The following is a 179,007-nucleotide window of genomic DNA, read 5'->3' on the forward strand; positions in this document are numbered from 1 at the left end:
GTGAGCACCATGTTGACCTTGAGCTGGGCGCCCTCGGCGGGGGTGGGCGCCGGGTCGCCGAGGAGGGCGGCGAGGGCCTGCGGGGAGGCGTTCACCAGGACGTGCCCCGCTCCGGTCACCCCCTCGCCGTCGGGGGTGCGGTAGGTGACCTCGGCGTGGCTGCCGTCGGTCTCGATCCGGGTCGCCTCGTGGTCGGTGAGCACGGTCGCACCGGCGGCGCGGGCCACGTCCGCGAGGGCGTCGGTGAGCGCGCCCATGCCGCCGACGGGGACGTCCCAGTCCCCGGTGCCGTTGCCGATCACGTGGTAGAGGAAGCAGCGGTTCTGGAGCAGGGAGGGGTCGTGGGCGTCGGCGAAGGTGCCGATGAGGCCGTCGGTGAGGACGACTCCGCGCACCAGGTCGTCGGAGAAGTGCTTCTCGACGGCGACGCCGAGCGGCTGCTCGAAGAGCATGTCCCAGGTCTCCGCGTCGTCGACCAGGGCGCGCAGCCCGTCGCGGGTCGGCAGCGGCTCGGTGAGCGTGGGGAAGATCCGGCGCGCGGCGCGCGCGGTGCGCCCGTAGAAGGCCTCCCAGGCCTCGTACTCGCGCTCGGAGCCGGTGAGCGCGGCGAAGGAGGCCCGGGTGCGCTCCCGGTCGCCGCCGACCAGGAGGCCGGAGTCGCCGTAGGGGGTGTACGAGGAGACGGAACGCTTCCGCACGGCGAACCGCAGCCCCAGCTCGCGCACGATCTTCTCGGGGAGCAGCGAGACGAGGTACGAGTAGCGGGACAGGCGGACGTCGACCCCGGCGAAGGGCCGGGTGGAGACGGCGGCGCCGCCGGTGTGGCCGAGCCGTTCGAGGACCAGGACGCTGCGTCCGGCGCGGGCGAGGTAGGCGGCGGCGACGAGGCCGTTGTGCCCGCCGCCCACGATGACGGCGTCGTAGGAGCCCTGCGGTGCGGACGAGGGCACGGAGGCGGAGGCGGAAGCTGTCATGCCCCTTGCTAACACCGATCGGCCGGTCCCACCAGGGTGCGTACGAAGCCGCGCGGGTGGTTCCTACCCCCGCAGGCGGTCCCGGCAGTGGGCCTCGTCCGCGCGGGCCGTGCGGGTGGCGGGGTGGTCCGGGCCGAGGAGGCGGGTGCGGGCCTCGGTCACCTGGTGGTGCGCGGCGAGGGCCTCCTCCCAGCGCCCGAGCCAGCCGAGCGCGATGGCGGTCTCGCGGTGGCTGGCGAGGGTGTCGGCGTGGTCGGCGCCGAGCACCCGGGCGCGGGCCCCGGCGACCTCCCTGGCCTCGGCCAGGGCGTCCTCCCAGCGCCCGAGGCGGCCCAGGTTGACGCCCAGGCCGTGCCGGGCGCGCAGGGTCTCCGGGTGCTCGGGTCCGGCGGTGCGGGTGCGGGCGGCGACGAGCTCGCGGTAGAGCGCCTCGGCCTCCTCGGCGCGGCCGAGCCGGCCGAGGCAGATGCCCGCCTCGTAGCGCGCGGCGAGGGTGTCGGGGTGATCCGGGCCGAGCACCCCGGCGCGGGCCTCGGCGACCTCGCGGTACTGGGTGAGCGCGTCCGCCCAGCGGCCGAGGCCGCCGAGTGCGTGCCCCACCTCGTACCGCGTGGCCAGGGTGTCCGGGTGCTCGGGGCCGAGAAGGCGGGCGCGGGCGTCGGCGACCTCGCGGGCCGCCGCGTACGCCTCGGGGACGCGGCCGATCCGGCCGAGGGTGTACGCCAGGTTGTGGCGGCAGCGCAGGGTGTCGGGGTGCTCGGCGCCCATGGTGCGCTCGCGGGCGGCGAGCACCGTCTCGTACACCGCGCAGGCCTCGGTGTGGCGGCCGAGGCCGCCGAGGACGTAGCCGGTCTCCTGACGGGCGGCGAGGGTGTCGGCGTGGTCGGGGCCGAGGGTGCGGGCGCGGCCCTCGGCGACCGCCTCGAACTGGCGCAGCGCCTCGGCGGGGCGCCCGAGCCGGGCGAGCGCGAAGCCGAGTTCGTAGCCGCTGGCGAGGGTGTCGGCGTGGTCGGCGCCGAGGACGTGTCCGCGGTCCCGTTCGACGGTACGGAGCAGGTCGGCGGCCTCCCGCCAGCGGCCGAGCCGGCCGAGGCCGAGGCCCGCCCGGTGCCGGCCGGCGAGCACGGCGACGAGCTCCGGGCTCGCGGCGACGGTCGGCTCCGGCCCGCCGGAGCCGGACTCCCGGGTCCAGGCGACGGTCAGCGCGGCCGCCGCCTCGTGGCCGGGCACGGCGGGCCGGCCGGCCAGGGTGAAGGCGGCCGGGCGGCCCCGGACGAGATCGCGGGCGAGGGCCCACGCCGGCAGAGCGGGCGGCGCCGGCGGCGGCAGGGTCCAGGCGCCGCTGGTGCGGCCCGAGGCGAGCCGGTCGCGCAGCTCGGCGGCGTCCGACGGGCGCCCGTCGGGGGTCTTGGCGAGCAGGTCGAGGACGAGCGTGTCGAGGTAGCCGGGGAGTTCGGCGCGGTGGCTGCGCAGCGGCGCGGGCACGGTGTCACGGTGGCCGATGAGGATGGCCCAGGTGTCGTCCAGGTCGAAGGGCGGCACACCGGTGGCGATCTCGTAGAGCACGCAGCCCAGCGAGTAGAGGTCGCTGCGGTGGTCGACCTCGCCGCCGCCGATCTGCTCCGGGCTCATGTAGTGCGGGGTGCCCATGGCGATGCCGGTGCCGGTGAGGCGGGAGGTGAAGCCGATGTCGGCGCCGAGGCGCGCTATCCCGAAGTCGCAGATCTTGACGGTGCCGCCGTCGCCGAGCCGCACGATGTTGGCGGGCTTGAGGTCGCGGTGCACCACGCCCTGGCGGTGGGTGTAGGCGAGGGCCTCGGCGACCTGCTCGGCGATGTCGACGACCTCGGGCACCGGCAGCGGCTGCTTGCTGTTGTCGCTGAGCAGCTGGCTGAGGTTGCGGCCCTCCAGGAGCTCCATGACGAGGAAGAGCACGCCGTCGTGCTCGCCGAAGTCGTGCACGACGGTGATGCCCCGGTGCTGGAGCGCGGCGGCCACCCGGGCCTCGCGCCGGAAGCGCTCGCGGAGCACGGCCAGGTTGGCCGGATCGCGCTGCTGGCCGAGCGGGCGCAGGCACTTGACGGCGACGCGCCGGCCGAGCGATTCGTCGGTGGCCCGCCACACCTCGCCCATGCCGCCGCGGCCGATCACCTCGTGCAGCCGGTACCGGCCCTGGATCAGCCTGGTGTCCGTGTCCGCCATCGCGTGCTGTCGCCCCCGTCTGCCCCGTTGTGATGCCGGTCTGCCTCGTCGTACTGCGGCCCCTTCCCCGGCCCGTCCAGTATGGCTGCCTCCTCGGACAGTCTGAACGGCGCGGGTCGGGTCTGCGGGCCGAGCCGGTCCATCGCACGCAGGATGTGCCGCGGCGGCAGCCGCCAGCGCAGCCGCCCCGGGATGCAGCGCAGCAGATTGGCGGTGGCGGTGAGACGCCGGGTGACCGTCTCGGCGGGCGGCGCGGGCCTGCCGTACAGCTCGTGGGCGTACGGGGGCAGGGAGTCGTACGCGAGGGCGGCCACGCGCCGCCAGAACACCTCGCGCGCGGGCACGAGGGCGGGCGGAACCGGGGGCCGGCGCAGGAAGTCGTCCACGGTACGGGCGTCCGCCCCGGCGGCGAGCCGTGGCCGGATCTCGACGAAGTACGCGTCGAGCGCTGCGGTGCCGCCGGGCACCGTGCCGGGGTCGAGGCCGACGAGCCGGGCTGCGGTGCGCTGCTCGTCGACGTAGCGGTCGGCCTGGGCGTCGGAGAGCGGGATGCCGGAGCGGCGGACGACGTCCAGGTACGAGTCGATCTCGGCGCAGTGCACCCAGAGCAGCAGTTCGGGGTCGTCCACCCCGAGCAGCCGGTGGATCTTGCGCACGCGGGCGCCGGCCGCCTCCGCGGCCTCGGTGGTGCCGTAGCTGAGCGTCCCGACGAAGCTCGCGGTGCGCATGAGGCGGCCCCAGGCGTCCTTGCGGAAGTCGCTGTTGATCATGACGCCGCGGACCGCGGCGGGGTGCAGCGCCTGCAGGTACAGGGCGCGCACCCCGCCGATCCACATGACCGGGTCGCTGTGGAGCTGCCAGGTGACGGACCGGGGGCCGAAGAGGCCGGGGTCGGGTGGGGGCGCGGGCGGTGTGCTCGGGCCGGGTTCCATGACTTCAGGCTAGGCGCGGCGGGCGGGGACGGGAACGGTCAGTGCCAGACCGTCTGCACCGAGTCGAACTGCACCCAGGTGATCGGGTTGCCGGTGTTGGCGCCGAAGAGGGTCACGGAGCCGGCCGCGTTGATCTCGAAGCGGCAGGCGTTGACGCCCTGGCTGTTGTTGCGGGGCGCGGTGGCGCGCACGGTGGCGGTGGGGAGGGCGAAGCCGTCGGGCAGCCGGCCGATCCGGGTGTCGGCGGTGAGGCTGCAGGTGATCAGTCCGCGGGCCTGGAGGAAGGTGGTGCCGGCGAGGGTGACGAGCCGCACCTCGGGGGTGGCGGCCGCGTTGGGGGTGATCCCGGGCTCCAGGACCAGCGGGGTCCAGGCCCCGGCATCGACGGTGCCGGCCTCGGCGGCGGCCGGGGTGGCGGCGGCGAGGCCGCCGACGGTGAGGGCGGCGGGCAGCGCGAGGGCGGCGCCGAGGACGCTGCGGCGGTTGTGGGACATGGGACTCCTTGTACGCGTGGGGGGGTGGGGGGTGGTCAGCGCCAGACGGCGCTGAAGGCGTCGAGCTGGGCCCAGGCGATCGGGGCGGTGGTGCGGGCGCCGTAGAGCCGTACGGCGCGGTCGCTGCCGACCTCGACCCGGGCGACGGCGGGCCCGGTAGGCGTGTCGCCGGTGGGCACCGTGGCCCGGGCGGTGACGCTCGGGGTGAGGGCGTCGGGCAGTGTGCCGAGCACGGCGTCGGCGGTGAAGGGGCCCTGGACGCCGCCCGAGAACTGCAGCGTGGTGGTGCCGGCGAGGCTGATCAGCCGGGCGCGCGGGGTGTGCTGATATGCCGTCACCCCGGCGGCCGGGGCGAGTGGCTGCCAGTCGGTGAGGACCTTGACACCGTCGGTCTCGGCGGCGCCGGACAGCGACATGATCGTGCAGGTGCGCGGGGCGGGGTCCTCGCAGGCGAAGCCGAGGTGCAGGTGCGGCACGCCGTCGCGCACGGAGACGGCCAGCCCCTCGGCCTCGCGCCAGGCGAGGCCGGGGCCCGCGGTGATGTGCTGGTGGTCGAGCTGGGCGCCGGTGGCCCACTCGAAGGCGGTGAGGTACGTGTTGCCGGGCAGCGGCACGGTGTCGAGGCTCTGGCCCTTGAGCGTGTAGAGCACGCCGGCGTGGGACGCGTACCCCTGGAAGTCGGTGCCGTCGGCGGGGACGGCCGGGACGAGCAGCTGGAGGGCCTGCCAGTCCCCCGCCGCCGCCCGGGCCAGGTCGTAGCGCGCGTAGGTCGTCGCGCCGCCGAGGCTGTAGCGGAGCACGAGTTCGCCCGCGCTGTGGTCGATGGTGGGCGTGAGGAAGCGGGCGGCCGGGTCCGGGGTGTAGGCCGGGGTGTGGCGGGCGGTGCCGGAGTCGACGACGTCGCCGTCGGCGTACTCGAAGGAGACGACGGCGGTGCCGTACCCCTCGTTCTTGCTGTTGGGTGTGGAGGCGGCCTCGGTCCACAGCCAGATCGTCCCGGCGCGGTTCTCGACGCCGAGGTTGACGCCGTGTCCGAAGCCGCGCAGATACATGTGCCCGGCGATGGCGCCGGCCTCGGTGAGGCGGGTGAGGCAGAGGTCGCCCTGCGTCTTGCGGGTGGCGTAGTCGACGGGGGCGGGCTCGTCGGGCAGCTGGAGCCCGCCGTCCATGATCTGGAGGACGAAGACGTCGCCGGAGCCGGGGTCGATGCCGAAGGACTGCATGACCGTGGTGTTGTGGAGCGGGCGCCGGTGGAGCAGTTTGCCGACCGGGCCCGCGATGTCTATCTGTCCTGGGATGGTGACGCTCAAGGGCACGGCTCCTCGACGAGCTGGGGGACTGTCATGACAGCGTCATGATCGAACCGTGTCAGTCTGCCGCATGTCCTCCAGCGGCTGCAGGTCCTCCCGCGACCGCACGTCCTCCTCGACGGCGAGTACACGGGTCCGCGGACGCCCGGCGAGGGCGGGCGAGTTGGCCGGTTCCGCCCAGACCGTGGCGGTGAGGAAGCCGAGGAAGCGCTCGGCCTGCTCCGCTTCGGCGAAGCCGAGGTCCACGACGACATAGGCGGGGTCGTCGAGCGGGCGGCGCACGGTGTGCCGCAGCACTCCGGCTTCGGCGCGGGCGGCGGCGAAGCGGTCGAAGGCGCGCTTCCACACGGCGTAGTCGGTGACGGGGTGCTCGATGTGGAGGGTGATCACGGTTCCTCCTGGTGATCGTGGTCGCACAGGTGACGTTCCGTCCTCCCAGGGTGGAGCGGGGCGGCGCGGCGGCGACATCCCAGATCCCTGGGGTTCCGGCCCGTACGCTCCGCTCCATGCCCTCCCCCACGGCGTACGACCGGTCGTACGAGCGGATCACCCGGATCTGCGCGGCGGCGGCCGGCGGTGACACGCGGGAGCTGCGGGAGCTGCGGGTGCGGCTGTTGCGGGAACTGCGGCCGGTGCTCGGCTTCGACGCCTTCGCCTTCCTGCTGACCGATCCGGTGACGGAGGTGGGCTGCGCCCCGGTGGCGCGCATCCCCGACGTACAGGACCTGCCCCGGGTAGTGCGGCTGAAATACTTGACTCCGGTCAATCGTTGGACCTCGCTGACCGGGGCCGCCGCGCTCAGCGGGTACGAGCCCGGGGCGCGCGGCCCGATGTGGGCGGAGGCGCTGCGTCCGCTGGGCGTGCGGGACCTGGCCTCGATGGTGTTCCGGGACCGGCACGGCTGCTGGGGCTTCCTCGATCTGTGGCGGTACGGGGCGGAGTTCGGCCCCGCCGAGCTCGGCCTCCTGGACCGCTTCGCGGCTCCGGTGACCGCGGCGTTGCGGGCGGGGCAGGCGGCGACGTTCACGGCCCGGCCGGCGGGCACCGTGCGGCCGGGTCCGCTGGTGCTGCTGCTCGGGCCGGACCTGCGGGTGCGGGGCCGTACCCCGGAGTCGGACGCCTATCTCGCCCGGCTGATCCCGCCGGAGGAGGGCAGCGCGCCGGTGCCGGCGGCCGCGTACAACGTGGCGGCACAGCTGCTCGCCCGGGAGGCGGGCGTGGACGGGCATCCGGCGCGGGCCAGGGTGCATCTGGCGGACGGGCTGTGGCTGACGCTGCGGGCGGCCCGGATCGAGGAATCGGGGGGTGGGGCGGAGGGGCTGATCGCCGTCACGATCGAGGAGTCCACACCGGCGGAACGCCTGGAGATCTTCGGCCGGGCGTACGGACTGAGCGAGCGCGAACGGGAACTCCTCGCGCTGCTCGCGGAGGGCGCCGACAGCCACGCCCTGGCGGGCGCCCTGTTCCTGTCCGAGCACACGGTGCAGGACCATCTGAAGTCGGTCTTCGCGAAGACCGGCACCCACAGCCGACGAGCACTGCTCGCCCGGGCCCTGGGGACATGACCCCCGCCCTCCGGATCGGCGCTCCTCGTGACGTGGCCCTCGTCGTGGGCCGGTCGGTCAGCGGCGGACGCGGGGCATGCCCAGGCCGATCCAGGAGATGATCTCGCGCTGGATCTCGTTGTTGCCGCCGCCGAAGGTGAAGATGACGGCGGAGCGGTAGCCGCGTTCGAGCTCGCCGTGCAGCACCGCGCCGGCCGAGCCCTCCTTCAGTGCGCCGGCCGCGCCGGTGACCTCCATGAGGGCGGCGTAGGCGTCGCGGCGCGCCTCGGAGCCGTAGACCTTGACGGCGGAGGCGTCCTGGGGGGTGAGGGTGCCGTTCTGGACGGCGTTCACCATCTGCCAGTTGAGGAGTTTCATCGCGTCGAGGCGGGCGTGGGTGCGGGCCAGGGTGCGGCGGACCCAGCCGAGGTCGAGGACCCGGCGCCCGTCGGCGAGTTCGGTGCCGGCGGCCCAGCGCTGCACGTCGTGGAGGGCGCGGATGGCCATCGTGCCGTGGGCGGCGAGGGTGACGCGCTCGTGGTTGAGCTGGTTGGTGATCAGCCGCCAGCCCTTGTTCTCCTCGCCGACCCGGCGCGAGCAGGGGACGCGGACGTTCTCGTAGTAGCTCGCGGTGGTGTCGTGGGAGGCGAGGGTGTTGATGAGGGTGCAGGAATAGCCGGGGTCGGACGTGGGGACGAGCAGCATGGTGATGCCCTTGTGCGGCGGGGCGTCGGGGTCGGTGCGCACCGCGAGCCAGACCCAGTCGGCGGTGTCGCCGTTGGTGGTCCAGATCTTCTGGCCGTCGACCGTGTAGTGCCCGGTGGTCTCGTCGCCCTCGCGCACCGCCCGGGTCTTCAGGGCGGCGAGATCGGTGCCGGCGTCGGGCTCGCTGTAGCCGATCGCGAAGTCGATCTCGCCGGAGAGGATCCGGGGCAGGAAGTACGCCTTCTGCTCGTCGGTGCCGAACCGCATGATCGTCGGTCCGACGGTGTTGAGGGCCATCAGCGGCAGCGGTACGCCGGCCTGGGCGGCCTCGTCGAAGAAGATGAACTGCTCCATCGCGCCGAGCCCGCGCCCGCCGTACTCGGTGGGCCAGCCGACCCCCAGCCAGCCGTCGGCACCGAGGCGGCGCACGGTCTCCCGGTAGAAGCGCTTCTGGGCGGCCGGGTCGGCGTACCGCGCGTGGACGTCCTCGGGGACCAGTTCGGCGAAGTAGGCACGCAGCTCGGCGCGCAGGCGGTGCTGGGCGGGCGTGTACTCGAGATGCATGGCGTCTCCCGTGGCCGATGGCTCCGCGCGGTGCTGCGCCACGGTAGAACGTGTTCCATAAATGCGGAAGGCCCGCGCCCCCTGCGCCTGCGGAAGGCGTGCGCGACCGCGGCAGGAAGGCCCGTACGACCGCGGAAGGCCCGGGCGCGGGCCGATGGCGGCGTACGGGCCTGTCCGTCTCCCGCCTCAGGGCGCGCCGTGCGCCCTCAGGTCAGGGGAGCAGCTCGTCCATGCAGGCGCGCCGCCCCTTCTCCGCCATGCGCCGCTCGGCCCAGGCCAGATTCTTCGGATTCACGTCACGGCCGGAGGCGAGGACCACGTCCTCGGCCGTGTACTCGCCCTCGGACCCCGAGTGCAGCAGCCGGTCGGGCGTGGGCATGTCCCCCCCGGCCCCCCGGGACGTCTTGTCGGTGTCACCGTTCATTCCGTGAGCCTCCTCTTCTGCAATGTTCTGCAGGCACTGGCCATTCTCGTGTCCCGCTCGCGGCCCCGCATCCGGGCCGGTGGCCGGGCGGTGGCGGGCCCTGTACCGGGTCCGGGTGACCGCCGTACGGCCGCTGACCCCGTGGATGCGGCTGGTCACCCTTGGTGTCGCTCCGGTGATCGGCGCGCCGTGCGAGCGGGTTCCGTTTCCCGTACGAGCGCCGCCGCCTCACGTACGGTGAGCGCGCCGCCCTCCTCGTGACACGCGGTGAAGGCCTCCGGTGCGAGGACGGCGCGCAGGGCACGCTCGGCGTGCACGCGGACCGAGGCCTCGGTGGTGGCGGTCAGCGGGCGGATGCCCGCGCCGCCGGGGGTGGTGCGGTGGGCGTCGTACGCGCCGAGGAGCCGCGCGCCCTCCTCGGCGGCGCCGCTCCCGGCCCGGGCCCAGGCGGCGGTGGCGAACTGGGTGACGACGAGATACGGCGCCACCAGGTACGCCAGGGCCTCCATCTCCCGTACGGCGCCGCCGAGTCGGGCCTCGGCCGCCGCGAACCGCCCGTCCACGCAGTCGAGCCAGGCGCCGAGCCCGTCGAGCATGCCCTGGAACAGGCCGGGGGTGAGCTCGCCGAACTCTGTCTGCATGGAGTGCAGTTGCTCCCGGGCCAGTCCGGTGCGGCCGGTGTTGCCGTAGTGCTGGGCGAGCAGCAGCCGGGCGGTGCTGACCGCCTCGACACCTGACTCGCCGGACGCCTCGGCCGCGTCGACCAGCATCCGCTCGGCGGCCTCCCGCGCGGCCGGGTCGGCCGCCACCTCGGGCGTCCGGAGCCGGACGGCCGCCAACAGCGCCCGGAACACGGGGATCTGGGAGCGCGCGCCGAGCAGGGCCACCGCGTCCACGGCGCGCTCGAAGTCGGCGGCGGCCTCGGCGGTGCGGCCCGCCCGCTCGTACGTCTCACCGCGGGCGGCCAGCGCCTCGGCGATCCCCCACGCGTCGCCGGCCTCCTCGAAACGGGCCAGCGACTCCTCCGCGTCCCGCTCCTGCCCGCCGAGCAGCTTGGCGCGGATCAGCAGCGCGAAGGCGACGTCCCAGCCGTCGCCGTGCGCGCGGGCGGCGGCCACCAGCGCGGCGAGCGTCTCGTCGAGGCCGGCGAAGCGGCCCGTCATCAGCTGGGAGAAGAACCACATCGTGCCGGGGTGCCGGCAGACCTGCGGCAGCCCCGGCCGGTACGCGGCGATCACCGCGTCGAGGCGTGCCCGGGTCTCCGACTCCTCCGGCGCGGTCGCCCGGCCCCCTCCCTCCGTGGCGAGCACCAGCATCCGCCCGCCCCGCCGCGCCTCCCACAACCGCTCCCCCGCCCACGGCGGTGCCACATCCCCACACCGCCCCTCGAACGCCTCCGCGGCCCGCACGGGCGCCCCGAACGGATCGGGCCCGAGCCCGGCCGCGGCCCGCGCCCAGGTGCGCGCGTCATGATGATGGTTCCGCAACTGCCAGAACCAGCTCATGGCCAGCACGACGCACAGCACATCCTGCTCGGCCCCCAGGCGCACGGCGGTACGCAGCGCTCCCCGGATGTTGTCGTGCTCGACCTCCAACCGCGCGAGCCCGAACCGCTGCCGCGGCCCGCGCAGCTCGGGGTCGGTGAGCCGGGCGAGCTCGCGGTAGTACGTGAGGTGCCGCCGCTCGGTGGCGCCCCGGTCCCCGCCCGCCTCGCCGCCTGCCTCCCCGTCCGCCTCGTCGAGCCGCTCGGCGGCGTACTCGGCGACGGTCTCCAGGAGGCGGTAGCGCATACCGGCGTCGGTGGGGGTGGCGACGACGAGGGACTTGTCGACGAGGGAACCGAGGACGTCGAGGACGAGGGTGGCGGGGACGCCGGCGGGAGCGTCGGCAGCACCCGCAGCCGGGCCTGCGGTGAGGCCGCCGGGGGCGGCCGCGCCCACAGGGGCGTGGGCGAAGCCGACGGGCGCGGCGGCGGAGCCGCGCGCGATGCCCGGGGTCGCTGCGACCGAGACCATATCGCCGTCGGAACCGCCGAGTCGGCTGCCGGCGGAGCCGGGCAGACCGGCAGAGCCGGACGCGGCCGCCGTCCCGGACAGGTCGGGACGGCCGGGGGCCGACGCGCCCGCCGGGGCCGGGGCGGCATCCGGGCCACCGCGGTGACCCGGCGCCGGCATGGCCGGGCCGACGGGTCCGCCGGGCAGACCCGCAGAGCCGCACGGGCCGGGCGCCGGGCCGATCGGCCCGGCGCTCTCCGGTTCCGCGCAGACCGCCTCCGCCGCCTCCAGGTCGCAGCCGCCCGTGAACACCGACAGGCGCCGCAGGACCGCACGCTCCGGCTCGTCCAGGAGGTCCCAGGACCAGTCGACGACCGCGCGCAGGGTCTGCTGGCGGGGCAGGAGGGTACGGGCGCCCGAGGTCAGGAGACGGAAACGGTCGTCGAGGCGGTCGGCGATCTGGCGCGGCGTGAGCATGCGCAGGCGGGCCGCGGCCAGTTCGATCGCGAGCGGCAGACCGTCCAGACGGCGCACGATCTCCGCGGCCGCCTCCCGGTCCCGGCCCTCGTCGACCGAGAAGCCCGGGCGGGCCGCCGCGCCCCGCTCGGCGAAGAGCCGCAGCGCGGTCGCCTCCGGCAGCGGGCCCACCGGGCGCAGCACCTCCCCCGGGACGCCAAGCGGCTCACGGCTGGTCGCGAGGACTGTCACGCCCGGACAGCGGGCCAGCAGCTCGCCCGCCAGTCTCGCCGCCGCGCCCACGACGTGTTCGCAGTTGTCGAGGAGGAGGAGAAGACGGCGGCGCGCGCAGTGGTCCACCAGGGCGGCGAAGGGGTCGTGGGCGGCCGCGTCCGGGAGGGTGGAGCCGCTCCAGATCTGGGTCTCGTGGGCGTCGACAGCGGCCAGGACGGCGGTGGAGACGTCGGACTCCTCGCGGACGGCGGCGAGTTCGACGAGATGGACCTGAATCCCTGGGGCAGTGCCGGCGGCCGCCAGGGCGAGGCGGGTCTTGCCGACGCCGCCGGGGCCGGTCAGGGTGACGAGCCGGGAACGGGTCAACTCGTCGGTCACGTCGCGCAGTTCCGCGTCACGGCCGAGGAAGGAGGTCAGCGGGGCGGGCAGGGCCCGCCGCACCTCGGGCGGTGCCGGAGGGGAAGCGGCCTCGGCACCTGCCAGCAACTCCCGGTACAGGGCGGTGAGTTCCGGGCCGGGCTCGGTGCCGAGATGGTCGGCGAGCGCGCGGCGGGCCGTCTCGTAGGCGGCCAGCGCCTCGGCGGGCCGGCCGGCCGCACGCAGGGCGCGCAGGCGAAGGGCGTGCAGGGGCTCATCGAGGGGGTGCTCGGCGGTGAGGGCGGCGAGTGGGGCGAGGGTCTCGCGGGCGCGGCCGAGGGCGACGTCCGCGGCGAGCCGGTCGCGCCGGGCGCGGTCGCGGCGCGCTTCGGCCCGTACGGCGAGCGGGTCGGCGGCGTGGCCGGGCAGGTCGGCGAGGGCGGGCCCGTACCAGAGCCCGAGGGCGCGGTCGAGGAGCCGCGCGGCGCGCTCGGGCCGGGCGGCGTCCAGCTCCCGTACCGCCTCGTCGGCGAGCCGTTCGAAGCGGAAGAGGTCGATGTCGTCGGGGGCGGCGGCGAGGCGGTAGCCGCCGGGGGCGGAGACGACGGCGCCCCGGCCGAGGGCCCGGCGCAGCCGCCCCACCAGGGCCTGGAGGGCGGCGAGCCGGTCGTCGTCGGTGTCGTCGGCCCACACCTGGGCGATCAGGGCGTCGGGGGCGACGGTGCGCCCGCCCGCCGCGGCGAGCGCGGTGAGCAGGGCCCGGAGCCGGGCGCCGCCGAGGACGGCTTCGCCGCCGTCGGCGCGACGGGCCCGGGCGGGCCCGAGGACGCGGTAGGACGGGGCGGGGTCTGGGGGCGACTGCACCGGGCCATTCTGCCGAATCCGCCCGCGTGGCGTCGTCCGAGCCATGGCGTGCGCGGGGTGCCGGTTCGACAATGAGGAGGATGACCGATGAGGAGCGGAGCACGCGCGGCGGCGAGATCGGGCCGACCGAGCGCCTCGCCATGAACCGCACCGGCAGTTTCGACTGGGATCTCGACACCGGCACCATCGATGTCGACGACGCGGGGCTGCTGGTCTTCGGCGTGGAGCCGGACGCGTTCGACGGGCGGCCGGGGACGCTCGTGGGCGATATGGACCCCGCCGAGCGGACCCGCCTGGAGCGGGTGATCCGGGACGCGATCACCGGTGGCCGGTCCTCGTACACGGCCCATGTACGCCTGGAGCGGGGCGACGGTACACCCCAATGGACGCATGTGCAGGCGCGGATCCTGCGCCGGGACTCCGGGATGGCGCACCGGATCGTGGGGATCGTGCGCGACGCGACGGCCGAGGTGACGCACTCGGCCTTCGTGCTCGATCTGGAGAAGCGCCGCGAGGCGCAGACGACGATCGTGGAGCGGACGACGCACGCGCTGTCGCGGGCGGTGACCGTGGACGACGTGACGGCCGCGCTGACCGGTCCCGGCGGGCTCGCGCGGCTCGGCGCGGAGGGCCTCGCGCTGGGCCTGGTGGAGCACGGTTCGCTCAATCTGATCGCGCTGACCGGGGAGTCCCTGGAGGCCTTCGAGGACTTCCGCAGCCGCCGTCTGGACCGGGGGCTGCCGCTGGCGGAGACGGTGCTGAGCGGCCGGCCCCGTTTCGTACCGTCGTTCCTCACCCTCGCGCAGGACTTCCCGGAGCTGGCTCCGTACGTGAACCGGATGCCGTTCCGGTCGGCCTGCTATCTGCCGCTCGTGGCACAGGCCCGGTCGCTCGGCGGGATGGCGCTGTTCTACCGGCGGCGCAGCACGTTCAACGCCGACGAGCGCAATCTGCTGCTCGGTCTCGCGGCGATCGTGGCGCAGTCGCTCCAGCGGGCGATCCTCTTCGACGAGGAGCGGGAGCTGGCGACCGGGCTGCAGGCGACGATGCTGCCGCGCCGGATCCCGGAGATCACGGGCGGCGAGATCGCGGTGCGCTATCACGCGGCGTGGAGCGGACGGCAGGTCGGCGGCGACTGGTACGACGTGATCCCGCTGCCGCGCGGGCGGGTCGGGGTGGTCGTGGGCGACGTCCAGGGTCACGACACCCACGCCGCCGCGATCATGGGGCAGCTGCGGATCGCTCTGCGGGCGTACGCGGGCGAGGGCCACGCCCCGTCCACGGTCCTGGCCCGGGCCTCCCGCTTCCTCGCGGAACTGGACACGAATCGCTTCGCGACCTGCACGTACGCGCAGGTGGACCTGGCCGGCGGCACGGTGCGCGGGGTACGGGCGGGGCATCTGGGGCCGCTGATCCGGCACACCGACGGGCGGGTCGGCCGGCCGAAACTGCGCGGTGGGCTGCCGCTGGGGCTCGCGACGGTCTTCAACGACGAGGAGTTCCCGGAGACCCGCCTCGACCTGGTGCCGGGCGAGACGCTGGTGCTGTGCACGGACGGTCTTGTGGAGCAGCCGGGTACGGACATCGAGTCGGGTCTGGACGCGCTCGCGGAGGCGGTGGGCAGCGGGCCGCCGCAGGCGGAGGCGCTGGCCGACCATCTGTCGGAGCGGCTGTGGGAGCGCTGGGGCTCGGGCGACGACGTGGCGCTGCTCGTCCTGCGGCGCAGCCCCGACCCCGGCACGCCGAAGGCGCCGCGCATCCACCAGTACATCCACCAGGCCGACCCGCAGGGCCTGTCGGACGCGCGGTCAGCGGTGGGGCAGGCGCTCGTGGACTGGGGCATGCCCGAACTCGCCGACGACGCCGAGCTGTTGACGGGCGAGCTGCTGGTGAACGTCCTCCTGCACACCGAGGGCGGCGCGGTGCTCACCCTGGAGGTCCTTCCCGAACCGGTGCGGCGGGTACGGCTCTCAGTGCAGGACCGGTCGAGCGCCTGGCCGCGCCGGCGCACGCCCGGTGAGGCGGCGACGTCGGGGCGCGGGCTGCTCCTGATGGACGCGATCGCCTCGCGGTGGGGCGTGGAGCCGCGCGGCGAGGGCAAGGCGGTGTGGTGCGAGATCGGACCGGGCTCGGCGAACGGCTTCGGCGGCGCGGGCTGAGTCGGGGTCGGGGCCGAAGGCGGGCTGGGTCCGGGGGTGGGCCCGGACCGCCGCGAGTGAAGGGTGGTGCGGGCGATGGACCCGGTGGCGGCGCTGGAACGGATCGCCTTCCTGCTCGAACGCTCGCAGGCACCCACGTATCGCGTACGGGCGTTCCACACCGCGTCCGCCGCCATCACCGCCCTCGGCGCGGAGGAGACGGCGGCGCGGGCGGCCGCCGGGACCCTGGAGTCCGTGAAGGGCATCGGTCCCAAGACGGCGGCCGTGGTGCGCGAGGCGCTCGCCGGGCAGGTGCCGGAGTACCTGGAGCGTCTTGAGCGGGAGATCCCGGTCCCCGAGGTGCGGGGCGGCGAGACGCTGCGGGCGGCGCTGCGTGGCGACTGCCACGTCCACTCGGACTGGTCGGACGGCGGCAGCACGATCGAGGACATGGGCCGCACGGCGGCCCGCCTCGGCCACGCATGGACGGTCCTGACGGACCACTCCCCCAGCCTGAAGGTCGCACGCGGACTCTCTCCGGACCGCCTGCGCGAGCAACTGGACGTGGTGGCCCGCCTGAACGAGGAGTGGGCGCCGTTCCGCCTGCTCACCGGCATCGAGTGCGACATCCTGGAGGACGGCTCGCTCGACCAGGAGCCCGAACTCCTCGACCGGCTCGACCTGGTGGTCGGCTCGGTCCACTCGAAGCTCCGGATGGACGCCCGCGCCATGACGCGGCGCATGGAACGTGCGGTGCGCAACCCGCTGTTGGACGTCCTCGGCCACTGCACGGGCCGCCTGGTGAGCGGCGGCCGGCTGCGCCCCGAGTCCGAGTTCGACGCGGACCGGGTCTTCGCGGCCTGCGCGGAGTCCGGCACGGCCGTCGAGATCAACAGCCGCCCCGAACGCCTCGACCCGCCCCGCCGGTTGCTCCGCCAGGCGGTCGCCGCCGGAGTCCACTTCGCGATCGACACGGACGCCCACGCCCCGGGCCAGCTGGAGTGGCAGATCTTCGGCTGCGCGCGGGCGGAGGAGTGCGGGGTGCCGGCGGAGCGGGTGATCAACACGTGGGGAGTGGAGGAGCTGTTGGCGTGGACGCGGGGGTAGGGCGGGGGCGGTGAGCGGGCTGGTGCGTGTCCGGCAGGAGCGCCGCCCGCCCCTTGGGACAGCCGCTCACGGCGTCCGGTGCCCGGGGCCTCCCCAGGCGCCGCCAGGGCCGAGGGGAGGCAGCGAGCGTGCGGCCAGGCGACGCGGGCATGGGGCACGCCCGCGGCACCCCTCCCAGGACTCTCCGGTCACGCCCGGGGCCGGGCCCCGAGGGCGGCTGGCCGCCTCGATCCGCGCTCAGTCCGTGTCCGTCGCCGCGAGGACGGCGAGACGGCGCCCGTCCGGGGACAGGGCGGCAAGGCCGATGTCCCAGGCCACCTGCTGGAACCAGTCGGTATCGGCCTTGAGCTCGTACCAGTCGCAGTCCCTCGCCCGCGCCTCGATCTCGCCCGTCGTGGCGTTCTCCGGGTCCGGGCAGCCGGCGAGGGCCGCCAGGGAGCGCCAGGCGAGGAGTCGGCCGTAGGCGCCGTACTCGCCGTTGTTGTACGCGCCGCCCCAGGAAGCGGCGGAGAAGAGGGCACGCCAGGCATCGGCCGGGTGTGAAAGCCCGGCCGCCGGGCGGGTCTTCGGGCCCACCCCGTGCAGACAGGCGAGGCCCAGGGTGGGCAGGGCGGCGGGAATCCCGAACGGGGAAAGTTCCTCGTCGAAGGTGAAGACCCGGGCCTCGATCGTGCCGTTGGAACCCTCCGTCCAGTTCGTGACGGCCGAGGCCAGAGAGGTGGCGGTGCCCGGATGCTCGGCCGTCACGTCGCGGGCGGCCGGCACCCGGACGTCCGGGGCGGGCATCGCGACGACGTCGCCGGGCCCGTAAGGCATGGTGTGGCTCTCGCCGCCGCGCGCGTAGTGGTGGGGAAGATCGGCGCCCTCCTCCAGCGGAGAGCGAGTCAACGGGAGTCCGCCCAGGGGGTGGTGGCGCCAGTGCGGGGAGGTTGCCCACCGCGCGATCCCGGGGATCTCGTCCACGGCGGCGCCGCGCAGCACGAGCTCGTGGACGAGGCAGGCGCGCAGTTCCTCCGAAGCCGGTCCGCGGAAGACGGCGACGAGGTCCTCGGGGCGCTGGGCGGAGGCGAGGACCGAGGCGAGGGAGCGGGCGCGGCCCCGGACGGCAGGATCGGCGCTGCTCGCCAGGCGGAGGGCCTGGGCGACGTTGTCGGCGCCGGGCGTGAACGCGAGCAGCCGCAGCAGGTCGTCACGGACGTAGCCGTACTGCCGGACGCCCTCGCCGAGCCCGGTTCCCGCATCGCCCTACCCTCCCTCCGCACCCGCATCCGCACGGGCGAGCGCGATGCCGAGGTCGGCGGCGAAGACCGCGTCGCCCTTGGCGACCCGCCGTTCCGCCTCCTCCACCAGCCCACTGACATCCCGCAGGTCGGGCCGCTGCGCCACCAGCTTCCGTATCCGGTCCTTCCCGTCGTTCCCGCCGTTCCTGTCGTTCCTGTCGTTCCTGTCGTTCCGGGCATTCCCCTTGCTCATGTCGCGCAGCCTACGTAGCCTTCCGGCCTCCCGGCCGCCCGTTTTCAGGCGCGCTGCCACACCGTCGTGACGTTGCAGAACTCGCGGATGCCGTGGCCGGAGAGCTCGCGCCCGTAACCCGAGCGCTTGATGCCGCCGAAGGGCAGGGCGGGGTGGGAGGCGGTCATGCCGTTGACGAAGACTCCGCCCGCCTCCAAGTCCCGTACGAAGAAGGCGATGTCCTCGTCGCGGCGGGTCCAGACGTTCGAACTCAGGCCGAAGGGCGAGTCGTTGGCGACGGTGACGGCCTCCTCGATGTCGGCGACCGGGTAGAGCGTGGCGACCGGGCCGAAGGTCTCCTCGCGGTGGACGCGCATCTCGGGGGTGATGCCGGTGAGCACGGTGGGGCGGTAGAACCAGCCGCGGGGCAGCTCGGGCGGGCGGCCGGCGCCGCAGAGCACGGTGGCGCCCTTGTTCACGGCGTCGTCGACGAGCGCTTCGAGGTCGGTGCGGCCCTGTTCGGTGGCGAGCGGGCCGACGTCGGTGTCGTCGTCGAGCGGGTCGCCGACGGTGAGGGCGTTCATGGCGGCGGTGAAGCGCTCGGCGAAGTCGTCGTAGACGTTCTGGTGGACGATGAAGCGCTTGGCGGCGATGCAGGACTGGCCGTTGTTCTGTACGCGCGCGGTGACCGCGGTCTTCACGGCGCGGGGCAGGTCGGCGGAGGGCATGACGATGTACGGGTCGCTGCCGCCCAGTTCCAGGACGGTCTTCTTGACCTCGTCGCCGGCGACGGCGGCGACGGAGCGGCCGGCGGGTTCGCTGCCGGTGAGGGTCGCGGCGGCGATCCGGGGGTCGCGCAGCACGCCCTCAACGGCGTCGGAGCCGATGAGGAGGGTCTGGAAGCAGCCGTCCGGGAAGCCCGCCCGGTGGAAGAGGTTGCCGAGATAGAGCGCGGTCTGCGGCACATTGGAGGCGTGCTTGAGGAGGCTCGTGTTGCCGGCCATGAGCGCGGGCGCGGCGAAGCGGACGACCTGCCAGAGCGGGAAGTTCCACGGCATCACGGCGAGGATGGTGCCGAGCGGCCGGTAGTGCACCCGGGCGCGGTCGGCGCCGGAGTCCTGGACGTCGTGCTCGGCGGGGTGCTCGTCGGCGAGCAGGGCCTCGGCGTGTTCGGCGTACCAGCGCATGGCCTTGGCGCACTTGGCGGCCTCGGCGCGGGCGGCGACGATCGGTTTGCCCATCTCGGTGGTCATGGTGTGGGCGATGTCCTCGGCGTCCTCGTCGAGGAGGGACGCGGCCGCCCGCATCAGCCGGGCGCGCTCGGCGAAGGGCGTGGTGCGGTACTGGCGGTACGCCTCGTGGGCGGCGTCGATCCGGCGCTCGACCTCGGCCGGCCCGTGGGCCTCGTACGTCCGCAGTGTCTCACCGGTCGCCGGGTTCACGCTGGCGATGCCCATGTCGTCTCCTCCTGACCTGGAGCCCCCGCGCGCAAACTCCCCCACCCGTCACGCTTCCGCGACCGGGCGCGGGCCGCAAATCGGGGCGGGGCGGCGGGGTGACGGCCAGAGGTCTTGTGGATCAGGGCCGGCCGAAGCACCCGGCCGCCGCCCCGCGGCGGCCGGCAGCGGTCAGCGGCCCGTCACCCAGCGCAGGGCGCCGTCCAGGTGCGCGCGGAAGACAGGATCGGCATATGCCTCGATGGCGTGGCCGAGCGCGGTGAAGAGGATCCGGCCGTGGCCCGGGGCCGCCTCGCGGCACCACACCAGCGGGTGGTCGGCACCGAGGGTGCCGCCCTCGTAGCTGGTCTCGTCGGCACCCGCGAGGACGTGGACACCGGCGGCGCGCGGGTGGCTGCTGTACTCGTACCACTCGTCGGTGCGGTCCCAGCGCTCCGGCAGCGGGGCGGTGGCCGGGTGGGCGGGGTCCTCGACGAGTACGGTGCCGGGCTGGAGCGGCGGGTGGCCGGCGAAGCGGGTGCCGAGGAGTTCGCCGTAGAACGGCCAGTCGGGCTCGGCGTTGGCGGCGGCGTGCACGACGAGGAGGCCGCCCCCGCCCCGTACGTACGCCTCGAAGGCGGCCCGGCCCGCGTCGGTGAGCACGGTGCCGGTGGTGGAGAGGAGGACGACGGCGGCGCAGCGGGCGAGCCGGCCGGGGGTGAAGGCCGCGGGGTCCTCGGTGGTCTCGGGGGTGAGTCCGGCGGCGGTGGCCAGGCCGGTGAGCGCGGCGGCTCCGGCGGGGATGGAGTCGTGGCGGTAGCCGGCGGTGCGGGTGTAGACGAGGACGTCCGTGGCGGTGCTGCGGGGCACGCGGGCCCTCCCCTGCTCGTGTCTGCGGTGCCGGTACGGCTGGTACGGCCGGTCCGGCCGGTCCGGCCGGTGGGCGCCGATCCGGCAGGTGGGCGCCGGTCGGACGGGTCGGTGGGGCCGTGATCGTACGGGGCGGCCGGAACCCGCCCCTACCCCAGCAAGCGCTTTCCCTCCACGCCCCGACCCTAGGCGGCGAAAAGCGCACGACGCAAGGCCGGGACCCACGGCAGACTGCGCCGATGGACCTTCTGCCCCGGCCGCGCCGCGCCCTCGCCCATGTCTCCGCCCTCGCCACCGGCGAGCCCGTCGCACCGGCGCCGCGGGTGACGCTCAACTTCCATCCCACCTTCCTGTCGCGCCTTGCCGAGGACGGCGTCTACCGCTCGCAGTTCGTCACCGGCACCGGCAACGGCGGTCTGACCGCGCATCCCGGCGGGGACCGGTGGCGCTGGGAGAGCCGGATCTTCGGCGGCGCGTACGACGACGCCCCGGCGCACGAGCGGCCCGTGTACGGCGCGCTCGACCACCGGCGCCGCCCGTACGGGGCGGCGCCGCGCTTCGGTTCGGCGCATCTGCGGCTGACCGCCGACACCCTCGCGCGGACCACCTTCTGCTATCCGGACAGCGTCCTCGAACCCACGGACTTCGGCGTCGCGGACCGTACGGCCGGACTGATCGCGCTCGCCCTCGCCGACGGCCAGGACGCGCTCGACGACTACGTCGAGGCCCAGGTGCACGGGCCGGTGGAGCTCGGACGGGACGTGGAGGCGCTGGTCCTGGACCCGTCGTTCCGCGGTACGGAGGTGGAGGCCGCCGCCCGCACGCTGCCGTGTCCGGTGGAGTGGCACGGCGGCTTCCGCCTCTCCGTCGCGGAGCTGCGGCGCCATCCCGCGTATCGGGGGCCGGAGTACGTGGAGCTCGGCGCCGAGATCGCCGAGGGCGGCCGGCTCGACGCCCGCCTCGTCCAGGCGGCGGCCGAGTCGGGCCGCCACGACCGTCAGGCCGTGAAGCGGGTCTGGCACCTGCTGGCCCGCTTCGGGGCACCGGAGTTCTAGGGCCTGCGCGGCGGATCAGGGTCGGCGCGCGAAGCCCGGCACGCACACGCGGTGCGGACGAGGTCGCCGGCGGCTTTGGATGTCGTCGTGGAGACCAACGTGATCGGGGTCATCCGCGTCACCAACGCGATGCTGCCCATGCTGCGCCGCTCGGCGTCGCCCCGGATCGTGAACATGTCCAGCAGTGTCGGCTCGCTCACCCTGCAGACCACGCCCGGCATCGACATGGGCCCGGTTCCCGCGGCGTACTTGGCGTCCAAGACCTTCCTCAACGCCGTCACCGTCCACTACGCCAAGGAACTGAGCGACACCGACATCCTGATCAACTCCGGCTGTCCCGGCTTCACCGCCACCGACCTCAACGGCTTCCAGGGCGTCCGCACCCCCCACCAGGGCGCGGCGATCGCGATTCACCTCGCGACCCTGTCCGACGACGGACCGACCGGCGGATTCTTCGACGACGGCGGAGCAGTGCCCTGGTGACAGGCTCACCGGTCCCTGGCCGGGCCGTCTGCCGATCAGCCCGGATCAGCCCTGGATCTTGTCCTCCGGGCCGGGCCTGACCAGGGTGCAGACGCCGTCCTCGCAGCTGCGTTGCAGCCGGTTGCGGGAGACCGTCTGCACCAGGCCGACCATCCAGCAGGTGGGGCAGCCGCGGAAGGCGATCAGGCTGAGCGGGGCCGCGAGCAGGGCGACCACGCCCACGGTGGGCACCAGGGCGATCGAGCCGACGATCAGACCGAGGCCGACGGCGCCTCGTGCCAGATGGCGCGGGACGGACCGGCTCGCGAAGTCCCGTTCGGCGGGCGCCGCGGGTGGCGGTGCGGTGACCAGGGGCTTCGGGGACTGCGGGGGCTTCTGAGGCTTCTGCGGCATCAGGATGCTCATGGACGGTGTCCTCCTCCGTACGAGGGGGTGAGGGAGCTGCGCAGGGCCGTACGGGCCCGGTGCAGGCGGGACTTCATCGCCGGGGTGCTCAGGCCGAGCGTGCGGGCGACGGTCTTGCCGGGCAGGCCCTGGAGGTCGCGCATGACCAGGACCTGCCGCAGGTCGGCGGGCAGGGCGCCGATCGCGGCCGCGATCCGCTCGACCTCAAGGCTCTGGAGCGCCGCGTCCTCGGCGGACGGTTCCGCGTCCGCCCCGGCAGCGCACGCCTCGGGTTCGGCCGCCAGGGTGTCGCCGCGCGCGACGAGCTGCCGCACCTGCCGGAGGCACTCGTTGCGCACGATCCGGAACATCCACGAGGCGAGCGCCCCGGTGGCCCGCAGGGTGCCGATCTTCCGGTAGAGAACGATCAGCGCCTCCTGCGCCGCGTCCTCGGCGTCCTGCGGCGAGGCGCACAGCGACCGGGCGAACTTCCGCACGTGCGGCTGGGATTCCTTCACCACGGTGGTGAGCGAGCTGAGGTCGCCGTCCTGGGCGGCCTTGATCAGGCGCTCGTCGGGCCAGGCGAAGGCCGCTCGGTTCATGTCTTCCCCCTCGTGCTCCGGACCCTGGTCCGGACCGTGGTGGTCCGGACCAGGGCGTCCCGTACGGTCCTCATCGGCTGCTCTGCTTCCTGCGCTTCGTCAGGTGCCAGGCGCACGCCCCCATGAGCAGCACGCCGATCACCACGATGCCCGCGATCATCATCCGCTTGTCCCCGTCCATCCGTCGGGCCGGCCCGTGCGGCCGGCTGTGTGGACTAGAGGCGGGCGGGCCCGAAAAGGATTCACCCGAGGACGGCGCGGTGCCGCGCGCTGCCGAGCGGAACGGTCATTGCCCGCAACGGATACACCTCTGTATCTTTTGCCGCGCCGCGCGCCCCGAGCGCGCGCCCTGCCGCCGCCGTCCCTCCCGGAGGACCCGATGAGCACTTTGCCGCCCGCCCACGCCGCCGCCCTCGCCGCCGCCGCAGGTCCCCTGCCGGAAGGCGTGACGCTGCCGCTGCCGCCCGCCTTCGACTCGGTCGAGGAGGAGCGGCGCTACCGCAAGGAGCAACTGGCCGCCGGTTTCCGCATCTTCGGGCGGTTCGGGTTCTCGGAGGGGGTCGCCGGGCACATCACGGTGCGGGACCCCGAGGACCTGGACACCTTCTGGGTCAATCCGTTCGGCATGAGCTTCAGCCAGATCAAGGCCTCGGACCTCATCCGGGTCGACCACGAGGGGCGGGTGCTGGACGGGCGGCGGCCGGTGAACCGGGCGGCGTTCGTGATCCACTCCCAGGTGCACTCGGCCCGGCCCGACGCGATAGCGGCCGCGCATTCGCACTCGCTGCACGGAAAGGCCTTCTCCAGTCTGGGCGTTCCGCTGGACCCGATCACCCAGGACGCCTGCGCGTTCTTCGAGGACCACGGAATCTACGACGACTACCGGGGCGTGGTGAACGAGCTGGACGAGGGCGCGCGGGTCGCGAAGGCGCTCGGCTCGTACAAGGCGGTGATCCTCAAGAACCACGGGCTGCTCACCGTGGGGCGCTCGGTCGCCGAGGCGGTGTGGTGGTTCGTGACCATGGAGCGCTCCTGCCAGGCGCAGCTCCTCGCGATGGCGGCGGGGACGCCGCAGCTGATCGACCGGGAGACGGCGCTGCTCACCCGGGGGCAGGTCGGGAGTTCGATCGCGGGCTGGTTCCAGGCCCGGCCGCTGTGGGACCAGATCACGGCCTCGGACCCGGACCTGTTCGACTGACCGACCGGGCCCGGCTCCTCAGGCGCCGTCCTGCCGCGCCGCGCTCGCCGGCCGGGTCACGGACTCCAACAACGGGGTCAGGAAGTCCCGTTCGAGACTGCCGGGCGGCAGCACGTCCGGTTCGACATAGCTCTGCGCGAGGCCGCCCTCGCGCAGGGCCACGACAAGGCGCGCGAACCGGTCGGCGTCCACGGTGAGTTCGCGTCCCGAGCGGCGTACGACGAGCTCGATGCCGCGCGCGAGTTCGGCGCGCAGCCGGGCGTCGTGCCGGGCGAGCGCCCACGCGGCCTGCGGGTCGCGGATGGCGTGCAGGGTGAACTCCATGCTCACCAGGTACCAGTCCCGTTCGTCCGGCTCGACCCGCGAGGCGAGTTCGGCGAGCCGTTCCAGGGTGTAGTCCTCGGGCGCGAGCGCGTCGATGCGCTCGGCGAGCCGGTGCACGATCCGTTCGCCGTGCTCGTCGAAGAGGGCGAGGAACAGCTCTTCCTTGCTGGCGAAGTTCGAGTAGTACGCGCCGCGCGTGAAGCCCGCGCGCTCGCAGATCTGCTCGATCGAGGCGGCGTGGAAGCCGTGCTCGGCGAAGGTCTCCAGAGCCGCCCGCAACAGCGCCGCGCGGGTACGCGGCCGGCGCTTGGTGACACCTTTCGGCACGGGTGGCTCCTCCTTCGCGCAGACGCCCCTGGGTGGGTCGGCCGCCCACGATACCGGCGCCGCTCCGCACGCCCTCCGCACGCCCTCCGCACGCTCTCAGCACGCCCTCCGCACGCTCTCAGCCCCTACCCCGGCCGGGCGCGGACCCGACGACCCGGCCCGCGCTCCCCGGCATACCCCCGGGCCCTCCCGCCCTGCCCCCAGCCCCGCCGCTCGCCCGGGCACGCGGCGCCCTGCGACGCTAAGATTCACGCATGGGACAGCGGCCCGTCGCGCCCGCCGCGCCCGAGCTGGTCCTCGAGATCGACGGGGACGCGACCGTGATGAACCCGGGTCGCGTCTATCGCATCGGACGCGACCCCACCAGTGACTTCGTCCTCGCCGACGCCCGGACGTCCTGGCACCACGCGGTGCTGCGGGCGGTGGGCGACCACTGGACCCTGGAGGACGAGGGCTCCACCAACGGCACCTTCGCCGACGACCGCCGGGTGGCGCTGAGCGCCGTCGGCCCCGGCACGGTCATCCGCTTCGGCCACCCCGCCGACGGCCCCCGCGCGCTCCTCCTGCCCGCCGCGCCACCGGCGCCCGAGCCCCCGCCCCCGCCGCCCGTACCCGTGCCCGAGCCCGTGCCCGAGCCCGAGCCCGTACGAGCTGAAGACCGCCGGCCCGAGGCAGCCCTCGCCCCTCCCCCGCGCCCGTCCTCCGTCTCGTACCCCGCCCTCACCGGCACGTTCCGGCAGCCGACGTCCGTACGCCCGCTCCCCACCCGCAGCATCCGGATCGGCCGCGCCCCCGACAACGACCTGGTCGTGGACGACCTGACGGTCTCGCGCCGGCACGCCGAGCTGCGCGCGGCGCCGGACGGCACGTACTGGATCCAGGATCTCGGCAGTCACAACGGCACCTTCCTCAACGGGCGTCCGGTCACCGAGGCCCGCGTCACGGCGGAGGACATCGTCGGCATCGGGCACTGCGCGTTCTGTCTGATCGGCGGGAACCTGGTCGAGTTCACCGACACCGGCGAGGTCTCCCTCGACGTGCAGGAGCTGGCGGTCACCGTCGACCACGGCCGCAAGACGCTGCTCGACGGTGTGTCGTTCCCGGTGGGGCAGAAGTGCCTGCTCGCCGTCGTCGGCCCGTCCGGGGCGGGCAAGTCGACGCTGCTCGGCGCGCTCACCGGGCAGCGGCCCGCCGACCGGGGCACCGTGCTCTACGACGGCCGCGACCTGTACCGGGACTACGCGGAGCTGCGCCAGCGCATCGGCCTGGTCCCGCAGGACGACATCCTGCACCTCCAGCTCACCGTCCGGCGCGCCCTCGCGTACGCCGCCGAGCTGCGTTTCCCCGAGGACACCGCGCCCGCCGAGCGGCGCGCCCGGGTCGATGAGGTGATCCGGGAGCTGGGCCTTCAGGAGCGGGCGAAGCAGCCGATCCACAGTCTGTCCGGCGGCCAGCGCAAGCGGGTGAGCGTCGCGCTCGAACTGCTCACCAAGCCCTCCCTGCTCTTCCTCGACGAGCCGACCTCCGGGCTCGACCCGGGCATGGACCGCTCGGTGATGCACATGCTGCGCGGGCTCGCCGACGACGGGCGCACGGTCGTGGTCGTCACCCACAGCGTGCTGAGCCTCGACGTGTGCGACCGGCTGCTCGTCCTCGCGCCGGGCGGGCGGGTCGCCTATTACGGGCCGCCCGGCGAGACCCTCGGCTTCTTCGGCTTCGACCAGTGGCCCGAGGCCTTCGAGGCCTTCGAGAACGAGCGCGACCGCGACTGGGCGGGCCGCTACCGGGCCTCGCGCTTCCACCGGCAGTACATCGAGGAGCCCACCGTCCGGCCGCCGGTGCCCGCGCTCGCCTCCGGAGCGGCCGGAGCCGTCGGAACCGCCCCGCCCGAGCCCGCGCCGCCGCCGAAGGCGCAGAGCTGGGGCGCCCAGCTCCGTACCCTCGTCCGGCGGTACGCGGCGGCACTGTCCGCCGACCGGACCTTCCTGGCCATCATGGTGGCGCTGCCGTTCATCATGGGCGCCATGGCGCGCGCCCTGTCGGAGGGCCGTCTCAACCCCGAGTCGACGCTGAACGTGCTCCTGATCCTGTGTGTCGGCGGCGTGCTCACGGGCGCGGCGAACGCGGTGCGCGAGCTGGTCAAGGAGCGGACCATCTACCGCCGCGAGAGAGCCGTCGGCCTGTCGCGTTCCGCGTATCTGATGTCGAAGGTCGTCGTCCTCGGTCTGATCACCGTCGTGCAGGCGGTGGTGCTGACCCTGGTGGCACTGATCGGGGTGCCGCTCGGCGCGCCCGACGGCAAGGGGGTGCTGATGCCGCCGCTGGTGGAGATCACCCTGGCCGTCGCGCTGCTCGCCTTCACCGCGATGATGCTGGGCCTCTTCGTCTCCGCCCTGGTGCGCAAGGAGGAGGTGACGATGCCGCTGCTCGTCCTCCTCGCCATCGTGCAGGTGGTGTTCTGCGGAGCGCTGCTCAATGTGCGCGGCACGCCGGTCCTGGAGCAGCTGGCCTGGCTGGTGCCGTCGCGGTGGGCGTTCGCGGCGATGGGGGCGACCATCGACATCGGCGCGACGGTGCCGGGCGAGAAGACCGCCGATCCGCTGATGGACCACACGGTGGGCGCGTGGCTCTTCGACATGGGCATGCTGGTGGTGCTGAGTGTCGTCCTCGGTGTCGTGGTGGCCCGGCTGCTGCGCCGGCACGAGCCGGTCGTGATGCGGAAGTAGGCACCCGTAGGGGCTTGTGGCAGAGGGAGCGGAGGTAGGGATCCGTGGGCGCTGTGGACGGGATGCCGGAGTACGGGGCGGGTGGCACGCACGGCGCCGGTGCAGGTACGGGCCCGGGGGCCGGGGGCGGGGGCTTCCCGGAGCCGGGGCCCGAGGAGGCCGTACCGGACTTCCGGCCCACCCATGTGGTGCCGGGCGACGGTCTGCCCGCCTGGGAGGCGCCCGATCCGGCGGTGCCGACGCAGTCCCTCGACGCGTACCTGCCGGTGCGCCTGACCGCGCGGGTCGGCGACTGGGGGCAGGTGCTGTGCTCCAACGGCTGGTCGGCGTGGGTGGACGCACGGCTGCTCGTCTCCGTACCGGCCGATCCGCCGGCCGCGGGCCGCCCGCCGGCCCGTACCGCCGATCCCCGGCCTCTGATGGCGCGGGCGGAGGACGCGCTCGGGCGCTACCGGCGGGCGGCGGAGGAGCTGGCGGCGGGCCGGGCGGACGGGGAGACCTTCCGGACCCGGACGCGGGGGCTCCGGGTGGGGATGGTCGTCGACGGCGAATCGCTGTGGCTGTACGACGCGGAGCACGAGCGCTGGGTGTACTGCGACGGCACCGGCCTCAGCACGTACGCGGCCTCGTCCGGCCCGTCGGCGGCGGCCGCCCCCGAACCCGGACTCGGGCACGAGCCGACCCAGGTGGTGCCGCAGCTGCGCGAGGACGCGTCCGACGCGCCGGACGCCACGCGCGTCGTGCCCGCTCCGCCGCCGGACGGGCCGGACAGGCCGGGCGGTGAGCGCTGATGGCGGAGCCGGAGAAGCAGGGGCCTGAGAAGCACGAGGACACGGCGCCGGGGACGACCCCGGGGCTGGTGGCCGGCACCTCGCCGGGCGTGTCACACGGCACGTCGCCGGGAGCGGAACCCCACCCCGGCACCCACCCCGGACTGCCGGCCGCCGGGCGGGACTCCGGCCTGCTCGGCAAGCGGATCGCGGGCTATCTGGTGGAGGAGGAGATCGGACGCGGCGGTATGGCCGTGGTCTACCGGGCCTTCGACGTACGGCTGGAACGCACGGTGGCGCTGAAGCTGCTCGCCCCGGAGCTGGCCCGTAACGACACCTTCCGCAAGCGTTTCGCGCACGAGTCGCGGGTGGCCGCGGCCATCGACCATCCGCACATCGTCCCGGTGTTCGAGGCGGGCGAGACGGAGGGCGTGCTGTACATCGCGATGCGCTATGTGCCCGGGCAGGACCTGCGCGCCCTACTCGACCGGGAGGGGCCGCTGGAGCCGGTGTCGGCCGGGCGGATCGCCGCGCAGGTGGCCTCGGCGCTCGACGCGGCACACGCGCACGACCTGGTGCACCGGGACGTGAAGCCGGGCAACATCCTGGTGGCCGAGGGCACCGACCGCGACCATCCGGAGCACGTCTACCTGACCGACTTCGGCCTGACGAAGAAGTCCCTGTCGCTGACCGGGTTCACCACCGTGGGCCAGTTCGTCGGCACGCTCGACTACGTGGCCCCGGAACAGATCTCCGGCAAGCCGGTCGACGGCCGCTGCGACGTCTACAGCCTGGGCTGTGTGGTGTTCGAGATGCTGACGGGCGTGCCGCCGTTCCGCCGGGACGACGACATGGCCCTGCTCTGGGCGCACCAGTACGATCCGCCGCCCCCGCTGTCGGAGGAGCGGGAGGGCCTGCCGGAGGCGGCGGACGAGGTCTTCGCCCGCGCCCTGGCGAAGTCTCCCGAGGAGCGGTACGCCACCTGCGTGGAGTTCGTCGCGGAGCTGCGGGCGGCCCTGGAGCGCGGGGTGCGGAGCAGCCACCCGTACCGCGGCGGCACCGAGGAGCGCCCGGTGAGCCCGCCGCCGGAGCCGCCGGAGTGGGCGCGGCCGGTGTTCAAGTCCCTGGGTTCGTGAACACGAGGGAGCGAGGAAGCAGGGCAAGCGGGCATATGTGACCGGCTCACGCGCCACGGTGTGGGGCTTGAGCCCGGTCCGTGTCCGCCGGTACCTCGCCGCGTCGCCGTACCCGTGTGGCCAGGAAGCCGCCGAGGATGCCGGCGACCATGCCCCACAGGACGGCGAGGCCGAACATGCCCCAGATGTGGGGGCGCAGGATCACCTCGGCGCCGAGGGCTCCGAGGTCGCCGATGCCGAGGATGGAGAGGCCGAAGCGGGCCTCGACGAGGGTGAGCGGCATGACCACCAGGACGGCCACGGCGAAGGCGACGCCGAGGTGCAGGCCGTGCTGCCAGGGCTTGACGCGGGCGGGTGAGCGGACGGCCATGACGAAGGCGGCGCCGAGGATCAGGACGGCGGCGACGGGGAGCAGCCACCAGGCGCGGGCGTCGTAGGAGGCGAGGGAGCCCAGGTCGACGGTGGACAGGTCCTTGCCGCCGTTCCCGCCGCGCAGCACGGAGTCGAGGATCTGCGGCATCGGGAGGCCGAACGGGCCCTCGGCCCGGCCCTCCCAGGAGCCGCCGATGCCGACGCCGAGGGCGAGCCAGGCGACGTTGGGCAGGCCGAGCAGGATCACGGCGAAGGTCTCGGCCGCGTGGCCCTTGGTGGCGGCGACGACGAGGCCGATGACGAGGGCGACGGCCACGTACGCGAGGAGCAGGAGCAGGATCGCGGAGGCGGCGGGCCGGATGGCCTGGTGGCGGCGGACGTAGCGGGCGGGCAGCGGGGCGCTGCGGGAGACCAGGAGGGCGACGACGAGGACGCCGAGGATCCAGAGCAGCCCGAAGAAGAGCGTGGGGCCGACGTCGGTGGTGAACCCGGCCTTGGGATTCGCGGCGTCCAGGAGGTCCTTGAACAGGTCACCGAGGTCACCGAGGTCTCCGGTGTCCTCGGTGGTGCCGCCGCCGAGGGTGATCGGGAAGTCGTGCCGGGCGAGGGCGGTGAGCCCGCCGAGGGCGGCGAGCCAGAGCAGGACGGTGGGGACGGCCAGGGCGAGGAGCGCGCGGGCGGGGGCCACGGCGTGGTGGCGCAACGGGCGCAGGAACACGGCGCCCGTGACCAGTGCGCCCACCAGGGTGACGGAGAGCGGCATGGCGGTCAGTTCGGCCTGGGTGCCGGCGAGGGCTCCGGCGTCGCCGGAGAGGGAGATCTGGCCGCCGGCGGCCATGACGACGACCGCCGCGAGGACGGCGACGAACGCCCCGGCGCCGCCCGGGAGATCGGCGGCTCCGGCGGCCCACAGGCCGAGGCCGGCGGTGACGCCCATGGCGAGGACGCCCGTGACGACGGCGGCGAGCGCCCAGAGGACGCCGCGGGCCGCCTGCCCGGTGACGTCGGCGGGCGCGGACGTGCCGGGTGGGGTGGGGAGCCGGTTGCTCACGGTGCCCACGCTAGTACCGGCCGGTGCCGTCCGCTTGCGGGCGGCACAGGATCGGCGCACACAATAGGCGCGGAACGGAAGAAAGGGAAAAACGTGACTTCCCACCCGCCGTCCGGCCAGCCCTCGGTACCTCCCACCGGCCCGCCCTCGGGGCCCCTCTCGGGCCCCTCGACGCGCCCCGGCCAGACCGCTCCCCCGCCACCTCCGCCCGGCCCACCACACGACGGCTCGGGCGGGGGCGGCGGAGGAGGCGGTGGCGCCGGCGGGGGCGATTCCGGCGGCCCCGGCGGCCCCGGCGGCGGTACGGGCGGGGGCGCGCCGAACGGCGGCGGGGGCGGCCCGTGGTACCGCTCGATCCCCAAGGTCGCCTCGCTGACGGCCGTCGTGGTGGCGGCCGTGGCGCTGATCGTCGTGCTCACGCAGCAGGGCGGCGACCAGGCGAACCAGGGCGGCGGTGCGGGCGGCGGCGAGGTGTTCCTGCAGAACACCTCGGCGAGCGGCCCCGATCCCTTCACCCGCTCCACCGCGCGTACGGGCGGCGCGACCCTCTCGCCTCCCGTACTGCCCAGCGAGTCCGGCGGCAACGCCAACGCGCGGCCGGTGACGGGTTCGACCCCGGGCCTGTACGGGGGCACGCACCGCACGGCGAGCTGTGACGTGGAGCAGCAGATCCGCTTCCTCGCCGACGAGCCGGCCAAGAACGCGGCCTTCGCGTCGGTCGTCGGCGTCACCGCCAACGAAGTCCCGGGCTTTCTGCGCTCCCTGACGTCCGTTCAGCTGCGCGTCGACACCCGGGTCACCAACCACGGGTTCACCGGCGGCAAGGCGGCCCCGTTCCAGTCGGTGCTCCAGGCGGGCACCGCCGTCCTGGTGGACGACCGCGGGGTGCCGCGGGTGCGGTGCGCCTGCGGCAATCCGCTGACGGCGCCGCAGGCGCAGAAGTCGCCGAAGCAGGTGGGCCAGGCGTGGCCGGGCTACCGGACGAGCAATGTCGTCTACGTCCAGCCGTCCGTGACCGTGATCAACGTCTTCGTGATCTACGACCCGAACACCGACCGCTGGATCGCCCGCAAGCCGGGCGACTCGGGCCGGCACGACCAGCACACGACCGCCCCGGTACGGCCCACCCCGACCCCGTCCACGTCGCCTTCGTCGCCGGTGCCGTGCGTGACGGTGACGGGTACGGAGACCCCGACGCCCGTCAACGGCGTGACGCCTTCGCCGTGCCCGTCGACGCTCACCCCGACCTCGCCGACGCCGTCGCCGTCCACGTCGAGCCCGACCCCCTCGGACACGACACCTTCCACCACGACGCCGTCCACGCAGTCCTCGGGCCCCGGCCCGAGTTCGTCGAGCGCGTCGGCGAGCACGTCGGCGAGCGCCTCGGCAAGCGCCTCGGCGAGCATGTCGCCGAGTGCGTCGCTGGGCACGCCGGGGTCCCCCGGGACCGCGTGAGACAGGCAGGGCGGGCAGGTCAGCGGAAGGCCTGCTCGCCGGTGAGCGCCTTGCCGATGACCAGGGCGTGCACCTCGCTGGTGCCCTCGTAGGTGAGCACCGACTCCAGGTTGTTGGCATGGCGCAGCACCGGGTACTCGAGGGTGATGCCGTTGGCGCCGAGGATGGTGCGGCACTCGCGGGCGATCGCGATGGCCTCGCGCACGTTGTTGAGCTTGCCGACGCTGATCTGCTCGGGCAGCAGGGTCCCGGCGTCCTTGAGGCGCCCGAGGTGGACGGCGAGCAGCATGCCCTTGCCGAGCTCCAGGGCCATGTCCGCCAGCTTCTGCTGGGTGAGCTGGTACGAGGAGAGCGGGCGGGCGAAGACGGTGCGGTCGCCGGCGTACGAGATCGCCGTCTCCAGGCAGTCGCGGGCGGCGCCGAGGGCGCCGAAGACGATGCCGAAGCGGGCCTCGTTCAGGCAGCCGAGCGGGCCGGACAGGCCGCGCGCACCGGGCAGCATCGCGTCGGCGGGCAGGCGCACGTCCTCCATGACGAGTTCGCTGGTGACGCTGGCGCGCAGGGACAGCTTCCGCTTGATCTCGGGGGCGCTGAAGCCGGGCGTGTCGGTGGGTACGACGAAGCCGCGGACGCCGTCCTCGGTGCGGGCCCAGACGACGGCGACGTCGGACACCGAGCCGTTGGTGATCCACATCTTGGTGCCGTTGAGCACCCAGTCGGAGCCGTCCCGCTTGGCGTGGGTGCGCATCGCGCCGGGGTCGGAGCCGGCGTCGGGCTCGGTGAGGCCGAAGCAGCCGATGTACTCGCCGGCCGCCATCCCGGGCAGCCACCGCTGCTTCTGCTCCTCGGAGCCGTACTTCCAGATGGCGTACATGGCGAGCGAGCCCTGCACCGAGACGAGGGAGCGCAGTCCGGAGTCGACGGCCTCCAGCTCCGTGCAGGCCAGGCCGTACGCCACGGAGTTCGTGCCCGCGCAGCCGTAACCCTCCAGGTGCATGCCGAGCACGCCGAGGCCGCCGAGGGTGCGGGCGAGTTCGCGGGCCGGGATGGTGCCGGACTCGAACCACTCGGCGATGTGCGGGCGCAGCTCGCGGTCGGCGAGGGTCCGTACGGTGCTGCGGATCTCCCGCTCCTCGTCGGTGAGGAGTCCGTCGATCGCGAGCAGGTCGAGCGGGTGGACGGGCGCGGACTGCGCGGGGCGGGAGGGTTGCGACGGCTTCACTGACGGCCTCCTGGCGGCTGTGGCGGCGACTCGGCGAGCGGAAGCATAGGCCCGGATCGGATATTGGATCCAGTATTGAATATCCGGCCGGGGCCCTCTACGGTCCGCTTGGATCCGATCACCGATGCGGGAGGGCGGAATGCACGCGCAGCAGCCGGAACCGGGCGACCTGCCCGCGGGTGCCCTGTCCGGGATCGTCGTGGCGGACTTCGGGCGGGTGCTCGCCGGCCCGTACATGACGATGCTCCTGGCGGACCTGGGCGCCGAGGTCGTGAAGATCGAGCGGCCGGGCGCGGGCGACGACACGCGCGCGTGGGGCCCGCCGTTCGCCGACGGCCAGGCCACGTACTTCCTCGGGGTGAACCGCAACAAGCGTTCCGTGGCGCTGGATCTCACCGATCCGGCGGATCTGGAGACGGCCCGGGCGATCGTGGACCGGGCGGACGTGCTCGTGGAGAACTTCCGCCCCGGCACCATGGACAAGCTCGGTCTCGGTTACGAGGACGTGCGGGGCACCAACCCCGGACTGGTCTACTGCTCGGTCACCGGTTTCGGCTCGGCGGAGGGCGCCGCGCTGCCCGGCTACGACCTGCTCGTGCAGGCGATGGGCGGGCTGATGAGCGTCACCGGAGAGCCCGGCGGACCCGGCACCAAGGCGGGCGTGGCCCTGGTCGACGTCATCACCGGGCTGCACGCGGGCATGGGCGTGCTCGCCGCCCTCCGCCACCGCGAACGCACCGGCGAGGGCCAGCGGATCGAGGTCTCGCTGCTCACCTCGCTGCTCTCCGCGCTCACCAACCAGGCCGCCGCCCATCTCGCCGCGGGCGTCGTGCCGCGCGCCCTGGGCAACCGGCACCCCAGCATCACCCCGTACGAGGTGTTCGAGGCGAGCGACCGGCCGCTGGTCCTGGCCGTCGGCAACGACCGCCAGTTCCGCGCCCTGTGCGAACGGATCGGCGCCCCCGGGCTCGCCGACGACCCCCGCTTCGCCACCAACACGGCCCGGGTCGCGCACCGGGACGAGCTGGGCGCCGAGCTGTCCCGGCGGCTCGCGGAGCGCACCGCCTACGCGTGGTTCGAGGAACTGACCGGCGCGGGGGTGCCGTGCGGGCCGATCAACGACCTGGGCGGCGCGTTCGCACTCGCCGAGCGGCTCGGACTCGCGCCGCGCGTCCCGGCGGACGCGGCCGGGCCTGGGCAGGTGGCCCATCCCGTCGCCTTCGGCGCCACCCCGGCCGCCTACCGGTCCGCTCCCCCGCGCCTCGGCGAGCACACGGCCGAGGTGCTCGCGGAGCTCGGCCTGGGGCAGGGCACGGTGCAGGGCGCGGGGCCGGGCACGGCGGGCCGGTAGCGACATGAGGGGCACGCGGTCGAGGGAAGGGACGGACACACGATGAGCGACGAGGCGGAGAGGCGGCGGCCCCCGACCGCCCAGCAGTTCGTACTCACGGAGCTGCGACGTGCCATCACCACCGGGGAGTTGCGGCCGGGCGACCCGATCCGGCAGGACGCCCTGGCCGCCCGGCTCGACGTCAGCCGGGTCCCGCTGCGCGAGGCGCTGAAGACCCTGGAGGCCGAGGGCCTGGTGGTGCACCACGTCCACCGGGGTTATTTCGTCGCCGAGTTGTCCCTGGCGGACCTGGAGGAGATCTACCGGATCCGCCGGCTCCTGGAGACAGAGGCGGTGCGCACCGCGTTCGCCCGCCTGCCGGACGGGCTGACCGGCACCCTGGAACGGATCCAGGAGGAGGTCGAACGGGCCGCCGGGGCAGGCGACGTGACGGCGATGGCCGAGGCCAACCGGCGCTTCCACTTCACCCTGATCGAGGCCTCCGGAATGCCGCGCCTGGTGCGCCTGATCGGCACTCTGTGGGACGCGACCGACGCGTACCGGGCGCTCTACTACGCCGAGGACCCGCACCGCGAGCGGGCCGTCCACGAGCACCGGGCCGTCGTCTCGGCGGTGGGCGAGGGCGACGAGGAGACCGCGGTGCGGTGGCTCGACCAGCACCGCGACCACGCGGTGGCGGCCCTGCGGCGGGTGCTCAGCGGGAGCTGAGCCCCGGGGGACTGCCCCGCGGGTACGGGCAGGCGCGGGTGCGGCGCCCGGAGCGGCGGCCGAGGATGGAGAAGGGACCTCTCCCAGGAAGGCACCGGCCATGCGCAGCACCACCGGCCCGTTCCGTGGTGACCCCTCGCCGGTCCTGGAGATCTGGGACCGGATGGGCTGTGTGCGGGAGGCCCTGGAGGCGGCCGTGCCGATGCGCAGCCAGATCCTGTACGCGGACGGGGCGGCCGAACCGGCGGCGCGGGCGGCGCCGACGAGGCCTCGGCGGCGGGGCTTCCCGTGTACCGGGACGCGCGGGGCGCGTTCGCCCGCCCGTACTCCGTGACGGCGCCGACGGCCTTCCTCGTACGCCCGGACGGCTGTCCGGGGGCGCGGGCCCGGCTCGCGCCGGGCCGGTGACCACGGGCTCGCCGCCCCCGTCCGCCATCCGTGAGGGATCATGGACAAAGGAGCAGAGAAGGGACGGGACGAACGATGAGGCACCGCAGTGTCGCCGACCTCATGACGCCGACCGCGATCGCGGTGCAGCCGGGCACTCCCTTCAAGGAGATCGCCCGGCTGCTCGACGAGTACGGCATCACCGCCATGCCGGTCGTCGACGCCGAGAACCGGCCGGTGGGCGTGGTGTCGGAGGCGGACCTGCTGCGGCGGCACACCGCCAAGGACGGCCCCAGCACCGCCGAGGCGATGATGTCCAGCCCCGCGGTCACCGCCCGCCCCTCCTGGACGGCGGTCGAGGCGGCCCGGCACATGGAACGGAACCGGGTGAAGCGGCTGCCGGTGGTGGACGCGGACGGGCGCCTGATCGGCGTCCTCAGCCGCAGCGACCTGATCCAGCTCTTCCTGCGCCGGGACCGCGCGATCCAGGAGGAGATCGTCGAGGACGTCGTCACCCGCATCCTGCGCCTCTCCCCCGCCTCTCTCCACGTCGACGTCGCCGAGGGCCGCGTCACCCTCACCGGCACCCTGCCGCGCCGCAGCATGACCCCGATCTTCGTCCGCCTCTGCGAGGACGTGGACGGCGTGGTGGAGGTCGTGGACCGCCTGACGTACGAGGACCAGCCGGGGGCGGCCGACGCCTGAGGGCGGCAGCCCCGTACGGACGACTCCGGACGCACGACACCGGACGTACGACGCCGGCCCGCCGCTGCGCGTGGCAGTGGCGGGCCGGGGCCGCGTCGTCCTGTGACGGCGGGCGGTCACTCGACCGCCTCGGGCCAGCCGTATCCGGGTCCGGTGCGCCGGGGCACGGTGTCGGCGCCCACGGCCTCCATCTCCCGGTTGGCCTCCTTCATCAGCTTTCCGGCCAGATCCTTCATGGCCCGGCTCGCGGCGAGGTCGTCGCCGATCACCGGTACGTCGACGTCCGCCGGGTTGCAGCGGGCGCTGCCGCGACCGGTGAGGGTCGACGTACCGGTGTCCAGGCGGGCCTCCGCCTTGGTCCTGCCGCCTTCCTCGACCAGATCCAGGCCGACCTTCCACTCCAGGTGCCGTGTCATGGCCTGCCTCCTCATGGGCGCGGCCACGCGGAAGCGCCGCGCGGCCCTCCTCCCTCCAGGATCCCGCCCACGGGCGCCGCGCGCCACGGCGTCGAAGCGACCGGCGGGAGCGACCGGCCGGAGCGACCGCGGGACTCACGCCGTGGGGGTGGCACGCTTCCGTACGGCGGCCAGGCGCGCCTGCGCCCGGTCCAGGAGGGTGTCCAGGACGACCGGATAGGCGCTGAGGTTCATCCGGGCCGCCAGCAGGTGGGCGGTGGCGGCGATGTGCGGATGGGTCTCGGCGGGCAGGCGCGCGTACGTCGAGGTCCACATGTCCTCGTCCGCCTCCCTGGCCTCGTCCTTGATGGCGAGGGCCCCCGCGTCCAGGGCGGCGAAGGCCAGTGCCAGGTCGATGAAGGCGTGGTACACGCCGACGGCGTCCGTGTCGTCGAAGCCCGCCCCGCGCAGGATGCCGAGGATGGTCTCGTCGACCGCGATCTCACGCGGGCGGCCGGTGACCCGGCTGGCGGTCAGCACGGCGGCGTGCGGATGGGCGAGATAGGAGGCGTGGATGGCCAGGCCCAGAGCACGCAGGTCGGCACGCCACTTCCCGGTGGGCGACCAGTTGTCCAGGGCCTGTCCCATCAGCTCCTCGCCGATGGCCCGGGTCAGGCCGTCCAGGCCGGCGAAGTAGCGGTAGAGGGTGCTCGGGTCGGCACCCAGGGCGGCGCCCAGGCGGCGTGCGGTCAGGCCGGCGCTGCCGTGCTCGCGGAGCATCCGCAGGGCCGTCCGCACGATCAGCTGCTCCGACAGCACCGTGCCCTGCCGGGTCGGCCGCCGTCTGCGCCGTTCCGCCTCCGGGACCACCTTCTTGGACACCGCGCCACCACCTCCCTCTCCGCTCCTTATGCCAACACCGTAGACCTTAACGGCCCGCCGCGTGTTCCATCGGATCACTCCCCGGGGCTCCCGCCCGGGGAGCCGTCTCCAGACGAAAAGGTGTGTGACATGCGCGTACTTCTCGTGGGTGCGGGCGGTGTCGGAACCGCCGTGACCCGTATCGCCGCCCGCCGCGGCTTCCTGACCCACATGGTCGTCGCCGACTACGACCTCGCCCGCGCTCAGGCGGCCGTCGCCGCGCTCGACGACCGGGAGGGCCGCTTCAGCCCCTGCCGGCTGGACGCCTCCGACGAGGACGCGGTGCGCCGCGTCCTCGTCGCGGAAGGCTGCGACGTCCTGCTCAACGCGACCGATCCGCGGTTCGTGATGCCCCTGTTCAACGCCGCTCTCGCGGCGGGCGCGCACTATCTGGACATGGCGATGTCGCTGTCCGTGCCGCACGCGACCGCCCCGTACGAGCAGTGCGGGGTGAAGCTCGGTGACGAGCAGTTCGCCCGGGCCGCGGACTGGGAGAGCGCCGGCCGTCTCGCACTGGTCGGAATGGGCGTGGAGCCGGGCCTGTCGGACGTCTTCGCCCGGTACGCGGCGGACGAACTCTTCGACGAGATCGAGGAACTCGGCGTCCGCGACGGCGCGAACCTCAGCGTCGAGGGCCATGACTTCGCGCCCTCCTTCAGCATCTGGACCACGATCGAGGAGTGCCTCAACCCGCCCGTGGTCTACGAGAAGGACCGCGGCTGGTTCACCACGGCACCGTTCAGCGAGCCCGAGGTCTTCGACTTCCCCGAGGGGATCGGCCCCGTGGAGTGCGTGAACGTCGAGCACGAGGAGGTGCTGCTGATGCCCCGTTGGGTGGACGCGCGCCGGGTGACGTTCAAGTACGGTCTCGGCGACGACTTCATCGCCAAGCTCAAGACCCTCCACGCGCTGGGGCTCGACTCCACGACGAGGGTCGCCGTCCCCGGCGCGGACGGACCGGTCGAGGTCTCGCCGCGCGACGTGGTCGCCGCGTGCCTGCCCGACCCGGCCACGCTCGGCGACCGGATGAAGGGCAAGACCTGTGCGGGCACCTGGGTCAGGGGGACGAAGGACGGTGTCGCTCGCGAGGTGTATCTGTACCACGTCGTCGACAACGAGTGGTCGATGCGCGAGTACGGGTCCCAGGCCGTGGTCTGGCAGACGGCCGTCAACCCGGTGATCGCCCTCGAACTCATCGCGAACGGTACGTGGAAGGGCAGCGGCGTCCTCGGCCCCGAGGCCCTCCCGCCCCGGCCGTTCCTCGACCTGCTCGCCGAGCACGGGGCGCCATGGGGGCTGCGCGAGGAGCGCTGACCACTCCGGGAGCGAAGGTGCCGACACGCGCGTGGCGTGTCGGCACTTCGCCCTTGAGGCACGGCCGCGGTCTCCTGTGGCAGGTGGTGAGGGTGTGGACACGCACCCTTCCGGACGCCACACTCACCCCTGTGTCTCCCCCTGATGGGGACTCAGGAATCGGATGGAGCCGCGATGATGTCGTCCCGCATGTCCTGGCGCGCCCGTGCCGTGACGGCCGCGCTGGCGGTCCTCGCCGGTGCCGGTGCCGGTGCGTTCGCCGTTCCCGGCTCGGCCGCGGCCGCCACCTCACCGCCCGATACCGGCCGACAGTCCGTCACGTACCACGGCTACCGCATCCAGGTGCCCACCGACTGGCAGGTCGTCGACCTGACGAGGAATCCGCACACCTGCCTCCGGTTCGACACACCCGCCGTCTACCTGGGCGAGCCCGCCGAGCAGAGCGACTGCCCCGCCCACGTCGTGGGCCGTACGGCGGGCATCGTCGTGGAGCCCATCACCGCCCGCTCCGCACGCCACACGACCGCGGCGACCGCGCGGACCCGGCACGGCCGAGCCACCGCCCCCACAGCCGTGTCCAGCAACGACTCCATCCAGGTCGCCGTCGAGGACGCCGGAGTCCTGGTCACCGCCGCCCACACCCCGCAGACCGAGCACCTGGTGCGCGGGGTACTCGGCTCGGCCGAGCTCACCGAGAGCGCCGAGCGCACCGAACTGCCCGACGCGGGGCAGCGCTCCGACACGACCACCCCGCTCGCCACGGCCGGGCCGCAGCCCGGCACGTACCTGGGCAAGGGCTTCGACGCCTGCGCCGCGCCCTCGCAGGCCGCCATGAACGCCTGGCAGGCCAACTCGCCGTACAGCGCGGTCGGCGTCTACATCAGCGGTGCCTTCCGCGGCTGCGCGCAGCCGAATCTGACCGCGAGCTGGGTGGCCGGCCAGACCGGCAACGGATGGCGGCTGATCCCGATCGACGTCGGCCGCCAGGCCCCGTGCACGAGCTTCTCGCTGAAGATGTCCGCCGACCCCGCCACGGCCAGGTCCCAGGGCGTCACCGCGGCGGCCGCCGCCCTCACCGCCGCGTCGGGCCTCGGCATCCCGGCGGGCAGCGCCGTCTACAGCGACATCGAGGCCTACGCCTCCACCGCCTCCTGCAAGGCGGCCGTGCTGTCGTACCTGTCCGGCTGGACCGAGCGTCTGCACAGCGGCGGCTATCTGTCGGGCTTCTACTCCAGCGCCGCCTCCGGCATCAAGGACGCCGCGAGCGAGTACGCCAACAGCGCCTACACGCGGGTCGACCACATCTTCTACGCATGGTGGAACGGGGCCGCCGACACCAACACCGGCACTTATGTGCCGTCCACCTACTGGGCCGGCCACCAGCGCATCCACCAGTACGCGGGCGAGGTCACCGAGTCCTACGGCGGCTACTCGATCACCATCGACCGCGACTACCTGGACGTGGGGACCGGCACCCCGCCCCCGCCCACCTGTACCGGAGCCACCCTCAGCTTCACCGCGTACGCCACCGTCCAGAGCGGCTCGACCGGCGACCAGGTCAAGGCGGCCCAGTGCCTGCTGACCGCCGCCGGATACGACCCCGGCACCCCGGACGGGATCTTCGGCCCCGCCACCACCACCGCCGCCAAGAACTTCCAGGCCGGCAGGGGACTCACGGCGGACGGTGTGATCGGCGCGAAGACCTGGACGGCCCTGCTGTCCCGCGGGTCCACCCCCACCGTCCAGAACGGCTCGACAGGTGAAGCCGTCACCCGGCTCCAGCGTGCCCTGACCGCCGCCCTCGGCCGGACGGTGGCCATCGACGGTGTCTTCGGCTCCGGCACGGGCCAGGCCGTCCGCGACTACCAGTCCTCACGAGGACTGACGGTCGACGGCATCGTCGGCTCCGGCACCTGGGGCGCCCTCCAGTCAGGGAGGTGACAGCGACCGTGGGGCGAGGCGGAGGTTCCGGTCCGCCCCACGTCGCGGGCTCACACGGCGGCGTCGTCGGTCTCCACCGTCATACGGGCCACATGGAGTGCCAGGTAGGAGACCTCGTCCTCGCTCAGCTGCTGGCCCAGACGCAGCTCGACGATCGTCGCCAGCTGCTGCGCGGTGTGGGTCGCCTCCGGGTAGTGCTGGCGGATGCCCTTGCCGATCGTGGACTCGTGGCCCTTCAGCTGCCGATGCTGCTGGATCCGCGCGAAGAGGTAGCGCACGTGGGTGATGAACCGGGCCGCGCCGATGGAGTCCTGGGAGACGTCAAGCCCGTACCGTTCCCGTACGACGGCGAGCATCTGCTGGATGACCCCGGTCATCGTGTACGTGAAGGACAGGTCGCCCGAGACGAAGCCCGCGTTGACCAGGTGCAACGTGAGCGCGGTCGCCTCGGACGCCTCCAGTTTCGGGACCACACGCTCGTTGATGGCCCGCAGCAGCAGCTGCGCCTGGGCGTACTCGGTGGCGTACAGGGTCTGGACCTCGGCGCTCAGCGGGTACTCGACGACGATGCCCCGCGCGGCCCGGTCCAGCGCGCCGGCGACGTGGTCGGCGACGGCGACGACGAGGGTGGGGCGAGTGGACTCGCGCCCCTCGATGCCGGCCTCGCCGAGGGCGATCACGACGGCCCTCAGGACATCCTCGCTGATGAGGGCGAGGGCCTCGGCCAGATGCCCGGGGTCGTGACCGTCGGCCGGGACGAAGACGCGCTTGATCAGGGTGGGGTCGACGGGCTTGCCCTGACGGGAGCCGAAGCCGATGCCGCGCCCCGTGAGGATGACCTCCTGGCCCTGCTTGTCGAGCGCGAGGACCACGTTGTTGTTGAGGACACGCAGCGCCTTCACCGCCGGCCCTCCTTTCTGTCCATGTCCCATCCTCTCCCGAACCGGTGCGGTGTGTGCACGCGCCCCGTGAGGGGACACGTGCACACACCGCACCGACGGCGGGTCGTCACCGTCGCACGGTCACCACGGGGGCGCCGGCGGCGACGTCCTGCCCGGCGTGCGGTTCGACCGAGGCGACGTCCGCGGTGTTGAGGACGGTCATGAGGGTGACGGTCGGGTGCCCCGCGGCGCGCACGGCGTCCAGGTCGACCTCGACGAGGAGGTCGCCCGCGGAGACCTTCCGGCCGGCTTCGACGCGCACGTCGAAGCCCTCTCCGCGCATCTGCACCGTGTCGATGCCGACGTGGATGAGCACCTCGATGCCGTCCGCGGTGCGGATGCCGAAGGCGTGGCCCGTGTCGGCGACCGTGACCAGCTCGCCGTCGGCCGGGGCGACGACGTGGCCGTCGGCCGGCTCGATGCCCACGCCCTCGCCGAGCGCGCGGGAGGAGAAGACCGGGTCCTCGACCTCGCCGAGGCCGATCACGCGGCCCGCGACCGGCGCCGCGAGGGCGAAGCCTTCCCCGGCGGAGCCTGCCGTGGGGGCGGCATCAGCACCGGCTGCGGCTGCGGCCGGTGCGACGGCTCCGGCGGCGCCGACGGCGACGAGCTCCCGGTCGTCGGCCGCCACGGTCTCACGGTCACCGGTCACCGCGGCCTCGCCACGGGCGGCCGCCTCGGCGGCCCCGACGGCCCCAGCGGCTTCGGCGGCCTCTGCGGCGTCGCGTTCGGCGTTGGCCTGGGCGCGCTCCTCCGGGGTGCGGTAGTCGGAGAAGTACACGAGCGCCATGGAGGTGACGAAGGCCGCCGTGATCGCGATGACGTAGACGCCCGTCGGGGAGAAGACCGGGATGGTCAGCAGGGAGGTGAAGGCGAACGCCTCGGTGTTCACGCCGCCCAGGACACCCACGATCACGCCGCCCACGAGGCAGCCGACGAGCATGCGCGGGTAGATCCGCTTGAAGCGCAGGTGGATGCCGTACAGCGACGGCTCGGAGATACCGCCGAACAGACCTGCGGCCAGGGCGCCGGTGGCCGTCTGGCGCATCTCCTTCTCGCGGTGGCGGATCGAGAGCAGCAGGACGCCGGCGGTCGCGCCGAAGCAGGCGAAGTTCCAGGCACCCATCGGGCCCTGGATGAAGTCGTAGCCGAGGGTGCTGATGTTCTGCAGCATGAGCGCGTTCAGCGGCCAGTGCAGGCCCAGCGGCACCAGGAACGGGTACAGCAGCGGGATGACGATCGCGAAGACGATGGGGGCGTTGCCGTTCAGCCACGACATGCCCTCGCCGAGGCCGTTGCCGGCCCAGATCCCCAGGGGACCGATGAGGAAGGCGGTCACCGGGATCATGATCAGCATGCTGAAGAACGGTACGAAGACCAGCTGCACGTTCTCCGGGAAGACGCGCTGCAGGCCCTTGTAGACGAGGGCGAGCACGGCGACCATCAGCAGCGGCACGAAGACCTGGCCGCCGTAGTCGTTCAGCTGCATCGGCAGCCCGAAGACGCGTGCCACGCACTCCTGGGTGCCCAGCGTCGCGTTGGTGGTGCAGGTGATGCCGGGGATCCCGGAGTCCTTGGCGAGCATGCCCGTGAAGTTCGGGGTCATCACCGCGGCCATCACGGCGGCGCCCACCCACGGGTCGATCTTCAGTTTCTTCGCCGCGTTGTAGGCGACCATGATCGGCAGGAAGTACAGCACCGAGCGCCACATCGCGTCGACGAAGACCCAGGTGGCGGACTTGTCCTCGGCACGGAAGTCGACCACGCCGAGGGCGTCGAGGACGGAGGCGATCGCGATGATCAGCGAGGCGCCGAGCAGCACGCCCATGAGCGGGCGGAAGGAGTCGGAGAGGTACTCGAAGAAGTTGTCGAGCCAGGCGAAGCGGCCGCGGCCCCTGGCGCGGACGGCGGCCTTGACGTCGGCGTCGGACTGCGGGCGGGACGTACCGCCGCCGCTCATCGACGGCAGGTTCATGATCTTGGAGTGGACGTTCGCGACGGCTCCGCCGATCACGATCTGGAAGCGGTCGCCGGACTGCGGCACGGTCCCCATGACGCCGTCGAGGGCGTCGAGCGCGGCCTGGTCGACCTTCTCCCCGTCATGGAGCTGGAAGCGCAGCCGTGTCGCGCAGTGCGTGAGGCTCTCGACGTTCTCGGCTCCGCCGACGCCGCGGAGGATCTGCTCCGCCAGCGTGCCGGGCCCCGGTGCGGGTGTGTTCATGATGCGTCCCTGCATCCTGTTCTGCCGTGCGGCATCGTTCCGCGATCTCTCCCACCCGGATCCGGGCAACAAAAAAGGCCCGGGTCGCGCACACGGCGCCACCCAGGCCTTGCCTCCCCTCCAGCGGTCCGCCGCCGTGGCATCGCGCGGGGCGACGACGGTGGCGTCCTCAGGGAGTAACAATCCTGTGATCGAGATCGATCGGCGTCACTTTAGCACCGAACACGGCGGGTACGGGGTGACAGCCGTCACCTTCCCCGTCGAGGGCCGTCCGCAGCCGTCAGCCCGCGAGGTGGGGGCTGTAGAGGGCGGACAGGAAGCGGGTGACGATGAGTTCGCGGGTGGCCGGCGGCAGGACGTCCATCAGCCGGTTGATCGCGGCCATCCGCCCGCCGCCCACCCCTGCCGCGTCCATGCCGACCCCCGGGAGGAGGGCCGCGAAGGAGGCGTCGTCCAGCGTGGTCAGGTCGACCTGGTCGAGCAGGGCCGTCAGACCGACCGGGGGCTTGGGCGGGCCCAGCGGCCGTACGGCGTCGGCGGCCTCGGCGAGGACGGCGAGCATCGCGTCGACGCCCTGCTCGCTGACCCCGGTCAGGGTCAGGTGGAGGTTGGCGGGCAGGCCGTCCAGGCTGAGCTGGGGCTGGAGGAAGAATCCACGGACCCGGGCCTCGTCGGCGAGTTCGAAGAGGTCGAGGCTGTCGGAGCCGAGTGCGACCAGGGTGGCGTCCGGCCGGCCCAGGACGTGCAGGCCGTCGATCGAGCCGACGCCCTCGACCAGGCGGCCGGTGGCGGCCAGGGCGGCGCGGCCCAGTTCGCGGTAGCCGTCGGCGCCGAGCGCCTGGAGGGTGGCCCAGGCGCCGGCCAGCGGTCCGGCGCCCTTGCTGCTCTGGATGGTGGAGTTGACCACGGTGTACCCGGGCCAGGCCGCGCAGGCGTAGTAGGCGCGCAGCCGCATGGCCTCGTCGCGGAAGAGCAGCACCGAGGCGCCCTTGGGCGCGTAACCGTACTTGTGCAGGTCGCAGGAGAGCGAGGTCACGCCGGGTACCGAGAGGTCGAAGGGCGGGATGTCGGCCCCGGCCTCGGCGAGCCAGGGCAGCAGCCAGCCGCCGACGCAGGCGTCGACATGGCAGGGCAGACCGCGTTCGGCCGCGAGGGCGGCGATCTCGGCGACCGGGTCGATCACGCCGTGCGCGTACGACGGGGCCGAGGCGACGACGAGGACGGTGGCATCGGTGCAGGCCGCGGCCATGGCGGCCGGGTCGGCGCGGAAGGTCGCCGGGTCCACGGGGACCGTCCGCACCCTGACGCCGAGGTAACGGCCCGCCTTGTGGAAGGCGGCGTGCGCGGTGACCGGTACGACGATCTCGGGGGAGGCGACCTCCGGGCGCGCGTCCCGGGCGGCCTTGACCGCCAGGATGATCGATTCGGTGCCGCCGCTGGTGAAGATGCCGGGGGTGGCGTGGCTCCCGCCGAGCCGGGTGGCGACGGCGGCGACCACACCGCGCTCCAGGGCGACGATGCTCGGGAAGGCGGTGGGGTCGAGACCGTTGACCTCCAGCATGGCCAGATAGGCCTGCTCGGCGGCGGCCCGTACGTCCGGTCGTCCGCTGTCGTAGACATAGGCGGCGGTCCGGCCGCCGCGGGTGGGCAGGTCGGCGGCGGTCAGGGCGGTCAGTTCGGCGAGCAGTTCGGCGGCGGGGCGGCCGGTGGCGGGCAGGCCGGGGTGCGGCAGCATCAGACGGGGTCCTTCACGGTCTCGGGGGTCGTGGGCGCGGCGGCGGTGCGGCGGCGGCCGTACGTCCGCAGCGCGGGAAGGGAGAGCAGCATCAGTACGGCGGGGACCACGCTGAAGCCGAGCAGAACGCCGGTGCGGGCGGCGGGGCTCTGCACCACGGGGTGGTCCAGGGTGGCGGAGACGAAGCCGGTCGCGGCCAGGGCCAGGGAGTACGCCCCGGGGCCGATCGCCAGACCCGCGGTCTCCCCGGCGGTCCACAGCCCGGTGAAGGCGCCGGACTGGGCGTGCCCGGTGCGGGCGGCGTCGGCGAGGACCGTGTCCGGCAGCAGAGCGAGGGGCAGCACCTGCAGTGCGGCGTAGCAGATGCCGAGCAGCACGCACAGCGCGAGGACCACGGGGACGGAGGAGGCCGCGGCGGCCGGCAGCAGGGCCGCCGCGGCGAGTGCGTAGCCGAGGGTGGCCGCGGTCAGGCACCGGAGGCGGCCGAACCTGCGGGCGGCCTTCCCCCAGACCGGTACCGCCAGGGCGCTGGGGGCGACCAGGCAGACGAACAGGGCGGAGGTCAGACCGTAGGAGCCGAGCTGGTAGGTGGCGACGTAGGGCGCGGCCGCGAGCATCACCGCGACCGCGGCGGCCTGTACGACGAAGGCCGTGAGCAGCGCGAAGAAGGCGCGGTTGCCCCGTGCCGTACGGAACGCCGCGAGCAGTCCCAGCGGCTCGGGGCCGGGGCGGGAGCGGACCCAGCGGGTGCCGAGGGTGGTGATCGCCGCGGCCGCGCCGATCACCAGGGCCACGCTCAGTCCCATGACCGCGTAGCCGCGTCGGCCGCCGCCCGCGGCATCGACGACGGCCGGCGCGAGGCCGCCCGCCACGAGGATGCCCAGGGTGAGGCAGACGACCCGCCAGACCATGATCCGGGTCCGGTCCCGGCTGTCGTCCGACATCTCGGCCGGCAGCGCCACGTAGGGCACTTGGAAGAAGGAGAAGGCGCTGGCCGCGAGGACGAAGGTGACGGCCACCCAGACGGCTCCCGCCCGGCCGGTGACCGGGCTGAGGAACATCGCGGCGAAGGCGGCCGGCAGCGCCAGCGTCCCCACCAGCAGGAGCCGGGTACGACGTCCGGTGCGGACCGCGTCGCGGTCGCTCGTGGCGCCGACCAGCGGGTTGAGGCACACGTCCCAGGCCTTGGGCAGGGTGACCACGAGCCCGGCGACTCCGGCGGGGACGCCGAGGACGTTGGTCATGAAGTACAGGAGCAGCAGGCCGGGCACGGTGGAGAAGACCCCTGTGCCGACCGACCCGAGACCGTAGGCGAGCAGACGGCGCCGCGGCACCGCGGAGGCGGTCACTTCCCGGCCTCCTGCGGGGCTTCGGCCGGGTCTTCGGCCGGGTCTTCGGCCGGGTCTTCGGCCGGGGCTTCGGCCGGGGCTTCGGCCGGGTCTTCGGCCAGCCCGAGGTCCCGCAGCACGGTCGCGCGCAGATGGCGGCGGAACCGCGCGACGGCCGCGGGGTCCTTCGCGCCCCGGCGTGCCCCGGCGGCGTCCAGGACGCCGGCGCGGCAGAAACCGTGGGTGGTCCACAGCACGGTCCAGATCGTCATCTCGAGGTCGTTGGCGGACCGCCGGCCCTGAGCCGGCAGCACAGCGGCCACCGTCCGGTGCACGGAGTCGATCAGCGGCCGGGCGTAGGCCGCCTCCAGATCGGTCACCTCGGCCGCGTCCTCCAGCCAGCGGCGCATCCACAGCGCCGGTACCTGCGGCTGGTCGAGGCAGAAGTCCAGGTAGCGGTCGAGCAGGCCCGTCACGGCCGCCGCCGGCGAGGGGGCGGCCGCGAACTCGGCCAACGCCTCGGCCAGCACGGCCCGTTCCGCCTCGTGCGCGCGGCGCATCACCTCCTGGTACAGCTCCCTCTTGCCTCCCACGTGATAGCTGACCGTGGCCAGGTTGAGACCTGCCTCGGCGGCGATCTGCCGGGTGGTCGTGCGGTCGTAGCCGTGCTCGGCGAAGAGCCTGGTGGCCGCGGCGATGACGCGTTCGCGACTGGTGTCGGACATGCGGGGAAGCTACCGCGCGCACGGCTCTCAATCAATCGTTTGAACGAACGAGACCGGGGTGGCGCGGACCTCCGCATCGCCACCTTCCTGCGGGGGCCAGGAGTACCCCTGCGACCTGGAGCTGGAGGTGCGGCTACGACTGCTGCCGAGCCGTGCCGGCGACCGCCGTCGGAAGCGTGAGCAGCATCGCGAATCCGGTCCTGGACGCCACGGAGTCCAGGGTGCCGCCCATGGCCTCGGTCAGGTCGCCGGCCAGGCGGAGGATCACGCTGTCCGCCGGGCCGACCGCGGTCGTCTCCGGTGTCGCGCCGCCGACCCCGTCGGAGGTCCCGTCCCCCACGCGGATCGCCAGCCGCCCGGGCCTCGCCTCGGCGGTCACGTGCGCGGGCTCGTCGAGCGGGGTGTGGCGCAGGGCTTCCGCCGTCAGGGCGGAGAGGACCCGGGTGAGCACCGCCGCGTCGGCGAGGGCGTCCGGTACGTCATCGGGCAGGGTGCAGCGGATCCTCTCGCTGCCGGGGCCGAGGTTGTCCAGGACCGTGGTCAGCACCTCGTCGAGGTCGACCGGGCGCAGGTAGAGGTCGAGGGACTCGGCGCGCAGGCGGCTGAGGTCGTCGAGGTCCGTGACGAGCCGGCTGGCGCGACGCACCGAGGACCGGACCGTTTCGAGCAGGCGGCCGGCTTCCTCGTCCGGCGGTCGGGTCTTCGACGGGGCGGGTCGGACGGAGAGACGCCGCAACGCGTCCTCCGCGGTGCGCAGCGGTTCCCGCAGATCACGGCTCGCGGCGAGAAGCAGCGAGGCCCGGGTGTGTTCGGCCTCGGCGCGGAGCCCGGTCTCGGCCGCCGCGGCGGCGAGCCTCCCGTGCTCGTACGCCATGACCAACTGCGCGGCGCACGCGCGGAGTACGAGTTGGTCGTCACTGCTCAGCGTGCGACCGCGCGCCGCCAGCGTCAGTCCGTCCGGGGCGGAGCTGTCGACGGGCGTTTCGACATCCGCGTCGTACGGACGCTCCGGCGGGTTCTCTCCGGCGCCGGCGACGACGGACCAGCGCGGTTCGGCCGGGTGCTCCGTGTCCTCCTTCAGCAGGCTGACCGCGTCCAGGCCGAAGTCCTCTCTGACCTGTTCGAGCAGAGCCGGCAGGTCCTGGCCGCGCATGAGGGCGGTGGCCAGCCTGCTCAGTGCGCGGGCCTCGGATCTCGCCCGGACGGCCTCGTACGTGCGGTGGGCGGCCGTTCCCGAGGCCCAGCCGACCACGACCGCCGTGACGACGAAGAGCAGCAGCGCGAGGACGTCCGAGGTGTGCTGCACGCTCAGCGAGTGCAGGGGCGCGGTGAAGTAGTAGTCAGCGAGCAGCCCGGCGGCCGATGCGGAGATCAGTGTGGGTATCAGCCCGCCGACGAGGGCGACCACGACGACGGTCAGGAGGTAGAGCACCAGGACGAGGGCGAGGTCCACCTGGCCGCGCAGCGCGACCAGCAGCGACGTGAGTGCCGGCAGCGCGATCGCGGCCAGCAGTATCGCGCCCCGGAAGCGCCGTGGTCCCGTGGCGCGCGTCGGGTGCGGCAGCCTCAGGGGCGAGGACGGCCCGGCGGCCTCCTCGTGGGTCACGACGAGCACGTCGATCGGGCCCGAACGCCGGATCGTCCGGTGTCCCACGCTTCCGTACAGGAAGGTGGAGATCCGTCCGCGCCTGCTGGCGCCCAGCACGATCTGGGTGACGTTCTCGGCTTCCGCGAACTGCAGCAGGGTCTCGGGAAGGTCGTCGCCGGTGGTCTGGTGATAACGGCCGCCCAGTGACTCCACCAGGGCACGCTGGGCCGCGAGGGCGGCCGGATCGGCGTGGACGAGTCCGTCGCTCGGCACGACGTGCAGCGCCAGAAGCTCGCTGCCCGGCGTACGGGTGGTGACCCGTGCCGCGCGGCGGATCAGGGTCTCGCCCTCCGGGCCCCCGGTCAGGGCGACCATGATCCGCTCGCGGGTCTCCCAGGGAGCGGTGATGCCGTGCTCGGCGCGGTAGCGCTGGAGTCCTTCCTCCACCCGGTCGGCGAGCCACAGCAGGGCGAGTTCGCGCAGGGCCGTGAGGTTGCCGACGCGGAAGTAGTGGGTGAGGGCGGCCTCGACGCGGTCGGACGGATAGATCTCTCCGTGCAGCATGCGGCGGCGCAGGAGCTCCGGCGGCAGGTCGACCAGTTCGATCTGGTCCGCGCGGCGCGCGACCTCGTCGGGCAGGGTCTCCCGCTGCGGAACACCGGTGATCTGCCGGACCACGTCGCCCAGCGATTCCAGGTGCTGGACGTTGAGGGTGGTGACGACGTCCGTCCCCGCATCGAGGAGTTCCTCGACGTCCTGCCAGCGCTTGGCGTTCCGGGAGCCCGGCACGTTCGTGTGGGCCAGTTCGTCCACCAGGGCGACCTGGGGGTGCCGGGTGAGGATCGCGTCCAGGTCCATCTCGGTGAAGGCCGCCCCGCGGTGGATCATGGTGCGTCGCGGGACGGTCTCCAGGCCCTCGGCCATCGCGGCGGTCGGCCGCCGGCCGTGCGGCTCGACGAATCCGGCGACGACGTCCGCGCCGCTCGCGCGCAGCCGCTGGCCTTCCTCGAGCATGGCGTAGGTCTTTCCCACTCCCGGGGCGGCCCCGAGGTAGATCCGCAATCGTCCTCGCGCCATCCGGGGCTCCTACCGATGCACCTCACCACGCCCACGCACTCTTCCTCCATCATGCGCGCCCGGCCCCCGCCACGCTCCGACACGGGGACTGGCACGGGGACGGGTACGGGCACGGGACCGCGCCCGTACCGTGCCCCGACATTTTGACGTGTTCCTGATGCTGACGGTGCATCCACGGATCCCGCCCGGTCGTCCTCACCGATGTCGAACCGGTTTCGTGAAGGAGGGCGCCATGGAGAGCGCTGTGGTCGGAGTCGTTGTCGTGGTCGTCCTCCTCCTGTTGCTGTTGCGCAGCGGGATGCGGGTGGTCAATCAGGTCGAGCGTGGCGTCGTGTTCCGCTTCGGAAAGGCGCTGCCCGGCCACCGGCAGCCCGGCATCACCTTCCTGATCCCCGTCGCGGACCGCATGCGGAAGGTGAACGTCCAGGTCGCGACGCTGCCGATCCCGACGCAGGAAGGCATCACCCGCGACAACGTGTCCGTCAAGGTCGACGCGGTCGTCTACTACCGGGTCACGGATCCCTCTCGCGCCGCGATCGAGGTGCAGGACTACGCCTTCGCCGTCGGCCAGGTCGCGCAGTCGTCCCTGCGCTCCATCATCGGCAAGAGCGACCTGGACGATCTGCTGTCCGACCGGGAGCGGCTCCACGAAGGGCTCGCGTTGATGATCGACAGCCCGGCGGCCGGCTGGGGCGTGCACATCGACCGGGTCGAGATCAAGGACGTACAGCTGCCGGAGTCGCTGAAGCGGTCGATGTCCCGGCAGGCCGAGGCGGAGCGCGAACGGCGGGCCCGGGTGATCACCGCGGACGGCGAGTTCCAGGCGGCGCAGCAGCTCGCCAACGCCTCGCGGATCATGTCCGACACCCCGGAGGCGATGCAGCTGCGGCTGCTGCAGACCGTCGTCGAGGTGGCGGCGGAGAAGAACTCCACGCTCGTGATGCCCTTCCCGGTGGAACTGCTCCGCTACTTCGACCGGGCGGCCCGCCAGTTCGACGAGGCTCCGACGTCGACGCCGGAGCCTCCGAAGGGCACCGTGCCCGCGCAGCCCGGCCCGGCGGACGCCTCCTGAAGGACGCCCGGGCTCACACCGGACAGCCGCGGCGGGCACCGGACAGCCATGGCGGGCACCGGGACAGCCGTGGCGGGCCGTCGACGCGGACGTGAACCGTCGGTCAGTTCCTGGACGTCAGCGGGCCCGAGCGTCCGCTGACCGACAGCGGACCGCCCCCGCGCTCATGGGGGCGGCGTCGCGGCTGCGGCGGCTCACTCGCCGTTCGCGCCGCAGGCGCGGCGCCAGGCCGAATCCGCCAGCAGGCGCAGGCCGTTCAGGCCCACGATGACGGTGGAGCCCTCGTGCCCGGCGACGCCGAGCGGCAGTGGCAGGGTTCCGGCCAGGTCCCAGACGACCAGGCCGGTGATGAAGGCGGCGGCGATGAGCAGGTTCTGCACCACCAGGCGCCGCGCGTGGCGGGAGAGCGCGACGACGGTGGGGATGGTGGCCAGTTCGTCACGGACCACGACGGCGTCGGCGGTCTCCAGGGCGAGATCGGAGCCGGCCCTGCCCATGGCGATGCCGGTGTGGGCGGCGGCGAGCGCGGGAGCGTCGTTGACGCCGTCGCCGACCACCAGCACCTTGCGCCCGGCCCGCTCCAGCTCCTGGACGGCGGCGACCTTGTCCTGAGGCAGCAGTCCCGCGCGGACGTCGGTGATGCCGACCTCTTCCGCCAGACGGGCGGCGGCGCGCGGGTTGTCGCCGGTGACCAGCACCGGAGTGCTGCCGGTCAGGCCGCTGAGGGCGGTGACGGTGGCGGCGGCCTCCTCGCGCAGCCGGTCGGCGATGCCCAGCACCCCGACCGGGGTGCCTTCGACCTCGACCAGAACAGCGGTGTGGCCCTCTTCCTCCAGCCGGGCGACGACCACGGCGGCCGGGTGGTCGTCCCGGCCGTTCAGCAGCCGGGCGGGACTGCCGACCGCGACGGCCCTGCCCCCGACGGTGGCCGTCGCCCCGGTGCCGGGGACGGAGCTGAAGTCCTCCGCCACGGGGACGTCCAGGCCGCGGGCGCGGGCGGCGTCCACGACGGCGCGGGCCAGCGGATGCTCGCTGGGGTGCTCGACCGCCGCCGCCAGGACCAGCAGCTCGTCCTCGCTCAGCCCGGAGGCGGCCAGCGGGCGGATGCCGGTCACGCGCGGGGTGCCCTCGGTCAGCGTGCCGGTCTTGTCCAGCGCCACCGCGTCGATCCGGCCGAGCTGCTCCATCACCACGGCGGACTTGACCAGGACGCCGTGGCGTCCGGCGTTCGCGATCGCGGACAGCAGCGGCGGCATCGTGGCCAGCACCACCGCACACGGTGAGGCCACGATCATGAACGTCATCGCCCGCAGCAGCGTCGGCTGCAACGCCGCGCCGAAGAGCAGCGGCACCACGAACAGCGCGACCGTCGCGACCACCATCCCGATCGAGTAGCGCTGCTCGACCTTCTCGATGAACAGCTGGGTGGGCGCCTTGGTCTCGGAGGCTTCCTCGACCATCGCCACGATCCGGGCGATCACCGAGTCGGACGGGTCGCGTTCGACCTTCACCCGCAGCGCGCCCGTACCGTTCAGGGTGCCGGCGAACACCTCGTCCCCGGCCTCCTTGGCCACCGGCAGCGGCTCGCCGGTGATGGTGGCCTGGTCCACCTCGCTCGCGCCGTCCAGGACGCGGCCGTCGGCGCCGACCCGCTCTCCCGGACGCACCAGGATCGTGTCGCCCACGGCCAGTTGCCCGGTGGGGACCGTCACCTCGGTGCCGTCGTCCCGCAGGCGGGTGGCGGTGGTGGGGGCCAGGTCGAGCAGGCCGCGGACCGAGTCGGCGGTGCGCGCGGTGGCGATCGCCTCCAGGGCGCCGGAGGTGGCGAAGATGACGATCAGCAGCGCGCCGTCCAGGACCTGACCGATCGCCGCCGCTCCCAGCGCCGCGACGCCCATCAGCAGGTCCACGTCCAGCGTCTTCTCCCGCAGCGCCCGCAGTCCGGCCCAGCCGGGCTCCCAGCCGCCGGTGACGTAGACGAGGGCGAACAGCGGCCCCCAGGACCACGACGGCGCCCCCAGCAGGTGGAGCGGCAGCGCGATCAGGAACAGCACCAGGGCGGTCGCCGCCCAGCGGGCCTCGGGCAGCGTGAAGATCCGGGTACGGCGCCGGGGCGCGGCGGCGTCGCCCACGGCCGCGTCGCCGGCGAGCGCCGGACGGGTGAGGGTGGAGGACATCGAAACAGGGGTCCTTACGAAGACATGACCGGACGGCGAGCAACCCCCATCACCATAACAGGAACACATGAACATCAATTCATGCATTGCTGGGGCGACGTACGATGGGCGCATGGGTCATGGAGCCGCACCCCCCGCCAGCCGCGTCCCGCGCGGCCGCCTCACCGCGGACAACGCCGCGAAGGTGGCCGCCACGCTGCAGGCGCTGGCCACCCCGTCGCGGCTGCTGATCCTCTCCCGCCTGCGCGAGGGACCGCTCCCGGCGACCGAGCTGGCAGCCGAGGTCGGCATGGAGCAGTCCGCCTGCTCCCACCAACTGCGCCTGCTGCGCAACCTCGACCTGGTGGTGGGCACACGCACGGGCCGCTCGGTGGTCTACTCCCTGTACGACAACCACGTCTGCGAACTGCTCGACCAGGCGCTGTACCACGTCGAGCACCTCCGGCTCGGCCTGAGCGACACCGCCGCCGTCGCCGAGCCGGAAGGGGAGGCGGCCGCCGCCCCGAGCACCTGACCACCCTTGGCGAGGGCGGACAACGGCCCCCAGGACCTTGGCCGTTGGGTGCGGGCCGTGAGATCGTTACGCGGGTGACCGACGCTGAAACGATCTCGGTACGACCGGACGACCGTGCCGCGTCCGTTCTGCGCTTCACACTGGAACTTGTCGCGTGGGTGGCGACCCCCTGGGCGCTGGCCGGCCACTCGTGGCCGCTCGCCGTCCTGTCCGTGGTGCTCCTGGTCGGCCTTCCCACGTGCTTCTCCACGCCCGGGGACAAGACCAACGTGATCATCGCAGTGCCGGGCTGGGTCACGATCCTTCTGGTGCTTCTCCAACTCGCCGCAGCCGTCGCGTCCTCGTGGCTGGCCTGGCCTGCCTGGGCCGCGGGCCCCGTGACCCTGCTGGCGGCAGCCACTCTTGTCACGGAGCGCCGACGCTGGCGGTGGCTGACCTCCGGCGAGCCGGCTCGTCGCTGAGGCGCCCATCCGCCGTCCCGGCGACGCCCTCCAGCACGTCATCGCCCCCGTGCGGCCTCCAGTAGGGGCAGCCAGGCTCCCATGACTGGCCGCACCAACCGCCTTGCAAAGTAGGGACGTTGTGTGCTGCGCGACGGCAACTCCTACTGTCTTACTGGTCAGTAGGGGTTGCGCCCTGCGCGACGACAGCCCTACTGTCTCACCGGTCAACCTGTTAGGAACCTTTCCTAACTCTCTATACACAGCGTCACCGGCTCGGACCGAGCCGGGAGTTCCCGCAACCGTCCCTGTGCGGCGCCGTAAGGGCGCCCAGCCGTGCCGTTGCCCCTCCCCCTCCTCCTGGACTGCTTCCTGAACGGAAAGGGCACAGTCATGCGTAGAAACACCATGCTCTGGCAGGCGATCACCGCGACCGTCCTCACCGGTGGTCTGGTCGCCGGCTTCGTCGGGCTCACGCCCGCGTCCGCCGCCGGTACCAACCTCGCGCTCGGCAAGACCGTCACGGCCTCCTCCGTGGAGGGGGCCGGCCTCGAGCCCGCGAAGGCCGTCGACGGTTCCGCCTCCACCCGCTGGGCCAGCCTCGAAGGCGTCGACAACCAGTGGATCCGGATCGACCTGGGCTCGGTGACCGACGTCGGCCAGGTCGTGCTCAAGTGGGAGGCGGCGTACGCGAGGTCCTATCGCGTCGAGCTTTCCGACGACGGCTCCACCTGGCGACAGGTCTACAGCACCACAACCGGCGACGGCGGCACCGACGACCTCACGGTCAGTGGCTCCGGACGCTACCTGCGCGTGTACGGCACCCAGCGCGCGACCGCGTACGGATACTCCCTCTACGAGGTCGAGGTCTACGGCGGGTCGGCCACCAGCCCCAGCCCCAGCCCCACCACGCCACCGGACAGCACGACGAACCTGCTCGCGGGGCGGCCGACGTCGGTCTCCTCCGTGGAGGGCGCCGGCTTCGAGGGCGGCAAGGCCGTCGACGGCTCGACCAGCACCCGGTGGGCCAGCGCCGAAGGGGTCGACCCACAGTGGATCCGCGTCGACATGGGCGGCATACAGACCGTCGGCCGGGTCGTGCTCAAGTGGGAGGCGGCGTACGCCAAGTCCTACCGTGTCGAACTGTCCGACGACGGCTCCACCTGGCGACAGGTCTACAGCACCACAACCGGTAACGGCGGCACCGACGACCTCACGGTCAGTGGCTCCGGGCGCTACCTGCGCGTGTACGGCACCCAGCGCGCGACCGCCTACGGCTACTCGCTCTACGAGGTCGAGGCGTACGGCAGCGGCTCGACCACGAGCCCCAGCCCCAGCCCCACCACGCCACCGCCGTCGAGCAGCGCAGACCTCGACGACCCGTACAAGAAGGAGAACGCCATGAAACTGGTGTCCTCCTTCGAGAACTCCTCCCTCGACTGGCGCGCCCAGTTCGCCTACATCGAGGACATCGGCGACGGTCGCGGCTACACCGCCGGCATCGTCGGCTTCTGCTCCGGCACCGGCGACATGCTCGACCTCGTCGAGCGCTACACCCAGAAGAAGCCGAGCAACCCGCTGGCGCCCTACCTCCCGGCGCTGCGCGAGGTCAACGGCACTGATTCACATGCCGGGTTGGGCACGTCCTTCGAGAACGCCTGGCGCACCGCCGCCCAGGACTCCGTCTTCACCCAGACGCAGGAGGAGGAGCGCGACCGGGTCTACTTCAACCCCGCCGTCTCCCAGGCCAAGACGGACGGCCTGAAGGCGCTGGGCCAGTTCGCCTACTACGACGCCGCCGTCATGCACGGCGAGGACGGCTTCCGCGCGATCCGCTCGCGCGCCGTCTCCCGGGTCAAGCCGCCGTCCCAGGGCGGCGACGAGGTCGCGTTCCTGAACGCCTTCCTCGACGAGCGAGAGGCGGAGATGCTCAAGGAGGAGGCGCACAGCGACACCACGCGGGTCAGCACCGCGCAGCGCAGGTTCCTCAACGAGGGCAACCTCCACCTCAACACCCCCCCTGTACTGGAGCGTCTACGGGGACTCGTACTCCATCACCTCCTGACAGCGATGCCGGCGCGGTCCCCAACGACCTCAGCTCCTGGGCCGTCTGGCGCGACGACGGCACCTGCCGGCCCGCCCCCGCCACGGAAACCTCCTCCCCTCCCAGCACCATCACCTGCACCCGACAGCCTCACGAAGGGACCGACACATGAAATACAGACGCGGGTTGGCGACTCTCGCGGCCGCACTCGGCCTGGGCCTGCTCGGCCTGGGCGTGCCCGCCGCCCCCGCCGAGGCGGCTCCGACCTGGACGCTGCGCTGGGCACCCGATCCCACAGTCCAGGGTCTCGGCGCCTTCGAGACCCTGGAGGACGACCGCGCCGACTCGCACACGAGTTTCGGGCCGCACATCAACGTGGCGGGCGACGCCTATCGATTTGACATGCACATGGTCGATCGGGACACGTCCACCGACCGGCAGCGTCACGAGGTCACCGGCAACCGGACCTCGTCCTCCTCCTACCTCCAGTGGAATCTCGGGGAGACCTGGCGGGTCACGTACTCGATGTACATCCCCAGCTCGCTGATGGCCACGACCACGTTCACGCACATCATGCAGACCAAGCAGCCCGGCGCCGGCAGTTCCCCGATCACGGTCACCTCGCTGCGCCGGGTCAACGGCGTGCAGACCATCGAGCACAAGGTCATCGCCGGGGACGTCCTGGTCGGCCGGACCAACCTGGAGCCCCTCCAGAACAAGTGGATCGACATCGAGTACGAGATGAAGATCGGCGACGGTACGGCGGGCTCCGTCCGCTGGGTCGTCAAGAGCGCCGGGACCACGATCGTCGACGCGACCAAGACGGGCGTCGACACCTTCCTCGACGACCGGGTCCGCCCCAAGTGGGGCATCTACCGCTCCCTCGGCGACACCTCCGGATCCCTGCACGACACCTACCTGCTGCTGCGCAACATGCGCGCGTACGAGCTCACCGCCGGCACCCCGGGCGACACCCAGGCTCCCACGGCCCCGGACGGTCTGCGCTCGACCGGCACCACCGCCTCCAGCGTCTCGCTCGCCTGGAACGCGTCCTCCGACGACACCGGCGTCACCGGCTACGACGTCTACCGCGACGGCACCAAGGTCAGCAGCGTGAGCGGTACGACGGCGACGGTGAGCGGGCTGTCCGCGAGCACGGGCTACTCCTTCACGGTCAAGGCCCGCGACGCCGCCGGCAACGTCTCCGCCGCCTCCAGCAGCCTGCCGGTGACCACCAGCGCCGGCAGCGGCGGTGGGGGTACCTGCCCCACGGCGTGGTCCTCCACCACGTCGTACGTGCCGGGTGACGTCGTCTCGTACGCGGGCCACAAGTACACCGCCACCTACTACTCCACCGGCGCGGTCCCCAACGACCCGACGTCCTGGGCGGTCTGGCGCGACGACGGCACCTGCTGACCCACCCCCGCGTTGCCGCCACGCACCTCCAGGCGTGGCGGCAACGCCGGCTCCTCGCCCACCCCGCCCTTCAAAAAGGCAGACCCCGAACCGCCCTCCAGGAGGTAGTCCCGTGCACAGACCCCTTCACCTGCACCGTCCACGTCCCGGCGTGATCCTGACCGCCCTGTTCGGTCTGCTGCTGTCCCTGCTGTTCGTCGCGACCCCGTCTTCCCACGCCGCCGCAACCGCCACCGACTACCAGGCGGAGAACGCGACGATCTCGCAGGGTACGGTCGCGACCAACCACATCGGCTACACGGGCACCGGGTTCGTGGACTACGCCAACGTCACCGGTTCGTACGTGGAGTTCACGGTCGACGCCGCCACCACCGGCACCGCGACCCTGACCTTCCGCTACGCCAACGGCTCCACCGCCGACCGCCCGATGAACATCACCGTCAACGGCACGGTCGTGGCGTCGAACGTCTCCTTCGCGCCCACCGCGAACTGGGACACCTGGGCGACCAGGACGGCGACCGTCACCCTGAACGCCGGCAGCAACAAGGTCCGCGCCACCGCGACCACCGCGAACGGCGGCCCCAACCTCGACAAGCTCACCCTCGGCACGACGACCCTCCCGCCGGGCATGGCGGTGGCGCCCTACGAGTACTTCGGCTGGGGCAACCCGCAGAGCCCCACCACCGTGATGTCCGCGACCGGCGTCAAGTGGTTCACCCTCGCCTTCATCCTCTCCGACGGCACCTGCAACCCGGCCTGGGACGGCTCCCGTCCGCTGACCGGCGGGGACGACCAGGCGAAGATCAACGCGATCCGGTCGGCCGGCGGTGACATCATCGTGTCCATCGGCGGATGGAGCGGTGCGAAGCTCGGCGAGAAGTGCACCAGCGCCTCGGCGCTCGCGGGCGCCTACCAGAAGGTCATCAACGCATACGGCCTGAAGGTCATCGACATCGACATCGAGAACACCGAGTGGGCCAGTGCCACGGTCCGCCAGCGCGTGGTCGACGCCCTGAAGATCATCAAGACCAACAACCCCGGCATCAAGACCATCATCACCTTCGGCACCGCGAACACCGGCCCGGACTCCACCGGCGTCGACATGATCAACCGGGCGGCCAACTCCGGCCTGGCCAACGACATCTGGTGCATCATGCCGTTCGACTTCGGCGGCGGCAGCACCAACATGGGCACGCTGACCGTGCAGGCGATGGAAGGCCTCAAGGCCCGCGTCCAGTCCGCGTACGGCTACAGCGACGCCACCACCTACGCGCACATCGGACTGTCGTCGATGAACGGCAAGACCGACGTGGCCGGTGAACTGGTCCGCGTCGCCGACTTCCAGACGATGCTCACCTACGCCCAGCAGCACCACATCGCCCGTCTCACCTACTGGTCCGTCAACCGCGACCGGGCCTGCACCACCGGGTCCGACGCGGACTCCTGCAGCGGCGTGTCGCAGCAGCAGTACGACTACCTCAAGGTCTTCGTCCAGTACACGGGCTGAGAGCTCACCGTGCCGTCCGTCGTGAGCGAGTGAACCAGCCTCACTACGCCCGACATGTGGAGGACGGCCACGCCGTGGACGCGTCCGGCGGCGAGGTCGTCCAGGGCCGTGTCGGCGTCGGCGAAGTCGTAGCGGGAGACGGTCGGCCGCAGTCTGTGTTCGGCGGCTGCGGCCAGGAAGGCGCGGCCGTCCTCGCGGGTGTTGGCGGTGACGCTGCGGACGGTCCGTTCCCGGAAGAGGTGCTTCTGGTAGTCCAGTGGCGGGATGTCGGACAGGTGGATGCCCGCGATGGCAAGGGTTCCGCCGCTGCCCAGTGCTTCGAGAGCATCAGCGACGAGGGCGCCCACGGGGGCGAAGAGGATGGCGGAATCCAGTGGTTCGGGCGGTCCCATCTGGAGGTCGCCGGCCGAGGTGGCGCCGAGTTCCAGGGCGAGGGCCTGGGCGGCGGGGGAGCGGGTGAGGACGTGGACGATGGCGCCCTCGGCGAGGGCGAGCTGTGCGGTGAGGTGCGCGGAGGCGCCGAAGCCGTAGATGCCGAGCCGGCCGCCGGCGGGGAGGTCCGCCCGGCGCAGGGCCCGGTAGCCGATGATCCCGGCGCAGAGCAGTGGCGCCAGCTCCTCGGCGGAGTAACCGGCCGGCAGCTCGTAGGCGTATTCGGCGGGGACGGTCGCGTACTCGGCGTAGCCTCCGTCCGTGTCCCAGCCGGTGTAGAGCGATGAGAGGCACAGGTTCTCCCGGCCGCTTCTGCAGTACGGGCACGCCCCGCACGTACCGCGGAGCCACGGGATGCCGACCAGAGCACCGGCCTCGGGCGGCCCGATGACCTCGCTGCCGGTGGCCACGACGTCGCCGACGGCCTCGTGGCCGGGCACGACCCGGTCGCGGTGGGGTAGCAGGTCGTGGTCGCGGAGGTGCAGATCGGTACGGCACACACCGCAGGCCCGGACACGGACCAGCAGCTCGCCCGGCGACGGGACCGGTACGGGCAATTCCGTGCGCTCCACACGCCCCGGACGGTCGGCCGAGACGACCCAGGCCGCCATCGTCTCCGGAAGCGAGGCATCCATCACGGGCCTCCTCGGTTCGCCGCGAACTGTGGACACCCCCATCCTTGGAGCCCAGCCTGTCCAGCGCATGCCGAGGCGGCCGTAGCCAGAGACCTCGGAACATGACCGAGAACGAGATCCAGCTCAAGGCCATCGCCGCTCTCACGGCCCTGCGCCGGTGACTCGGAGAGCTTCGTCTCGGACCTCCTGGGCGAGGTCATCCCCGACCAGTTCGAGGTCCCTGTCGGGGACTCTCTCGATGAGGCCGGCATGGCCGTGCTGCGCCAGGTAACCCAGCCGATGAGCGCTCTGATCCGCGGATTGATCACCGCCTTCGCGGCGGTCGCGAACGCCTACGACGAGACCGGCGCCGTGCCGCACACCGATGGCATCCTCCAGGAGCTGGCGCTGCGCCTGGCGGGCGACGATCTTGGTTGACGAGGTGGCGGGGGTGCGCTGCGTCGCCCACGCGGCTCAGCTTTGGTGTGCTGCCGCTGCGGCGGGCGCGTGTTCCGGGGGATCGGTGACGGACACCTGAGCGGGGCGGAGCAAGCGGGTGCCCAGCCGGTAGCCGGGGCGAAGGACGGCCGTGCAGACCGATGCGTCGACGGTGTCGGAGATCTGGTGGTCGACGGCTTCGTGGCGGGTCGGGTCGAAGGGCTCGCCCGGTTCGCCCGTGCGCTCCAGGCCGAGGCTCGCGAGTGTCTCCTCCAGGGCCTGGGCCACGGCCCGCAGCCCGCCGTCGACCTCGCCGAGGTCGCGGGCCCGGTCGATGGCGTCGAGTACGGGCAGGAGGCTTTCGAGGACCTTGGCGGTGGCGATCTCGCTCACGGTTTCCTGGTCGTGCTGTACGCGCTTGCGGTAGTTGTCGTACTCCGCTTGGAGGCGTTGCAGGTCGGCGGTGCGTTCGGCGAGCTGGACCTCCAGGGCGCCGGCCCGGTCCGGGGGCGCGAGCACGTGCTCGCCGCCTTCCCGCTCCGGTGTCTCCTCGTCGGGTTCCCTGAGCTGGAGGGTCTCCGGGTCGATCCGCCGCCGGTCGTGAACGACCACTTTGGGGTGCTGTTCGTCAGGTTCGGGTGTGTCCGGCCGGGTCATGGTGGTCCTCCCGTCGGCTCGCGCCACCCCTTTGACAGGCGCGTTCCCGGACGGAGTGCCCCTATGCCCGGCTGAGGGCCGGGGGCAGGGAATGGGCTGGCCCTGGCCGGGCAGTCGAAGGGCAGAAAGCGGCTGCCTGATGCCCTTGTGAGCTGGTGTGATCATGGCGAGTGACGCACAGACCGGTCCCCCGACACATCCTCATCCGGTCCCGCCGGATCCCGCGGACCCCTCGGAGCCGAGGCCCGCGCCCCCGACGAACCCGTTCCCTTCCAGCCCGCCGGCACCCCGGCCAGGCCCACACCCCGCGCCGGCGCCGGAGCCGGAGCCGGGTACTCGGGGAGGGCGAGCGGCGATGGGCACCCCGCCGAACGATCCTGTTCCGCCGAGTCCCACGCCGGCGCCTGGCCCAGGTCCTGGCCCGCAGCCGGGGCCGCTTCCCGGTCCGGTGCCCGCGCCCGGTGGCCCGGATCCGGTGCCGCCGGCCCCGCCGCAGCCCGGACCGGACCCTCAGCCGGGAGGTCCGCGCCCGGAGCCGCGGCCTCAGCCGGGCCCTCTGCCCGGTCCGGTACCCGCGCCGGAGCCGGTCACCTGACCCAGCGAGAGCAGGTCGGCTTTCGTCAGTGCTCCACGAGTTCCGGTGCGGTGGGTGACTGGTCGAGGGTGAACAGGGCACCGTCCGGATCGCATACGGTCGCTTGCCGTTCGCCGGCAGGCCAGGGGCCGCCCTTGGACGATCGTGCCGCCGTTCTCCACGGCGGCCGCGATGGCCGCCTTCAGGGAGGGGACCTTGAGGTGGACGAGCCAGCGTGGCCGGGTCTGCGGTTTGGGGGCGGCTTCCTCGACCAGCGCCGCGCGCCCGCTCGGCGGATAGGCACCGGCCGACGCCCACCGTCCCGCCGCGTTCCCGGATCCGGGTCACCGCTCTGTCGGCGTCGTCGACCGCGAAGTACGGGGTCCATGCGACGGGCGCGGCGAACTCACCGGCCACGGCCGCGATGCCGGCCACGGGCGTATGGTCCCCCTCGGCGACGGAGAACGGACCGCCGGGACGAGAAAGCGGAACCGAGGTCTCAGACCGGGTGGGCGGCCTCCTGCGGCGGCTCGTCCGGGACACCTTGTGGATCAATTCCAACGAGGCCGAACGTCCGCCTCCGGGGAGCGATGGCTCGACTCCCCGGTGCGCGATGCCCTCGAAGACCCGGCAATGACGCCTCGTCCCTCAACGCCGGCCCCCACCCGGCTGCCCATGCCTGTCAGGGCTGTGGGGTGCCGGAACGGCGCTGGTCACTTTCGTTGCGGAGGTCCGCGGTGCGGCGGGCGAGGGCGTTGACGCGCTCGACGAGGTCGGCGGGCAGCGAGGGGCGGGTCGTGCAGGCGCGGGCGAGGGGCTCCAGGAGGCGGGCCGGGTCGCTGTCCGCGAGTGCCTGGCTGAGGTCGCGACGCAGGGCGGCGGGGAGGGTGTCGAGGGCGGTGATCTGCCCGGCGAGCTGGCGGAGGTCGGCGGCGTTGTCGCGGGCCCAGTCGGTGACGGTGCGGTCGGCGGCGCGGCGGTCGCGGGTGGCCTGGACACGCTCTTCGCGGGTGGCGCCGGGGCGGCCGGGGCGTACGCGCAGGTAGCGGCGTTCCGCTGCCTGTCTGCTGGTGACGCCGAGGGGCTGGGCGAGGTCGGCCCAGCTGGCGCCCGCGTCGCGGGCGGCCTCGATGAGGCCGGGCTCCCAGTCGGCGAGCTGCTCGCGCAGCTCGCGCAGGAGCAGGAGCGCGGCGAGCGCCTCCTCGGAGGAGGTGCTCGGGGGCGTGGCCAGAGTGCTCGCGGACCGCGCCGCGCGGACGGTCTCGTCGATCGCGGCGAGCGCGACCAGCGCCGCCTGGAAGCTCAAGGGGTCGCCGCCTCCGGCCATGGGATCACGCTCTTCCTGAATGTCGTCGATTCGATGACATCCGAAGTTGTCATCCATCCGTTGACATGTTACAACGGTGTCAGGTGAAGCGCATTGCAACCACTGCCTGAACCGATGGAGGTGTTCCACGATGTTGATGCGCACCGACCCCTTCCGCGAACTCGACCGCCTCACCCAGCAGATGCTGGGCACGACCGGCACCTGGTCCCGTCCCGCCGCCGTCCCGATGGACGCCTACCGCGAGGGCGACGAGTACGTGATCATGATGGATCTGCCCGGCGTCTCCACCGACGCGATCGACATCGACGTCGAGCGGAACATGCTGACGGTCAAGGCCGAGCGCCGGCCGGTCGAGAAGGCCGACGACGTCCAGATGGAGCTGTCCGAGCGGCCCCTCGGTGTCTTCTCCCGCCAGCTGATGCTGGCCGACACCCTCGACACCGAGAAGATCACCGCGGACTACACCGCAGGCGTGCTCACCTTGCGTATCCCGATCGCCGAGCGTGCGAAGCCGCGCAAGATCGCCATCGGCAGCGGTGACAACCGCAAGGAGATCAGCGGCTGAGCCGCCGCCAAGGCCGGGAGCGGAGGGCGACATCCTCTCCCCCTCCTTCGCCCCTCCGCTCCCGTCACCCCGCATCCCCCGCGTACACAAGGGGTCGCGATGAGACTGCCATGGCAGACGTTCCTCGACCGGGTGCAGGAACGTGGTGACTACAGCACACCGCAGGAGGCGGAACGCGCCGCCCGGGTCGTGCTGGCGCTGCTCGGTGCCCATCTGGTCGGCGACGTGCGGACGATGCTCGCCGCCCGCCTGCCGGAGACCTTCGCCGTCATCCTGCTCAACCCGCTCCAGGCCGCCGAACCGCTCTCACCGGAACGTTTCGTGCGGGCGACGGCCGCCTGGATCGAGGGAGCCACCGAACGGACGGCGGCCTGGGACGTCAGCGCCGTGCTCAGCGTCACCGCCGACGCCGCCGGCGAGGAACTCACCGCCCAGACACTCCTGCAGCTCCCACCCGGATACGACCTGCTCTTCGGCCGACCCCACCTTCCCCGGTGAGCCCGGCCCTCCTGTCGACACCTGTTCGCTCCGCCCGGCCGCGACGTCCGGGCCCGCAGAGAACGGCGACCCGCACCACCATGACCCTCCAGACCGAGACCACGACCAAGACCCAGAACGGGACCGAGACCACGGCTCCGGCCGGCAGGTCCGCGACCGAGCGGGGCGGAGCCTCTTACGCCGGCCTCCTCGAACGCGTCCGTTACGAGGGCGCCGACCCGACCCGTGAGTGCGCCGAGCACGCGGTCCGCTCCGTACTCGGGGCGCTGGGAAGGCAACTCGTCGGGGACGAACGCGCCGAGCTCGCCGCCCGCCTCCCCTTCGAAGCGGCGCTGACCCTCGCCGCGCAGATCCCCGCCACCACGCCGCTCACGGGCTGGGAGTTCGTCAAGGACCTCGCCCAGCGCACCGGCAACAGCCTGGCCACCACCCGCTGGGACGTCGGCGCGGTCCTCACCCCGATCGCCCGACTGGCCGGCCCCGACCTCACCGACCGCATCATCAGGCAGCTGCCCACCGGCTATGCCCTCCTCTTCGGCAAGGCCGAACTCCTGCCCGGACGCGAAAGTCAGCAGGGCTGCGCCGGAGGGGAGCGGCCGTTGACCGATGCGTGACAGTCAGCGGTCCGGGTAACCGGTAGACGTACGGGGCCGCTGCGGCGGCGGGCGGTGACGGGTGGGCACATGTACGCGCGGGTGAAGGGAGCACGGTCATGAACACCAGCGAGCACATTGAGGAGACCACCCCGCGCATCGTCGTCGGAGTGGACGGCTCCCCGGCCTCGTACGAGGCGCTGCGGTGGGCGGTACAGCAGGCACGCGTAGCCGGCGCGAAGCTGGAAGCCTGGGGCGCCTACGACGTCCCCGGAGCGGTGGGCTGGTCGGCGCCCGCCGTGGACGCCGCCTTCGCATCCCCATGGGGACGACGGCGCACCTCCTCCATCCCCATGGCCCATTGCGTGACGCTGGGGGTGGGGAATTGCGGCGGGGTTCACAGGTCGGACGCTCCCTGACCGCGCCTACCAGGAGGTGATCATCCCAGCGCGCGCCCTACAGACGCGTTCAGCCCACCCGCCACTTGATCGCAGCCCAGCAGGCCCGGGTGCATCGCTCAGGACGGTTCAGGACGGTTCAGGACGGTTTTCCGACGGCGGGAGCGGGCGGAGCTGCTCCTCACGTCCGATACCTGGTCGCTGGCGTTCGAGCGCGTGGCCGCCATCTCCATGGGACTCGCCGTCGTCCGCCGCTCTCTGCCACTCGACGTCACGTCGCTCACGCGCTGTCCTGTTCGTCGGTCTCCGCATACGGCGGTTCCGAGTCTCGCGCTCATTCATCTCTGGCCCCTAGTGGCCGAGCTTCCATTTGAGTTCCGCCTTGTTCATCTGGGACCGTCCGTGCAGATTGCGCCGCTGGGCCTCCGAGTACAACTGGTCGTACGTGGGCCCTTCGGAGCCGCTGTGGGAGCGCTTGCCACCGCGCCGCGAGGACGACATGTCCTGCGTGGAACTCTTGCTCGCGGTCTTGGACTCACCCGAGCGGGCGCGTTCCTTGTTCACGGTGCGGGCGGCGATCTCCTTCGCGCGCTTCTCGCTCTCGCCCCTGTCCAGGGCGCTCTGCTTGATGTGCTCGTACTGCCGTTCCCGCTTGGCGCTTGATCCACGAGGCATGTCCTGCTCCTTCCCGACAGACCCTGTCCGGGCGGCAGAGCCCTCCTTCCGCTGTTGCCCCTTCCACCGGTCTTCATGCAGGTGGCGCCGCGCCCAGACCTGCGTCCGGATCACGCCCCGAACCACACCGCGGACCCAGGTTTCCCTCTCGCATGGAGGCGTTATGACCGAGTTCGGCTCTTTCCTGTCATGTGAGGAGTTCGGCCCCGGCGATCTCGTCGAGCAGGCCCGGATGGCGGAGGACGCGGGCTTCCGCTCGCTATGGATTTCGGACCGGTGACACCTGGCCGCCCGCGGACGACGTGGTGATCCGGCAGCTGTTCTCCGGCGAGGAGGTCACCCATCGTGGCAGGCATGACACGGTCGAGAACGCCCGCCTCTACGCGCTCCCCGATACCCCGCCCCCCCATCGATGTCTCCGCCTTCGGTCCAACGGCGTCCGCGTCGCCTCCCGGATCGCCGACGGCTTCGTCAGCACCGCCCCGGACGCCGGTTTGGCCGCCCGGTTCCGGGCACACGCCCCCGAGCGGCCCGCGTACGCGTCGACCAAGGTGTGCTGGGCCGAATCCCGTGAGGCGGCGGTCGCCCTCCATGACGAGATCGACACCGAGTGGACCTGGGCGAACGACCCCATGCCCTGGTGCACCCGACGACGAGATCCGCGAGGTCGGCGCAGAGGCCCAGCGCATCCACGACGACATGTCAGAAGGCCGCCTCACGATCCACCTGCACGCCAACGACGGCCACACCACCGTCGCCGTCGGCTCCGCGTGTTGGAGTGGATCTGCTCGCGCACCCGGTACACGTCCTTGGCCACGACATTGTTGACATTCACCGCCCGCGCCTCGCCGTTGCGCAGGCCGCATCCCGTCATCATGACGATCTCCAGTGCCAGGTCCTCGTCGGCGACCGTCAGAGCCTTTTTCAGGCTCTTGTGACTGATGTGTGGGTCATGCTGCAGCGAGTTGGCGTCCCGGCAGTGTCGGGCGTTCGCCGCCGAGGGTGAGCATCACCAGGGCAAGACCGCGTCGGCGGTGCGGAAGCCGAAGCCCCGGCGGATGATCAGCCTCGTTTTGGTGTTGGTGGACTCGATCAGCCCGTTCGACAGCCTCTCGACCAGGGCGCTGACGATGGCCTCGCGGTGGCGGCGGACGAGCTGAGCCGGGCCGCCGGACCCTGCCGGCCGGCGGGCCCGCAGGACCGGCCCGCGGGTGTTCCTGCGGCGCGGCCGCAGGTGCCCGTCCTTCAGGTGCGCTGGGGCCGACTGTCGGGCCTGGGACGGCGGTGGGCGGGCCTCGCCGAGGCGGGGGCCAGGTGTAGGGCGGCTTCGCGGGTGCGCGCCAGCCAGTCGACGACCTGGGCGACGGTGGCCTCGTCGAGCAGGGAGGCGAGCTGCCCCGGCCTGGTGGTCGTCGAGGCGTGGAGGAGTCCCTCGCGGGCGCGGAGCTGCCTTGTCCAGGTCCTTACCAATTTGTCGGCTACTGCCTACACTTGATTCATGACCGCCCCAAATACGAACCCACTGGCGGGAGTTGTGTCGACAACCGCAGCGGGTGAGCGGCTGGTGTTCGTGCCACGTCGAGTCCTGGAAGTCGGTACCGAAATCGTCCTCGGCGTCCTGGTACCGCCGGTGATCTCGGTCCCCCTCCTGATACCGATCCTGGGGATCGCCCTGGGCACCGGTTCCTGGGCCATCCTCTGGGCTGCCCTTGGGCTGATAGCCCTGGCCATAATCGTGGTCGTCCCGACCGTGGTATTCATGAAGTTGACCGAAGCGGTGCGGTGGATCGAGTTCCGCCCTCACGGGAGTACGAAGCAACTCGTGATCGCGTACTTCCTGCGCTCCTCCACCGTTGCGGCGGCTGATCTGCAGCGCGTCGTCCTTTCCGAACGGTTCAGAGGGGACCGACGAAAGTCGCTCGAAGTGGTGCTGCACACGCGCGGAGGGAAGGTGGCGTGCAAGCCGGGAACTCTGGGCCCGATGTCCCGAGTCGGTGCGGAGGCACTGCTCGACTGGCTGACCAGCCAACTAAGCCCGGTCGGCATAGCGGTGGAGCACCGGACGGAGATCGACCGCAACTTCGTGTGCCCTGACGAGTGGTACTCGGAAGCAGGTCTGGCCGCTCTGTGGCACGTGCCCGCCAGCGAGGTCGATGCGCTGGTCGTCCGCCACGGCATCGACACTTATACGTTCACACCCCGTGCTGCCGCGCTGTCCTCACCGACCAAAACGATAACTGTCTACGACCCGGCCGGGGCACACGATGTCGCGGAGGAACTCCGCAGGAAACGCACCATGAGCACCCCGGTCGACGGCATACAGGAAACACCACACCCGTGAAAAAGGGCTCTTCTGCTGGACCTGTGAGTGTGATCAGGCGCGTCTTGGTGTTGGTGGACTCGATCAGCCCGTTGCTCAACGCCTCGACGATCGCGTGGAGGATGGCGTCGTGGTGGCGCCGGACTTTCCTGGCCGGTTCGACGAAGGCCGGGATGCGGCAGCGTCTGGCCCAGGACAGCCAGCGGTGCAGCGCTTGGGCGGCGGCGGGCGCGCCCTCGGTCCGGGCGATCCGGTAGATCGTGCGCAAGCCCTCCTTCAGGAGGTAGGCGCGGTGCAGACGCGGGTCGTTGGCGGCGATCCAGGCGAGCTTGGCTGTTTGCCGGTCGGTGAGGTCCTCCGGGTTCTTCCACAGCGCGTGGCGGGAGTGCTTGAGGCGGCGGGCCAGGTCGCGGTCCGCGGCGTGGCGGCGAGCCCGGTTCCAGCTCGCACGGCGTTCGGTGCGCGTTCGGCGACCACGTCGGCGATCCACTCCGCGCCGTCCGCGGTGATGTGCGTGAGGCGGTGGGCTCTGTCCTCGCCGGGGGCATCGAAGAAGGACCGCAGGACGTCCTTGCCGTGGCCGTCGGACATCCAGACGACATGCCGGGTGTCGTGGTCGACCACGGCGGTCACGTACTTCTGTCCCTTGCGGTAAGAGATCTCGTCGACGCCGATCCGCCGCAGGCCGGCGAGGCGGTCGATCCCGGCGTCCGCGTCACGCTGGTAGCGGGTCACGATGGTGCCGACGGTGCGCCAGGCGATCCGCATCAGCTGGGCGGTGCCGTCTTGGAGCACTCGGTGGCCGCCCAGACGACCTGCTGGTCGAAGTCGTGGGTGTGTCCGGCGTCGTGGCGGGCCCAGGGCACCGCGGCGACCACCACCCCGTGCCGCGGGCAGGACACCCGCGGCGCATCCGCCTCGAGGAACAGCGGCAACCCGGCCGCGTCCAGGTACCGCCACCGCCTGCGGCCGGCTCCTGCGTCGAAGCGGGGGCAGCGGTTGCGGCAGACCCCGCACCGCCGACGCGCCCGGGACCTCGGTCGCACCGCAACCACCATGACCTGGGATTCCTCGTCGAACCAGGCAGCCTCCGGCACCGCCTGCTCGCATCCGACCAGCGACTTCAATACCGTGGTGAACCGCACGCCGTTCTCCCTGCGCGACCGATCTCGAGCCTAGACACCTCAAGATCTGCACAGGGGACGGCGTGTACTGCGTCAGGCGCTCTGGACCGACCCACAGAGGGAGCAGAAGAGCCCTTTTCGTAGGCGAGAGTCCGTCATCTTGCGCTGCCGGGGCCGCCACTGCTTCGCGTACCCCTCGACCGTCAGCTGACCCAGTTCGCGGGGGGGCGCCGCCACGGACGGCGCCGCGGTCCTCTTCTCCGCGTAGAGCTGCGAGAGGCGCTCGAGCGCGTCGTCCTGCGTGGTGCATCCGGACTCCTCGCGCTGCTTGCCAATACGGGGACATCCCGTCCAGGTTGGCCACCCATCCTCGCCGAGCACCCCGACCCGACCGCGCACCCGAATAGCGGCACACCTCCAACCAGTTCCACACCTGTGCGTGTACGCAGTGGGACGTCGATGATTTCCCCATACTGCGCACCTGCAAAGCTCGTCTGCGCGGCGGCGGACTGATCTATCGTCAGAAAAGTCAGCATGAACTCAGCATCAGTACCGCGCAGTAGCGTCCCTCCAGGCCAACAACCGCCAAGATCCACAACTTGTCGCACCTGCTCTGACCTGCAAAGACCCTGTTCAGCAGCTTGGCTGCTAGTCTCATCAGGAGGTATCCGTGAGGATGTTGATCAATGTTCCGGAGACCGTGGTCGCCGACGCGCTGCGCGGCTTCGCCGCCGCGCATCCGGAACTGACCGTGGACGTGGAGAACCGGGTCGTGCTGCGGCGCGACGCCCCGGTGGCCGGGCAGGTGGCTCTGGTCTCCGGCGGGGGTTCGGGCCACGAGCCGTTGCACGCCGGGTTCGTCGGGCCGGGGATGCTCGCGGCGGCCTGTCCGGGCGAGGTGTTCACGAGCCCCGTGCCCGATCAGATGGTGCGGGCGGCGGCCGCCGTGGACAGCGGCGCCGGGGTGCTGTTCGTCGTCAAGAACTACACCGGTGACGTGCTCAACTTCGAGATGGCGGCGGAACTCGCCGAGGACGAGGGCATCCAGGTCGCCAAGGTGCTCGTCGACGACGACGTGGCCGTGACCGACAGCCTGTACACGGCCGGCCGGCGCGGCACCGGCGCCACACTGTTCGTGGAGAAGATCGCGGGCGCGGCGGCCGAGGCGGGCGCGCCGCTGGAGCGGGTGGAGGCGATCGCCCGCCGGGTGAACGAGCGTTCGCGCAGTTTCGGGGTGGCGCTGAGCGCCTGTACGACTCCGGCGAAGGGTTCGCCGACCTTCGATCTGCCGGACGGCGAGCTGGAGTTGGGCGTCGGCATCCACGGGGAGCCGGGCCGCGAGCGGCGGCCGATGATGACCTCGCGGGAGATCGCGGACTTCGCGGTCGACGCGGTCCTGGACGATCTGCGCCCGCAGGGGCCGGTGCTCGCGCTGGTGAACGGCATGGGGGCGACGCCGCTCCTCGAGCTGTACGGGTTCAACGCCGAGGTGCAGCGGGTGCTCGGCGAACGCGGGGTGCCCGCCGCGCGGACGCTGGTCGGCAACTACGTGACCTCGCTCGACATGGCGGGCTGCTCGGTGACGCTGTGCGAGGCGGACGAGGAGCTGCTGCGGCTGTGGGACGCGCCGGTGAGCACGCCGGCGCTGCGCTGGGGACGGTGAGGGGAGCGTATGGACGAGAGGGACGACAGTACGTACGGGGCGGGGTTCTTCCGGGACTGGCTGACGGCCGCGGCCGCGGCCGTGGACCGGGAGGCGGACCGGCTGACCGAGCTCGACTCGGCGATCGGCGACGCCGATCACGGGGTCAATATGAAGCGGGGCTTCGCGGCGGTGACGGCGACCTTGGAGAAGGAGCCGCCGGCGACGCCCGGCGCGCTGCTCGTCACCGCCGGCCGGCAGCTGATCTCCACCGTGGGCGGCGCGTCCGGGCCGCTGTACGGGACGCTCCTTCGCCGCACCGGCAAGGCGCTGGGCGAGGACGAGCAGGTCTCCCGGCCGGCCCTCGCCGAGGCCCTGGCTGCGGGTGTCGCGGCGGTGGCGCAGCTGGGCGGCGCGCAGCCGGGTGACAAGACGATGCTGGACGCGCTGGTCCCGGCGGCCGAGGCGCTGGCGACCTCGTTCGCGACGGCCCGCGAGGCGGCGGAGGCGGGCGCGCTGGCCACCGTACCGCTGCTGGCGCGCAAGGGGCGGGCGAGCTATCTGGGCGAGCGGTCGATCGGACACCAGGATCCCGGGGCGACCTCGTCGGCGCTGCTGATCGCGGCGCTCGCGGAGACGGCGGAGAGGGTGGAGGTGGCGGGATGACGGCGGGCAGGGTGGGCCGGGTGGGCATCGTGCTCGTCTCGCACAGCGCGGCGGTGGCGGCGGCGGTCGCCGACCTCGCGCGGGGCCTGGCGGGCGGCGGGGACACCGCCCCGGTCCGCCCGGCCGGCGGCCTCCCGGACGGCGGCCTCGGCACCAGTGCCGAGCTGATCACGGACGCGGCGAAGGCGGTGGACGGCGGCGCGGGCGTCGCGATCCTGGTGGACCTGGGCAGCGCCGTCCTCACGGTCAAGGCGCTCCTCGCCGAGGGCGACGAGCTCCCGGAGGGTGCGCGCCTGGTGGACGCGCCGTTCGTGGAGGGGGCGGTGGCGGCGATGGTGACGGCGAGCGCGGGTGGGGACCTGGAGGCGGTGGTGGCGGCGGCGTCGGAGGCGTACGGGTACCGCAAGGAGTGACGGCGCGCCGTGGGCGTGCGCCCGGCCGCGCCCACCCGCCACCATCCGTTGCGAGCCGCCCATGCAGGACACCGCCCCGCCGTTCCCCGCCCGCAACCCGCGGGCGCAACCCGACCCGCCCCCTGTGGTGTCCGGCACACCTCCCGCGTCCTCTTTATGCAACTTGTTGCACAACCCCGCCCGCGTCGTCTACAACAGTCGTGACGACCCCGCGCGAGGAGGCGCCCCCATGGCCCCGAACACCCCCTACCCGCATCTGCTGAGCCCGTTGGACCTCGGGTTCACGACGCTGCCCAACCGGGTGCTGATGGGATCGATGCACGTCGGTCTGGAGGAGGCCGAGCACGGCTTCGAGCGGATGGCCGCGTTCTACGCCGAGCGCGCCCGCGGCGGGGTCGGGCTGATCGTCACCGGCGGCATCGCGCCCAACGAGGCCGGGCGCCCCTGGGACGGCGGGGCCAAGCTGACCACCGCCGAGGAGGTGGCCGAGCACCGCGTGATCACCGAGGCGGTGCACGCCGAGGGCGGGCGCATCGCGATGCAGATCCTGCACTTCGGGCGGTACGCGTACCACCAGGACCTGGTCGCGCCCAGCCCGCTCAAGGCGCCGATCAGCCCCTTCGTGCCCAACGAGCTGTCCGAGGCCGAGGTCGAGCAGACCGTCGAGGACTACGCCCGCTGTGCCGAGCTCGCCAAGGAGGCCGGCTACGACGGCGTCGAGGTGATGGGCTCCGAGGGCTACCTGATCAACGAGTTCATCGCCGCCGCGACGAACCACCGCACCGACCGCTGGGGCGGTTCCTACGAGAACCGGGTCCGCTTCCCGCTGGAGATCGTGCGCCGCATCCGCGAGCGCGTGGGCACCGACTTCATCGTGATCTACCGCCTGTCCATGCTCGACCTGGTGCCCGGCGGCTCCACCCTCGACGAGGTGACCGCCCTCGCCAAGGAGATCGAGGCGGCCGGCGCCACCATCATCAACACCGGCATCGGCTGGCACGAGGCCCGCATCCCCACCATCGCCACCTCCGTGCCGCGCGGCGCCTACACCTGGGTGACGAAGAAGCTGATGGGCGCGGTGTCGGTGCCGCTGGTCACCTCCAACCGCATCAACACCCCCGAGGTCGCCGAGGAGATCCTGGCCGACGGCCGCGCCGACATGGTCTCGCTCGCCCGCCCCTTCCTCGCCGACCCCGCCTTCGTCGCCAAGGCCGCCGCGGACCGCGCCGAGACCATCAACACCTGCATCGGCTGCAACCAGGCCTGTCTGGACCACACCTTCAGCCTGAAGATCACCTCCTGCCTGGTGAACCCGCGGGCCTGCCACGAGACCGAGCTCACCCTCTCCCCCACCCGCCGCGCCAAGCGGATCGCCGTCGTCGGCGCCGGCCCGGCCGGACTCGCCTGCGCGGTCTCGGCAGCCGAGCGCGGCCACGCGGTCACCCTGTTCGACGCCGCCGGCGAGATCGGCGGGCAGCTGAACGTCGCCAAGCAGGTGCCGGGCAAGGAGGAGTTCGAGGAGACCCTGCGCTACTACCGGGTCCAGCTCGACGAGCGCGGTGTCGAGGTGCGCCTGAACTCGTACGTCTCGGCGGCCGACCTCGCGGCGTACGACGAGGTCGTCGTCGCCACCGGCGTCACCCCGCGCGTGCCCGAGATCGAGGGCGTCGACCACCCGAGCGTCGTCGGCTACCTCGACGTCCTGCGCGACCGGGCGCACGTCGGCGAGCGGGTCGCGATCCTGGGCGCGGGCGGCATCGGCTTCGACGTGGCCGAGTTCCTCACGGACAGCGGCGAGGGCGCGAGCCAGGACCCGGAGACGTACTTCCGGCAGTGGGGTGTCGACACCTCCTACGCGGACCGGGGCGGCCTGCGCGCGCCCGAGCGCACCGCGCCGCCGCGCCGGGTCCACCTGCTGCAGCGCAAGACCAGCAAGGTCGGCGCGGGCCTCGGCAAGACCACCGGCTGGATCCACCGCACCGAGCTGAAGCACCGGGGCGTCACCATGGTCGCGGGCGCGGCCTACGACCGGATCGACGACGAGGGCCTGCACCTCACCATCGACGGCGAGCAGCAGCTGCTGCCGGTCGACACGGTGGTGCTGTGCACCGGGCAGGAGCCGCGCCGCGGCCTGTACGACGAGCTGGTCGCCGCCGGCCGCACGGCGCACCTGATCGGCGGCGCGGACGTCGCCGCCGAGCTGGACGCCAAGCGGGCCATCGACCAGGGCACCCGGCTCGCCTCCACCCTGTGACCCTGCGACTCTGTGACCTTGTGACCTTGTGACCTTGTGACCCAGCGGACCGGACGCCACGGTGGTCGGAACGACCGCCGTGGCCGCCGCCGCGGCCGGCACACCCGCCGAACCTAGGATGCGTGCATGTCCCTCCCGCACGCGATCCTGACGGCGCTGCTCGAGAAGCCCTCCTCCGGCCTCGAACTGACCCGCCGCTTCGACCGGTCCATCGGCTACTTCTGGTCGGCCACGCACCAGCAGATCTATCGCGAGCTCGGCAAGCTGGAGCAGGCGGGGTACATCCGCGCCCTGCCCGCCGCGGTGCCCGCGCGCGGGCAGAAGAAGGAGTACGAGGTCCTGCCGGCGGGCCGCGCCGAGCTCGCGGCCTGGGTGGGCGTCGCCGAGGACCCCAAGCCGATGCGGTCCGGACTGCTGCTGCGGATGAGGGCCGCCGCGGTGGTCGGCGGCACCGGTCTGCGGGCCGAGCTGGAGCGCCATCTCACCCTCCACCGGCGCCAGTTGGACGAGTATCTGGAGATCGAGACCCGCGACTTCCCGCCGCAGCGCCGCACCGCCGAACCGGACCGGCTGCGCCACCTGGTGCTGCGCGGCGGCATCGATCTGGAGCGCTTCTGGGTGGAGTGGCTGACGCACGCGATCGACGAGCTCGCCCAGGACTGACCGCCGCCCTCGCACCGCGGACCGCACGCTCCCCTGACGCCCCGTGCCGCCCGCCACGCGCCCCCTCCCCCGCGTGGATACTGGAGGGTCACATCTCCATACGCGAAAGGGCGAGGATGACCGACGAGTTGGGACCCCGCAGGACACGTCATGCGGTGGTCGTCGGGGGGAGTCTCGCGGGTCTGCTGGCCGCGCGGGTGCTGAGCGAGCACGCCGAGCGGGTCACGGTCGTCGAGCGCGACCGCTTTCCCGAGGAGCCCGAGGCGCGGCCCGGAGTGCCGCAGGGCCGGCACCTCCATGTGCTGATCGAGGGCGGGCAGCAGGCCTTCGACGAACTGCTGCCCGGGTTCATGGCGGAACTCGGGGCCCTGGGCGCGCCCCGGGTCGGGATGCCCGAGGACATGGTGCAGTGGCAGAACGGGCAGTGGTTCATCCGTAACCCGGCCACGACGTACTTCTCCACCGGGCCGCGCAACCAGCTCGAATGGCTGGTGCGCAAGCGGGTGTTCGCGGATCCCCGGATCGAACGGATCGAGGGCACCGAGGCGGTGGGCCTGGTCGGCGACTCCCGGCGGGTGCGCGGGGTGCTGCTGCGGGAGCGCGGTGCGGGCGCGCCGAAGGAGCCGTATCCGCTGGCGGCGGATCTGGTGGTGGACGCCTCGGGCCGGTCGACCCGTGCGGCGGACTGGCTGGCCGGCATCGGCGCGGAGGCTCCGCACGAGGAGACGCTGGACACGGGACTCGCGTACAGCACACGGATCTTCCGCTCCCCGGAGCCGGATCCGGCGACGGACGCGCTCGGCTTCAACCTCGTACCGAACCCGGGCCAGGTGTACGGCGGTGTGATGCTGCCGCTGGGCGACGGGCGGCATGTGGTCACCCTGTCGGGGCTTCGTGGCGACGAACCGCCCACGGACGAGGCGCTGTTCGAGGAGTACGCGCGCCGGCTGCCGCATCCGGTGCTCGGTGACTGGATCGCGAAGGCGGAGCCGCTGACCCCGGTGTTCGGTTTCCGGAAGACCGCGAACGTACGGCGCCGGTACGACCGTCCGGGACGCCGGCCGGCCGGCTTCCTGGCGACCGGGGACGCGCTGTGCGCGTTCAACCCGATCTACGGGCAGGGCATGGCGGTGGCCGCGCTGAGCGCGGTGGCGCTGCGCAGGGCTCTCGCGGACCGGCGGCACACGCCGACCACCCGGCGGGTGCAGCGGGCGCTGCTCGACGCGTCCCGCCAGGCGTGGGACATCTCGGCGGGTGCGGACAAGAAGATGCCGGGCGCGACGGGTGACGCGGCGCGCAGCGGGGCCATGGACCGGGTGATCGGCTGGTATCTGGGCCGGGTGCAGCAGCGCGCCTCGGGCGACCCGGTGGTGGGCGCGGCCTTCCGCTCGGCGCTGACCCTGACGGCCCCGCTGACGGCGCTCTTCGCTCCGGCGGTGGTGCGGGCGGCGCTGTTCGATCCGGTGCCGGAGACGCCGGCGGAGCCGCCGCTGCGGCGCCGCCGGATCTGAGTCCCGAGGGGACTCGGTTCCCGGCGGGACTCGGATCCCGAGGGGACGCGGATCCCGGTGGACCCCGAGGGCGGCCCCCGGTCTCAGACGCCGGGGGCCGCCGTCACCACGCCGGAGGCGATGGCGGCGCTGAGTGCCGCGTAGTCGTCCGCGTTCTGGCCGGCGTAGCGCAGCGCGAAGTCGGCCGTCGCGCGGTCGAAGACGTCGGAGGAGCCGAGGTACGCGGCGATGGCGATGCGGTCGCCGGAGCGTGCGTGGGCCCGGGCGAGGGCCCGTCCGCACAGGCGCGCGTAGTCGCGGAGGATGGCCGGGGACATGGTCTCGACCTCGGCGGATCCCTTCATGTCGCGCAACTGGCGCCAGTAGAAGTGGCGTTGCTCGGGTCCGGTCATCCAGCCGAGGAAGATGTCGCTGGCGGCCTGGGTGAGCCGCTGTCCGCAGACGACCCGGCGCCCGTGGTGGGTGAAGGCGCTGGGCGCCAGGTACGGCTCCAGGACCGAGTCGCCGGCCTCCTTGATCTGGAGGAAGAGCGGGTCGCTGTCGTCGCGCCCCTGCAGGAGGAGGATGAAGCAGCGGGTGCCGACGCTGCCGACACCCACCACCTTGCGGGCGGCGTCGACGAAGTGGAAGCGGTCGAGGAGCAGCCGGCGCTCCTCGGAGAGCGAGCTGCGGTAGTCGCTGAAGATCTTGCCGAGGGTGACCCGGTCGACGTCGGTGACGCGTTCCAGGAGGGGCGGGTCGTCGACGATGTGGCGGCGGCCCGAGTCGTCGGCGGTGGTGAGCTTCTCGACGGCCTGGAGGCTGGTGCGGCGGCGTGCGCGGGCGAGGCGCCGCTCCATGCGGGCGCGGTTCGCCCCGCTGACCAGGGGCAGGAGGTCGTCGGCGGCGATCCGCTCGTACCAGACCTCCAGTTCGCCGAGTCCGGCGAGCCGGCGCATGGCGAGCCGGTAGGCCTCGGCGGCGACCTGGGCGGCGCGGTGCGCCTTGGGCTTGGTGGTGCCGTTCTGAAGGGCGGCGACGGTGACGGAGGCGGCGAGCCGCTTGACGTCCCATTCGAAGGGTCCGGGCAGGGTCTCGTCGAAGTCGTTGACGTCGAAGAGAAGCGTCCGTTCGGGTGAGGCGTAGACGCCGAAGTTGAGCAGATGGGCGTCGCCGCACAGCTGCACGGTGAGCCCGGTGTGGCGCTGGGCGGCGAGGTCGGCGGCCATGACGGCGGCGGCGCCGCGCAGGAAGGCGAAGGGGGAGACGGCCATCCGCCCGTAGCGGATCGGGACGAGTTCGCCGACCCGGTCCACGGACTGGCGTTCCAGGACGGTGACCGGGTCGGGACGCTGGGAGGAGGGGATCCATTGGCCGTGTGAGGAGCGGGGCACGCGCTTGCGGGCGTCCCTGCCCTTCTCGGCCCGCTCGGACGGTGTCGCCATCCGACCTCACCCGCCTCTCCCGCCGCCGTGTCCTCCGGTGTTCCGGTGCGATCCATTACACGGCCCGGCGCTCGTTTCGGCCACTCTCGCCGACAGGCCTTCCCGAATGGTTTAGACCAATGATAGGAATGATCACCCATGCGGCTCGGGCGGTCACACCGAGCGATGGCCGCACGCCGCACGGCGGAGAAACGATGCATGAAGAGCGCATGACAGAGAGGGGCCGAGACATGCCCGAGCCCGTTCCCGAGCCTGTTCCCGAACACGGTTCGACGGCGGCACTTCCGCTCTACCTCCGGGTGGCCCGCGCCCTGCGGGACGACCTCGGCAGGGGGCGGATCTCCCCCGGCAGCCGGCTGCCGTCCGAGCGGCTCCTGGCCCACCGCTACCACGTGAACCGGCAGACGGTGCGCAGCGCGCTCCAACTCCTGCGCGACGAACGGCTCGTGGTGACCGACCGGCGCGGCACCTTCGCGACCGGCGCCGGGCGCGACCCGGGGCACGAACCGCGCTTCCCGGTCCCGGCCGTCCGCCGGCGCACCTTCCCGGGCGGTCCGCGGGCCGCCGACGCGCTGGTCCGGGCCGCGCTCGCCTGGGAGGCGCCGCCTGCGGCGGTCGCCGGACGGCTGTCCCTGGCGCCCGGGGAACCGACACTGGTCCACCGCCATCTGGTGCTGACCCCGGCCGGTGAACCGATGCAGCAGTCGGTGACCTGGTTCTCCCGGCCCGCGCTGACGGAGATCCCGCAGCTCGGCCGCTACCGGCGGATCACCGAACGGCGGGGGCAGCCCGATCTGCGGCTCCTCTACCACTGGATGGAGCAGGCGGGCCTCCGCACCACCCACCACGAGTCGGTCGGCGTCCCGGCGCCGCCGCCCGGGCCGGAGCCGGACCGGGCTCCCGATCCGGGCGCGGCCCGGCTGTCCGTCCACCGCGTGGTGAGCGACCAGCACGGGCACGCCCTGGAGGTCACGGACATCGAGTTCGCGGCCCGGACGGGTGCCTGGACCTACGAGTTCGGCGGCTGAGCACGGCTCGGCCCCCGACGGCGCGGGCCTCCGCCAGGGCTCCCGCCGGCCGCACCGCCCGTGCGCCGCACGAGGGGCGTCCGTCAGACGATGCCCTCGGCGATCTCCGCCTCCTCACGGGCGCTCCCGTAGGACTGCGGAGTGCCGTACGAGCGCCGGGCCACGTACCACCACACGCTGGCGAGGACGAGCACCACGGCCAGCGCGATCACCGAGTAGTTCATCTTCTCCCAGGTGACCGGCGAGCTCTGCGGAAGACAGAACAGCACGGTCACCAAGGCCACCCACACCACCGCGATCCAGCCGATCGGCTTGCTCCAGCGGCCCAGGTTCCACGGCCCCGGCACGAAGCGGTCGCCCGCGCGCAGCCGCAGCAGGACCGGGATGACGTAGGCCGGGGTGATGCCGATGACGTTGATGGCGGTGACGGCGTTGTAGGCGGTGGGCGAGTAGAGCGAGGGCGCCGCGAGGACCGCGGCGACCACGACCGACAGCCACACGGCCGGAACCGGCGTGTGGGTACGGCTGCTGACGCGGCGCCAGAGCGCGGAGCCCGGCAGGGCGTTGTCGCGGCTGAACGCGAACACCATCCGGCTGGCGGCGGCGACCTCGGCGTTGCCGCAGAACAGCTGGGCCACGATCACCACGAGGAGCAGCGCCTTGGCGCCGCCCTCGCCGAGCGCGTCGAGCAGGATCTGCGCGGGCGGGACGCCGGTGGCGCTGTTCTGGGTGCCCGCGTAGTCCTGGATGGCGAAGGTGAGTCCGGCGAGCAGCGCGAAGCCGGCGATCCAGGACGCCCAGATGGAGCGGACGATGCCCTTGGCGGCGTACACGGAGGCGTTGGACGTCTCCTCCGAGAGGTGGGCGGAGGCGTCGTAGCCGGAGAAGGTGTACTGGGCGAGCAGTAGGCCGATGGCGGCGACGTAGAGCGGGTTGCTCCAGCCGGTGTCGTTGACGAACTCGGTGAAGACGAACTTCGCTGACTGGTGGTGGTCGGGGACGATCGCGAGCGCGCCGACGATCAGGGCGACGCCGGCGAGGTGCCACCACACGCTGATCGAGTTGAGCAGGCTGACCACGCGGACGCCGTTGAGGTTGAGCAGGGCGTGCACCAGCAGGATCGCCAGGAAGATCAGGAAAGTCGACTGGGCGGTGGGTTCGAAGCCCCACTGGAGGTTGAGGAAGGCGCCGGTGAACATCGCGGCGCCGTAGTCGATGCCCGCGATGGCGCCGAGCAGACCGAGCAGATTCAGCCAGCCGGTGTACCAGCCCCAGCGGCGCCCGCCGAGCCGGTCGGCCATGTAGTAGAGCGCGCCGGAGGTCGGGTAGGCGCTGGTGACCTCGGCCAGCGCGAGGCCGACGCAGAGCACGAACAGGCCGACACCGGCCCAGCCCCACAGCATCACGGCGGGACCGCCGGTGCCGAGGCCGAAGCCGTACAGGGTCATGCAGCCGGACAGGATGGAGATGACCGAGAAGCTGATGGCGAAGTTGCCGAAGCCGCCCATGCGGCGGGCGAGGACGGGCTGGTAGCCGAGTTCTCTGAGCCGGGCCTCCTCGTCCCTGGCGGCCGGTGGCGGCTTGCGTATCGCGTCGGTCGGAGCGGTGCGTGACATGCGTACCTCCGGGGGGAAGGGGGGACGGACCGTGCTGTACGGGGGCTGGGCACGGCGGGCTTGAGCGGCGCGACGCCTCGGGCCCGCGCCGGATGCTTCGGGCGGGGCGGCTCAGGGTCCGCCGCGGGCCCCGGGTCCACCCAGACAGCGGGCGCGGGCCCGCAGGAAGACCTCTTCGGCGGGGCCGCGCTCGTCGGGGCGGTCGGTGCGGTACGACCAGGGCTGCGGGGTCCAGTACGGGCCGAGCGCCTCGAACACCCGGGCCGCGTCGGGGAACTTGAGCGCTCCGTACAGTCCGTGCGCGAGGTGGCTGAGGTCGAGCACGCTGGCCTCGTCGGTGGCGCAGAACAGGAACCAGGCGTCCATGGCCCGGTCGGCGTCGCGCACCGCGTCCTCGGCGACCCAGTGCAGGTCGAGGGCGCGCTCGTGGCCGCGCTCGCGGCGGTAGCGCTCCACCCTGACGTACAGCGGCAGCGCGTGCAGGGCGGAGCCGATGGGGGCCGAGGAGGACGCCCACTGGGCGTAGTTGACGGCCTCGGAGAGGGGTCCGGAGCGGCGCGCGTAGACGAACTGGAGCATCCGGTGGTGCGCCTCGCGGTTGTACGGGTCGCGCTTCTCGACCTCGGCGAGCAGGCCCCAGGGGCCGGGCGGCAGCATCGGCGCGGGCGGTGCGGCGCGGTGCTCCTCCATGCGCTGCTGGGCGTCGAGCACGGACAGGGCGAGGCGGCACACCCAGGGCACGGGGTCGGCGGGGACGCGGTCGGCGGCGTCGAGGCAGGCGGTCCAGGCCTCCTGCCACAGTTCGCGGGTGCGGGGGTGGGCGGTGCGGTGCGCCCGTACGGCGCGTTCCACGGCCACGCGCGCGTGCATCACGCCGGCGGCGGCGGAGTCGGGCTGCTCGGTCCGCCAGGCCTCGACGACGTCGGTGCCGGCGGCGACGGCGGCCAGGACCTGGGTGCGCCGGGTCCAGCCGGTCCAGCCGGAGGTCTCGTCGAGTAATCGGGCCATCGCCACCCAGCGGCCGGTGCGCAGCTCCTGGACGGCGCCGCGCAGCGCGTGGTCGTGGCCCGCCGGATGGTAGACGGGCCGGAAGCCTTGCGCGGCCATCAGGAGGCGCGGCGGGGGGTGGGCGACATGATTCCTCGGTGCGGTGGGCGAATGGGGGTGGTCAGTCCCCAGGGTGTCCCGGCCGACCCGGCCGTTGATCGGCGATCACTATAGAGGTTGCCGGACGTGACCGATCCACTTTTCTCCGTGATCATAAGTATCAAGCCAGCGACCGAATTTGACTTATGGTCAGCAAGAGGTCCGGACCTGACGCCTTCCGCCGCGAAGCCTTGACGCGGCGCGCGGGCACCGCCAGGCTGACCGGTTCCACGCTCAGGAACACGATCAAGGAACGCCAGGAACCCATGACCGGCAGGGAGTCGCAGACATGACGGGCCCGGTACTCGCCGTCGACCAGGGCACGTCCGGCACCAAGGCCCTGGTCGTCCATCCCGTACGGGGGGTGCTCGGCACCGGCTTCGCCCCGGTCCGCCCCCGCGCCCTGCCCGGGGGACTCGTCGAGGTCGACCCCCCTGAGCTGTACGACTCCGTCGTGACGGCCGGCCGGGCCGCGCTGGCCGAGGCCGGCGAGCCGGTCGTCGCGGTGGGCCTCGCGAACCAGGGCGAGACCGTGCTCGCCTGGGACCCCGCGACCGGTGAGCCGCTGACCGACGCCCTCGTCTGGCAGGACCGGAGGGCCGCCTCCGTGTGCGATGAACTCGCTCCACATGCCGCAGAGTTGACACGAATCACCGGTCTGCCGCTCGATCCCTACTTCGCCGCGCCGAAGATGGCTTGGATCCGCCGCCACCTGACCGGCGCAGGGGTGGTCACGACGAGCGACGCGTGGCTCGTGCACCGGCTCACGGGCGAGTTCGTCACCGACACGGCCACCGCGGGCCGTACCGGACTGCTCGATCTGGACACCGTCGCCTGGTCGGACACGGCGCTCGACGTCTACGGCCTCGGCGGCGAGCACCTGCCGCAGGTCGTCGACAGCGACACACCCGTCGGCACCACCACGGCCTTCGGCCCGCCGCTGCCCCTCACCGGGCTGCTCGTCGACCAGCAGGCCGCCCTGCTCGCCCAGGACGTCACCGCCCCCGGGACCGCCAAGTGCACGTACGGCACCGGGGCGTTCCTGCTCGCGCAGACCGGGCCGGCGCCGCGTCGCAGCGACACGGGCCTGGTCGCCTGCGTCGCCTGGCGGCTCGCGGGGCGCACCGCGTACTGCCTGGACGGGCAGGTGTACACCGCCGCGTCCGCCGTACGCTGGCTCACCGGTCTCGGTGTGATCGCCGGGCCCGAGGAGCTCGACCCGGTCGGCGGCGGCGTCCCCGACACGGGCGGCGTCACCTTCGTCCCGGCGCTCGCCGGGCTCGCCGCTCCCTGGTGGCGCGGCGACGTGCGCGGGGCCGTCACCGGACTCGGCCTCGACACCGGTCCCGGCCATCTGGTGCGGGCGCTGTGCGAGGGGATCGCCGCCCAGGTCACCGAACTCGCCAGGGCCGCCACGGCGGACCTCGGCGCGCCGCTCACCGCGCTCCGGGTCGACGGCGGGCTCACCCGTTCGGCCCTCCTCATGCAGACCCAGGCCGACCTCCTCCAGCGCCCCGTCGAGGTCTCCGCCCTGCCCGACGCCACCGCCCTCGGCGTCGCGGCCGTCGCCCGGCTCGGGCACACCCCCGGACTCGCCGTCCACGAGGCCGTACCCGAGTGGAAGCCCTCGGCGGTCTACGAGCCGCTGGTGTCGGCCGACGAGGCGGCGGAGCGGCTCGGCCGCTTCCGTACGGCGGTGGCGCGGCTGCTCGACGACGGGCACGGCGCCGGGAGTTCCCCCTCATCGACGGCGAGTTCCGCCTCACGCGCGGGGAACTCCGCCTCGCGCGCGGGGAATTCCGCCTCGCACGCGGGGAATTCCGCCTCGCACGCGGGGAATTCCGCCTCGTGAGCGTCACCCGGAGCGGAGTGCTGCCCGACACCTCGGCGCCCGGCGGCGCGTACGACGTCACCGTGGTCGGCGCGGGTGTGGTCGGCTGCGCCATCGCCCGCGAACTGGCCCGCCACTCCCTGCGGGTGGCCCTGGTGGAGGCCCGCGGCGACATCGGCGAGGGCAGCTCCAAGGCCAACACCGCGATCCTGCACACCGGTTTCGACGCCGTTCCCGGTTCCCTCGAAGGCCGACTGGTACGGGAGGGCGGTCAGTTGCTCGCGTCGTACGCCGAGGAGACCGGCATCCCGGTCGAACCGGTCGGCGCGCTGCTCGTCGCCTGGGACCAGGACCAGCTCGCCTCGCTCCCCCGGCTCGCCGACAAGGCCGTACGCAACGGACACCACGACACCCGGCCGCTCTCGGCCGCCGAACTGTACGCCCGTGAACCACACTTGGGGCCCGGTGCACTCGGCGCGCTGGACGTGCCGGGCGAGTCGATCGTGTGCCCCTGGTCCACCCCGCTCGCCTACGTCACCCAGGCCGTGCGCTCCGGGGTCGACCTGTACCTGAACTGCCCGGTGGAGAAGGTGCGGCCCGGCGGGCCCGGTGCGCCGCACCGGCTCGTCACCCGGCGCGGAGTGCTCCGCACCCGCTTCCTGGTCAACGCCTGCGGACTGTACGCGGACGCCTTCGACGCGCTGCTCGGGCGCACGGACTTCACCGTCACCCCGCGGCGCGGCCAGCTCATCGTCTTCGACAAGTTCGCCCGCTCCCTCGTCCGGCACATCCTGCTTCCGGTGCCGGGCCCGCTCGGCAAGGGCGTCCTCGTCGCGCCGACGGTGTACGGCAACGTGCTGCTCGGCCCGACGGCCGAGGACCTGGCCGACAAGACCGCGACCGGCTCGACCGCCGAGGGCCTCGCGGGCCTGCGGGCACAGGGCGGACGGATCATGCCGGAGCTCCTCGACGAGGAGGTCACCGCCGTCTACGCGGGCCTGCGGGCCGCCACCGGCGCCGAGGACTACCGGATCGCCGCGCATCCGGACCTGCGCTACGTGACCGTGGGCGGCATCCGCTCCACCGGCCTGACCGCCTCGCTCGCGCTCGGCCGACACACGGTCGGACTGCTCGCCGACGCGGGCCTGGAGCTCGGCCCGGAGCGGCCGCTCACCCCGGTGCGGATGCCGAACCTCGGGGAGGCCTTCCCCCGCCCGTACCGGGACCCCGGCCTGATCGCCCGCGACCCGGCGTACGGCACGATCGTCTGTCACTGCGAGCGGGTCACCCTGGGCGAGATCCGGGACGCGCTCGGCTCCACCGTGCCGCCCGCGTCCCTGGCCGGCCTGCGGCGCAGGACCCGGGCCCGGGCGGGGCGCTGCCAGGGCTTCTCCTGCGGGGCGACGGTGCGGGCGCTGTTCGAGGAGGGCGTGCGGTGAACCGTACGATCGATGTCCTGGTGGTCGGCGGCGGACCCGCGGGCCTGGCCACGGCGGCCCGGCTCGCCGCGGCCGGCGCGGGGCGGGTCGAGGTCCTGGAGCGGGAGCGGGCGGCGGGCGGGGTGCCGCGGCACTGCGCGCGCGGCGGCTTCGGCGGGCTCACCGGTCCCGCGTTCGCCCGCCGGGCGGTGCGCACGGCGGTCCGCGCCGGGGCGGTGGTACGGACCGGGGTGAGCGCGACCGGCTGGGCCGGGCCGCTCACCCTGGAGGTCACCGCGCCCACCGGCCTCGAACGGATCACGGCGCGGGCCGTGGTCCTCGCCGCCGGCGCCCGCGAACGGCCGCGCAGTGCCCGGCCGGTACCGGGCGCGCGGCCGGACGGGGTGTTGAGCACGGGCGAACTCCAGCAGTCCGTCGAGCTGTTCGGGCTGCGGGGGGAACGGATCGGCCGTCGCGCGGTCGTGGTCGGCTCCGACCCGATCGCCCGGCACGCGGTCCGCACGCTCCGCCGGGCCGGGGTGCCGGTCGCGGCGGTCGTCGCCGACCGCCCGTACGGGCCACGGCTTCCCGCACCGGCGCTCCGGGGCGCGACGGTGCTCGAACTCGTGGGCCACGGACGCCTGTCGGGAGTGCTCGTGCGGGGCGCCGACGGGCGCACCGGGCTACTGCGCTGCGACACGGTGGTGTTCACCGGCGACTGGCTGCCGGACCACGAACTGGCCCGCTCGGGCGGGGTGCCGCTCGATCCGGCGACCCGGGGTCCGTCGGTCGACGGCGCGCTGCGGACGCTCGTCCCGGGGGTGTTCGCGGCAGGCAATCTGCTCCGGGGCGTGGAGCCGGGGACGGTCGCGGCGGCCGAGGGCCGCGCGGTCGCCGACGCGGTCCTCGCGCATCTGTCGGGTGCGCCGTGGCCGGAGCCCGGCATCCCGCTGCGCGCCGAGGGCGCGCTGCGCCGGCTCACCCCCGGGCGTCTGACCGGCACCGCCACCGCTCCCACGCTGCTGCTGCGCCCGTCGGAACGCCTCGCGCACGCATGGTTGACGATCCGCCAGAATGAGCGATTGCTGTACGAGCGGCGCCTCCCCGCCCTGCTCGTACCGCACCGTTCGCTCCGTCATGCGGCGGTCTGGGCACCGGACGCGGACCCGGCGGGCGGGCCGGTGGTGGTGACACTCGGGCCGTAGCCCGCGGGACGTAGCCTGCGGGGGTGAACAACGTCCCGGACGCCGAGGAATCCTGGCTCACCGACACCCGTACCTCGTACGACACGGTGGCCGCCGACTACGCGGAGCTGACCCGCGACCTGCTCGACCGCACGCCCTACGAGCGGGCGCTGCTCGCGCTCTTCGCCCACTCCGTACGGACCTCCGGCGGCGGCCCGGTCGCGGACCTGGGCTGCGGGCCGGGCCGGATCACGGCGCATCTGCGGGACCTCGGCCTGGACGCTCTGGGGATCGACCTGTCCTCGCGCACTCGGGCGACGAGACCCGTCTGAAGACCGAGGGCTACGGCGGCCACCCGATGCACCTCCAGGTGCACCTCCGCCGTCCGGAGCAGCTGGTGGAGCGGCTGGCCGCGGCCGGGTTCGCGGTGGAGGCGCAGCTGACGCTGGCGTCGGCGGAGAGCGCGCGGGGCGCGCTCATCGTCGCCCGCCGCGCGGCGGGGGCCGCGGGCGCGGCCTAGCCTGAGGGCATGGATGCGGTACGGACACGGGTGCGGGTCGACGGCGTCGACGTCGCCTATACGCGGGCGGGGCACGGTCCCTTGCTCGTGCTGGCGCACGGGGCCGGGCTCGACGGGCGGATGTGGGAGCCGCAGGTCGAGGCGCTGGCGGACGAGTTCACCGTGGTGGCCTGGGACGAGCCGGGGGCCGGACGGTCCGGTGACCTGCCGGAGGGCTTCGGTCTGGAGGACTTCGCGGACGCGCTCGCCGGCGTCATCGAGGATGTAGGGCTCGGGCCCGCCCACGTCGCCGGGCTCTCCTGGGGCGGCACGGTGGTCCTGGAGCTGTACCGGCGGTGGCCGTACCTGGTGAGGTCGCTGCTGATGGTGGACACGTACGCCGGGTGGAAGGGCTCGCTGCCACCGGAGGAGGTCGCGGCGCGCGTCAAGGGCGCGCGCCGGATGCTCGCCGCGCCGCGGGAGGAGTTCGACCCGACGCTGCCGGGCCTGTACGCGGACGGCCCGCCCGAGCGGTTCGCGCCCCTCCTGGACGCCATGAACAGGGACGTACGGCCGGAGACCATGGCCGCCGAGCTCTCCCTGATGGCGGAGGCCGACGAGACCGACCTCCTGCCCCGGATCGCCGTCCCGACGCTGCTCCTCTGGGGTGAGCTCGACGCGCGCTCCCCGCTCGGCGTCGCCCGCGCCTTCGAGGAGGCGATCCCGGGCGCCGAGCTGGTGGTGATCCCGGGCGTGGGCCATATGAGCAACGTGGAGGCGCCGGAGGCCTTCACGGCGGCGGTGCGTGCCTTCTGCCGGGCCCACGCCTGAAACCTCGTACGGAAGTACGGAGGGACGGAGGGACTGATCAGGCGGTCTCGTCCAGGAGGGCGGCCAGGCCGTCCAGGACGTGGGGCCAGCCCTCGCCCATGCCCTCGATGGCCTTGCGCCCCATGGGCGAGTCGAGGTCGAAGCCCGCGTGGGTGAGGAAGAGGCGGGTGCCCCGGCCCTCGGGGGCGAGGCGCCAGGTGATGGTGGTGTCGAGGGTGCCCTCGGCGAAGCGGTAGGCGAGGAGGCGTTCGGGCTCGACCTCGGTCACCTCGCAGGGCTGCTCGCCCCAGTTGCCCATGTCCAGGGTGAAGCGGTGGCCGACGACCGGCTTGATGTCGCCGGCCGCCCACCAGCGCGCGTGCAGCGCGGGGTCGGTGAGGGCGGCCCAGACGGCGGCCGGCGGGTGGGGCAGGAACCTCGCGAGGTCGATGGTGTCGGCGGCGGGCTTGTCGGTCATGTCTCGTTCTCCTCGTCCAGCAGGTCGGCCAGGGCGTCCAGACGCTGCTTCCAGTAGTGCTCGAAGGGGTGCAGCCAGTCACTGACCTCGGCCAGTCGGCCGGCCGTCAGGTGGTAGTAGCGGTGGCGGCCGCGCGGCTCCTCGCGGATCAGGCCGGCGGTCTTGAGGACGGCCAGGTGCTCGGAGACGGCGGGCCGGCCGAGCTCGAACAGCCCGGCCAGATCGCCCGTGGAGCGCGGGCCCTCACGGAGGGCTTCCAGCAGTCTGCGGCGCACGGGACTTGCCAGCACGCCGAACACATCGGTGGGCATGCCGCAACGATACGTCGGAGTTCTCCGACGCGTCAAAATCTCCCGACGCGTCCGGCGGGGCCGGGCGGGATGCCCGGGCGGGATGCCCGGGCGGGATGCCCGGGCGGGATGCCCGGGCGGGATGTCCGGGCAGTGTGCCGGACACGACCCGACACGGGGTGTGCAGGCGGGCCCCGAGGCAGGGTGGGCGAGTGCGCCCCCTTCCGCCACACTGGGCGGTATGTCCGACAAGCGCAGCGCCGGTCTCCTCCTCTTCCGCCGCACCCCGGTGGCCCCCGACGGCGGCCCGGAGGTGCTCATCGGGCACATGGGCGGCCCCTTCTGGGCCGCGCGTTCCGAGGCCTCGTGGTCGATCCCCAAGGGCGAGTACGAGCCCGACGAGGCCCCCGAGGACGCGGCGCGCCGGGAGTTCGAGGAGGAGCTGGGCCTGCCGGCGCCGGACGGCGCGTGGCTCCCGCTCGGCGAGAACCGGCAGCACAACGGAAAGCTCGTCACCATCTGGGCCGTGGAGGCCGATCTCGATCCGGAGCGGGTGGTGCCGGGCACCTTCACCATGGAGTGGCCGCGCGGCTCGGGCGTCCTGCGGGACTTCCCGGAGATCGACCGGGTCGGCTGGTTCGGCCTCGCAGAGGCCGGACCGCTGCTCGTCGCGGGGCAACGGGTGTTCCTCGAACGCCTCGCCGCACGGCTCGCCGGGGCCTGACGGGGCGCCGGGGACGGGCCCGCCGCGAGCGGCCTGACCGCGATTGTCAGACCCGTGCGAGAGGGTGGGGTGAGACAGCCTCAGTCCGTCGAGAGGGAGCCCGACATGACGCCCGTCACCGGCCGCGAGCGCGCCGCAGCGCAGGCCTATCTCCGGCTGCTCGAGTCCACCCAGGCCGTGCTCGCCGACCCGCGGCTCGAGCCGTACGCGGCGGCGATGCTGACGCATCCGATGGCGGAGGCGGACGCGGCGCTGCGCGACGCGGGACTCGCGGGGAACGAGGCGCATCTGCTGCGCCTGGTCGCGGCGCTGCGGGCCTCCCCCGCCACCGAGCGGGGAAGGTCCGCGTGAGGGGCCCGCCCGGGGCGGCGGGCCCGGCCGGTCAGCCGAGCCGGACCGGAAGGGCGCGCACGCTGTTGCCGACGAAGCTGGCGTGCCGGGTCAGTTCGGCCTCGGGGACGGCGAGGCCGAGGTCCGGGAAGCGGGTGAAGAGGGCTTCCAGGGCGAGGGTGGCCTCCATCCGGGCGAGAGGCGCGCCCAGGCAGAAGTGCGGGCCGTGGCCGAGCGACAGGTGCTTGACGGTCTGGCCGCGGGTGACGTCGAAGCGGTCGGCGTCGGGGCCGTACGCCTTGGGGTCGCGGCCCGCCGCCGAGTAGCCGGCGAGCACCGGGGTGCCGCGCGGGATCAGGGTGCCGTCGACGGTGAGGTCGCGGACGGGATAGCGGAACGGGAAGTAGCTGACCGGGCTGTCCCAGCGCAGGGTCTCCTCCACCACGTCGCCCCAGTCCGCGCGGCCCTCGCGGACGTGGGCGAGCTGCTCGGGGTGCGCGCACAGGGCGCGTACGGCGTTGGTGACGAGGTTCATGGTGGTCTCGTGGCCCGCGATGACCAGCAGCACCAGAGTCCCGATCAGCTCGGGCTGAGCAAGCCGGTCGCCGCCCTCGTCGCGGGCGGCGATCAGGGCGCTGATGAGGTCGTCACCAGGTGCGGCCGCCTTGTCGGCGGCGATGGCGACGAGGAGTCCGACCAGTTCGCGGTTGGCGGCGACGACCTGCTCGGGGCCGAGGTCGGTGGCGACGATCTGGCTGGAGAGGTGGTGCAGGCGCTCCTGGTGCGTCCCGTCCACCCCGAGGAGTTCGCAGATGACGCCGAGAGGCAGCGGCAGGGCGAAGTGGCGGCGCAGGTCGGCGACGCCGTCGCCGGCGCGGGCCGCCTCGGCGAGGCCGTCGAGCAGGGTGGCGGTCAGGGCCGTGACGCGCGGGCGCAGTTCCTCGATGCGGCGCGGGGTGAAGGCCTTGCTGACCAGGGAGCGCAGCCGCCGGTGGTCGGCGTCGTCGGCGGTGGTCATGCCCTGCACGGTGGCGAAGGTGCGCAGCGGCCAGCCCTCGGGTATGCGGCCCTCGGCGAGGGCCGTGAAGTGGTGGGCGCCCTTGGCCACTTCGGGGTGGGAGAGGAAGTCGCGCAGGGCGTCGTGGCCGAGCACCGCCATGCCCTCGACGTCGCCGGGGAGCAGCACGGGGGTGACCGCGCCCTGGGCGAGTAGCCGGGCGTTGTCCGCGTGCGGGCAGCCGCCGGCCGGGTCCAGGCGGTGCGGCGGTCTGCCCTCGGGGGCGGTGTGCGGGGTGTTCAAGGGAGGGCTCCTGACTGCGGAAGCGGGTGCGGAAGCGGGTGCGGAAGCGGGTCCGAACGGTTTCGGCGCCCGCTCGGGCACGAACGGTCAGATCCTAGGGTCAACCCGACCGTTTCCGTACGGAGTTGTACGGTGCGTCGGCCGGCTCCCTGCCCACCGTTCCCGCCCGCCGTGCCCGCCACCGCACACCCGCCCGCCACGCCCGCCCGTCACGCCCGCCCGTCAGGACACCGGCTCGCCCACCGCCTCGCCCGACTCGCCCGCCGTGCCCGCGGCGCCCGGGTTCCGTGTGCGGCGGCCGTGGAGTTCGGCGAGGCCGCGGCGGGTGGCGGCCACCACCACACGGTCGCCGGGGCCGAGGACCCGGTCGCCGGGGACCTCGGACAGCGGCCCGTAGCCGGAGCGGTCGAGCGGCACCCCTGCCTTGCCGCGGGCGATCACCCGCCACGCGCCCGGCTCGAAGGCCTCGGCCGCCGTGCGGCCGTCCAGGAGCGGATGCCCTGCGACGTCGAGCGCCGCGAACAGCAGCACCCGCCGCTCGACCGGGATGGCGCCGAGCACCTGGCGGCCCATCATCGCCCCGGCGAACGCGGGCGCCGACAGATGCGAGACGCTGCGGCTGCGGGTGAGGGCGCCGGGGTGGACGGTGCGCAGGGTGCGGTAGACGGCGGTGGCGAAGTCGTCGTCGTAGAGGCGCAGCGCCACCCGCAGCCCGGGGCTGACGGAGCGGGCGTGCAGCGCGGCCTCCAGATTGGTGATGTCGACGCTGGTGAGGGCGAGCAGGGCGCCGGCGCGGTGGATCCGGGCGGCCTCCAGGACGCCCTCCTCGGTGACGTCGCCGATGACGGTCGGCACCCTCAGCCGCCGGGCGAGCGCGAGGCCCCGTGCCTCGGGATCGGCCTCGACGCAGACCACGGGGATGTTCATGCGCCGCAGCCGGGCGAGCACCCGGGTGCCGACCTTGCCGAGACCGAGCAGCACCACATGACCGGACAGGCCTCGGGGCGGGCGGCGCAGGGTGGTCGCGCTGCGGAAGGTGCCGTAGGCCTCCAGGAGCGCGGCCATCACCACCGGCAGCAGAAGCAGTCCGACGAATCCGGCGAGGATCTGGAGCAGTTGTCGGCTGGTCGGCTCGCCCACCGCCGGATCGCCGATGGCGAAGATGTCGAGCAGGATCAGATAGCCCGCGTGCAGCGGATGGTCCCCGGTGGCGAAGGTGGAGGTCAGGGTCAGGGCGAGGACCGCGGCGGCCACCCCGGCGAGCGACCAGCGCAGGCGCCGCGAGAACAGCGAACCGACCGGCAGCCCGGAGGCGCCGAGCCAGCCGGAGGCCTGCGCCGGGCCCTCGTAACGGACCGTTTCGAGCGCCACGATGCCGCGCCCGGTGGCGGCGGCGACCTCGGCGTCCCCGGGCAGCAGCCGCGGGCCCTGCGGTCCGCTGGCCTCGGAGCCCTCGCAGCCGGCCGGGTCGTTGGCCGTCGACGACAGGAGCGCGAGGGTGCACAGGCCGGGGTCGGCGACCTCGCCCGGCGCGGGCGGGGTGCGGTCGACGGCGTGCAGCAGGAGGCCGCCCGCCTGGATGACCTTCTTGCTGCCGGCCACGGCGGTCGCCGCGAGCGCGGGCGCGGCGGTGTCCGCGTCGGAGAGCACCGTCGTGGTGGCGTCCCGCTTCTCCGGGTCGAGGCCGGGTTCCGCGACGGCCGCCGCCTGGTCGAGCAGGGTGGCCAGGTGCTGGCCGAGCCGCCGGTTGTAGAGCCGGATGACCAGGCGCAGGCGCGGGTTGAGCCGCCGGGCGGTGAGTGCGGCACGGATGTTGCGCTCGTCGTCCTCGAAGACCAGGGCGAGCGCGTCCGCCCGTTCGACGCCCGCGTCGAGGAGGGTCACGTCGTCGATCTCGGCGGTCTCCACGACCCGGATCGTCCGCCCGTCCCGCCCCACGCCGGCCGCGCCCGCGGCCCCGGCACCCGCCGTGCGGGTGACGGCGGCGGTGACCCGCCCGAAGAGGGCCATGGCCCGTCCGTTACGGGCGACGGGCCGGCCGGGCGCGTCGCCGGGCCCGGGCACGAGGAGGGTGACGCGCGCTTCGTACATCTCGTGGAGTTCGGCGGAGAGCCGGTGGGCGAGGACGTCGTCGCCGCAGACGATCATGCGCTCGGTCGGCGCCGAGGAGCCGCCGGGGTCAACGGACCTGCTCTGATACGGGAGTGAGGACACGTCACCAGGATGCCTTGTCCGCACCGACAGACCGTCCGGGGCCCGGCCGAGGGCCTGACCGAGGGTCCCGTCCGGGCCTCACCGGGGGCCGTCTGAGGCTCGCCCGAGGGGCCCTCCAGGGCTCGTCCGGGGCCTGACCGGGGGCTGTCTGAGGGCCCGGCTCGAACCCGCCCGGCGGATCAGGGCCCGGCACGGCGACGCGCCCCCGCTCGACACGCCACCACCCCCCGACACGCCGCACTACGCCGGTCGGCGCACTACGTCCTGCGTCCTGCGGGCGGCGTTCCTACGGTGGCTGAATGATCGTCACGCCAGCTGTCCGTCATACCGCCGCCGGTGCCGCGGCGCTGCTGCTCGCCCTGCCGGTCCCGTGCGCCTCGGCCGCCTCGGCCGCCTCCCCCGTCCCGGCCGTCCTCCCCGGCGTCGTCCCGGCCGCCGGGCCGCCGTCCGGCGCCGCCGACGGCGTCACCGAGCCCGCTCCGCCCGCCCCCCGCTTCGTCGACCCGGCGCTCCTGAACCGTCCCGGCACCCAGGTGCAGACGCTCCGGGGCGCGCCGGCGGTGCCGTCCCTGACAGCCCTCTCCTGGGTGGTGGCCGACGTCTCGACGGGTGACGTTCTCGCGGCGCGCAACGCGCACAAGCCGCTGCCGCCCGCCAGCACGCTCAAGACGCTGTTCGCGCTCACGGCGCTGCCGCACCACGAGCCCGACGAGCGGCACACGGTCAGCGACGCCGAGTTGACCGGCATCGGCGAGGGCAGCAGCCTGGTGGGACTGAAGGAGGGCTACACCTACAGGGTGTCGGACCTGTGGAACGGGGTGTTCCTCAGCTCGGGGAACGACGCCGTGCACGTGCTCGCCTCGATGAACGGCGGCTGGTCGGCGATGTCCCGGAAGATGCAGGCCAAGGCCCGCGCCCTGGGCGCCCGCGACACGCACGTGGTCTCGCCGGACGGCTACGACGCTCCGGGCCAGGTCTCCTCGGCGTACGACCTGGCGGTGTTCGGACGGACCGGTCTGCAGGATCCGCAGTTCACCCGCTACTGCTCGACCCGGTACGCCGACTTCCCGGCCGGCTCGTGGTCGTACGGCATCGCCAACACCAACCGGCTGCTCACCGGCGAGAGCGGGGTGGACCGCTACCCGGGGCTCATCGGGGTGAAGAACGGTTACACGACCAACGCCGGCAACACCCTGATCGCGGCCGCCAAGCGCGGCTCGCGCACCCTGGTGGTGTCCGTGATGAACCCGCAGGGCGGCGGCGGTCTCGCGGTGTACGAGGAGGCCAGGGAACTGCTCGACTGGGGCTTCGGCGCGGCCGGGAAGGTGCAGCCGGTGGGGTCCCTGTCGCCGACGGCGGCCCGGGACTTCGCGCGGACGCGGGCGGCACAGGCCGCCGAGCGGCCCGCCGTCCGGGCGCAGGCCGGTCCCCAGGGGGCGGACGACCCGCTGCGCGCCCTGGCCGCGAGCGGCGGCGTGCACGGAGCGGCCCCGCGCGCCGCAGCCAAGAGTGCGGCACCCTCCGGCACCGCCGCCGGCCTCCCCCTCGCCCTGGTCGGGTCGGCGCTCGGCGCGGCGCTCTCGCTCTGGCTGTGGCGCCGCTTCGGCGCACGCGGCAACTGACCCAGCCGACCCGGGGACCCGCCCGTCGGACACGGCCCGACGGGCACGGTTCGGCGGACACGGTTCGGCGGACACGGTTCGGCGGACACGGTTCGGCGGGCGCCGTACGGTCCGGCCCCTAGCGTGTCCGCAGGGCCGCCCGGGAGATCCCCGCGCGGCCCGCCGGGAGGAGTGGGACGTGGGGACGCGCACGAACAACAGGTACGCGGCGGAGGTGGCCGAGCGGTTCCGGGCCGTGAACGGGGTCCATCCCATGACGGCGGAGGACGACGCCTATGTGGACGGGCAGTTCGTGCCTCTTGAGCGGCTGTGCGCCGCGCGCGGCCGGGACGCGGACGAGGTACGGCGGCAGATGCTCGACGGACTGCTGCCGCTGCCCGGCTATCTGCGCTCGGACGGGACGGAGATGGTGCCGGGTGATCTGTTCGAGCTCGCGGCACGGGCGGGTGGGCCGGAGCGGCTCCGGGCCTGGTTCACGGCGCACTGGGCGGACCCCGCCGAGGGCGAGGAGGAGTGGGAGGCGTACCTCAGCGGCCAGTACGTGTGTCTGCACCACATCACTCCGGCGGCGATCCAGCACAAGGCCGAACTGACGGCGGCGATCGGCGCGGCCCTCGCGGCCCCGCGGCCGGACGTGCCGGAGTGGCGTGAGGAGCTGCATGCCCTGGTGGACGAGCTGGACGTGCTCGAACCGGACTTCGCACCCTACGACCGGCTCCGTTTCGGCGGCCCGGTCTCGCGCGACACCTGCATCGACGCCGTCCGCGCCCGCTTCCCGCGCCCTGCCGCCTGACGGTCGGCGGTGTGGGCGGTCAGACCGTGTCGGGGGTCGGACCGTGCCGGCCGTCAGCGCGTGGCGGCCGTCCGCCCGTACCGGCGGTCAGCGGCGCGTGGCGACGCTTGCCCGTGGCCGGCGTCAGCCGTCCGGCTCGTCCGGGCGCGGGCGTTCGTCGCCGGTCAGGTGGCGGCGCGACCAGCGCAGCAGAACGCGGAGCAGACAGAACAGGGTGACCGCCCACACGACGGCGAAGGCCCAGACGAGGGCCGGGGCCGTCGTGACGACGGCGGCCACCAGGAGGAGCACCGCCACGGGCGCGAGCAGGGCGGCCGCGGGCCCGGCGAGCCGCCCCGAGCCGAGCCGGGCCCGCAGCCGGGTCCGTGGTCCGGTCTGTGGCGGGGTCCGGGTCTGGGACCGGGACCAGGACCGGGCAAGCACACCGGTCTGCGGTCGGGCCCCCGGTCGGGACCGGGACCGGGACCCGCCAAGCCGGCCGGTCCGCAGCCGGGCCGACAACCCGGCCGACAACCCGGCGCGGCCGCCGCCGAAGGTCCGGGCGAGGCCGGAGTCGGCGGCCAGGTCCGCCTCGATCTCGGCGAGGATCCGCCGCTCGCGGGGCGAGAGCTGTGCACCCTCCATCGCCGCCACCTCCCACCGCACGCCCCAGGTCCCGGTGACCCCTGGGGCTACTCGGCGGCTACCCCGCGCGCCCGCGTCGAACCGCCCACCTTCAGCAGCGGCGTGGGGCCGGGACCGGCGGTGTAGCGCTCGGCGGCGCGGACGGCCGCGCGGGCGGTGCGCTCCCCCATGAGGACGCACAGCGTGTACGCCGTGTCCTCGAACCGCCTGCGCGCCACCAGGTCGTGCGGCCTGGCCAGGACCAGCCGTTCCTGCGTGCGGTAGCTGCGCAGCAGGCGGTCGATCGTGTTGCGGTCGGGAAGCAGCATCCGGTCCTCCTGGTACGGGTCTGTCCCCGTGATCCCCCATGGTGGGGTCACTTCCTCACCCGCGCGAGCGATGCCGTCACGGTCGGTGACGGGCGGCGGGCGGGCTCCCGCGTGCGCGGGCCCCCGGAATGACGGAAGGTCGAGACATGAACCCGAGCGAGCGGCTGCGTGTGGTGGTCACCGGCGCCACCGGCAACGTGGGGACGAGTGTGGTCCGCGCCCTGGCGCGGGAGTCCCGGGTCGGGTCGGTGCTCGGACTGTCCCGCCGCCGGCCGAGCCTGACCGTGGACCGGACCGCGTGGGCGGAGGTCGACCTGTCGCTGGAGGGCGACGAGCCGCGCCTCGCGCAGTACGTGGCGGAAGCGGACGCGGTGGTGCATCTGGCCTGGCGGTTCGGGCCGACGCACGATCCGGTGACGACCTGGGCGACCAATGTGCTCGGCACGGTGCGGGTGCTCGACGCGATGGCGGCGGCCCGGGTGCCGGTCCTGGTGTGCGCCTCGTCGGTCGGCGCCTACTCGCCCGGGCCGGGCGGCGGCGCGCCGGTGTCGGAGTCCTGGCCGACGCACGGCTGGCCGGGGGCCGCGTACACCCGCGAGAAGGCGTACGTAGAACGCCTTCTGGACACTTTCGAGCGTGATCATCCCCAGACCCGGGTGGTACGGATGCGGTCGGCCTTCTCCTTCAAGGAGGAGTCCGCGAGCGGGCAGCGGCGGATCTTCGCGGGCCGCTGGGTGCCGGGGCAGCTGTTCCGGCCCGAACTCCTTCCGCTGCTTCCGGAGGTGCCCGGGCTGCGCTTCCAGACACTGCACACGGACGACGCGGCGGACGCGTACGTACGGGCGCTGCTGCGCGACGTGCGCGGCGCGTTCAATCTGGCGGCCGATCCGGTGGTCGACGCGGAGGTCCTCGGCGCGCTGTTCGGCGCGCGGCCGGTGCGGGTGCCGACCCCGGCGGTGCGCGGAGCCCTTTCGGCCGCCTGGCGGCTGCGGGCGGTGCCGGCCGCGCCGGAGCTGCTCGACGCCGTCCTCCGGCTGCCGCTGATGGCGACGGAGCGAGCCCGCCGGGAACTGGACTGGACGCCGGCCAGGACCTCGGTGGAGGCCCTGGAGGCCTTTCTGCGCGGGGTACGGGCCGGGGGCGGCGACGCGACCGAGCCGCTGGCCGGGCGCCGGTTCGGCTGACCGGCCGGCGGTCGGACGGCGGTCGGGCGGCTACGCGGCTCCGGGCCTTCTCGCGGTCTCGCGGTCTCGGTACAGGCCCGGTACGAGGACGGTGGCGGGCGCTCCGGGCCGACCCGCTCCGGGCTCGGGCGCCGGGACTCGGGCGCCGGGACTCGGGCGCCCGGAGCGTGCGCGGGCATAATGCGCGCATGCGCATTTCAGCCAGGGCCGACTACGCGGTGCGGGCCGCCCTCCAGCTGGCCGCGGCCCAGGGCTCCGGGCCGGTGAAGGCGGAGGCGATCGCCGAGGTCGAGGGGATCTCGCACAAGTTCCTGGAGGGCATCCTCGGCGACATGCGCAAGGGCGGCCTGGTGCACAGCCAGCGCGGCGGGAGCGGCGGCTACTGGCTGGCGAGGCCGGCCGAGGAGATCTCCGTGGCGGACGTGATCCGCTGCGTGGAGGGGCCGTTGGTGTCGGTGCGCGGAGTACGGCCGCCGGAACTGTCGTACACCGGTCCGGCCGAGTCCCTGCTCACCCTGTGGGTCGCGCTGCGGGCGAACGTACGCCAGGTGCTCGACGGCGTCTCGCTCGCCGAGATCGCCACCGCGAAGCTGCCGCCCGAGGTGGTGGCGCTCGCGGCGGACCCCGAGGCCTGGACCAACCCCTGACCCGACCTGGCCGGTCCGCCACCACACCGTCCAGTCACCAAGATCTCGGCCGCCGACGGATCCGTGGGCGAACTCCTCGCCCACCACTGCGCGTTGTCCTGGACCTCCCGTTTCCTGGGCGCGGCGGCCGAGACGGCGGCCCGTACGGTGCCGCGCCCGTGCCGCCGGACCACCGGCTGCGCGACATCGGCGACCACTGCCTCAACGGTGCGCACGCGGGACTCACCCTGCCGGCCCAGGCCGAGTCCGGAAAGGAGCGCCGTCTGCCCTTGGGCAGGGTTCGCGGCGCGCGTGTCAGGCGTCGCGGGCAGGAGCCCGCCCCCGCCTTCGCTGGTGGCACCCCACCCAGGCGAAGCTCCAGAGGTGGGGGCCCTCCCGGGCGAAGCCTGGGGGACTTTCCGGGACACGGCCCAGGGCCCGGGACCGAGGACACGGCAGGTCGGGACGTCCGGCCCTGCCACGGGGTGGACGATGGGCACATGCTGAACGCAGTGGGTCCGCCGGACGGAGGCGGGCCGCACGCCGAACCGATGACGGAGGCAGCCTGATGAGTCGTGAGATCGTCGCGGGAGTGGACGGTTCCCCGGAGAGCCTGGCCGCGGCGGACTGGGCCGCGCGGGAGGCGACGCACCGGGACCTGCCGCTCCGGCTCGTCCACGCGTGGCGGTGGGAGCCGCTCGACCTGCCGCTCGTCCAGGACCCCACCGAGGGCCTGCGGGCCGCCCGCGAGGTGCTGAACTCGGCGGGCGCGACGCTCGCCGAGCGCCATCCGGACCTGGCCCTGACCACCGAACTGATCGGCGACACCCCGGTCGCGGCGCTCCTCGGGACCACCGGCCGGGCCGACCTGCTCGCCCTCGGCTCGCGCGGCCAGGGCGCCCTCGCGGGCTTCCTGCTCGGCTCGTACGGGCAGCAGGTCATCGCCGCGGCCACGGTGCCGGTCGTCGCGGTCCGCTCCCGCGACGGCGCGCCCGCCGACACGCCCGCCGGGGAGATCCTGGTGGGCCAGCACGGCACGCCGGAGGACAGCGCGGCCACGCTGCGCTTCGCCTTCGAGACGGCGGCGGCGCGCAGGGCCTCGGTGCGGGCGGTGCGGGCCTGGAGCCTGCCGCCGCTGTTCGCGTTCAGCCCCGGGTCCCTCGCGCTCGCCGACGAGGCGGGCGGGCTCGTGCCGTACGAGGAGAAGGCGCTCCGCGAGGCGCTCGCGCCGTGGCGGGAGCGTTTCCCCGAGGTCGCGGTGACCGAGCACGTGGAGATGGGCAGCGCCGGCCAGGTGCTGCTCTCCGGGTCCGGCTCGGCGCAGCTGCTCGTCGTGGGCCGTCGGGCGCGGCGCGGCGCGATCGGCCCGCGGATCGGTTCGGTGGCGCACGCCGCGCTCCATCTGGCGCCCTGCCCGGTCGCGGTGGTGCCGCAGGAGGTTGACCCGCAGGATTGACGAGGAGTGTCGCGCTCTCTCCGACCGGACAGTATGACCGGCGTCGCCCCGGTGGCCCGCCCGGCACCGGACGCCGGCGGCGCCCCGACGGACGAGAGAGCGGAGCTCCATGCAGCACGACGCGTACGACACGGCCCGGCCCGCCGACCGCCCCGGCCCGAGTGGGGGCGGGGGCGAGGCCGCGGGCGGACGGCACCGGCGCCGCGCCCGGACCCGGTGGCGCGGCCCGGGTGTCGCGCCCTCCTTCCGTACGACGGTGCCGGCGGCGGGCACTCTGGCCGCGGCGCTCACGGTGCTCACCGGGGTGTACGTGGCGGGCCAGGCCCGTCCGCCGGCCCCCGATCAGGTGGTCGGCGCGGCCCCGGCGGCGGCCGTGGTCGACGACCCGGGACAGTACGGCACGCAGGTGGTGCGGCTCGTCAACACCGAACGGAAGAAGGCGGGTTGCGCCCCGCTCCGCTCCGACCCCCGACTGCACACGGCGGCGCAGGCCCACGCCGACGACATGGCGGCGCGCAACTCCTACGCGCACGCCGACCGGCGCGGCCACGACGCGGGCGACCGCATCACGGCGGCCGGGTACACCTGGTCGGCCTGGGGCGAGAACATCCACCGGGGTCCGCACTCGGCCGCGCAGGCGATGGACGAGTGGATGAACAGCGAGGCGCACCGCAAGAACATCCTCGACTGCTCGTTCGAGGACATCGGCGTGGGCGTCAACCTCGCGGGCAACGGCCCCTGGTGGGTGCAGGACTTCGCCAAGGGCCGCTGAGCCCGAACCCGAGCCTGGGCCCGAGCCCGGGCTACGGCCTCAGCGGTGTGGCGAGTTCCTGCACCCAGACGGTGCCGTCGGGGCCGGGCACGGCGGCGACGCCGGTGTGCCGGTAACGGCAGTCGAGCAGATTCGCGCGGTGCGGCGGGTCAGCCATCCAGTCGGCGACGACGGAGTCCGGCCCGCTCTCGCCCCGCGCCAGGTTCTCGCCCCAGGCGCTCCAGGAGTAGCCCTCGGCCGTCAGGCGCGTGCCGGAGTCGGTGCCCTCCGGGTCGGTGTGAGCGAGGTAGCGCCGCTCTGCCATGTCCCGCCCGAAGTCCCGGGCCACGGCGGACAATCGCGGCTCGATCCGCAACGGCCCGCAACCCGCATCGGCCCGGTGCCGGTTGACGAGCCGGGTGACCTGCTCCTCCGTGGTCGGGCGCGGGACCTGAGTACGGGTGGGTGTGGGCGACGGCGTCGGGGTCGGGGTGGTGGGCGGCGCAGACGGCACGGCGCTACGGGTGACGGCCGGCGCGCCGGTCGGCGAAGCCGCCGGCCGGGCCAGGGCACGGTCCGAGGCCCCGTCAGGCACCAGAAGAAGCAGAACGGCCCCGAGGGCGACGACGGCCCCACCCCCGACGAGCAGCCGGGTGCGGCTGCCGGCCGCGGGCACGGGTCCGGACCCGTTGCCAGGCGCAGGCGCGGAGCCGGACGCGGTCGTGGGCGCAGAGCCGCCGCCAGGCCCATGCCCGGCCCACGGCCCGGACTCGGCCCCCGTCCCAGGCGACCCGGCGCCGGACCCGCCACCGGGGCCCGCCCCAGCCACAGCCCCAGGCTCCGGCACGGCCCCGGGCGCGGGCGCCGAGCCGCCGCCCGGGGCCGGCCCCAGCGGCCCGCTCTCCCCCGTCGGCCATGACGCCGCCGCGGCCTCCATCGTCGGGGCCGCGCTGCCCCATCCCGCCCACGCCATCACCGGCGGGACCAGCGCCAGGCCCACCAGCAGGCCTTCCGCCGGGGCGAGGCCCGAGCGGGTCGGGGCGCAGTGGGGGCAGGTGGCGAGGTGGCGGGCCAGGCGTTTGCGCCACAGCGGCGAGGGGGTGCCGTCCCAGGGGGTGGTGGTTGCTGCGAGGGCGGGGCAGGGCGGCGTGGCGGCGAGCGCCCGTACGATCGCGCGGCCGGTCTCCAGACGTTCCTTCATGCGCTGGACGCGCACGGCGGCGTGGCGGGGCGGGATGCCGAGCGCGGCGGCGAGTTCGGCGCGGGTGAGTTCACCGGCGGCCTCCAGCCACCACAGCGAGAGGACCTCGCGGTCGTCCCCGTCGAGCCAGCGGGTCGCCCGGGCGACCTCGCGGCGCTGGCCGGTGAGCCGCAGCCGCAGGATCGCGAGTTCGGTGAAGTCGCCCGCCGGGTCGGCGAGCGCCTCGGCCCGGTCGAGGCCGGGCAGCGGCGCCTGCCGGCGTTCCCGCCACCGGTGCCGTATCCGGTTCATGGCGATCGCGACGAGCCAGGACCGGAACCGGGCCGGGTCGCGGAGTGTGGGCAGCCCGTCAAGGGCACGGACCATCGTCTCCTGGACGAGGTCGTCCACGTCGGCGTGCCCGTCGAGGGCCCGGCCCACGATGTTGTAGACGAGCGGCAGGTAGGCCCGTACGAGCTCGTCGCCGGCGCGTGCGTCACCCGCCCGCGCCGCCTCGACCAGTGCGGCGGTGCGGTGCTCGTCGCTCTGCAATGTCCTTGTGCTCCCTCGTCGCCCGCTGCGTCCCCCGCAGCGCCGGCCGCCGGATGCGGCCCGCGGTCAGGAGACCGCCGGGAGCGGTCCGGACAACACTTTTTCACGCACGGATCTCACACCGGCACGAGGGCGACGCCGACCACGGCTACGGCGACAGATGCGGCAGGGTCGGCACCGTGGCGCCGTTCCCTTCCCGTACCGCCGCCACCACCGCGTCGTGCAGGTCGCGGCTCTCCTCCTCCGTCCCACAGGGAACCGGACTGCCCGACATGGTGAACCAGTCGGAAGCGCCGCTGTACTGCACGGCCACACGTGCCTCACCGTCGGCATAGGTGGTGTGCACGGTCAGATCACCCGTGACGACACCGCCCTCGTCGGTCAGCACCCCGCCACGCCCGGTGTAGACACCGGCGGTCGTCCATGATGCCCAGCTCATCTGTCCAGACTCACACCCGGTGGACGGATGCGCCACCGACAGGACAGCCCGGACAGGACCGCCCCGGCCGGAAAGCTTCCGGCCGGGGCGGAACGTGTCACCGCGAGGTTCAGGCGAGGGACGCGATGGCCTCGTTGAACGTGGCGGACGGACGCATCACGGCCGCGGCCTTGGCCGGGTCGGGCTGGTAGTAGCCGCCGAGGTCGGCCGGGGAGCCCTGGACCGCGATGAGCTCCTCGACGATCTTCTGCTCGTTGGCGGAGAGCGTCTCGGCGACCGGGGCGAAGGCCTTGGCCAGCTCCGCGTCGTCGGTCTGCTTCGCCAGCTCCTGGGCCCAGTACATGGCCAGGTAGAAGTGGCTGCCGCGGTTGTCGATGCCGCCGAGGCGACGGGTCGGCGACTTGTCCTCGTTGAGGAAGGTGCCGGTGGCGCGGTCGAGCGTGTCGGCGAGCACCTGGGCGCGGGTGTTGCCCGTGCTGGTGGCCAGGAACTCGAAGGAGGCGGCGAGCGCGAAGAACTCGCCGAGCGAGTCCCAGCGCAGGTAGTTCTCCTTGACCAGCTGCTGGACGTGCTTCGGGGCGGAGCCGCCGGCGCCGGTCTCGAAGAGGCCGCCGCCCGCCATCAGCGGGACGACGGAGAGCATCTTGGCGCTGGTGCCCAGCTCCAGGATCGGGAAGAGGTCGGTCAGGTAGTCGCGCAGGACGTTGCCGGTGACCGAGATGGTGTCCTCGCCGCGGCGGATGCGCTCCAGGGAGAACTTCGTGGCCTCGACCGGGGACATGATCCGGATGTCCAGGCCCTCGGTGTCGTGCTCCGGCAGGTACTGCTTGACCTTGGCGATGATCTGGGCGTCGTGGCCGCGGTTCTCGTCCAGCCAGAAGACGGCCGGGGCGCCGGTGGCGCGGGCGCGGGTGACGGCCAGCTTGACCCAGTCCTGGATGGGCAGGTCCTTGGCCTGGCAGGAGCGGAAGATGTCGCCCTCGGCGACCTCCTGCTCCAGGACCGTGGTGCCGGCGGCGTCGACGAGGCGGACGGTGCCGGCCGCGGCGATCTCGAAGGTCTTGTCGTGGGAGCCGTACTCCTCGGCCTTCTGCGCCATGAGGCCGACGTTCGGGACGGAGCCCATGGTCGACGGGTCGACGGCGCCGTGGGCGCGGCAGTCCTCGATGACGGCCTGGTAGACGCCGGAGTAGGAGCTGTCCGGGAGGACGGCGAGGGTGTCGCCCTCCTGGCCGTCCGGGCCCCACATGTGGCCGGAGGTGCGGATCATGGCCGGCATCGAGGCGTCGACGATGACGTCGGACGGCACGTGCAGGTTGGTGATGCCCTTGTCGGAGTCGACCATGGCGAGGGCCGGGCCGGCGGCGATCTCGGCGTCGAAGGAGGCCTTGATCTCCTCGCCGAGGCCGTGCGGGAGGGCCTCCAGGCCCTTGAAGATGCTGCCGAGGCCGTCGTTCGCGGACAGGCCGGCGCCGGCGAGCACCTCGCCGTACTTGGCGAAGGTCTGCGGGAAGAAGGCGCGCACGACGTGGCCGAAGATGATCGGGTCGGAGACCTTCATCATGGTGGCCTTGAGGTGCACGGAGAAGAGCACGCCCTCGGCCTTGGCGCGGGCGACCTGCTCGGCGAGGAAGGTGTCGAGCGCGGCGGCGCGCAGCACGGCGGCGTCGACGACCTCGCCGGCGATGACCTTCAGCGGCTCGCGCAGTTCGGTCACGGTGCCGTCGGCGGCGACGTGCTCGAAGCGGAGGGTGGTGTCCTCGGCGATGACGGCGGACTTCTCGGTGGTGGCGAAGTCGTCCGCGCCCATGGTGGCGACGTTGGTCTTGGACTCGGGGGTCCAGACGCCCATGCGGTGCGGGTGGGTCTTGGCGTAGTTCTTGACGGCGGCGGGAGCGCGGCGGTCGGAGTTGCCCTCGCGCAGGACCGGGTTGACGGCCGAGCCCTTGATCTTGTCGTAGCGGGCGCGGACGTCCTTGTCCTCGTCGCTCTGCGGGTCGTCCGGGTAGTCCGGGAGGGCGTAGCCCTGGGCCTGGAGCTCGGCGATCGCGGCCTTGAGCTGCGGGATGGAGGCCGAGACGTTCGGCAGCTTGATGATGTTGGCCTCGGGCTTCTTCGCCAGCTCGCCGAGCTCGGCGAGGGCGTCGGCGACCTGCTGGCCTTCCTGGAGACGCTCCGGGAAGGAGGCGATGATGCGCCCGGCCAGGGAGATGTCACGCGTCTCGACGTTCACGCCGGCGGTCGAGGCGTAGGCCTGGACCACGGGCAGGAACGAGTAGGTCGCCAGGGCGGGCGCCTCGTCAGTGTGCGTGTAGATGATGGTCGAGTCAGTCACCGGGTGTGCTCCGCTCCACGTCTGCGTCTGCGTCTGCAAGATTGCTCGACATCAAGATATCTCGTGTTCGGGCTCCTCGGAAAAGGGGTCCTCGGGTACGGGGTGGGCGATCCGGTACGGGGTGGTGCCCGGGTCGAGGTCGACGTGGCGGAGCAGGCCCAGGAACACGAGGGCGACGGCGGCGCCGGTCCCGGCGGCGAGCGCCTGGCCGCAGCGGTGGGCGGCCCGGGGCAGGTCGGCGGGGAGCGGGCCGGTGGCGGCGGGCAGGCAGTCGCCGAGCAGATAGGCGCCGGCGGCCAGGCCGGCGAGGGCGAGCAGGGCGAGCGGCAGGCTGACCAGGAGCCGCTGCGGGGGCAGGCCGCGCCGGGGTGCGGGCCGGATCCTGCCCTTGCGGGCGAGCAGGGCGGTGAGCGCGGCGAAGGCGGCGAGGACGAGCAGGTCGGCGGCGATGACGTCGCCGGGGTGGTGGCGTCCGGAGGCGATCGAGTACGCGCCGAGGGCGGCGGCCCACAGGGCGCCGAGGCCGACGGCGACGGTGCGCAGCCGGAACGGCACCAGGAGGGCAAGCCCGAGGGCAGTGCCGGCGGCGAGCACGGCGGGGCTGCTGGGGAAGCCGCTGGGGACGGCGATCCCGGCGGCGTCGAGGGTGCGGGGGCCAGGCGCGTGGCGCTGCAGCAGCTCGGCGGTGAGCAGGGCGGCGGCGACGGTGCCGAGCGCGGCGGCGAGGTGCGCGTACCGCTTGCGGAGCACGCCGAGGGCGACGAGCAGCAGGACGGCGAGGAGGAGCGAGAGGGTGCCGAGGCCCTGGAGCGAGGGATGCTCGCGTAGGAAACGGGCGACGGCCGGGTCGGCGAGCCGGCCGGCGAGCGCGGCGTCCCCCCAGCGCCGGCCGGTCGCGGTGAGCACGAGCCCGGCGTAGGCGACGGTGAGCAGGAGGACGGCGGCGAGGCAGGCGCGCCGCATGCGTATGCGGATACGGGCGCTGAACGATCCGGCGGCCTCACCGGCGACGGCGGCGTACCACCAGGTGTCGCCGGCGGCGATGCGTGGTGGGGAGCCGCCGGTACGGGGCCTGTCGAAGGGTGCCATGCCACGATTCGACCCCGCCGCGGGTCGGGCCGCCCGCTGGAAGCACCCGAACGGCGCGGAGGGGTGGCGGCCGCCGCTGCCCCCACCGGGCAGGGGCGCACCCCGAGGCGGCGGTCGACGCCACGCGGCGGCAGGCGGCCTGACGCCGAGCCGACGCCATGGGGCCGCGCCCCCACCGGGCAGGGCTGGCGGGCTGAGGCCGAGCCGGACGGCATGCGGGCGACGGCTTCTGCCGTACGAGCGGAGTCGTTCGCGCAGGCGTCGCCAGTGGCCGACGGCGTGGGGCCGTTCCGGCTCCCGTCGCGCGGAGCCCCGACGATGCCGTCGACGCGGGCGAGGCGGGGCCCCGCCCTGAGGCGGCCCTCGGAGCGCGCTGCGGCTGTGCCGCGCCCGGCGCCGGTCACGCCGCCGCACGCGGCGGACGTCAGCGGGCGAGTTCCGCCATCGCGCCCCAACTCTGCTGGGGGACCTCGACGTTGATGATCTCGGGGGTCGAGGCGATCGCCTCGCCCATCGTGGCGAGGCCGGCCTTGAAGTGGTCGGAGGCGACGTGGGCGGCGCCGGCCTCGGGGTCGGCGAAGGCCTCCAGGAGGACGAACTGGTTCGGGTCGTCGACGCTGCGGGACCAGTCGAAGAAGAGGTTGCCGGGCTCCGCGCGGGTGGCGCTCGTGAAGTCGGCGACGCGGTCGAGCCAGCTGTCGGCGAGCTCGGGGCGGACGGTGAAGCGTACGGCGATGAAGATCATGCGCTCATGGTGCGGCGCGGGCGCCGGCCCGGCCACTCGTGCCGCTCAGGATTCCGGCAGGGTCGGAAAGCTCGCCGTGACACTCGCCGTGAAGAGGGGAACGGCGCGGGCGAGCGCGGCGCGCAGCTCGCCGTGCCGACGCCGGAAGTCGGTGGTGGGGAGCGACACGGAAAGCGCGCGGACGACGCCGTCCTCGGTGGCAGCACGCGGGACGGGGAGCGCGATGGCCAAGCAGGTGTACGCGGGGTCCGCCTCCCCCACCGAGACGGCGAAGCCCCGGTCGCGCACCCGCGCCAGCTCCGCCTCGAAGCGCTCGGGGCTGGTGATCGTACGGTCGGTGAAGCGGGCCATGCCGTGCGCGTCGAGGTAACGGCGGCGGGCGGCCCGGGGCAGTTCGGCGAGCAGCGCCTTGCCGTGCGCGGTGGCGTGGGCGCGGGCCTCGGGGCCCGGGGCGAAGGGGTGGGCGGTGTCGGTGACCGGCGCGGTGGTGTCGACCACGGTGATCCGGCCGTCGCGGTACGCGGTGAAGTAGGCCTCGGCGCCGGCGGTGCGGCGCAGGTGCCCGAGCAGTTCGGCGACCGGGCCGCCGAGGCCGTGCCCCAGGCCGTGGTGCCGCTGGTAGGCGCGGTGCAGGGCGGGGACGCGCGGGCCGGGGACGTACCCCTCGGGGGTACGGGCGAGATGCCCGCGGGCGATCAGCGGACCGGTCAGGTGGTACACGGTCGACAGGGCGCAGCCGAGCGTCCGGGCCAGCGTCTTGGCGCCGACGGGCCGGTCGGCGTCCGCGACGGCGTCGAGGATGGCGAGCGCGCGGTCGACGGACTGCGGGCCGATCAGGGAGGTGGGCACCGAGCCACCTTAGTTCCCGGGCGGTGAGAGGAGTGTCACCCAAGGAATAAAAGGGACTATCTAGATCTTTTCCCCCACTTCCGCGTACGGTCGAAAGGACCCCTGACTCCTCATCGCACCGGGAGGGTGTGTGCGCCGCTCCACGACCGACCACACCGCCGCCGCGGGCCCGCACGGGCGCCGCGGCCACATACGCAAGGCGGCGATCGCGACCGGGGCGGTCGCGGCCGTCGCCGGCGGACTGTACGTCGCGGGACTCGTCGCCACCGGGGACGACATATCCCAGGGCACCCGCGTGAACGGCATCGACATCGGCGGCCTGAGCCGCGCCGAGGCCGCCGCCCGCCTCACCGCCGCGGCCCCCGCCGCCTGGAAGGACCCGGTACGGGTCGCCGTCGGCGACACCACGACCACCGTCGATCCGGCCGCGGCGGGGCTCACGGTCGACGTGGCCGCCACCGCCGACCGGGCCGCCGACCCGTCCCGCGACCCGGTCACCGTGATCGGCCGGCTCTTCTCCTCCGGCAGTCGGGACATCGAGCCGGTCGTCTCCTTCGACGGTACGAAGGCCAGGGCCGCGCTCGCCGCCACGGCGCGGCAGCAGGACCGCACGGTCCGCGAGGGCGCTGTCGCCTTCAAGGACGGCAAGGCGGTCGTCACCCAGGCCCAGGACGGGCGGAAGCTGGACACCGACAAGGCGGTCGACGTGCTGCGCGCCGCCTATCCGGGCGCGGGCGGCGGCGCCGCCGCACCGCTGACGCTGCCGGTCTCCGTGACGCAGCCGAAGGTGGGCGCGGCCGAGGTCTCCCGCTTCGTGAAGGAGTTCGCGGACCCGGCGATGTCGGGCCCGGTCACCCTCACCGCGGACGGCAAGCGCCTGTCGATCGCCGCGGCGACGCTCGGCGACCACCTGGACGTGAGGTCCGAGGGCGGCCGGCTCACCCCGGCCCTCGACGCGAAGTCCCTGATGCGGGACCCGGACGTGGCCCGCCCGCTGCACGCCGTGACCGGCGGTCCGGTCGAGGCACGGCTCGGGGTGCGGGACGGAAAGGTCGTGGTGGAGCAGGACGGCCGCCCGGGCCGCCAGGTGTCCGCCGACGCCCTCGGCCGCGCCGTACAGCCGCTGCTCACGAAGCAGGGCGCCACGGCCCGTACCGCGGCGGTCGCCACCACCGTGACCCCGCCGAAGGTCTCGGCCGAGTCGCTCGCGCGGCTCGGCATCACCGAGCAGATGTCGACGTTCACGGTGCACTTCCCGACCGCGCCGTACCGCACGACCAACATCGGCCGGGCGGTCGAGCTGATCAACGGCTCCGTCGTGCAGCCGGGCGAGGTGTGGAGCTTCAACCGCACGGTCGGCGAGCGCACCGAGGCGAACGGCTTCGTCGACGGCACGATGATCATGGACGGGCAGTACCAGAAGGCCCCCGGCGGCGGTGTCTCGGCGGTCGCGACGACCGTCTACAACGCCCTGTTCTTCGCCGGTGTGCAGCCGGTCGAGCACGGCGCGCACTCCTTCTACATCGAGCGCTACCCGGCCGGCCGGGAGGCGACGGTGGCGTGGGGCACGCTGGACCTCAGGTTCCGCAACGACACGGGAAAGCCGATCTACATCAAGGCGAGTTCGACGGACTCGTCGGTGACGGTGAGCTTCCTCGGCACGAAGAGGTACGACTCGGTCGAGGCGGTCGCGGGCCCGCGCACGAACGTCACGCCGCCCGGCGAGCGCAAGGGCAAGCTCGCGGACAAGTGCGAGGTGCAGGATCCGCTGGAGGGCTTCGACATCAAGGTCGACCGGGTCTTCAAGAACGGCGGCACGGAAGTCAAGCGCGAGACCTTCAGCACGCACTACACGCCGCGGGACAAGGTGATCTGCGAGTAGGTCGAGTCAGAGACGTCAGCAGGGCCCCACTCCTCGGAGTGGGGCCCTGCTGTCCTGCTGTCTTGATGTCTTGACTACCGGTCAGGCGTCGACGCGGACGGCGTCCGCGGGAGCGGCCTCCGGCGTGACGTCGGCGAGGTCCCGGTGGCGGGTCTCGCGGGCGCAGAGCACGGCGACGACGGTGAGCAGCGCGGCGGCGATCACATAGAGGGCGATCGGGGTCGAGCTGTCGTAGCCGTCGAGCAGGGCCACCGCGATGAGCGGGGCGGGGGCGCCGGCGGCGACGGAGGAGAACTGGGCGCCGATGGAGGCGCCGGAGTAGCGCATCCGGGTCGCGAACATCTCGGAGAAGAAGGCGGCCTGGGGCGCGTACATCGCGCCGTGCAGGATCAGGCCGACGGTGACGGCGAGCAGCAGGCCGCCGAAGGACTTCTGGTCGATGAGGGCGAAGAAGGGGAACATCCACAGCCCGACGCCGACGGCGCCGAGGAGGTAGACGGGGCGGCGTCCGATCCGGTCGGAGAGGGCGCCCCACAGCGGGATGACGGCGAAGTGGATCGCGGATCCGATGAGGACGGCGTTGAGGGCGGTCTGCTTGGAGAGGCCGGCCTGGGTGGTCGCGTAGACGAGGATGAAGGCGGTGATGACGTAGTAGCTGATGTTCTCGGCCATCCGGGCTCCCATGGCGATGAGCACATCGCGCCAGTGGTGCCTGAGGACGGCGACCAGCGGCATCTTCTCGGCCTGCGCGGCGGCCTGCGCGTCAGCGGCCTTGCGCTCCTCGGCTGCGGCGAGCGCGGCCTTGAAGACCGGCGACTCGTCGACGGAGAGCCGGATCCACAGTCCTACGATCACGAGCACGCCGGAGAGCAGGAACGGCACGCGCCAGCCCCACGAGGTGAACGCGGCGTCCGAGATCAGCGCGGTGAGCGCGGAGAGCACACCGGTCGCGAGCAGCTGGCCGGCCGGAGCGCCGGTCTGCGGCCACGAGGCCCAGAATCCGCGCCGCTTCGCGTCCCCGTGCTCGGACACGAGGAGTACGGCTCCGCCCCACTCCCCGCCGAGCGCGAATCCCTGGACCAGCCGCAGCGTGGTGAGGAGCACGGGCGCGGCGGACCCCACGGTCGCGTGCGTCGGCAGCAGTCCGATCGCGAACGTCGCCCCGCCCATCATCAGCAGGCTGAGCACGAGCAGCTTCTTGCGCCCGAGCCGGTCCCCGAAGTGCCCGAACACGAGCGCCCCGAGCGGCCGCGCGGCGAACCCGACGGCGTACGTCAGGAACGAGAGCAGCGTTCCGACCAGCGGATCGGACTCGGGGAAGAACAGCTTGTTGAACACCAGCGCGGCGGCCGACCCGTAGAGGAAGAAGTCGTACCACTCGATGGTGGTGCCGATGAGGCTGGCGGCGACGATGCGCTTGAGGGAGCCGGGGGGCGTGGGAGCGTGAGTTGCGGCGGCCATGTGCACCACTTCCGAGCGGGTGACGGGGACGTGTACGTGTCGCCACACCGTAGGAACGCCCAGGTCACCCGCGTATGTGGTGGGACACCATAGTTCGGATGCCGCGCATGCGGGGTGACACCATGCGCGGCCGCCCGACGTCTACGGCTGGCCGTCGAGCCAGCTCAGCTTGTGCCCGTAGAGCACCCGCTGGCAGTAGTCGGTGCCCACCGGGTCGGCGGTGTCCGGGTTCGCCGTGCAGTCGGAAGCCGACCCCGGGCGGTGTTCGGAAAGGGACCACAGGCGGCCGGTGCCGCGCTCGACGTAGAGGTCCTCGGCGCCGCGGGCGGTCTTGACGGGCTGGCCGTTCGCGACCAGCTCACCGTTGCTCCAGTGGAGGCGCCAGAGGTTGCCGGGCTCGTCCGTGCCCTTGGACTCGTTCACGTACAGCGTGCCGTTGTACGCGGCGGCGCCCTGTGCGCCGCCGTTGGTCAGCGGCAGGTAGTTGGCCCAGCCCTCCGCGGCCACGTCGGCGGAGCGTCCCTCGAGCGCGGCGACGGGGAACGAGGCGATGCGGCCGGTGGACGGGTAGCCGCTCTCCGGGCGGCAGTACTCGCCCATGAGCAGCCGGTCCGGGACGGTGCTGCGGTCGAGGGAGATGTACGAGGCCTTCGGGGCGCCGGTGGCGACACAGGCGTAGGAACCCACGGGATTGCTCTGCGTCGCCTTGAACTTCCAGGCGGCGACCTGCGGCATCACATAGCGGTAGCCGAAGCTGTACCAGACGTTGTCGTGCCGGCCGACCTTGGTCCTGTCCTCGGTGTTCGCGGTGGTCGGCACGCCGTCGGTGTCGGAACCCATCGCGTCGTGCGTCGTCGGGTCGCCGTCCGGATCCAGGTCCATGATGGAGCGCATGTCGAAGACGCGCAGGCCGTTGCGGGTGTCGGCGACGTAGAGGTAGTTGCCGTACCAGACGATCCCCCCGGCGTGGACACCCTTCTGGATCGGGTACTCGGAGGCGTGCAGCCCGTCGAAGGAGACATGGTCGGCCGAGTTGACGTAGGTCCAGCCGAGCAGCACGTGCCGGTACTTGATCTCGGGGCTGCCGGTGGCCGGGTTGATCCGGCTCTGGACGAAGGTGATCCGGACGCCCTTCTGGTTGCAGGCGTCGTTCGCCTCCAGCTCGGCCGCCGTGCAGTCCCCGGTCGCCGGGTCCGGGTCGGTCTCGCGGCCCGGGTCCCAGCCGTCGTACGAGGCGTACAGCTCGATGTCCCCGGCCGTGCCCCACAGTTCGTTGTCCTTGGCGTCGGAGACGCCGGTGAAGCCCTGCGGCACCCACTCCTGCGAGACGGAGTCGTCGTTCTGCAGGCAGTACTTGATGTCGGGGTCGGCGGCGGTGCCGAACGGGTCGCGGGAGCACCACGGCGTCGCGGTGCGGTTCGCCCCGGCGAGCAGGTTCTGCACGCCCGACTTGGGGAGCACCGCGTCGAGGCGGGTGACACGGGTCGTGGTCTCGGCGTTGAGCGCGCCGGGTGACAGGGTGAAGTCGCCGGGTGAGGCCGCGCCACCGGGCGAGGTCCAGGCGGTGGCCGCGAACGGCGCGGGAGCGGCCTCGGCCGCGAGGGGTTCCTGGACCGTGGGGTCCGAGGTGTTCGGCGGCACGTCCTCGGCCTGGGCGGCCGGAGCGACGAGGCCGCTGAACGCGAGGGCGGCCGCGGCGGCCGCAGTGAGCCAGACCCGGCGTATTCGCCTTGCGGGCATGTGGAGTTCCTCCGTCGATCATGCGTCTGGCATGCGCCAGACAAGTCAGACGGAGGGTTCCAGAACGCCGGGGCGAAGCGGTCACCCAGGGGCCGCCCACCGCAGGACCCGCCACCGATCCGCACAAGATCCACACGGTGGGCCGTCATGCGATCCCGAACGTACGGGCCGGGGTGGTCCTTTCGCCGGATATTCCGGTGAAACCGTGATGAGGGCGCGGAGTTGCCGCCACGATGACGCCATGAGCGATCAGGGTGCGGGGCAGGCCGGATGGCCGGTGGTGGTACGGATTCCAGTGGAGCCGGTGGAGGCCGCGGTGGAGGCCGACGCCCGCGACGCGGCGGCGCACAGCGGCGTCCTGGCCGTACGGGGCCCGCTGTTCGGCGTGGCGGCGCAGCGCGCGGACGAGGGGCGGCGGTGGCGGGTGGTCGTCGAGGTCACCCACGGCTCCGCGCAGGAGGCCCGCGACGGGCTGAACTCCCTGCTCTGGTACCGGGCGAAGGACGAGGCCGAGGACCGGGCGGAGCGGTGCGTACTGCTGGCGGCGGTCGCCCGGCTTGAGACGGAGCCCGTCGACGAACTCACCGTGCTCGGCACCCGCTACCGCGTGGTGCGGGCCGAGGAGTACACGGGCATGGACGCGCACGGCGACTTCGAGACGCCGCGGCCCACCGACCCCGAGCCCCTCACCCCCGACTGGAGCCGCGGCGGCCGGAGCCCGAGGATCGACGACGGGCTGGTCCTCGACCCGGACGCGCCGCTCTCCCCCGTCCAGGCGGCGGAGCGTCTGTCGCTGCGCTCCCTCACCTACACCGGGACCAGGTTCCCCGAGCCGGTGCTGCACGACTCCGCGCGGGCCGTGGAGAGCCACCCCGACGTCCTGCTCATGCCCGCGCTGTTCAGGATCGTGGAGCGGTCCGGCGGCGAGCCCTGGACGACGGGCAGCGGCCTGCACGCCACCGCCCACGACGCGCGCCGGACCCTGGACTTCTCCCTGGTGTGGTGGGAGCCACGCGCGCGCGGCCTGATCCCCCGGGACGTCCTGGGCGACGCCCGTACGCCCGTCGACGCGCGCACCGTCGTCGCCGAGGGCACCGACCCGGCGGTCGCGGAGCTCGCGGTGTTCGCCGAGGCGGCGGACCGGCTCCGGGCGGAACGGCTCGACGAGGTCGAGGTCCACGGCACGGTCTCCCGGATCGGCCGCACCCGCCGTCTGCTGCGCTGGGGCCCCGACGGACCGGAGGGCCCCCGCCCGTCCGACATCGACCCGTACGGCCCCAGCAGGATCCACCCACCGCTGGACGAGGACGGCACCGTCCTTCCCGAGGAGCCGACGGAGGAGGACGAAGCGGAGGAGGACGAAGCCGCGTCGTAGCGGGGCCGACGGCGGGGCCGGGCTTCGGTCGTTCATGTCCTCAGCCCGCCGACGGCGCTTCCCGGCTCCAGAAGCGGCTGAGCAACTCGTCCATGTCGTAGTACGCGCTCTCGCCGCCGGCCGGGACGATCGCGTACGACGCCTTGAGGAACGTCCTGACCAGCGACCTCGGCGCGCGGAGCACCAGCGTCCCGCCGGGTGGGCTCAGGCAGATGGAGAGCGTGTCGTCCGCCGGGCCGGGCGAGGGGTGGACCGACACGTCGCCGAGACCCACCCGCGCGGTGAGCCCGTCGGTGAGGAGTTCGCGGGAGATCGCCCAGGTGACCGGCTGTTCGAGGTCGACGTGGTGGTCCAGGTGGACGGCGTACGGATCGCTGCGGTGGTACCGCAGACGGGCGGCCACCGGTCTGGTCAGGTCCTGGTGGACGACGGCCGCCAGCGTCAGGAGGGCCGTGCAGTCAGGGAGTTCCGGCACGCGTCGGCGCTTTCCTTGGGCGTCCCAGCCGATCACAGGCGCTCCACGGTGTACGCGAAGGCCGGAGCGGTGAAGGTCGGGGACGGACACGGGGACGGACGCCGGGGCAGGCGCGGGCGCGGGCGCAGGCGCAGAACCGTTTCATCTAATTCCGGGACAGCGACATGTCGTTGAGTCGTCATGACTGGTGAAACGATGCTGCAAGATTTCGGTAACCCTCGCCGTGACGTTTCTCCGGACTCCGCCGGGCCCCTTCGCGCACTTCGCTCAAGCGTTTGAGCGCGACATCCGGTATCCCTCGTTCGCGTCACTTGATCACCCGTTCGTGGTGCAACCTTTCTTCCAACCCCGGTCGTTATGTGGGCGTGAAGTCGCCAGGAGCGTTAGAGGAAAGGGTTCTTCTGTGGCTCTGGACAGAGCGATCTGAAACAGGGGCACGGAGAAAATCGGATGGACTGGTACAGAGACAGGTCGAACTTCTACGTCCCGCAGCACCCCATGGGGTCCGGGAGTGATGTTCCGCAGTACCCCACCGACTCACGGTGGGGGGTACGGGAGTATCCCGGGGTGGGGAGAAACGTTTCGCAGTACCCCATGGACCCGGTGCGCGACATGCCGGAGTACCCCAGGGCAGGGCGCGACCTTCCTCCGCAGTACCCCATGGGCTCGGGGTGGGACATGCCGGAGTACCCCGGGATGGGACGTGAGGTCCCGCAGTACCCCGTGGGTGCGGGGCGGGACGAACGAGACCCGTACGCCGGCACGCCCATCCCCGCCCAGCAGCCCCGGGGCGAGACGGTGACCGAATCCACCCTGCATCACGAGAACCTCGAGGAGGAACTGGCTCAACTGCTCTCCAGGGAACCGGGGCCGGCCCCCGCTTCCGCCCCAAGGGACCCGCAGGCACCCAGGATCGACAGACGCCGCACCCGCCCGAAACCGCAGTTCCTCCGCCTCTACCAGCGCATCACCCAGGTGACGGCCCTCTTCGCCGCCATCGCGCTGTGCGCGGCGTGTCTGCTCGTCTGGTCCATCACGTACACCTACGCCCAGCTCAGCACGACCGCCGAGTCCGTACTGCCCGTGCACCTCGCTCACTGGTGGCCCCTCACGCTGTACGGTCCCTGGTCCGTCGCGGCGCTGTCGGTCCTGCGGGCGGCTGTGCAGCGTCAGCCCGCGAGGCGCTCCTGGGGTGTTCTCCTGGTGACGTCGGCGGTGGCGGTGGCCCTGTGCGTCAGCCACTCGTCCCGTTCGGCGCTCGCCCTCGTAACGCTCGGGATCCCGCCCATCACCTCCCTGGTGTGTTTCTGGGAGCTGGTCGGGCAGTTCTCGTGCAGACAGCGGACCCGGAGGCGGGGCCGCGCCCAGCCTTCCAAGGCGTGACGGGTTCTTCCTGACCGTCCCCGCATCACAACGGCGCCACCGCTTGGTACGAGCCGGGGTGGCGCCGTCGTGATGCGTGTCCGCTCCCCGGTACGCCGGCTCATGATCCGCCACCCTCCGCCAGGGTGTCCCGCCGTTCCGGGCCGTCGGTGCCGTCGTTGGGGAACCGTGAACAGATTCGGTGAATCCACTCCCATGGCCTGCTTACTCGGCGCCTACTGGCTCGACTCCCCGGTGCCCCTGAACCGCGCCGGCGCCCGGGGCGCCGCCGACGAGACGGCGGTGCGGTCCGGCGGCGGCGAAGGCACGGGTTCGGGCGGCGTCCGGAGCATCCGCGGCACCGGCGCGAGCCGTGCGGACAGGGCGGGACGGCGCCCGGGGCCGGGGTCGGACCCCGGGCCCGAGCGGCGGCCCCGCTGACCGAGCCCAGGCGTTTTCCAGAGAAAGGTTTCCTCCGTTGCTCCCCTCCAGCCGCCCGGACTCGGCCCTCGCGGCGGAACGGCCGCCGCCGCCGAGTGCCGAGTCGGCCTTCGACGCGCTGTACGTCTCCACCGTGCCCGGTCTCACCCAACAGGCCTATGTGCTGACCGGATGCCGCCGCCTCGCCTTCGAGTCCGCCGAGCAGGCCTTCCACCGGGCCTGGGAACGCTGGCCCGAGGTCGCGCGCGACCCCGACCCCGTGGGGTGGGTCCGGGCGCGCACCCACGAGTACGCGCTGTCTCCCTGGCACCGGCTGCGGCCCGGCCTCGACCGCACCGGTCCGCCGGCCGCCGACCCCGTGGCGCGGGCGTTCCTGGAACTCCCGCCGTGGCAGCGCCGGGCGGTGCTGTTGTGCGACGGCCTGGACCTGAGCGTGGAGGAGGCCGCCGCCGAGACCCACGCGACCGCCTTCGCCACCGCGGGCAGGCTGCGCAACGCCCGCGCCGCCCTCGGCCGCCGCCTGCCGGACGCCGACGCGGGCGCCTCTGGCCAGGCGCTCAGAACCCGCGTCAAGGACGCCTCGGTCGCCACCCTCGCCCAGCCGTGGTCCGTCCGCGCCGCGAGCGAACGCCGCGTCCGCACCCTCACCCGCGCCGTGTTCGGAACGCTGGCGACGCTCATCGCCCTCGTCGTGGCCACAAGCGCCCTCACCTCACCGCCCGGCGCCCCGGCCGACAGCGGCCGCTCTTCCCCTCACACCGCCGGGATCTCCGGGAAGTGATCCCGTGATCCGGGGTGGTCGGTCCCCTGATCGCAGCCACACGGGAGGGGCTCGGGCGCGCCGCGGTCGTCCTCCGGCCGTGGGTTCGTCCCATCGGGTGATCGGGCGCCGCATACCCGGACAACGCCGTTTGACGGACAATCCTTGTGAAGACGGGCCGAACCACCGAGCGCACAGGGGGCACCATGACCGATCAGCCGGCAGCCGGGGCAGCCACCCGCGTGTTCCTCGTGGACGATCACGAGGTCGTGCGGCGCGGGCTGCGCGATCTGATCGACGACGAGGACGACATGCAGGTGGTCGGGGAGGCGGGGACGGCGGAGCAGGCGCTGGCCAGGGGGCCGGCGGTGCGGCCGGACGTGGCCGTGCTCGACGTACGGCTGCCGGACGGGGACGGGATCTCCGTGTGCCGGGAGCTGCGCTCGCGGATGCCGGGGCTCGCCTGTCTGATGCTGACCTCGTTCGACGACGAGGACGCGCTGATCGACGCGATCATGGCCGGTGCCGCCGGCTATGTGCTCAAACAGATCAAGGGCTCGGACCTGGTCTCGGCGGTACGGACGGTGGCCACCGGCCAGTCGATGCTCGATCCGGCCACCACCGCGCGGCTGATGCACTCGCTGCGGGACCCGGAGGACGCGAAGCCGCCGGAGGACGAGCGGCTCGCCGCCCTGTCCGAGCGGGAGCGGTCCGTACTGGAGCTGATCGGCGAGGGGCTCACCAACCGGCAGATCGCCGAACGGCTCTATCTGTCGGAGAAGACGGTGAAGAACCACATCTCGCGGCTCCTCGGGAAGCTGGGCGTGGAGCGCCGCGTGCAGGCGGCCGTCATCGCCGCCCAGGTCCACGAGCACGAGGCCGAGCACGGGCACGAACACGGGCACACGCAGGGACACGGGCCCGGTCACGGGCACGGGCAGGACGCCGACGAGCGCTAGGGCCTGTCCGGCGGATCAGGGCCGGACAGGCCGCGGCGTCTGGTGCATGGGGTCTCCCCAGGCCCGCCAGGGCCGAGGGGAAGCAGCGAGGTGCCGTGCCAGGCGTCGCGGACCCGGCCATGATCCGCCGGACAGGCCCTAGGCCGCCGGGCTCACCTCCCCGCGCCGCCCGCCAGCGGGACGCGCCATTCCAGGACCGTGCCCCGGCCCGCCGATTCCGGGCGCGCGCGGACGGTGAGGTCGCCGCCCAGGCGTTCGGCGCGTTCGGTCAGGTTGCGCAGTCCGCTGCGGGTGGTGCCGCCGGGCGGGATGCCGACGCCGTCGTCGCTCACCGTCACCGAGAGGACGCCGTCGCCGGCCACGACCGCGACCTCGGCGTGGCGGGCACGCGCGTGACGGGCCACGTTCGTGAGCGCCTCGCCGATCACCGCGATCACCTCGTCCGCCGTCCCGGTCGGTACGTCCGTGTCGAGCAGGCCCTCCATGCGCAGCGCCGGGGCGTACCCGAGGGTGCCGGCGGCCGCGTCGACGGTCTTCACGACGCGGTTGCGGAGCTTCGGGGTGCTGCCGCCGGTGTCGTGCTCGCGCAGTCCGAAGATGGTCGACCGGATGATCTTGATGGTGGCGTCCAGGTCGTCGACCGCCCGGGACAGCCGGTCCACCGCCTCCGGGTGGTCGACGAAACGGCGGGCGCTCTGCAGGGTCATGCCGGTGGCGAACAGGCGCTGGATGGCCAGGTCGTGCAGGTCGCGGGCGATGCGGTCACGGTCCTCCAGGAGGCTCACCTGTTCGGCGTCACGGCGCCGCTCGGCCAGCTCCAGGGCGAGCGCCGCCTGCCCCGCGAACCCGGGGAGGGCACCCGTCTCGGCGCTCGTGAAGGGCGGGCGGCCGTCGCTCCGGGCGAGGACCAGGACGCCGCTGAGCCGTTCCTTCGTGCCGACGGTGACGGCGACCGCCGGCCCGTACCCGTGCCAGCGTTCGCGCTCCACGGTGATGCGCTCGTCGCTCGCGACATCGGCCACGGTGACCAGGCCGCCGCCGTCCCGGTGGAGCGCCGCGGCGGCCAGGGTCCCCTCGCTGCCGCGCAGCGTCAGGCCCCGGTGCGCGTCGGCGCCGTCGCCGCAGGCCAGCGAGGTGCGCAGCTCGCCGCCCGGGCCTACGAGGTAGAAGACGCCGAGGTCGGCGCCGGCGATGTCCACCGCCTGTTCCAGCATGCCGTCGAGGACCTCCGCCTCCTCCGCGCCGGACAGCAGGGCGCTGGTGACGTCGGATCCCGCGGCGAGCCAGCGCTGGCGCAGCCGGCCCTCCTCGTACAGGCGCGCGTTCTCGATGGCGATGCCGGCGGCGACCGCGAGGGTGGTGACGACGGCCTCGTCCTCGGCGTCGAACTCCGCGCCGCCCCGCTTCTCGGTGAGGTAGAGGTTGCCGAACACCTCGTCGCGGACCCTGATGGGCACGCCCAGGAACGAGTGCATCGGCGGGTGGTGGGGCGGGAAGCCGTACGAGGCGGGGTGGTCCGACAGCTCCGCGAGCCGCAGCGGCTCGGGGTGGCGGATCAGCTCCCCGAGGATGCCGTGCCCGGACGGCGGCGCGCCGATCCGCTCCCTGAGCTCGTCGTCGACGCCGGTCGCGAGGAACGCGGAGAGGTGTCTGTGGTCGTCGCCGATCACCCCGAGCGCGCCGTACTCGGCGTCGACCAGGGTCACCGCCGCCTCCACGATGCCGCGCAGCACATGCGGCAGGTCGAGTTCACGGCCGACGGACATGACGGCTTCCAGGAGTCCGGTGAACCGGTCGCGCGCGCCCCGCACCTCGTCGATCCGCGCCTGGAGCTCGTCCACGAGCTGGTCGAGCCGGAGCCGGGGCAGCCGTGCGTCCGGTACGGCACTGTCCTCGCGGCCCATCGGCACCTCCGGTCCCCTCGGGCGCGCGCCGACCGCACTCGTCGCGCCCGCCCGCCACGCCCGCTCTCACCGTAGCCCGGATGGCTGGGGCGTTCCTCCCGGAGTGCCGTTCCGGTCCCCGGCACGGGGCGCGGTACGAGACGCGGTACGGGACCCGGTACGGAACGCGGTACGGACGAGCCGCGCGGCGAGGAATCCGACGGGCGCGCAGGCCGCGGCCAGGCCGACGCCGGTCCAGCCGAGCGGCTCGGTCTCCAGGACGGAACGCAGGAAGGGCACGTAGAGCGCCGCCGCGCCGAGCAGGGCGGAGGCGAGGACGGACAGCGGCAGGAAGGGGTTCCGCGGGGTGAACAGCCGGGCCCGCAGGCCGAGCACGACGCCGAGCTGGGCGGCGAGGAGAGCGAGGAAGAGGACGCTCTGCCAGGGCAGGTCCAGGGCCTTGGCGGCGAGGCCCGCGGCGAGCGTGGCGGCCGTGACGACACCGGCCAGCAGCAGCAGTCGCTGCCAGGCGCCGCCGCCGAGGATGTGCTGGTCGGGCGGGCGCGGCGGGCGGCGCATCGTGCCGGGCGAGGCCGGTTCGGCGCCCATGGCGACCCCGGTGAGGCCATGGGTGAGGAGGTTGATCCACAGGATCTGGCCGGCCCGCAGTGGCAGCGGGAGGCCGAGGAGGGGGCCGGCGAGCATCACGAGGATCTCGGCGGCGCCGCCGGCCATGCCGTAGACCAGGAAGCGGCGGATGTTGTCGTAGACCCGCCGTCCCTCCTCGACGGCCGCGACGACCGTGGACAGTTCGTCGTCCGTGAGGACCAGGTCGGCGGCCTGGCGCGCGACCTCCGTGCCCCGCGCGCCCATCGCGACGCCGATGTCCGCCCGGTGCAGGGCCGGGCCGTCGTTCACGCCGTCGCCGGTCATCGCCGTCACCGCGCCCGCGTCCCGCCAGGCCTCGACGACGTCCAGCTTCTGCTGCGGGTCGGTGCGGGCGAAGACCCGGACCGAGGTGAGGTCGGCGACCCGTCCGGCGGCCACGTCCGCGCCGGTCACGACCCGCCCGTCCGGCTCACCGGCCTCACCGCCGTCGCCTTCGAGTTCGCCATCGCCTTCGCCGAGGAGGGAGACGCGGGTGGCGATCGCCCGTGCGGTCGCCGGGTGGTCGCCGGTGATGAGTACGGGGGTGATGCCGGCCGACCGGCAGGCGGCGAGGGTCGCGGCGGCGTGCGGCTTGGGCGGGTCGCTGAGCGCGACGAGCCCGAGCAGCGCGAGCCCCGACTCCGCCGCGGTGACCGGGTCGGGCACCCCGTCCCGTACCCCCGAGGCCACGGCGAGCACCCGGTACCCCCGCTCGGCAAGGCGCGCGGCCCGCTCGCGGGCCAGGTCGAGGGTGCCGGGTCCGTCGGTCAGGAAGGCGGGATCGAGTACGGCGTCGGGCGCGCCCTTGAGACAGACGAGAACCGGTCCGCCGGGGCCCGGGCCGGGGCCCGGGTCGGGGTGCCGGGCGGCGTCCCGGCCGGAGCTCCGGTCCGGGTTCGGGTCGCGTTGCCAGCCGGGGGCCGGGTCGAGGTGCCCGTCATGATGCCGGTCGGGGTCCTGGCCGGGGTGCCAGTCGGCGTCCCGGCCGGAGCTCCGGTCCGGGTTCGGGTCGCGTTGCCGGCCAGGGGCCGGGTCAAGGTGCCCGTCAGGGTGTCGGCCAAGGTCCAGGCCGGGGTGCTGTCCGGGGTGCCGGCCGGGGGCCGGGTCGTGGTACCGGCCGGAGTCCGGGTCGCGGTGCCCGTCAGGGTGCCGGTCGGGGGCCGGGCCCGGGTGCCAGCCGGGATGCTGGTCGGCGTCCGGGGCGGGGCTCCGGTCCGGGGCCCGGTCGAGGTAACGGTGGAGGGTGGTCATGCGGCGGCGGAGGCTGTCGAAGGGTGCCTCGGCGATCCGGGGGCGGCTCGCGGCGAGTTCGGCCCGGTCGGGGCAGCCGGCCTTGGCCGCGGCGGTGAGCAGGGCGCCCTCCATGGGGTCGCCCAGGACCGTCCAGCGGGCGTCGGGACCTTCGCCGTCCGGCGGGTGAAGCGTCGCGTCGTTGCACAGGGCCGCCGCGGTGAGCAGTTCCCGTACGGGCCGGAGCTCGTCCGGCTCCGCCGCCCGGCCGTCGACCAGGGCGTCGCCCTCGGGCTCGTACCCCACGCCCGTGAACTCCAGCTCCAGGCTCCCGCGCGGCGTCCAGACGTGCTGCACGACCATGCGGCCCTCGGTGAGGGTGCCGGTCTTGTCGGTGGCGAGGACGGACACCGAGCCGAGCGTCTCCACGGCGGGCAGCCGCCGCACCAGGGCGTGCCGGGCGACCATGCGGCGGGCGCCGAGGGCGAGGGCGAGGGTGACGACGGCGGGCAGGGACTCGGGGACGGCGGCCACGGCCAGGCTGATGGCGGTGACCGCCATCGTGCCGAGCGGGAGTCCCCGGATCAGGCCGAGCGCGAAGACCAGGACGCACAGGGCGAGGGTCACGACGGCCAGGACGCGCCCGAGGGCGGCGAGACGGCGCTGCAGCGGGGTCGGGTCGCGGCGGTCGTCGAGCAGGGCGGCGATCCGGCCGAGGGCGCTCGCGGCACCCGTCGCCGTGACCGTGGCGACGCCCCGGCCGCGTACGACGACGGTCCCGGCGCTCAGGGTGTCCCCCGTGGTCTTGTCCACGGCCACGGACTCCCCCGTGAGCATGGACTCGTCGAGGAGCAGCGCCGAGGCCTCGGCGAGCGCCGCGTCGGCGGCGACGATGTCGCCCTCGGCGAGCAGCAGGACGTCCCCCGGCACGACCTCCGCCGCCGGCAGGTCGCGTACGGCGCCGTCGCGCCGTACCTGGGCGTGCGGCGCGCTGAGGGCGGAGAGGGCGGCGACGGCGTTGTCGGCGCGGATCTCCTGGACGACGCCGACGGTCGTGTTCACGACGACGACGAGCGCGATCACGATCGCGTCCGGGTGGTCGCCGATCGCGAGGGTGAGGACGACGGCGCCGAGCAGCACCATGATCAGCGGGTCGCGCAGCTGGGCCAGGATCCGGCTCGGGAGGCGCACGGGCTGCCGTGCGGCCACCTCGTTGGGGCCCTCGGCGGCGAGCCGGCGGGCGGCTTCCGCCTCGGTGAGGCCGGTCGCCGGGTCCGCGGCCAGGGCGGACGACCCGGCGGACCCGGCTGTCGGGGACTTCGTCATCGGGGTCGACGCCGGAGGCGGGGTGGGCATCGCGGGGTCACCCCACGGGGACGGTGATCACGGGGCAGTGGGCGCGGTGCAGCAGTCCGTGCACGACGGAGCCGACCCGCATCCCGGTGTATCCGCCCTGGCCCCGGCGCCCGAGGACGAGCGCGAGCGCGTGTTCGGCGGCCTCGGCGAGGCGCTCGACCGGCGAGCCGACGAGCACCTCGTGGGTGAGGCGCACGTCGGGGTACTTCTCCGCCCAGCCGGCGGTGGTCTCGGCGAGGAGTCGCCGTTCGGCATGGAACAGCTCTTCGCCGGTGTGGAAGCTGAACACCGGCGGCTGCCAGACAGCGACGGCGCGCAGGGCGCAGCCCCGCAGGTCCGCCTCCTCGAACGCGAGGGCCAGCGCGGCCCGGGAGGAGGCGCTGCCGTCGACACCGACGGCGAGGTACGGCGGGTCCTGTGTGGTGTGCTCGGCGTCGCCCACGACGACGACCGGGCAGCGCGCCTGCGCGGTGACGGGGACGACGAGCGAGCCGGCGCTCAGGAACTCCTCGGTGCGGCTGAGGTGCCGGGAGCCGAGGACGACCATGGCCGCCTCGTGGGACAGGCCGGCGAGGACCCGCGCCGGGGCTCCGTCGAGGAGGGCGGTCGTGACCGGGAGGCCGGGCCGCCGGTCGCCGGCCCAGGCGGCCGCGGTGTGCAGGATCTCCCGTGCCTCCGCCTGCCGGGCCCGGTGGTGGGCGGTGTCGTGGGAGGGCTCGTGGGTGTGTTCGCGGGCGTGGTCCGGCCGCCGCCCGTGGTGGGCGTCGGGCGGTGGTGTCACGACGCTCACCAGGCGCAGTCCGAGGTGGCGGCGGTGGGCCTCGTCGGCCGCCCAGGCGACCGCGAGGTGCCAGTTCCTGAGAGGGTCGACGCCGGCGACGATCTCGCGGCGTTCCGTCGTGGCGGTCATGACGTGCTCCCGTGTCCGTGTCCGGTTCCGGTTCCGGGTCCGGTTCCGGCGCCGTGCCGGGGGATCAGCTCCACCGGGCAGTGGGCGTGCTGCAGCAGGCCGAGCGTGGTCCTGCCGAGGGTCGGGCCGAGGTATCCGGGGGCCCGTCGGCCGCCGACGACCAGGAGGACGGCGTGCCGGGACGCCTCGACGAGCGCGCCGGGGACGCTGGGGCCCCGCTCTCCCTGAGTGTCCACCGTGAGGTCGGGGAACTCCTCCCGAAGGCTCGCGGCGATGCCGGTCAGGGCGCGTACGTGTTCGCCGACGCCCTGGCCTTCCGCGCCGTTCCGCGCGGCCGCCTTCCCCCGCAGGTACGGGACGGCCTTCCACACGTGGAAGAGGCGCAACGGCACCTTGCGGAGCAGGGCCTCGCGGGCGGCCTCGCGGGCGCACCCGGCGTCGTTCGCGTCCCGTACGGCCGCGAGGACGACATCGGGCTCGGAGGGCCCGGGGGGCTCGGCGGGCTCGTCCGCGCCGCGGATCACGACGACGGGTGCCGTGGCGGCGGCCGCGAGTTCGAGGCCGACGGAGCCGAGCACGAGGGAGGAGAACCCGCCGAGGCCGCGGTGGCCGACGACGATCGTGCCGGTCGGGCCCGCGGCGGCGCGCAGCGCGGCGGGGGCGGCGCCTTCGTCGATCTCCGTCACGACGGACAGCCCGGGGTGGCGTGCCTCGGCGGCCCGGGCGGTCCGGTCGAGGAGCTCCCGGCCCGCCTGCTGTATCCGCTCCGTCTCGGCCTGCGGCAGGTAGAGGGCGCGGGTGTCGGTGGCATGGACGATGACGAGACCGGTGTGCCTCAGGTCGGCCTCCCGCGCGGCCCAGACGGCCGCCGCGTCGGCGGACGGCGACCCGTCCACGCCGACGACGACCCGTCCGGGTCCAGAACCGGGTCCGGAACCGGGGTCGGGGCCGGGGGCAGACCCGGGGCCGGGGCGGTCGGTGGTTCCGTCCATGGCTCCTCCTCGTCCGTCCTCCCAGGACGCGTGCGTCCATGGGTCCGCGGGGCCGCCCGTCCGGCCGGTCCCAGGATCCGCGCGCCCGTCGGCCCACGGGCTGATGGGCCGATGGCTCCGTGGGCCCATCAGCTCCTGGAGCCACGGCTCGCAGGGCCTCGGTCCGCGAGCTCGTCGGTCCGCCGGTCCATCGGTTCCTGGGACCGCGGGCTCGCGGGCTCGCGGGTCCATCGATCCGCAGATCCATCGGCCTGCGGGTCCATCGGTCCGGCCGGCCCTCGGTTCCAGGGTCCACCGAGCCCGTGGTGCGTCGGTCTGTTCCCACCGTCGCATCCGCCGGTCGGGGGGTCGCAGGGCCGCCGGGGCCACGTGCGGGCCCTGTCGGGCCGTGTCTAGGGGACCGTTCGGCCCTCCCCGGAACGCGGTCGGGACCCGATCGTGGTGGCATGGGACGGTCGGCCGTCCGTAGGCTCGTACAGGAGGCGCTGCGATCAGGCACCGGGACAACGTGACGAAGCCGTCGGCCGGGCACGGCACCGGCGGCGCCCCGCACCCCTCCCCCGCCGGCCCCGTCGGATCCCCTTCGGTGACCTCGCGATCAGGATCAGGAGGAACCGTGTCCACCACCGCTCCGACCCGCACGCTCGTGACGTCGCTGATCGAGGACGCCGTCACCGCCCCGTCGATGCACAACGCGCAGCCGTGGAAATTCGTCCACCGGACGGACACCGGCACCGTCGAGCTGTACGGGGATCCCGAGCGCGCCATGCCCCGCGAGGACCCCGACCACCGGGCCCTCCATCTCGGCTGCGGCGCCGTCCTGTTCGGGCTGCGGGTGTCCGCCGCCCACCACGGGCGGCACGCGGTCACGCACCTCCTGCCCGACCCCGCCGATCCCTGGCACTTCGCCGACGTCCGCCTGCCCGAAGCGGTCGGCGACCGCGACGCCGGGCTCGCGGCGCTGCATCCCGCGCTGCGGGAGCGGCACACCAGCCGGCTCCCGTTCACCGACGAACGCATCGCGCCCGAGATCCTCGACACGCTGCGCTCCGCGGCGTTCCTGGAGGGCTGCCGCCTGGTCGTGCCCGGCGCCTGGCACACCGCGATGGTGCTCGATCTCTTCCACGACTCGGAGCGTTTCCAGTCCGCCGACCCGACCGTGCGCCAGGAGATCGACACCTGGATGCGCACCGGCGCCGAGGGCGAGAAGGGGACCGAGGGCATTCCCTCGTACGCGATCGGCCCCCGGCAGTACGACGTGACCTCGCCGGTCCGGGACTTCGGCACCCGTGGCCCCGGCGCCCCCTCCCGGGAGTCCGCGCGCTTCGAGAAGAGTCCGCAGATCGCGCTGCTCGGCACGGTGGACGACACCCCGGCGGAGTGGCTGAAGGCCGGCCAGGCGATGCACCGGGTCCTGCTCATGGCCACCCTGGAGGGCCTGTCGACCTCCCTCATGTCCCAGCCGCTCGAATGGCCGGAACTGCGTGCCGTGGCCCGCGATCCGGCGTCCACGACGGGGTTCGTGCACATGATGATCCGCATGGGGTACGGGCCGCCGGTCCGGGCCACGCCGCGCCGCCCCGTCGCCGACGTGCTGTCCTTCGAATGAGGCGATGAGGCCTCGCGCGAACGAGGCGACGAGCCCGCGCGTCCTCACAGCCGGAACCAGCGCTCCTCCCCCGGCGCGACGGCGTACCGCCGCCCGCCGGGCCCGTCGGGAAGGAGGACTCCGAGCGGTTCCGGGAGCGAGGCGGGGGCCCGGAGGCCCAGGCGTCCGGGGAGCACCCGGATCCGGACGCCCCGGTGGCCGCGGTAGCAGAGGGTGAAGGCGAAGCGGGGGATCTGGGCGAGGGGCACCGGTGACACCCGGATGCCGTCGGGGCCCGCCTCCAGGCCGGTGATCCCGCGCTCGACGAGGTCGATCGTGCCCGCCATCGCGCCGAGGTGGATGCCCTCGCCGGTGGTGCCGCCCTGGAGGTCGGCCACGTCGCCGAGCAGCGCCTCCTCGCAGTAGCGCCAGGCGTCGGCGCCCTTCTGCCGGGCGAGCACCCAGCCGTGGACGAGGCTGCTGAGGGTCGAGCCGTGGCTGGTGCGCCGCAGGTGGTACGCGACGGTGGCGCGCCAGGTCTCGTCGTCCAGGTGGTACCCGAGCCGGGTGAACAGCTCGGCCAGCTCACCGGGCCGGAAGAGGTAGCCGAGCATGAGGGTGTCGGCCTGCTTGGAGGCCTGGTAGCGGTTGACGGTGTCGCCCTCGGCCTCCAGGATCCGGTCGAGCCGGCGGATGTCTCCGTAGCGGGCGCGGTACGCGTCCCAGTCGAGCTCCGCAAGGTCCCCGTACCCCTCGAACTGGCTCACCACGCCCTGGTGGAAGGGCAGATGGAGGCGCCGGGAGACGTCGTCCCAGCGGGCGAGTTCGGTGCTGTCGAGCGCCATGCGCTCGGCCAGTTCCGCGCGCCGTGCGTCCGGGAGTTCGCCGAGCAGGTCGAGGGCGCGGGCGAGCACCCAGGCGGCGGTGGCGTTGGTGTAGGCGTTGTCGTCGATGCCGGGCGTCTCGGCGTCGGGATAGGAGTCGTGGTACTCGTCGGGGCCGACGACGCCGCGGATCCGGTAGCGGCCCAGGAGCGGGTCGAAGCGGGCGGTCCCGGCCCAGTGGCGGGCGATCTCCAGGAGCATCTCGGCCCCTTCGGCGTACAGGAAGCCGCGGTCGCCGGTGGTGCGCGCGTACCGCCAGATGTTGTACGCGATGGCCGAGCCGACATGGCGCTGGAGCCGTGAGTGGTCGGGCAGCCAGCGCCCTGAGCGCGGGTTGAGGTGCAGTTCCTGGGTCTCCTCGCGGCCCGAACTCGCGCTCTGCCAGGGGTATCTGGCCCCGGTCTCGCCGGCCGCGCGGGCGGCGGCCCGGGCGGCCGGGAGCCGGCGGTGCCGGTGGAGGAGCAGGGCGCGGGCCACCTCGGGGAAGTGGAGGTCGAGGTACGGGAGGACGAACAGCTCGTCCCAGAAGACATGACCCCGGTAGGCCTCGCCGTGCAGGCCGCGGGCGGGGACGCCCACGTCGAGTTCGGCCGTGTGCGGGGAGAGGGTCTGGAGCAGATGGAAGAGATGCAGCCGCAGGATGCGGCCGGCCTCACCGGGGACGTGCAACTCGCCCTGTTCCCAGAGGCGTTGCCAGGCGGACCGGTGGGTGGCGAGCAGCCGGGGGAATTCCGGGGCGCGGGCGACGGCGTCGCGGGCGGCCGTGAGGGGGTCGGTGGCGGGCCGGTCCGTGGAGGCGTGCAGGGCGAGGGTCTTGACGAGGCTCGCCCCGCGGCCGGGGCCGACCGGCAGCCGGTAGGTCTGGACGGTGCGGGCGCCGTCGACCGTCTCGCGGGCCGGGCGCGCCGGGCGGGTGGTGGTGCGTACGGCCAGGGCGAGCCGGGTGGCCGGGTCGGTGGTCCGGCAGCTCAGCCAGGCGATGCCGCCGGGGTCGAACCCGCCCTGCCGGTCGGTGAGATGGCGTCCTTCCAGGTTCCGGTAGCGCTCGACGCCGGCGTTGGTGACCTCGCCGTCGAGGACGGATTCGACCTCGACGGTTCCGGTCCAGCCGTAGGCGTGGAACACCGTGCGCTGGGCGGCGAGCCCGGCGTCTCCCATGTGCACGATCCGGGTGTGGCCGACGCGCAGGCCGTGGCCGCGCGCGTCCTGGAAGTGCAGGCTGCGGGTGAGCACTCCGCCGTGCAGGTCGAGCCGCACGCCGTAGTGGCGCAGATCGGCGGAGTCGGGGGTCAGCCACGGTCCGGGCGGGGCGTCCGCGGGCACGCAACGGTAGCGCAGCCGGGTCCAGTCGGGCAGGTTGACCAGGTCCTCGTTCTCGATCCTGCGGCCGGCGACGGTCGAGGTGCTCCGGTCGTAGCAGCCGGCGAGATAGGTGCCCGGGTAGTGGACGGGGCCTGCCGGGCACTCGGGCGCCGAACCGCGGGTGGCGAAGCGGCCGTTGCCGAGGGCGCAGAGGGCCTCGACCAGCCGTTCGTTCTCCGGCTCGTAACAGGGGTAGTTCCAGGTCCAGTTCCGGCTCCCGTTCGCGCGCCGGCTCCGCTCCCGACTCCGCTCCCGGTTCCTCTCCGGGCTCCGCTTCCCGTCGCGGCTCTTGTACGAGCTGTCCACGTGCGGGCTCCCACTCCGGCCCTCGCTTCGGTCCTCGCTCCGGTCCTCGCTCATCCGGCCACCCGCCATACGCGCCGGACCAGGGTCGTCAGGTCCGGGACCACCAGGTCGGCGCCCGCTTCGCGCAGCGGGGCGGTGACGTGCCCGTCCGGGGTGCGGTCGATGCCGACGACCAGTCCGAAGCCGCCCCGGTGGCCCGCGCGGACGCCGGCGAGGGCGTCCTCGACCACGGCGGCGGCGCCGGGCGTGGTGCCCAGGACACCGGCGGCGTGCAGGAACAGGGCCGGGTCCGGCTTGCCCGCGAGACCGAGGCGGGTGGCGTCCGTGCCGTCGACGACGGAGGTGAGCAGACCGGAGAGGCCCGCGGAGTCGATCAGCGCTCGGGCGTGGCGGGAGGCCGACACGGCGACGCACGGCACCCCGAGCGAGCGCAGGGCACCGAGCGCCGCCGCGACGTCCGGAAAGGGGACGACGGGTGCGGCGGCGAGGGCGTCCTGGAAGGCGGCCTCCTTGCGGGCCGCGACGGCCCAGACGGTGGCGCAGCCGGGCGGGTCGTCGGGAGACCCGGGGGGCAACCGAAGCCCGCGGGCGGTCAGGAACGCCTCGGCGCCTTCGTACCGCGCCTTCCCGTCGACGTACCGGCGGTAGTCGGTGTCCGGGTCGAACGGCGCCTGCCGCCCCGCCGCCCCGGGCCCCGCCCGGCCGAGGCAGGCGTCGAAGGCGGTCTTCCACGCCGCCGCGTGCACGACGGCGGAGTCGAGCAGGACGCCGTCGGTGTCCAGGACGAGCGCCTGCGGCGGGGAGCCGTGCGGAGGGGAGCCGAGCGGAAGGGCTTCCGAGGGCGTTCCCCCGGACGGACCAGCGGGTCCGGGTGACCTGCCCGCGGGCGGGCCGTCAGGTGCTCCGCTCGCGGGCGGGCCGGTCATGCTGCCTCCGGATGGCCGTGGTGGGGCGGCGGGCGAGGGGTCCCCGGTGCGCGGGGGACGCACCGGCTACCCGGCGGTGTCCGTGGTGTCGACGACGGTGTGCGGCGGGCTGCCGAGCGCGACCTTGAGGGCCCCGGTGTCGGCCGCGCGGCCGAACACGTCGTACGCCTCCTCCATCTGGCCCAGTTCGAAGCGATGGGTGATGAGGCCCGCCGCCGGGAGCCGTCCGGCCGCCATCATGCGCAGCAGCATGGGCGTGGACGAGGTGTCCACGAGGCCGGTGGTGATCGTGACGTCCTTGATCCACAGGTCTTCGAGGTGCAGGGTCGCGGGCTTGCCGTGGACGCCGATGTTGGCGACCCGGCCGCCGGGGCGGACCATCCGCGTGCACAGTTCGAAGGTCTGCGGGACGCCCACCGCCTCCATCACCACGTCGGCGCCCAGGCCCTCGGTGAGGTCCGCGACCAGCTGCTCCGGCCCTTCGTCGGCGCGCGCGGTGGCGTCGGCGCCGAACTCGCGCGCCGCGGCGAGCCGGGAGTCGGCGAGGTCGACGGCGACGATCCGGCCGGGGCTGTAGAGGCGGGCGGTGGTGATGGCGGCGAGGCCGATGGGGCCCGCGCCGACCACGACGACCGTGTCGCCGGGCGTGACGGCGCCGTTGAGGACGCCGACCTCGTAGGAGGTGGGGAAGATGTCGGCGAGCAGCACGGCGTCGGTGCTGTCGACGGTGCTGGGCAGCGGATGCACGGACAGGTCGGCGAACGGCACCCGTACGAACTCCGCCTGGGTGCCGTCGATCAGGTGGCCGAGGATCCAGCCCCCGCCGCCGCGGCACTGGCCGTACCGGCCCTCGCGGCAGAAGCGGCAGCGGCCGCAGGCCGAGATGCAGGAGACGAGGACCCGGTCCCCGGGCCGTACGCTCCGCACGTCGCGGCCGGTCTCGACCACCGTCCCGACGGCCTCGTGCCCGAGCACCCGGCCGGGCGTCACCTCCGGCACGTCGCCCTTGAGGATGTGCAGGTCGGTGCCGCAGATGGTCACGACGTCGACGCGCACGATGGCGTCGCCGGGGTCCTTGATGCCGGGATCGGGTACGTCCTGCCAGGCGACGCTGCCAGGCCCCTGGAAGACGGCTGCCTTCATGACGCCCACCCACTTCCTTCCGCGTTGTCCGGTTGTCCGGCTGTCGGGGTCGTTCAGTGGTCCTCCTCACCCAGGCTGGCCCGGGGCGCGCTGCCGCGCATGTGCCGGTCGGTCCACGGGTCAGGGTCTTTCGGTCCCCTGCGGAAGGCCCGTTCCGGTGCGACGGTGGTACCGGATCCCCTTCCGAAGGAGGCCCGGCCATGTCCGAGTCCCAGTCCGCGTCCGAGCCCACATCCGAGTCCGAGTCCGGCTCCGTGGCGACCCCGCGGCCGGCCCTGCTCAGTTTCCTGGGCGGGGTGGGCACGGTCACCGGCAGCAAGTTCCTGGTGGAGAGCGATCGTGCCCGGATCCTCGTCGACTGCGGTCTCTTCCAGGGTTTCGCGAAGCTGCGGCGGCGCAACTGGGAGAAGTTCGCGCGCGACGCCGCCGACATCGACGCCGTCGTCGTCACCCACGCCCATCTGGACCACTGCGGCTATCTGCCCCGTCTGGTCCGGCAGGGCTTCCGGGGACCGATCCTGACCACGCCGCACACCGCGCGCCTGGCCGGGATCGTGCTGCGCGACAGCGCCCGGCTCCAGATGGAGGAGGCGCGGCACGCCAACGAGCACGGCTGGTCCAAGCACCGTCCGGCGAAGCCGCTGTACGACGACTCGGACGTCGACAAGACGCTGTCCTTCTTCGACCCGGTCCCGCTGGGCGCGGACGTGGAGATCACCGGCGGCAACCGGCTGACCCTGCACCACGGCGGCCACATCCTGGGCTCGGCGTGGGCCCGCCTCACCCTGGAGGACGGCCACACCCTGGCCGTCTCCGGGGACATGGGACGGCCCGGGCATCCGCTGCTGCTCCCGCCGGAGCCGTTCTCGGGCGCCGACGTGCTCCTGATGGAGTCGACGTACGGCGACCGCCGGCACGACCAGGAGACCGGCCGGTCGGAGTTCGCCGCCGTGATCGCCCGGACCGTGGCCCGGGGCGGCACCGTCGTCATCCCGGCGTTCGCGATCGACCGGACCGAGGTCGTCCTGCACGAGCTGACCCGGCTGCGCGAGACGGGCGTGCTGCCCGGCTCCGTACCCGTGTACGTGGACAGCCCGATGGCCCTGGCCGCGCTCGACGTGTACCGGGACGCCGTACGGGAGCGGTCGGCCGAACTGCGGCCGGAGATCCTGGAGCAGGGGGAGGCGGCGCTGAGCCCGGCCCCGTTCCTGGCCGCGCGGACCGTGCAGGAGTCCATCGAGATCAACGACGTGACCGGTCCGGCCGTCATCGTCTCCTCGGCGGGCATGGCCACCGGCGGACGCGTCCTGCACCATCTGCGCCGGCTCCTGCCCGACCCGCGCAACGCCGTCGTCATCGTCGGTTTCGCCGCGGCCGGCACCCGGGCGCGGGACCTGGTGGACGGCGCCCGGGCGCTGAAGATGTTCGGCCAGTACGTGCCGGTGCGGGCCGAGATCGCCGACGTACCGCACTTCTCGGCGCACGCCGACGCGGAGCAGATCCTCGGCTGGCTCCGCGGGGCGCCCGCCCCGCACACCACCTATCTGGTGCACGGCGAACCGGCCGCGTCCGAGACGCTGCGCGACCGCATCGACGAGGAGCTGGGGTGGACGGCCGTGGTGCCGCGCTCCGGGGAGGCCGTCCTGATCCGCTGACCCGGGCCCGCCCCGCCACGGCCCCCTGCCGAAGCCGCCGAGCCCGCCCCGTACCGGTGAGGAGAGAGTCATGACCAGCCGGCCGTTCACCGTCGCCGACGTGATGACCAGGAAGGTCGTCGCCGTGGAGCCGGGCGCGGAGTTCAAGGAGATCGTCACCGCCATGGAGCGGTGGAAGGTGACGGCCTTGCCGGTCGTCGAGGGCGAGGGGCGGGTCGTCGGTGTGGTGTCCGAGGCGGACCTGCTCCTCAAGGAGGAGTTCCACGACCACCGCCTCGGCCTGGTCGAGCAGCTGCGGAACCTGGAGGCCACGGCCAAGGCCGGTTCCCGGCGGGCCAAGGACCTGATGACCAGGCCCGCCGTGACCATCGGACCCGACGCGTCCCTGCCCCGGGCCGCCCGCACGATGGCCTCCCATCGGGTGAAGCGGCTGCCCGTCGTCGACGACCAGGGCGTGATCCAGGGCATCGTGAGCCGCTCCGACCTGCTCAAGGTCTTCCTCCGGCCGGACGAGGACCTGGCCGCGGAGGTGCGCCGGGACGTCGTCGAGCCGCTCTTCCCGCTCTCCGGCGCGCGGGTCGCGGTCCGTGTCGACGGAGGGGTGGTCACCCTGTCCGGCGAGGTCCGCGACACCGCGCTCGTCCCCGTCGCGACCCGCCTGGCGCGGGCGGTCGAGGGCGTGGTGGACGTACGGTGCGAGCTCACCGGGCGGACGAAGCCGCAAGGGTCGTGACACGAAGGGCCTGGGGCGCCGTGGCGCGCGGGACGCGCCCCGGGTGGCGGCCCGTCGCCGTGCGGGCCGGCGTGCGGGCCGGCGTGCGCGGGGCCGGCCGGCCGCGCATCCTCGAAGCATGTCCGAGGTGACGTCCACCGACCTGTACGAGGTCACCATGGCGCTCTCCTACCTGCGGGAGGACATGCGGGCGCCCGCCACGTTCAGCCTCTTCGTGCGGGACCTGCCGCCGGGGCGGGGCTTCCTGGTGGCCGCCGGACTGGAAGGGGTCCTGGACCACCTCTCCCGCTACCGGGTGAGCGGCTCCGACGTCGAGGAGTTCGCCGAGGTGCTGCGGCGGCCCGTCGCGGACCTGGAACCGCTGCGCGGCCTGTCCTTCGACGGAGAGGTGCGCGCCGTGCCCGAGGGGCGCCTGGTGTTCGCGGGCGAGCCGCTGCTCGAAGTCACCGCGCCGCTGCCGCAGGCGCAGCTGGTCGAGACGTATCTGCTGTCCCTGGTGGTGCATCAGACGGCGATCGCCTCCAAGGCCGCCCGGTGCGTGCTTGCGGGCGCCGGGCGCCCGCTGGTGGACTTCTCGCTGCGCCGTACGCACGGACCCGAGGCGGGTCTGCGGGCGGCGCGGCTGTGCGCCCTGGTCGGCTTCGCCGGCACCAGCAACGTCGCCGGCGCGCACCTCTGGGGGGTGCCGGCGGCGGGCACGATGGCCCACTCGTACGTCGAGGCCTTCCCGTCCGAGGAGGCGGCGTTCCGGGCGTTCGCCCGCACCCACCCCGGTCCGGTGACCTTCCTCGTCGACACGTACGACACCGATCGCGGGGTGGCGACGGCCGCGCGGGTCTTCGCCGACCTGGGTCTCGGGCCCGGCTGCGGGATCCGCCTCGACAGCGGCGACCTGGGGGCCCAGGCCCGCCGGGCGCGCACCGCGCTCGACGCGGCGGGGCTTCAGGACGTGCGGATCATCGCGAGCGGCGGTCTGGACGAGTACGGCGTCGACCGGCTGGTACGGGACGGGGCGCCGATCGACGCGTACGCGGTGGGCTCGAAGGTCGGCACGGCGGCGGACGCCCCGTACCTGGACGCGGCGTACAAACTGGTCGAGTACGACGCGCGCCCGGTGATGAAGCTGTCCGCGGCGAAGGTGACGGCGCCGGGCCCCAAGCAGGTGTTCCGCGGCCCGGGACTGCGGGACGTCATCGGCCTGGCGAACGAGGCGCCGCCCGAGGGCACGGAGCCGCTGCTGCGCACGGTGATGCGCGGCGGCCTGCGCACCGACCCGCCCGACACCCTGGCGGCCGCCCGGGCCCGCTTCGAGACCGACCTCGCCGCGCTCCCGGAGGAGTCCCGCCGCCTCACGGACCCGGTCCCACCGCTCCCGTCCGCGTCGACCCGCCTGACGGCCCTGACGACGGTCGTCCGCCACCGGGTGGAGTCGGGAGCGAGCGGCGCGGGGCGGCAGACCACCTGAGGGAGGGTGACGGGCCGAAGCGCCGGCGGCCCGTGCGCCGCGTGCGCTCCCCGACGCGCGTGCGGGGCGTCGCGGCCCCGGCCTGCACCCGCCGGACGGGCCGGGGGCGGCCGGGTTCCGGAAGGCCCCCAGGGCTTCGCCCGGGTGGGGCGCCATCGGGGCGAAGCCAGGTGGCTGCCCTGCTCCGGCGGGCCGGAGGGCGGTCAGTCCGGGCCGGGGCTCTCCCATGGCTCACCCGGATCGGGGTGCCACCGGCGCAGCCAGGTGGCTGCCTGCTGTGACGGGGCGCGGGCTGGTCAGCCGGTGCCGCGGCGGCGGCGGACGCGCCTGCCGGGCGTCTCGGCCCCCGCCGGACCCGCCGGACAGACCCTCGGACCATGTCCGGAAGGCCCGGACGGCTCCCCCTGGCTTCACCCAAGGTGGGGCGCCACCGGCGCAGCCAGGAGGCAGCCCTGCCCGGCGGGCCGCGGACGGTCAGCTGGCGCCGGGGCTCTCCCATGGCTCACCCGGATCGGGGTGCCACCGGCGCAGCCAGGTGGCTGCCTGCTGTGACGGGGCGCGGGCTGGTCAGCCGGTGCCGCGGCGGCGGCGGACGCGCCTGCCGGGCGTCTCGGCCCCCGCCGGACCCGCCGGACAGGCCCTGGGCCGTGTCCGGAAGGCCCGGACGGCTCCCCCCAGGGCTTCGCCCGGATGGGGGTGCCCTGCCGCAGCGGGGCGCGGGCCGGTCAGCCGGGGCCCGGTCCCCCGCCGCGGGGGAGGCGGCCGGACCATACGGGTTCCACCTGCTCCCATTCGCGTTCCCACGCGGCGTAGCGGCGGTTGCGGGCGCGGCGGCGGACGAGGAGCAGGGCGCCGGCGCCGGAGGCGGCGACCGCGCCGGCCGCGACCGTGCCGCCGGAGAGGGAGGTCAGGGCGCGCTCGGCCGTGCCGCCCGGGGGGCGGGCGGGGGTGCCGGTGTCGTCGACCCAGAGGGGCAGCTCGTGGCCCTTGGGCGTCTTGGGCGGGACGCTGATCGTCCCGGAGCGGGCGACGTCCTTCGGGTAGGACCAGACCGCGTGCGCGAGGGCGGGGGGTGCCGCTCCGCCGTAGCGGACGGCGCCGGGCCGGTCCCGGGCCGGTTCGGTGGTCGTGGCCGTCACCTGATGGCGGTGGAGGGCGAGGTCGCGGTCGGCCCTGACACCCGCGTTCCAGATGGCGCCGGCGGCCACCGCGCCGCAGATCAGGGCGAGCGACAGGAGCAGGACGGCGAAGGCCCGCCCGACGGATCCGTGGTCCGGGTGCACGGCGTCGAAGGACGCGCGGTCCGGGGACTCGTGGTCCTGGAAGTCGTGGTCCGAGGGCTCGTGACGTGTCATGGCGTCCCTCCGCCCAACCGTCGGGGCGTGCTGGTCAGGGCGTCGTACCGGGCGCCGTGGGGCCGGTGAGCTCGTCCCCGATGTGGTGGGCCCATTCCTGGATCCGTGCCGGGTCGCGGAAGTCGCCGCCCTTGCCGTGGCGGACCAGGGAGCGGGCGATCCGGCCCGGGGTCTCGGCGGTCACGGCCCCGCCGAAGGTCATGTGCTCGCGGGCGCCGAGCTTCTTCATACGGCGGGCGACGCCGGGGACGGGCGGGATGGCGCCCTGCTCGGCCGAGCTGTCGACCGGGCCGCTGCTGAACAGCCAGACCGGGCGGTGCCGGAGCTGTTCGGCGTTGCGCCGGACGCACCGGCTGGCCTTGCCGTTCCAGCGCCCGGCGTAGAGGGCGCCGCCGACGACGACGCCGTCGTAGCTGCTGACGTCCACGACGGTGTCGGCCGGCAGGACGACCGCGTCGAGGCCGTCGGCGCGGAGGGTCTTGCCGATCTCGTCGGCGATGCCCGCGGTCGCTCCGTGCTTGCTGCCGTAGGCGACCAGGACGCGCTTCGCGTTCATGACGTCGCTCCCTCGGTGTCCGTGTCCCCGCCCCGCTTCACCGGGATGGTGCGGGTGGTGCTGCCCTGTTCCTCGGGCACGGGCACCCGGACGGTGAGGATGCCGTCCTTGTACGAGGCCTCGATGCCCTCGGCCGGGACCGTGGCCGGGAGGCGGACGGTGCGCCGGAAGGATCCGTAGCGGAACTCCGAGTGCTCCTTGTCCTCCTGGCTCTCGGTGTGCTCGGCGCGCACGGTCAGGAGGTTGTCGTCGACGGTCACGGAGATGTCGTCCGGGTCCATTCCGGGAAGCTGGGCCCGCAGCACGTACGCGCCCTCACCGCTGGTGACCTCCATGGGGATGGAGTGGGCGGCGCCTGCCGGGCGCCAGCCGGGCAGCCCGGGGAACTCGCGGTTGAACCAGTCGTCGAGGTCGGGGAAGAAGCCGTGCCTGCGCTCGATCTTGCGTCCGGTCATCGTGCTCTCCTGATCCGGGGTCCTGCGGACCGGTGTCCGGGTCTTGCGGACCGGTCTCGGAGCCGGTTCCGGCTCCGATTCCACTCTCCCGCCGCGGCGGGCGGTCGGCGAGTGCCCAGGAGGGCCGCCGTGGGGGCCGAGTGGGCCGTGACGGACGGGGCCGTTCGGCCCTCCGCCGGGACGGCACCGCGGCGCGGGCGCCGGGGGCACCGGGGATGGGCCGTTCGGTCCCGGCGGGGACCTGCCCGGCCCTGCTGCCCGGGGCACGGGGGCGGGAGCCTGAGAAGGTGGCCGGACCGGCCGCCGGGGCCGCCGGGGCGGGAAGCCGAGGAGGTACACCATGACTGCGCAGGTCACCGTCGGGCTCGACGGTTCCGGGGAGAGCCTGGCCGCCGCGCGCTGGGCGGCGGGGGAAGCGGTCCTGCGCGAGGAGCCGCTGCGGCTGGTGACCGTGGACGAGTGGCCGAGCGTTCCGGAGGTCCCCGCCTCGTACAAGAGCGCCGCCGCCGAGCGGGCGGCGACCCTCCTCGACGAAACGGCGGAGCGGGCGACGAAGGACCACCCGGGTCTCGACGTGCGGACCGAACGGGCGCGGGGCCGGGCGGCGGAGGTCCTGACCGCCCTGGCGAACGGGTCCGACCTGACCGTGCTCGGTTCGCGCGGTCTCGGCGGGGTGCGCGGTTTCGTCGTCGGCTCGGTGTCCCTTGCGGTCGTCGCGGCGGCCCGGCAGCCGGTCGTCCTGGTGCGCGCGGAGCGGCCGGAGGACGCGCTGGAGGACGCACCGGAAGAGGCGCCCACGCCCGCGTTCGGCCGGATCGTCGTGGGGGTCGACATCTACCACCCGTGCGAGCCGCTGCTCGGCTTCGCCTTCGCCGAGGCCGCCCGCAGGAACGCGCCACTGCGCTTCCTGCACACCTGGACGCTGCCGGCCTCGTACGGCTACGCGTCGATCGTGGACCCCGGTGTCGGCGAGCAGCTGGGCGAACGCCTGGAGGGCGGCCTCGACGATCTGATCGCCCCGTGGCAGAAGCGGTTCCCGGAGGTGCCGGTCACCGCCAGAGCGGTCGTGGGATCCGCCGCTTACCAGCTGGTGGTGGCGTCCCGGGATGCCGGCCTGGTGGTCGTGGGCCGCCGCGCCCGCCCGGTCCCGGTCGGCCCGCACCTCGGCCATGTCGCCCACGCGGTCATCCACCACAGCCCGGCGCCGGTGGCGGTGGTGCCGCTCGGGTGAGTCCGGGCGGGTTCCGGACGGGTGAGGCCGGGCCGGGCGCGCAGGGCGTACGGACGCCGCCGGACACTGCCCGTCCGGCGGCGCGCGTACGCCCTGCGCGCGCCGGTCAGCCGACCCCCGGCGTCCCCGGCGCGCCGGGGACCGTGATGCGCCGCCCGGTCACCCGGCGCGGCACGAGCGTGACCAGGGTGTCCCGGCCCTCGCCGGCCCACGGGGCGACGTCCGCGGCGTCCTTCAGGTGCGCGACGGCCTCCTCGTCGGTCACCGTGCGGGCCGCGCCGACGACGAGCACGCTCCAGCCCTGGCTGAACGCCTCGTCCAGGCGGTCCTGTTCGAAGGCGATCTCCGTGCCGGCGGCCGCGGCCCGGGCCAGGGAGGAGTCCGGGGCGGTGCGGAACACGATCCGTCCCTCGGCCACGCGGTAGTTCATGGGGAGGACGAGCAGCCCGTCCGCCCCGGTCAGGGCGATCCGGCCGACGCCGGGGCCGTCGAGCAGCTCCCAGCACTCCTCCGTCCCGATCCTCTCCAGGTGGGCGTCCCGGCCGGCGAGCGCGCCCCCGGGCGCGACGTCCACCGTGTATCCGGTGAGGTCCTGGACGGTGGTCTCCAGGGCGTCCGCGAGGCGGACCAGGAATTCGATGCCCGGGGTGGGCAGCCGCTCCTCCACATAGGCGATGTAGCCGGGCGTGGAGCCGGCGCGTTCGGCCACCTCGTCCAGGGACAGGCCGAGCCGGGCGCGCCGCGAGGCCACGCGGCGGCCGAGGTCGCTCATGCCGTGGGCGGAGTGGCCGTGCGGGGAGTGGCCGTGCGGCGGGTGGCCGTGCGGGGGGTGCGGGGCGGCGGCCGGGTTCATCACAGCTCTCCTTCCGGCTCCGGCGCGTGGGGACGGCGCTGCGGTACGACGGCGACGGGGCAGGCGGCGTGGTGCAGGGCGCGGTGGGCGACCCGGCCGAGTTCCAGGCCGACGAGGCCGTCGCGGCGGCGGGCGCCGACGACGAGGAGGTCGGCCGCCGCGGACCGGTCGGTGAGGACGCGGTGGGCGTGGCCCTCGGCCGTGGTTCTGCGCAGCCGGACGTCCGGGAACTCGCGGACGGCCGCTTCGAGGGCCTTGTCGAGCAGGTCGGACGCCTCGTGCTCGGCGGGAGCGCCGCCCGTGCCGCTGAGCAGCGGGTGGCTGCCGGGCAGGCCGTGGGCGGGGCGCCGCCAGGTCCGTACGACATCCAGCTCGGCGTCCCGTACGGCCGCCTCGTGGAAGGCGAACCGCACGGCCGGCGAGTCCACGTCGTGCTCGCCGACACCGAGCAGCACGCGCCCGTGGCGTCCTTCCAGGGCGTGCCGGTCACCTCGTACGACGACGACCGGGCCGTGCGCCCGCGCGGCCACGACGAGGGCCACGGAGCCGAGCAGCAGGTCGGCGAAGGCGTTCCGGCCGTGGGAGCCGACGGCCAGGAACGCGGCCTCCCGGCCCTCTCTGAGCAGGGCGCTCGCCGCGTCCTCGGCGAGGACATCGGTGGTGATCTTGAGGTCGGGCGCGCGGCGCCCGGCCCGTTCGACCGCGGTGGCGACGATGTTCTCGGCGAGCACCTGGGCCGAGGGGCGGTCGGTGGACAGGCCCGGGACGACGCCCTCGTACCGCTCCCAGAGGGAGGCGTGCACGACGCGGAGGGGAAGCCCTTGGCGCACGGCTTCGTCGACGGCCCAGTCGAGCGCCGTGAGACTGGCGTCGGAACCGTCGACTCCCACCACGAGAGGTGCTGTCACCTGGGGCGATCCCATCGCGCCCACCGCCTTCCTGTCCGTGCTCGGGTCCGGGTTCGTGTTCGTACTCGGGTGCGGGTTCGTGTTCGTGCTCGTGAGGTGCTCACCTGCCACGCTCGCATGGGGCGGCCGCGCCCGCCAGGGCCGGTCGGACCCAGGACCGGCAGGCCCCCTGTCCCGGTGTGGACCGTTCGGCACTGCGCTGGAGGCGCTGAGCGGCCCACGATGGAAGCAGTGCAACCCAGCAGCGGAACCGACCGAGCAGCGGAACCACCGCGTGCGACGGATGGAGGTGACCGGTCATGACGCCGAGCATCGTGGTCGGCCTGGACGGTACGGAGCAGGCGAACGCCGCCGCCGAATGGGCGGCGGACGAGGCGGTGCTGCGCGGTGCGCGCGTGCGTCTGGTGCATGTGCTCGTGCCGTCGCCGGAGGCGCTGCTGCCGCTCGTGGCGCGCGAGCCCGTCGAGTCCTGGGCCGAGGACCTGCTCACCCGTACGGCGGCCGCCCTGCGTGAGCGCCGGCCGGGCCTGCCGGTCACGACCGCCCTGCTGTCCGCCGGACCCGTGCCCAGTCTGGTCACCGCCGCCGACGACGCCGACCTGCTCGTCCTCGGCTCCCGCGCGATGGGCGCCGTGGCCGGCTATCTCGTGGGCTCGGTCGGCATGTCGGTCGCGGGCCTCGTCGAGCGACCGGTCGTCCTGGTCCGCGCGACCGGCACGCCCTCGCCGGTCGGTCCCGTGGTGGTCGGCGTCGACGTGCGTCAACCGGCGGACGGGCTCCTGGGGTTCGCCTTCGACGAGGCCTCGCGGCGCGGCAGCCCGCTGCAGGTGATGTACGTGCAGCAGCTGCCGCCGTTCGCCGGTCTCGGGCCCGCCATGGTGCCGGACGTGCGGCTCACGGTGACCCCGGAGATCAAGCGCTCCCTGGACGATCTGCTCGTTCCGTGGCGCGCGAAGTACCCGGACGTGCCCGTCACCGACCGGGTGGTGCTCGGCTCGGCCGGCCTCGAACTCGTGCACGCCGCCGAGGACGCCTCCCTCGTGGTCATCGGCCGCCGTATCCGCCGCTCGACGCTCGCCACCCACATCGGCAGCGTGGCCCACGCGGTCCTCCACCACAGCCCCGTACCGGTCGTGCTCGTGCCGCACGAGTGAGCGCGCGGGGCGGGCGACCGGGCACGAACGCCCTGCTCAGCACCGAACCGAAGCCGGGCGACGTCCTCGCGTCGCCCGGCTTCGGCGTATCGGGAGCCACACGGGATTGATACCCAGGGGGGTATTTGACAGCACGCACGGGGGCCCTTTACGGTCGAGTACATCAATACCCCAGGGGGTATCAGCGAGAGAAGGACGACTCGATGCGTGAAGTGGATCTGAACGTCTTCGCCACCGAACTCGCCGCCGGTGCTTTCGTCATCGACGTGCGCGAGCCCGACGAGTACGTGGCCGGCCATGTGCCGGGCGCCCGGCCCGCGCCGCTGTCGGCGCTCGGGGCCGCGCTCGCGGAGCTGCCCGCCGACCGGACGGTGTACGTGATCTGCGCGAGCGGCAACCGGAGCCTGTGGGCCGCCGACCAGCTCGCGGCCCGCGGTGTGGACGCCGTCTCCGTCGCGGGCGGGACCAAGGGCTGGGCGCGCGCGGGCCGGCCGCTCGTGTGCGGCACCGCCACCGCCTGACCACCCGGGGCCCACCGGCCCGCCGTCTCGTCACCCGGGCCGCACCGGCCCACCGCCACCCCCTCCCCCATTCTTCCGGGCGCACCGCCGCCCGGTGTTCAGCAGGCCTGCTCAGCAGCCTTGTGCCCTGAAGGGATCGCCGTGTTCTTCAGCCAGTACTACCTCGACTGTCTCTCCCACGCCTCGTACATGATCGCGGACGAGACGACCGGTCAGGCCGTGGTCGTCGACCCGCGCCGCGACGTCTCCGAGTACGTCGCCGACGCCGAGGCCCACGGCTTCACCGTCGTCGGCGTGATCAACACCCACTTCCACGCCGACTTCATCGCCGGCCACCTGGAGATGGCCGAGGAGACCGGCGCCTGGATCGGCTACGGCCGGCGCGCCGAGACCGAGTACCCCATCCGCAAGCTCGCCGACGGCGAGACCATCAGCCTCGGCGACGTCACCCTGGAGATCATGGAGACGCCCGGGCACACCCCGGAGTCGATCAGCGTCCTCGTCTACGAGCACGGCGAGGACACCGTGCCGTACGGCGTGCTGACCGGCGACGCCCTCTTCATCGGCGACGTCGGCCGCCCCGACCTGCTCGCCTCCATCGGCGTGACCGCCGAGGAGCTCGGCGCCATGCTCCACGACAGCGTGCAGAACAAGCTGATGGCGCTGCCGGACGAGGTGCGGGTCTTCCCGGCCCACGGCGCAGGGTCCGCCTGCGGCAAGAACCTGTCGACCGAGAAGCAGTCCACCATCGGGCAGCAGCGGACCACAAACTACGCGTGCGCGCCGATGTCGCAGGACGAGTTCGTGGCCATCGTGACCGCCGGCCAGCCGTCGGCGCCCGGCTACTTCGTCTACGACGCGATCCTCAACCGCAAGGACCGCGCGCTGTTCGACGCGACCGCCGCCCCCCGGCCCCTGAACGTCGAGGACTTCAGCGCCCTGCGCGCCGCCGGCGCCGTGGTCGTCGACGCCCGCGACCCGCAGGAGTTCGCCGCCGGGCACCTGCGCGGCGCGGTGAACGTCCCGGCCGACGGCCGGTTCGCGGAGCAGGCGGGCACCGTCCTGTCCACCGACGCCGACCTGCTGGTCGTCGCGCCCGAGAACCGCGAGGAGGAGATCGTCACGCGTCTGGCCCGCATCGGCTTCGACCGGGTGGCCGGCTATCTGCGCTCCCCCGCCGACTCCCTGACGGCGCTCGCCGACGAGGTCACCCCGGCCAGCCGCCTGACGGCCGCGCAGGTCCGCGCCGCCCTGGAGGGCGACGACGCGCCGGTCGTCATCGACGTGCGCAACTGCGGCGAGCGCGGCGAGAACGGCTTCATCGAAGGCGCCCTGCACATCGCGCTCGGCGAGCTGCCCCGGCGCCTGGACGAGATCCCGCGCGACAAGCCGCTCGTCCTGCACTGCGCGGGCGGCCACCGCTCCTCGATCGCCGCGAGCCTGCTGCGCCACCACGGCTTCACCGACGTCTCCGACATCCTCGGCGGCTACGCCGCCTGGGCCCTGACGAACACCCCCACCACGGTCTGATCCGGCGGGCCGGCCACACCGGGGCCGGCCCGCGATCCGACCGGCCACAGCAGCCGGCGCACCCGCGACGGGGTCTCCCCTGCCCTGACGGGCCCCGCCCGGGGCGCCGGCACTCTTCTGCCACGCATATACCCCACCCGGTATTTTCCTGCCCTTACATATACCCCCACGGGTATTTCCTGCTCCCGCACATACCCCACCCCGTATATCCCGTGCGGGATCACCTCACCACGACGGAGTTCTCATGACGACCGACGCCTCCCGCGCCGCCGGCCTCACCCCCGCCACCCTCCAGCAGCTGATCGAGGACGGACGCGGACCGCGCCTCCTGGACGTCCGCACCCCGGCCGAGTTCCGCACGGCCCACATCCCCGGCGCGTACAACGTGCCCCTGCACACCCTGCGCGAGCACCGCGCCGAGCTCCTGACCCACCTCGACGAGGACGTCGTCCTCGTCTGCCGCTCCGGAGCCCGCGCCGCCCAGGCCGAGCAGGCCCTCGCGGAGGCCGGTCTGCCCAACCTGCGCGTCCTGGACGGCGGCATGATGGCGTGGGAGGTCGCCGGCGCGCCCGTCAACCGCGGCGAGGCCCGCTGGGACATGGAGCGCCAGGTGCGCCTGGTCGCCGGCTCGGTCGTCCTGGTCACCGGCCTCGTCGGCGTCCTGGTGCCCGGGGTGCATCTGATCGGTACGGCGATCGGCGCCGGCCTGACGTACGCGGCGCTCAGCAACTCCTGCATGATGGGCGTGCTGCTCTCCAAGCTGCCCTACAACCGCGGCCCGCGCACCGACATCCGTACCGTCATCGCCTCCCTGCGGGAGCGGCCGTGATCACCCTCGTCCTCGCGGCCTCCGTCCTCATCGGCGTCAGCCTGGGCATCCTGGGCGGCGGCGGCTCCATCCTGACCGTGCCGATCCTGGTCTACCTGGCCGGCCAGGACACCAAGGAGGCCATCGCCACCTCGCTGTTCGTCGTCGGCGTCACGAGTCTGGTCGGACTGGTCCCGCACGCCCGGGCGGGCCGGGTGCGCTGGCGCACCGGTCTGATCTTCGGTGCGGTCAGCATGGTCGGCGCCTACGGCGGCGGACGCCTCGCCGAGTACATCCCCGGCACCGTCCTGCTCGTCGCCTTCGCGCTGATGATGCTCGCCACCGCCGCCGCCATGCTCCGCAAGTCCCGCAAGCAGAAGCAGGCCAAGCCGGCCCACACCGAACTGCCCCTCAAGCATGTGCTCGTCGAGGGCCTCGTCGTCGGCGCGGTCACCGGCCTGGTCGGCTCCGGCGGCGGCTTCCTCGTCGTGCCCGCGCTCGCCCTGCTCGGCGGACTCCCGATGAGCGTCGCCGTCGGCACCTCGCTGCTCGTCATCGCGATGAAGTCCTTCTCCGGGCTCGCCGGCCATCTCTCCGGCGTGTCGATCGACTGGAAGCTGGCCCTGATGGTCACCGCCGCGGCCGTCGTCGGCAGCCTCGTCGGCAGCCGCTTCGCCGGACGCATCCCTCAGGACACCCTGCGCAAGGCCTTCGGCTGGTTCGTGGTCGTCATGGGCGTCTTCGTCCTGGCCCAGCAGCTGGACACCGCGGTGTGGAGCCACCCGGCGACCTGGGCGGGGCTCGCGACCGCGGCGGCCCTCGCCGTCGGTGTCCGGCTGCTGCGACGCACGAGAGGCGCGCGCAGCGCGCCGTAGAGCCGGGAAATATACCCCTTGGGGTATTCTCGAAAGCGGGGAAGAGGCGGGGGAAGCGAAGGAGGAACATCCATGCAGGTCGACGAAGAATCGGTGCAGCCCGTCCTGAACCGGCTCCGCCGGGCCCAGGGCCAGCTGGCCGCCGTGATCACGATGATCGAGTCGGGGCGCGACTGCAAGGACGTCGTCACCCAGCTCGCCGCCGTCTCCCGCGCCCTGGACCGGGCCGGCTTCAAGATCGTGGCCAGCGGCATGCGTCAGTGCCTCAGCCCCGACTCCGACGCCCCGCCGATGAGCCAGGACGAGCTGGAGAAGCTCTTCCTCACGCTGGCCTAGGGCCCGTCCGCCGGACAGGCCTAGGGCGTGTTTCGACACACGCCCTAGTCGCCGCCCCCGCCGCCGTCACCGCCTCCGCCGTCTCCCCCACCGCCTCCGCCGTCGCCTCCGTCACCGCCGTCCGAGCCCCAGCCGTCGCCTCCGCCGGACTCGTTGTCGTCGCCGCCGGTGCCCAGGTTGCTGAACCAGGAGCGGTCCCAGTCGGCGTCGGTGGCGAGGGGCTCGCCGCCGTTCGTCTGGCGCCGCTCCATGCGGAAGCGGGCCAGACCGGTGGTGTCGCCGAGGCCGAAGGAGACGGCGAACACCTGGGCCATCACCGCGTCCAGCGGATCCTGGCCCTCGTGGCGCACCGGGGCGAGCGGCAGCAGGACGGAGTCCGGGTCGGCCGCCGGGCGGCGCGGCGGGCGCGTCAGGAGCGCGACCCGCTGTTCGTCGCGCAGCAGCCAGGAGCTCGTCGCGTCGGCGCGCCGCAGCACCCACTGCCGTCCGGACCACTGCAGCGCCACCGAACTCTTGGACTTGCGCAGCTTCTTGGTGAGCGTGAGGCGGGCCGTGGCGTCACCGACGGTCACGCGCAGACCCTTCGCCGGATCGGCGGCCTCGCTCAGGATGCCGTACGGCGCCCGGATCCGTACGACGGGAGCCTGCGGCCCCCACACGTCCACCCGCACCAGGCGCCGGTCCACGGCGACCGTGACGGGCCCGGCCGGCCCCGGCGCGTACCGCCGGGCGATCCACAGCGGCACGCCCTCGCTCCAGGCGTGCTGCGCGAGCGCGCCGACGCCTTCCGGTCCGCCGCTCAGCCGCACCGCCAGATCGCCCAGGCGGCGGGCGAACTCGGCCGTCTGACGCACCTTCACCGGCTTGCTGGTGCCGGTGATCCGGGTCACCGGCACCACGCCGGGGCCCTCGGGCAGCCGGTCGAGGGGGCGTTCGGACCCTCCGCCGCCCAGCCAGTACCCGCGTTGGTACGCCTCGGCCATGGCCCCCAGGTTCAGCTCGCCGAGCGGTGTGGTCCGGCCGCCCCTGCGCAGTCCGTCCCCGGTCAGCTCGACCGTGCGCGCCAGCGGATTCCACGACCGCTCGCCGTAGAGCAGTTCGCTCACCACAGCCCCCGTGCCCGCTCCCGCGTGCCCGTCACTTGCTGACCGCGAACCGCATCAGGGCGTGCTCGTCGCCCTGCTTGATCTTCCCCGTCGTGTTGATCACTTCGAGCTTCCAGGCGCCGCCGACGCGCATGGCCTTGGCCACGGCGCAGCCGTTGTCCTGGGTCAGCAGGCTCGGCCAGATGTCGGCGACCTGCTGCGAGCTGCCGCCGGTCGCGTCGTAGACCTTGAAGCTGATGTTGCGCGCCTTCTGGAAGGAGCTGCCCTTCTTGTACGCGGCGGCGACGAACACGATCGACGTGATGTTGGCCGGGATCCGCGCGAACTCGACGGTCACGGTCTCGTCGTCGCCGTCGCCGTGCCCGGTCTGGTTGTCGCCGCTGTGGACCAGCGAGCGGTTGCCCATGGGGTCGAGCGAGTCGAGCCCGGCGAGCCGCACCGGGTCGCTGCCCTGCATGGCGACGGCGATCAGGTCGAGGTCGGTGCCGGTCTTGCGGCGCAGCTTGCCCAGCACGCCGCCGGAGCTTCCGGCGGTGGGGTCCCAGGACACGCCGATGGACAGGTGGGTCACTCCGTCCAGGTCCGCCGGGCCGTCTTCCTTGGTCAGCGTGATCATGCGCGGGTCTTCCTTCGTCGAGGGGTCTACAACATCCAGAGTCCGCCCGGGCCCCCGGCGGTTCCCGGCGACGGGTCCCGGCTGCGCTTGACCTTGACACGGTGACAAGGTCTTCGCTGCCGCCCAGGAGGTGACCTCATGACCCTGTCGACAGAGGACACGAAGACCGTTCGGGCGCTGCGGGGCCTGGAGCACGACAGCGCGTCCGTACGGCTGCGGGCGGCCCTGGCGATCGGCACGGACCCGGATCCGGGGTTCGTCGGCCCGCTCGTCGGGCGGTGTGCGGTCGAACCGGACTTCTCCGTACGGGAGATGCTGACGTGGGCGCTGACCCGGCACCCGGCGCCGCTGACGGTCCCCCTGCTCGTCGAGGAGGTCCGCTCGGCGCGGGCGCGGGCGCGGAGCCAGGCCCTGCACACGCTGTCCAAGGTCGGGGACCGGCGGGCCTGGCCGGTGATCACTCCGACGCTGCTCGCCGACGCCGACGACGAGGTGGCCCGGAGCGCCTGGCGGGCGGCGGTCGTGCTCGTGCCCGAAGGTGCCGAGCACGCGCTGGCCGTAGGGTTGGCGACGCAGCTGGGGCGTGGCGGGCCCGAGACGCAACGGAGCCTGAGCCGGGCGCTGATCGCGCTCGGGGAGGTGATGCTGCCGGTGCTCGGCACCGCGGCGACCCACCACGAGCCCCGGGTGCGGGCACACGCGCTGGCGACGGAGCGTCTGTGGCGGGACCCGGACGCGGACTTCGGGTTCGCGATCGAGGAGGCGAAGCGGATCGTGGCCCTCGGCGGGGCGCCGGACAGGCCCTAAACCCTGTGAACGGCAGAGCAGAAGGAGTGGTGGGCGGTGCGGATCAGTGAGGTCGCGCGGCGGTCGGGGGTGAGCGCCCGCATGCTCCGGCATTACGAGGCGCTCGGTCTGGTGCGGCCGACGGGCAGGACCGGCACGGGCTACCGGGAGTACTCGGACGAGAACATCCGGCGTGTCTTCCACATCGAGAGCCTGCGGTCCCTGGGCCTCTCGCTGCGCGACGTCGGGCGCGCCCTGGACGACCCCGCGTTCGCGCCCGCCGGGCTCGTCGAGGACCTCATCCGCGGGACCCGGGACCGTATCGCGGCGGAGACGGAACTGCTCACGCGGCTGCGCCGGATCGATGCCGCGGAACCCGCCTGCTGGGAGGACGTCCTCCAGGTCGTCGCGCTGCTCCAGGCCCTGGGCTCGAAGAGCCCGGGGGCGCGGCAGCGCGCGGCCCTGTCGGCGGCCGAGGACGTTCCCCTGCCGGTGGAGGCGCTGGTCGAGGCCGTCCTGAGCGAGTCGGACCCGAATGTGGCCGGGGCGCTCCGCTGGGCCCTGGCCCAGTCGTCCTCGGCGGCCGAGGAGGGGCTGCCCCTGCTCGCCAAGGGCCTCGACTCCCCCACCGCCGCCGTACGGAAGCGGGCCGTCCGCTCCCTCGCCGAGCTCCCCGACGGCGCGGCGACCGCCCTCCTGACGGAGGCGCTCGCCCACCACGACGTCGTGGTCCGCCGCTACGCGGCCCTGGCGCTCGGGGCGCGCGGCGTGGCGGACGCGATCCCGACGCTCGTCGAGATGGTCGTCGTGGGGCGCAACGACGGCGACGCCGCCGACGCGCTGAGCGCGCTCGCCGCCGACCCGGCCGTGGCGGACCGGATCGGGACCGGCCTGGTCGGCCGGCTCGCGGGCAGCGGCCGCGAACCCGCCGCGCGCCGCCGGCTGACCCAGGCCCTCGCGGGCGTCCCCGGCGACACTGCCTCCCGCGCCCTCGCGGAGCTGGCCGAGGACGCGGACCCGGGCGTCGCCCTGACGGCGGCATACGTGCTGTCGCTGCGCGCGGCCGACTGAGGCGGCCACGCCACCGACGACCGCTCGTACGGCGCGCCGCCTCGTGCCCGGCCCGTCCTCTCCCCCTCCATGGCCGGACACGCACTGCGGCCGCCAGGGCGTGTGTCGAAAGTCCCGCCTGCGGGGAACCGAGAGCCGTGAACCGCGGCCCCGGCCGCCCGCCGGGTCAGGCGAGTTCCACCAGGAGGTCGCCGCCCTCCACCTGCTGGATGCGGGTGATGGCGAGCCGTGAGACCCGGCCGCTCCGCGGGGCCGTGATCGAGGCCTCCATCTTCATCGCCTCGATGGTGGCCACCGTCGCACCGGCCTCGACCTCGTCGTCCTCGGCGACGGCGAGCGTGACCACGCCCGCGAACGGGGCCGCCACATGGCCCGGGTTCGAGCGGTCGGCCTTCTCGGTGACCGGGAGGTCGGCGGCGGCCGCCTCGTCGCGGACCTGGACCGGGCGGAGCTGTCCGTTCAGTGTGGAGAGGACCGTGCGCATGCCGCGTTCGTCGGCCTCGCCGATGGCCTCCAGTTCGATGAGCAGGCGCACGCCGGGGCCGAAGTCGACGGCGTACTCCTTGCCCGGGCGCAGCCCGTAGAAGAAGTCCTTGCTGTCGAGGACACTGGTGTCGCCGTACGCCTGGCGGTGCGCCTCGTAGGCCTTCGTCGGGCCGGGGAAGAGCAGGCGGTTGAGCGTGCCGCGGCGGTCCTCGGCGAGGCCGTCGCGGTCGTCCGGGGTCAGGTCCTGGGGCGGCTTGGGGCCCGCGCGGCCGCGCAGGGCCTTGGTGCGGAAGGGCTCGGGCCAGCCGCCGGGCGGGGTGCCGAGTTCGCCGTGCAGGAAGCCGACGACGGAGTCGGGGATGTCGTACCGGTCGGGGGTCGCCTCGAAGTCCTCGGGGGCCACGCCGGCACCGACGAGGTGGAGGGCGAGGTCGCCGACGACCTTGGAGGACGGGGTGACCTTGACGAGCCGGCCGAGCATGCGGTCGGCGGCGGCGTAGGTGGTCTCGACGTCCTCGAAGCGGTCGCCGAGGCCGAGGGCGACGGCCTGGGTGCGCAGGTTGGAGAGCTGGCCGCCGGGGATCTCGTGGTGGTAGACGCGCCCGGTGGGCGAGTCGAGACCGGCCTCGAAGGGGGCGTAGATCCTGCGGACGCTCTCCCAGTACGGCTCCAGGTCGCCGACCGCCTGCAGGTCGAGGCCGGTGGGCCGGTCGGAGTGGTCGGTGGCGCCCACGATGGCCGAGAGCGAGGGCTGCGAGGTGGTGCCGGCCATGGAGGCCACGGCCCCGTCGACGGCGTCCGCGCCGGCCTGGACCGCCGCGAGGTAGGTGGCGAGCTGGCCGCCCGCGGTGTCGTGGGTGTGCAGGTGCACCGGCAGGTCGAACTCGCGGCGCAGCGCGGAGACCAGCGTGGCCGCGGCGGGGGCGCGCAGGAGACCGGCCATGTCCTTGACCGCGAGGACATGGGCGCCCGCGGCGACGATCTTCTCGGCGAGCCGCAGGTAGTAGTCGAGGGTGTAGAGCTTCTCGCGGGGGTCGGAGAGGTCGGAGGTGTAGCAGAGCGCGACCTCGGCGACGGCCGTCCCGGTCTCCCGTACGGCGTCGATGGCGGGCCGCATCTGGTCGACGTCGTTGAGGGCGTCGAAGATCCGGAAGATGTCGATGCCGGTGGCGGCGGCCTCCTGCACGAAGGCGTCGGTCACCTCGGTCGGGTACGGGGTGTAGCCGACGGTGTTGCGGCCGCGGAGCAGCATCTGGAGACAGATGTTCGGTACGGCTTCGCGCAGTGCGGCGAGGCGCTCCCAGGGGTCCTCGGCGAGGAAGCGCAGCGCGACGTCGTAGGTGGCGCCGCCCCAGCATTCGAGGGAGAGGAGCTGCGGCAGGGTGTGCGCGACCGTCGGGGCGACGGCGAGCAGGTCCTTGGTGCGCACGCGGGTGGCGAGGAGCGACTGGTGGGCGTCGCGGAAGGTGGTGTCGGTGACGCCGAGGGTCGGCGACTCGCGCAGGCTGCGGGCGAAGCCCTCGGGGCCGAGGGCCTGGAGCTTCTGCCGGGAGCCGGCCGGCGGCGCGCCGCCGGGCCGCCGGGGCAGCTTGGTGGTCGGCGCGACGAGTTCGGGCCGCGGACCGTGCGGCTTGTTGACGGTGACGTCGGCGAGGTACGTGAGCAGCTTGGTGCCGCGGTCGGCGGAGTGGCGGGCGGTGAGCAGGTGGGGGCGCTGCTCGATGAAGGAGGTGGTGACCGCGCCGCCCTGGAAGTCCGGGTCGTCGAGGACGGCCTGGAGGAAGGGGATGTTGGTGGACACGCCCCGGATGCGGAACTCGGCGACCGCGCGGCGGGCGCGGCCGACGGCGGCGCGGAAGTCCCGGCCCCGGCAGGTCAGCTTGACCAGCATGGAGTCGAAGTGGGCGCTGACCTCGGTGCCGGCGTGGGTGGTGCCGCCGTCGAGCCGGATGCCGGAGCCGCCGGGCGAGCGGTAGGCGCTGATCATGCCGGTGTCGGGGCGGAAGCCGTTGGCCGGGTCCTCGGTGGTGATCCGGCACTGCAGCGCGGCGCCGCGCAGGACGACGGAGTCCTGGGACAGGCCGAGGTCGGCGAGGGTCTCGCCGGCGGCGATGCGCAGCTGGGACTGGACGAGGTCGATGTCGGTGACCTCCTCGGTCACCGTGTGCTCGACCTGGATGCGGGGGTTCATCTCGATGAACACGTGGTTGCCGTCGGGGTCGAGGAGGAACTCCACGGTGCCGGCGTTGCGGTAACCGATCTGGCGGGCGAACTTCACGGCGTCGTCGCAGATGCGCTGCCGTACGGCCGGGTCGAGGTTGGGGGCGGGCGCGAGCTCGATGACCTTCTGGTGGCGGCGCTGCACGGAGCAGTCGCGCTCGTAGAGGTGAATGACGTCGCCCCGGCCGTCGGCGAGGATCTGCACCTCGATGTGGCGGGGGTCGACGACGGCCTTCTCCAGGAAGACGGTGGCGTCGCCGAAGGCGGACTCGGCCTCGCGGGCCGCCGCCTCGATGGACTCGCGCAGCGCCGACGGGTCCTCGACCCTGCGCATGCCGCGGCCGCCGCCGCCCGCGACGGCCTTGACGAACACCGGGAAGCCGATCTCCTCGGCGGCGGCGACGAGTTCGTCGACGTCGGTGGAGGGCGCCGAGGAGCCGAGCACGGGCACGCCGGCCGCGCGGGCGGCGGCCACGGCGCGCGCCTTGTTGCCGGTGAGCTCCAGGGTCTGCACGGACGGGCCGACGAACGTGATGCCCGCGTCCTCGCAGGCCCGGGCCAGTTCAGGGTTCTCGGACAGGAATCCGTACCCCGGGTAGACGGCGTCGGCGCCGGCCTGCAGGGCCGCCCGGATGATCTCCTCCACGGAGAGGTAGGCCCGCACGGGGTGCCCGGGCTCCCCGATCTCGTACGCCTCGTCGGCCTTCAGGCGGTGCAGCGAATTGCGGTCCTCGTGCGGGAACACGGCCACGGTGCGCGCTCCCAGCTCGTAGCCGGCGCGGAACGCGCGAATCGCGATCTCCCCGCGGTTGGCGACCAACACCTTGCGGAACATCTCTGATCCCTTCACCCGGGGCGTCCCCGCGTCGCACTCGGCGACACATCGCACTCGGCAAGCGGCCGACTCGTCCGGGTCACGCTAAGGGCTCCCGGACGACGGTCTGAAGGTCCCGGCGCAGTGACATGGATCATCGGGCGCGGGCTCGCCCGGGTGGCGCAGAATGGGTCGCCCTTCGGAGCGGTGGGGACGGGAGCGTCGGCCCGACGGGGCCCTGGCACTTCCGAAGCCCCGTGCGCTCCTGCGGCGTCACGGCCTGGTGGCGTCGATGCCGAAGGCGATCTCGGAGCCTTGCACGGAGGAGACGGTCACCAGCACGTCCCACTTGCTGCCGTCGTCGGACGTGAGCCTGCACGTGGTGGTGCTGCCCACCGTGCCGACGAGCTCCTGCGGGCAGACGACCTGATCCGGTGAGGCGGACATCCGGTCCGCCACCCTCGCGATCAGATTCTCCCCGGACAGTTTCGGAGTCGGCGCCGAGGGGTCCGGCGCGGACGTCTTCGCGGGACCGGACGAGGAACAGCCCGCGAGCAGCATGCCGAGGACGCCGGTGGAGAGGGCCAGGGCTGCCGCGGACGGCCGGGATATGGACATGGAGGACTCCGCTTCGGTTGACCGGGGAAGATGTGATCAAGGAAGGTCTGATCAAGGAAGCAGGAGCATAGCGGCAGTTCAACGGCCATCCGCGGTACGGGACTCGGGGCGCGGGGATCGAGGCGGCCGTCACACGTCCCAGGTGGCCGGGAGGCTCTTCGCCCCGTAGATGTCCAGATCGGTCTCGGTGAGTTTCGCTGAGCACGTGGTCGGTGGGGTGTGCGCGTCAGGCAGTCGGCGGTGATCAGTGGCCGCCACGGCCACCCACTCGGCCGATCCGCCCGCCGGCGTCGTCGTCAGGCTCATGCGGCACGGTCCAGGGTGCAGCGCCGCTGGAACCACAGGGCGACGCCCATCAGCAGCGCCGGTACGACGGTGAACCCGGCGAGCAGCGCGCTGAGCGCCGTACCGGACTGGGTGACGGGCTCCCCCGCCGTACGGGAGGCGAAGCCGCCCAGGGCAAGGACCGCGGAGTAGAGGTACGGGCCGACGGCGGTGCCCGTCGCCTCGGTGGCCGTCCACACCCCGGTGTACGCCCCCGCCTTCGACGAGCCCGCCGCCTCCGCCGCCGCGACGGCGTCCGGCACCATCGAGAACGCGAAGAGCTGAAGCCCCGAGAACGCGATGCCCATCGCCATCACCACACCGGCGGTGACGACGACCCCCGCCGTCCCGCCGAGCGCCGCGCCCGCGAGCAGGGCCAGCGAGCCGGCCGCGAACACGCCCTGGGAGAGCAGCAGTCCGAGCTGCTTGCCGATCCGCCGCGACCAGGCCGTCCACACCGGGCCCGCGAACAGCGCGGGACCGAGGAACAGGCCCATGAGCAGCGCGGTGAGACGCGGATCGGCGAAGACGTACTCGGTGACGTACGGCAGGGCGGCGAGGAACAGATGGGTGGTCGTGCCGGTGAAGAGGTACGAGAGCACGAGCGCGCGGTAGTCGCGGTCCCGCCAGGCGACCCGCAGGTCGGCGAGCGTCGAGTGCCCGGCCCGCGCGTCGGGCGGCCGGAAGCCGCACGCGTCGGTGAGTCGGCGCACCCCGGCGAGCGCCACAGCGGCCGAGACGCTCATGACGAGCGCCAGCAGCAGCGCCATCCGCGTGTAGTCGCCCCGGTCGCCGGCCGCCGACAGGACCGGCGCGGCGACGCCCGCGCCGAGCAGTCCGACGGTCAGCAGGACCATCCGGAACATGAAGACCCGGGTGCGCTCGTGGTAGCCGACGCGCAGGTCGGAGGGTGTCGTCAGATACGGCACCTGGAACCCGGCGAAGAGCAGATTGCCCACCACGAACCAGCCGCCCACCCACAGCGCGGCCGGCGGTCCCGACAGCACCGGCGGCACGCTGAACATCGCGGCCATGGCCACGCCGAGCAGCAGCCCGGTCCGCATCATCCGGCGCCGGTGCCCGGACCGCCGCGCCTCCCGGTCCGAGCGCGAGCCGAGCAGCGGGTGGACGACGATGTCGACGGCCTTGGGGAGGAGCAGGGTCGGACCGGCGAGGGCGGCGGGGACGCCGAGGACGTCGGTGAGGAAGTAGAGCAGCAGCAGCCCGGGCACGGTGACCCAGACGCCCATGCCGACCGAGCCGGTGGCGTACAGCGCGAGCGTCGTACGGCCGGCCCGGGGCTGGGTGCCGGGGGCGGGCACCGGGGCCTGCGCGGAGAGCCCGGCCGGCTCGGAGGCCGGGGGCGGGGGCGGAGTCGTCGCGCCAGGCTGTTCCGGGGGCGTCATGGCCGGCTCCGCCGGCGCTCGACCACACCGGCGGCCAGGGCGGCCCCGTCGAAGGCACCGGCCGCGGCCCGCGCGGCGAGTGCGCGCGCCACGATCCGGTCGGTGAGCGCGGGCAGATGGCGGGCCAGGAAGAACTCCACCGCGCCCTTGCGGGTCGTGGTCACGTCGCGCCGCGGCCGGGTCGCGAGCGCGGCCCGCACGATCGCGTCGACGACGCCGTCCAGGGGCTCGTACACACTCATGCCCTCCAGCGAGAGACCGGCCGCCCGCGTCGAGTCGTGGATCGGACTCCGTACCGCCGACGGATACACGCAGCTGACGGCGACATGGCCGGCGAGCTCCAGGCGCAGCGCGTCGGCGTAGGCGACCATGGCGCGCTTGGAGGCGCCGTACGCGGCGGCGAGCGGGAGCTGCATGACGGCCATCCGGGAGGCCACCATCACCACGCGGCCGCGCGCGGCGACGAGGGCGTCGACGCAGGCGGCCGTCACCCGCCAGGTGCCGAGCAGATTGATCTCCAGCTGGCGGCGCACCTCGTCGCCGGGTGTGTACTCGGCCGGGGCGGGCCCGCCGACTCCGGCGTTGTTCACCAGGAGGTCGAGTCCGCCGAGGAGGGTGAGGGCGTCGGCGACGGCGGAGGTGACGCCGCCGAGGTCGGTGACGTCGCAGGCGAGCACGGGGAACGGCATGTCGCCGGCGGGGCGCAGGTCGAGGCCGACCACCTGCGCCCCGGCCCGGGTGAGCCGCTCGCCGAGGGCGCGGCCGATGGTGCCGGAGGCGCCGGTGATCAGGACCCGCCGCCCTCGGGGGTCGTGGCGTCGGCTGAGCCGGGGATTTCTCATGCGGACGCCTGCGCTTTCGAGGACGGATTGGACCGAGGTGACAGCGGCGACAGGGTGGGGACGCCGCGGGCGGCCCGCCGGACACCCGCCCGGATCTCGCGGGGCAGCGCGGCAACGTACTGGTCGAAGTCGACACGCATCATGGGCCGTCTGTCGCCCCAGCGGCGTACGGCGGCGGCGTAGGCGCGCGCGACGGCGGCGCGCTGCTCGTCCGGCCGCGGCAGCGCGTACCGGCCGCCGAGGTACGCGGCGACGAGCTTCGCCTGCGCCTCCACGACCGGCAGCGCGGCGCCGGTGGACTGCATCAGGCCGACGAAGGCGAGGGTGGGGTCGTCGAGATGGAAGACCCGCCAGTAGAGCGGCAGGGCCTCGGGGTCGCCGCCGGTCCAGGCGGGGTCGAGGAAGGGCATCGTGACCCGGTAGCCGGTCGCCCAGACGATCACGTCGACGTCCTCGGCGGTGCCGTCGGTGAAGACCACCCGGCCGCCGTCGAGCCGCTCGATGCCGGGGCGGGCGGCGATCTCGCCGTGGGTGAGCCGGTGCAGGACGGTGTCGCTGATCGTCGGGTGGTTCTGGAAGAGCCCGCCGGCCGGCCGCGGCAGCCCGTAACGCTGCGGCGTGCCGACCGCGAGGCGCAGGACGGTCTGCGCGACGGTCTGCCGGATGCGCCAGGGCAGTACGGCGAGAGCGCCGCCGGTCGCGTCGGCGGGGCGGCCGAAGAGGTACTTGGGGACGATGTGCGTGCCGTGCCGGGCGGAGAGCAGCACGGGGCCCTCGGAGACGTACGAGGCGTCGACGGCGATGTCCATGGCGGAGTTGCCCATGCCGACCACCAGGACCCGGCGGCCGGCGAACACCTCCGGGCTCCGGTAGGCGTGGGCGTGCAGCTGCGTGCCGTCGAAGGTGCCGGGGTAGGCGGGGGCCGGCCACTTGGGCTCGCGGTTGTGCCCGTTGGCGACGACGACGGCCTCGTACTCCTCGGAGACCGTCCCGGTGCCGGAAGCGCCGGTGGTGTGCGAGTCGACCTGCCAGGGGGCGGCCGGGCCGGAACGGCGTACGGCGGTGACGGCGGTGCGGAACCGGATGCGGCCGGTGACCCCGAAGGTGTCGGCGTACTCGGCGAGATAGGCGCCGATCAGCACGGCCGAGGGGAAGTCCGGCCACCCGGCCGGCATCGGGAGGTCGGCGAACTCGGTGCGGCCCTTGCTGGTGTTGAGGTGCAGGCTGTCGTACGCGGGCGAGGTCCCGGCGGAGTCGTCGCGCGCCCACAGGCCGCCGGGCCGCTCGCCGCGTTCGAACACGGTGACGTCCACGCCCTCGTCGAGCAGTGCCTTGGCCGTGGCGAGTCCCGCCGCCCCGGCGCCGATCACCGCCACCCTCGCCGCTCCCGCCGTACCGGATCCCCTACCAGGTCCCATACCGGGCCCTCCCTTCCCTGAGGACGCTCATTCAATCGAATGATGGAGAGCCTGACAATCCCCGTTGACCTGGCCTTTCTCCCTCCAGCAACTGATTGACATCGGTCCGGTACGGTGGGTGGCCGGGGTGTGATCACCGTGTAGCCTCGGGGGCATGAGCACCCAGCCCGACGACGGTCCCAGCCGCGAACGCATCCTGGCGGCAGCCACCCGACTGTTCGCCGAGCGCGGCTACGACGCCACCAGCACCCGCGCGATCGGCGAGGCCGTCGGCCTCAACATCGCGACGGTCGCGTACCACGTGGGCGCGAAGCCCGAGCTGTACCGCCAGGTGATGCGCGGCGCCCATCTCGCCCAACGGGACGTCGTCACCGCCGCGTTGAAGGAGCTGCACGCGTGCGGCCCGTCGGGGGCGGAGACCCGGGTCGCACTGCTCGGCTTCGTCGACGCGTATCTCTCCTTCTGTCTGAGCCACCCCGAGGTCCCGGCGCTGTGGATGCGGCGCTGGCTCTCGGAGGGCGCGGACCTCGAAGAGATCGAGACGGAGTTCGCCGGACCGCTCGTCGCCGAGGTCGCCGCCGCCGTCCGCGCGGTCCTCGACCGCGCCGGCCTCGGCGCCGGGGTCGACGTCGAGATGCTGGTCTTCACGATCGTCTGGACCACCCACTCCTTCGCCAAGGCGGGCGTCATCGACCCGGCGGGGCGTCGTCTCGGCCCGCGCGACCTGGCGATGACGGACCGCTTCCGGCGGCATCTGCACGCGGTGGTGACGGGGGTCCTCGACGGGGAGGGGCCCGGCGGGAAGGGGTGAGGGGCGGGGCCCTGAGGGCTCGCGCGCGCCGCGGTGTGCGCCTTCGCGCCCCCTGGTCGGTGCCTGCCGCCCGGGCGTGGCGGGCCGTCACCGTGATGGGGTGCCCCCACGAGGCGGAGAGCAAAGGACGGGACCCATGCGGCGACCGGGAGACGGGCAGCGGACGTACAGCCTGAAGGAGCTGGACCCGCCGGGGGTCGCGTACGACACCTGGTTCATCCCGGTCCAGGGCGGCGCGGGCTCGCTCCCGCGGGGGATCAGCGGCCGGGCCGCCGAGTTCCTGGAGCGCATCCAGCGCCTCGGCCGCGTCTACGGCGGCGCGGTGCCCGAGGCCGCGGTCCGCCTGGACCGGTACCTGGACGCGGACGAGCCGCGCTGGGGCGATCTGGCGGGACTTCTCGGCATCGCGCCGGGCGACGGGGAGCCGGACGGCATGCGGGCCTCCGTCCACGAGCTGCACGCCCAGGGCCGCTTCCTCGTCGAGGTCGGCGAGGAGGACGAGGACTCCGACGCCGTCCCGCACCTGCGGGTGGTCCGGGACCGGCCCGAACGGCCGGGCGATGCCTGGGTGTTCACACAGGGGGCGTGACGGGCCCCGGCGACCGGCTCCGTGTGCTCGGCAACGGGCTGCCCTCCACCGTCCCGCCGGCCGACCCGTCCGGGGAGTGACACAGGCGGGCCCGGCCGTCGCACACGGGGGAGGTGCGAGGCCGGGCCCACCACCACGGTAGCGGCAAGGGGCCCGTCCCGTCTCCCGTACGGCGGAAGCGGGATGCCGAAATCGCCGGGCGCCCCGATTCGGCGTGCCGGGGAGCACACTGGCAGGAGGGGGCCGCTCGTGGGGGCACGTGGAAGAGGGTGCGCGGATGGCCAGAGCACGGTTGTCGGCCCGCTCGCGTTACGCCCCCGACCGGGGGCTCGCGACGCGGATGGCGACGACGATGTTCCTGATCGGGCTGCTCTACGTGGTCTTCGTGGGCCTCCTGCTCGTGCTGCTGCGCGGGTCCTGGCCGATCATCCTGCTGATCACCGGCGCGCTGTTCGTCGGGCAGTTCTGGTTCAGCGACAGGATCGCGGCGCTCGGGATGGGCGCGCACGAGGTCACCCGTGAGCAGGCGCCCGAACTGCACGGCACCGTGGACCGGATCTGCGCGCTCGCCGACATGCCGAAGCCGAAGGTGGCGATCGCCGAGAGCGACGTGCCGAACGCGTGCGCGACCGGCCGGGGGGAGAAGACCGCGCTGGTCTGCGTCACCACGGGACTGCTGCGGCGCCTTGAGCCGGCGGAGCTGGAGGGGGTCCTGGCACACGAGATGTCGCACGTGGCGCACCGGGACGTCGCCGTCATGACCATCGCGTCGTTCCTCGGCGTGCTGGCCGGGATCATGACCCGGGTCGCGCTCTACAGCGGTCTCGGCCGCAGCCGGGACAACGCCCTCGGCATCGCCGTGCTCCTCGTCCCCGTCGTCAGCGCCGTCGTCTACATCGTCAGCTTCTTCCTGACCCGGGTGCTGTCCCGCTACCGCGAGCTGGCCGCCGACCGGGCCGCCGCGCTCCTCACCGGCCGCCCGTCGGTCCTCGCCTCCGCGCTCACCAAGGTGAGCGGCGAGATGGCCCGGATCCCGACGAAGGACCTGCGCAAGGCGGAGCCGTACAACGCCTTCTGGTTCGCGCCCGCGTTCTCCTCCAAGGAGAGCCTGAGCCGGCTGCTCTCCACCCATCCCACCCTGGAGCAGCGGCTCGACCAGCTCGCGCGGATCTCGGCGCAGCTGGGCGAGGCGTGAGGCCGGGTGTGAGGACGGTGGGACTCCTCGACAGCATCCTCGGGCGCAGCCGGCCGGTGCGGCCCGATCTGGACCGCCTCTTCGGTCTTCCGGCCGCCGCGATCACCCTCCAGGCGGGTACGGGCTTCGTGCCGGCCGGGTCCGGGTCGGTGTGCTTCGCGGCGGTGGAGGGCGGCGCGTTCGCGCGCCTGAAGGGGGAGGTACGGGATCTCCTGGACGTGGAGGTGGTGGAGGCGCCGCCGGAGCGGGACGGCGGCGCGGGCGGGGGTGCGGGTCCAGGTGCGGGGCCGGACGCGTCCCCGGGGTCGTACCCCGTGACGTACACCTCGGACGCGTACGGCTACACCTGGATCACCGTCCGCCGTCCCGCCGAGGACCTGATCACGCTGGTCAACGACCTGCACGCGGTCAACGCGCTGCTCGAGGAGGCGGGCTTCGGCCCGAACCTGCTGTGTTCCCTGACCGCGTTCCACGCGCCGGGGGAAGCGGCGCGCGAGCTCGCCCTCGTCTATCTCTACAAGCGCGGCACCTTCTATCCCTTCGCACCGCGCGCGGACCGTGCCGAGACCCGCGACAACGCGCTCGAACTGCAGGTCAGGGGCCTGCTCGCGGGTGACCTCGCGATGGAGCCTGACATGGAGCGATGGTTCCCGGTCTGGGGCGCGCCGGGCCTGGTCACCGGACGGTAGCCGGCCCGGCCCGCCCGGCCCGCCCGGCCGGGAGGTCAGGCGGAGAGCACGCCGGTGGTGAGCAGGCCGAGCAGCAGGATGCCGACGATCACGCGGTAGATGACGAACGCGTTGAAGGAGTGCCGGGCGACGAACTTCAGCAGCCAGGCGATCGACGCGTACGCCACGACGAAGGAGACCGCGGTGCCGACGACCAGCGGGAGAGTGCCCGCGCCCGTGCCGACGGCGTCCTTGAGCTCGTAGACGCCGGCGCCGGTGAGGGCGGGGATGCCGAGGAAGAAGGAGAGGCGGGTGGCGGCGACCCGGTCGAGGTCGAGCATCAGGGCGGTGGACATGGTGGCGCCGGAGCGGGAGAAGCCGGGGAAGAGCAGCGCGAGGATCTGCGAGGAGCCGACCAGCATCGCGTCCTTGAGGTCGGTGTCGTCCTCGCCGCGCTTGTGGCGGCCCATCTGGTCCGCCGCCCACATCACCCCGCTGCCGACGATGAGCGAGCCGGCGACCACCCACAGGGAGGCCAGCGGGCCGTCGATGAGCGGCTTGGCGGCCAGACCCACGGCCACGATCGGGATGGTCGCGAAGATGATCCACCAGGCGAACTTGTAGTCGTGGTGGTAGCGCTCCTCCTTGTCCCGCAGGCCGCGCACCCACGCGGTGACGATGCGGACGATGTCCTTGAAGAAGTAGACGAGGACCGCGGCGATCGCGCCGACCTGGATGACGGCGGAGAAGCCGACCACGGCGGGATCGTCGACGGGGATGCCCATCAGGCCTTCGGTGATCTTGAGGTGCCCGGTGGAGGAGACGGGCAGGAATTCGGTGATGCCCTCGACGATTCCGAGGATGGTGGCCTGACCGAGGCTGATGGCGCTCATCGGGGTCCTGTCTCGATGGGGGTGGTGGCTGGGGGGGCGGCGGGGGGGCGGCTGTCACCGGGCAGGCGCGCATGGCACACTCGTGGAACAGCATTTACGCGTGCGTAGAACTTCTACGCGACTGTAGAAGATCGGCGGGAGAACGACAAACCCCATGGACCGCAATACGCGCGACCAGGCGTCCCGACGGCCCAACGGCGCCCGCGAGACCCAGATCCTCACCCTGTTGCAGCAGTCCGAGGACGCGCTGACGCCCGGCGAGGTGGTCGAGCGGCTCGGCCGCGAGCTCACGTACAGCACGGTCGTGACGATCCTGACCCGGATGCACGGCAAGGAGATGCTCCGCCGCTCCCCGCGCGGCCGGGCCTACGCGTACGCGCCGGTCACGGACGACGCCGGGTTCGCCGCCCGCCGGATGCGCTCGGTCCTGGACGACCGGCCGGACCGTGAGGCCGTCCTCGCCCGCTTCGCCGACGAGCTGTCCGACGCGGACGCCGAGCTGCTGCGGCAGATGCTCGGCGACACCGGTGACGGCGCATAGGAACCCGCCGCCATGCACCTCGCCGTCTATCTGCCCCTGCTGCTGCCGCTGCTCGCCCCGCTGGGCGCCCGGCCGGTCGCCGAGCGCTGCGACCCACGACTGGGCACGTGGCTGCTCACCGGTTCCGCGCTGGTGCTCGGTGCCGCGAGCACGCTCTGCCTGGGGCTGCTCGCGGTCGCCGGCCTGGTCCGGGTCCCGTGGCTCGCGAGTCTCGGCCACTGGGCGCCGCTCGCCGCGCACGACGACCCCACGGCCCTGTCCGTCTCCCTGGCGGCGGGGCTGCTGCTCGGCGGTGCGACCCTGACGGCCGTACGGTTCCTGTTCCGGCGCGTCCGTACGCTCGCCGCCGCGGCCCTCGACGCGGCCTGCATGCCCGCCCGGGACGGTCTGGTCGTCGTCGAGGACGCGGCCCCCGACGCCTTCGCCCTGCCGGGACTGCCCGGACTGCCCGGCCGGGTCGTGGTGTCCACCGGGATGCTGGACACCCTCGACGCCGACGAGCACCGGATCCTGATGGCGCACGAGCGGGCCCATCTGACCGCCCACCACTACGCCTTCGTCGCCACCGCACAGCTCGGCGCGGCCGCCAACCCGCTGCTCCGCCCGCTCGCCGCGGCCGTCACGTACACGATCGAGCGCTGGGCCGACGAGAACGCCGCGGCGGCGACGGGCGACCGCCGCAAGGTGGCGCGTGCGGTCGGCAAGGCCGCGCTCGCCTCCCGGCACCGCCGGGGCCGCACCCCCGGCGGCGCCCTCGGCTTCCTCGGCCGCCTCCCCCTCCTCCCCGGCCGGCATCGGCGCGCCCACGCCACCCCCGGCCCGGTGCCGCGCCGGGTCGCCGCCCTCCTCGCCCCGCCCCAGGGCCTGCGCCCGCTCCTCACGGCGGCCACCCTCGCCGTACCGGCGGCGGCCCTGCTCGCGGCGGCCGAGGCGACCCTCGATCTGCACCGGCTCCTGGAGAGCATCGGCATCCGCTGAACGCGGGCCGGCCTGCGTCCTGTACGTCGTTACGGGTCGCTACCGTGGACCGGTGACCGACGACGAGTACTGGACGTATCCGCCGGAGCAGGGGCTCGCGCGGTACGGGGAGTTCCGGCTGACCATGGTCGAGCCGCCGTACGCCGCGGGGGCGGAGGAGCTGCCGGAGCACGACCCGGGCCGGGCGAGGGAGTTCGCGGCGGGGCTGCGGACCGTGGCCGCGGTGGTGGACGAGGAGGAGCGGATCGGGGCGACCGAGCGGATGGCGTTCGGGACGCGGGAGGATCTCGGCCTGGTGGGGGTGGGCTGCTGGGGGCCGGTGAGCGAGGCGAACGACCCGGCGCTCGCGTTCGCCGGAGGGACCTTTCCGCTGGCGGAGCAGGCGGACGAGCTGGTGGAGCGCTTTCCGGGGGCCGTGGTCATCGGCTCGGCGACGGTCGACCACCCTCTGACCTTCCACACCCATGTGTTCCACCACCCCTCCGGGGCGCGCCTGTTCGCCGCCGGGTGGGCGGGCGAGGAGGACTGGGACGTGGAGGGGAGCCCGTACGAGATCGCGGAGGCGTTCGGCATCCCGTCCGGTGCCCTGGCGGAGCGGGGGGTGCAACTCGGGGCGCGGCCGGGGGACTTCGCGTGGGAGGGGCTGACGCGGCTCGCCCTGCGGAGCGTCGGGCCGCTGCTGCGGACCGGGCGCGAGCTGTCGGTGTTCCGGGTGCGGCGCACGGAGGGGACCGCGGGGGATCTGGAGGAGACCTGGATCGACGACGGCGGCGCCTTCTGACTCGACATCTTCTGTTCCGGTGCGGCGATGTGAAGGTACTGCGAAGTTGGCGGGGACACGCCACGAGGCTCCGCCGCAAGCGCACAGGAAGCTCATAGGGTGGCCGACTGACTGCGGAGGACGTCCAGTTGACCTCGGAGCCCACCACGCCGCAGCCACTACCTTGCCGTCTACTGGGTTCCCAGGGGGAGAAGCCAGTGAGCACATCCGTGCGCCGGAACACCCAGCACACCCGCAGGCCGCAGTTGTGGGGGCGTCTCACGATCGCCTTCGCCGCCGCGGCCGCCACGACCCTGACCGGTCTGCCCGCCCTGGAGCAGGCGGAGGCGGCGAAGCCGCCGAACGTCAAGCCGGTCCGCTGCGACGAGAAGTTCCTCGGAAGGCAGTTCCCTTCCACCCCGGCCAACTCCGGTCCGCCGGACGGCCTTCCGTACGACGCGTGGCCCAACGACGAGAACTACACGTACGACAACCCCGCCAAGGCCTACGACGGTGTGCTGCCGCCGACGGACGCGCAGCGCGCGGCCGCGGGCAAGGACTACCGCACCTGGCAGCGGCAGTACAACAAGTCGAAGAACCCGGCCGACAAGGTCATGGAGATCTACGCCCGCTACAACAGCCAGTACGACTCCAGGACCGGCTATCAGGACTTCAGGCGCTTCCTCGACGTGCGCTACATCGGCGCCCACGGCAACCCGCCGCGCGGTGCGGCCTTCGAGGCCCGCATGGTCAAGAAGTACAACATGGTCGGGCCCGACTGGTGGTGCCAGGACACCATCGAGTACACCGATCCCGAGACCGGTGAGAAGCGCTACCGCGTGATCGACGCGCACCACCGGCCCTCGGAGCGCAAGGTCGAGATGAAGTCCAACGGCAAGATCGAGGACGACCAGCTGAGGGCCGACCGGCAGATCGCCAAGGAGCGCCCGAAGTCGACCTTCCGCTATCTGACCGGCGCCGCGACCGAGGACACCACCAAGGACAAGATCAAGCAGTTCGACGACGACCTCAAGCGGGACCGGGGCACCACCCGCAACCAGGCCGGCGTCAACGAGCGGCGCTCGAACGCCATCGAGCGCACCCAGAAGCCGACCGTCTACACCAACTACGACAAGCGCTTCAATCCCGATCCGCTGAAGGGCGGCCGGGGCCCGATCATCGACCAGGCGCTGCGGTCCGGGAAGACGGTCGAGGAGGCGCGCAAGCTCCAGGCCATGTACAACCGGGCCAACAGCGGCGGCTACTTCGGCCGCGGCCCCGGCGGCATCGACTTCTCCACCCTGGAGATCAACTACGTCGGCACGCCCGTGAAGGGCAAGGGCCTCGACTACTCGATGAAGGCGGACTACGCCAAGGACCCGGACAAGAACCCGGGTTACGGCGGCGACGCCAAGCTCCAGCTCGCCTCGGACGCCTTCTTCACCTGGCTCGCGCTGACCCCGGACCGGTTCTGGGTGAACCTCAACCCGATCAGGCCCGACGTGATCATGGACAAGGAGTTCGCGAAGACCGACGCCGGACGGGTGCTCCTGGAGGCCGACCTCACCCTGAAGCACGACTACGCGGACGCCATGAACCCCGACAAGTACGAGCGCGGGGAGCGGTTCTGGCAGGCGGCGCCGCGCACGCCCGAGGGCATGCCGTGTCTGCCGGTGATCCGCCAGTGGATCACGCCGAAGCCCGCGAAGGTGCGCGAGCAGGACGGCGGCATCTACATCCTGGACGCGCCGCTGAAGGTCAACATGGAGGTCCCGACCGGGCCCGACGTGCCGGCCGGAGGCTGCAGGCTGACCGAGGCGCAGACCCGGCAGGCCGAGGCCCTGATCCTCTCGATGATCCGGCCCGAGCTGGAGCGCCGGGTCAACGAGGACGCCTCGTACGCCGACCTGCGCCGGGTCTACTCGTCGCGCGTGGCGGCCGAGTACGTACGGCGCCAGGACGCGGTCGCCCCGACCGACTTCCGCCGGATCATCAACAGCAACGACGTGTCGCGCTGGCCGCTGCGCGGCGAGAACAAGGACTGGGACAAGAAGACGGTCTACGACAAGTACGTGTACTCGTTCAAGAACGGCGACTACAAGTTCGAGCGGGTGTACGGCGGCAAGGTCTGGATCCTGTCGATGGGCGGCGTCGACTTCTCCAAGGCGCCGAAGCGGGACATCACCCGCGCCCAGTTCACCACCGAGTACCGGGGGCTCGACCGGACGACCCGGAACTCCGTGCAGACCGAGGTGACCTACCGGAGCGGCGGCACCGCCTACCTCGGCGGCTCCAGCGCCGAGCAGCCCACCATCCCGGAGGACCCGAAGCCGACCCCGACGCCGACGCCGAGCCCGAGCACGCCGGGCGACCCGACGCCGAGCGGCACCCCGTCGACGCCGGCGCCGTCCACGCCGGGCGGTGACCACGCGACGCCGCCGGGCCGGACGCCGGGCGGCGACCTCGCCCACACCGGTTCGAGCACGCCCGTCGGCCTGATCGTGGGCATCGCCGCGGCCCTGGCCGTCGCGGGCGGCGGGCTGCTGTGGTGGGTGCGGCGACGCCGGTCGACGGAGGGCTGAGCCTGTCCTGCGGAGGCCCCGTACCGGCCCCGGTCCCCACGCGTGTGGGGGCCGGGGCCGGTCCCGTCAGGGTCCCGTCACGCGGTCACGCGGTCACGCGGTCACGCGGGGGGCTCGAAGCCGAAGACGGCCTCGGGCCAGCCCGGGTCCGGGTCCGGGACGGCGGAGTCCAGCGCCTCGCCGATCGCGCGTTCCTCGTAGCGGAAGTGGGACGCCATGATCGCCGCCAGGCCGTCGAGTTCCGCGGCGATCGCCGCCGCCTTCTCCGGGTCGGAGCCGGGCGGCTCGGCGGCGGTGTCGGCCGCGGTGTCGGCGAGGGCGCGGACCCGGGTGAGGATCGAGGTGATCAGGCCGTGGTCCTCGACGAGCTTCTCGATCGTCGGGGCGAGATCGGGACGCTCGCGCAGCAGTTGCGCGAACATGCCCCGGTCCTCCCCCTGGTGATGGTTCGTCAGGGCCGTGCAGAAGGCCAGGCAGTGGGTGAGCAGTTCGTCGTCGGTGAGCCTGCGCCGGCCGATGTGGGTCCTGATCTCCCGCATGCGGCGCTCCAGTTCCTCATGGGCCCGGTGGAGCTGCCGACGGAGGGCGACGACCCGGTCTCCGTCATGGTCGTGGATGTCGGTACTGATGTGGTGGGGAGCCACGGAGGGCGATCCCTTCGGTTCCGCACCTCCATGCCTGACGCTGACCGTCACCGGCACGCGATGCTGAGCCCATCCGATCACGCATGCCGGTGACGGGGCAAGCGGTTCCCCTCGGCGTGTGCCGGGCGAATGCGGCATGACTCGTCCGAAGGTGACCGGGCACCCCCGAATGAGGTACGAAGTGCTGCGTGAGTGTTCAGCCCGTCGACGTGACCGCCTCCGCGACCACCCGTGTGTTCATCGCCCTCGCCCCGCCCGACGACGCGAAGGACGAGCTCGCGCGGGTGCTGCGGCCCGCCCTCGACGCGTACCCCTCGCTGCGCTGGAACCGTATCGAGGACTGGCACATCACCCTGGCGTTCCTCGGTGAGCTCCCCGTCGCCGCCGTGCCTCCGCTGCGCGCTCCGCTCGCCCGGCTCGCGGCGGGCCGCCGCCCTCTCGAACTGGCCCTGAGCGGTGGCGGGCACTTCGACGAGCGGGTGCTGTGGAGCGGCATCGACGGCGACGTCGAGGGGCTGCGGCTCCTCGCCGCCGACGTACGCGCCCTGGTCAAGCGGTGCGGCATCCCCTTCGAGGACCGGCCGCTCAACCCGCATCTGACCCTGGCCCGCGCCCGGCGCGGTGACACCGGGCCGGTGACCGCGACGGCCGCGGCGCTCGCCGGGTTCGCCGGCCGCCGCTGGCCCGCCGCGCGTCTGCATCTGGTCGGCAGCAACATCGGCCGCGGCCCGGGGCCGATCCGCTACCGCGACATCGAGTCCTGGGCGTTCGAGGGCCGCTGACCGGCGCCCCGTGGGCGTGTCGGGGGGCCCGCACGCAGGCTTGCACGGGGTGAGCGACGAGTCGCGGAAGGGGACGGTTCGGACCAGGATGGTCTTCTGTGGGCCCCGTTCGCGCCCACGCGCCGACGGTCCCTGCCGGAACCGGCCGGGACGCCCGACCGGGCGACGGAGTGGGCGACGGAGTGGCCGCGCTCCGTACACGGACCCGGCTGTGCGGTCCGTGGGACCCGCTCCCCTGGGCCCGTACGGCCCGGTCCCGCCCGCCCCGCCGCCGCACAGCGTCAGGAAGGCCATGCCATGGACCCCGTGCTCACCCCGGACCTGCTCACGAAGCTGCGGCAGCCGCGTCCGTACCCCGCCGTGTCGCTCGTGATGCCGACGCATCGACGCGAGCCGGAGAACGCCCAGGACCGGGTGCGGCTGCGCAACCTCCTGGCCGAGGCGGAGAAGGCGGTGCAGGACGACCCGGCGATCCCACGCGAGCGGCGCATGGAGATCCTCGACCGGCTGCGCCGGGCCGTGGCGGAGGTCGACCTCCGCCACCCGGAGGACGGTCTGGTGATCTTCGTGGCCGAGGGCGAGCACCATGTGTGGTCGGTGGCCCGGGCCGTCCCCGAGCGGGTGGTGCTCTCCGACACCTTCCTCACCCGCAACCTGGTCGCCGCGCACGCCGCCGAGCAGCCGTACTGGGCACTGGCGGTGGCCGCCGACCGGGTCTCGCTGTGGAACGGCAGCCCCGACAGCGCCGCGGAGCACACCGCCGACGGCTTCCCGCTGACGCGCGGCGTGGAGGACCCGGACGCCGAGCGCAAGGAGCGGATCGGCGACCTCCCGAGCACCTTCCGGGACGAGGCGACCCTGCGGTTCCTGCGCCAGGCGTACGAGCAGGTGCGGGCCGTCCTCGCGTCAGAGCAGCGCCCGCTGTACGTGCTCGGCTCGTCCGCCGCGCTCGCGGCACTGGCCGAACTCGGACCGATGGCGCGCGGCACCTTCACCATCGAGCACGGCGGGCTCGGGGCGGGCCCGGCCGAGGCCGTACACGACGCCATCGAGCCACTGCGCACCGCCCGCGAGGCCGCGGCGACGGCGACGGTCGTCGCCGAGCTGGACACGGCCCGCGGCCGGCGCGAGTTCGCCGGTGGCATCGACGAGGTGTGGCAGGCCGTGAAGGACGGCCGCGTCCGGCTGCTCGCCGTCGAGGAGCACTACCGGACGGTGGTACGGGACGAGGGCGGGCATCTCGAACCGGCCGAGGCCGCGGCCTCGGACACCCGCGACGACGTGGTGGACGAGATCGTCGAGCAGGCCCTGGAGACGGGCGCCGAGGTGCGCTTCGTACCCGACGAGGTCCTGGCCGGTCAGGGCCATATCGCGGGTGCCCTCCGCTACTGACCGGCTGCTGACCGACTGCCGGCCGCCCGTCGGCGGCGCCCCCGGCACCTCCCCGGCGCCCGTGCTGTCCCCGGCGCCCGCTCGTGCCGCTACTCCCAGGGCCAGCGGGCGTCGCGGCCGGCGTCGAGCAGCGGGATCATCCGGAAGGCGGCGTCGGTGAGGCCGCCCAGGGCGTGGCGGTTGCCGCCGCCGGAGGGCATCGCGGCCTCGCGGTAGCCGGCCATGTTCCACATGTAGACGGGCACGTCCTTCGGGATCAGGTCGTCGATCGGGGTCTCGGGCATACCGCCGTAGCCGAGGCAGTTGGACGGCAGCCAGCCGGGCCGGGTCTGCTCGTCGGTGACGATCACGACCCGGTCGTGGCGGGCGTAGTGCTGCCGCACGGCGGACGGGATGTCGGTACCGCCGATCCGCCCGAACTGCTCGACGAGACGCAGCACGCTGTCCCCGCGCCGGACGCGCACCTTGCGCGAGCTCTGCCCGAACTCCACGAGCGTGGGGTTCTCGGCGCGCACCGCGAGGGCGGCGCCGAACACGGCGGCCTGCTCGGCGAGCGGGATGTCGGAGCGGTTGGGCGTCGAGTAGCCGTAGCCGGGGAACATGCTGGGGCTGCGGTCGACCAGGATCAGCGTCCGGCCGCCGAGCACCGGCACGTGCGCCAGCGAGTGCCCGAGCGCCTTCTCCAGGGCGTGGCCCCAGCGCAGCGACGGCGCCGCCTTGTACGCCGCCCAGAACCGGAACGGGAACATCCGGGAGGCCCGTACCTCCTCGGGGTCCGCGAGCCGGGCGGCGATCCGCTCGGCGACGGCGTCGGAGACACCGGCCTGGTCGAAGTTCCGCAGGTTACGGACGAGCGCCATCAGGCCCATGGAGGGGATGACCGCCTCCCAGGCGGCGGCGTCCATCGGGCCCTGGAGCCAGCCGGCGAGCGCCTCCCAGGTCATGCCGGCGCGAGCGAGCTCGGACCGGCCGTCCGGGTCGGTCAGGAGTGCGCGGCGGTCGGCGACGGGCAGACCCATGAGGCGGGCGCGCAGCGCGAGGGTGTCCAGGGCCTGCGGGACGGCCTCGCCGCGGCCGTGGCGCCGGTCGATGGCGTGCCGGAACAGCTCGCCCTGCCAGGACTTGTCCGGGTCCGGCGCGGCGTGCACGAGCTCCAGGACGTCCCCGAAGCGATACCCCTTGGACTCGGTGTCGTACTTGACCAGCGCGCGCTCGTTGTAGAGGCGGCGCACGGCGTCGGCGACGCCGCGCTTCACCGGCTTGGGGAGCGTGCGGCCGTACCGGGCGGTCCAGTAGCCGAGCATCTCACCGGGCTCGTCGGCGCGCCGGAGGACGGAGTCGACGACGGCACGGTTCGACCACGCGTCGGCGCCGGTGCCGGTGCCGGTGGCGGTGCCGGTGCCGGTGCCCGTGCGGTCGCCGACGGGGGCCGTCGCGGTCGTGCATCCCGCGTCGAGGCGTGCCTTGACGAACTCGGCGGCGCCGACGAGCGAGGCGGTCCGCATGTTGCCCTCGCCGCGCAGCCAGCGCAGCAGCCCGGCGGTCCAGGCGGGGTCCTCGACGGCGAGCCGCCGGACGAGGCCGGTGTACCGGTCGTCGCGGGCGCCGGCCTTCTCGTAGAAGGTGTCGGTGCCGACGGTGTGGGCGACGGCGAGCAGGAACAGCTCGCTCTTCGCGTCGCGGAGGTGCGCGCCCGCACCCTCGTGCGTCCGGGTCCGCTCTCCCGTGGTGGTCACGGGCGAGACGGCGGACGGACGGGTGCCGCGCGCGTTGAAGCGGGCCATGGGGAATCCCCTCGCGGGTGGAGGGGAGGCGACGGCAGCGCCGGGGTGCCCGAGATCAGATCGGCAGGGGAGCCAAGGTGCTCTCACCATCTGAGCTACCGGCGCCCGAAGCGCCGGACGGGACTCGAACCCGCGACCTCCCCATTAACAGTGGAAGTATCCCCCGCCTGCGCACCGGGCACCCCGGCGCTGTGCGCCTCCCGAGATCGAAAGCGGTCCACGGCGCGATTTCTCGGAAAGAAGTAGCCGTTGACCTGCGCACCGGGAGGTGCTGTGTGGTTCCCACCGTAGTCCGTACGGAAATTGACGCCATCGAATATTTCGGCGCCGCCCAAATCCCTTCGCCTTACGGGCAGGACTCCTCGAACTTCACCGCGGTGAACGTGATGGGCCGCCCGTCGATCGTCGTTCCCGCCGCCGGCGACTGCGTGCACACCTTCCAGTTGGACTCCATGAGGATCATCCGGTCCTCGGCCGCGTCGGTGACGGTGATGCTCTCGTTCGACGGGAGGGCCGCGCGGGCCGCCTTCACCGACTTGCCGCGGAAGTCCGGCATGGTGCCGCCGGCTTCGACCTCGGGCTGCCGGCCCGTGTCCTTCTTGGGGCAGGTCTCTTCCAGCTTGACCGTGCCGAAGTCGATGACGACGTCGGTGGGGTGGGTTCCAGGGGCGGGGGTCTGGAAGCAGACCTTCCAGTTGCGGTCGAGGACCTGGTTGCGGCTCCGGCCGAGGGAGTCGTGCGAGCGGAGGCTGTAGAAGCCGAGGGACTGGGCCTCGTCCTGGGCGTACTGAAGTCCCTTGCCGACGAAGCTGGGAAGCTTCCCGGTCTCGGCCTTCTTCGTGCTCGGCTCGGCCGAGGGGGTGCGGGTGGCCGGCGCGGTGGTCGTGGCGGGCGCGGACGTGGCGGGCGCGGAGGTCGGCGTGGGCGTGGTGGTCTGGCTCGCCGTCACCTCCTTGCCCGACGGCTTGCCGTCGTCCGGCTTCTTCTCGCCCACCACGGCCCCGAGGACCACCAGGAAGACGAACACGCCACCGAGGGAAAGACCGACGATCGCGCCGGTGGACAGGCGCTTCTTCGGCGGCGGACCCCACGGCTCGGGCTGCTGGGACGGGTGCGGAGGCTGGGGCGGCCCGGGGTACTGCTGGCTCATGGCTCCTCGCTGGCATTCCTGATGTGAAGGCCTTGTGAACCTACCGCGTGCGCCGTGTGGTTGTGGACGGGGGTGCGGGATCGCAACCGAAACGGGCCTGGTCGGGGGACGGTTCGAGGGCCCGTTCGAGGACCTGCGCGCTTTCGGCCGGCCCGCCGTCAGCCCGTCCGCCGGCCGCCGCCCCGCTTTCCGGACGAACCCGCACCGGCCCGCGACCGCGCCTCCCGGGCGGTGTTCTCCGCCGCCGTCAGCGCCGCCCCGGCGCGGTCCGCGGCCGTCCGGGCCTCGTGGGCGGTGTCCCGGGCCGTGGCCAGGGCCGCCTCCAGACGCCGTACCTCGCCCTCGCTCTCCTCGGCCCGGACGGCCGCCGCGTCCCGTGCCTCGCGGGCCGCGTCACGCGCCGCCTCAGCCCGTACGGCCGCGGCCTCCGCTTCCGCCCTCGCCTCTGCCGCCGCCTTTGCCTCCGCTTCCGCCTCTGCTTGCGCCTCTGCCTCTGCCTCTGCCTCCGCCGCGGCCTCTTCCGTCCTCGCGGCCTCGGCCCTGGCTTCCGCCCCCGCCTGCTTCGCCGCCCCGACGTCGACCACGGCCGCGAAGTCGACCGCCGCGTCCGGCACCTTCACCAGGCGGCCCTTCGCCCACGTGGAGGCGACCTCGGGGCGGGCCAGGACGCCGTGCAGGGTCTGTTCGATCTCGCGGAGCACGGGGTCGCCCACCGGCTGGCCGGCCTCGGCGGCGAGGTCGGCGGCCGTGCGGGCGAGAGCGGTGACCAGTCGGTGCTGCTTCCGGCTCGCCTCCCGCAGGCGTTCGCCGTCGAGCATCCGGTGGGCCACCCGCAGGGTCTCCCCCAGGGCGAGGAACCGTTCCGCCTCGTCCGGGCGCTCGCGGGCGAGCAGATTCGCCGCCCACGCCGCGAGCACCGGGCGGCGCAGCGCCGCGAGGGCCTTCGCCGCTTCCGGTTCCTTCCGTCTGCGGGCCTCGGCGACATACGCGTCCCGCGCCGACGCGAAGTCGGCGGGCCGCAGCCCGTACAGCTCCTGGGTGATCCGCTCGACGTCCACGCCCCCACTCTGCGCCGTCGGGCCGCTCCGGGCGCGCCGTACGCATCGCGGGATGGATGCCCGGCCGCGATGATGGAGGAAACCTCAGGACGCGGAACACGGTCCGGGGCCCGAGCTCGGGACAGGGTGAAGACCCAGGCGAGGCGGAGGAGGGATGCGGTCCGGATGAGCACGGCGGACCTGCCGGCCGGCCCGGCCCCGGTGAGCGGCGCGTTCGCCATGGAGCCCGGCGGACTCCTCGACGTGCTCGGGGTCGCCGCCGTCGTCCTCGACGCCCGTGGCCGGATCGTGCTGTGGAGCCCGCAGGCGGAGACCGTGTTCGGCTACACCGCCGCCGAGGCCCTGGGCCGGCCCGCCGTCCGGCTCCTCGTCGAGGAGGCACACCGGGACGAGGTCCTCGGCCTCTTCGCCCGGGTGATGGGCGGCGAAGGACCGTGGGCCGGTGTCTTCCCCGTACGCCACGCGGACGGGCGGACGATCCCCGTCGAGTTCCGCAACACGCGCCTGGAGGACGACCAGGGACAGCCGTACGCCCTCGGCCTCGCCACCGACCGGGCGACCGTGCGCCGGGTGGAACAGGATCTCGCGCTCTCCTCGCGGCTCGTCGCGCACTCCCCCATCGGCCTGGCCGTCCTCGACCTCGATCTGCGCTTCGTCCTGGTCAACCCGGCTCTTGAGCGGATCGCCGGGGTGCCGGCCGCCGGATATCTGGGGCGTGTCTTCGGGCAGGCGGTGCCCTCGCCGGACGCCGCCTCCGTGGAGGCGGCGCTGCGGGAGGTCCTGGAGACCGGGGTGTCCGTGCTGTCCCGGCGGGTGCGCGGTCCGGCCGGGTCGGACGGCGAGGAGCCGGTGTGGTCGCTGTCCCTGTACCGCCTGGAGACGACGGGGCGGCGGGTCGTCGGGGTCGCGGCGGCCGTCGTGGACGTCACCGAGCAGCACCGGGCCGAGCGGACGGCGGCGCGCGCCAAGCGCCGGCTCGCGGTGATCGCGGACGCCTCGGAGCGGGTGGGGACCACGCTCGACCTGGATCTGACCGCGCACGAGCTGGCCGCGCTCGTGGTGCGGGAGTTCGCCGACATCGCGGCCGTCGACGTCCTGGAGGACGTCCTGACCGGGCCGCATCCGGGCGGGACGGGCGCCTCGGGACCCGCGATGTTCCGGGCGCTCGCGGTCGAGGCGGCGTATCCGACCCCGGCCCGCGAGGCCGCCGACGCGGTGGGCGATCCGGCCCAGTACGGCGCCGAGCGGCTGGTCACCCAGTGCGCGCGGACCGGCCGGCCCGTGCTCGTCGCGCAGGTCACGGACGCCGACCTGCCGCGGATCGCCCGGGACGCCGACGCCGCCGAACTGCTGCGCGAGGCGGGCGTCCACTCGTACCTCGCGGTGCCGCTGCGCGCCCGCGGGGTGGTGCTCGGCGTGCTCGACCTCAAGCGGGCGCGCAACGCCGTGCCGTTCGACCGGGACGACGTGCTGCTCGCCGGGGAACTCGCGGCCCGGGCGGCGGTGGCCATCGACAACGCGCGCTGGTACCGGCACCAGCAGCGCACCGCGCTCGCGCTCCAGCGGCATCTGCTGCCGCAGGGCCCGACGCGCCTCAACGGTCTCGACGCCGCCTACCGCTACCAGCCCGCCTCCGCGGCGGTCGAGGTCGGCGGCGACTGGTTCGACGCGATCCCGCTGTCGGGAGGGAAGACGGCCCTGGTGGTGGGCGACGTGATGGGCAGCGGCATCAACGCCGCCGCGACCATGGGGCAGCTGCGGACCGCGGCGCGCACGCTCGCCGGGCTCGGCCTGGCCCCGTCCGTGGTCCTGACCGAGCTGGACCGCACGGTCGCCGGTCTGGAGGAGATGGCCACCTGCGTGTACGCCGTGTACGACCCGGCGAGCGGCAGCTGCCGGATCGCCAACGCGGGGCATCCGCCGCCGGTGTACGTCCCCGCCGAGGGCCCGTCGCGGCTGCTCGAACTGCCGACCGGCGCGCCGCTCGGGGTCGGGGGCGTGCCCTTCGAGACCAAGGAGGTCCCGTTCGCGGCGGGCGACGCGCTGGTCCTGTACACCGACGGTCTGGTGGAGACCCGCGACGAGGACATCGACGTACGGCTCGCGGCGCTCACCCGGCTCCTCGACGGGCCGGTCCGCTCCCTGGAGGAGACCTGCGACCGGCTGCTCGGGGCGCTGCGCGGTCCCGACGCCCCCGACGACGTCGCGCTGCTGATCGCGCGGGCGCGGGACCGGGCCGCCGGCGGGGGCCCGGGCGCGGAAGGAGACCCGGACGGGGACGTGCAAGTGGACGTGGGTGTGAACAAAAGCGCAGACGTGAACGTGGACAAAAGCACGGCCATGGACGTAGACACAGACCCACACAGGGACGGAAGGGAGACCCCACCGTGAACGGCGCCCCTCCTGACCCGGCCGCCGGCATACCGCCCTTCGCCGAGGGCAGCGCCGGTGCGCTGGTCGACGGCCACGGCCGGATCGCCGGCTGGACCCCGGAGGCCCAGGCCCTCCTCGGGTGGCCCGCGGCCGACGTCGTGGGGCATCCGGTACGCGCGCTGCTCGCGGACCCCGCGGACTGGCCGGAGCTCATACGGGGGTACGCGCGCGGCGCACGGGACGGCGAGGCGGTGCTGCGCTCGGGGCGGGGCGAGGACGTGCGGGTGGTGTTCCAGGCGTTCGGGCTCGCGGACGACGGGGATGACGACGGCGACAGGGACGGGGGCGGGGACGGGGCGGGACCCGGCGGCACGGAGAACGGGGCGGGTGAGGGTGCCGACGCGGGTGCCGGGTGCTTCGTGCTCGTCACGCCCGCGGCCCTCGCCGAGGGCCGGCACCAGGACAGCGCGTTCATACGCGAACTGTTCCTCCAGGACCGGGTGGGGCTCGCCGTGCTCGACCCCGAACTGCGGCTGCTGCGCACCAACACCCACCTGCTGCCGTACAGCGGCGTCCCCGCCGAGCTGCGCGGGCGGCGCCTCGGTGACTTCTTGTGGCCGCAGGACGCGGCGGCGATCGAGAAGAAGCTGAGCCGGGTGCTCGCGACCGGCCTGCCGCTGGTGCAGGCGGAGGAACTGCTGCGGACCGTCGAGGATCCGCTGGGCGGCGTGAACATCGCGATCTCGGCCTTCCGGCTGCAGGACCCGAACGGCCGGGTGCTTGGCGTGACCGCGCTCTTCACCGACGTCACCGAGACCCGCCGGGCCGCCGAACGGCTCGCCCTGCTCCACCTCGCCACGGCCCGCGTCGGCGGCTCCCTGTCGGTCACGGACACCGCCCGCGAACTGGCCGGCGCGCTGGTGCCGGGCCTCGGCGACCTCGCGGTCGTCGAACTCGCGGACGCCGTCCCGCTCGGCGAGGAACCGGCGCCCGACCGGGCGGGGCGGCTGCTGCTGCGCCGCACCGCGACCGCGGGCGAACCGGCGGCACCGCGCGGGCCGCGGGGCCGGAACGGGGGCGCGTCCGCCCGTGCGGGCGGGGCGGGTGCCGGACGGGGACCGGGCCCGGCATCGGGACCGGCTCCCGAGCGAGAGGCCGCCCCGGCATCGGCATCGGGCCCGGAGCAGACATCCCGTCCGGGTCCCGGGCGAGAGGCCGCCCCTGCATCGGGACCGGAGTCGGCACCGGGGCCCGAGCGAGAGCCCGGCCGCGCGCAGGCCCCCGCCCCGGCGTCGGGACCGGAATCGGGACCAGGACCTGGTCCGAAGCAGTCGTCCGGTCCCGAGCAGGCTGTCGGCCCGAAACAGGCGCCAGGCCCGGAGCAGACGACCACCGCCGCGCAGGCGCCACGCCCGGAGCAGACGACCACCGCCGCGCAGGCGCCCGGCCCAGGGCAGACGTCCGGCGCCGCGCAGGCGCCCGGCCCAGGGCGGGCTTCCGGGTCGGCCCCGGCCTCGCCGCCGGGGAATCCGCCTTCCCCCTCCCCCGAGCCCGACGTCGTGCTCGTCGCCGTCCGGGACGGCGAGGACGCGGCGGCCGGCGGGCATCCCGTGCGGATGACGGCGCCGCTGCGGGCGCGCGGCATGCTGCTCGGGCGGGTCACCGTGGGGCGGAGGGCGGCCCGTGGGCGGTACGCGGAGGCCGACCGGGATCTGCTGCGGGAGATCGCCGACCGGGCGGCCCTCGCCCTGGACAACGCGCGCCGTTTCACCCGGGAGCACCGGGCGGCGGTGGGGCTGCAGCGCAGCATGCTGCCGCCGACGCAGACGCGGACACCGGCCGTGACGACCTCCGGCGTGTATCTGCCCGCCGACACGCGGACCGGGGTCGGCGGCGACTGGTTCGACGTGATCCCGCTGTCGTCCGCGCGGGTCGCGCTGGTCGTCGGGGACGTCGTCGGGCACGGCCTCGCCGCCACCGCAACCATGGGCCGGCTGCGTACCGCCGTACGCACCCTCGCGGACCTGGAGCTCGAACCCGACGAGCTGCTCGCCCATCTCGACGACCTGGTGTCCCAGCTGCCCGCCGAGCCGGAGGACACCGGCGAGGAGGACGACGGGGACGACCCCGAGGAGGACGACCAGGGCCAGTCCTGGCAGGTCCGCCACCCCTCCTCGCCCACCGGCGCGACCTGCGCGTACGCCGTCTACGACCCGGTCACGCGACGCTGCACGGTGGCGTCGGCCGGGCATCCGCCGCCCGTCGTGGCGGAGCCGGACGGGAAGGTGTCGTATCTGCCGGTGGATCCCGGTCCTCCGCTGGGCGTCGGCGGGCTGCCGTTCGAGACGACGGAGGTCGAGCTGGCGCCGGGCAGCGTCCTCGCGCTCTACACGGACGGCCTGATCGAGGGCCGGGGCGGCGACCTGGACGCGGGGATGGCCGATCTGGCCGACCGGCTGGCCCGGCCCGGTGCCGTCGGACTGCCGCTGCGCGAGCTGGGCCGGGAGCTCGTGGCGGGCCGCCCCGCCGACGGCCTGGAGGACGATGTCACGCTGCTTCTCGCCCGTACCCGCGCCGTGCCCGCCGAGGACACCGCCGCGTGGTCGGTCGAGGCCGATCCGGCGGCGGTCGGCGCGGTACGGGAGGCCGCGGCGGCGCAGTTGCGCGCGTGGGGCCTGGAGGAGCTGGTCTTCACGACCGAGCTGGTGCTGAGCGAACTGGTCACGAACGCCATCCGGTACGCCGGGGGTCCGGTCGAGGCCCGGCTCGTCCGGGCCGGGCGGCTGATCTGCGAGGTCTCCGACCCGTCCGCCACCCATCCGCGGATGCGCCGGGCACGGCTCACGGACGAGGGCGGCCGCGGGCTGTTCCTGGTGGCCCAGCTGACCACGCGCTGGGGCAGCCGTTACAGCCGTACGGGCAAGACGATCTGGGGCGAGCAGGAGCTGCCGCCGGGCGCGCCGCCGTACCCGTAGCGCCCGAGCCGGATCCGTACGCGCCGGGGGCCGGGGCGGTGTCCGGTACTGCGCGGCCCAGTCGATCGCGGGCAGCAGCGGCTGGAAGTCCTGGCCGCTCTTGGCCGCGTCCGCGAGCCACACCGCGAT

General features: G+C 73.7%; 151 protein-coding genes, 1 tRNA gene and 11 pseudogenes (1 of these 163 cut by a window edge). 83 read left to right on the forward strand and 80 right to left on the reverse strand.

The genetic code is table 11. The features are described 5' to 3' along the window. The 6 genes from AB0C73_RS16810 to AB0C73_RS16835 form a co-directional block, all read right to left on the reverse strand. Nucleotides 1-974, reverse strand: the 5' portion of a protein-coding gene (locus tag AB0C73_RS16810; RefSeq protein ID WP_362530127.1) for an NAD(P)/FAD-dependent oxidoreductase. The gene continues 607 nt to the left of window position 1, outside the view; 974 of the gene's 1,581 nt are visible here — the first part of the coding sequence; the start codon lies at nucleotides 972-974; its stop codon lies beyond the left edge, outside the window. Nucleotides 975-1,037: 63 nt separating this feature from the next. Continuing rightward, the gene (locus AB0C73_RS16815) at nucleotides 1,038-3,176 is read right to left on the reverse strand and encodes a serine/threonine-protein kinase (RefSeq protein WP_362530130.1); all 2,139 of its coding nucleotides are present in this window, start codon (nucleotides 3,174-3,176) and stop codon (nucleotides 1,038-1,040) included. Continuing rightward, complete coding sequence (locus AB0C73_RS16820) at nucleotides 3,152-4,108, reverse strand: oxygenase MpaB family protein (protein ID WP_362530133.1); 957 nt, start codon at nucleotides 4,106-4,108, stop codon at nucleotides 3,152-3,154. Before AB0C73_RS16820 ends, AB0C73_RS16815 begins: the two co-directional genes overlap by 25 nt. A 38-nt stretch (nucleotides 4,109-4,146) precedes the next feature. Beyond that, nucleotides 4,147-4,602 (reverse strand): hypothetical protein, encoded by a 456-nt coding sequence (locus tag AB0C73_RS16825; RefSeq protein WP_362530134.1) that lies wholly within the window; start codon nucleotides 4,600-4,602, stop codon nucleotides 4,147-4,149. A gap of 35 nt (nucleotides 4,603-4,637) precedes the next feature. Then, complete coding sequence (locus AB0C73_RS16830) at nucleotides 4,638-5,912, reverse strand: hypothetical protein (RefSeq protein WP_362530137.1); 1,275 nt, start codon at nucleotides 5,910-5,912, stop codon at nucleotides 4,638-4,640. Between the two features lie 42 nt (nucleotides 5,913-5,954). Further along, on the reverse strand, nucleotides 5,955-6,302 hold the full coding sequence (locus tag AB0C73_RS16835) for a hypothetical protein (RefSeq protein ID WP_362530140.1): 348 nt from the start codon (nucleotides 6,300-6,302) through the stop codon (nucleotides 5,955-5,957). A 116-nt stretch (nucleotides 6,303-6,418) separates the two neighbouring features. Between AB0C73_RS16835 and AB0C73_RS16840 the strand changes: the two genes are divergently transcribed. Continuing rightward, nucleotides 6,419-7,477: a LuxR C-terminal-related transcriptional regulator gene (locus tag AB0C73_RS16840; RefSeq protein ID WP_362530143.1), complete on the forward strand. Its 1,059-nt coding sequence runs from the start codon at nucleotides 6,419-6,421 to the stop codon at nucleotides 7,475-7,477. A 57-nt stretch (nucleotides 7,478-7,534) separates the two neighbouring features. Here AB0C73_RS16840 and AB0C73_RS16845 read toward each other — a convergent pair whose 3' ends face one another. The 3 genes from AB0C73_RS16845 to AB0C73_RS16855 all read right to left on the reverse strand — a co-directional run bounded on the left by AB0C73_RS16845 (nucleotide 7,535) and on the right by AB0C73_RS16855 (nucleotide 13,054). Next, nucleotides 7,535-8,725 (reverse strand): acyl-CoA dehydrogenase family protein, encoded by a 1,191-nt coding sequence (locus AB0C73_RS16845; protein WP_362530145.1) that lies wholly within the window; start codon nucleotides 8,723-8,725, stop codon nucleotides 7,535-7,537. A 211-nt stretch (nucleotides 8,726-8,936) separates the two neighbouring features. Further along, on the reverse strand, nucleotides 8,937-9,149 hold the full coding sequence (locus AB0C73_RS16850) for a hypothetical protein (RefSeq protein ID WP_362530148.1): 213 nt from the start codon (nucleotides 9,147-9,149) through the stop codon (nucleotides 8,937-8,939). Between the two features lie 155 nt (nucleotides 9,150-9,304). Continuing rightward, nucleotides 9,305-13,054 (reverse strand): BTAD domain-containing putative transcriptional regulator, encoded by a 3,750-nt coding sequence (locus AB0C73_RS16855; RefSeq protein ID WP_362530150.1) that lies wholly within the window; start codon nucleotides 13,052-13,054, stop codon nucleotides 9,305-9,307. An 80-nt stretch (nucleotides 13,055-13,134) separates the two neighbouring features. Between AB0C73_RS16855 and AB0C73_RS16860 the strand changes: the two genes are divergently transcribed. Together AB0C73_RS16860 and AB0C73_RS16865 are read left to right on the forward strand one after the other, a co-directional pair. Next, nucleotides 13,135-15,213: a SpoIIE family protein phosphatase gene (locus AB0C73_RS16860; protein ID WP_362530153.1), complete on the forward strand. Its 2,079-nt coding sequence runs from the start codon at nucleotides 13,135-13,137 to the stop codon at nucleotides 15,211-15,213. A 75-nt stretch (nucleotides 15,214-15,288) separates the two neighbouring features. After that, nucleotides 15,289-16,299: a PHP domain-containing protein gene (locus AB0C73_RS16865; RefSeq protein WP_362530156.1), complete on the forward strand. Its 1,011-nt coding sequence runs from the start codon at nucleotides 15,289-15,291 to the stop codon at nucleotides 16,297-16,299. A 237-nt stretch (nucleotides 16,300-16,536) separates the two neighbouring features. Here the strand turns inward: AB0C73_RS16865 and AB0C73_RS16870 are convergent. The 4 genes and pseudogenes from AB0C73_RS16870 to AB0C73_RS16885 all read right to left on the reverse strand — a co-directional run. Next, nucleotides 16,537-17,508: pseudogene (locus tag AB0C73_RS16870) on the reverse strand (DUF6183 family protein); the annotation flags it as partial. A gap of 36 nt (nucleotides 17,509-17,544) precedes the next feature. Next, entirely contained in the window at nucleotides 17,545-17,772 is a 228-nt protein-coding gene (locus AB0C73_RS16875; protein ID WP_362530157.1) for a hypothetical protein, read from the reverse strand. 44 nt (nucleotides 17,773-17,816) lie between these two features. Then, nucleotides 17,817-19,208, reverse strand: a complete 1,392-nt coding sequence (locus AB0C73_RS16880; RefSeq protein WP_362530160.1) for an NADP-dependent succinic semialdehyde dehydrogenase — start codon at nucleotides 19,206-19,208, stop codon at nucleotides 17,817-17,819. A gap of 171 nt (nucleotides 19,209-19,379) precedes the next feature. Next, nucleotides 19,380-20,057, reverse strand: coding sequence for a ThuA domain-containing protein (locus AB0C73_RS16885; protein ID WP_362530162.1), 678 nt, complete (start codon nucleotides 20,055-20,057; stop codon nucleotides 19,380-19,382). A gap of 239 nt (nucleotides 20,058-20,296) precedes the next feature. Here AB0C73_RS16885 and AB0C73_RS16890 point away from each other — a divergent pair, with 239 nt between their 5' ends. Further along, a complete protein-coding gene (locus AB0C73_RS16890) occupies nucleotides 20,297-21,112 on the forward strand; it encodes a DUF3626 domain-containing protein (RefSeq protein WP_362530164.1) in 816 nt (271 codons plus the stop codon). Nucleotides 21,113-21,169: 57 nt separating this feature from the next. Next, a pseudogene (locus AB0C73_RS16895) lies at nucleotides 21,170-21,595 on the forward strand (SDR family NAD(P)-dependent oxidoreductase); the annotation flags it as partial. A gap of 45 nt (nucleotides 21,596-21,640) precedes the next feature. Here AB0C73_RS16895 and AB0C73_RS16900 read toward each other — a convergent pair. From AB0C73_RS16900 to AB0C73_RS16910, 3 genes are all read right to left on the reverse strand, one after another. Beyond that, entirely contained in the window at nucleotides 21,641-22,000 is a 360-nt protein-coding gene (locus AB0C73_RS16900; protein ID WP_362530166.1) for a hypothetical protein, read from the reverse strand. Next, complete coding sequence (locus AB0C73_RS16905; protein ID WP_362530169.1) at nucleotides 21,997-22,581, reverse strand: RNA polymerase sigma factor; 585 nt, start codon at nucleotides 22,579-22,581, stop codon at nucleotides 21,997-21,999. Before AB0C73_RS16905 ends, AB0C73_RS16900 begins: the two co-directional genes overlap by 4 nt. Nucleotides 22,582-22,651: 70 nt before the next feature. Continuing rightward, nucleotides 22,652-22,762, reverse strand: coding sequence for an LPXTG cell wall anchor domain-containing protein (locus AB0C73_RS16910; protein ID WP_362530172.1), 111 nt, complete (start codon nucleotides 22,760-22,762; stop codon nucleotides 22,652-22,654). Between the two features lie 198 nt (nucleotides 22,763-22,960). Here AB0C73_RS16910 and AB0C73_RS16915 point away from each other — a divergent pair, with 198 nt between their 5' ends. Beyond that, nucleotides 22,961-23,779, forward strand: a complete 819-nt coding sequence (locus AB0C73_RS16915; protein WP_362530175.1) for a class II aldolase/adducin family protein — start codon at nucleotides 22,961-22,963, stop codon at nucleotides 23,777-23,779. A gap of 18 nt (nucleotides 23,780-23,797) precedes the next feature. Here the strand turns inward: AB0C73_RS16915 and AB0C73_RS16920 are convergent, their stop codons facing one another. Next, nucleotides 23,798-24,430 carry a TetR/AcrR family transcriptional regulator gene (locus AB0C73_RS16920; RefSeq protein WP_362530178.1) on the reverse strand — a complete coding sequence of 211 codons (633 nt, stop codon included), beginning with the start codon at nucleotides 24,428-24,430 and terminating at the stop codon, nucleotides 23,798-23,800. 254 nt (nucleotides 24,431-24,684) lie between these two features. Here AB0C73_RS16920 and AB0C73_RS16925 point away from each other — a divergent pair, with 254 nt between their 5' ends. Genes AB0C73_RS16925 through AB0C73_RS16935 form a run of 3 tightly spaced genes read left to right on the forward strand, consistent with a single transcriptional unit; the run spans nucleotide 24,685 to nucleotide 29,062 of the window. Continuing rightward, nucleotides 24,685-27,156, forward strand: a complete 2,472-nt coding sequence (locus AB0C73_RS16925) for an FHA domain-containing protein (RefSeq protein ID WP_362530180.1) — start codon at nucleotides 24,685-24,687, stop codon at nucleotides 27,154-27,156. A gap of 44 nt (nucleotides 27,157-27,200) precedes the next feature. Next, nucleotides 27,201-27,947 (forward strand): hypothetical protein, encoded by a 747-nt coding sequence (locus AB0C73_RS16930; protein WP_362530182.1) that lies wholly within the window; start codon nucleotides 27,201-27,203, stop codon nucleotides 27,945-27,947. Beyond that, nucleotides 27,947-29,062, forward strand: a complete 1,116-nt coding sequence (locus AB0C73_RS16935; RefSeq protein WP_362530184.1) for a serine/threonine-protein kinase — start codon at nucleotides 27,947-27,949, stop codon at nucleotides 29,060-29,062. The genes AB0C73_RS16930 and AB0C73_RS16935 overlap by 1 nt, the downstream gene beginning before the upstream one ends. A gap of 46 nt (nucleotides 29,063-29,108) precedes the next feature. On the opposite strand, the gene AB0C73_RS16940 is transcribed toward AB0C73_RS16935, so the two are convergent. Next, nucleotides 29,109-30,494: a streptophobe family protein gene (locus AB0C73_RS16940; protein WP_362530187.1), complete on the reverse strand. Its 1,386-nt coding sequence runs from the start codon at nucleotides 30,492-30,494 to the stop codon at nucleotides 29,109-29,111. A gap of 84 nt (nucleotides 30,495-30,578) precedes the next feature. Here AB0C73_RS16940 and AB0C73_RS16945 point away from each other — a divergent pair, with 84 nt between their 5' ends. Beyond that, nucleotides 30,579-31,940 (forward strand): DUF6777 domain-containing protein, encoded by a 1,362-nt coding sequence (locus tag AB0C73_RS16945; RefSeq protein ID WP_362530189.1) that lies wholly within the window; start codon nucleotides 30,579-30,581, stop codon nucleotides 31,938-31,940. A 19-nt stretch (nucleotides 31,941-31,959) separates the two neighbouring features. Here AB0C73_RS16945 and AB0C73_RS16950 read toward each other — a convergent pair whose 3' ends face one another. Beyond that, nucleotides 31,960-33,162: an acyl-CoA dehydrogenase family protein gene (locus AB0C73_RS16950; protein WP_362530192.1), complete on the reverse strand. Its 1,203-nt coding sequence runs from the start codon at nucleotides 33,160-33,162 to the stop codon at nucleotides 31,960-31,962. 139 nt (nucleotides 33,163-33,301) lie between these two features. Between AB0C73_RS16950 and AB0C73_RS16955 the strand changes: the two genes are divergently transcribed. From AB0C73_RS16955 to AB0C73_RS16970, 4 genes are all read left to right on the forward strand, one after another. Continuing rightward, complete coding sequence (locus AB0C73_RS16955) at nucleotides 33,302-34,513, forward strand: CoA transferase (RefSeq protein WP_362530195.1); 1,212 nt, start codon at nucleotides 33,302-33,304, stop codon at nucleotides 34,511-34,513. A 42-nt stretch (nucleotides 34,514-34,555) separates the two neighbouring features. After that, nucleotides 34,556-35,221 (forward strand): GntR family transcriptional regulator, encoded by a 666-nt coding sequence (locus tag AB0C73_RS16960; protein WP_362530197.1) that lies wholly within the window; start codon nucleotides 34,556-34,558, stop codon nucleotides 35,219-35,221. Nucleotides 35,222-35,321: 100 nt separating this feature from the next. Continuing rightward, nucleotides 35,322-35,555, forward strand: coding sequence for a hypothetical protein (locus AB0C73_RS16965; protein ID WP_362530486.1), 234 nt, complete (start codon nucleotides 35,322-35,324; stop codon nucleotides 35,553-35,555). Between the two features lie 149 nt (nucleotides 35,556-35,704). Continuing rightward, nucleotides 35,705-36,313: a CBS domain-containing protein gene (locus tag AB0C73_RS16970; RefSeq protein ID WP_362530199.1), complete on the forward strand. Its 609-nt coding sequence runs from the start codon at nucleotides 35,705-35,707 to the stop codon at nucleotides 36,311-36,313. Between the two features lie 116 nt (nucleotides 36,314-36,429). Here the strand turns inward: AB0C73_RS16970 and AB0C73_RS16975 are convergent, their stop codons facing one another. Both AB0C73_RS16975 and AB0C73_RS16980 read right to left on the reverse strand, forming a co-directional pair. Further along, a complete protein-coding gene (locus AB0C73_RS16975) occupies nucleotides 36,430-36,729 on the reverse strand; it encodes a DUF1876 domain-containing protein (protein ID WP_362530201.1) in 300 nt (99 codons plus the stop codon). Between the two features lie 135 nt (nucleotides 36,730-36,864). After that, entirely contained in the window at nucleotides 36,865-37,590 is a 726-nt protein-coding gene (locus AB0C73_RS16980) for a TetR/AcrR family transcriptional regulator C-terminal domain-containing protein (RefSeq protein ID WP_362530204.1), read from the reverse strand. 129 nt (nucleotides 37,591-37,719) lie between these two features. On the opposite strand from AB0C73_RS16980, the gene AB0C73_RS16985 reads away from it, so the two are divergent. Continuing rightward, nucleotides 37,720-38,943, forward strand: a complete 1,224-nt coding sequence (locus AB0C73_RS16985; RefSeq protein WP_362530207.1) for a saccharopine dehydrogenase C-terminal domain-containing protein — start codon at nucleotides 37,720-37,722, stop codon at nucleotides 38,941-38,943. 174 nt (nucleotides 38,944-39,117) lie between these two features. Further along, complete coding sequence (locus AB0C73_RS16990) at nucleotides 39,118-40,884, forward strand: glycoside hydrolase domain-containing protein (protein ID WP_362530209.1); 1,767 nt, start codon at nucleotides 39,118-39,120, stop codon at nucleotides 40,882-40,884. Nucleotides 40,885-40,934: 50 nt separating this feature from the next. On the opposite strand, the gene AB0C73_RS16995 is transcribed toward AB0C73_RS16990, so the two are convergent. The 6 genes from AB0C73_RS16995 to AB0C73_RS17020 all read right to left on the reverse strand — a co-directional run bounded on the left by AB0C73_RS16995 (nucleotide 40,935) and on the right by AB0C73_RS17020 (nucleotide 50,499). Then, the gene (locus AB0C73_RS16995) at nucleotides 40,935-41,786 is read right to left on the reverse strand and encodes a PRD domain-containing protein (protein ID WP_362530212.1); all 852 of its coding nucleotides are present in this window, start codon (nucleotides 41,784-41,786) and stop codon (nucleotides 40,935-40,937) included. Nucleotides 41,787-41,892: 106 nt separating this feature from the next. Then, on the reverse strand, nucleotides 41,893-44,046 hold the full coding sequence (locus AB0C73_RS17000) for a glucose PTS transporter subunit IIA (RefSeq protein WP_362530214.1): 2,154 nt from the start codon (nucleotides 44,044-44,046) through the stop codon (nucleotides 41,893-41,895). 280 nt (nucleotides 44,047-44,326) lie between these two features. Then, nucleotides 44,327-45,781, reverse strand: a complete 1,455-nt coding sequence (locus AB0C73_RS17005; protein ID WP_362530216.1) for an aminotransferase class V-fold PLP-dependent enzyme — start codon at nucleotides 45,779-45,781, stop codon at nucleotides 44,327-44,329. Further along, entirely contained in the window at nucleotides 45,781-47,130 is a 1,350-nt protein-coding gene (locus AB0C73_RS17010) for an MFS transporter (RefSeq protein WP_362530219.1), read from the reverse strand. Before AB0C73_RS17010 ends, AB0C73_RS17005 begins: the two co-directional genes overlap by 1 nt. Next, a complete protein-coding gene (locus AB0C73_RS17015; RefSeq protein WP_362530222.1) occupies nucleotides 47,127-47,834 on the reverse strand; it encodes a helix-turn-helix domain-containing protein in 708 nt (235 codons plus the stop codon). Before AB0C73_RS17015 ends, AB0C73_RS17010 begins: the two co-directional genes overlap by 4 nt. A 133-nt stretch (nucleotides 47,835-47,967) precedes the next feature. Beyond that, entirely contained in the window at nucleotides 47,968-50,499 is a 2,532-nt protein-coding gene (locus tag AB0C73_RS17020; protein ID WP_362530224.1) for a DUF4118 domain-containing protein, read from the reverse strand. Nucleotides 50,500-50,731: 232 nt separating this feature from the next. Here AB0C73_RS17020 and AB0C73_RS17025 point away from each other — a divergent pair, with 232 nt between their 5' ends. Continuing rightward, nucleotides 50,732-51,571, forward strand: coding sequence for a slipin family protein (locus AB0C73_RS17025; protein ID WP_362530226.1), 840 nt, complete (start codon nucleotides 50,732-50,734; stop codon nucleotides 51,569-51,571). A 194-nt stretch (nucleotides 51,572-51,765) separates the two neighbouring features. Here the strand turns inward: AB0C73_RS17025 and AB0C73_RS17030 are convergent, their stop codons facing one another. Then, nucleotides 51,766-53,748 (reverse strand): heavy metal translocating P-type ATPase, encoded by a 1,983-nt coding sequence (locus tag AB0C73_RS17030; RefSeq protein ID WP_362530227.1) that lies wholly within the window; start codon nucleotides 53,746-53,748, stop codon nucleotides 51,766-51,768. Between the two features lie 112 nt (nucleotides 53,749-53,860). Between AB0C73_RS17030 and AB0C73_RS17035 the strand changes: the two genes are divergently transcribed. From AB0C73_RS17035 to AB0C73_RS17070, 8 genes and pseudogenes are all read left to right on the forward strand, one after another. Further along, a complete protein-coding gene (locus AB0C73_RS17035) occupies nucleotides 53,861-54,262 on the forward strand; it encodes a metalloregulator ArsR/SmtB family transcription factor (RefSeq protein ID WP_362530230.1) in 402 nt (133 codons plus the stop codon). 74 nt (nucleotides 54,263-54,336) lie between these two features. Next, nucleotides 54,337-54,723, forward strand: a complete 387-nt coding sequence (locus AB0C73_RS17040) for a hypothetical protein (protein WP_362530233.1) — start codon at nucleotides 54,337-54,339, stop codon at nucleotides 54,721-54,723. A gap of 387 nt (nucleotides 54,724-55,110) precedes the next feature. Continuing rightward, nucleotides 55,111-55,935 (forward strand): annotated as a pseudogene (locus AB0C73_RS17045) (discoidin domain-containing protein); the annotation flags it as partial. Between the two features lie 123 nt (nucleotides 55,936-56,058). After that, nucleotides 56,059-56,767: pseudogene (locus AB0C73_RS17050) on the forward strand (chitosanase); the annotation flags it as partial. A 147-nt stretch (nucleotides 56,768-56,914) separates the two neighbouring features. Further along, nucleotides 56,915-57,697 (forward strand): annotated as a pseudogene (locus tag AB0C73_RS17055) (Tat pathway signal sequence domain protein); the annotation flags it as partial. Nucleotides 57,698-57,712: 15 nt separating this feature from the next. Beyond that, a pseudogene (locus tag AB0C73_RS17060) lies at nucleotides 57,713-58,003 on the forward strand (fibronectin type III domain-containing protein); the annotation flags it as partial. Nucleotides 58,004-58,030: 27 nt separating this feature from the next. Beyond that, nucleotides 58,031-58,162, forward strand: a pseudogene (locus AB0C73_RS17065) (carbohydrate-binding protein); the annotation flags it as partial. A gap of 112 nt (nucleotides 58,163-58,274) precedes the next feature. Then, nucleotides 58,275-59,669, forward strand: a complete 1,395-nt coding sequence (locus AB0C73_RS17070; RefSeq protein ID WP_362530235.1) for a carbohydrate-binding protein — start codon at nucleotides 58,275-58,277, stop codon at nucleotides 59,667-59,669. On the opposite strand, the gene AB0C73_RS17075 is transcribed toward AB0C73_RS17070, so the two are convergent. Continuing rightward, the gene (locus AB0C73_RS17075; protein ID WP_362530482.1) at nucleotides 59,636-60,712 is read right to left on the reverse strand and encodes a zinc-dependent alcohol dehydrogenase family protein; all 1,077 of its coding nucleotides are present in this window, start codon (nucleotides 60,710-60,712) and stop codon (nucleotides 59,636-59,638) included. The genes AB0C73_RS17070 and AB0C73_RS17075 overlap by 34 nt on opposite strands. Nucleotides 60,713-60,985: 273 nt before the next feature. On the opposite strand from AB0C73_RS17075, the gene AB0C73_RS17080 reads away from it, so the two are divergent. Then, nucleotides 60,986-61,153, forward strand: a complete 168-nt coding sequence (locus tag AB0C73_RS17080; RefSeq protein WP_362530236.1) for a hypothetical protein — start codon at nucleotides 60,986-60,988, stop codon at nucleotides 61,151-61,153. A gap of 36 nt (nucleotides 61,154-61,189) precedes the next feature. Here AB0C73_RS17080 and grpE read toward each other — a convergent pair whose 3' ends face one another. Together grpE and AB0C73_RS17090 are read right to left on the reverse strand one after the other, a co-directional pair. Continuing rightward, nucleotides 61,190-61,810: a nucleotide exchange factor GrpE gene (gene grpE / locus AB0C73_RS17085; protein ID WP_362530238.1), complete on the reverse strand. Its 621-nt coding sequence runs from the start codon at nucleotides 61,808-61,810 to the stop codon at nucleotides 61,190-61,192. A gap of 1,256 nt (nucleotides 61,811-63,066) precedes the next feature. Then, on the reverse strand, nucleotides 63,067-63,711 hold the full coding sequence (locus AB0C73_RS17090) for a type III effector protein (protein WP_362530240.1): 645 nt from the start codon (nucleotides 63,709-63,711) through the stop codon (nucleotides 63,067-63,069). 130 nt (nucleotides 63,712-63,841) lie between these two features. Between AB0C73_RS17090 and AB0C73_RS17095 the strand changes: the two genes are divergently transcribed. The 4 genes from AB0C73_RS17095 to AB0C73_RS17110 all read left to right on the forward strand — a co-directional run bounded on the left by AB0C73_RS17095 (nucleotide 63,842) and on the right by AB0C73_RS17110 (nucleotide 65,786). Next, the gene (locus AB0C73_RS17095; protein WP_362530243.1) at nucleotides 63,842-64,276 is read left to right on the forward strand and encodes an Hsp20/alpha crystallin family protein; all 435 of its coding nucleotides are present in this window, start codon (nucleotides 63,842-63,844) and stop codon (nucleotides 64,274-64,276) included. A gap of 99 nt (nucleotides 64,277-64,375) precedes the next feature. Beyond that, complete coding sequence (locus AB0C73_RS17100) at nucleotides 64,376-64,774, forward strand: DUF2267 domain-containing protein (protein WP_362530245.1); 399 nt, start codon at nucleotides 64,376-64,378, stop codon at nucleotides 64,772-64,774. 80 nt (nucleotides 64,775-64,854) lie between these two features. Beyond that, a complete protein-coding gene (locus tag AB0C73_RS17105) occupies nucleotides 64,855-65,388 on the forward strand; it encodes a DUF2267 domain-containing protein (protein WP_362530247.1) in 534 nt (177 codons plus the stop codon). Nucleotides 65,389-65,486: 98 nt separating this feature from the next. Then, nucleotides 65,487-65,786, forward strand: a complete 300-nt coding sequence (locus AB0C73_RS17110; protein ID WP_362530250.1) for a universal stress protein — start codon at nucleotides 65,487-65,489, stop codon at nucleotides 65,784-65,786. Between the two features lie 330 nt (nucleotides 65,787-66,116). On the opposite strand, the gene AB0C73_RS17115 is transcribed toward AB0C73_RS17110, so the two are convergent. Next, on the reverse strand, nucleotides 66,117-66,440 hold the full coding sequence (locus tag AB0C73_RS17115) for a plasmid stabilization protein (protein ID WP_362530252.1): 324 nt from the start codon (nucleotides 66,438-66,440) through the stop codon (nucleotides 66,117-66,119). 305 nt (nucleotides 66,441-66,745) lie between these two features. On the opposite strand from AB0C73_RS17115, the pseudogene AB0C73_RS17120 reads away from it, so the two are divergent. Next, nucleotides 66,746-67,153, forward strand: a pseudogene (locus AB0C73_RS17120) (LLM class flavin-dependent oxidoreductase); the annotation flags it as partial. 56 nt (nucleotides 67,154-67,209) lie between these two features. Here AB0C73_RS17120 and AB0C73_RS17125 read toward each other — a convergent pair. The 3 genes and pseudogenes from AB0C73_RS17125 to AB0C73_RS17135 all read right to left on the reverse strand — a co-directional run. After that, nucleotides 67,210-67,368: pseudogene (locus AB0C73_RS17125) on the reverse strand (integrase); the annotation flags it as partial. Nucleotides 67,369-67,390: 22 nt separating this feature from the next. Beyond that, a pseudogene (locus AB0C73_RS17130) lies at nucleotides 67,391-67,593 on the reverse strand (transposase); the annotation flags it as partial. A 92-nt stretch (nucleotides 67,594-67,685) separates the two neighbouring features. Beyond that, nucleotides 67,686-67,910: a hypothetical protein gene (locus AB0C73_RS17135; RefSeq protein ID WP_362530489.1), complete on the reverse strand. Its 225-nt coding sequence runs from the start codon at nucleotides 67,908-67,910 to the stop codon at nucleotides 67,686-67,688. Nucleotides 67,911-67,938: 28 nt separating this feature from the next. On the opposite strand from AB0C73_RS17135, the gene AB0C73_RS17140 reads away from it, so the two are divergent. Next, nucleotides 67,939-68,781, forward strand: coding sequence for a hypothetical protein (locus AB0C73_RS17140; RefSeq protein ID WP_362530491.1), 843 nt, complete (start codon nucleotides 67,939-67,941; stop codon nucleotides 68,779-68,781). A gap of 28 nt (nucleotides 68,782-68,809) precedes the next feature. Here AB0C73_RS17140 and AB0C73_RS17145 read toward each other — a convergent pair. Further along, nucleotides 68,810-69,905, reverse strand: a pseudogene (locus AB0C73_RS17145) (ISL3 family transposase); the annotation flags it as partial. A 649-nt stretch (nucleotides 69,906-70,554) separates the two neighbouring features. Between AB0C73_RS17145 and dhaK the strand changes: the two are divergent. From dhaK to AB0C73_RS17175, 6 genes are all read left to right on the forward strand, one after another. Then, complete coding sequence (gene dhaK, locus AB0C73_RS17150) at nucleotides 70,555-71,547, forward strand: dihydroxyacetone kinase subunit DhaK (RefSeq protein WP_362530255.1); 993 nt, start codon at nucleotides 70,555-70,557, stop codon at nucleotides 71,545-71,547. A 9-nt stretch (nucleotides 71,548-71,556) separates the two neighbouring features. Then, nucleotides 71,557-72,192 carry a dihydroxyacetone kinase subunit DhaL gene (dhaL, locus tag AB0C73_RS17155; RefSeq protein WP_362530257.1) on the forward strand — a complete coding sequence of 212 codons (636 nt, stop codon included), beginning with the start codon at nucleotides 71,557-71,559 and terminating at the stop codon, nucleotides 72,190-72,192. After that, entirely contained in the window at nucleotides 72,189-72,605 is a 417-nt protein-coding gene (locus AB0C73_RS17160; protein WP_362530260.1) for a PTS fructose transporter subunit IIA, read from the forward strand. The genes dhaL and AB0C73_RS17160 overlap by 4 nt, the downstream gene beginning before the upstream one ends. Nucleotides 72,606-72,834: 229 nt before the next feature. Continuing rightward, complete coding sequence (locus AB0C73_RS17165; protein ID WP_362530262.1) at nucleotides 72,835-74,859, forward strand: NADPH-dependent 2,4-dienoyl-CoA reductase; 2,025 nt, start codon at nucleotides 72,835-72,837, stop codon at nucleotides 74,857-74,859. Between the two features lie 126 nt (nucleotides 74,860-74,985). Continuing rightward, nucleotides 74,986-75,522, forward strand: a complete 537-nt coding sequence (locus AB0C73_RS17170; RefSeq protein WP_362530265.1) for a helix-turn-helix transcriptional regulator — start codon at nucleotides 74,986-74,988, stop codon at nucleotides 75,520-75,522. Nucleotides 75,523-75,638: 116 nt separating this feature from the next. Continuing rightward, on the forward strand, nucleotides 75,639-77,033 hold the full coding sequence (locus tag AB0C73_RS17175; protein ID WP_362530266.1) for an FAD-dependent monooxygenase: 1,395 nt from the start codon (nucleotides 75,639-75,641) through the stop codon (nucleotides 77,031-77,033). Between the two features lie 83 nt (nucleotides 77,034-77,116). Here the strand turns inward: AB0C73_RS17175 and AB0C73_RS17180 are convergent, their stop codons facing one another. Continuing rightward, nucleotides 77,117-78,457 carry a DUF2252 domain-containing protein gene (locus AB0C73_RS17180; RefSeq protein ID WP_362530269.1) on the reverse strand — a complete coding sequence of 447 codons (1,341 nt, stop codon included), beginning with the start codon at nucleotides 78,455-78,457 and terminating at the stop codon, nucleotides 77,117-77,119. Nucleotides 78,458-78,687: 230 nt separating this feature from the next. Between AB0C73_RS17180 and AB0C73_RS17185 the strand changes: the two genes are divergently transcribed. After that, the gene (locus AB0C73_RS17185) at nucleotides 78,688-79,485 is read left to right on the forward strand and encodes a GntR family transcriptional regulator (RefSeq protein ID WP_362530271.1); all 798 of its coding nucleotides are present in this window, start codon (nucleotides 78,688-78,690) and stop codon (nucleotides 79,483-79,485) included. An 83-nt stretch (nucleotides 79,486-79,568) separates the two neighbouring features. Here the strand turns inward: AB0C73_RS17185 and AB0C73_RS17190 are convergent, their stop codons facing one another. Further along, entirely contained in the window at nucleotides 79,569-81,101 is a 1,533-nt protein-coding gene (locus AB0C73_RS17190) for an amino acid permease (RefSeq protein WP_362530273.1), read from the reverse strand. Between the two features lie 111 nt (nucleotides 81,102-81,212). Beyond that, nucleotides 81,213-82,208: a hypothetical protein gene (locus AB0C73_RS17195; RefSeq protein WP_362530274.1), complete on the reverse strand. Its 996-nt coding sequence runs from the start codon at nucleotides 82,206-82,208 to the stop codon at nucleotides 81,213-81,215. A gap of 328 nt (nucleotides 82,209-82,536) precedes the next feature. Between AB0C73_RS17195 and AB0C73_RS17200 the strand changes: the two genes are divergently transcribed. The 6 genes from AB0C73_RS17200 to AB0C73_RS17225 are packed head-to-tail and all read left to right on the forward strand — an operon-like array spanning nucleotide 82,537 to nucleotide 88,010. Further along, complete coding sequence (locus AB0C73_RS17200; protein ID WP_362530276.1) at nucleotides 82,537-84,099, forward strand: FGGY family carbohydrate kinase; 1,563 nt, start codon at nucleotides 82,537-82,539, stop codon at nucleotides 84,097-84,099. After that, the gene (locus tag AB0C73_RS17205) at nucleotides 84,096-85,517 is read left to right on the forward strand and encodes an FAD-dependent oxidoreductase (protein ID WP_362530278.1); all 1,422 of its coding nucleotides are present in this window, start codon (nucleotides 84,096-84,098) and stop codon (nucleotides 85,515-85,517) included. Before AB0C73_RS17200 ends, AB0C73_RS17205 begins: the two co-directional genes overlap by 4 nt. Continuing rightward, nucleotides 85,514-86,701, forward strand: coding sequence for an FAD-dependent oxidoreductase (locus AB0C73_RS17210; protein ID WP_362530280.1), 1,188 nt, complete (start codon nucleotides 85,514-85,516; stop codon nucleotides 86,699-86,701). The genes AB0C73_RS17205 and AB0C73_RS17210 overlap by 4 nt, the downstream gene beginning before the upstream one ends. Nucleotides 86,702-86,724: 23 nt before the next feature. Continuing rightward, on the forward strand, nucleotides 86,725-87,012 hold the full coding sequence (locus AB0C73_RS17215; protein WP_362530282.1) for a class I SAM-dependent methyltransferase: 288 nt from the start codon (nucleotides 86,725-86,727) through the stop codon (nucleotides 87,010-87,012). Between the two features lie 26 nt (nucleotides 87,013-87,038). Beyond that, nucleotides 87,039-87,200: a hypothetical protein gene (locus AB0C73_RS17220; RefSeq protein WP_362530284.1), complete on the forward strand. Its 162-nt coding sequence runs from the start codon at nucleotides 87,039-87,041 to the stop codon at nucleotides 87,198-87,200. A gap of 9 nt (nucleotides 87,201-87,209) precedes the next feature. Then, the gene (locus AB0C73_RS17225; RefSeq protein ID WP_362530286.1) at nucleotides 87,210-88,010 is read left to right on the forward strand and encodes an alpha/beta fold hydrolase; all 801 of its coding nucleotides are present in this window, start codon (nucleotides 87,210-87,212) and stop codon (nucleotides 88,008-88,010) included. A gap of 37 nt (nucleotides 88,011-88,047) precedes the next feature. On the opposite strand, the gene AB0C73_RS17230 is transcribed toward AB0C73_RS17225, so the two are convergent. Both AB0C73_RS17230 and AB0C73_RS17235 read right to left on the reverse strand, forming a co-directional pair. Beyond that, the gene (locus tag AB0C73_RS17230) at nucleotides 88,048-88,467 is read right to left on the reverse strand and encodes an SRPBCC domain-containing protein (RefSeq protein ID WP_362530288.1); all 420 of its coding nucleotides are present in this window, start codon (nucleotides 88,465-88,467) and stop codon (nucleotides 88,048-88,050) included. Next, on the reverse strand, nucleotides 88,464-88,778 hold the full coding sequence (locus AB0C73_RS17235; protein ID WP_362530291.1) for a metalloregulator ArsR/SmtB family transcription factor: 315 nt from the start codon (nucleotides 88,776-88,778) through the stop codon (nucleotides 88,464-88,466). The genes AB0C73_RS17230 and AB0C73_RS17235 overlap by 4 nt, the downstream gene beginning before the upstream one ends. 220 nt (nucleotides 88,779-88,998) lie before the next feature. Here AB0C73_RS17235 and AB0C73_RS17240 point away from each other — a divergent pair, with 220 nt between their 5' ends. Together AB0C73_RS17240 and AB0C73_RS17245 are read left to right on the forward strand one after the other, a co-directional pair. Continuing rightward, complete coding sequence (locus AB0C73_RS17240; protein ID WP_362530293.1) at nucleotides 88,999-89,481, forward strand: NUDIX domain-containing protein; 483 nt, start codon at nucleotides 88,999-89,001, stop codon at nucleotides 89,479-89,481. A gap of 105 nt (nucleotides 89,482-89,586) precedes the next feature. Next, a complete protein-coding gene (locus AB0C73_RS17245; RefSeq protein WP_362530296.1) occupies nucleotides 89,587-89,832 on the forward strand; it encodes a hypothetical protein in 246 nt (81 codons plus the stop codon). A 31-nt stretch (nucleotides 89,833-89,863) separates the two neighbouring features. On the opposite strand, the gene AB0C73_RS17250 is transcribed toward AB0C73_RS17245, so the two are convergent. Further along, the gene (locus tag AB0C73_RS17250) at nucleotides 89,864-91,111 is read right to left on the reverse strand and encodes a cytochrome P450 (protein ID WP_362530299.1); all 1,248 of its coding nucleotides are present in this window, start codon (nucleotides 91,109-91,111) and stop codon (nucleotides 89,864-89,866) included. A gap of 222 nt (nucleotides 91,112-91,333) precedes the next feature. Further along, nucleotides 91,334-93,259 (reverse strand): NAD-binding protein, encoded by a 1,926-nt coding sequence (locus AB0C73_RS17255; RefSeq protein WP_362530484.1) that lies wholly within the window; start codon nucleotides 93,257-93,259, stop codon nucleotides 91,334-91,336. 365 nt (nucleotides 93,260-93,624) lie between these two features. On the opposite strand from AB0C73_RS17255, the gene AB0C73_RS17260 reads away from it, so the two are divergent. Together AB0C73_RS17260 and AB0C73_RS17265 are read left to right on the forward strand one after the other, a co-directional pair. Beyond that, nucleotides 93,625-94,947 carry a serine hydrolase gene (locus AB0C73_RS17260; RefSeq protein ID WP_362530302.1) on the forward strand — a complete coding sequence of 441 codons (1,323 nt, stop codon included), beginning with the start codon at nucleotides 93,625-93,627 and terminating at the stop codon, nucleotides 94,945-94,947. Nucleotides 94,948-95,125: 178 nt separating this feature from the next. After that, nucleotides 95,126-95,740 (forward strand): DUF6058 family natural product biosynthesis protein, encoded by a 615-nt coding sequence (locus tag AB0C73_RS17265; RefSeq protein ID WP_362530305.1) that lies wholly within the window; start codon nucleotides 95,126-95,128, stop codon nucleotides 95,738-95,740. A 123-nt stretch (nucleotides 95,741-95,863) separates the two neighbouring features. Here AB0C73_RS17265 and AB0C73_RS17270 read toward each other — a convergent pair whose 3' ends face one another. Together AB0C73_RS17270 and AB0C73_RS17275 are read right to left on the reverse strand one after the other, a co-directional pair. Beyond that, the gene (locus tag AB0C73_RS17270) at nucleotides 95,864-96,364 is read right to left on the reverse strand and encodes a hypothetical protein (RefSeq protein ID WP_362530308.1); all 501 of its coding nucleotides are present in this window, start codon (nucleotides 96,362-96,364) and stop codon (nucleotides 95,864-95,866) included. A gap of 47 nt (nucleotides 96,365-96,411) precedes the next feature. After that, on the reverse strand, nucleotides 96,412-96,672 hold the full coding sequence (locus AB0C73_RS17275; RefSeq protein ID WP_362530311.1) for a DUF5133 domain-containing protein: 261 nt from the start codon (nucleotides 96,670-96,672) through the stop codon (nucleotides 96,412-96,414). Nucleotides 96,673-96,818: 146 nt separating this feature from the next. On the opposite strand from AB0C73_RS17275, the gene AB0C73_RS17280 reads away from it, so the two are divergent. From AB0C73_RS17280 to AB0C73_RS17295, 4 genes are all read left to right on the forward strand, one after another. Next, the gene (locus tag AB0C73_RS17280) at nucleotides 96,819-97,856 is read left to right on the forward strand and encodes an NAD-dependent epimerase/dehydratase family protein (protein WP_362530313.1); all 1,038 of its coding nucleotides are present in this window, start codon (nucleotides 96,819-96,821) and stop codon (nucleotides 97,854-97,856) included. 188 nt (nucleotides 97,857-98,044) lie between these two features. Next, a complete protein-coding gene (locus AB0C73_RS17285; protein ID WP_362530316.1) occupies nucleotides 98,045-98,503 on the forward strand; it encodes an Rrf2 family transcriptional regulator in 459 nt (152 codons plus the stop codon). Nucleotides 98,504-99,050: 547 nt separating this feature from the next. Next, entirely contained in the window at nucleotides 99,051-99,938 is an 888-nt protein-coding gene (locus tag AB0C73_RS17290) for a universal stress protein (RefSeq protein WP_362530319.1), read from the forward strand. A gap of 109 nt (nucleotides 99,939-100,047) precedes the next feature. Continuing rightward, the gene (locus AB0C73_RS17295; protein ID WP_362530322.1) at nucleotides 100,048-100,710 is read left to right on the forward strand and encodes a CAP domain-containing protein; all 663 of its coding nucleotides are present in this window, start codon (nucleotides 100,048-100,050) and stop codon (nucleotides 100,708-100,710) included. Between the two features lie 31 nt (nucleotides 100,711-100,741). Here the strand turns inward: AB0C73_RS17295 and AB0C73_RS17300 are convergent, their stop codons facing one another. From AB0C73_RS17300 to AB0C73_RS17325, 6 genes are all read right to left on the reverse strand, one after another. After that, complete coding sequence (locus AB0C73_RS17300) at nucleotides 100,742-102,421, reverse strand: sigma-70 family RNA polymerase sigma factor (RefSeq protein ID WP_362530325.1); 1,680 nt, start codon at nucleotides 102,419-102,421, stop codon at nucleotides 100,742-100,744. Nucleotides 102,422-102,569: 148 nt separating this feature from the next. Continuing rightward, nucleotides 102,570-102,860, reverse strand: coding sequence for a hypothetical protein (locus AB0C73_RS17305; protein ID WP_362530326.1), 291 nt, complete (start codon nucleotides 102,858-102,860; stop codon nucleotides 102,570-102,572). 109 nt (nucleotides 102,861-102,969) lie between these two features. Next, nucleotides 102,970-105,195: an NADP-dependent isocitrate dehydrogenase gene (locus AB0C73_RS17310; RefSeq protein ID WP_362530329.1), complete on the reverse strand. Its 2,226-nt coding sequence runs from the start codon at nucleotides 105,193-105,195 to the stop codon at nucleotides 102,970-102,972. Between the two features lie 51 nt (nucleotides 105,196-105,246). After that, complete coding sequence (locus tag AB0C73_RS17315) at nucleotides 105,247-106,284, reverse strand: phosphoesterase (RefSeq protein ID WP_362530331.1); 1,038 nt, start codon at nucleotides 106,282-106,284, stop codon at nucleotides 105,247-105,249. 424 nt (nucleotides 106,285-106,708) lie between these two features. Then, a complete protein-coding gene (locus AB0C73_RS17320) occupies nucleotides 106,709-107,029 on the reverse strand; it encodes a putative quinol monooxygenase (RefSeq protein WP_362530334.1) in 321 nt (106 codons plus the stop codon). Between the two features lie 45 nt (nucleotides 107,030-107,074). After that, nucleotides 107,075-107,878 (reverse strand): IclR family transcriptional regulator C-terminal domain-containing protein, encoded by an 804-nt coding sequence (locus AB0C73_RS17325; protein WP_362530337.1) that lies wholly within the window; start codon nucleotides 107,876-107,878, stop codon nucleotides 107,075-107,077. A 130-nt stretch (nucleotides 107,879-108,008) separates the two neighbouring features. Here AB0C73_RS17325 and AB0C73_RS17330 point away from each other — a divergent pair, with 130 nt between their 5' ends. Further along, a complete protein-coding gene (locus AB0C73_RS17330; protein ID WP_362530339.1) occupies nucleotides 108,009-109,760 on the forward strand; it encodes a VanW family protein in 1,752 nt (583 codons plus the stop codon). A gap of 81 nt (nucleotides 109,761-109,841) precedes the next feature. On the opposite strand, the gene AB0C73_RS17335 is transcribed toward AB0C73_RS17330, so the two are convergent. Both AB0C73_RS17335 and AB0C73_RS17340 read right to left on the reverse strand, forming a co-directional pair. After that, a complete protein-coding gene (locus AB0C73_RS17335; protein ID WP_362530341.1) occupies nucleotides 109,842-111,221 on the reverse strand; it encodes an MFS transporter in 1,380 nt (459 codons plus the stop codon). 141 nt (nucleotides 111,222-111,362) lie between these two features. After that, nucleotides 111,363-112,961, reverse strand: a complete 1,599-nt coding sequence (locus tag AB0C73_RS17340; protein ID WP_362530343.1) for a hypothetical protein — start codon at nucleotides 112,959-112,961, stop codon at nucleotides 111,363-111,365. Nucleotides 112,962-113,202: 241 nt separating this feature from the next. Between AB0C73_RS17340 and AB0C73_RS17345 the strand changes: the two genes are divergently transcribed. Next, on the forward strand, nucleotides 113,203-114,336 hold the full coding sequence (locus AB0C73_RS17345) for a DUF5954 family protein (protein ID WP_362530345.1): 1,134 nt from the start codon (nucleotides 113,203-113,205) through the stop codon (nucleotides 114,334-114,336). Nucleotides 114,337-114,376: 40 nt separating this feature from the next. On the opposite strand, the gene AB0C73_RS17350 is transcribed toward AB0C73_RS17345, so the two are convergent. Beyond that, nucleotides 114,377-114,811, reverse strand: a complete 435-nt coding sequence (locus AB0C73_RS17350; RefSeq protein ID WP_362530347.1) for an SsgA family sporulation/cell division regulator — start codon at nucleotides 114,809-114,811, stop codon at nucleotides 114,377-114,379. A gap of 696 nt (nucleotides 114,812-115,507) precedes the next feature. On the opposite strand from AB0C73_RS17350, the gene AB0C73_RS17355 reads away from it, so the two are divergent. The 3 genes from AB0C73_RS17355 (at nucleotide 115,508) to AB0C73_RS17365 (ending at nucleotide 118,333) form a co-directional block, all read left to right on the forward strand. After that, entirely contained in the window at nucleotides 115,508-116,194 is a 687-nt protein-coding gene (locus tag AB0C73_RS17355; protein ID WP_362530350.1) for a DUF2637 domain-containing protein, read from the forward strand. 457 nt (nucleotides 116,195-116,651) lie between these two features. Then, the gene (locus AB0C73_RS17360) at nucleotides 116,652-117,395 is read left to right on the forward strand and encodes an RNA polymerase subunit sigma-70 (protein ID WP_362530352.1); all 744 of its coding nucleotides are present in this window, start codon (nucleotides 116,652-116,654) and stop codon (nucleotides 117,393-117,395) included. A gap of 185 nt (nucleotides 117,396-117,580) precedes the next feature. Beyond that, on the forward strand, nucleotides 117,581-118,333 hold the full coding sequence (locus AB0C73_RS17365) for a response regulator transcription factor (protein WP_362530354.1): 753 nt from the start codon (nucleotides 117,581-117,583) through the stop codon (nucleotides 118,331-118,333). A 152-nt stretch (nucleotides 118,334-118,485) separates the two neighbouring features. Here AB0C73_RS17365 and AB0C73_RS17370 read toward each other — a convergent pair whose 3' ends face one another. From AB0C73_RS17370 to AB0C73_RS17385, 4 genes are all read right to left on the reverse strand, one after another. Next, complete coding sequence (locus AB0C73_RS17370; protein ID WP_362530357.1) at nucleotides 118,486-120,237, reverse strand: GAF domain-containing protein; 1,752 nt, start codon at nucleotides 120,235-120,237, stop codon at nucleotides 118,486-118,488. A gap of 66 nt (nucleotides 120,238-120,303) precedes the next feature. Next, nucleotides 120,304-123,450 carry an HAD-IC family P-type ATPase gene (locus tag AB0C73_RS17375; protein ID WP_362530359.1) on the reverse strand — a complete coding sequence of 1,049 codons (3,147 nt, stop codon included), beginning with the start codon at nucleotides 123,448-123,450 and terminating at the stop codon, nucleotides 120,304-120,306. A 7-nt stretch (nucleotides 123,451-123,457) separates the two neighbouring features. Further along, on the reverse strand, nucleotides 123,458-124,360 hold the full coding sequence (locus AB0C73_RS17380; RefSeq protein ID WP_362530362.1) for a universal stress protein: 903 nt from the start codon (nucleotides 124,358-124,360) through the stop codon (nucleotides 123,458-123,460). After that, nucleotides 124,357-125,352, reverse strand: a complete 996-nt coding sequence (locus AB0C73_RS17385) for a universal stress protein (RefSeq protein ID WP_362530365.1) — start codon at nucleotides 125,350-125,352, stop codon at nucleotides 124,357-124,359. The genes AB0C73_RS17380 and AB0C73_RS17385 overlap by 4 nt, the downstream gene beginning before the upstream one ends. A 616-nt stretch (nucleotides 125,353-125,968) precedes the next feature. Between AB0C73_RS17385 and AB0C73_RS17390 the strand changes: the two genes are divergently transcribed. Further along, nucleotides 125,969-126,961: a nitroreductase family protein gene (locus AB0C73_RS17390; protein ID WP_362530366.1), complete on the forward strand. Its 993-nt coding sequence runs from the start codon at nucleotides 125,969-125,971 to the stop codon at nucleotides 126,959-126,961. Between the two features lie 44 nt (nucleotides 126,962-127,005). On the opposite strand, the gene AB0C73_RS17395 is transcribed toward AB0C73_RS17390, so the two are convergent. The 3 genes from AB0C73_RS17395 to AB0C73_RS17405 form a co-directional block, all read right to left on the reverse strand. Further along, a complete protein-coding gene (locus AB0C73_RS17395) occupies nucleotides 127,006-129,492 on the reverse strand; it encodes a glycoside hydrolase family 65 protein (RefSeq protein ID WP_362530368.1) in 2,487 nt (828 codons plus the stop codon). Between the two features lie 50 nt (nucleotides 129,493-129,542). Continuing rightward, nucleotides 129,543-130,418, reverse strand: a complete 876-nt coding sequence (locus tag AB0C73_RS17400) for an HAD-IA family hydrolase (RefSeq protein ID WP_362530371.1) — start codon at nucleotides 130,416-130,418, stop codon at nucleotides 129,543-129,545. A gap of 66 nt (nucleotides 130,419-130,484) precedes the next feature. Continuing rightward, nucleotides 130,485-131,561 (reverse strand): zinc-dependent alcohol dehydrogenase family protein, encoded by a 1,077-nt coding sequence (locus tag AB0C73_RS17405; RefSeq protein WP_362530372.1) that lies wholly within the window; start codon nucleotides 131,559-131,561, stop codon nucleotides 130,485-130,487. A 200-nt stretch (nucleotides 131,562-131,761) separates the two neighbouring features. Here AB0C73_RS17405 and AB0C73_RS17410 point away from each other — a divergent pair, with 200 nt between their 5' ends. The 3 genes from AB0C73_RS17410 to AB0C73_RS17420 all read left to right on the forward strand — a co-directional run bounded on the left by AB0C73_RS17410 (nucleotide 131,762) and on the right by AB0C73_RS17420 (nucleotide 135,414). Continuing rightward, on the forward strand, nucleotides 131,762-133,216 hold the full coding sequence (locus AB0C73_RS17410) for an MBL fold metallo-hydrolase (protein ID WP_362530374.1): 1,455 nt from the start codon (nucleotides 131,762-131,764) through the stop codon (nucleotides 133,214-133,216). Nucleotides 133,217-133,286: 70 nt separating this feature from the next. Beyond that, entirely contained in the window at nucleotides 133,287-133,949 is a 663-nt protein-coding gene (locus tag AB0C73_RS17415) for a CBS domain-containing protein (protein WP_362530377.1), read from the forward strand. A 118-nt stretch (nucleotides 133,950-134,067) separates the two neighbouring features. Further along, nucleotides 134,068-135,414, forward strand: a complete 1,347-nt coding sequence (locus AB0C73_RS17420) for a nicotinate phosphoribosyltransferase (protein ID WP_362530380.1) — start codon at nucleotides 134,068-134,070, stop codon at nucleotides 135,412-135,414. A gap of 725 nt (nucleotides 135,415-136,139) precedes the next feature. Here AB0C73_RS17420 and AB0C73_RS17425 read toward each other — a convergent pair. From AB0C73_RS17425 to AB0C73_RS17435, 3 genes are read right to left on the reverse strand one after another with little or no spacing between them, the layout of a single operon-like run. Beyond that, nucleotides 136,140-136,769, reverse strand: coding sequence for a hypothetical protein (locus AB0C73_RS17425; RefSeq protein WP_362530383.1), 630 nt, complete (start codon nucleotides 136,767-136,769; stop codon nucleotides 136,140-136,142). 34 nt (nucleotides 136,770-136,803) lie between these two features. Continuing rightward, the gene (locus AB0C73_RS17430) at nucleotides 136,804-137,325 is read right to left on the reverse strand and encodes a flavodoxin domain-containing protein (protein WP_362530384.1); all 522 of its coding nucleotides are present in this window, start codon (nucleotides 137,323-137,325) and stop codon (nucleotides 136,804-136,806) included. After that, nucleotides 137,322-137,780, reverse strand: a complete 459-nt coding sequence (locus AB0C73_RS17435) for an Hsp20/alpha crystallin family protein (RefSeq protein ID WP_362530387.1) — start codon at nucleotides 137,778-137,780, stop codon at nucleotides 137,322-137,324. The genes AB0C73_RS17430 and AB0C73_RS17435 overlap by 4 nt, the downstream gene beginning before the upstream one ends. Before the next feature lie 340 nt (nucleotides 137,781-138,120). Here AB0C73_RS17435 and AB0C73_RS17440 point away from each other — a divergent pair, with 340 nt between their 5' ends. Further along, nucleotides 138,121-139,011, forward strand: coding sequence for a universal stress protein (locus AB0C73_RS17440; protein WP_362530389.1), 891 nt, complete (start codon nucleotides 138,121-138,123; stop codon nucleotides 139,009-139,011). Between the two features lie 106 nt (nucleotides 139,012-139,117). Here the strand turns inward: AB0C73_RS17440 and AB0C73_RS17445 are convergent, their stop codons facing one another. Beyond that, nucleotides 139,118-139,864: a pyridoxamine 5'-phosphate oxidase family protein gene (locus AB0C73_RS17445; protein WP_362530391.1), complete on the reverse strand. Its 747-nt coding sequence runs from the start codon at nucleotides 139,862-139,864 to the stop codon at nucleotides 139,118-139,120. Continuing rightward, nucleotides 139,864-140,772, reverse strand: a complete 909-nt coding sequence (locus tag AB0C73_RS17450) for a universal stress protein (RefSeq protein WP_362530393.1) — start codon at nucleotides 140,770-140,772, stop codon at nucleotides 139,864-139,866. Before AB0C73_RS17450 ends, AB0C73_RS17445 begins: the two co-directional genes overlap by 1 nt. 299 nt (nucleotides 140,773-141,071) lie before the next feature. On the opposite strand from AB0C73_RS17450, the gene AB0C73_RS17455 reads away from it, so the two are divergent. The 6 genes from AB0C73_RS17455 (at nucleotide 141,072) to AB0C73_RS17480 (ending at nucleotide 145,996) form a co-directional block, all read left to right on the forward strand. Then, nucleotides 141,072-141,926 carry a universal stress protein gene (locus AB0C73_RS17455; protein WP_362530396.1) on the forward strand — a complete coding sequence of 285 codons (855 nt, stop codon included), beginning with the start codon at nucleotides 141,072-141,074 and terminating at the stop codon, nucleotides 141,924-141,926. Between the two features lie 203 nt (nucleotides 141,927-142,129). Further along, a complete protein-coding gene (locus AB0C73_RS17460; RefSeq protein ID WP_362530399.1) occupies nucleotides 142,130-142,447 on the forward strand; it encodes a rhodanese-like domain-containing protein in 318 nt (105 codons plus the stop codon). A 141-nt stretch (nucleotides 142,448-142,588) separates the two neighbouring features. Continuing rightward, complete coding sequence (locus tag AB0C73_RS17465; RefSeq protein WP_362530400.1) at nucleotides 142,589-143,977, forward strand: MBL fold metallo-hydrolase; 1,389 nt, start codon at nucleotides 142,589-142,591, stop codon at nucleotides 143,975-143,977. Nucleotides 143,978-144,221: 244 nt separating this feature from the next. Then, on the forward strand, nucleotides 144,222-144,806 hold the full coding sequence (locus tag AB0C73_RS17470) for a rhodanese-like domain-containing protein (RefSeq protein ID WP_362530403.1): 585 nt from the start codon (nucleotides 144,222-144,224) through the stop codon (nucleotides 144,804-144,806). After that, a complete protein-coding gene (locus AB0C73_RS17475; RefSeq protein ID WP_362530404.1) occupies nucleotides 144,803-145,660 on the forward strand; it encodes a sulfite exporter TauE/SafE family protein in 858 nt (285 codons plus the stop codon). The genes AB0C73_RS17470 and AB0C73_RS17475 overlap by 4 nt, the downstream gene beginning before the upstream one ends. A gap of 72 nt (nucleotides 145,661-145,732) precedes the next feature. Continuing rightward, nucleotides 145,733-145,996 carry a metal-sensitive transcriptional regulator gene (locus AB0C73_RS17480; protein WP_362530405.1) on the forward strand — a complete coding sequence of 88 codons (264 nt, stop codon included), beginning with the start codon at nucleotides 145,733-145,735 and terminating at the stop codon, nucleotides 145,994-145,996. Nucleotides 145,997-146,040: 44 nt separating this feature from the next. Here the strand turns inward: AB0C73_RS17480 and AB0C73_RS17485 are convergent, their stop codons facing one another. Both AB0C73_RS17485 and AB0C73_RS17490 read right to left on the reverse strand, forming a co-directional pair. Then, nucleotides 146,041-147,102: a hypothetical protein gene (locus AB0C73_RS17485; protein WP_362530407.1), complete on the reverse strand. Its 1,062-nt coding sequence runs from the start codon at nucleotides 147,100-147,102 to the stop codon at nucleotides 146,041-146,043. Nucleotides 147,103-147,133: 31 nt separating this feature from the next. Beyond that, nucleotides 147,134-147,718, reverse strand: a complete 585-nt coding sequence (locus tag AB0C73_RS17490; RefSeq protein ID WP_362530410.1) for a TerD family protein — start codon at nucleotides 147,716-147,718, stop codon at nucleotides 147,134-147,136. A 138-nt stretch (nucleotides 147,719-147,856) separates the two neighbouring features. On the opposite strand from AB0C73_RS17490, the gene AB0C73_RS17495 reads away from it, so the two are divergent. Together AB0C73_RS17495 and AB0C73_RS17500 are read left to right on the forward strand one after the other, a co-directional pair. After that, entirely contained in the window at nucleotides 147,857-148,525 is a 669-nt protein-coding gene (locus AB0C73_RS17495) for a HEAT repeat domain-containing protein (RefSeq protein WP_362530413.1), read from the forward strand. A gap of 36 nt (nucleotides 148,526-148,561) precedes the next feature. Further along, the gene (locus AB0C73_RS17500) at nucleotides 148,562-149,575 is read left to right on the forward strand and encodes a HEAT repeat domain-containing protein (protein WP_362530415.1); all 1,014 of its coding nucleotides are present in this window, start codon (nucleotides 148,562-148,564) and stop codon (nucleotides 149,573-149,575) included. 166 nt (nucleotides 149,576-149,741) lie between these two features. On the opposite strand, the gene AB0C73_RS17505 is transcribed toward AB0C73_RS17500, so the two are convergent. The 6 genes from AB0C73_RS17505 to AB0C73_RS17530 all read right to left on the reverse strand — a co-directional run bounded on the left by AB0C73_RS17505 (nucleotide 149,742) and on the right by AB0C73_RS17530 (nucleotide 157,703). Continuing rightward, nucleotides 149,742-153,116 carry a pyruvate carboxylase gene (locus AB0C73_RS17505; protein ID WP_362530417.1) on the reverse strand — a complete coding sequence of 1,125 codons (3,375 nt, stop codon included), beginning with the start codon at nucleotides 153,114-153,116 and terminating at the stop codon, nucleotides 149,742-149,744. 252 nt (nucleotides 153,117-153,368) lie between these two features. Next, entirely contained in the window at nucleotides 153,369-153,713 is a 345-nt protein-coding gene (locus AB0C73_RS17510; RefSeq protein ID WP_362530420.1) for a DUF4333 domain-containing protein, read from the reverse strand. A gap of 129 nt (nucleotides 153,714-153,842) precedes the next feature. Continuing rightward, nucleotides 153,843-154,019 (reverse strand): hypothetical protein, encoded by a 177-nt coding sequence (locus tag AB0C73_RS17515; RefSeq protein ID WP_362530422.1) that lies wholly within the window; start codon nucleotides 154,017-154,019, stop codon nucleotides 153,843-153,845. Continuing rightward, the gene (locus AB0C73_RS17520) at nucleotides 154,016-155,443 is read right to left on the reverse strand and encodes an MFS transporter (RefSeq protein WP_362530425.1); all 1,428 of its coding nucleotides are present in this window, start codon (nucleotides 155,441-155,443) and stop codon (nucleotides 154,016-154,018) included. The genes AB0C73_RS17515 and AB0C73_RS17520 overlap by 4 nt, the downstream gene beginning before the upstream one ends. Then, nucleotides 155,440-156,285 carry an SDR family NAD(P)-dependent oxidoreductase gene (locus AB0C73_RS17525; protein WP_362530427.1) on the reverse strand — a complete coding sequence of 282 codons (846 nt, stop codon included), beginning with the start codon at nucleotides 156,283-156,285 and terminating at the stop codon, nucleotides 155,440-155,442. Before AB0C73_RS17525 ends, AB0C73_RS17520 begins: the two co-directional genes overlap by 4 nt. After that, nucleotides 156,282-157,703: an FAD-dependent oxidoreductase gene (locus tag AB0C73_RS17530; protein WP_362530429.1), complete on the reverse strand. Its 1,422-nt coding sequence runs from the start codon at nucleotides 157,701-157,703 to the stop codon at nucleotides 156,282-156,284. The genes AB0C73_RS17525 and AB0C73_RS17530 overlap by 4 nt, the downstream gene beginning before the upstream one ends. 154 nt (nucleotides 157,704-157,857) lie before the next feature. On the opposite strand from AB0C73_RS17530, the gene AB0C73_RS17535 reads away from it, so the two are divergent. From AB0C73_RS17535 to AB0C73_RS17550, 4 genes are all read left to right on the forward strand, one after another. Beyond that, nucleotides 157,858-158,514 carry a TetR/AcrR family transcriptional regulator gene (locus tag AB0C73_RS17535; RefSeq protein WP_362530432.1) on the forward strand — a complete coding sequence of 219 codons (657 nt, stop codon included), beginning with the start codon at nucleotides 157,858-157,860 and terminating at the stop codon, nucleotides 158,512-158,514. A 136-nt stretch (nucleotides 158,515-158,650) separates the two neighbouring features. Continuing rightward, the gene (locus AB0C73_RS17540; protein ID WP_362530434.1) at nucleotides 158,651-159,103 is read left to right on the forward strand and encodes a hypothetical protein; all 453 of its coding nucleotides are present in this window, start codon (nucleotides 158,651-158,653) and stop codon (nucleotides 159,101-159,103) included. A 277-nt stretch (nucleotides 159,104-159,380) separates the two neighbouring features. Continuing rightward, nucleotides 159,381-160,298, forward strand: coding sequence for a zinc metalloprotease HtpX (htpX, locus tag AB0C73_RS17545; protein WP_362530437.1), 918 nt, complete (start codon nucleotides 159,381-159,383; stop codon nucleotides 160,296-160,298). 17 nt (nucleotides 160,299-160,315) lie between these two features. Further along, on the forward strand, nucleotides 160,316-160,987 hold the full coding sequence (locus AB0C73_RS17550; protein WP_362530438.1) for a hypothetical protein: 672 nt from the start codon (nucleotides 160,316-160,318) through the stop codon (nucleotides 160,985-160,987). A 35-nt stretch (nucleotides 160,988-161,022) separates the two neighbouring features. Here the strand turns inward: AB0C73_RS17550 and AB0C73_RS17555 are convergent, their stop codons facing one another. Then, nucleotides 161,023-161,859 carry an undecaprenyl-diphosphate phosphatase gene (locus tag AB0C73_RS17555; protein WP_362530441.1) on the reverse strand — a complete coding sequence of 279 codons (837 nt, stop codon included), beginning with the start codon at nucleotides 161,857-161,859 and terminating at the stop codon, nucleotides 161,023-161,025. Between the two features lie 154 nt (nucleotides 161,860-162,013). Between AB0C73_RS17555 and AB0C73_RS17560 the strand changes: the two genes are divergently transcribed. The 4 genes from AB0C73_RS17560 to AB0C73_RS17575 all read left to right on the forward strand — a co-directional run bounded on the left by AB0C73_RS17560 (nucleotide 162,014) and on the right by AB0C73_RS17575 (nucleotide 166,720). After that, the gene (locus AB0C73_RS17560; protein ID WP_362530443.1) at nucleotides 162,014-162,400 is read left to right on the forward strand and encodes a BlaI/MecI/CopY family transcriptional regulator; all 387 of its coding nucleotides are present in this window, start codon (nucleotides 162,014-162,016) and stop codon (nucleotides 162,398-162,400) included. Nucleotides 162,401-162,412: 12 nt separating this feature from the next. Further along, nucleotides 162,413-163,378 (forward strand): M56 family metallopeptidase, encoded by a 966-nt coding sequence (locus tag AB0C73_RS17565; protein WP_362530446.1) that lies wholly within the window; start codon nucleotides 162,413-162,415, stop codon nucleotides 163,376-163,378. Nucleotides 163,379-163,430: 52 nt separating this feature from the next. Then, nucleotides 163,431-164,159, forward strand: a complete 729-nt coding sequence (locus tag AB0C73_RS17570) for a DUF6333 family protein (protein ID WP_362530448.1) — start codon at nucleotides 163,431-163,433, stop codon at nucleotides 164,157-164,159. A gap of 197 nt (nucleotides 164,160-164,356) precedes the next feature. Then, a complete protein-coding gene (locus AB0C73_RS17575; RefSeq protein ID WP_362530450.1) occupies nucleotides 164,357-166,720 on the forward strand; it encodes an LAETG motif-containing sortase-dependent surface protein in 2,364 nt (787 codons plus the stop codon). Between the two features lie 101 nt (nucleotides 166,721-166,821). On the opposite strand, the gene AB0C73_RS17580 is transcribed toward AB0C73_RS17575, so the two are convergent. After that, nucleotides 166,822-167,364 carry a hemerythrin domain-containing protein gene (locus AB0C73_RS17580; RefSeq protein WP_362530453.1) on the reverse strand — a complete coding sequence of 181 codons (543 nt, stop codon included), beginning with the start codon at nucleotides 167,362-167,364 and terminating at the stop codon, nucleotides 166,822-166,824. A gap of 188 nt (nucleotides 167,365-167,552) precedes the next feature. Between AB0C73_RS17580 and thpR the strand changes: the two genes are divergently transcribed. Next, nucleotides 167,553-168,146, forward strand: a complete 594-nt coding sequence (thpR, locus tag AB0C73_RS17585) for an RNA 2',3'-cyclic phosphodiesterase (protein WP_362530455.1) — start codon at nucleotides 167,553-167,555, stop codon at nucleotides 168,144-168,146. Between the two features lie 297 nt (nucleotides 168,147-168,443). After that, entirely contained in the window at nucleotides 168,444-169,538 is a 1,095-nt protein-coding gene (locus tag AB0C73_RS17590) for a chemotaxis protein (RefSeq protein WP_362530458.1), read from the forward strand. 89 nt (nucleotides 169,539-169,627) lie between these two features. Here the strand turns inward: AB0C73_RS17590 and AB0C73_RS17595 are convergent, their stop codons facing one another. The 4 genes from AB0C73_RS17595 to AB0C73_RS17610 form a co-directional block, all read right to left on the reverse strand. After that, nucleotides 169,628-171,322, reverse strand: coding sequence for a TROVE domain-containing protein (locus tag AB0C73_RS17595; RefSeq protein WP_362530461.1), 1,695 nt, complete (start codon nucleotides 171,320-171,322; stop codon nucleotides 169,628-169,630). Nucleotides 171,323-171,431: 109 nt separating this feature from the next. Next, nucleotides 171,432-171,512, reverse strand: a tRNA-OTHER gene (locus AB0C73_RS17600). A gap of 156 nt (nucleotides 171,513-171,668) precedes the next feature. After that, on the reverse strand, nucleotides 171,669-172,472 hold the full coding sequence (locus tag AB0C73_RS17605; RefSeq protein ID WP_362530462.1) for a PASTA domain-containing protein: 804 nt from the start codon (nucleotides 172,470-172,472) through the stop codon (nucleotides 171,669-171,671). 158 nt (nucleotides 172,473-172,630) lie between these two features. Beyond that, a complete protein-coding gene (locus tag AB0C73_RS17610; protein WP_362530465.1) occupies nucleotides 172,631-173,530 on the reverse strand; it encodes a hypothetical protein in 900 nt (299 codons plus the stop codon). Between the two features lie 165 nt (nucleotides 173,531-173,695). On the opposite strand from AB0C73_RS17610, the gene AB0C73_RS17615 reads away from it, so the two are divergent. Further along, entirely contained in the window at nucleotides 173,696-175,921 is a 2,226-nt protein-coding gene (locus AB0C73_RS17615; RefSeq protein ID WP_362530468.1) for a SpoIIE family protein phosphatase, read from the forward strand. Beyond that, on the forward strand, nucleotides 175,918-178,878 hold the full coding sequence (locus AB0C73_RS17620) for a SpoIIE family protein phosphatase (protein ID WP_362530471.1): 2,961 nt from the start codon (nucleotides 175,918-175,920) through the stop codon (nucleotides 178,876-178,878). The genes AB0C73_RS17615 and AB0C73_RS17620 overlap by 4 nt, the downstream gene beginning before the upstream one ends. The last annotated feature ends 129 nt before the right edge of the window (nucleotides 178,879-179,007 follow it).

It is taken from the genome of Streptomyces sp. NPDC048623, from assembly GCF_040650755.1.
Classification (GTDB): domain Bacteria; phylum Actinomycetota; class Actinomycetes; order Streptomycetales; family Streptomycetaceae; genus Streptomyces.

Excerpts from the sequence above, each read along its gene's own strand:
- AB0C73_RS17030 (WP_362530227.1), bottom strand. The coding sequence starts at position 53,748 with ATGTCCTCCACCCTCACCCGTCCGGCGCTCGCCGGCGACGCGGCCGTG.
- AB0C73_RS17540 (WP_362530434.1), top strand. The coding sequence starts at position 158,651 with ATGCGGCGACCGGGAGACGGGCAGCGGACGTACAGCCTGAAGGAGCTG.
- AB0C73_RS17320 (WP_362530334.1), bottom strand. The coding sequence starts at position 107,029 with ATGATCTTCATCGCCGTACGCTTCACCGTCCGCCCCGAGCTCGCCGAC.
- AB0C73_RS17520 (WP_362530425.1), bottom strand. The coding sequence starts at position 155,443 with ATGACGCCCCCGGAACAGCCTGGCGCGACGACTCCGCCCCCGCCCCCG.
- AB0C73_RS17355 (WP_362530350.1), top strand. The coding sequence starts at position 115,508 with ATGGGACGTGAGGTCCCGCAGTACCCCGTGGGTGCGGGGCGGGACGAA.
- AB0C73_RS17345 (WP_362530345.1), top strand. The coding sequence starts at position 113,203 with ATGAGCGATCAGGGTGCGGGGCAGGCCGGATGGCCGGTGGTGGTACGG.
- AB0C73_RS16815 (WP_362530130.1), bottom strand. The coding sequence starts at position 3,176 with ATGGCGGACACGGACACCAGGCTGATCCAGGGCCGGTACCGGCTGCAC.
- AB0C73_RS16840 (WP_362530143.1), top strand. The coding sequence starts at position 6,419 with ATGCCCTCCCCCACGGCGTACGACCGGTCGTACGAGCGGATCACCCGG.
- AB0C73_RS17335 (WP_362530341.1), bottom strand. The coding sequence starts at position 111,221 with ATGGCCGCCGCAACTCACGCTCCCACGCCCCCCGGCTCCCTCAAGCGC.
- AB0C73_RS17375 (WP_362530359.1), bottom strand. The coding sequence starts at position 123,450 with ATGCCCACCCCGCCTCCGGCGTCGACCCCGATGACGAAGTCCCCGACA.
- AB0C73_RS17420 (WP_362530380.1), top strand. The coding sequence starts at position 134,068 with ATGTCCGAGGTGACGTCCACCGACCTGTACGAGGTCACCATGGCGCTC.
- grpE (WP_362530238.1), bottom strand. The coding sequence starts at position 61,810 with ATGACCCGGCCGGACACACCCGAACCTGACGAACAGCACCCCAAAGTG.
- AB0C73_RS17240 (WP_362530293.1), top strand. The coding sequence starts at position 88,999 with ATGTCCGACAAGCGCAGCGCCGGTCTCCTCCTCTTCCGCCGCACCCCG.
- AB0C73_RS17410 (WP_362530374.1), top strand. The coding sequence starts at position 131,762 with ATGTCCGAGTCCCAGTCCGCGTCCGAGCCCACATCCGAGTCCGAGTCC.
- AB0C73_RS17190 (WP_362530273.1), bottom strand. The coding sequence starts at position 81,101 with ATGTCACGCACCGCTCCGACCGACGCGATACGCAAGCCGCCACCGGCC.
- AB0C73_RS17470 (WP_362530403.1), top strand. The coding sequence starts at position 144,222 with ATGACGACCGACGCCTCCCGCGCCGCCGGCCTCACCCCCGCCACCCTC.
- AB0C73_RS17080 (WP_362530236.1), top strand. The coding sequence starts at position 60,986 with ATGGCCGTGCTGCGCCAGGTAACCCAGCCGATGAGCGCTCTGATCCGC.
- AB0C73_RS17615 (WP_362530468.1), top strand. The coding sequence starts at position 173,696 with ATGAGCACGGCGGACCTGCCGGCCGGCCCGGCCCCGGTGAGCGGCGCG.
- AB0C73_RS17590 (WP_362530458.1), top strand. The coding sequence starts at position 168,444 with ATGGACCCCGTGCTCACCCCGGACCTGCTCACGAAGCTGCGGCAGCCG.
- AB0C73_RS17555 (WP_362530441.1), bottom strand. The coding sequence starts at position 161,859 with ATGAGCGCCATCAGCCTCGGTCAGGCCACCATCCTCGGAATCGTCGAG.
- AB0C73_RS17405 (WP_362530372.1), bottom strand. The coding sequence starts at position 131,561 with ATGAAGGCAGCCGTCTTCCAGGGGCCTGGCAGCGTCGCCTGGCAGGAC.
- AB0C73_RS17370 (WP_362530357.1), bottom strand. The coding sequence starts at position 120,237 with ATGGGCCGCGAGGACAGTGCCGTACCGGACGCACGGCTGCCCCGGCTC.
- AB0C73_RS17535 (WP_362530432.1), top strand. The coding sequence starts at position 157,858 with ATGAGCACCCAGCCCGACGACGGTCCCAGCCGCGAACGCATCCTGGCG.
- dhaL (WP_362530257.1), top strand. The coding sequence starts at position 71,557 with ATGGACGAGAGGGACGACAGTACGTACGGGGCGGGGTTCTTCCGGGAC.
- AB0C73_RS17560 (WP_362530443.1), top strand. The coding sequence starts at position 162,014 with ATGGACCGCAATACGCGCGACCAGGCGTCCCGACGGCCCAACGGCGCC.
- AB0C73_RS17255 (WP_362530484.1), bottom strand. The coding sequence starts at position 93,259 with ATGATCGTCTGCGGCGACGACGTCCTCGCCCACCGGCTCTCCGCCGAA.
- AB0C73_RS17505 (WP_362530417.1), bottom strand. The coding sequence starts at position 153,116 with ATGTTCCGCAAGGTGTTGGTCGCCAACCGCGGGGAGATCGCGATTCGC.
- AB0C73_RS16850 (WP_362530148.1), bottom strand. The coding sequence starts at position 9,149 with ATGAACGGTGACACCGACAAGACGTCCCGGGGGGCCGGGGGGGACATG.
- AB0C73_RS17020 (WP_362530224.1), bottom strand. The coding sequence starts at position 50,499 with ATGGCGCGAGGACGATTGCGGATCTACCTCGGGGCCGCCCCGGGAGTG.
- AB0C73_RS17195 (WP_362530274.1), bottom strand. The coding sequence starts at position 82,208 with ATGGCCGCGCAAGGCTTCCGGCCCGTCTACCATCCGGCGGGCCACGAC.
- AB0C73_RS16910 (WP_362530172.1), bottom strand. The coding sequence starts at position 22,762 with ATGGACGGGGACAAGCGGATGATGATCGCGGGCATCGTGGTGATCGGC.
- AB0C73_RS17230 (WP_362530288.1), bottom strand. The coding sequence starts at position 88,467 with ATGACCGACAAGCCCGCCGCCGACACCATCGACCTCGCGAGGTTCCTG.
- AB0C73_RS16865 (WP_362530156.1), top strand. The coding sequence starts at position 15,289 with ATGGACCCGGTGGCGGCGCTGGAACGGATCGCCTTCCTGCTCGAACGC.
- AB0C73_RS17340 (WP_362530343.1), bottom strand. The coding sequence starts at position 112,961 with ATGCCCGCAAGGCGAATACGCCGGGTCTGGCTCACTGCGGCCGCCGCG.
- AB0C73_RS17105 (WP_362530247.1), top strand. The coding sequence starts at position 64,855 with ATGACCCTCCAGACCGAGACCACGACCAAGACCCAGAACGGGACCGAG.
- AB0C73_RS17285 (WP_362530316.1), top strand. The coding sequence starts at position 98,045 with ATGCGCATTTCAGCCAGGGCCGACTACGCGGTGCGGGCCGCCCTCCAG.
- AB0C73_RS17180 (WP_362530269.1), bottom strand. The coding sequence starts at position 78,457 with ATGGCGACACCGTCCGAGCGGGCCGAGAAGGGCAGGGACGCCCGCAAG.
- AB0C73_RS17270 (WP_362530308.1), bottom strand. The coding sequence starts at position 96,364 with ATGGAGGGTGCACAGCTCTCGCCCCGCGAGCGGCGGATCCTCGCCGAG.
- AB0C73_RS17000 (WP_362530214.1), bottom strand. The coding sequence starts at position 44,046 with ATGAACACACCCGCACCGGGGCCCGGCACGCTGGCGGAGCAGATCCTC.
- AB0C73_RS17415 (WP_362530377.1), top strand. The coding sequence starts at position 133,287 with ATGACCAGCCGGCCGTTCACCGTCGCCGACGTGATGACCAGGAAGGTC.
- AB0C73_RS17275 (WP_362530311.1), bottom strand. The coding sequence starts at position 96,672 with ATGCTGCTTCCCGACCGCAACACGATCGACCGCCTGCTGCGCAGCTAC.
- AB0C73_RS16860 (WP_362530153.1), top strand. The coding sequence starts at position 13,135 with ATGACCGATGAGGAGCGGAGCACGCGCGGCGGCGAGATCGGGCCGACC.
- AB0C73_RS17400 (WP_362530371.1), bottom strand. The coding sequence starts at position 130,418 with ATGACCGGCCCGCCCGCGAGCGGAGCACCTGACGGCCCGCCCGCGGGC.
- AB0C73_RS17445 (WP_362530391.1), bottom strand. The coding sequence starts at position 139,864 with ATGAACCCGGCCGCCGCCCCGCACCCCCCGCACGGCCACCCGCCGCAC.
- AB0C73_RS16990 (WP_362530209.1), top strand. The coding sequence starts at position 39,118 with ATGATGTCGTCCCGCATGTCCTGGCGCGCCCGTGCCGTGACGGCCGCG.
- AB0C73_RS17280 (WP_362530313.1), top strand. The coding sequence starts at position 96,819 with ATGAACCCGAGCGAGCGGCTGCGTGTGGTGGTCACCGGCGCCACCGGC.
- AB0C73_RS17260 (WP_362530302.1), top strand. The coding sequence starts at position 93,625 with ATGATCGTCACGCCAGCTGTCCGTCATACCGCCGCCGGTGCCGCGGCG.
- AB0C73_RS17295 (WP_362530322.1), top strand. The coding sequence starts at position 100,048 with ATGCAGCACGACGCGTACGACACGGCCCGGCCCGCCGACCGCCCCGGC.
- AB0C73_RS17200 (WP_362530276.1), top strand. The coding sequence starts at position 82,537 with ATGACGGGCCCGGTACTCGCCGTCGACCAGGGCACGTCCGGCACCAAG.
- AB0C73_RS16960 (WP_362530197.1), top strand. The coding sequence starts at position 34,556 with ATGAGCGACGAGGCGGAGAGGCGGCGGCCCCCGACCGCCCAGCAGTTC.
- AB0C73_RS16955 (WP_362530195.1), top strand. The coding sequence starts at position 33,302 with ATGCACGCGCAGCAGCCGGAACCGGGCGACCTGCCCGCGGGTGCCCTG.
- AB0C73_RS17235 (WP_362530291.1), bottom strand. The coding sequence starts at position 88,778 with ATGCCCACCGATGTGTTCGGCGTGCTGGCAAGTCCCGTGCGCCGCAGA.
- AB0C73_RS17315 (WP_362530331.1), bottom strand. The coding sequence starts at position 106,284 with ATGGCACCCTTCGACAGGCCCCGTACCGGCGGCTCCCCACCACGCATC.
- AB0C73_RS17160 (WP_362530260.1), top strand. The coding sequence starts at position 72,189 with ATGACGGCGGGCAGGGTGGGCCGGGTGGGCATCGTGCTCGTCTCGCAC.
- AB0C73_RS16825 (WP_362530134.1), bottom strand. The coding sequence starts at position 4,602 with ATGTCCCACAACCGCCGCAGCGTCCTCGGCGCCGCCCTCGCGCTGCCC.
- AB0C73_RS17165 (WP_362530262.1), top strand. The coding sequence starts at position 72,835 with ATGGCCCCGAACACCCCCTACCCGCATCTGCTGAGCCCGTTGGACCTC.
- AB0C73_RS17220 (WP_362530284.1), top strand. The coding sequence starts at position 87,039 with ATGCACCTCCAGGTGCACCTCCGCCGTCCGGAGCAGCTGGTGGAGCGG.
- AB0C73_RS17515 (WP_362530422.1), bottom strand. The coding sequence starts at position 154,019 with ATGAGCCTGACGACGACGCCGGCGGGCGGATCGGCCGAGTGGGTGGCC.
- AB0C73_RS17035 (WP_362530230.1), top strand. The coding sequence starts at position 53,861 with ATGGGTCATGGAGCCGCACCCCCCGCCAGCCGCGTCCCGCGCGGCCGC.
- AB0C73_RS16915 (WP_362530175.1), top strand. The coding sequence starts at position 22,961 with ATGAGCACTTTGCCGCCCGCCCACGCCGCCGCCCTCGCCGCCGCCGCA.
- AB0C73_RS16985 (WP_362530207.1), top strand. The coding sequence starts at position 37,720 with ATGCGCGTACTTCTCGTGGGTGCGGGCGGTGTCGGAACCGCCGTGACC.
- AB0C73_RS17100 (WP_362530245.1), top strand. The coding sequence starts at position 64,376 with ATGAGACTGCCATGGCAGACGTTCCTCGACCGGGTGCAGGAACGTGGT.
- AB0C73_RS16845 (WP_362530145.1), bottom strand. The coding sequence starts at position 8,725 with ATGCATCTCGAGTACACGCCCGCCCAGCACCGCCTGCGCGCCGAGCTG.
- AB0C73_RS17510 (WP_362530420.1), bottom strand. The coding sequence starts at position 153,713 with ATGTCCATATCCCGGCCGTCCGCGGCAGCCCTGGCCCTCTCCACCGGC.
- AB0C73_RS16905 (WP_362530169.1), bottom strand. The coding sequence starts at position 22,581 with ATGAACCGAGCGGCCTTCGCCTGGCCCGACGAGCGCCTGATCAAGGCC.
- AB0C73_RS17385 (WP_362530365.1), bottom strand. The coding sequence starts at position 125,352 with ATGGACGGAACCACCGACCGCCCCGGCCCCGGGTCTGCCCCCGGCCCC.
- AB0C73_RS16820 (WP_362530133.1), bottom strand. The coding sequence starts at position 4,108 with ATGGAACCCGGCCCGAGCACACCGCCCGCGCCCCCACCCGACCCCGGC.
- AB0C73_RS16925 (WP_362530180.1), top strand. The coding sequence starts at position 24,685 with ATGGGACAGCGGCCCGTCGCGCCCGCCGCGCCCGAGCTGGTCCTCGAG.
- AB0C73_RS17525 (WP_362530427.1), bottom strand. The coding sequence starts at position 156,285 with ATGAGAAATCCCCGGCTCAGCCGACGCCACGACCCCCGAGGGCGGCGG.
- AB0C73_RS17595 (WP_362530461.1), bottom strand. The coding sequence starts at position 171,322 with ATGGCCCGCTTCAACGCGCGCGGCACCCGTCCGTCCGCCGTCTCGCCC.
- AB0C73_RS17110 (WP_362530250.1), top strand. The coding sequence starts at position 65,487 with ATGAACACCAGCGAGCACATTGAGGAGACCACCCCGCGCATCGTCGTC.
- htpX (WP_362530437.1), top strand. The coding sequence starts at position 159,381 with ATGGCCAGAGCACGGTTGTCGGCCCGCTCGCGTTACGCCCCCGACCGG.
- AB0C73_RS17005 (WP_362530216.1), bottom strand. The coding sequence starts at position 45,781 with ATGCTGCCGCACCCCGGCCTGCCCGCCACCGGCCGCCCCGCCGCCGAA.
- AB0C73_RS16975 (WP_362530201.1), bottom strand. The coding sequence starts at position 36,729 with ATGACACGGCACCTGGAGTGGAAGGTCGGCCTGGATCTGGTCGAGGAA.
- AB0C73_RS17365 (WP_362530354.1), top strand. The coding sequence starts at position 117,581 with ATGACCGATCAGCCGGCAGCCGGGGCAGCCACCCGCGTGTTCCTCGTG.
- AB0C73_RS17090 (WP_362530240.1), bottom strand. The coding sequence starts at position 63,711 with ATGGCCGGAGGCGGCGACCCCTTGAGCTTCCAGGCGGCGCTGGTCGCG.
- AB0C73_RS17245 (WP_362530296.1), top strand. The coding sequence starts at position 89,587 with ATGACGCCCGTCACCGGCCGCGAGCGCGCCGCAGCGCAGGCCTATCTC.
- AB0C73_RS16880 (WP_362530160.1), bottom strand. The coding sequence starts at position 19,208 with ATGGGCATCGCCAGCGTGAACCCGGCGACCGGTGAGACACTGCGGACG.
- AB0C73_RS17115 (WP_362530252.1), bottom strand. The coding sequence starts at position 66,440 with ATGCCTCGTGGATCAAGCGCCAAGCGGGAACGGCAGTACGAGCACATC.
- AB0C73_RS17495 (WP_362530413.1), top strand. The coding sequence starts at position 147,857 with ATGACCCTGTCGACAGAGGACACGAAGACCGTTCGGGCGCTGCGGGGC.
- AB0C73_RS17425 (WP_362530383.1), bottom strand. The coding sequence starts at position 136,769 with ATGACACGTCACGAGCCCTCGGACCACGACTTCCAGGACCACGAGTCC.
- AB0C73_RS17305 (WP_362530326.1), bottom strand. The coding sequence starts at position 102,860 with ATGAGCTGGGCATCATGGACGACCGCCGGTGTCTACACCGGGCGTGGC.
- AB0C73_RS17185 (WP_362530271.1), top strand. The coding sequence starts at position 78,688 with ATGCCCGAGCCCGTTCCCGAGCCTGTTCCCGAACACGGTTCGACGGCG.
- AB0C73_RS17290 (WP_362530319.1), top strand. The coding sequence starts at position 99,051 with ATGAGTCGTGAGATCGTCGCGGGAGTGGACGGTTCCCCGGAGAGCCTG.
- AB0C73_RS16935 (WP_362530184.1), top strand. The coding sequence starts at position 27,947 with ATGGCGGAGCCGGAGAAGCAGGGGCCTGAGAAGCACGAGGACACGGCG.
- AB0C73_RS17140 (WP_362530491.1), top strand. The coding sequence starts at position 67,939 with ATGACCGCCCCAAATACGAACCCACTGGCGGGAGTTGTGTCGACAACC.
- AB0C73_RS17430 (WP_362530384.1), bottom strand. The coding sequence starts at position 137,325 with ATGAACGCGAAGCGCGTCCTGGTCGCCTACGGCAGCAAGCACGGAGCG.
- AB0C73_RS17530 (WP_362530429.1), bottom strand. The coding sequence starts at position 157,703 with ATGGGACCTGGTAGGGGATCCGGTACGGCGGGAGCGGCGAGGGTGGCG.
- AB0C73_RS17435 (WP_362530387.1), bottom strand. The coding sequence starts at position 137,780 with ATGACCGGACGCAAGATCGAGCGCAGGCACGGCTTCTTCCCCGACCTC.
- AB0C73_RS16890 (WP_362530164.1), top strand. The coding sequence starts at position 20,297 with ATGGACCTTCTGCCCCGGCCGCGCCGCGCCCTCGCCCATGTCTCCGCC.
- AB0C73_RS16900 (WP_362530166.1), bottom strand. The coding sequence starts at position 22,000 with ATGAGCATCCTGATGCCGCAGAAGCCTCAGAAGCCCCCGCAGTCCCCG.
- AB0C73_RS16970 (WP_362530199.1), top strand. The coding sequence starts at position 35,705 with ATGAGGCACCGCAGTGTCGCCGACCTCATGACGCCGACCGCGATCGCG.
- AB0C73_RS17440 (WP_362530389.1), top strand. The coding sequence starts at position 138,121 with ATGACTGCGCAGGTCACCGTCGGGCTCGACGGTTCCGGGGAGAGCCTG.
- AB0C73_RS17075 (WP_362530482.1), bottom strand. The coding sequence starts at position 60,712 with ATGGCGGCCTGGGTCGTCTCGGCCGACCGTCCGGGGCGTGTGGAGCGC.
- AB0C73_RS17460 (WP_362530399.1), top strand. The coding sequence starts at position 142,130 with ATGCGTGAAGTGGATCTGAACGTCTTCGCCACCGAACTCGCCGCCGGT.
- AB0C73_RS17380 (WP_362530362.1), bottom strand. The coding sequence starts at position 124,360 with ATGACCGCCACGACGGAACGCCGCGAGATCGTCGCCGGCGTCGACCCT.
- AB0C73_RS17490 (WP_362530410.1), bottom strand. The coding sequence starts at position 147,718 with ATGATCACGCTGACCAAGGAAGACGGCCCGGCGGACCTGGACGGAGTG.
- AB0C73_RS17225 (WP_362530286.1), top strand. The coding sequence starts at position 87,210 with ATGGATGCGGTACGGACACGGGTGCGGGTCGACGGCGTCGACGTCGCC.
- AB0C73_RS17175 (WP_362530266.1), top strand. The coding sequence starts at position 75,639 with ATGACCGACGAGTTGGGACCCCGCAGGACACGTCATGCGGTGGTCGTC.
- AB0C73_RS17565 (WP_362530446.1), top strand. The coding sequence starts at position 162,413 with ATGCACCTCGCCGTCTATCTGCCCCTGCTGCTGCCGCTGCTCGCCCCG.
- AB0C73_RS16875 (WP_362530157.1), bottom strand. The coding sequence starts at position 17,772 with ATGAGCAAGGGGAATGCCCGGAACGACAGGAACGACAGGAACGACAGG.
- AB0C73_RS17480 (WP_362530405.1), top strand. The coding sequence starts at position 145,733 with ATGCAGGTCGACGAAGAATCGGTGCAGCCCGTCCTGAACCGGCTCCGC.
- AB0C73_RS17015 (WP_362530222.1), bottom strand. The coding sequence starts at position 47,834 with ATGTCCGACACCAGTCGCGAACGCGTCATCGCCGCGGCCACCAGGCTC.
- AB0C73_RS17095 (WP_362530243.1), top strand. The coding sequence starts at position 63,842 with ATGTTGATGCGCACCGACCCCTTCCGCGAACTCGACCGCCTCACCCAG.
- AB0C73_RS17455 (WP_362530396.1), top strand. The coding sequence starts at position 141,072 with ATGACGCCGAGCATCGTGGTCGGCCTGGACGGTACGGAGCAGGCGAAC.
- AB0C73_RS17605 (WP_362530462.1), bottom strand. The coding sequence starts at position 172,472 with ATGAGCCAGCAGTACCCCGGGCCGCCCCAGCCTCCGCACCCGTCCCAG.
- AB0C73_RS16965 (WP_362530486.1), top strand. The coding sequence starts at position 35,322 with ATGCGCAGCACCACCGGCCCGTTCCGTGGTGACCCCTCGCCGGTCCTG.
- AB0C73_RS17025 (WP_362530226.1), top strand. The coding sequence starts at position 50,732 with ATGGAGAGCGCTGTGGTCGGAGTCGTTGTCGTGGTCGTCCTCCTCCTG.
- AB0C73_RS17170 (WP_362530265.1), top strand. The coding sequence starts at position 74,986 with ATGTCCCTCCCGCACGCGATCCTGACGGCGCTGCTCGAGAAGCCCTCC.